The following is a 230686-nucleotide window of genomic DNA, read 5'->3' on the forward strand; positions in this document are numbered from 1 at the left end:
CGAGAGCCGTCTTGACGTCCTCGAGAGTGAACGGCTTGACGATTGCAGTGATCAACTTCATGTCTCACGCCTCCTTGCTGGGAACGCGTCCCAGTGTTGACCCACCGAGTGCCGCAAAGTCGTAGGCGGTCTCGGCATGTTCCGATTCGTCGGCTCCCATGGATTCACCATCGTCGTCGATCCGGAGGCCCACGGTGTACTTGACGATGAGCGCGACGATGGTCGTACCCACCAGAGAGTAGAGCAGCACCGCGCCGGCACCGACTGCCTGACGCCACAGCTGGTCGAATCCGCCGCCGTAGAACAGCCCCTCGACACCGGCCGGTGCCTCGGAGGTGGCGACCAGTCCGACGAGCAGCGTGCCCACCAGACCGCCGACGAGGTGGACGCCGACGACGTCGAGCGAGTCGTCGAAACCGAACTTGAACTTCAGGCCGACGGCCAGTGCGCAGAGCACACCGGCGACGACGCCGATGACGAGTGCACCGAGGATGTTGACCGAGGAGCAGGCCGGGGTGATGGCCACGAGTCCGGCGACGATGCCCGACGCACCACCGAGACTCGTCGCGTGCCCGTCACGGATGCGCTCCGTGAGGAGCCAGGCCAGCATGGCTGCGGCCGTGGCCGCGATGGTGGTGACGAAGGTGGCACCGGCGATGCCGTTGGAGCCGACGGCGGAACCGGCGTTGAAGCCGAACCAACCGAACCAGAGGAGGCCGGCACCCAGCATGACGAACGGCAGGTTGTGGGGGCGGAACGGAGTACCCGGCCATCCCTTGCGCTTGCCCAGGATGACGGCGAGCACCAGACCCGCGGCACCCGCGTTGATGTGGACGGCGGTACCGCCTGCGAAGTCGACCGCGGCGAGCTTGTTGGCGATCCAGCCACCGGTCGTGGTGGTGACCTCGTCGAAGGAGAAGACCCAGTGCGCGACCGGGAAGTAGACGAGGGTCGCCCACAGTCCGGCGAACAGCAGCCACGGTCCGAAGCGCATGCGGTCGGCGACAGCGCCGGAGATGAGCGCGACCGTCAGGATCGCGAACATGGCCTGGAAGGAGACGAACACGGTCGCGGGGATGGTGCCGACGAGCGGGATCGCGGCATCGGTGAGCACACCGGCCTCGTCCTCGGACGCGAGGTACGTTCCGCCGATCAGGCCCTTGAGCCCGAAGTACTGGAACGGGTCACCGATCAGGTTGCCCTTGTCCTCGCCGAACGTGACCGAGTAGCCGTACAGCACCCAGAGAACGCCGACGACGCCCATCGCGCTGATGCTCATCATGATCATGTTCAGCACGCTCTTCGCGCGGACCATGCCGCCGTAGAAGAACGCAAGACCCGGAACCATGAGCAACACGAATGCCGCGCTTGTCAGCATCCATGCGGTGTCACCGGTGTCGGGCGCACCGATAGTGGGAAAATCCACCTTGAGCCTCCTCCTTCTTCCTCGCCCCAGCCGATGGCGGCTGACGACCTGAGGAGAAGGGTGCTCACTCGACGTTTCGGCGACGACACTGCGGTGTTTCGTCGGTGTGAACGCACAGCCGAATCATGTTGCGACCGTGTTGCGTCTCGGTCTTTTCACCCGATTCGGCCGCCGAGGACTCGACGAGAGTCGAATTCTCGGCGGCCCGAGCGGGGCTCGCGGTCAGCCGAGAAGAGCGTCGACGAACGCGCCGGGCTCGAACGGAGCGAGGTCGTCGGCGCCCTCACCGAGGCCCACGAGCTTCACCGGGACACCGAGTTCACGCTGCACCTGGAACACGATGCCGCCCTTGGCGGTGCCGTCCAGCTTGGTAAGCACGACGCCGGTGATGTCGACGACCTGAGCGAAGACCCGGGCCTGCGCGAGACCGTTCTGACCGATGGTCGCGTCGAGCACGAGCAGGACGTCGTCGACGGGCGCCTTCTTCTCGATGACGCGCTTGACCTTGCCCAGCTCGTCCATCAGTCCGGTCTTGGTGTGCAGTCGGCCCGCCGTGTCGATGAGCACGGCGTCGACTCCGTCGGCGATGCCGCGCGTCACGGCGTCGAACGCGACGGCGGCCGGATCGGCGCCCTCCTTGCCGCGCACCACCTCGGCGCCCACGCGCTCGGCCCACGTCTGCAGCTGGTCGGCCGCCGCGGCGCGGAAGGTGTCGGCCGCGCCCAGCACGACCCGACGACCGTCCGCCACCAGGACGCGGGCGAGCTTGCCGGTCGTCGTGGTCTTGCCGGTGCCGTTGACGCCGACGACGAGCAGGACCGACGGCCGGTCACCGTGCGGCAGCGCACGGATCGAGCGGTCGAACGACGGGGTGAGCTGCTCGATCAGCACCTCGCGCAGCAGGGCGCGGGCCTCGGGCTCCGTCCGCACGTTGCGCACGGCCATCTGTTCACGCAGCGTCGCGACGATCTCGGCGGTCGCCGCACTCCCCAGGTCGGCGACGAGGAGGGTGTCCTCGACCTCCTCCCACGAGTCCTCGTCGAGGTCGCCGCCACCGAGCAGTCCGAGCAACGACCGGCCCACGGCGTTCTGCGATCGAGACAGTCGACCGCGCAGTTTGGTGAGGCGGCCCGACGTGGGCTCGATCTCGTCGAGCACCGGAGCGGAGCTCGCCGGTTCTGCGGGCGTCTCCTCCTCCACCGGAGGGACGACCACGGGCGGGGTCTCGACAGGCGGTGCCTCCGTGGCCGGAGCGGGCTCGTCGAGCACCGGGTCGGGCAGCGAGATGTCGGTGATGCCCCGCTTGGGTGCGTCGCGAGGAACCGACGCGTCGTCACCGACCCGCGGCTGATCGTCGGTGTCGGTGCGCTCGAGGGTGGGTTCGGGGATCGGTTTCCGGGGCGCCGGCGTGGGCGGAGCCGCCGTGCCCTGCGAGAAGTCGAATCCGGTCCCGGCCTTGTAGCCACCCGATCGGTCGACCTCGCGGACCTGCTCGGTGGTGTCCGGACGGGCCAGGGAGATGCGGCGACGACGCTGCAACACCAACCCGACGACGAGAACGACGACGAGCAGTGCGAGGACGGCCGCCACGACGATCCACAGTTCGGTAGTCACGTCGACCATCCTGTCAGGACGGTGGCTCGGGAGTCGCCACCTCCCCCGCGGGCTCGAGGACGGCACGCTTGGGCAACCGCTGCGAGATCACCGTCGTGATGCCGTCGCCGCGCATGCTCACGCCGTACAGCGCGTCGGCCACCTCCATGGTGGGTTTCTGGTGCGTGATGACGATGAGCTGCGACTTCTCCCGCAGCTGCTCGAACAGGCCGATGAGGCGACGGAGGTTCGTGTCGTCAAGCGCCGCCTCGACCTCGTCCATGACGTAGAACGGGGACGGCCGGGCCCGGAAGATGGCGACGAGCATCGCGACCGCGGTGAGCGACTTCTCGCCGCCGGACAGCAGCGACAACCTCTTGACCTTCTTGCCCGGCGGACGGGCCTCGACCTCGATGCCGGTGGTGAGCATGTCCGAGGGGTCGGTCAGTACCAGTCGGCCCTCACCGCCCGGGAAGAGCTTGGCGAAGACGCCGACGAACTCGCGCTCGACGTCGGCGTAGGCCTCGGTGAACACCTGCAGGATGCGGGCGTCGACGTCCGCGACCACGCCCAACAGATCCTTGCGCGCCGACCTCACGTCCTCGAGCTGGGTGGACAGGAAGTTGTAGCGCTCCTCCAGGGCGGCGAACTCCTCGAGAGCCAGCGGGTTGACCTTGCCCAGCGTCGCGAGGTCCTTCTCCGCACGCTTGACCCGGCGCTCCTGCTCCGCGCGGTCGAACGGCATCGGGGCCGGGGCCACCACCTGCTCGCCGCGTTCCTTCGCCTGCTCGTACTCCGCCATCTCGAGGTCGGTCGGCGGCAGCGTGACGTCGGGTCCGTACTCGGCGATCAGGTCGTCGGGCGCGATGGAGAACTGCTCCACCACGTTCTGTTCGAGCTGCTCGATGCGGAGCACCGCTTGCGCCTTGGCCACCTCGTCGCGGTGCACCGCGTCGGTCAACTGCGTGGCGCGCGCGGCGAGGGCGCGAACCTGTTCCCGCGTCCGGTCCAGCTCGGCCGCTCGGTCGGAACGACGGCGAGCCAGTTCGTCGCGGCGCACGGCAGCGTCCGCCACGACGCGCTCCAGCCGTCCGGCGACACGAGTCCCGGCCTCGGCGACCGCGGCGGCCACCGCAGCGGACTGCACGCGGCGTGCCCGTGCCCGCTCGGCCCGCGCACGGCCTTCTCGTTCCATCCGTGCCTGCCGACGGAGCTGGTCGGCCTTGCCGCGGACCGAGTCGGCGCGCTCCTCGGCGGTGCGTAGGGACAATCTGGCCTCGACCTCGACGGACCGCACCTCGGTGACCGCTGCGGCAGCGTCCTCGCGGGCCCGCGCCCACTCCTCCGCCTCACCGTCCCCGTCGGCGTCGCCGCCCTGGTCGTCCTCGGCCCGGCGCACGCGCTCCTCCAGTTCGGCGAGCGCGGTCACCGCCTCGTCCCGCTGATGCTCGGCCCGTTCGCGCTGGGACTGCAGCCGGGTCGACTCGGCATGCGCGACACGGGCGACCTGGCCCAGTCGGCCGAGTTGCTCGTACACCGCGGACATCGCGGCGTCGGACTCCGTGAGCGCGGCCAACGCCTGATCGGCGGCCTCCCGGCGGTCCGCCTGTTCGGCGAGCGCCCCGGACAGCGCCGCGGCGAGTTCCTCGGTCCGACGCTCCGTCGCCGCCAGTTCGGTCACCGACTCGTCGATGGCCGCCTGCACCTCGAGCGTGCTGGGTCGACGGTCCGACCCACCGGTGATCCACCCGCGCCCCACCAGGTCGCCGCCGCGTGTCACGACGCGCACGTCGGCGCTGTCCTCGACCAGGGCGGTGGCCTCCTCCAGCGTGTCGACGACGCTGGTGCCCGCCAACAACGAGGCGAGCGCGCCGCGCGCCGACTCGGACGCCTCGATCACCGACAGGATCGAGGTGCCGGAGCCGATCGTCCGCTCCTCGGACGCCGCGCCCGTGGGGTAGACGATCGCCGCGCGGCCGGCGTCCTCGCTCTTGAGCGCCGACACCGCCTCGCGGGCGTTCTCGACCGACGAGACCACCACGGCGTCGGCCGCGGCTCCCAGCGCCACGGCCACCGCCACCTCGTAGCCCGGCCGCACGGTGAGGTGATCGCCCAACCTGCCGACGACGCCGTGCTGTTGCTTCTCCCCCAGCCACGCACCGCCGTCGCCTCGTTCCAGGTTCATCGTGAGAGCGTCGATCCGGGCGCGCAGCGATGCCACTCGCTGGCTCGACTCCCGTTCTCCCGTCTGCAGTTCCGCGACGCGGGCGTCGGCGATGGCCAGTGCCTCGACAGCATTCTCGTGCTGCGAGTCCAGTCCCGCCTCACCGGCGTCGAGTTCGCCGACCTTCTCCTGGACGATGTCGAACTCGGCCTGTGCGGCGTCGCCGCGGTGCCTCGCGTCCTCGATCGCGGTCGCGAGACGGGCCACCTCCGTGTCGTACGACTCGGCCCGAGCGCGCAGCCCGTCCACCTGACCGGAGAGCCGCGCGAGGCCCTCCCTGCGGTCGGCGACGGCGCGCACGGCAGCGGCGTGGGCGCGCTCCGCGTCCGCCGCGGCCGCTTCCCGTTCCGCGAGCTGCTCCCTCGCGGCATCGAGGGTGGCGCGCGCGAACTCCACCGCCTCGGTCAGCTGCAGCTCTTCCTCGGCGACCCGGTCCGCACGCTGCTCGAGCTCGTCCGGGTCGGGACCGCGGCGGTCCTCCGGCTCGTCACCGAGGTGACGTGCCCGCTCGGTCGCGATGCGCACGGTGGCGCCGACACGCTCGGCGAGAGCGGACAGCTGGAACCACGTCTGCGCCGCCGCCTCCGCGCTCGGGGTGAGTCGCGCAAGGTCCTGCTCGCCCTCGGCCAGCACCGCCTCGCCCTCGGCCAACGCGTCCTGGACAGCGGCGTACTCCTCGCGAGCCTTCGTCTCGTCGTGCGACTGTTCCGCCAGTTCGGTCCGGCGTGTCACCAGATCGTCGGCGGCGATGCGCAGGCGCGCGTCGCGGAGGTCCGCCTGCACGGTCTGCGCGCGCCGGGCCACCTCGGCCTGTCGGCCCAGGGGCTTGAGCTGCCGACGCAGTTCGGTGGTGAGGTCCGTCAGACGCGCGAGGTTGGCCTGCATGGAGTCGAGCTTGCGGACGGCCTTCTCTTTGCGCTTGCGGTGCTTGAGGACGCCGGCGGCCTCCTCGATGAAGGCGCGCCGGTCCTCCGGCCGCGACTCGAGAATGGCGGCGAGTCGACCCTGACCGACGATGACGTGCATCTCACGGCCGATGCCCGAGTCGCTGAGCAGTTCCTGGACGTCCATCAGTCGGCACGAGCTGCCGTTGATCTCGTACTCGCCGGCACCGTCGCGAAACATGCGGCGGGTGATCGAGACCTCGGAGTAATCGATCGGCAGCGCGCCGTCGCTGTTGTCGATGGTCAGCGTCACCTCGGCCCGGCCCAGCGGGGCGCGTCCGGACGTGCCGGCGAAGATGACGTCCTCCATCTTGCCGCCGCGCAGCGCCTTCGCGCCCTGCTCCCCCATGACCCACGTCAGGGCGTCCACGACGTTCGACTTGCCGGACCCGTTGGGGCCGACGACGCAGGTGATGCCGGGCTCGAAACGCAGAGTCGTCGCCGAGGCGAAGGACTTGAAGCCCTTCAGCGTCAGACTCTTGAGGTGCATGGCGGTTCAGACTACCCAGCCCTGCTCTCTCAGCGTTCGACGAACCCGTCGAGTCCGCCGCGCGCGGATTCCCAGTTGTCCACCACGGTGGTCACCGAGCCCGGGGTGTCACCCGATCGCAGAGCGGCGAGCAGCGCCTCGAGATCAGCTCGATCTCCCTCGGCAACCACGTGCACCCGGCCGTCGGACGTGTTGGTCGCTGATCCGACGAGCCCGAGTTCCAACGCGCGCGACCGCGTCCACCAGCGGAAACCGACGCCCTGGACACTGCCGTGGACCCACGCGCTCAGCCGTTCGAGGTCGACTGCCGTCACTCCTCGACCTCGATACGGAGGTCCACCTCGGTGCCCGCCTTCAACGTGCGCCCCACCGTGCACACCTTGTCGACGGCCTTGGTGACGACGGTGAGCAACCGTTCCCTGGCCTCCGGATCGAGGGCGCTGAGGTCGACCGTCAGCACCTCCTCGAGCCGCGGGTAGCGCTCCTCGTCACGATCGGCGACGCCCGACACCCGGACGGTCGCGTCGTAGTCGTCACCGAGCCGGCGGGCGAGGGGACGGTCGGAGCTCATGCCCGTGCACGCCGCGAGAGCGATCTTGAGCAGCTCACCGGGAGTGAAGACACCCTCGATGTCCTCGGACCCGATGAGCACTTCGGCACCGCGCGAACTCTTGCCGGTGTAACGACGTGTCCCGGTGCGATCGACCCACAGTTCAGCCATGGATCGAGTCTAGTCAGCGGCGACCGAGACCGTCCGCGGCCAGGTCCTTCGCCAGTCGTTCGGCGGCCGAGACGAGCAGTGGCACATAGTCGTTCGCGGTGTCGGGGGTGACGCGGGCGGACGGGCCCGCGATCGAGATCGCGGTGAGTGTCGGGGCGCCTATCACCGGAACCGCGAAGCACCGCACCCCCACTTCCTGCTCCCCCTCGTCCACGGAGTACCCGCGCTCGCGGATCACGGCGAGATCTGCGAGGAGCGCCGCGGGTGTGGTGTGAGTGTTGACCGTCTTCGGCGCCATCCCCGTCCGGGCGAGCAGTGCGAGCACCTCCTCGTCGGGCAGCTGCGCGAGCAACGCCTTTCCCACCCCGGTGCTGTGCGGGAACACGCGCTGACCCACCTCGTTGAACATGCGCATCGCATGCTCGGACGGCACCTGCGCGACGTACACGGCCATGTCGTCCTCGAGGAACGCCATGTTGGACGTCTCGTGCGTGATCGACACGAGCTCCGCCAGATAGGGACGAGCCCACGAGCCGATGAGCTTGGCGGATCGCTCACCGAGGGCGATGAGCCGTGTCCCCAGGGCGTACCGGCGCGACGGGAGTCGGCGTGCGTATCCCAGCGCCACCAGGGTCTTGAGCAGACGGTGGATGGTCGGCATCGGCAGCTCGGCCGCCTCGGCCAGCTCGCTGACACCGACCGACCCGCCCGCACCGGCCATGATCTCGAGAAGGTCGAACGCGCGCTCGACCGACTGCACGCCGCCACTGGACTCCATGCCGCCGAGCCTATTCCACCAGGCGGAAGAAACGGCTCATTCCCTTCGCTCGACCACGATGGGTGGTGCCGCTGCGACCACCGACGGCGACGACCGTCGACCGGCAGTGATCTCGTTGAAGAAGATGTTGAGGATCACCGCGACGATGCTCGCCGCGCTGATTCCCGAGTCGAACACCACGTGCACCCACTCCGGGAACGCCGACCAGAACCCGGGCACGGCGATGGGAAGCACGCCGAATCCGATGGCCACGGCCACGATCACGAGATTCAGGTTGCCGTCGAAGTCGACCTTCGACAGGGTGCGAATGCCGCTCGCCGCCACCGAACCGAACAACACGATGCCGGCGCCGCCCAGCACGGGCAGTGGTACCGCGGCGACGAGACGTCCGAGGACGGGAAACAACCCGAGCACCAGCAGGACCGATCCACCGGCGGCCACCACGAACCTGCTCTTGATACCCGTCACCGCCACGAGGCCGACGTTCTGTGCGAAGGCACTCGCGGGGAACGTCCCGAAGATCGGGGCAACAGTGGTGGCGAGCATGTCGGCCCGGAGACCGTCCCCGACGCGGCGGGAATCGACGTCGGTGCCGACGATCTCACCCACCGCGAGGATGTCGGCCGTCGTCTCGGTCATGATCACGAGGATGACCACGACCATCGAGATGATCGCCCCGATCTGGAAGACGGGCGTCCCGAAGGCGAACGGCTCCGGGAGACTGAAGATCGCGCCCCTGCCCACGTCACCGAAGTCGGCCTCGCCGACGAGCGACGCGACGATCGTGCCGACGACGATGCCGATCAGGATGGACAGGCGCGACACTGTGCCCTGCGCGAACCGGCTGACGACGAGGACGACGAGGAGACTGACACCGGCCAACCCGATGTTCGAGGTCGACCCCCAGTCCGGCGCGGACTCCGTCCCACCCATGGCCCACCGACAGGCCACGGGCAGCAACGAGATTCCGATGACCGTGATGATGGTGCCGGTGACCACCGGTGGGAAGAAGCGGACGATCCTGCTGAAGAACGGTGTGACGAGGATGCCGATGGCACCGGCGGCGATGATGGCGCCGAACACCGCGTTCAGCCCACCGGGCCCACTCGCGACGGCCACCATCGTGGACACGGAGGCGAACGAGATGCCCTGCACCAGAGGTAGCTTGGCGCCCACGAACGGCAACCCGAGTGTCTGGAGCAGAGTCGCCGCGCCGCTGACGAACAGGGCCGCCGACACCAGGATCGCGATGTCGGTACCGGACAGACCGGCGGCGCCGCCGACGATGAGCGGAGGCGCGATGACCCCGCCGTACATCGTCAGGATGTGTTGCAGGCCGTAGACGTAGGTCTTGCCGAGACTCAGCCGCTCGTCCTCCGGGCGGGCGGGATCGTGCGCTGCGCGTGTCATCGCCGTCTCCTAGCAGAATCCGGGAACGGTGTCCCACGCCCGGCCGGCGTCGGGGGCGTCGTCACGTTCGACGGTGGCCTCGATGAGCCCGTAGGGCCGGTCCGCGGCGTAGAACACCTCGCCGGGGTTGTCGAGCCCGAACGGTTCCAGGTCGACGAGGAAGTGGTGTTTGTTGGGCATCGAGAATCTGATCTCACCGATCTCGGGATGCGCCTCCAGAACTTTCGTCCCCATCTGGAACAGGCTCTGCTGCAACCCCAGTGAATGCACCGTCGCGAAGGTCTCGAGCATGATGGAGCGGACGTCGGTGAACGTCTTGTCGAAATCGAGCTCGGTGGTGAGGTACCGCCACCGTGCACTCACCGAGGTGGCGAGGATGCGATCCGTCGTCTCCTGCAGAGTGGTGTATCTGTCGGTGGGGAAGCCCCAGAACTCCGAGCCCGTCGACTTGAGCACCACCAGATCGCTGAGGCCCGAGACGATCCAGGTGTCGTCGCCGTCCACGGTCACGATGGTGGTGCGCTTCTCGTCGCCGGCACGGACGAAGGAGTGATCGTGCCCTTCCGGTCCCGTCGGGATGCGGTCCCACGAGTACTGCTCTATCTCCCAGCGGCCGCCGGTGATCCAGTCGAAATCGGTGGTGAAGTGCCGCCCGAGACGCAGCGCGAACTCCTCGATGGCACCGATCCCGTGGCGTGCGAACGCGTACACGGTGTTCTTCTGTGTGTCGGTCGCGACGACATGACCGTTGTCGCCGTCGGTGTGCGCCGCGGACAGATCTCCTCGCAACTGCGACGTGACCGAGATGTCGGTGATGCGGTGGCGCGGGGTCTCCCTGTCGATGCGCACGAGGCGGCATTCGGCCTTGCCGTACTGGTTGGCTCCGAGAACGATCGTGCTCATGTCTAGCTCCCTCGATAGGTCGTGTACGCGAACGGGCTGAGAAGAATCGGTACGTGGTAGTGCTCGTCGGCGGAACGGATGTCGACGGCGATGTCGATCCGTGGATAGAAGGTCGGACGGCCCCCGCGCGCGAAGTAGGACGCGGTGTCGAAGGTCAGCCGGTAGACGCCCGGTTCGAGGCGGGCGGGACCGAGATCGGTGATGCGCCCCTGCGCGTCCGTCACGCGCGAGGCCAGGGTCACGCCGTCGCGTTCACGCACCAGTACGACCGACACGCCCTGTGCGGGAACCCCATCGGCTGCATCGAGTACGTGCGTCGTGACGTGAGCGGGCTCGGTCACAGGACACCCGGTCCCAGGAGCCGCACAGCGGCGATCTGACGCAGAGCGTCCTCGATTTCGCGGAGTTCGGTCGACTCGTCGTGACCCAGTCGCCGATCGAGCTCGGCGAGCACGTCGGAGGCACTCCGGCCGGCCGCTCTGACGAGGAACACCCGACCGAATCGCGATTCGTACTCCTCGTTGCCGGCGGCGAGCCGAGCGACGACCCGCGCATCGGAGCTGTCCACGCCGGACTGCTCCGAGCGTGCGAACGCGGCGCCGGCGTCGTCACCGACGGGCCGGTCCCCGATGCGCGGATGGTGCCGGAGCGCACCGTCGATCTCGGCGGGCGTGAACGGGGCGGCCACCGACATCACCGCGGTGTGCAGCGATCTCTCGTCCGCGAAGGGCGTCAGCGCGAGCAGCGCCCGGCCCCACCGGGGGATGTCGAGGCAGTGACGGAGGTGCTCTTCTCCGCCGTCATTCGCGCGGCTCTTGGATTCCGTATCGCGAAACAGCAATTCCATAGAACGAAGAGTGACAGCGGTCACACGCGCTGTCAACCTTCGATCTGCAGCGCCTCGCACGGCACGGCCGAGGGGGTTGACATCCCTACTGTGACCCGTGACACTCGACGCATCCGCGGAATACTTATTCCACATTACGGATTCTGGAGGTCCATTCGATGGCTCGACTCTTCTGCAACGGCGACGCTATGCGTGGTGGCGTTCTGCACCACAACGTCGCCGCCCACACCTTCCTCGGCACCGTGCGCACCACACCCGACTACCGCTTCTACTCGGTACGGGACGAGTTCCCGGCCCTGGTTCTCGCCCCGGACGGCGGCGCCGCCATCGAGGGTGAGCTGTACGACGTCCCGATGAATGACATCCGCGCTCGGTTCCTGCCCGACGAGCCCCCCGAGCTCGAACTGACGGTCGTGCAGCTCGAGAACGGAGATTCCGTTCTCGCCGTGGGTCTTCGGCCCGGCATACTGCTCGACGACCACACGGGCCTGACGGACATCACCGCCGCCGGCAGCTGGCGGCGGTACCGCGGGCTCACCGCCCCGTCGTCCGGCGACGTCTCGTGAGCGGCCGCGAGACGTGGACGTACGCGGTCAACTGCTCGATCCTGTTGACCGAGGTGCCCCTCCTCGAGCGCCCTCGGCTCGCTCGGGATCTCGGCTTCGACGCCGTCGAGTTCTGGTGGCCCTTCGCCTCTCCCGTGCCCGCCGACCGCGAGGTGGACGCCTTCGTCACCGCGGTCGAGGATGCCGGGGTCCGACTGACCGGGCTGAACTTCGCCGCGGGCGACATGCCGGCCGGTGATCGGGGAATCCTGTCAGACCCGGCACAGATCGCGGCGTTCCGCGACAACATCGACGTCACGGTCGGAATCGGTGAGCGACTCGGTACCCGAGCGTTCAACGCGCTCTACGGCAATCGGCTTGAGGGGGTCGATCCCGTCGAACAGGACCGCGTCGCCACCGACAACCTGGTGGCCGCCGGCACCGCCGTCGCCCGACTCGGTGGAGTCGTCCTGATCGAGCCGGTGAGCGGAGCTCCCGCCTACCCGCTGACGACGGCCGCGGACGCGGTCGCCGTGATCGATCGGGTCGCCGCCCGCGGCGTCGACTCGCTCCGACTGCTCGCCGACCTGTACCACCTCGACGTCAACGGTGACGACGTCGCCGCGGTCATCGACACCCGGGCCGCCCTGATCGGACACGTCCAAATTGCTGACGCGCCCGGTCGCGGTGCACCCGGCAGCGGCGCCCTCGATCTGGACGCGCACCTCGCGCGCCTCGCCGAGAACGGCTACCGCGGTGTCATCGGACTCGAGTACAAGGCCGCTCGGGACACCGCCTTCGACTGGCTCACCCACTCGCACTCCACGTAAGGATCCGCCATGAGCACCATCGCATTCATCGGACTCGGCATCATGGGCAGCCCCATGGCCGTCCACCTCGCACATGCCGGCCATCAGGTGGTCGGGTACAACCTCACACCCGACCGCACCGCACCACTGGTCGAGGCCGGCGGCACCGCGGCCGAGTCGATCGCCAAGGCGGTGACCGGCGCGGACGTCATCGCGGTCATGGTGCCCGACTCCCCCGACGTCCAGGACGTCCTCACCGGCGAGGGCGGGGTGTTCGACAACGCACCTGCAGACGCCCTGATCATCGACTTCTCCAGCATCCGACCGGACGTCACCAGCGCGCTGGCGCAGGAGGCCCGGTCACGAGGGTTCCGCATCATCGACGCGCCGGTGTCCGGCGGTCAGGCCGGCGCCGAGAACCGGGCCCTGTCGATCATGGTGGGCGGCAGCGCCGAGGACGTCGAGTCGGCCAGGCCCATTCTCGACGTGGTGGGCTCGACCGTCGTCCACGTCGGACCCAACGGCTCCGGGCAGACCGTCAAGGCCGCCAACCAATTGATCGTGGCCGGCAACATCCAGGTGCTCGCGGAGGCGATCGTCTTCCTCGAGGCCTACGGCGTCGACATGCGCGCCGCCGTCGAGGTTCTCGGGGGCGGCCTCGCCGGATCGGCAGTCCTGAAGCAGAAGGCACAGAAGATGCTCGACCGATCGTTCGAGCCCGGGTTCCGGATCGACCTGCACCACAAGGACCTCGGCATCGTCGGCTCCGCGGCACGCGAGGCGGGTGTCGTCACGCCGATGGGTGCCCTGCTCGCCCAGCTGATGGCGTCGGCACGCGCGAACGGTGACGGCGGACTCGACCACTCGGCCCTGTTCCGCGGCGTCGAGCAGCTGTCCGGGAAGGCGAGCCGATGACCCGCATGCGCGCGGCCGACGCCGCGGTGAAGATTCTCGAACTCGAAGGCGCCACCACCGCGTTCGGTCTGCCCGGCGCCGCGATCAACCCCTTCTACTCGGCCATGCGGGCGCACGGCGGGATCCGGCATGTCCTGGCCCGCCACGTCGAGGGCGCGTCACACATGGCGGAGGGATTCACCCGAGCGAAGGCCGGCAACATCGGCATCTGCATCGGCACCTCCGGGCCGGCCGGCACCGACATGATCACCGGTCTCTACTCCGCGATGGCGGATTCCGTTCCCGTACTGGCCATCACGGGCCAGGCACCGGTGGCCCGACTGCACAAGGAAGACTTTCAGGCCGTCGACATCGCGTCGATCGCCGCACCGGTGACGAAGATGGCCATGACGGTCCTCGAGCCCGCGCAGGTGCCCGGCGCCTTCGCGCAGGCGTTCCACCTGATGCGGTCCGGGCGCCCGGGGCCCGTCCTGATCGACCTGCCCATCGACGTGCAGATGGCCGAGATCGAGTTCGACCCCGACACGTATCAGTCACTGCCGGTGCACAAGCCGCGTGCCTCGCGGGCACAGGCCGAGAAGGCGATCGACATGCTGCTCGCCGCCGAGCGACCGTTGATCGTCGCCGGCGGCGGCATCGTCAACGCCGACGCGTCGGACCTGCTGGTCGAGTTGGCCGAGGTCCTGAACGTCCCCGTGATCCCCACGCTGATGGGCTGGGGCACCATTCCCGACGATCACCGGCTCGCCGCGGGGATGGTCGGGCTGCAGACCTCGCACCGTTACGGCAACGCGACGCTGCTCGCCTCGGACTTCGTCATCGGCATCGGGAACCGGTGGGCCAACCGACACACCGGTGGCCTGGACACCTACCGCGGGACGCGGACGTTCGTGCACGTCGACATCGAGCCGACTCAGATCGGACGGGTGTTCGCCCCCGACTACGGCATCATCTCGGACGCTGCGGCAGCACTGGAACAGTTCGTCGCCGTCGCACGGGACCGTCGCGCGGCCGGTGCGCTCCGCGACCTCACTGGCTGGGTGGAGGAGTGCGCGACGCGGAAGCGGACCATGCAGCGTCGCACGCACTTCGACGACGTCCCGATCAAGCCGCAGCGCGTGTACGAGGAGATGAACCGCGTCTTCGGCCGGGACACCCGCTACGTCACCACGATCGGGTTGTCGCAGATCGCCGGGGGGCAGTTCCTGCACGTGTACGAGCCGCGCAACTGGATCAACTGCGGCCAGGCCGGGCCGCTGGGATGGACGATCCCCGCGGCGCTCGGTGTGGTCGCGGCGGATCCGGGCGCACCCGTCGTGGGTCTCTCCGGCGACTACGACTTCCAGTTCATGATCGAGGAGTTGGCCGTCGGCGCACAGTTCAACCTCCCCTACGTGCACGTGCTGGTGAACAACTCGTACCTCGGTCTGATCCGGCAGGCCCAGCGCGCCTTCGACATGGACTTCTGTGTGCAGCTCGGGTTCGACAACATCAACCACCGCGACCCGGTCGACGGTGAACCGGGCATCCCCAAGGGCTACGGCGTCGATCACGTCGCAGTCGCGGAAGGGTTGGGATGCAAGGCGCTGCGCGTCACCGACCCGGATGCGATCGCGGAGGCACTCACCTCGGCTCGCACCCTGGCGGCCGAGCACAAGGTCCCCGTCGTCGTCGAGATCGTGCTCGAACGCGTCACCAACATCTCGATGGGCACCGAGCTCGACAACGTCGGCGAGTTCGAGGACCTCGCACAGTCGTCCGCCGACGCACCCACGGCACTGCTGATGTTGGACTGAGGATGCCGCGCGTTCTCGTCTCTCCCGACAAGTTCAAGGGATCGGCGACGGCGATCGAGGTCGCCGATGCTCTGGCCGAGGGCATCGCGACCACCGCACCGTCGTGGGACGTCGTGCGACTGCCGGTGGCGGACGGCGGCGACGGCACGGTCGACGCCGCCGTCGCCGCCGGGTGGGACCGCGTGCCCGTGTCCACGACCGGTCCGACGGGCATGCCTGTCGACTCCTCGTACGCGCGGCGGGGAGCCACCGCGGTCGTCGAACTCGCCTCCACGGTGGGATTGTCCTTACTACCGGGCGGAACCCCGAATGCTCTGGCGGCGAGCACGTTCGGACTCGGAACCATCATCTCCCACGCGCTTGCCGCCGGAGTGCGGACCGTGGTCATCGGGCTGGGCGGCAGCGCCTCCACCGACGGCGGCGCCGGCATGCTCCGCGGACTGGGTGTGCGCATCCTCGACGCCCGTGGCCGTGAGATCACCGGCGGCGGTGCGGCGTTGCGCGAGGCGGCGACGTTGGATCTCGACGCGATGACGTCCGCGGTGGCCGGCGTCTCCTTCCAGCTCGCGTGCGACGTCGACAATCCACTGCTCGGCCCGGCGGGCGCCACCGCCGTGTACGCACCACAGAAGGGCGCCGGCCCGGACGCAGTGCGTGTCCTCGAGCAGGCGATGACGCGATGGGCGGAGGTCGCGGGCGCTGCCCACGCCGATCGGCCCGGTGCGGGCGCAGCCGGCGGAACTGCCTTCGGCGCGATGGCAGTGCTGGGGGCGACGGTGCGGTCCGGGATCGATACCGTGCTCGACCTGGTCGACTTCCGTCGCCGGCTGGCGTCGGCAGACCTCGTGGTCACCGGTGAGGGATCGCTGGACGAGCAGAGCCTGCACGGCAAAGTCCCGGTCGGCGTCGCCCACGTCGCCCGCGACGAGGGCATCCCGGTGATCGCCGTCGCCGGCCGAATCACGCTCGCACCCGATCGCCTACTCGACCACGGCATCGTTCGCTCCTACTCGCTCGCCGATCTCGAACCCGATCTCGCCGCGTCGATGCGCCACGCTCCGACGCTGCTCCGGCGGATCGGCGCGACCATCGCCACCTCGTACCTCACTGAAGGAGTTTCATGACCACCGCTGCGTTCACCGCCCACGTCGACCTCGCCTCCCGAGCCTTGGGAGGAAGCGTCAGCGCGGCGAACGACGAACTGTTCGCCCAGCGGGAGAACCTGATCCGGCCGGAACCCCCATTCTTCGACCCCCACGACTTCGGGCACAAGGGCAAGGTCTACGACGGGTGGGAGACACGCCGCCGCCGCGACGACGGACACGACTGGGCGATCGTCCGACTCGGTGCCGCCGGCATCGTGCACGGCGTCATCGTCGACACGGCACACTTCCTCGGCAACTACCCGCCGTTCGTGTCCGTCGACGGGGCCTGCGTCGAGGGCCACCCGTCGAGCGAGGAGCTGGAGAAGGCCGACTGGCACACCCTCGTCGAGAGATCGCCGGCACTCGGCGGCACCGCGAACGCCTACAGCGTCGACGATCACCACCGGTGGACACATGTGCGCCTCAACATCTTTCCCGACGGGGGCGTGGCCCGACTCCGGGTGCACGGCGAGGTGGTCCCGGACCCGAGGTTCCTGACGGGGACGGTCGACCTGCTCGCCGCGGAGAACGGCGCTGTCCTGACGGAGTGCTCCGACGCGTTCTACTCCTCGCCGGCCAACATCATCATGCCGGGCCGCGCCCGCAACATGGGTGAGGGCTGGGAGAACGCGCGACGACGACACGGAGGCAACGACTTCGCGGTGTTCGCACTGGCGGCCGCGGGTGTTCCCCGCCACCTCGAAGTGGACACGAGCTACTACGTCGGCAACCCCCCCAGGTGGGTCCGTGTCACCACCGTGGATGCGCGCACCGCCGACGTCCGCGACGAGGGCGCGTGGCACGAACTGCTACCGCGAACGGCCGTCGCTCCGGACACACGGCACCGGTTCGCCCTGGATACCTCGCCTGCCGCGACGCACCTGCGTCTGGACGTCTACCCGGACGGTGGACTGTCGCGGCTGCGGCTGTTCGGTGAGCTCGACGACGCCTCGGCCACCGCGGCCCGCGAACGCTGGTCGTCCTCGCGTCCCAGCGAGTAGCGCTGGCTTGTGTGCAGTGATCCGCGGATACCGCGGATCACTGCACACGATCGACGAGCGCGCGGATCTCCGCGATCACGTCGCCGGGACGCTCGGTCAGGTCGCGCCAGGTGTAGCGCAGCACCGTCCACGACGCGCTCAGCACGTTCTGCCGGATACGGTCACGCTGGAAGGCCGCGCTGTCGGAGTGGAATGCCCACCCGTCGATCTCGATCGCCAAGCGCTGCAACGGGAACGCGATGTCGAGCACGTACCCGCCGAACGGATGGTTCACCACCCACCCGCGGAGCCCGGATACGGTGAGCAGGCGAACAACGAGTCGCTCCGCCTCCGATCGAGCGCCGGACTCGGCCGCCCGCAACAACCGCTCTGCTTCCGTGCTGCCGTGTCGTCCGCGATTGCGGTCCTGCGCCCGCCGTAGGCCCAGAAGAGTCGCGTGCCGCTGCAGCTGCCGGTCCATGACCTCCTGGCCGAGAACGACGGATGCCTCGAGCACCGTCAGCGCCAGACCGGAGACGCGGACACGGCGGACCTCGACGATGTCTGCCGCATCGAGAGTGCGGCGGCGCAACCGAACCCCCGGCGCGGGGCGTCCCGACGCGGTGAGCGGAACGGTGACCTCGACCAGCGGCGGGAGATGCGTCGTCAGGCCCAACCAGAACGCGGCGCTCGTCCCGGTGAGCACTCCGCTGGTGGTCGACCACACTGCGCACCGCACCCGCGCTGTGTCGGTGAACGGTCGGTCGAGGGCGACGTACACGCCGGGACTCACCCGTCGCCACCGTCCCGAGCGGACTCGTCGTGCGAGAGCGTCCGAGCTCAGGCCGGCAGCTCGAGCGTGTGCGGACGTGACCACGCCGTCCTGAGCCGCGAGCAGTCTGTCGATCACGAGTGGTTCGACGCGCAGGGCGGCACGGTCGTTCCCGGTCCGCCTGTGTGCAGTGATCCGCGCCCACCGCGGATCACTGCACACAACTCGGCTACGCCTGACGACGGTCGGGCACGGTCGCGTGGTGGATCGGGCCGTCCCCGAGTGTCAGGGACATGCCGCTGCCGCCGCGCCGCGCTGCCACGAACTCCGCCGCGATGGCCACCGCGGTCTCCTCGGGTGTACTCGCACCCAGGTCGAGGCCGACGGGTGACCGCAGTCGAGACAGCTCGGTCTCGGTCATCCCCACCTCGCGCAGCCGTGCCAGCCGGTCACGGTGGGTTCGTCTGGACCCCATCGCCCCGACGAACGCCACCGGCAACCTGAGCGCGACCTCGAGCAGCGGCACGTCGAACTTCGCGTCGTGGGTCAGGACGCACACCACCGTGCGCGCGTCGACCTCGGTGCGCGCGAGATAGGAGTGCGGCCATTCGGCGATCACCTCGTCGGCGTCCGGAAACCGTGCCCGTGTGGCGAACACCGGGCGCGCGTCGCACACCGTCACGCGGTAGCCGAGGAAGGTACCGAGCCGGGCCAGAGCGCCGGCATGATCGATGGCACCGAAGACGAGCAGTCGCGGCGGCTCGGCATACGACGCGACGAACATCTCCACACCGGGTCGGCAACGAACGGAACGGATTCCGGTGGTCCCGGTGTCCAGCATGGCGCGGGCCTCGTCGACCGCGATGCGCTCGATGTCGGCGAAGCCGGTCGATCCGACGTGCCGGTCCGGCCGCACGGCCAGGACCGTGCCGACGGAGTCGAGGAGCTGAACGGTGGCGACGGCGCCGTCGAACGACCGCAGGACCGCGGGGTCGGGCGCCGGCGAGACGAACACCTCGATCTCGCCCCCGCAGGTGAGCCCGACGGCGAACGCGTCGTCGTCGCTGTAGCCGAAACTCCGGCGGACCGCGACGCCGGTCTCCAGGACCTCCTCGCAGAGCGCGTAGACGGCACCTTCGACGCAGCCGCCCGACACGCTGCCCACCACCCGCCCGTCGGAGGCGACGGCCATCGCGGCACCGGGTGACCGGGGCGCGCTGCCCGAGACGGCGACGACGGTCGCGACGGCGTACGCCAGTCCCGCGTCGTGCCAGGCCATCAACCGGTCCGCGATGTCCCGCATCAGGAGATGCCCAGCGCTTCCTCGATGGGGTGCAGTGCGAAGTACACGACGAACACCGCGCTCATGACGTACAGCAGCCAGTGCGTCTGCCGCACCTTTCCCTTGGCCAGGCGGATGATCGTGTAGGACAACACCCCTGCCGCCACACCGACCGTGATCGAGTACGTGAAGGGCATGAGCACGATGGTCAGGAAGGCCGGGATCGCGATCTCGGTGTCCTCCCAGTCGATCTTGCGGACGTGGGTCATCATCAACGCGCCGACGAGGACCAGGGCAGGTGCTGCCGCGCCGACCGGGACGACGCCGGCGAGTGGTGTGAAGAAGATGAGGCTGGTGAGCAGTCCACCGGTGACCACGCTGGCCAGTCCCGTGCGAGCACCCTCCGCGACTCCGGCGGCCGATTCGACCACCGCGGTGTTGGCGGACCCGTTGATCGCGCCGCCGAGGATGGCGCCGATGCCGTCGACGGTGAGGATGCGGCTCAGTCCGGGCAGCCGCCCCTGTTTGTCGACGAGCCCGGCCTCCTCCCCCACTCCGAGGATGGTTCCCATGGCGTCGAAGAAGCCCGAGAGCACCAGCGTGAACAGCACGACCGAGGCGGTGACGACGCCGGCGCGGGCGAAGCCGCCGAACACGTCCACCTCGAACAGCAGGTCGAATCGCGGTGTGGCGACGATGGAATCGGGTACCGAGGGCACCACGGGACCCCATGCGCGTGGGTCGATGTCGACCACGGAGTTCAGCACGATGGCGAGGTTGGTGGCGACGAAGATGCCGATGAGCATCGCACCGGGGACGCGCCGGACGAACAGCACCATCATGACCACGAGGCCGACGCAGAACACGAGGACCGGCCAGCCTGCGAGCTTGCCGAAGATTCCGAGTGTGACTGCGGTGGAGGCGTTGTCGCCGTAGCCGACGAACCCGGCGTCGACGAGACCGATGAGAGCGATGAACGCTCCGATGCCCACTCCGATGGCCTGCTTCAGCACGCGCGGGATCGCGTCCATGATGAGTTGGCGGACACCGGTCAGCGCGAGGACGACGATGATGACACCTTCGAGGACGACGAGACCCATCGCCTGGGGCCAGGTCATGAACGGCGCGGCCTGGAACACCACGATCGGCGTCACTCCCAGCCCTGCCGCCATGGCGAGCGGCGCATTGCCCACCACGCCCATCAGCACGGTCGTCAGCCCCGCCGACAGCGCGACCATGGTGCTCAACTGTGCCGGGTCGAGGGTCGCACCGGTGACGTCCTGCGCGTCGCCGATGATGAGCGGGATCAGCACGATCAGGTAGGCCATCGCGACGAACGTCGTGATGCCACCGCGGATCTCACGGGTGATCGTGGAGCCGCGCATCGTGATGGAGAAGAACGTGTCGAGCCGGGAGCGGCGCCCGCCGCTGCCCACCGTCGTCGCGGGATCGAGTTTCGTCATGAGGTCAGGGCCTTCCCGGGTCCGTGATGTGTTCGGGTCGTATCGGTACTCGCGTGAGGGCGAGTCCGGTGGCGTCGCGAACGGCAGCGACGACTGCGGGGGTGGAGGACAGGGTCGGAGGCTCACCGGCGCCGCGAAGGCCGTACGGCGCCAATGGGTCCGGGTTCTCCAGGATGTCGAGTTTCATCGGCGGCATGTCGAGGATGGTGGGGATGAGGTAGTCGGTGAACGACGGGTTCTTCACGAGCCCGTCCACGACGACGATCTCCTCCATCAGCGCCAGGCCCAGTCCCTGAGCCGATCCGCCGTGGATCTGCCCCTCGAGGGAGAGCCGGTTGAGGATCTTGCCGACGTCCTGGACGGCGGCCATCTCGACGACCTTCACCAGACCGAGCTCGACGTCGACGTCGACCACCGCGCGGTGCACGCACAGCGCGAGCTGGGTGTGGCTCGCGCCCTGCCCGGTCACCGGGTCCATGCCGGTGGTGGGACGGTGGTGGAACTCGCGGGTCTGCTCGACCACTCGGTCGCCGAGAACGTCCTCGATCGTGGCCAGGACGCCGTCGGTGCGGGAGACGACCTTGCCGCCGTCGAGAGTCAGGTCCGTCGCGGCGCGACCGAGATGCAGTCCGGCGAGGACGAACACGGCCTCCCGGACCGCCTCGCACGCGGCCTTCACCGCACCGCCGGTCATGTAGGACTGGCGGGACGCGGACGACGACCCTGAGTTTCCGATGGTGGTGTCGGCAGGATGGATCGTCACGCGCGACACCCCCAGCTCGGTGCGGGCGATCTGCACCTCGAGGGTGACCAGGCCCTGTCCCACCTCGGCGGCGGCCGTGTGCACCAGAGCGGTGACCTCGCCGCCGATGACCTCGAGTCGGACCCGCGCCGTCGAGTAGTCGTCGTAGTTCTCCGAGAAGCAGATGTTCTTGAGTCCCACGCCGTAGCCGACTCCCCGCACGACGCCCTCACCGTGCGTGGTCTGCGACGCGCCGCCGGGAAGGTTGCGGATGTCGGAGGTGTCCAGTGGCGCGGGCATGGGCATCGCCTCGGCCCGGAGGAGCATCTCGGCGAGGGGCGCGGGAGCCTCGATCACCTGACCGGTGGCGAGGAGCGAACCCTGAGCGACGGCGTTGACGCGGCGGACCTCGACCGGGCTCAGACCGCACGCCTCGGCGAGCTGGTCCATCATCGACTCGTACGCGAAACATGCCTGTACGGCGCCGAATCCGCGCATCGCGCCGCACGGCGGGTTGTTCGTGTAGACGCCGTACGCGTCTATCTCGATGTTCGGGATCACGTACGGTCCCACGCCCAGCGACGCAGCGTTGCCGACGACGTTCAGCGTGGCCGACGTGTAGGCGCCGCCGTCGAGGATGATCTCGACGTCCGCGAACAACAGCCGGCCGTCGCTCGTGGCGCCGTACTCGTAGTGCATCTGCGCCGGGTGCCGGTGCACATGCCCGAAGAACGACTCGTAGCGGTTGTAGACCATCCGGACCGGCTTGCCCGTGTACATCGCGAGCATGGCCGCGTGGATCTGCATGGACAGGTCCTCGCGCCCGCCGAACGCTCCCCCGACTCCGGAGAGCGTCATCCTGATCTTCTCCTTCGGCAGTCCGAGGCACGGCCCGATCTGTTCGAGGTCGTTGTGCATCCATTGCGTCGCGACGTACAGGTCCACCCCGCCGTCGTCGCCGGGAACCGCGAGACCTGATTCGGGTCCGAGGAAGGCCTGGTCCTGGATGCCGACCGAGAAGTCGCTGCTGACGATCACATCGGCCCGCGCGCGCGCAGCGGCCACGTCGCCGACGCGCACCGGTTGGTGGCGTGCGATTCCGCCGCGCTCCTGCACCTTCGGGTAGGTCGGATCCAGTGCGGCACGGCGGGCGTCGCACAGCGGCTCGAGCACCTCGTAGACCACCTCGATCCGTTCCATCGCCCGGCGCGCGGTCTCGGGGTGATCCGCCGCGACGAGGACGATCGGCTCGCCTTCGTGACGCACCTCGCCGAAGGCGAGGACAGGCTGGTCCCAGGTGCCGTCGAGGCCGAAACACGGGCGTCCCGGCACGTCCTCGTGGGTGAGCACGGCCTCCACGCCGGGGAGGGCGAGCGCCGCCGAGATGTCCACGGACACGATGCGCGCGCGGGGATGCGGACTCCGCAGGGTGGCCCCGTGCAGCATGCCGTCGATGAACAGATCGGACGAGTACGCGAACTCTCCCTTGACCTTCAGGGTCCCGTCGGGGCGGAGCGGACTGTCTCCCACGCGTCCGAGGCCCGGTGCGTCCACGGGTGCGGGGAAGGCGCCGGGGCGCGTCCGTCCGGGGGCGCTCACAGGACGTCCTTCGCGAGAGCCATGAGACGACGGTGTGCGTTCGCTCCGGCCGCCGCCGCCTCGTCCTGCGACACGCTGATCAGCGTGTCGTCCTCCACGATCGTCCGACCGCCGACCATGAGGTGGCCCAGGGGCGGCGTCTGCCCGTACGCGAGCGCGACGACGGGATCGTCTATCGCGGCGAAGAAGCCGTCGGTACGCCAGATCGCGAGGTCGGCGAGCTTGCCCACCTCGAGTGACCCGATCTCGTCCTGCCGGCCGAGGACCGTGGCGCCACCGAGTGTCGCGGCCTCGAGAGCCTGGCGGGCACTCAACGCGGTCGGCCCGTAGCGTGCCCGCTGCATGTACACGGCCTGACGGATCTCGCCGGCGAGCGAGACCATCTCGGCGGACGCCGATCCGTCCACGCCGAGACCGACCGGCGCGCCGGCGTGCAGCAGATCGGCGACACGGGCGATTCCCGCGCCGAGTCGCGCGTTCGAACTGGGGCAGTGCGCGACGCCGGTACCCGTTGCCGCGAGCGCGGTGATGTCGGAATCGTGGAGGTGGACGGCGTGGGCGAACCACACGTCGTCGCCCAGCCACCCGACCTGTTCCATGTACTGCACGGGCGTGCAGCCCATCTGGGCGAGGCAGTGCTCCTCCTCGTCCACCGTCTCTGACAGATGTGTGTGCAGCCGAACACTTTTCGCTCGGGCGAGGCTCGCCGATTCCACGAGCAGGTCCTTGCTGATCGAGAACGGGGAGCACGGCGCCACGGCAATGCGCAGCATCGAGCCGAACGACGCGTCGTGGTACGTGTCGATCGCATCCGCGGTGGCGGTCAGAATGTCGTCGAGCTTCTCCACCACCTCGTCGGGAGGGAGCCCGCCGTCCGACACGCCCCGGTCCATCGACCCGCGGCAGGGGTGGAAACGCACTCCGATCCGCGCCGCCGCGTCGATCTCGGCGGCGAACAGATCGCCCCGTCCCCTCGGGAAGATGTAGTGGTGATCGGTGCTGGTGGTGCACCCGGACTTCGCGAGCCAGCCGAGCCCCGCCAGCGCGGCCCCGCCGACCACCTCGGCGTCCATCTTCGCCCATGGTCGGTACAGGGTCACGAGCCACTCGAAGAGGGTGCTGTCCTTCGCCAGTCCCTGCGACGCCCACTGGTACAGGTGGTGATGGGCATTGACCAGACCGGGCGTGACCAGTCCGCCACGCGCGTCGATGATCTCGGCGCCGGGAACGATCGGCGCGGGACCCGCGCCGATCGCGGTCACGAGCGGCCCGTCGACGACGATGTACCCGTGCGGGATCTCGGCACCGACCACGGGTGCGATGTAGGCGTTGGTGACGATGCGAACACTCATCGGGAATCGGCCCTTCGGGAGGCGGCGAGTCGGACGGCGTCGAGAATCTTCTCGTAACCGGTGCAGCGGCAGAGGTTTCCGGCGAGGGCCTCGCGGATCTCCGCATCGGACGGATCGGGCACCCGCTCGACGAGGTCGTGCGCCTGGACCACCAGCCCCGGTGTGCAGAAGCCGCACTGGACGGCGCCGCACTCCACGAAGGCCTTCTGGATCGGACCCAGCGCCTCCCCGTCGGAGAGTCCCTCCACGGTGCGCACGCGTCGACCTTCGACCTGGCCGGCCGCCACCAGGCACGAGCACACCGGCACGTCGTCGAGATAGACGGTGCAGGAACCGCACTCCCCCTGCTCGCACGCGTTCTTCGATCCGGGCAGGCCCATGCGCTCGCGCAACACGTAGAGAAGACTCTCGCCCTCCCACACGTCGTCCGCGCTCTGGTCGGTGCCGTTCACCGTGCAGTTCACTCTCATGCTCACGCCGCCTCTCCGTTGTTCCTGTGGTCGCGCCACGACCAGGCGAGAGTGCGTCTCGCCATGACCGCCAGCGCATGTCGCCGATAGTCGGCGGTACCGCGTACGTCGTCGATCGGGCTCGCCGCCTCACGGACCAGGTCGCCGAACCGGCGGGCGACGGCGTCGTCGAGCGTGCCGTCCCAGTCCAGTTCGGCAGCGAGAAACTCCTCGGCGGCGGTGGCCCGCCGCGGCGTCGGGGCGGCCGAACCGATACCCGTCCCGACACGTCGCTCGGCCGGGAACAGCGCGAGCGAGAACGAACACACCGCGATGACCATGGCGTTGCGCGTGCCGACCTTCGAGAAGTACTGCGGCCCGGTGGCCGGCGGCACGTGGAACGCGCGGATCAACTCGTCCGGTTCCAGGCAATGACGCTTGACACCGACGTAGAACTGATCGGCCGGAATCATGCGTGTGCCCCGAGCGGCCGACTCGGCCTCGACGATCGCGCCGCAGGCGAGCAGCGGCGCGTGCAGATCGCCGGCGGGCGATGCGCCCCCGAGATTGCCGCCGACCGTCCCCCTGTTGCGGATCTGGGGCGAACCGACCGTGCGCGCAGCTTGCGCGATTCCCGGCAGCCGATCGCCCAGTTCGGCGATGATCCGCACGTACGGCATGCCGGCACCGACGCGGAGCGACCCGTCTGGATTTTCCTCCCAGGTGGTGAGCTCCGTGATCGGGTTGAGGTCGAGCAGCGCCGTCGGTCTGTGCAGATCGAAGTTCATCTCGACCATGACGTCGGTACCCCCCTGCACGGGGACGACATCGGGTCGATCGGCTGCGGCGGCGAGTGCGTCCGCCCAGGTCTGTGGCCGAAGAAAGTCCATGGGAGAAGTACACCCGCCCACCGTCCGGCGGACGAGACGCAGGAACGACAGACTATGACCCGCATCACACGCGAATCACTGTAGGTTCCTCCGAATGAAGGTGCACGACCTACTCGACATGCCCCATCTCGGACTCGACCCCCTCGTGTCCGACGACGGACGAGACACGGTCATCCGATGGGTCGTGACGACCGACATGCTCGATCCCGGTCGCTATCTCGAGGGCGGAGAACTGGTCCTCACCGGACTGATGTGGCACACGAGACCTGAGGATTCGGACGTCTTCGTCCGTGCGATCACCGGTGCCGGCGTCGCCGCACTGGCGGCCTCGTACGACGGCGTGGTGCCCGCCGATCTCGTCGAGTCGTGCCGCCAACACGCGCTGCCCCTGTTCCGGGTGTCCGCCGCCGTGGCCTTCGCGACGATCACGGAGAGCGTGGTGCGCTCGCTCTCGCGCGAGCGCGCGACCGATCTCCGGTCGGTCCTCGACCGGCACCGCCGCCTGGTGTCGGGCGCCGGCGCCGGGGACGGCATCGGGCCGCTTCTCGATCTGGTGTCCGAGGACCTCGGACTGGAGTGCTGGGTGCTCACCCCCGGCGGGCGCGTCGTGGCCTCGTCCCATCCGCTTCCCGACGACATCCGTCCCGACGATCTGGCGCACGACTTCCTCACGGCGCGAGCACTTCCCGTGGTGTCCCACGGCCTGTCCCTCCTCGCCGTCGACGGTGACCGGACGTCGCGCGTCGCCGACGCGATGGTGGCCTTCCGCAGCGACTGGCGCAGTTGGACTCCCGAGCGGCTCGCACTCGCCGAGGACGTGGCGTCGATCGTCGCGCTCGAACGTGAGCGCACCGACGACCGCCTCGGGTCGTCCGGACGCTCGGCGCACCAGCTGATCCGCGTGATCACCGCGGGCGGATCGGTCGCGGACACCCTCGCCCAGATGACGGTGGTCGGCCTCGACACCGACGCTCGGTACGCGGTGGTCGCCGCGGCCGTCGCGAGTGGCCCCCTCCGAGCCGGCGAACTCCGGGTGGTCCTGCGCGAGTTGCTCCCGAGCGGCGGCGCGATCGGTGTGACGGACGGTGAGGTGGTCGCAATCGTTCCCACCGACGACGACCTGACGCCGCGAGTGCGGTCGGGGATGGATCGCCTCGTTCCCGGACTTGCCGGCAGCGACGTCTCGCTCGGCGTTAGCGGCGCGGTGACGGCGGGCGAACTCCGCGGCGCCGTCGACGAAGCCAGGTATGCCCGCCGGCTCGCGGCCGGCCGCAGCGACGGGGTCCGCATCGTGGGGCACGACGAACTGGCGGACCTGGTGCTGCTCCTGGCGAGCGTGCCGGACGAGATGAGACGGCTGTTCCGCTCGCGTCTGCTGGATCCGGTCGTGGAGTACGACGACCGCCATCAGAGCGATCTCGTCCCGACTCTGCGAGCCTTCCTCGACTGCAACGGATCGTGGACGGCGTGCTCGACCCGGCTGCACCTGCACGTCAACTCGGTGCGCTACCGCATCCAGCGCATCGAGGAACTCACCGGTCGGGATCTCTCCGGACTCGAGGACCGCGTGAACTTCTATCTGGCACTGCGGATGTCGTGACGGCCGGGATCAGATCATGTCCTTGCGCGCCAACCACCGCATGATCGGCCAGCCGAGGAACACCGGGATCCAGCACGTGAGCACGCGATAGAGCAGAACGGACGGCACCGCGATGGTGGCGGGCAACCCGAACGCCGCCAGACCGCCGATGAGAGCGGCTTCCACGGCGCCGATGCCACCCGGCGTCGGGGCTGCGGAGGCGAGCGTCCCGCCGATCATCGTGACGATGGTGACCGTGATGAAGGTGGTGCCCCCGCCGAACGCCTCGATGCTCACCCACAGCGCGAAGGCAGCACCGAGAGTGGTTGCAGCGCAGCCCAGCACGATGACGGTGAAGCGTGCCGGATGCCGCACGAGCTCCGAGAGGTCCGAGTAGACCTCCGCGAGCTGAGGACGCACCGCGGTGCGCAGGAAGCGCCGCAGGGTGGGCACGAACAGGAAGGCGCCGAGGGCGCCGAACGCGACACCGGCGATGAGGTACAGGATCGTGGCGCTCGGGACGAAGCGGGACAGGTCGGCGGACTGGCCCGCCGCGACGCTGAACACCACGAGCAGCGTCACGTGCGAGATCACCTGCACCAGTTGCTGCAGCGCCACCGCGGCGGTCGAGCGCGTGAGCGTCAACCCGCCCTTCTGCAGGAAGCGGACGCTCAGCGCCAGTCCGCCGACACCCGCCGGAGTCGTCGTCGCCGCGAACGTGTTGGCCACCTGCATGATCGTCGTGTTCAGGAAACCCACGGCGCCCGAGGCGCACGCCCACAGCGCCGCGGCCGCTCCGAAATAGGTCGCGGCGGAGATCGCGAGACCGAGCAGTGCCCACCACCAGTCGATCGAGGCCAGCTCGGAGGCGAAGGTGGGGACCTGACTGATGAACGGATACGCGACGTAGACCAGCACGATGAGCAGGACCAACTGCACGACCTGGTTGCGCGAGAACCGCGTCACCTGCTCGGTGGCGATCGCCGAGGTCCCGGTCCGGGCCAGCACCGTGTCGCGCGTCGCCGTGAGCACCCCCTTGGCGTCGTGCACCGCCCGTCGCACGCGGGTCGGGATGGCGGACGGCGTCAGCCGGCGTGAGGCGGTGAGAACGTCCGCCGGGCCGAGCCTGTCGATCGCGGCGTCGACGGCGACGTCGGGCCCGTACAGCGATGCGGTGGTCAGAATCAGCTGCGCGGCGTCCGAGTGCATCTGGGCCTGCGACGCGCCGAGTTCCGCGGTGTCGAAGCCACCGAGCAACGCGGTGCCGTCCTCGTCGATCCGAATGTCGTCGACCCGGAGGTCTCCGTGCGAGATCTGCCGGGAGCGCAGCACTCCCAGAGTCCGCCACAGTGCGTGCGCATCCTCCGGACGCTCGGGGTCCACGCGCCGACCGCGGGGAACGCTGTGGGCGTACAGGACCCAGCCACGCTCGAGGGCCGACACCGCCGTCGGGACACAGGCCGCCACACCCAGGTCGTTCAGCGCGATGCCCATCAACGCGCGATGCTCCACCGCGCGGCGCTGTGAGGCGTGCAGGGGCGGGCTCTCCGACGACCGCAGAGTCACCAGTCGGCGCAGCAGACGCAGGGCGCCGCGGCTGCGCTGATTGGGACCGAACAGCTCGACGACCACGTCGTGGCCCACCGGCCCGATCCGTCCCGAGAGCACCAGGGGACCCGAACCCGCCGGGCGCAGGACGACGAACCCGGCGATGTCGACTCCCCGGCGCTTCAGGGCACGGACGGCCTCGGCGAGCGGCACCTCGAGTGCCGGGGTGCCCACCACCCAGATCACAAGCGATCCGGCGAGCCACCCCACGGCGAGACCGAGCAGCGAGCGCGCGGGGACGACGGTGCTGATGAGCAGATGGATCGGCACGAAAGCCAGGAGCAGCACCCACCACGTCCGCTTCCAGCGGATCGGCAGCCCCGGGCCGGAGACGGTGAGCACGGCCGCGACGATGGCGATCCAGCGCGGATCATCGAGGATCTGCGAGAGCAGGGTGTCCAGGCGCGTCGATTCGTCGATGTGCCACTTCGGCGCGGAGATCCCGCTGCCACTGACCGACAACGCCAGTGCGGCCACCACGGCCGCGGCGACGTAACCCGCGAGCAGCCGCCAGCGGCGTGCCGCCACCAGTCCGGCGAGCACGGTGAACGGGAGAGCCAGAATGGCGACGCCGTACACGAGATAGACGGCATTGGACTGGCTCGGGGTGAGCACGCCGACGATGTCGGAGATCGAGCGCTCCAGCGCGGTCCACTCGTTGCGGGTCACCAACGAACCGACGACGATCGCCCCCAGGACGATCGCCGCGGTCACGACCCGCAGGATGTCGCTCGTTCGCCGGGTCAACGGTTGCAGGACGCTCCCGGTGACCGGGATGTCTCTTCCGTCGACCAGCACACCGGCCAACCTATCGGAGCGGTGGGCCGCCGGCGGTGAGGCGCATCACGTTCGGAAGCGATACCCCATGCCGGCCTCGGTCAGCAGGTGGCGTGGATGCGCCGGATCGGGCTCGAGTTTGCGCCGCAGCTGACCGAGATACACCCGGAGATAGTGGGTCTCGGTCTCGTACGCCGGACCCCACACCTCGCGCAGCAGTTCTCGCTGTCCGACCAGCTTGCCGCGGTGCCGCACCAACATCTCGAGCATGCCCCACTCGGTGGGGGTGAGGTGGACCGGCTGCCCGTCACGCGTCACCGATCTCGCGGCCAGATCCACGGTGAACGAGTCGGTCACGACGACCGCCTCGCCGTCGCCGTCCGCCGTGCGCGCGGCGCGCCGAACCGCGACGCGCAGCCGGGCGAGGAACTCGTCCATGCCGAACGGCTTGGTCACGTAGTCGTCCGCACCCGCGTCCAGCGCGTCGACCTTGTCGCCGGAGTCCGAACGGGCGGACAGCACGATCACAGGCACGGTGGTCCACCCGCGAAGTCCGGCGAGCACCTCCAGGCCGTCGAGATCCGGCAGACCCAGGTCGAGGACAATCACGTCCGGATGCCTCTCGGCGGCGGCGCGCAGAGCTCCCGCTCCGGTCGACGCCGTCGACACGTCGTAGCCTCGCACCCCGAGATTGATGCGCAGCGCCCGCAGCAACTGCGGCTCGTCGTCGACGACGAGGACACGGGTGGGCGGCGGTCCCGGCCGCGGCGTCTCGGTCGTTCCCCCGTCCTCGGTCACGACGCCGCCGGCAGGTCGACGGTGACGGTCAGCCCGCCGCCGACGGTGCGCTGCGTCGACACCGTGCCGTGCATGGCCTCGACGAAGCCGCGCACCACGGACAGTCCGAGGCCGACGCCGGTGGTGTTGTCGCGATCCCCGAGCCGCTGGAACGCGTCGAAGACCGTCTCCTCCGAGCCGTCCGCGATACCGGGCCCGTGGTCGGCCACGGCGAGCCGGACGCGGTCGTCGTCCACACGAGCGGACACGCGGATCTCGCCGTGGGGTGCGTACCGCACCGCGTTGTCGATCAGATTCGCCACCACCCGCTCCAGCAGACCCTCGTCCGCCAGCACCGACAGATCTCCCACCTCCACCTGCAGGCGGGACCGCGCCGGACCGACGGAGGCCGAGGCGCGGTGCACGACCTCGTCGAGGAACACACGCGCCGACACCGGCCGCACCACGCCGGCGGCCAGGCGCGAGGAGTCGAGCAGGTTCTCCACCAGCGCGGTGAGCTGATCCGCCGACTCCTCGACCGTCGCCAGCAACTCCGCGGTGTCCTCGGGCGAGAAGGTGACGTCCTCGCTGCGCAGACTCGAGGCGGCGGCCTTGACCGCGGCCAGCGGCGTCCTCAGGTCGTGTCCCACGGCGGACAGCAGTGCCCGCCGCAGTGTGTCCGACTCGACGGCGGCCGCGGCGGTGCTCGCCTCCGCGGCCAGTTCGCTCTGGCGGATCAAGCCGACCGCCTGATTGGCGACCGCCGTGAGGACACGCCGGTCGGTCGCTCGGGTGCGGTGCCCCGCGAGGACGAGGGCGTACTCCTCGTCGCCCACCTCCACCGCGGTGTCGGCGGCGTCCACGCTCGTGGGCGGGTTCTCCCCCACTGCACTGACGACGCCGTGCCCCGAGCGCAGCACCGCCACGGCGCGCTGCCCGTACGTCTCGCGCACCCGCTCGAGCAGAGCGGGCAGGTCGGCTCCCCGCAGCACCGATCCGGCGAACAGCGCCAGCAGTTCCGCCTGTTGCGACGCGCTGCGGGCGTCCCGTGCCCGCCGGGCGGCCGCGTCGACGAGCACGGCCACCGCCACGGCGACGACGAGCAGCACCACCGTCGTCACGAAGTTGTCCGGCTCGGCGATGGTGAAGCTGTAGCGCGGTTCGGTGAAGAGGAAGTTCAGCAGCAGGGCGGAGAACAGCGCCGACAGGATCGCGGGGGCCACACCGCCGAGCAGGGACACCGCCAGCACGACGATGAAGAACAGCGCGCTCTCGCCGCCGAGATCGAGAAGGTCGTCCACGAGCGAGATCAATCCCGCCGCCACCGCCGGTACGGCGAGCGCGGCGATCCAGGCGACCGGGCGCCGGACGGTCGGCGACGACAGTCGCCGGACTCCGGTGGAGGCGTGGTCGTGCGTGACCATGTGGACGTCGATCGCGCCGGAGTTCTGCACCACGGTCGATCCGATGCCCTCGTCGACGGCCCGTGCCCACCGTGACCGGCGCGACGTTCCGAGCACGAGTTGCGTCGCGTTCACCCCGCGGGCGAACTCGAGCAACGTCACGGGCACGTCGTCGCCGACGACACTGTGCATCGAGGCGCCCAGACCGCCGGCCAGGGTCCGCACCGCACCCATGTGCGCGGCGGACACCCCCGCCAACCCGTCACCTCGCACCACGTGCAGCACCATGAGTTCGGCGCTGGACTTCGCGGCGATCCGGCTGGCGCGGCGTACGAGAGTGTCGGACTCGGGTCCGCCTGTCACCGCGACGACGACACGCTCTCGCGCTTCCCAGGTGTCCCTGATGGCGTTGTCGGCGCGGTAGCGGGCCAGCGCCGCATCGACCTGGTCCGCCAACCACAGCAGCGCCAACTCCCGCAGAGCGGTGAGGTTTCCACGCCGGAAGAAGTTGCTCAGTGCCGCGTCGATCTTCTCGGGTGCGTAGACGTTCCCGTGTGACAGTCTGCGTCGCAACGCTTCCGGTGTGATGTCGACCAGCTCTACCTGGGCCGCGGCTCGCACGACAGCGTCCGGAACCGTCTCCCGCTGCACCACACCGGTGATGCGCTGGACCACGTCGTTGAGACTCTCGAGGTGCTGCACGTTCAGAGTCGACACCACGTCGATCCCGGCGGCCAGAAACTCCTCGACGTCCTGCCAGCGCTTGGCGTTGCGACTGCCCGGAGTGTTCGAGTGGGCCAGTTCGTCGACGAGGACCACTTCCGGCATTCTGGCCACGACGCCGTCGACGTCGAGTTCGGGGACCGAGGCTCCGCGATACTCGACCATGGTCGGTGCCAGTACCGCGATGCCTTCCAGCATCTCTGCCGTTCGAGTGCGTCCGTGAGTCTCGACGACGCCGGCGACGACGTCACACCCACGGGACTGGCGACGGTGCGCCTCGCCGAGCATCGCGAACGTCTTTCCCACGCCCGGCGCCGCGCCGAGATAGATGCGCAGTTCTCCCCTGCCCCCCGGTGTCGTGCGTTCGTCCGCGGCGTCGGCGTGCATGCTCACGTGCTCATCATCCACCCGTGGTCGAGCAGTCGGGTGCAGTCAGTCCCAGGTCGACGTTCAGCGTGGCGACGTTCACCGTCGCCTGTCCCAGGAATCCGAACTGACGACCGTCGGTGTTCGCGGCCACCAGCGCGCGGACCTCGTCCCGGGAGTTGCCGGTTGCTGCGGCCACACGGGGCACCTGAAGCTCCGCGTACGCCGGGCTGATGTCCGGGTCGACACCCGAACCGGAACCGGTGACCGCGTCGACGGGCACCGCCACCGGATCGACGTTCTCACGCTCGGCGATCGCAGCACGACGTTGCTCGATGAACGACGCGAGAATGTCACTGCTCGGACCCTGGTTCAGAGGGAGAGCGGCGGAGGGGTCGCCCGCGGCGAAGGCGTCGTCGTCGGCGACCGACCCTGTGACGCGCGTGTGGAAATACGGATCGGGTCGTCCGTCTGCGACCACGGTGTCGACGCCGATGAGCGAGCTGCCGACAACACATCCCGAGGCATCGCGGATGGGTGAGCCTTCCGCCGAGTCGGACCCGATGCGACTGATGGCCCACACCGCGGCTGGGTACCCGATTCCGAGGAGAACCGTCAACACCAGCAGAACTGTGAATCCGGCGACGATCTGTTTGAAGAACACCGAAAATGTACGCATTGCTAGCCCATTCCAGGAACGAGTCGGACCACGAGGTCGATCAGCCAGATACCGATGAAGGGCGAGATCACACCGCCGACGCCGTAGACGGCGAGGTTGCGGCCGAGCAGTGTCGACGCGGTGGACGGCGTGTACCGAACACCCTTCAGCGCAAGAGGAATCAGCGCCACGATGACCAAGGCGTTGAACACCACGGCCGAGACGATCGCTGATTGCGGCGTTGCCAGCCGCATGATGTTCAGCGTGTCGAGCTGCGGATACACCGTGGAGAACAGTGCCGGCAGGATCGCGAAGTACTTGGCGAGGTCGTTCGCCAACGAGAACGTGGTGAGCGCTCCGCGGGTGATGAGGAGTTGCTTTCCGACCTCCACCACTTCTATCAACTTCGTGGGATCGGAATCGAGATCCACCATGTTGCCCGCCTCTTTCGCTGCGGACGTGCCGGTGTTCATCGCCACGCCGACGTCGGCCTGAGCCAGCGCGGGAGCGTCGTTGGTGCCGTCCCCGGTCATCGCGACCAGCCGACCACCGTTCTGTTCACGGCGGATCAAGGCCAGTTTGTCTTCCGGTGTCGCTTCGGCGAGGAAGTCGTCCACCCCGGCTTCCGCAGCGATGGCCCGAGCGGTGAGGGGGTTGTCGCCGGTCACCATCACGGTCCGAATGCCCATGGCGCGCAACCGTTCGAATCGCTCGGCGATGTGAGGCTTGACCACATCCGACAACTCGACGACTCCGAGAACTCGGGCACTCGACCCGGATTCGGCGACCGCGACGACGAGCGGTGTACCGCCCGCTTCGGACACCGATTCGACCGAATCACGTACCGCAGTGTCGGCGGCGTGGCCACTCTGCTCGCGAACCCAGGCGAACACGCTGTCGGAGGCGCCCTTTCGGATCTGCCGACCGTCGACGTCCAGCCCACTCATGCGGGTCTGAGCGGTGAACGGAACGAACTCACCCCCAGCTGTGGGAGCTACATCCCCGCCGAAGTCGCGTGCGACGAGTTCGACGATGCTGCGTCCTTCGGGTGTTCCGTCAGCGAGCGACGACAGGCGGGCCGCGTCGGCAAGTTCCCGAACATCGACCCCGGGTGCCGGATGCAGTGCCGTGGCTCTGCGATTTCCGAAGGTGATCGTGCCGGTCTTGTCCATGAGCAGGGTGTCGATGTCGCCGGCGGCCTCGACCGCGCGGCCCGACATGGCCAGAACGTTGCGCTGCACCAGTCGGTCCATACCGGCGATGCCGATGGCGGACAGGAGTGCGCCGATGGTCGTCGGAATCAGGCAGACGAGAAGTGCGATGAGCTTGACCGGATCCTGCGCCGACCCCGCGTAGATGCTCATGGGACCGATGGCCACGACGGCAAGCAGGAACACGATGGTCAGGGACGCGAGCAGGATGTTGAGAGCGATCTCGTTCGGAGTCTTCTGTCGCGACGCACCCTCGACGAGCGCGATCATCCGGTCGACGAACGTCTCACCCTGTGAGGCGGTGATCTTCACGACGATCCGGTCCGACAGCACGGTCGTGCCGCCGGTGACGGCGCTTCGGTCACCGCCCGATTCACGCACCACCGGTGCGGATTCACCCGTGATGGCGGATTCGTCCACCGATGCGATGCCGTCGACCACATCACCGTCACCGGGAATGACCTCCCCTGCGGTGACGACCACCTCGTCACCGACCTTCAGTTCGGTGCCGGGCACGCTCTCGACGGACCCGTCGGGCAGCCGACGATTCGCGAGCGTGTCCCGTTTGACGTTGCGCAGACTGGCCGCCTGGGCCTTGCCGCGACCCTCGGCAACGGACTCGGCGAGGTTCGCGAACACCACGGTGAACCAGAGCCACCCGGTGACGAGCCAGGAGAACACCGACGGGTCGGCGATCGCCATGACAGTGGTGATGACCGAACCGACCAGAACGACGAACATGACCGGGTTGCGGGCCTGGTGACGCGGATCGAGCTTGCGGAATGCGGTGGGCAACGAGGTCCACAGCTGTGTGGGGCTGAAGTAGCCGGATGTGACGGGAGCAGGCGCGCCGGCGTCGGGTGTCGCCTCCGACTGAGTGGGATGGTCGTTGACGAGGGTCATTGCAAAGCCTCCGCGAAGGGGCCCAGCGCGAGCGCCGGGAAGAATGTGAGCGCAGCGACGAGGACGATCGTGCCGGTGAGAAGACCGGCGAACAGCAGTCCCGTGGTGGGGAGTGTGCCGGGTCCGGCCGGACTTCGACGCTTGGTCACGAGTGAGCCGGCGAGAGCCAGAACGAACACGATCGGAAGGAATCGGCCGAGCAACATCGCGATGCCGAGGGAGGTCTGGAACCAGTCGTTTGTCACGGTCAGTCCGCCGAACGCACTTCCGTTGTTGTTCGACGCGGAGGCGTAGGCATAGAGCACCTCGCTGAACCCGTGGATCGAACCCGGAGTTCCAGGGTCGCCGCTGTTGCCGAGCGCTCCGCTGGTGGAACCGAGGATCACCGTGACACCGGTCCCGATCAGAACGAGCGCCGGCATGACCAGTACCGACAGCGCTGCCATCGTGATCTCGCGTTTGCCGAGCTTCTTCCCGAGGTATTCGGGCGTGCGTCCGACCAGAAGCCCACCCACGAACACGGCGATGACGGCCAGCACCAGCATTCCGTAGAGGCCGGTCCCGACTCCGCCGGGTGCGACCTCGCCGAAGAGCATGTTCAGGATGACGACTCCACCGCCGAGCGGGGACATGGCGTCGTGCGCGGAGTTGACTGCACCGGTCGATGTTCCGGTGGTGCTGACTGCGAACAGGGCCGAGCCGGGAATGCCGAATCGTTGTTCCTTGCCCTCCATCATGGCGCCGGCGGCCTGCGCAGCGACGCCACGAGTACCGGATTCCGCAGCGAGCGTCACGGCGAGAATGCCGGCCCACAGCAACGCCATGACGGCGAGGATCGACAGACCCTGCTTGCGTTCTTCAACGAGGGTTCCGAAGGTGCGCGTCAATGCGACCGGGATCAACAGCAGGGCGATGATCTCGACGATGTTGGACAGCGGCGTCGGATTCTCGAACGGGTGCGCCGAGTTGGCCGTCAGGATTCCGCCACCGTTGGTACCGAGCTCTTTGATCGCTTCCTGAGAGGCGACAGGAGCGAGTGCGTTCGTGATCGAGCTGCCGTCCAGACCCGTCGAGGCGAAACCGCTGTGGAACGACATGACGACGCCCTGCGTCAGCAGGATCAGCGCCACGACGAACGACAACGGCAGCAGGATCCGCAGTACGCCGCGCGTGAGATCGACCCAGAAGTTTCCGAGTTCACCTCCGCTGCGCACGCGGACGAACCCGCGGATCACCGCGACGGCCACAGCCAGTCCGACTGCGGCAGAGACGAAGTTCTGTACTGCGAGGCCGAGAGGTTGAGTCAGATTGCTCATCGTCGTCTCGGGTGAGTACGACTGCCAGTTGGTGTTCGTGACGAAGGAGATCGCCGTGTTGAACGCGACCGACGGGCTGACGCCCGGCAGCGAGTTGTTCAGTGGCAGAACACCTTGAACACGTTGGAGCGCGTAGAGGAAGAAGACGCCGGCAGCAGAGAAGCCCAGCAGCGACAAGGCGTAGCCGACCCACGTCTGTTCCGCGCGGGGGTCGATCCGGCACACGCGATACAGCAGAGATTCCACCCGCCAGTCCGCCGTTGCCGATACCGACCTGCTCGTCGGCTTCGGGGGGTCGAGCGTGGTGGTCGTGGTGATCGTCGATCCCGCAGCCTGTCGTGCGGCAGAGCTGACCACTTCGTCACGAGCACGTTCATCTCGCGGAGTGGTGAAGACGCGCGCCATGTGGTCGCCGAGGGGAACGTAGGCGGCAGCGAGCACGATCACGACGGCCGCGATCTGAAGCCCGGCCGCAAGTGCGGGAGTCACGGCTCAGAACCTCTCGGGGTCGAGCAACGCGATCAGCAGGTACACCGCAAGTGCCGCGGAGACCACGATCAACATCACGCTCTCGATTCCGGCGGCGGTCATGCGGATCGACCGAGTCGAAGAACGGTGAACACCAGCGCAGCGAAACCTGCTGCCGCGGTGAGTAGGTAGGCCAGGTCAGCCATGGATGCAATCCTCGTGAAACGGCGACGACCTGCCGGCGGATGCTCGGCAGCTACGCCAGCGTCCACCCCCTACGCGCCCATCTCGGCCTTACTGACGCTCTGTTGACGCTGCGAGCAGGCGCTTTGATGCGATCTTTACGCCACGCACCGGAATCATCCCCGCCGAACCCTCGGCGCCGGCTGACACTTCGGACAGCTGAAGGACGACCGATTCATGAACTTCTCGCGGCGGATGGGAGCGCCGCAGCGAGGGCACGGGAGTCCCTCCTGGCCGTATGCGGCCAGTGACCGGTCGAAGTACCCCGACTGACCGTTCACGTTGACGTACAGCGCGTCGAACGAGGTGCCGCCCTGCGCCAGTGCCTCCCCCATGACAGCGTGCGCGTTGTTCAGCAACCTGCGCAGCGCCGGGCGAGTCAGTGAATCGGTGAGTCGATTGCCGTGGATCTTGCTGCGCCACAACGACTCGTCGGCGTAGATGTTGCCCACGCCCGACACGACGGTCTGATCGAGGAGCGCGCGCTTGATCTCGGTGTGCTTTCCCCGCATCGCCGTCACCACGGACTCCGCGTCGAACTGGGGGTCGAGTGGGTCGCGGGCGATGTGCGCCACGGGAACCGGGACCCGGGAGCCGTCGAGCTCCACGAGGTCGGCGACGGCCCACCCGCCGAACGTCCGCTGATCGACGAATCGCAGATCCGTGCCGCTGCCCAGTCGGGCGCGGATGCGGAGATGCTTCTCGTCGGGTGCGTCCGCGGGCTGGACGAGCATCTGCCCGCTCATGCCCAGGTGCACCACGATCGACTCGAGCGAGCCGGTCGCGTCGTCGTTCGCGGCGACCACGAGCCAGAGGTACTTGCCACGGCGCTCGGCGGACACGACGGTGGTGCCGGCCAGTCGCGACTGGAGATCGAGACTTCCCTCGAGATGCCGTCGAGCGGCACGCGGATGCAGGACCTCGATGTCGACGAGGGTCTCCCCCACGACGTGCGACGCGAGTCCGCGTCGCACCACCTCGACCTCGGGAAGTTCAGGCATTCCGGTCGGACGACATCTCCGGGGTCGGGCCGGCGATCAGCGCTGCGGAGGCCGATTCACTGAGAGCGTTCCAGGCCGCGCTGGCGGCGCGCTGCTCGGCTTCCTTCTTCGAGCGCCCCACGCCCTGCCCGTGCGGCGATCCGCCGACGAGCACGGTGGCCGTGAACTCCTTGTCGTGGTCCGGTCCCGTCGCGGTGATCTCGTACGCGGGAACACCGAGACCCTTCTCGGCCGTGAGCTCCTGCAGGCTGGTCTTCCAGTCGAGGCCGGCACCGAGACGCGGTCCACGCTCGAGCAACGCGTCGAACAGACGCAGCACCACCTCGCGTGCGACGTCGATGCCGTGCTCGACGTGGATGGCGCCGAGAAGCGATTCCATGCCGTCCGCGAGGATCGACGGCTTGTCGCGCCCACCGGTCATCTCCTCGCCCTTGCCCAGAAGCAGGTGCGCACCGAGTCCGCCGTCACCCAGTTGGCGAGCCACCTCGGCGAGCGCGTGCATGTTGACCACGCTCGCGCGGATCTTGGCCAGCTCGCCCTCCGACTTGTCGGGGTGGGCGCTGTACAGCTGCTCGGTGATGCTCAGACCCAGAACGGAATCTCCGAGGAACTCGAGGCGTTCGTTCGTGGGCAGCCCACCGTTCTCGTACGCGTACGAGCGGTGGGTGAGAGCGTGGACGAGCAGGTCGTGGTCCAGAGACACGCCAAGAGCGGCGAGAAGCGATGCATGATCGTCCTCGCCGCTCCGGTCTGTCGCTGGCGACTGTGAGGTCACCGTCAGACTGCCGCGGTGACCTGGCGACCCTTGTAGGTGCCGCAGTTCGGGCACACCGTGTGGGGCAGGGTCTTCTCGCCGCACCCGCGGTTGGGGCAGGTGATGAGGGTGGGTGCAGTGGTCTTCCACTGGCTGCGTCGCGATCGGGTGTTGGACCGCGACATCTTGCGCTTCGGAACAGCCACTTCTACTTCTCCTCGTACTCGTTCGGTGCAATGTCGTGCTGGTGAAGCACGGGTCGTGCAGGCGCAGGGTGCGCCGGCCGACTAGGTCTGGTCGGTGTCGGTCTGCAGCTTCGCCGCGAGACCGGCCCAGCGAGGATCAATTGTCTCATGCGCATGACCCGGTTCCGCAATCGACAGGCGGATGCCGCACTCCGGGCACAGTCCCTGGCAGTCCTCGGTGCACAGGGGTCGCAGCGGCAGGGTGAGCCCCGCCACGTCCACGATCAGTGGTTCGAGATCGATCGCGTCGTCCTCGACCCGGTAGAGATCGTCCTCGTCCGTGGTGGCCTCGGTGACGCTGTTCGGGTACGCGTACAGCTCCGTGAGGTGGAGCTGCACGTGTGACGTGAACGGCTCGAGGCACCGCGAGCACTCACCGACGGTGTCGGCGTCGACCGTGCCGCTGACGAGCACACCCTCGGACACGGACTCGAACCGGAGATCGAGATCGATGTCGGCCCCCTCCTGGATCGCGATCAGGTCCAGACCGATGCGCGACGGGGAGGGAACGGTGCGAGCGACCGGCATCATCGACCCTGCGCGGCGACCCAGACGACGGGTGTCCACCACCAGCCCCGAGACGGGTTCGGCGGAGTGGCGACGAGCAGCGGGAGACAACGAACGATCCTTTCACGGGCGGTGCGGGCAACCACTCCACGATACGGGAGCGTCAGGTCAGCGCCAAATCACACCAGCCCTCCCTGCGAGGAGGGATCTGCATGGAGGTCAGTAGCGCGAGCGGCCCTCACCACGCGAGTCGGCGAAATCGGTGTCGTAACTCGGAACGCCACTGCCGGTGCGGAGCTGCTGCCGTCCCCGACCGACGGACCGCAACGTGCCGGAGAGGATCTCCTCGAACTCCGCGAACTTCGTGTCGACGTAGAGGTCGCATTCGGTACGCAGACGATCCGACTCGGCGTGCGCCGCGTCGATGACCCGAGCGGACTCCGCGTGCGCGGACTGCACCACCTCGGTCTGCGAGACCAGGCGCTCCTGCTCGGCGAGACCGTCGGCGACGGAACGCTCGTAGGCCGCCTTGCCGGCGTCGATCGAGCGAGCGGACTCGACGCGGCCGCGCTCGGTCAGCGTCTCGTACTCGTGCTCCGCGTCCGCGATGGTGGCGTCGGCGCGCGCGGTGGCGTCGGCGACGAGGCTCTCGGCGTGCGCGGTGGCCTCGGCGACCATCCGGTCGGCGTGGGCCTTCGCGTCGGCCAGGAGTCGATCGGCCTCGTCCCGCGCGTTCTCCACCGTGCTGGTGGCTTCCGCGTCGGCCGACGAGATCGTCTTCTCGGCACCGGTCCGTGCGTCGGACACCAGCTTGTCGCGGTGGTCCAGCACGTCCTGCGCGTCGTCGAGCTCACCCGGAATGGCGTCTCGGACGTCGTCCAGCAGCTCCAGCACATCACCACGCGGGACGACGCATCCCGCGGTCATCGGGACGCCGCGCGCCTCCTCGACGATCGCGACGAGCTCGTCGAGCGCCTCGAATACCCGGTACACCGTGCTCGGCCCTCACTTCGATCGACAGTCTCTGACTTCGGCGACCGCACCCGTCGGGCGCGATCTCCGGTGTCAGTGTGCCCGGTGCGCGCACCGGTCCGCACGATTGTCCCTCGGTGTGTCGCCGTCCGGCCCGGTCAGGAGCGCTCGGCGAGCCGGGCCAGCAGACGGTCGTGCACGGCGGCCGGAACCATCGTCGTGACGTCTCCGCCCAGTCGCGCGATCTCCTTGATGAGCGAGCTCGACAGGCTGCTGTGCACCGGGTCGGTTCCGAGGAACACCGTGTCCACGCCGGTGAGGCGCCGGTTCATCTGCGCCATCTGCACCTCGTAGTCGAAATCGGCGGCGTTGCGCAGACCCTTGACGATGGCGGTGGCCCCGGACTCCGACGCGAAGTCGACGAGCAACCCCTGCCACGTCGCGACGCGCACACCCTGCAGATGAGTGGTGGCCTGCGCCAGCATCTCGACCCGTTCGTCGACGGTGAAGAGTCCACTCTTGTTGGGGTTCACCACCACCGTGACGATGACCTCGTCGAATTGCGTTGCGACGCGCGAGATCACGTCGAGATGACCGTTGTGGATCGGATCGAAGGATCCCGGGACCAGGGCGCGGCTCATGGTGGGTGAACGTATCAGCTTCCCTGTGCGGGGTGCTCGATCTGCGCAACCTCGAACCGGGCCATGTCGATGCGAGCCTCGCCGTAGCGCTTGGCCTTCAATTCGACGAGCCCAGCGGGCCACAGCGTCGCGGGCGAGCGCGAGGACCGCTCGACGACCACGAGGGCGTCCTCGGCGAGCCATTCGCCCTCGACGAGTCGGTCCAACACCGAGGACACGGCGCCGTCCGACACGGAGTACGGAGGATCGGCGAGCACGAGGTCGTAGCGGCGCTCCGGTGTCCCGCCGACGACGGCCGCGACGGGCGCGGTACGCACCTGCGCTCCCGGCAGTCCCACGGACTCGATGTTCCGGGCGACCACGGCCGCCGCGCGCGCGTCGTTCTCGACGAGGAGGACGTGCTCGGCTCCGCGCGAGAGCGCTTCGAGGCCGAGAGCGCCCGATCCCGCGTACAGGTCCAGCACCGACGCACCGTCGAGGTACATCCGGCTCTCGAGCGCACTGAAGAGCGCCTCTCGGACCCGGTCCGCGGTGGGTCTGGTGCCGCGGGACGGCACGACGAGCGAACGCCCGCCGGCCGTCCCGGCCACGATCCTGGTCACTGCGAGAACCCTGTCAGGAGCGGTCGGTGGTGTCGCCGACGGCGATGACGCAGATCAGGTCCCCGCCCTCGACCTGCGCGACACCGGACAGAGCCAGACGGGTGACGGTGCCCGCCCGCGGCGCGGTGACGGCTGCTTCCATCTTCATCGCCTCGATCGTCGCGACGGTCTCCCCCGCCGACACCGACTGCCCCACCTCCGCGGTCAACGTCACCACACCCGCGAACGGCGCCGCCAGATGTGACGGATCGTCCCGGTCCGCCTTCTCCGTCGTCGGCGCATCCGCCGAGATCGACCTGTCCCGCACCGACACCGGCCGCAACTGTCCGTTGAGGATGCACATCACCGTCCGCATCCCCGCCTCGTCCGGCTCCGAGATCGCCTCCAACCCGATCAGCAGATCCACACCCTTCTCCAGGCGCACCCGATGCTCGTCGCCCTGACGCAACCCGTAGAAGAACTGATTCGCCGACAACCCCGAGGTGTCCCCGTACTTCTCCCGGTGCTCCGCCAACTCCTTCGCCGGCCCCGGGAACAACAGATGATTGAGACGATCACGCCGCTCCGCCGACGTGCCGGAGAGCAGCACCTCGTCCTGCGTCGTCAACGTCGCCTCCCCACGCCCGGCGCCGCGCCCCGCCAACGCGGTGGTGCGGAACGGCTCCGGCCACCCACCGGCCGGGGTGCCCAGATCGCCACGCAGGAACCCGATCACCGAATCGGGAATATCGAACTTCCCCGGATCCGCCGCGAAGTCCTCCATCGACACCCCCGCACCGACCAGGTGCAACGCCAGATCGCCCACCACCTTCGACGACGGCGTCACCTTGATCAGCCGGCCCAACAACCGGTCCGCGTCCGCGTACGCCTTCTCCACGTCCTCGAACCGGTCCCCCAGACCCAACGCGATGGCCTGCTGACGCAGATTGGACAGCTGCCCACCCGGAATCTCGTGCGTGTAGACCCGCCCGGTCGGAGCGGGGAGCCCGGACTCGAACGGGGCGTACACCTTTCGGATCGCCTCCCAGTACGGCTCCAGATCGCACACCGCCGCCAGATCCAACCCGGTGTCCCGCTCGGTGTGCGCCGCCGCCGCCACGATCGCCGACAACGCCGGCTGACTGGTCGTGCCCGCCATCGACGCCGACGCCCCGTCCACAGCATCCGCGCCGGCCTGCCACGCCGCCAGGTACGTCGCCAACTGACCACCCGGGGTGTCGTGGGTGTGCACGTGCACCGGCAGGTCGAAATTCTTGCGCAGCGCCGTCACCAACGTCGTCGCCGCCGGCGCACGCAGAAGCCCCGCCATGTCCTTGATCGCCAACACGTGCGCGCCGGCGTCGACGATCTGCTCCGCCAACCGCAGGTAGTAGTCCAGGGTGTAGAGCTTCTCGTCCGGATTCGACAGGTCACCGGTGTACGACATCGCCACCTCGGCGATCGTCGTGCCGGTCTCGCGGACGGCGTCGATCGCCGGGCGCATCTGATCGACGTTGTTCAGCGCGTCGAAGATGCGGAAGATGTCCACACCCGTCGCCGCCGCTTCCTCGACGAACGCTGTCGTCACCCGCTCCGGGTAGGGGGTGTAGCCGACGGTGTTACGCCCGCGCAGCAACATCTGCAGGGCGATGTTCGGCACCGCCTCCCGCAGCGCCGCCAAACGCTCCCACGGATCCTCGTGCAGGAACCGCAGCGCCACGTCGTACGTCGCACCGCCCCAACACTCGATCGACAACAGTTCGGGTGTGGTCCGCGCGACGTAGGGGGCGACCATCAGCAGTCCCGAGGTCCGCACGCGCGTGGCCAACAACGACTGGTGGGCGTCGCGGAACGTGGTGTCGGTGACGCCCAACGCCTTTCGCTGACGCAGGTCGCGGGCGAAGCCTTCGGGACCGAGCTCGAGCAGCCGCTGCCGAGACCCGTCGCGCGGCGCGACGGACAGATCGATGTCCGGCAGCTTGTCCTGTGGGTAGACCGTGCTCGGACGCTCGCCGTGCGGCTTGTTCACCGTCACGTCCGCGAGGTAGGTCAGGATCTTGGTACCGCGATCGCCGGACGACCGCGCCGTCAACAGCTCGGGTCGCTCCTCGATGAACGACGTCGTGACGTTGCCCGCACGGAAGTCCTCGTCCTGCAGAAGTCCCTGCAGGAAGCCGATGTTCGTCGAGACACCGCGGATACGGAACTCCGCCAACGCCCGCCGCGACCGCGCCACCGCGTCCTCGAACGTGCGACCACGGCAGGTGAGCTTCACCAGCATCGAGTCGAAGTACGCCGACACCTCCGCACCCAACGTCGTCCCGCCGTCGAGACGGATGCCCGCACCGCCCGGGGTCCGATACGCGGTGATACGGCCGGTGTCCGGGCGGAACCCGTTCGCCGGGTCCTCCGTCGTGATGCGGCACTGCATCGCCGCACCCCGGATCCGGATGTCCTCCTGCCGCAACCCCAGATCCTCGAGTGACTCCCCCGAGGCGATCCGCAACTGCGACTGCACCAGGTCGACATCGGTGATCTCCTCGGTCACCGTGTGCTCGACCTGGATCCGCGGATTCATCTCGATGAACACATGGTTACCGTCCCGGTCCACCAGGAACTCCACCGTGCCCGCACACGAGTACCCGATCTTCCGCGCGAACGCCACAGCGTCACTGCACAACCGGGCACGAAGCTCGTCCGAGATGTTCGGCGCCGGCGCCAGCTCCACCACCTTCTGGTGACGGCGCTGCACCGAGCAGTCACGCTCGAAGAGATGGATCACATCGCCGTGGGTGTCCGCGAGAATCTGCACCTCGATGTGGCGCGGCTCGACCACCGCCTGCTCCAGGAACACCGTCGCATCACCGAACGCCGACTCCGCCTCCCGCGCCGCCGCCTCGATCGCCGCACGCAACCCCGACGGCTCCGCAACCCGCCGCATCCCGCGGCCACCACCGCCCGCGACCGCTTTGACGAACACCGGGAACGTCATCGACTCCGACGCCGCCACCAACGCATCGACGTCCGTCGACGGCTCCGACGACGCCAACACCGGCAACCCGGCATCCTTCGCCGCCGCGATCGCCCGCGCCTTGTTCCCCGTCAGCTCCAACACCTCCGCCGACGGACCCACGAACGTGATCCCCGCCGCCGCACACGCCGCCGCCAACTCCGGATTCTCCGACAAGAACCCGTACCCCGGATAGATCGCGTCCGCACCCGCACGCACCGCCGCGTCGACGATCAGATCCACCGACAGGTAGTTGCGCACCGGATGCCCCGGCTCACCGATCTCGTACGCCTCGTCGGCCTTCGTCCGATGCACCGAATTGCGGTCCTCGAACGGGAACACCGCCACCGTCTGCGCCTCGAGTTCGTACGCCGCACGGAACGCACGGATCGCGATCTCGCCGCGATTTGCCACCAGCACCTTGGAGAACATTCCGGTCAACCTACCTTCAGTACGGGCGAGACGGAGCTATGACTTGTCCAGATATGAGACATGTGCGGAACGCAGCGAGCAGCCGTCGTGGTGCCGGGACAGTAGCGCCGATCACGTCCACGCCGCTCGCATCTCCTATGCAGAAATGTCGGCGGAGAGATTCGCGGCGGCCCACGTCATGTGTTCCGCCACCGAGGCGCTGGCAGCCGCGCCGTCGCCCGATCCGATCGCCTCGACGATGCGGCGGTGTCGGTCGGTGTCCATGTTCCCGACCGCGCGAGACTTGCCGGCCCACATGATGGACATGCGGATCGAACCCTCGAGGGACGTCCACGAGTGCACCAGGGTCTCGTTGCCGGTGAGCCGGCAGAGCAGTCGGTGGAAACTGAGATCGGACTCGATCCGGGCTTCGAGATCACCGTCACCGGCGGCGTCCATCAGGTCGAGCGCGCTCGACAGGCCGGCGACCGACTCCTGCCGGTCGTCTCGCTCCGCGAGCAGTGCGGCAGCGGTGGACTCGAGCGCGGCGCGCACGACGAAGATGTCCCTGATCTCCTTGTCGTCCAGATGCCGCACGTACAGCCGACCCCGAGCGCCGATGACGGCGAGCCCCTCCTGCTGAAGCTGCCGCAGGGCCTCGCGCAACGTGCCTCGGCTGATCTGCAGGCGCTCCGACAACTCCGTCTCCACCAGCGCGGAACTCGGACGCAGCTCGCCACTGGTGATGGCCCGACGCAGCGCGTCGAGAGCCTGATCGCGCAGATTCGTCTTCTGCAACCCCAGGAGCGTGGCGGGCTGTGCGGCCATGGAGACCTCCTCGAAACGGTGATGTCGACAGCTGCCGGTCGACAGTGATCTCAGGGTAACGGCCGCCCGTGTCGATCCGGCACTGCTCACCGCAACGCCGCGAGAACACGCTCCTCGATGCGGTCGGTGGACAACCCGTAACGATCGTGGAGCGTGGGGAGTGCGCCGGCGGCCAGGAACTCGTCGGGCAGCGCGATGGGAGTCACCTGACGCACCGTGCCGGACTCGACGCACGCCGAGGCGACCGTCTCGAAGAGCCCACCGATGCGGGTGTGGTTCTCGAGGGTGAATGCGGCCCGGTCGGTCGAGAGTTCGCGCAGGACGGTCTCCGCGTCGAACGGTTTGATCGTCGCCACGTGCACGACCGACACGTCCACCCTGTGCTTCGCGAGTCGCTCGGCGGCCTGGAGCGCACGCATGGTCATCAGACCGGACGACACCAGCACGACGTCGTTGCCCGGTCGAATGACCTTGGCCTTGCCCAGTTCGAAGGTGTAGTCGTACTCGTCGAGTACCGACGCGACCTTCCCGCGGAGCAACCGGAGGTAGGTCGGGCCCGGAGTCGCGGCGAGCTGGGGAACGGCCTGCTCGATGTCCACGGCATCGCACGGGTCGACGATGGTGAGGTTCGGCATTCCGCGGAAGATCGCCATGTCCTCGGTCGCCTGGTGACTCGGCCCGTAGCCGGTGGTGAGGCCCGGGAGTCCCCCGACGATGTTGACGTTCAGATTCGGCTCGGCCGCGTCGAGGCACAGGAAGTCGTACGCGCGGCGCGCCGCGAAGACCGAGTAGGTGGACGCGAAAGGAACCAGGCCGGTCTCCGCCATGCCCGCCGCGGCGCCGAACAGCAATTGCTCCGCCATCCCCATCTGGAAGAAACGGTCGGGGAAGGCCTGCGCGAAGATGTGCATGTCGGTGTACTTCGCCAGGTCGGCACTGAGGCCGACGATGCGCGAATCCTGTTCCGCTGCACGGACGAGCGCGTGTCCGAACGGGGCCGCCGTGGTGCGCTGACCCTCGTCGACGAACGAGGCGATCATCGCCGACGTCTTGAGCTTGGGGGCGGATGCGGTGGTCATGAGTGGTCTCCCTCGTGAAATTCTGCGTCGTGGAAGCGAGCGGTGAGCTGATCCCGGCACACGCTCCACTCGTCCTCGTCGATACGCAAGAAGTGCGCCTTCTCGCGGGTCTCGAGCATGGGTACGCCGAACCCGATCCGCGTGTCGCACACGACGACCGACGGGGTGCCGGTCGGCGACGTCCGCGTCGCGATGTCGTCCAGGGCGTCCAGCAACGCGCCCGCATCGTTGCCGTCGACACGGTGGACGGACCATCCCGCGGCCGCCCACTTGTCCTGCACCGGTTCGATGCCCAGGACTCCCGCGGTGGGCCCGTCGGCCTGCAGTGCGTTCATGTCGACGAGTGCGACGAGGTTGCCCAGTCGGTGATGAGCGGCTCCCATCGCGGCCTCCCACGTGGAGCCCTCGTCCAGTTCCCCGTCCGACAGGAAGTTGAACACGAGTGACGGCGACCCCTGGTGACGCAGTCCCAGAGCCATTCCCACCGCCACCGGCAGTCCGTGTCCCAGCGAGCCCCCGCTGATCTCCATCCCGGGCGTGTAGGACGCCATTCCGGACATGGGGAGCCGCGAATCGTCGGAGCCGTAAGTCTCGAGTTCGGAGACGCTCACCGTGCCCGCTTCCGCGAGCGCCGCGTAGAGCCCGATGGCGTAGTGACCGGTCGAGAGCAGGAAGCGGTCCCGCTCCGCCCAGTGCGGATCCGCCGGGCGGTAGCGCAGCCGTCCGCTGTAGACGGCGGCGAACATGTCCGCCGCTCCCAGTGCCTGACCCACGTATCCCTGACCCTGCGCTTCGCCCATGTCGAGGACGTGATGGCGCATGGCGTAGGCGAATCGCTCCGCGGCGCGGATCCGTGTCGTGCGGTCGGTGGTGATGCTGTCGGTGACGGTCACAGCGATTCCTTTCGAGAGGTGGCGGTCGCGACGAGGTTCTCGTCGAGCTCGGCCTGGAGTGCGAGTCGTCGTTCGGTGGGGCCCCACGTCTCACGGGTGGACAGGGCGGCGAGGAGACCGATCAGCGCGTAGACGCTGAAGAGGACTGCCGGCCCCATCCAGCCGTAGGAGACGAAGAGCAGCGTGGTGATGAACGGTGTGAAGCCGGAGACCATGGCCGAGATCTGGTAGGCCAGTGAGGCTCCGGACGCTCGGCGACTCGCCGTGAAGAGTTCGGGGAACCACGCGCCCTGCGCACCGGCGAGCGCGTTCTGGCACACGGTGTAGGCCAGGACGAAGGTGACGGCGACGAGGATGAAGGTGCCCGTGTTGACGAGGAGGAACATCGGGATTCCGAACAACACCCCGAAGGCACACACTCCGATGTAGACGGGTCGGCGGCCCATCCTGTCCGTCAGAGTCGCCCAACCGACGGTCGCGACGATGCCCAGCGCCGACGCGATGCAGAGAGCGGTCAGGGTCTCGGACTTCGTCGCCAGTTCCTCGTTGTGCAGGTACGAGATCATGTAGGTGATGGACACGGCGTAGCCGGCGGTCTCGGCGATGCGCAGTCCGATACCCCGCAGGATGTTGCGCCAGTCCTGCTTCACGGACTCGACGATCGGCGCACGCTGGACCTGGCCGGACTCCTTGACCTCGTCGAACACCGGGGACTCCGGGACCTTGGATCGAATGATCAGCCCGACGACGACGAGGACGATGCTGGCGAGGAACGGAACGCGCCAGGCCCAGTCGCCGCCGAGGTGCACGCTGAACAGGAACACCAGGTTCGCGAGCAGGAGACCCACCGGGAATCCCGCCTGCACGATGCCGGTGAACGCGCCCTTGCGCCGCCACGGGGCGTGTTCGTAGCTCATCAGAATCGCTCCGCCCCACTCGGCACCGAACGCCAGTCCCTGGACGATGCGGACGATGACCAGCAGCACGGGCGCGACGACGCCGACCTGGGCGTAGGTGGGCAACAGACCGATGACGAACGTCGCGAGTCCCATCACGATGAGCGACGCCACCAGAACGGGCTTGCGCCCGACACGATCACCGAGGTGGCCGCCGATGATGCCTCCGATCGGGCGTGCCGCGAAGCCGACGCCGAGCGTGGCGAAGGCGGCCAGGGTGCCGGCCACCGAACTCTGGCCCGGGAAGAACGCCGTTCCGAAGTAGAGCGCCGCGGCGGTGCCGAAACCGATGAAGTCGTACGTCTCGATCACCGCGCCGACGGACGACCCCACGGCGACACGCTTGGCGTCGGGTGTGCCGTGGACCTGCCCGCGCATGGCCAGAGTCTCGCTGCTCATGACTACCCCTTTTCGAGGTGTTGGAGGTGTGAGGAAAGGGTGACGGATGCCGTCATCGATTACGAGTGTGACCCACCGCACGTTCACTGTCAACAGTCAACTGTTGGTGTTCAACAGTTGACTGAACCGCAGTTCGGGTCTTACTGTGTGCTGCATCACGACGAGCCTTCGCAGGCGGCCGACACCGGCCGTCGCCCCTCTCGAACCGTGACACCAGCCTCGACAGCCGTTCCCCCACACCCGTATCGGAGATCACCATGTTCGACACTCTGGCCCGACCGGCCACCGTCAGCCGTACCGCCGTCGTCACGGGAGCTGCCTCGGAACGGGGCCTCGGCCGCGCGACCGCGGCGTTGTACGCCGAGCAGGGCTGGGCAGTCGTCGTCCTCGATATCGACGGGGAGGCCTCGGCCAAGGTCGCCGCGGACATCGCGAATGCGTACGGCGTCCGGGCCTTCGGTCACGAGGTCGACGTGGCGGACGAGTCGTCGGTGGAGCGAGCTCGTGCGGCCGTGGCCGCCGAGGTCGAGTCGGGATCGCTCCCCACCGTGGGCGCCCTGGCGAACATCGCCGGCATCACGTCACCGGTGCCGTTTCTCGAGACCACGCTGGACCTGTGGAACAAGGTGATGGCGGTCAACGCGACCGGCACCTACCTCGTCACGAAGGCCTTCCTCCCCGCGATGATCGATGCCGGGTGGGGACGCGTGGTCAACATGTCGTCGGTGTCGGCTCAACGCGGCGGCGGCGTGTTCGGCAAGGTGCCCTACTCCTCGGCGAAAGCGGCGGTTCTCGGTTTCACCAAGGCGCTGGCCCGCGAGATCGGACACACCGGGGTCACGGTGAATGCTGTCACTCCGGGCGCCGCGGACACCGCCATCCGGGTGGGGAGCACGCCCGAGCAGGAGCAGGCGATCGCCGACGGCATCCCGGTGGGACGCGTCGCCACTGCTCGTGAGGTCGCCGCGATCATCACGTTCCTGTCGTCGGAGGACGCGTCCTACCTGACGGGCACCACATTGGACATCAACGGGGGAAGCCACATGCACTGACCGGGTCGGGCGTTCACGCCTTGTCGAGGAAGTCCACCCTGGTCGCGTCCACGGCGGATCGCATCATCGCCGCGAGACCGGGGTGCTCCACGAGCCCCGGGTCCCGATCGACGACGTCGCGGGCGAAGGTCTGGGCCGCGGTGATGATGTCGAGGTGATCGAGGAGTGACAACAGTCGCAGGGTCGTCGTGGTGCCCGACTGCGCTGCGCCCAGCACGTCACCCTCCCGGCGTTGCCGTAGATCGAGAACGGCGAGCTCGAACCCGTCGGTCGTCGCCGCGACGGCGTCGAGCCTCGCGTAGGTGGGGGTGCCCGGTGCGAGCTCGGTGAGCAGGATGCACAGACCCTGGTGGCCGCCACGACCGATGCGGCCACGAAGCTGATGCAGCTGACTCACGCCGAACCGGTCGGCGTCCACGATGACCATGACCGTGGCGTTGGGGACGTCGACACCGACCTCCACCACGGTGGTGCAGACGAGGACGTCGATGTCGCCGTCGTTGAACGCGGACATCACCTCGTCCTTCTCCTCCGTGGGCAGCCGCCCGTGCAGCAACCCGACGCGCAGGTTCGCCAGAGCGCCGGCGCGGAGCGACTCGTACACATCGACCGCCGACGCGGTGTCCGGAGTGTCCTTGCCGAGATCCTCGGGCTTCTCGTCGCCGATCCGCGAACACACCACGTAGGCCTGGCGGCCGGCGGCCACCTCCTCGGAGATCCGGCTCCACGCTCGCTCGACCCAGGCAGGTCTGTGCTGGGCGGGAACGACCGAGGTGCGGATGGGCGCGCGTCCGCGGGGAAGCTCACGCAGGGTGGACGTCTCGAGATCGCCCAGCGTGGTCATGGCGATCGTCCGCGGAATGGGCGTGGCCGTCATGACCAGCAGGTGCGGGCTGACGCCCTCTCTCGCCTTCGCGCGCAACGCGTCCCGCTGCTCGACTCCGAAGCGGTGCTGCTCGTCGACCACCACCATCCCGAGGTCGAAGAACGACACCGTGCTCTGGATGAGTGCGTGAGTGCCGATGACGATGCCTGCGTCTCCGGTCACGATCGACAACAGCGCGGCACGTTTCGCGGCCGTCGACATCGATCCGGTCAGCAGCACCACTCGGGTGGCGCGGTCGGGCGCACCCAGTTCCCCGGCCGTCGCGAGCGCCCCGAGTTGCCGCGTGATCGACCGGTGGTGCTGTGTGGCGAGCACCTCGGTGGGTGCCAGCAACGCGCACTGCAGTCCCGCGTCCACCACCTGCAGCATGGCGCGCAGAGCGACGATCGTCTTGCCCGATCCCACCTCACCCTGCAGGAGCCGGCTCATCGGCCGAGTGCGGGACAGGTCGCTCTCGATCTCCTCGGCGACCTCCTTCTGCCCGTCGGTCAGCTCGAACGGCAGCACCTCGTCGAAAGCGGCGGCGACACCGTCGGCCACGCGCGCGCAGGCCGGCGCCGTGCGCACCGCCACCGAGTGGCGCCGTTCGGCGAGCACCAACTGCAACGCCGTCGCCTCGTCGAAGCGCAGACGGTAGCGCGCGTTCTCGATGTCGTCCTCGGACTCCGGAAAGTGCACGACCCGCAGTGCGTCGTCGAGGCTCATCAGCGCGTGCTCGGCGCGCACCGTCTCGGGCAGCGGATCCTCGACGCGATCGAGCTGGTCCAGGACCTGACGCACGCAGCGCAGGAAGGTCCAGCTCTCGACCTCCCGCGTCGCCGCGTACATGGGAAGGAACGGAAGCGACAGCATGGACATGTTCACCGCACCGGAACTGTCCGTGGCGCCGCGAGCCATGCCGGCGAGCTCGCCACCGCCGTGCGGGCGCCCCACCAGGTCGTCCTCGTCGCCCTCGAGCATCAGGTAACCGGGGTGGTTCAGCGACCAGGACGTCCGGAACCACTTGACCGTGCCCGAGAACATCGCGCGCGACCCCACCGTGATGTTGTGACGCACCTTGTGACCGTTGAAGAAGGTGGCGGAGACGTTCTGACCGTCGCACGTGAGCACGACCTTGAGCATGTGGCCCTTGCGCGCCTTCATGGGCACGAGGTCCGCCTTGGACACCGTCCCCACGACGGTGATGCGTTCACCGTCGTCCGGGTCCTTGCGGGCCAGCTCCTGACCCTGTGTCACGTAGCGGAAGGGGTAGTGACGCAGCAGGTCCTCGACCGTGACGAGACCGAACGCCGTCTCGAGCGGATCGGCGGCCCTGCGACCCAGTACGTGGTCGAGCCGGTCACCGAGCTGAACCACCGCGCTGCTCCCGTCCTGATGCTGCCGCCATCTGTGCGACCATTCCACCAGGCACCTGCGGCATCGGCGCGTGCGGGCCGGTTTGGACTCGGGGCACCCGAGCGGCTAGTCTTGCACGGTTGCGTCTGACGCGTCCGGCATGCCCGGAGGTATCGGGCGCAGTTGTACGAAGATCTTGCCCCACACCGGCCACGGTTCGAATCGTGTCCCGGTCTCACCTCGAATACCAAGGAGTTCGCGACTATGGCTGCCGTCTGCGACGTATGCGCCAAGGGACCCGGCTTCGGTAAGTCGGTTTCGCACTCGCACCGCCGTACCAACCGTCGCTGGAACCCCAACATCCAGACCGTCCGCGCGCAGGTCGCGCCGGGTAACTCTCGTCGGCTCAATGTGTGCACCTCGTGCCTCAAGGCCGGCAAGGTGGTCCGGGGCTGACGTTCCCGCACGACATTTTCACGGCAAGGCCCCGATACCTCGGTATCGGGGCCTCCGTCGTCTCCGGCGACTCTGTCGTTTCCGGAGCCGAGCGGTCCTGGTCTAAGTTCGAACGATGACCGAATCAGTCGACCCCCCGGCCACGTCCCCCGTCACCGTCGAGGACGGTGTCCTGTACGTACGGGTGGCGACGCCACGCGGCGGCAACGTGCTGAACGGCGAGGCGATGGCCGCAGGCGCTGCGTCGCTGTCCGATCTCGACGAGTCCGTGGGCGCCGTGCTGCTCGTCGGCGCCGAATCCAACTTCTGCGCCGGTGGCGACGTGCGCGCCTTCCACGGGGCGCCCGACAGAAGCGCGTTCGTCCGGCAGCTCGCCGACACGTTCCACGATTTCGTCCGCGCGCTCACCTCGGTGTCGGTCCCCGTCGTGGCGGGAGTGCCGGGCTGGGCAGCGGGCGCGGGCATGTCGCTCGTGTGTCACGCCGACATCGCGATCGGCGGTCGATCCACCCGGCTCCGTCCCGCGTATCCGGCGCTCGGCTTCACTCCGGACGGCGGTCTGACGTGGGCGCTCCCCCGCATCATCGGCACCCGCCGCGCGCGCGACATCCTGCTCACCGACGGCGTTCTCGGCTCGGACGAGGCCTACCGCCTGGGTCTGCTGACACGGTTGGTCGGTGACGACGTCATCGCATCGGAGGCCGAGCGGGTGGCGCGCTCTCTCGCGGCCGGGCCCACCGAGGTGTCCCGTGCGACCAAGCGGTTACTGCTCGCCTCGGACTCCGCGACGCTGTCCGATCAGCTCGACGCCGAGACCGACTCGATCTCCCACCAGGCGTCCACCGCGGACGGCATCGAGGGTGTCGACGCCTTCGTGGAGAAGCGCCGGCCGTCCTTCGGCCACTGACGGCAGCCTCAGTCCAGACGCCAGTCGACGGGTTCCTCGCCCAGCGTCGCGAGATGGTCGTTCACGGTGCTGAACGGCCGTGACCCGAAGAACCCTCGCGACGCGGACAGCGGTGAGGGATGGACGGACTCGACCGTGGGCGTGGACCCGAGCAGCGGCTTGGCCGTCGCGGCGTCGCGTCCCCAGAGGACCGCGACCAGGGGGCGGCCGGGTCGGTTCACCAGAGCGGTGATCGCCTGCGCCGTCACCGCTTCCCAGCCCTTGCGCCGGTGCGACGCCGCCTTGCCCGGTTCCACGGTCAGAACACGGTTCAGCAGGAGCACACCACGATCGGCCCACGGAGACAGATCACCGGTAGTGGGTGTCGGCAGGCCGAGATCGGCGCTGTACTCGGTGAAGATGTTCGCGAGGCTGCGCGGGACCGGCCGCACGTCGGGCGCGACCGAGAAGCTCAGTCCCACAGCATGTCCCGGCGTCGGATAGGGATCCTGTCCCAGCACCAGCACACGCACCTCCTCGAACGGGCGGCTGAAGGCGCGCAGCACGTCCTCCCCGGCGGGCAGGTAGCCTCGCCCGGCGGCGTTCTCGGCGCGCAGGAAGTCGCCCATCCGGGCGATGTCGTCGGCCACCGGACCGAGCGCGGACGCCCACCCCGGATCCGCGACGGGCGCCGTCACGACAGCACGCGCAGCGCGCCCCGGTAGTACTCCGCATTGGCCTTGTACATCGCGACGTTGACGTCCACGTGCCCCTCCGCCACCTCGTGGCTCTCGCGAACCTTGGCCGGAACCCCCAGTGCCATCCGGCGTTCGGGCACGACGGCGTCGAAGGGGACCACGGCGCCGGCGCCGACGATCGCGCCGGATCCGATGGACGCGCCGTTGAGGACGACACTGCCGGACGCGATGAGGCACGCGTCTCCGATGGTCGCCCCCTCGACGTGCGCGTTGTGCCCGACGACGCACCCGGCGCCGATCACGGTCGGGTGGATCGGCGTGCAGTGCACGACGGTGCCGTCCTGAATGTTCGTGTCCTGCCCCACGGTGATGGTCCCGTAGTCGCCGCGCAGCACCGCCCCGGGCCACACCGACACTCCCGCAGCGAGTGTCACCGCACCGATGACGACGGCATCGGGATGCACGTAGGCGGTGGGGTGGATGTCGGGTTCACGGTCACCGAGTGCGTAGACGGTCATGGCTCCAGCATGTCATCCGGTCAGATCCTTCACCATGCACACCGACTGCTCCTCGTGCCGGTAGAGGCCGAACTTCGGTACGAGCGGTCGATACCCACTCGAGGTGTAGAGGCCGATGGCCTCGGGTTGACGCAATCCGGTCTCGAGGACCAGTCGTAGCCGGCCAGCGTCGCGGGCGGTGTCCTCGATCGTCCGCAGCAGGGCACGCGCGACGCCCGCGCCTCGCGCCTCGGTGCGGACGTACATGCGCTTGATCTCCGCGTCGCCGGTGCGCAGGCCCTCCGCCTCGGGTCCTCCGTGCTCGTGGGTCCGCCAGCCGCCCATACCGACGACGGCGCCGTCCAGGTCGGCCCGCAGCATCACGCCGTGCGGCGGCAGGAACTCTCGGACGTCGAGCGGCGTCTCGTCGGGGCCGCCGTAGCGGCGCACGTACTCCTGCTGGACCTCGTCGATCATCGCGACCACGTCCGGGTCGTCGAGCCGAGTGGTCGTGACCGTCAGAAGCTCGTCCATGCCGCAGGTCCTTCCCATCGCACACCGTCCACCGTGACTCCTGTTCCCGCACTCACGGATCCGATCCGGCGCCAGCCGGTCGGCACGTCGTCGGAGGCGAAGGTCGCGAGCAGCACGTGGTCCTCCCCGCCGCCGAGAGCCCAGTGCAGCGGGTCGACGCCGAGTTCGGTGCCGGCGTGCACCACGTCCTCGGGGATCTCCATGTCGGCCGACGAGATGTCGAGCCGCACAGCGGACATCGCCGCCAGATGTCCCGCGTCGCCGATCACGCCGTCGGACACGTCGCACATCGACGACGCTCCCGCGCGCGCCGCGGCCGGACCGTCGGCGGGATCGGGCGTCGGGACGCGATGTGCTGCCAGCAGATCCGGGTGGGTGGTCGAGCCCGCCTCGTACAGTGCCCACCCGGCAGCGGACCGGCCGGTGGGTCCGGACAGTGCGAGCACATCCCCCGGCCGGGCACCGGACCGCAGCACCGGGGGTCGACCCTCGAGGTCACCCAGCGCGGTGATCGACAACACCAGCCGGTCCCCTCCCGTGACGTCCCCGCCGACGATCGACGCGCCGACTCGCGTCGCCTCCGCCCACAGACCCGCGGTGAGCGCGTCCACGTCCGACACCGCGGTGGTCGACGGGCACGACATCGAGACGAGGAATCCCGTGCACCGCGCCCCCATCGCGGCGATGTCCGCGGCGTTCTGCGCGATGGCCTTTCGGCCGACGTCGTGATGACTCGACCAGTCGAGGCGGAAGTGTCGACCCTCCACCAGCATGTCGGTCGTGACGACGACGCGGGAATCGGGGGCGGCGATCACCGCCGCGTCGTCCCCCGGCCCGATCGCGACCGATGGGGGGTGGACACGGCCGGTCGTCGCGCGGCCGATGAGTGCGAACTCACCGAGGTCCCCCACCGTCCCGGTCGCGGGATCGTCCGCCTGTGACACAGAACTCCTCCATCACCGTCGTGGATCACCGTCGTGCAGCATCCCACGGGGCCTCGTCGTCGTCACGCATCCGGGCCTCCGTCAGGGCGCGGGTAACGTTTCCGCCGAGACCGTTCGACACGAGGGAGCACGATGACGCAGGACGAACCGACCGCGACGGACGAATCGGCCACGGGTCTGCACCCCGCTCTGATCGCCACCGCGATCGCCCTGCCCGTCGCGCTCGTCGTCGGCATCATCGTCGCGGCGGTCATGGCGAACAGAACTCCCGTCCGCGAGCCCGTCGCTCTCGGCGCGGTCCCCTCGCCGCTCGCCGAGAGCACCGAGTGCGCGACGTTGCTCGGCGCACTGCCCGAGACGTTCGACTCGTTCACCCGCGCCGAGCTGGCCGACCCTGCGCCCGTGGGTGCGGCCGCCTGGCAGTCCAAGGACGTCACCGACCCCATCGTGCTGCGGTGCGGGCTCGAGCGTCCGGCGGAATTCGATCAGGCCGCCGCTCTCGACGTCGTCGACGGCGTGCAGTGGTTCCGGGTGTCGGGCGCGGATCAGGGCCTCGCCGCGAGCACCTGGTTCGTCGTCGACCGGGGCGTGTACGCCGCGGCCACCATCCCCGACGGCACGGGCCCCACACCGATCCAGGCCCTGTCTGCCGCGGTGTCGGGAGCCCTCCCGCAGACGCCGCTGGACCCCGCTCCGATCAACTGATCCGGCAGGGCCGACCTCTCACCGCAGTCCGGTCCCCCGTGCGAGCGCGGTGTCGACGAGAGTGCCGACGAGCTCCGAGTAGCCGACGCCCGTCGCCTCCCACATCCGCGGGTACATCGAGATGGCCGTGAAGCCGGGCATCGTGTTGATCTCGTTGATCACCGGACCGTCGTCGGTCACGAAGAAGTCGACGCGCGCGAGACCTTGCAGATCCAGCGCAGCGAAGGCACGGACCGCGATCTCCCGCAGCACCGTCGAGACGTCGTCGTCCAGCAGGGCCGGGATGTCGAACTCGACCACGTCGTCGAGGTACTTGCTGTCGAAGTCGTAGAACGTCGCACCACCGGCCGACGCCGAGGCCTCGTCCATGCGGATCTCGGCGACGACGCTGGCGCGGACGGAGCCGTCCGGCATCTCCAGGACACCGCACTCCACCTCGCGGCCGACGATGGCGGCCTCGATCACGACCTTCGGATCATGTTCTCGCGCAACCGCCACCGCGTCGTCCAACTCGTCCCAGTCGACGATGCGCGTGATCCCGATCGACGATCCGCCGCGGGCCGGCTTCACGAACGCGGGAAGACCGATGACGTCGCGCTCGTCGGAGGTCAGGGTCTCGCGATCGCGGCGCAGGACGACCTGGCGGCCGACGGGAAGGCCCTCGGCCGCGAGCAGCTTCTTGGTGAACTCCTTGTCCATCGCCGCGGCGCTCGCGAGGACTCCCGGTCCCACGTAGGGGACGCCGGCGACCTCGAACAGCCCCTGGACCGTGCCGTCCTCGCCGTAGGCACCGTGCAGCACCGGGAAGACGACGTCGACCGCACCGATGTCCTCCGCCGTCCCGTCGACGGAGCGCGTGATGCGACCGGGGTTCTCGGGATCGACTCCGAGAGCGAGCGGGGCGCCCGCACCGGCGACCGACGGGAGAACGCGATTCCGGATCTGCAACTCCGTCGGGTCGGCGGTGCCCTCGACCCACGTTCCGGCGCGCGTGATCCCGATGGGGATCACGTCGAAGCGGTCGGAGTCGAGGTGACGCATGACGCTTCCTGCCGAGACGCAGGAGACGGAGTGTTCGTTGCTTCGACCGCCGTAGATCACGGCGACCTTGATGGGATCGGTCACGTGAGCACCGTACCGGCGAACCCCGGACGAGGCGTGACGCGCACCGCCGCGGTTCACTCCGGCTTGTGACGACGCCCCAGGAGGCTGTGGACGGCGTCCGGAACGGAGAGGCCCTCGTGGCAGACCCGGTGGACCGCGTCGGTGAGCGGCATCTCCACGTCGTAGGCCTCCGCGAGAGCTCGGATGGATGTGCACGACTTCACACCCTCGGCCACCTGACCGTGCGCCGCTTCCTGCGCACTCTCCAGCGAGCCACCCGACCCCAGCCGCTCGCCGAACGTGCGATTACGCGAGAGCGGGGACGAGCACGTGGCGACGAGGTCACCCACCCCGGCGAGACCCGCGAGCGTCGACGGGTTGGCGCCGAGCGCGACACCGAGACGGGTCACTTCGGCGAGACCGCGGGTGATGATGCTGGCGACCGAGTTCTCCCCGAAACCGATACCCGCCGCCATGCCGCACGCGAGGGCGATGACGTTCTTGCACGCACCGCCGATCTCGCACCCGATGACGTCGGAGTTCGTGTACGGGCGGAAGTAGCTGGTGGCACACGCCGACTGGAGCGCGATCGCGCGATTGGAGTCCGGGCACGCGATGACCGTCGCGGTGGGTTGCTCGGCGGCGATCTCCTTGGCGAGGTTCGGTCCCGACAACGTGCCGACGCGACTCGGGTCCGCACCGGTGACCTGACAGATCACCTGCGACATGCGCATGAGGGTCCCCGTCTCGATGCCCTTGGCGAGCGAGAGCAGGGTGACGTCCGACCCCATCAGCGGTGCCCATTCCGCCAGGTTGGCGCGCAAGGCCTGCGAGGGCACCGCGAGGACGACCGTGCAGGCCCCGTCCAACGCCTCCGCGGCGTCGTGAGTCGCTCGAATGGCCGACGGCAGTGCGACTCCCGGAAGGTAGTCGTCGTTCCGGTGGTTCTCCTGGATGGACGTCGCGAGTTCCTCTCGACGCGCCCACATGGTCACGTCGGTGCCCGCGTCGGCGAGCACCTTCGCGAACGCGGTTCCCCACGAACCGGAACCGAGCACCGCTGCCTTGACCATGACCCAGCCTTTCCTCGATCGACACGAGGCCGTCGCCCGCTCGGCAGCCCTGGCGGCTCACAGTAGCGATGTCGGAGGCCTGCCGAACGAAGTCGGCGGTAATGACTGCTGGCAGGATCGACGGTCATGAGCACGCCCAGTCGACCTCCGACCGACACCGCCCCACGGCGCGGTGTCCATCTCGTGCTCGCGGTGAAGAACCTCGTCGACGCGAAGAGCCGACTGTCCACGACCTTCCCCGGCGACGAACGCGCCGAACTCGTGCTGGCGATGTTGCGCGACACCGCGTCGGCCGCCGCAGCGGCGGACGTCGTCACCGGATGGTCGGTCGTCACGCCGGACTCTCGCGTCGCGAGCGTCGCCGTCGCCCTCGGCGGACACACGGTGTCCGAACCCGAGTCGGGTGCCGCCACCACCGTGGAGCGACTCAATCGCGCCCTGTCCGCAGCGGACGACGCGATCAGTGACGCCCACGGCGGCGACGTGATCGCCCTGCAGGCCGACCTCCCCGCCCTGCGCACCGCGGAACTGGTCGCGGCCTACGCCGCCGCTCCCCCGGACACCCGCTCGGTGGTGATCGATCACACCGGAACCGGAACGTCGGCCCTGATCGTGCGGGGTCGCCCCCGGCGCCTCGAACCACGGTTCGGTCCGGACTCGGCCTCGCGCCACGTCGATTCCGGGGCGTTCCCTCTCCGCGGCACCTGGCCGGGTCTGCGTCTGGACGTGGACACGGCGGACGACGTCCGCGCCGCCCTCGACCTGGGGGTGGGGCCCCACACCGCCGCGCTGCTCGCCGAGCTGGGCTGGACCGCCGCGCGCTGACACGGCCGGGCGAGGCCCGTCGCGAATTCGCACGCGGTCGACTACTCGCGCTCGGCCCGCGTGAGGGATGATCGACGCGTGACCAACGAGGCGACCGAGAACACGACCGACGCCCCTTCCCGTTCCGGGGCCCCCACGAGTTCCGCAGCACCCGGTGACGCCGTCGACGGTGAGTGGAGCGCGCCGTTGGCCAGCCGCGCACCCTCCGCACCCACGGCACCGCCGGCCGCGACATCGGACACCGCGGTGCCGGTGGACCTGCTCCCGGAGGACCGCTATCTCAATCGCGAGTTGAGCTGGCTCGACTTCAACTCACGGGTGCTGGCGCTCGCAGAGGACTCGTCGCTGCCGCTGCTCGAGCGGGCGAAGTTCCTCGCCATCTTCGCCAGCAACCTCGACGAGTTCTACATGGTGCGGGTGGCCGGCCTCAAGCGCCGCGACGAGACCGGCCTGTCCGTCCGCTCCGCCGACGGACTCTCCCCCCGCGAGCAGCTGGCGTTGATCGCCCAGCGCACCCAGGAGATCGCCGACCGTCACGCCCGCACCTTCATCGACCGCATCCTGCCGGAGCTGGCGAACGAGGGGATCTCGGTCATCCGGTGGTCGGAGGTCACCTCCGACGAGCGGACCCGTCTGACACGGTATTTCACCGAGCAGGTGTTCCCCGTCCTCACCCCGCTGGCCGTGGATCCCGCCCACCCGTTCCCGTACATCTCCGGACTGAGCCTCAATCTCGCTGTGACGGTGAAGGACTCGACCACGGGCGGCGAGCACTTCGCCAGGGTGAAGGTCCCGGACAACGTCGATCGGTTCGTGCAGTTGCACCGAGGCGACGTCGGCGCCGTGCCCGCGTTCCTTCCCATGGAGGAGCTCATCGCGGCGCATCTCGACGTTCTGTTCCCGGGACTCCAGATCGTCGAGCACCACGCCTTCCGCATCACGCGCAACGCCGATTTCGAGGTGGAGGAGGATCGGGACGAGGACCTCCTGCAGGCCCTCGAGCGCGAACTCGCGCGCCGCCGTTTCGGATCGCCCGTGCGCCTCGAGGTCGCGGACGACATGACCGACCACATGCTCAGCCTGTTGCTGCGCGAGTTGGACGTCGATCCCGGCGACGTCATCCAGGTGCCGGGACTGCTCGATCTGTCGTGCCTCATGCAGCTCTACGGCGTCGACAAGCCCGTCCTGAAGGACGCACCGTTCGTGCCGGCGACGCACCCCGCCTTCGGAGAGCGTGAGACGCCCAAGTCGATCTTCTCCACGCTGCGCGACGGGGACGTGCTGCTGCATCACCCGTACGACTCGTTCTCCACCAGCGTGCAGCGCTTCATCGAGCAGGCGGCAGCCGATCCGCACGTGCTCGCCATCAAGCAGACCCTCTATCGGACGTCGGGCGACTCCCCCATCGTCAACGCACTGATCGCCGCGGCGGAGGCCGGCAAGCAGGTCGTGACTCTCGTGGAGATCAAGGCGCGCTTCGACGAACAGGCCAACATCGCCTGGGCACGCAAACTGGAGCAGGCCGGCGTGCACGTGGTCTACGGGTTGGTCGGCCTGAAGACCCACTGCAAGACGTGCCTCGTCGTCCGCCGCGAAGGCGACACCATTCGCCGGTACTGCCACATCGGCACCGGCAACTACAACCCCAAGACCGCCCGACTCTACGAGGACGTGGGTCTCATCACGGCCGCCGAGGAGATCGGCGCCGACCTCACCGACCTGTTCAACTCGCTCACCGGTTACTCGCGCAAGGAGCAGTACCGGAACCTCCTCGTCGCGCCGTTCGGTGTGCGGGCGGGAATCGTCGAGCGCATCGAGGCCGAGGTGCGGGCGCACAAGGACGGCGCGAAAGCCCGAATCCGCCTGAAGGCCAACGCACTCGTCGACGAGCAGGTGATCGACGCGCTGTACTGGGCGTCCACCGAGGGCGTCCAGGTCGAGGTGGTCGTGCGCGGTATCTGCGCTCTCAAACCGGGCGTACCCGGTCTCAGCGAGAACATTCAGGTGCGGTCGATTCTCGGACGGTTCCTCGAACACTCGCGTGTGTTGCACTTCGAGGCGATCGACGAGTTCTGGATCGGCAGCGCGGACATGATGCACCGCAACCTCGATCGACGCGTGGAGGTCATGGCTCAGGTGAAGGACCCGAAGCTGTCCGGTCAGCTGAACTCGATGCTCGACTCGGCCATGGACGTCACGACCCGCTGCTGGGTACTGCAGTCCGACGGCGCCTGGACGGCGTCCCCCGCGAGCGGCGAGACGGTGCGGGATCACCAGGTCTCCCTCATGCGCCAGCGTCGCTACACCGGATCGTGAGGTGGGTCGATGAGCAGCTCACGCGCATCGAAGACGCCTGATCCGGTCCTGGCCGCGGGTGCGGTGCTGTGGCGTCCGGGCCCCGAGGGCGACGAGCCGATGGTGGCGCTGGTGCATCGACCGCGCTACGACGACTGGTCCCTTCCGAAGGGCAAGGTCGAGGCCGACGAGGTATCCGCTGTCGCCGCCGTCCGAGAAGTGTGGGAGGAGACCGGTTTCCGGTGCGTTCTCGGACACGGTCTCGGAACCACCACCTACCCGCTCCCGCGCTCGAAGAAGATCAAGCAGGTGGACTACTGGGCCGCTCGAGTCGTGGACGGCGAGTTCGCCGTCAACGACGAGGTCGACGAACTGCGGTGGCTCACACCCGCCGAGGCTCGTGATCTCGCGACCTACGAGGCGGACCGGGACGTCGTCGGCCGTTTCGCGCAGCACCCTGTCCCGACGAGTACGGCTGTGCTGGTGCGCCATGCGCGGGCGGGGAGCAAGGCTCGCTACAAGGGGGACGACGCCGAACGGCCTCTCGACAGCGTCGGGGTCCGCCAGGCGGCCGCACTGGTTCCTCTGATCCAGGCCTACGGCGGCACCGACGGATTCACCGCCGAGCGTGCTCGGTGCGTCCAGACCATCGCGCCGTGGGCCGAGTCCGTCGGAGTCGATCTGGCCCTGGAGCCCACGCTGACCGAGGAGGGGTACGCGCAGGATCCCGACAAGGGACGTCAGCGCGCACGCGAGATCATCGCCTCGACGTCCGGCGTTCCGGTGATCTGCAGTCAGGGCAAGGTGATTCCGAACCTGATGGAGTGGTGGGCCGAGAGCGACGGCGTCGAACTCTCCCGCACCCGATCACGCAAGGCCAGCGTCTGGGTGCTCAGCTTCGTCGGTGGTGTGCTGGTGGCAGCGGACTACACCGATTCGCCACTCCCGCGTAGCCGGCACGACTGAACTGCCGGTACGGCCGACACGAACACGAAGGAGCCCCGGACCGATGGTCCGGGGCTCCTTCGTGCCGAACGGGAACGTTACTTGCGTGCAGTACGTTTCGCCGGCGCCTTCTTGGCGGGCGCCTTCTTCGCGGGCGCGGCCTTCTTGGCCGGGGTGGTCTTCTTGGCTGCAGTCTTGGCCGGTGCCTTCGTCGCTGTGGTCTTCTTCGCGGCGGCCGTGGTGGTCTTCTTGGCTGCCGTCTTGGCGGGTGCCTTGGTGGCGGTGGTCTTCTTGGCCGCCGTCTTGGCCGGTGCCTTGGTGGCGGTGGTCTTCTTCGCCGCTGCCTTGGCCGGCGCCTTGGTGGCCGTGGTCTTCTTGGCCGCCGTCTTGGCGGGAGCCTTGGTCGCCGCCTTCGCGGGAGCCTTGGCCGCGGTCTTCTTCGCCGCTGCCGTCTTCTTCGCTGCCGCAGTCTTCTTCGCGGGGGCTGCGGAGGCGCCACGCTTCACGGCGGGGCCCGTGGCGGACAGCTTCTGGCCACCGGCGATGACGGCCTTGAACTGAGCACCGGGACGGAACGCGGGAACGGACGTCGGCTTGACCTTGACGGTCTCGCCGGTGCGCGGGTTACGAGCGACGCGGGCCGCACGGCGACGCTGCTCGAAGACACCGAAGCCGGTGATGGTGACCGACTCGCCGCGGTGCACGGCGCGCACGATGATGTCGACGATGTTCTCGACAGCGTCCGTGGCGCTCCGGCGATCCGCGCCTGTCTTCTCGGTCAGGGCGTCGATCAGTTCTGCCTTGTTCATCGGTGATTCCTCCGCATACTGATTGGCCCGTCGTCGGACCGACTGAGTACCACGGTAAACCGGAAATGCGCACGAGTCCACGAGCCACGCCAAAACAGTCTGTTCGGCTGTAATCGTCGCAGCCACAATGAGTGTCGCGGGAAGGACCTTTTCGGCCCGGAATCAGCGAGCCTGATCGGGCGCCGGAAGTGTCTTCGGCTTCCATTCCGGACGCGACTTCTCGAACTCGGAAATGGCCTCTACCTGGCGTAACGTCAGCGCGACGTCGTCCAGCCCCTCCAGCAGACGCCACCTCGTGTAGTCGTCAATATCGAAGCGCACCACCAGTGTTCCGGCGCTGATCGTCTTCGTCTCGAGGTCGACGGTGAGTTCCGTCCCGGGGCGCTCGTCGAGCAATTTCCACAGCAGTTCCACATCCGATTGCTCGACAACGGCGGCCAGCAGACCCGCCTTTCCGGCGTTTCCGCGGAAGATGTCGGCGAATCTGGACGCGATCACGGCCCGGAATCCGTAGTCCGAGAGTGCCCACACGGCGTGCTCCCGAGAGGACCCGGTGCCGAAGTCGGGTCCGGCGACGAGAACCGAACCCTTGTCGAACGGCGGGGTGTTGAGGACGAAACCGGGATCGGTGCGCCACCCCGCGAAGAGCCCGTCCTCGAAACCCGTTCGGGTCACGCGCTTGAGGTACACGGCGGGGATGATCTGGTCGGTGTCGACGTTGCTGCGGCGCAGCGGGACACCGATTCCGGTGTGCGTGGTGAACGATTCCATGACGAGCTCCTGACGGGGCGTACGAGGGACGGGGCGGACGGATTCTCGGTCGACTCAGCCGAGATCGGCGGGAGCCGACAACCGTCCACGCACCGCGGTGGCGGCGGCGACGGCCGGTGAGACGAGGTGCGTACGGCCGCCCTTGCCCTGGCGCCCTTCGAAATTGCGGTTCGACGTCGAGGCCGATCGCTCACCCGGAGCGAGCTGATCGGGATTCATGCCGAGACACATCGAGCACCCCGCCTGGCGCCATTCCGCCCCTGCGGCAGTGAAGATCGCGCCCAGTCCCTCGTCCTCGGCCTGTGCGCGCACGCGCATCGAGCCGGGAACGACGAGCATCCGCACACCGTCGGCAACGGTACGGCCGTCCAAGATCTTCGCTGCCACACGGAGATCCTCGATCCGACCGTTGGTGCAGGACCCCAGGAAGACGGTGTCGACCGCGATGTCGCGCAACGGCGTGCCCGGCTCGAGACCCATGTAGGTGAGCGCCTTCTCGGCGGACTGACTCTCGCCCTCGTCGAGGATCTCGGCCGGATCGGGTACCGACGCACTGAGGGGGGCGCCCTGACCGGGGTTGGTGCCCCAGGTGACGAACGGAGTCAGCGCCGACCCGTCGATCCGCACTTCCTTGTCGAAGACGGCACCGTCGTCGGTGACGAGCGTGGACCAGTCGGCGACGGCCTGCTCCCACAGCTCACCGGAGGGAGCGTGCGGCCGACCCTTGATGTACTCGAACGTGATCTCGTCGGGGGCGATCATGCCCGCGCGCGCGCCCGCCTCGATGGACATGTTGCAGATGGTCATCCGCGCTTCCATCGACATCTTCCGGATGGCCTCGCCGCGGTACTCGATGACGTAGCCCTGCCCACCGCCCGTACCGATCTGTGCGATGACCGCCAGGATCAGGTCCTTGCTGCCGACGTCGTCACCGAGCTCGCCGTCCACCGTGACCGACATGGTCTTGAAGGGGCGCAACGACAGTGTCTGGGTCGCCAGCACGTGCTCGACCTCACTGGTGCCGATGCCCATCGCGAGGGCGCCGAACGCGCCGTGCGTCGAGGTGTGGCTGTCCCCGCACACGACAGTGGTTCCCGGCTGCGTCAGACCGAGCTGGGGCCCGATGATGTGCACGATGCCCTGCTCGATGTCGCCCATCGAATGCAGGCGGATGCCGAACTCCTCGCAGTTGCGCCGCAGGGTGTCCACCTGCGTCCGGGAGACGAGATCCGCGATCGGCTGGTCGATGTCGACCGTCGGGACGTTGTGGTCCTCCGTCGCGATCGTCAGATCGGGCCGGCGCACGGGCCGACCGGCCAGACGCAGTCCGTCGAACGCCTGCGGGCTGGTGACCTCGTGCACGAGGTGGAGATCGATGTAGACGAGATCCGGCTTGGTCGCGTCACCCTCACCACCGCCGCGAACGACGACGTGCTGATCCCAGACCTTCTCCGCCAGGGTCTTCGCTGCCATGACTCCACCTTTCGACCGACGACGATCACCATCTCACCTTGTGAGACGCTAGTATCGCTACATGGGACAGCATAGCGGCATCGGCGTTCTGGACAAAGCAATGAGCGTTCTGCAGGCTGCGTCACTCGATCCGTGCAGCCTCGCCGACCTGTGTTCCGCCACCGGACTCCCCCGCGCCACCGCGCATCGGCTCGCCATCGGACTCGAGACGCACCGCATGCTGAGCCGTGACGCCGACGGACTGTGGCGACCGGGGCCGGCGCTCGCCGAACTCGCGCACACCGCCGAGGACCCTCTTCTCGACGCCGCGGCCACGGTGCTGCCACGGCTGCGCGAGATCACCGGGGAGAGCGTGCAGGTCTACCGCATCGACGGCACGGTGCGCGTGTGCGTGGCCTCCATGGAACCTCCCACCGGGCTGCGCGACACCGTGCTCGTCGGCGCCCGCCTCCCCCTCACCGCCGGCTCCGGCGCCAAGGTGCTGTTGGCGTGGGCCGACCCCGCACTACAGCGCAGCGTCCTCCCCGACGCCGCCTTCGGTGAGCGAGTGCTAGCCGAGGTACGCAAGCGCGGCTGGGCGCAGAGCGCCGCCGAGCGCGAGCCCGGCGTCGCCAGCGTCGCCGCACCGATCCGCGGACGCGACGACCGCGTGGTCGCCGCGATCTCCGTGTCCGGCCCGATCGACCGCATGGGGCGCCGCCCCGGAGCGCGCTGGGCCGCCGACCTTCTCGCGGCCGCGGACGCCGTGCAGAAACGCCTCTGAGGCGGAGCGTCTCTGCCGGGCTACCGGAACTCGTGCACCGTCGGCTGCGGCGTGGACAGCCAGTTCCTCACGTTGCCCCGGTGCAGGCGCAGCACACCGCCCACCATGCCCACCGCGGACTTGGCGAGGTACTTGCGGTTGCCCATCATCGCGATGGCCGTTGCTCGGCCGAAGTGGTTGATGAACGCGCGCTCGGTGACATAACTGCCGAATCCCTCTGCTGCAGCACGGATGCAGAAGTCGACGTCCGCACCCCACCCCGTGGACCCGAAATTGCGTTCGTCGTATCCGCCGAGCGCCAGCCAGGTGTCCTTGGTGATGGTCATGGCGGTTCCGTCCACGGCGTAGCACTTGCGGTACCGGTCGACCGGAACGTAGTCCTCGGCCGGCCCGGAGTACGTCGTCTTCATGTCTCGGTGGCCGTACGCGTCGTCGTAGACGGGCACGACGATGCCTGCATCGGTCGGCAGTTGCGGGTCGGTCGCCGCGTCGAGGAACCCGCGGGACAATCGCGTGTCGTTGTTCAGCGTCATCGCATGGGTGTGGCCGTCGCTGAAGGCGATGCGGAAGCCGAGGTTCGATCCGCCGGCCCAGCCGAGATTGCGGCCGGGCGTGACGACGCGCTCGTCGGCGAGCGGGATGTAGTCACCGCGGTTGTCGATGATCACGAAGGTGGCGTTCTCGCGTCGCAGATCCTGGACCACAGCGTGGGTGTAGTCGATCTGGCCGTAGACGGGAACAGCGATGAGTAGTGAGGACACCCAGTGAACCTACGACACACCGACACGGCCTCACCACCGGAGCGTGAGGGCACAGCTTCCCCGGAAGCGACTCGAGGACCACCGCATCGCGGTGGTCCTCGAGTGTTGTAGCCCCGACGGGATTCGAACCCGCGCTACCGCCTTGAGAGGGCGGCGTCCTAGGCCGCTAGACGACGGGGCCAGGATCTTCATCTGTGAATCAGGTGGAGCAACCGGAAGAGCATAACCGGCCGAGAGCATCCGACGAAATCGGGTGTTTCTCCGCTGGGGTACCAGGACTCGAACCTAGAATGGCGGTACCAGAAACCGCTGTGTTGCCAATTACACCATACCCCAATGGCCTGGTCCGGCCGCGTTCTCCGGGCCGTTTCGAGCCGTGGAGAACACTACCAAACACCATCCCGCATTCACCAAATCGGCTGGTCAGCGGGCTGAGTCGGTCGACTGCGACCCGTCGGGCTCGCCGAAGGTGACCTCGATCTCCTCGAAACCCTTGCTTCGCTGCGCCTCCGCCTGCGCCGTGTACGCGTCTCGATCACCGTCGGTCAGTTCGACGTTGTCCGTGAACGGGGTGAGCAGAGCGCGCGGGTGCAACCTGTCGGTCCGCACGACGTTCACCTCGATGCACAGCACCAACACCAGCGAGGAGATGTAGAGGAACGCGAGCAGCCCGAGGACGATCGCGAACACACCGTTGGTGGTGTCCGCACCGCCGACGACGCGTTGGACGTACAGCCCACCGAAGGACTGCAGGGCCTGCCACAGCAGCGCGCCGATGACGGCTCCGGGAAGCACGTCGCGCACGCTCACCGCACGCGTGGTCCCGAGCCGGAACGCCACGACGAACGTGGCGGTGTTGAGCACGATCGCCGCGATCGTGACGAGCACCTGTGCGACCGTGCCGAAGAAGCCCGCCGCGTTGAAACCGTTCAGGACCGTGACGCCGATGACGGCCGTCCCGACGGTCAGCAGCAGGCCGAAGCCGCGCACCCGCGCCCGGACGGGATCGGGGCGATCGTTCTTCGGGACGGACCAGGCGACGTTCATCGCGTTCTGTGCGGCCACCGCCACACCCAGGCCGCCGTAGAGCGATCCCAGGACACCGATGACGATAGCCCCGGTCCCCCCGCTCAGCCCTTCCGGTTGGCCGAGTTGTTCACCGATCAAGGGGATCTGGCTCATGGCCGAATCGATGATCCGTTGCTGCAGTTCGGGATCACCGGCCAGGACGATGCCCAGGACGGTGGAGAACAGCAACAGCAACGGGAACAGCGAGATGAAACCGAAATAGGCGATGAGCGCTGCCAGGTAGCCGCCCTGGTCGTCGAAGAATTTGTAGAACACGGCCAACGGGAATCCCATGGCGGGATGCCGCTGCTGAAATCTGTCGATCCGATCGGTGAAGCTCATCACCGCACCCTTTCGCCCGAACTGCCCCGAGTCACCTCAGACGATCGACGCACGAGCCGACCGCAATCGGGCCAGCGTCAGCTCCCGGCCCAGCAGCACCATCGACTCGTACAGCGGTGGGCTGATGTGGGAACCGGTCACCGCCACGCGCACCGGCGCGAACGCCTTACGCGGCTTCAGCTCCATCTCGTCGATCAGCGCGACCTTGAGAGCCGACTCCAAGGCCTCCGCAGTCCACTCCGGTGCGCCCTCGACGGCGCTCACCGTCGCGTCCAGAACGGGTGCCGCGTCGGCGCCCAGATGCTTGGCTGCCGAAGCCGGATCGACCGTGAACTCGTCGGCGGGGGCAAGCAGGAACTTCAGCAGTCCCCAGGCGTCGGACAGCACGACGATGCGCGTCTGCACCAGTTCCGCGGCCTCGGCGAACGCTGCGTCCGACACCCCGATCGGATGGCCGTGCGTCTCGAGATACGCCCGCAGGCGCGCGGCGAAGTCGGCCGGCTCGAGCAACCGGATGTGTTCGGCGTTGATGGCGTCGGCCTTCTTCTGGTCGAAGCGGGCCGGGTTCGAGTTGACCGTCGAGATGTCGAAGGCACCCACCATCTCGTCGAGCGAGAACACGTCCCGGTCCTCGGAGAATCCCCACCCGAGGAGAGCCAGGTAGTTCAGCAGACCTTCGGGGACGAACCCGCGCTCCCGGTGCAGGAAGAGATCGGCCTCGGGGTCGCGCTTCGACAACTTCTTGTTGCCCTGCCCCATCACGAACGGGAGGTGCCCGAACTGCGGAATGCGTTCTGCCACACCGATGCGCACGAGGGCTTCGTACAGCGCGATCTGACGCGGGGTCGAGGACAGCAGATCCTCACCGCGCAGGACGTGCGTGATCTTCATCAGCGCGTCGTCCACGGGGTTCACCAACGTGTACAGCGGGACACCGTTGCCGCGGGTGAGCGCGAAGTCGGGGACCGTGCCGGCGCGGAACGTCGTCTCGCCGCGCACGAGGTCGTTCCACGACAGATCGTGATCGGGCATACGCAACCGGACGACGGGCTTGCGTCCCTCGGCGCGGAAGGCCTCCCGCTGCTCGTCGGTCAGCGTGCGGTCGTGATTGTCGAAGCCCAACTTCGGATCCCGGCCGGCCGCGAGATGCCGCGCCTCCACCTCCTCCGGTGTGGAGAAGCTCTCGTACGCCTCCCCCGCGTCGACGAGCTGCTGCACCACGGCGAGGTGCTGATCGCGGCGCAACGACTGCCGGTACGGCTCGTACGGCCCACCGACCTCGGGACCCTCGTCCCAGTCGAGTCCGAGCCACCGCAGTGCGTCGAGCAGCGCCTGGTACGACTCCTGGGAATCACGTGCGGCGTCGGTGTCCTCGATGCGGAACACGAATGCGCCGCCGTGATGGCGGGCGAACGCCCAGTTGAACAGCGCCGTGCGCACCAGCCCGACGTGCGGGGTTCCGGTGGGCGACGGGCAGAACCGGACGCGGACGTCGGATGCGGGAATGCTCGCGGCGGTCACTTGTCCACCACCGGATTGGTCAGCGTGCCGATGCCCTCGATCTCGACGGACACGCTCTCGCCCGCCACGATCGGCCCCACGCCTTCCGGGGTGCCGGTCAGGATGACGTCACCGGGAAGCAGCGTCATCACCGACGAGATCCACTCGATGATCTTCGGCACGTCGTGCAGCAGGAGCGACGTACGGCTGTTCTGCTTCACCGCGCCGTCCACCGTGGTGGTCACAGCGAGATCCGAGGCGTCGAGCGAGGTCTCGATCCACGGGCCGAGTGGGCAGAAGGTGTCGTAACCCTTGGCGCGGGTCCACTGACCGTCGTGGCGCTGGTTGTCGCGGGCCGTAACGTCGTTCGCAACGGTGTAGCCGAGCACCACGTCGAGAGCGCGTGCTGCCGGAACGTCCTTGCACGGACGGCCGATGACCACCGCGAGCTCACCTTCGAAGTGGACCTCGGACGACGTCGGCGGACGCACGATGTTCGCACCGGGTCCGACGATGGACGTGTTGGGCTTGATGAAGATGACCGGGTCCTCGGGTGCGTCCGAGCCCATCTCCGCGGCGTGCGCCGCGTAGTTCTTGCCGATGCAGATCACCTTGCTGGCCAGAATGGGCGCCAGCAGGCGGACATCGGCCAGGGACCAGCTCCGGCCGGTGAAGGTGGGTGTGCCGAAGGGATGTTCCGCGATCTCTCGCGCCGTCCTCTCGTCTCCGTCGCCTTCGATGGCGACGAATGCAACACCGTCGGGACTCGCTACTCGACCAAGACGCATGGCGGAAGTCTATCGAGCGGCGTCGAGCGGACACCGGCGGGCGACGAACGACGATCACCTACGGGGTAGCATCGGCGACCGGGAGTTCAACAGGCGAGAATGTTGTCCCACATAGTGAGAACGGAGCCGGTATGAGTCGCGTCCAGCGCTACACCACGTCCACGGCGGGTCGGTGGGCGATGCTCGTGATCGGCATGCTCGCGACGGCCTCCACGGCACTGCTTCTGAACGGCGCCGCCTTCCTCATCCCCGCACTTCGGGATCAGCGCGGACTCTCGCTCGCGTCGGCGGGTCTGGTCGTGGCGATGCCGACGGCCGGCATCGTCCTGACGCTGTTCGCGTGGGGCGCCGTCGTCGACCGCGTGGGCGAACGGCGATCCCTGATCGCTGGTTCCGTGCTGACGTCGATGGCCGCCTTCTGCGCCGCCGCGACGGAATCCACGGTGGCGCTGGCCGTCTTCCTGCTGCTCGGCGGCATGGCCGCCGCCAGCGTGAACTCCGCCACCGGACGCGTGGTGGTGGGGTGGTTCCCTCCCCACCGCCGCGGCCTGTCGATGGGCATCCGGCAGATGTCACTCCCTCTCGGAGTCGCACTGTCCGCGTTGCTGATTCCCGGTATCGCCAGCGATCACGGAGTGGGAACCGCGATGCTCCTTCCCGCGGTCGCGTCCGCCCTCTCCGCTCTCGCCTGCCTCGTCGGTGTGTTCGATCCGCCGCGGCCCTCCCGATCGGCCGCCTCGAGTGCCGATCTCCTCGCGAACCCCTACCGCGGGCGTCGCGATCTCTGGCGCATACACGGTGCGTCGGTCGCGCTGGTGGTGCCGCAGTACGTGGTGTGGACGTTCGCCCTCGTCTGGCTCGTGGACCAACGGGCCTGGTCCCCGGAGGCCGCCGGTGTCCTGATCACCGTCTCGCAAATTCTCGGAGCGGGAGGACGCATCGCCGCCGGCGCAGTGTCGGACCGGGTGGGCAGCAGACTCGGACCGATGCGGTGGGTCTCCGTCGGCGTCGTGGCCGTGATGGCCGCGCTGGCGATCGCGGACGCCGCGGGCCTCGCGGTATCGGTGGTGATACTCGTGGTCGCGTCGGTGGCGACGGTGTCACCCAACGGGCTCGCATTCACCGCCGTGGCCGAGCGGGCGGGTCCGTTCTGGAGCGGGCGAGCACTCGGCGCGCAGAACACCAGTCAGTTCATCGCCGCGTCGGCGGTTCCCCCGGTGTTCGGCGCACTGATCACGCACACGTCGTACGCGGTGGCGTTCGGGGTGTCCGCGGCGATCGCGCTTCTCGCGGTACCGACCATTCCGCGAGAAGCGCGAGACCGACTACACCAGTGAGGCGATCCGATCGCCGATCGTCGCGGTCGTGCCCGGATCCCCGGCGGTGCGCGTCGCCAGGTCCTGCGCGACGGCGGACTCGACGCGCGCCGCCGCCTCGGTCTCGCCGAGATGTGCGAGGAGGAGCGACACCGACAGGATGGCGGCCGTCGGATCGGCGATTCCCTTGCCGGCGATGTCCGGCGCACTGCCGTGCACGGGCTCGAACATGCTCGGATTCGTCCGCGTCGCATCGATGTTCGCGCTCGCGGCCAGACCGATACCACCGGCGACCGCGGCCGCGAGATCGGTGATGATGTCGCCGAAGAGATTGTCGGTGACGATCACGTCGAAGCGGCCCGGGTCGGTCACCAGGTGGATCGTCGCCGCGTCGATGTGCTGGTACGCCACCTCGACGTCGGGGAACTCGGCGGCGACCTCGTCGACCGTCCGCTTCCACAGCGATCCCGCGAACCCCAGCACGTTCGTCTTGTGCAGCAGGGTCACGTGCTTGCGACGACCCATCGCTCGCGCGAAGCCGTCACGGACCACGCGCTCCACACCGAACCGCGTGTTGAGGCTGACCTCGGTGGCGACCTCGTGCGGAGTGCCGACGCGGATGGCGCCGCCGTTGCCCGTGTACGGGCCCTCGGTGCCCTCCCGCACGACGACGATGTCGACCGGCTTGTTGCCCGCCAACGGACCGACGACACCCGGGTACAGCTTGGACGGGCGCAGGTTGATGTGGTGATCCAGCGCGAATCGCGCGGTCAGCAACAATCCGCGCTCGAGCACACCGCTGGGCACCGACGGATCACCGATGGCGCCGAGCAGGATGGCGTCGTGGCCGCGGAGCTCCTCGAGAACCGACGGCGGCAGGATCTCTCCCGTCGCGTGATAGCGCCGTGCTCCCAGGTCGTACTCCGTGGTCTCCGCACCGGGCGCGACCACCTCGAGCACCTTGAGTGCCTCGGCCACCACCTCCGGTCCGATGCCGTCTCCGGCCACGACACCCAGCTTCATCGAAGTCCCCTCGTTCGGCGTCGACATCAGGACAGGTCGACCAGCTCGATGGTCGTCGCGCCCACGGAGGCGGCGATGGCGTCCCGAATGTCCTGCGCCACATCACGATCGACGCGCAGCAGGATGGTGGCGCCACCGCCCTCCGCGTCCTGGCTGAGTGCCGCGGCGGCGATGTCGACACCGGCGTCGCCCAGGGCGGTGCCGATGCGTCCGAGCGAGCCGGGACGGTCGTCGTACGTCACGATGAGGTTTTTGCCCTCGGCGCGCAGATCGAAGTTGCGGCCGTTGATGTTGACGATCTTCTCCACGTGCTGGGGACCGGTGAGGGTGCCCGCGACGTTGACGACGGTCCCGTCGCCGTAGACCGCACGGACGTCGACGACGCTCCGGTGGTTGGGGCTCTCGCTGGCCTTGGTCACGTCGGCCGTGACACCACGCTCCTCGGCGAGCGACGGTGCGTTGACGAAGGTGACCGCGTCCTCGATGACGGCGGAGAACAGTCCCCGCAGCGCCGACAGCTTGAGGATGTCGACGTCCTCGGACGCCAGCTCACCGCGCACGTCGACGGACAGCGACGTCGGGAGCTCGTCCGACAGGGCACCCAGCAGGACGCCCTGCTTGCGCACGATGTCGAGCCACGGCGCGACCTCCTCGCCGACGGCACCGCCGGAGACGTTCACCGCGTCGGGCACGAACTCGCCGGCGAGGGCGAGCAGGACGGACTTGGCGACGTCGGTGCCGGCGCGGTCCTGGGCCTCGGTGGTCGAGGCACCGAGGTGCGGGGTGACGACGACCTGCGGGAGCTCGAACAGCGGGCTGTCGGTGCAGGGCTCGCTCGCGTAGACGTCGATACCCGCGGCGAAGACGTGGCCGCTGGTGATCGCGTCGGCGAGAGCCTGCTCGTCGACCAGTCCACCGCGGGCAGCGTTGACGACGATGACGCCCTTCTTGGTCCGAGCGAGCGCCTCCTTGCCGATCAGACCCTTCGTCTCGGGGGTCTTCGGCAGGTGCACGGAGAACATGTCGGCGCGCTCGAGAAGCTCGTCGAGGCTGACCAGCTCGATACCGAGCTGCGCGGCACGAGCCGGCGAGACGTAGGGGTCGTACGCGATGATGTGCGTCTCGAACGCGGCGAGACGCTGCGCGAAGAGCTGACCGATACGGCCGAGCCCGACCACGCCGACGGTCTTGCCGAAGATCTCGACGCCGTTGAACTTGCTGCGCTTCCACTCGTGCTGACGCAGTGTGGCGTCGGCGGCGGGGATCTGGCGAGCAGCCGAGAGCAGGAGCGTCACCGCGTGTTCGGCAGCGGTGTGGATGTTGGACGTGGGGGCGTTGACGACGAGCACGCCGCGCTCGGTGGCTGCGGGGACGTCGACGTTGTCCAGGCCGACGCCGGCGCGGGCGACGATCTTGAGCTTGGTACCGGCAGCGAGCACCTCGGCATCGACCGTGGTCGCGGAGCGGACCAGGATGGCGTCGGCATCGGGGACCGCGGCGAGGAGGGCCGGACGATCCGGACCGTCCACCCACCGGACCTCGACTCCGTCGCCGAGAGCCTCGACGGTGGACTGCGCAAGTTTGTCGGCGATGAGGACGACGGGGCGGCCTGGCTGGCTCACGTGGAGAACTCCCTGATCAGGTGACGGAGAAGAGGTGTGGTTCCGGATTCGTGCGGGCGTCAGCCTAGTGGCCGAGCCGCGACCCGACGCAGGGCACCCGAGGTCGAGGAACTCGACCGCGGGTGCCCCGTGTCAGGAATGCGAGAGTCAGGCCGTCTCGGTGATGGGACGGTCGACCCAGCTCATGAGGTCGCGCAGCTTCTTGCCCGTGACCTCGATGGGGTGCTCGGCGTTCTGCTTGCGCAGGCCCTCGAGCTCGGTGTTGCCGTTCTCGACGTTGGCCACGAGGCGCTTGGTGAACTCGCCCGACTGGATGTCGGCCAGGATCGCCTTCATGCGCTCCTTGGTGCCGGCATCGATGACGCGCGGCCCGGAGAGGTAGCCGCCGAACTCCGCGGTGTCGGACACCGAGTAGTTCATGCGCGCGATGCCGCCCTCGTACATGAGGTCGACGATGAGCTTGAGCTCGTGCAGCACCTCGAAGTACGCCATCTCGGGCGCGTAGCCGGCCTCGACCATGACCTCGAAGCCGGTCTTCACCAGCTCCTCGGTACCGCCGCACAGCACGGCCTGCTCACCGAAGAGGTCGGTCTCGGTCTCTTCCTTGAACGTGGTCTTGATGACGCCGGCACGCGTGCCGCCGATGCCGCGGGCGTAGGACAGCGCGAGAGCCTGGCCCTCACCCTTCGGATCCTGGTCGACGGCGATCAGGGCGGGAACACCCTTGCCGTCGACGAACTGACGGCGCACGAGGTGGCCGGGTCCCTTGGGGGCGACCATGCCGACGGTGATGTTGGCCGGGGCCTCGATGAGCTTGAAGTGGATGTTCAGGCCGTGGCCGAAGAACAGCGCGTCGCCGTCCTTGAGGTTGGGCTCGATGTCGTCCTTGAAGATCTGCGCCTGGGCGGTGTCCGGAGCGAGCAGCATGATGACGTCGGCCCACTCGGAGACCTCCGCCGGCGTACCCACGCCGAGGCCCTGCTCGGCAGCCTTGTCACGCGACTTGGAGCCTTCCTTCAGACCGATACGGACGTCGACGCCCGAGTCGCGCAAGCTGAGCGAGTGCGCATGGCCCTGGCTTCCGTATCCGATCACAGCGACCTTGCGGCCCTGGATGATCGAGAGATCGGCATCGTCGTCGTAGAACATCTCGACTGCCACTGTGGTTTCCTCCTACATCTGTCCCGGTCGCATGTGACCGGGTAATCGAAACTACTGGGTTGGGTGACTAGCGGGACGCGGTGATGGACTTTGGTCCACGACCCACCGCGACGACGCCGGACTGGACGATCTCGCGAACACCGTACGGGTCGAGCATCCGGAGCAACGCCTCGAGCTTCGAGCGGGTACCGGTCGCCTCGACGGTGACTGCCTCCGGCGAGACGTCGATCACCTTGGCGCGGAACAGGTTCACCGTCTCGATGACCTCGCTCCGCACGCTCGCGTCGGCGCGGACCTTGATGAGCACGAGCTCACGGGCGACCGACGAATCGGCTTCCTGCTCGACGATCTTGATGACGTTGACGAGCTTGTTCAGCTGCTTCGTCACCTGCTCGAGCGGGAACTCGTCGACCGTGACGACGATGGTCATGCGCGAGATCTCGGGAACCTCGGTGCCGCCCACCGCGAGGGAGGCGATGTTGAATCCGCGGCGCGAGAACAGCGACGCCACGCGTGCGAGCACGCCCGGCTTGTCCTCGACGAGCACGCTCAGGGTGTGACTGGTGCTCACAGGTCGATGCCTTTCGAATTCGCGCCCTGGGCCGCCTCGGTGACGTCGCCGACCGAGCCGGGCTCCTGCGCCGCTTCCTCGTCGTTGTCGAACAGAGGACGGATGCCGCGGGCGGCCATGATCTCGGAGTTGCCGGTGCCCGCAGCGACCATCGGCCACACCTGGGCGTCCTTGCCGACGATGAAGTCGATGACGACCGGGCGATCGTTGATCGCACGCGCCTGCGCGATCACCGCGTCGACGTCCTCCTCACGCTCGCACCGCAGTCCGACGCATCCCAGCGCCTCGGCGAGCTTGAGGAAGTCGGGGATGCGGACGGCGCCGTGCGTGCCGAGCTCGGTGTTGGAGTAGCGCTCCTCGTAGAAGAGCGTCTGCCACTGCCGCACCATGCCGAGGTTGCCGTTGTTGATGACGGCGACCTTGATCGGGATGCCCTCGACCGCACAGGTCGCGAGCTCCTGGTTGGTCATCTGGAAGCAGCCGTCACCGTCGATGGCCCAGACCTCGGTGTCGGGCAGACCCATCTTGGCGCCCATCGCGGCCGGGACCGCGTAGCCCATCGTGCCGAGTCCACCCGAGTTGAGCCACGTCCGCGGCTTCTCGTAACTGATGAACTGAGCGGCCCACATCTGGTGCTGTCCGACCCCGGCGCAGTAGATCGCGTCGGGTCCGGCGAACTTGCCGATCGACTGGATCACGAACTCAGGCGACATCGCACCGTCCGACGGACGGTCGTAGCTCAGCGGGTAGGTGCGCCGCACGTTGTCGAGGTAGGTCCACCAGTCGGCGAGATCCAGCGCGGTGCCGGTGGCCTGGTCCGCGCGGATCGCCTCGATCAGCTCGACGATGACCTCGCGGCAGTCACCCACGATCGGCACGTCGGCGAACCGGTTCTTGCCGATCTCGGCGGGATCGATGTCGGCGTGGACCACCTTCGCCTCGGGGGCGAACGAGTCGAGCTGCCCGGTCACGCGGTCGTCGAAACGAGCGCCGAGCGTGATGAGCAGATCGCTCTTCTGCAGTGCGGCGACCGCGGCGACCGTTCCGTGCATGCCGGGCATGCCGAGGTTCAGGTCGTGGCTGTCCGGGAAGACGCCCCGCGCCATCAGTGTCGTCACGACGGGGATGCCGGTGAGCTCCGCCAGCTCGAGGAGCTCGGGCGACGAGTTCGACTTGATGATGCCGCCGCCGCAGTACAGCACCGGCTTCTTCGCTGCCGCGATGAGCCGCGCGGCCTCACGCACCTGCTTGCCGTGCGGCTTCGTCACCGGGCGGTAGCCCGGCAGCTTCATCTCCGGCGGCCACGAGAAGGTGGTCTGCGCCTGCAGGACGTCCTTCGGGATGTCGACGAGCACCGCGCCCGGTCGTCCGGAGGACGCCAGGTAGAAGGCCTCGGCGATCATGCGCGGGATGTCGAGCGGGTCGGTGATGAGGAAGTTGTGCTTGGTGACGGGCATCGTGATGCCCGAGATGTCGGCTTCCTGGAAGGCGTCGGTACCGATCAGCGCGCGGCCGACCTGTCCGGTGATGGCGACGACCGGGACGGAGTCCATCTGCGCATCGGCCAGCGGCGTCACCAGGTTGGTGGCGCCGGGACCGGACGTCGCGATGCACACGCCGACGCGGCCGGTGGCCTGCGCGTAGCCGGTGGCGGCGTGGCCGGCACCCTGCTCGTGTCGCACCAGCACGTGCCGGACCTTCGCCGAGTCGAGCAGCGGATCGTAGACGGGAAGTACGGCACCACCGGGAATGCCGAAGACGACGTCGACCTCGAGCTCCTCGAGTGCGCGGACGACGGACTTCGCTCCGGTCACGCGCTCGGGCGCGAGGGGACGACGCTGCGGCGTCGCGGACGGAGTGGGACGATCGGCGGCGGGCGGAGCCTTGCGTGGTGCCGGGCCGGGCCGGGCGGTGGGTGCGCTCACTGGTGCTTCCTTAGAACTTCATCCGGGCAAGAAAAAACCCTCGCCAGCAGATGCTGTACGAGGGTGGCGCGTCGTGGCTGAGCGTGAAGACGTTTCGGCTCAGGCGACGACGCGCCTGCCGATTACGAGGAACTCTTCACGCTTCACGCGTGTGACGTTAGGCGCGTGATGCGGTGCCAGTCAAACTTACCGAACTCGTTGTCCCATTATGTGGGATGGCGTTATGCAGTGCGAAGATGGAGGGGTGTCGTCTTCGCAGCAGTCCGAACCACCGGTGACAGTCTCCCATACCGAGAGCCCCACTTCCGACGCCTCCCCCGCGGCCCCCACGGTGTTCCGCATCCCGGCCCTGGCGCTGTCCGGCGTGGCGCTGTTCCTGTTCGGGGTCACGTTCCCCGTGGTCGGGGCGCCGGAGCTCTTCGGGTGGATGCTCGCGCTCCCGGTCCTGCTGGGGTACTGGATCATCCGCGTCCGGACCACCGTCACTCCGGAGCGGTTCGTCTCGCGCAGGGCGTTCCGTTCCACCACGGTGCCGTGGTCGTCCGTGACGGGACTGCTGTTCCCGAAGCTCGGGTGGGGCAAGGCGACCCTTGAGGACGGCTCGACCGTCCGGATGCCGGGCGTGACCGTCGACAAGCTCCCGCTTCTGTCCGCGGCGAGCGGCGGCGCGGTGCCGGATCCGTCGCCGGTCGAGGAGCCCGCTCAGGACGAGCCGGTCGAGGCCGAGTCCGCCGTCGAGCAGGACGAGGCCGAACCGCGGGCCTGAACGACCACAACTCGGCCGGATCGACGGAATCCCGTCGATCCGGCCGAGTTGTGGACGGTGACGCACGGATCAGGCGAAGGGGTCGGCGCCGTTCAGGAAGATCCACAGCGCTGCAGCACCGCCGATGCCGATGGCCAACGCGAGGAACGACCCGATGAAGGGGCGGCGCGCCCATCCACGTCCGCCGTCCACGGCGATCCGTCCGGGGCCCGTGAGGATGATGGACGCCGACGCCAGCACCAGCAGCGTCTCGTACTCGACACCTGCAGGGGCGAAGAACTGCAACCCCGGCTCGCCGACCTGACGCACGAGCCAGGCGTTGATCATGACGGCGAGGACTGCGGCACCCGCGAGAGGCGTGGCCAGGCCGAGGATCAGCAGCGCACCGCCGGCGACCTCGCCGACCGCACCGAGAATGGACAGCAGACGTGCCTGGTCGTAGCCGGACCCGGCGACGATCTCCTGGAAGCCCGAGAGCCCGGGACCGTCGAACCATCCCGTGAGCTTCTGCAGACCGTGCACCAGCACGATCGCGCCGACGCTCACGCGCAGGATCAGCAGTCCGAGATCGAGCGTGCCGCGACGCTCCGGGACCACCTCGGGCCGCACCTCGGCCGGGGTCGCCGTGCGATCGGTTCCTGCCACCGGGATCGCGCGCGTCGCGCTGTCGTCGTAGGCCGGTTCGGTGCGACCCGCCGTCGTCGTGTCACCGGGGTAACCGGTGAGCTTCTCGGTGGGATGCGCGGTACGCGACCGGTCGGCGTCGAGTTCGTCGTCGGTGCGCGGGAGCTGTGCTCCGCTGCCCCCGCCTATCCGCTCGGTCGGCTGGTCGTAGGGACTCGCCGCCGGCTCGTAACCGGACGGGGAACGGCCTGTGTCATCGGACTTCTCACTCACGTGCATCAGCGTAGATGCGGCGGGCCCGTTCCCGGCGCAGGCGCGACCCGTACCGTGGGATCTCATGACAGTGGGTGGGACTCGGCGCGCGGCCCGGCGATCGTTCGTGCTCGGCGCGGCGGTGATGGCGATCGTCACGGCCTCCGCGGGATGCGCACGCTTCGACGACTCCGCCTCGACGGAGTTCTCCCCCGAACCCACGTTCGGCGCTGCCGACATCGAACCGGTGGAGCCGGGAGCGCCGGGTTCCAGCACGCCGCCCGCGCCGTCACCGGCCACCGGGCCCTGCGTGGATCCGGATCCCAACGTGGTCGCGACCTGTCTCGACACCCTGTCCGGCCTCGTCGTCCTCCCCGGCGGGGCATCGGCCCTGGTCGGCGAGCGTCGCACCGGCACCATCTTCCAGGTGGCTCCGGGCCAGGCACCCCGACCCGTCGTGACCGTCCCGGTCGACGGCGACGGCGACGGCGGACTGCTCGACATCACGCTGTCCCCCACCTACGACGAGGACCGCCTCCTCTACGCGTACATCACGACGGCGACCGACAACCGCGTGGTGCGCATCGCGGCGGGAGACGTCCCGAAGACCGTGCTCGCCGGCATCCCCCGCGGGACCACCAGCTCGGGTGCCCTCGATTTCTCGTCACCCGACGAACTCCGGGTGATCACCGGCGACGGGGGCGATCCCGCCGCTGCGGCGAACCCGGCGTCGCTCGCAGGCAAGGTTCTGGCCGTCACCGACCCGCGTGTCGACTCCACCTCGGCTCCCCGCGTCGTCATGAGCGGCATCGGCCGCGCCGGCGACGTCTGCATCGACGCCACGGGCAGCACCTGGGTGACCGATGCGACGGCCACCGAGGACCGGCTGTCCCGCATCACGCCCGAGGGTGCCGTCGTCAGTCCCGTGTGGACGTGGCCGGACAAGCCGGGCGTCGGCGGATGCGCGGCCGCACCCGGCTCGGTGGCCGTGTCGATGTCCGGTGCCCGTGCGCTGGCACTGGTTCCCGTGGACCCGGACACCAACGCGGTGACGACGCCGCCGACCCTCACCGCACAGGACCGGTACGGCCGCCTGCGTGGTGCGTCGCTCGGCGTCCAGGGCCAGGTGTGGGTGACCACCGTGAACAAGGACGGCGGCCAGCCGGTGCCGACGGACGACCGAGTGGTCATCGTGCCGGTGCCGGCCGGCGGCGGCGGGAGCGACTAGCGGGAAGGCCGGAGGCCGGTCGGTCGGTCGGCGGGGAGGCCGGTCGGTCGGTCGGACTCTCTAGCTGCAGGCGGCGATGACGAGTTCCTTGACTCGCGCGGGGTCGGCCTGGCCCTTGGTCGCCTTCATGACGGCACCGACGATGGCCCCGGCGGCCTGCACCTTGCCGCCGCGGATCTTCTCCGCGACGGAGGGGTTGGCCGCGAGCGCCTCGGACACTGCCGTCTCGAGCGCCGAATCGTCCTGCACGACAGCGAGTCCGCGTGCCTCGACGACGGCGTCGGGATCACCTTCACCGGCGAGTACACCGTCGACGACCTTGCGCGCGTTGGCGTTGGTCAGCGTGCGATCGGCGACGAGCGCCGCCACACGCGCGACCTGGACCGGGGTGATGGGCAGGTCCGCGAGGGTGACCTCGCGTGTGTTGGCCTGCTGGGAGAGGTAGGCGACCCACCAGCTGCGGGCGGCGTCCGGGGTCGCGCCGGCGTCGACGGTAGCCATGATGAGAGCGAGCGCATCCGCGTTGACGACGTCGCGCATGACCAGATCGGACCAGCCCCACTCCTTCTGGATGCGCGCGCGGGTGATCCACGGCGCCTCGGGAATGGTGGCGCGCAGTTCCTCGACCCAGGCGGCGTCCGGGGCGACCGGCTCGAGATCGGGCTCCGGGAAGTAGCGGTAGTCCTCCGCGGTCTCCTTCTTGCGACCGGGCGCCGTGCTGCCGTCGGCCTCCTGGAAGTGCCGCGTCTCCTGCACGATCTCGCCGCCGTCCGCGAGAACTGCTGCCTGACGGCGCATCTCGTAGCGGACGGCGACCTCGACGCTCTTGAGGGAGTTGACGTTCTTGGTCTCGGTCCGGGTGCCGAACTCGGTGGCGCCCTTCTCCATCAGCGAGACGTTGGCATCGCACCGGAGCGAGCCCTGGTCCATCCGCACGTCGGACACGCCGAGCTCGCGGATCAGTTCCCGCAGCGCGGTGACGTAGGCGCGGGCCACCTCGGGCGCGCGGTCGCCGGCGCCCTCGATGGTCTTGGTGACGATCTCGACGAGAGGCACACCGGCCCGGTTGTAGTCCAGCAGTGAGTGACTCGCTCCGTCGATACGACCGGTGGCGCCGCCGACGTGCAACGACTTGCCGGTGTCCTCCTCCATGTGGGCGCGCTCGATGTCGACCCGCCACGTGGACCCGTCGTCGAGCACCACGTCGAGATAGCCCTCGGTGGCGATCGGCTCGTCGTACTGCGAGATCTGGTAGTTCTTCGGCTGGTCCGGGTAGAAGTAGTTCTTCCGCGCGAACCGACCCCACGGCGTGATGGAGCAGTTCAGCGCGAGGCCGATCCGGATGGCGGACTCGACGGCAGCCGCGTTGACCACCGGCAGCGCACCCGGCAGGCCGAGGCACACCGGGCACACCTGGGTGTTGGGCTCGGCACCGAACTCGGTGGGGCACCCACAGAACATCTTGGTGGCGGTACCGAGCTCGACGTGCACCTCCATGCCCAGCACGGGGTCGTACCGGGAGATCACCTCGTCGTAGTCCATCAGGCTCGTCGAGTGCGATGAGGTGGCAGCAGTCATGGTGCCGAGTTTACTGCGGACCGGTGGGCCGAACCCCCTCGGTGTCAGCCGAAGAAGGCGGCCGCGTCCAGGTAGCGACTCTCGGGAACCCGCTTGAGCTGGCGGACGGCCTCCTCGAGGTCCACCAGGCCGATCTCGGCGCCCTGGAGGGAGACCATCTTGCCCTTCTCCCCTGCGTGCACGGCGTCGACGGCATTGACGCCGAAACGGGTGGCGAGGACGCGGTCGTACGGAGTGGGCTTGCCGCCGCGCTGCACGTGGCCCAGCACCGTGGTGCGGACCTCCTTGTTGATACGGCGTTCGATCTCGACGCCCAATTGCTGTGCGACACCGGTGAACCGGACGTGGCCGAACTCGTCGATTCCTCCGTCGCGGATCTCCATCGACCCCTCCTTGGGCGTCGCTCCCTCGGCGACGACGCAGATGAAGTGGGAGTCCCCGCGCTGGAACCGCTTCTTCACCAGATCGCACACCTCCTGGACGTCGAAGGGCTGCTCGGGGATCAGTGTCATGTGCGCGCCGGACGCGAGGCCGGAGTGCAGCGCAATCCAGCCGGCGTGCCGCCCCATCACCTCGACGAGCATGACGCGCTGGTGGGACTCGGCGGTGCTGTGCAGCCGATCGATCGCGTCGGTGGCGATGGTGAGTGCCGTGTCGAAACCGAACGTGACGTCGGTGCAGTCGATGTCGTTGTCGATTGTCTTGGGAACCCCGATGACGGGCACGCCCTCCTGCGACAGCCAGTGTCCGGCGGTCAACGTGCCCTCGCCGCCGATGGGGATGAGCACGTCGATGCCGTTGTCGTCCATCGTCTGCTTGATCTGGTCGAGCCCCGCCCGCAGCTTCTCGGGATTGACGCGTGCGGTCCCCAGGATGGTGCCGCCCTTGGTGAGCAGTCGATCGTTGCGATCGTCGTTGCGCAGTTGGATACGACGGTCCTCGAGCAGGCCGCGCCAGCCGTCGAGGAATCCGACCACCGACGACCCGTAGCGGGCGTCCGCCGTGCGTACGACGGCCCTGATGACCGCGTTGAGTCCCGGGCAGTCGCCGCCGCCGGTCAGTACTCCGATACGCATGGGTCGGTGCCTCTCGTTCGCGGGTGTCGACGCGGGGTCGCCGCGCACGATGCTCGTCACCATCTTGCTACCTCCGGCGCGCGGAGGCACGGTCGGATCAGATCGCGGACGGCTGGGGAAACTCTCCCCGTGCGGCTTCGTACGCCGCACCGACCCGGTAGAGGCGATCGTCCGCCATCGCCGGAGCCATGATCTGCAGCCCGACCGGGAGACCGTCCGCGAGACCGGACGGCACCGACATGGCCGGGTGACCGGCCAGGTTGGTCGGCAGGGTGCAGAGGTCGTACAGGTACATGGCGATGGGGTCGTCGACCTTCTCGCCCAGCGCGAACGCCGTCGACGGGGTGGTGGGCGACACCAGGACGTCCACCTTCTCGTAGGCACGATCGAAGTCCCGGGCGATGAGCGTCCGGATCTTCAGAGCCTGGCCGTAGTACGCGTCGTAGTAGCCTGCGGACAGCGCATACGTCCCGATCATGATGCGGCGCTTGACCTCCGGGCCGAACCCGGCGGCACGCGACATCGCCATGACCTGATCGGCACTGTGCGTTCCGTCGTCACCGACCCGCAGTCCGTAGCGCATCGCGTCGAAGCGGGCGAGGTTGGACGACACCTCCGACGGGAGGATGAGGTAGTACGCGGCGAGGGCGTGATCGAAGTTGGGGCACGACACCTCCACCACCTCGGCGCCCAGCGAGGTGAGCACCTCGACGGCGGCGTCGAAGGAGGAGATGACCCCCGGCTGATAGGCGTCCGAGTGCAGTTCCTTGACGACGCCGACGCGCACGCCCGTCAGATCTCCACCCGCGCCGCGGCGCGCCGCCGCGACGACGTCCGGCACCGCCGCGTCGACCGACGTCGAGTCGCGGGGGTCGTGTCCGGCGATGACCTGGTGCAGCAACGCGGTGTCGAGCACCGTCCGCCCGCAGGGACCGCCCTGATCCAGGGAAGAGGCGCAGGCGATGAGCCCGTACCGGGAGACGCCGCCGTACGTCGGCTTGCACCCGACGGTTCCGGTGACGGCGGCCGGTTGCCGGATCGAGCCACCGGTGTCGGTACCGATGGCCAACGGTGCCTGGAACGAGGCGAGCGCCGCGGCCGAACCGCCGCCCGATCCACCCGGCACCCGAGTGGTGTCCCACGGGTTCAGGGTGGGTCCGTACGCGCTGTTCTCGGTGGACGACCCCATCGCGAACTCGTCCATGTTGGTCTTGCCCAGCAACGGGATTCCCGCGGCACGCAGCCTCGCGGTGACCGTGGCGTCGTACGGCGAGACCCATCCCTCGAGGATCTTCGAGCCGGCGGTGGTGGGCATGTCCGTGGTGGTGAACACGTCCTTCAGCGCCAACGGGACGCCGGCCAACTCCGACGCGGGCGTCTCACCCGCGTCCAACGCGTCGTCGACGCGCTGGGCGGCGGCGATCGCCTCGTCCCCCGCGACGTGCAGGAAGGCGTGCAGCGTTCCGTCGACCTCGGCGATGCGATCGAGGTGGGCGCGAGTGACCTCCACGGCGGAGACCTCGCGGGTACGGATCTTGGCGGCCAGGTCGGACGCGGTGGACCGGATCAGATGGGTCTGCTCGGCGGCGGTCATCACTCTTCTCCCAGGATGCGCGGCACCGCGAAGCGGCTCTGTTCGGACGCGGGCGCCTCGACGAGGGCACTGTCCGGGCCGAGACCCGGGACGATGACGTCTGGCCGGGTGACGTTGGTCACAGCGAGCGGGCTCGCGGTGGCGTCGACGTCCGAGACGTCGACCTCCGACACCGCCTTCACGTGGCCAAGAATGGCGTCGAGCTGACCGGCGAACGCATCGAGTTCGTGCTCCTCGAGCGCGAGCCGGGACAGTCGTGCGAGGTGGGCGACCTCGTCGCGGGATATGGCAGACACGTCCGTCAGGCCCCCTTCGATTCGTAACGCATGCCGAGCAGCCTAGTTCGTGGCGACCACCCCACCGTCACGGCCTCGCGTCGTGGCGAGGGACGGCGAGCCCGGCCGTCCTCCACCTTCCCGTGAGCCGCGTGCGACTCGATGGAGACGGCGTCGAGTGCGAGGATGTCGGCGTGTCGTATCTCCTGCGGGTCCAGTTGCCCGACCGTCCGGGCAGTCTCGGGTCGCTCGCCGTCGCCCTGGGTTCGGTGGGGGCCGACATCCTGTCGCTCGACGTCATCGAACGCGGAGCCGGATTCGCGGTGGACGATCTGGTGGTGGACGTCGCGCCGGGCGCCCTCCCCGACACACTCATCACCGCGGCCGAGAAGCTCACCGACGTCCGCGTGGACTCCATCCGTCCCTACGCCGGCATCCTGGACACACACCGCGAGCTCGAACTCATCGATCAGGTGGCCACGGCGCACGACGACCGTCTGCAGGTGCTCGTGGACGGTGCGCCGCGGGTGCTGCGCGTCGGATGGAGCACCGTGGTGGGCATGTCGGATCACGGTCCGGCCGTCATCGTCGGCAGCTCCGGGGCGCCCGAGTCGCGGGCCGACGACATGCCGTGGATGCCCCTCGAGAAGCCGGCAGTCCTCGACCCGACCGGAGCATGGGTTCCGCAGTCGTGGAAGGACATGGACACCACACTGGCCGCGGCGCCACTCGGATCGTCGGGCACCGTGCTGGTGCTCGGACGACCCGGCGGACCGGACTTCCGACCGTCAGAGATCGCCCGGCTCGGCTACCTGGCCGGCATCGTCGCCACCGTCCTCGGCTGAGTCCGCCCCGGCGACCAGCGCGCGGGCCGCGTCGGGCCCCTCGCCGAGCAGCGTGCGGAACCCGTCCTCGTCGAGCACCGGAACACCGAGTTCGAGCGCCTTGTCGTGCTTGGATCCGGGCGCGTCGCCGACGACCACGAACGCCGTCTTCTTCGACACCGACGAGGCCGCCTTGCCGCCGCGGGCCAGGATCGCCTCCTTCGCGTCGTCACGCGTGAACGTGGCGAGCGATCCGGTGACGACGATCGACAGACCGTCGAGCGTGCGCTCGATACTCTCGTCGCGTTCGTCCTCCATGCGCACGCCCGCCGCCGACCACTTCTCCACGATGGCGCGGTGCCAGTCGACGTCGAACCACTCGACGACTGCGCGGGCGATGGTGGGGCCCACCCCGTCGGCGGCGGCCAGTTCCTCCTCCGTCGCCGCCCGGATGGCCTCGAGCGACCCGAAGCGGGCGGCGAGGGCGCGGGCGGCGGTCGGCCCGACATGGCGGATCGACAATCCGACGAGCACCCGCCATAGCGGCTGATCCTTGGCTCGCCCCAGGTTGTCCAGCAATCGCCGACCGTTCGCGGACAGCGCTCCCGCCTTGGTTCGGAAGAGATCCGTCCGGGTGAGCTGGTCCTCGGTGAGATCGAACAGATCGCCCTCGTCCTCGATCACCTGTGCGGACAGCAGCGCCGTCGCGGCCTCGTACCCCAACACCTCGATGTCGAATGCACCACGGCCCGCGACGTGAAAGACCCGCTCCCGCAACTGTGCCGGGCACGAGCGCGAGTTGGGGCAGCGGATGTCGGCGTCGCCCTCCTTGGCCGGTGCGAGCTCGGTTCCGCACTCGGGGCAGTGCGTCGGCATGACGAACTCCCGCTCGTCCCCGGTGCGCGCGTCGACCACCGGACCGAGCACCTCCGGGATCACCTCGCCCGCCTTGCGGATGACCACGGTGTCACCGATCAGCACGCCCTTGCGCACGACCTCGGACGCGTTGTGCAACGTCGCCAGGGACACCGTCGACCCCGCCACGAGCACCGGCTCCATGAACGCGAACGGCGTCACTCGCCCGGTGCGACCGACATTGACCCGGATGTCGAGCAACGTCGTGGTCGCCTCCTCCGGCGGATACTTGAAGGCGATGGCCCAGCGGGGTGCGCGGGACGTGGATCCGAGTCGGCGGTGCAACGCCATCTCGTCGACCTTCACCACGAGGCCGTCGATCTCGTGCTCGACCGAGTGCCGGTTCTCTCCCCAGTACTCCATGCGTTCGACCACCGCGTCCACGCCCTGCACCAGTGCGGTGTGAGTCGAGACCGGCAGACCCCAGGCGGCGAGCGCGTCGTACGCGACGGACTGGGCGGCGGGGGCGAAGCCCTCCATCCGGCCGAACCCGTGACAGATCATGCCGAGCCGCCGCCGCGAGGTGACCGCGGGGTTCTTCTGCCGCAGCGACCCCGCGGCGGAGTTGCGCGGGTTGGCGAACGGCGGCTTGCCCTGCTCGACGAGAGAGGCGTTGAGCGCCTGGAAGTCCTCGAGTCGGAAGAACACCTCGCCCCGCACCTCGAGCAGCGTCGGGACCGGGAACTCGTCCGACGGGGTGAGCACCTCGGGGATGTCGTCGATGGTGCGCGCGTTGAGCGTCACGTCCTCCCCGGTGCGTCCGTCACCGCGGGTGGCGGCGCGCACCAGTCGGCCGTTCTCGTACACCAGATTGAGCGCGACACCGTCGATCTTGACCTCGCAGAGGTAATGCAGGTTCTCCCCCGCCTCCACCTCGACCCTGCGCGCCCAGGCACGCAGCTCGTCCGCGTCGAACACGTTGTCCAGGGACAACATTCGCTCGAGGTGGTCGACAGCCGTGAAATCCGTCTCGAAGCCGCCACCGACGAGCTGCGTCGGCGAGTCGGGCGTCCGGAGATCCGGATGCTCCTCCTCCATCGCCTGCAGGCGCTTCAGCAACTCGTCGAACTGCCCGTCCGAGATGATCGGCGCGTCCCGCACGTAGTACCGGAACTGGTGACCGCGGACCTCCTCGGCCAGCGCGTCCCACTCCTGCTTCTGCTCGGGTGAGGCCGGGACCAGGTCCGGCGGTGTCTCGATCTCGTCCACGATCGCAGACTATCGGAGCGCTCCGACACCGTTCCCGGTGACGAAGGCCGGTGTCACAGCGCGTCGGGATCCTCGGTGAAAGCAGCGCGGACGTCGCGCAGCACCGTCAGAGCGTGCCGGGCCCACGGCAGGCTCGCGCCGGACAACCCACACGTGGGTGAGACGGCGACGCGCTCGGCGAGGTACCGCCTCGGGAAGCCCAACCGATCCATCAGTTCCACTGCGGGCGCCGCACTCTCGCGCCACGCCGGGTACTTATCCGGGTCGGTTCCCGGCACCACCCCCAGGACGGCGACACCGCCGCTCTCCAGGTACTCGCCGACCGCGTCGTACCGCGACGTGGGCAGCAGGGACAGATCGAACGAGACGCCGTGCACCCCGCTGCGTTCGAAGACCTCGAACGGGACGTCGGCGGAGCACGTGTGCACGATCACGGGTCGGTTCACCCGCTGCACCACCGAGCCCAGCAGGTCGGCCACCTCTGGCGCCGGCACCGCGGCGATCTGCTCGAGGCTCGTCACGCCCTGCAGGCGACCGGCCAGCACGGCCGCGATGCGAGGTTCGTCGAACTGGACGACCACCTCGGCGCCGAGCCGCCTCGCGACCTCGTCGGCGTGCGCGGCCACTCCCTCGGCCAACGACCCGGCTATGTCGCGCACCGCACCGCGGTCGGTCAAGGCGCGGTGACCGAACGCCAGCTCGATGTCCGCGGCCATCGTCAGCGGGCCCGCGGCCTGCACCTTGACGGCGCGGCCGGATCCGCGCAGCCCGGCCAGTTCCCACTGCTCCTCGAGAACGTCGAGGTCCTCCGTCAGGAAGTCGCGGGCCCGGCGGCTCGTCGTACTCGGCCGTCGGCTCACGCGGTATCCGCTGGTGGCCGCATCGATCTCGATGTCGACCAGCAGCACGCCGGTGCGCCCGATCATGTCGGCGCCGAGACCTCGCGCCGGGAGTTCCACGACGTGCGGCAGGTCGGGGAGCTCGCCGATCACCGTCGTGACGGCGTTCGCGATGTCCGTTCCCGGCCACGAGCCGACGCCCGTCGCCACGCCTGCCAGAGCGGCAGCAGGATCCGTCACGGGCGAGCGGACGCGGTGAGTGGCGACTCGGCGGAGGTTCCCGCGATGGTGCCGCTGCCGACCACGATGTCGCCTGCCGGGTCGGGGCGGTACAGCACGGCTGCCTGACCACGTGCGACTCCGGTGAGCGGGGACCGCAGACCGATGCGCAGAGTGTCGCCGTCGACACGAGCGACGGCGTCCGCGAGTCCGCCGTGTGCCCGGACCTGGACGACGCAGTCCACGTCGCCCTCGGGCGCCGTGCCGGACGTCCAGACGGGTGTGCTCGCATCGATGCCGTACACGTCGAGGCGGCTCGCCGAGCCGACCCGGACGGTCCCGGTCTCGGGCTCGATGGAGGTGACGTACCGCGGCTTGCCGTCGGCGGCCGGTCCCTCGACGCCCAGGCCCTTGCGCTGGCCGACGGTGAACCCGTGCACACCGTCGTGCTCGGCGAGCACCGCGCCGGAGTCCGCGTCGACCACCGATCCGGGGCGCACGCCGATACGGGCGCCGAGGAACGCCCGGGTGTCGCCGGAGGGGATGAAGCAGATGTCGTGACTGTCGGGCTTGTCCGCGACGGCGAGACCGCGGCGGGCGGCCTCGTCACGCACCTCCGCCTTCGGGGTGTCCCCGATCGGGAACAGGGCACGGGACAGCTGGCGCGCGGTGAGGACGCCCAGCACGTACGACTGGTCCTTGTCGGCATCGACCGCACGACGCAGCACGCCGTCCTCGAGCCGGGCGTAGTGGCCGGTGGCGACCGCGTCGAAACCGAGCGCCTCGGCCCGATCGGCGAGCGCCGCGAACTTGATCTTCTCGTTGCAGCGCAGGCACGGGTTCGGGGTCTCGCCTGCGGCGTAGGACGCGACGAAGTCGTCGATCACGTCCTCCTTGAAACGATCCGCGAAATCCCAGACGTAGAACGGGATCCCGAGCACGTCCGCGGCGCGGCGCGCGTCCCCGGCGTCCTCCTTGGAGCAGCACCCGCGCGACCCGGTGCGCAGAGCGCCGGGAGCGGTGGACAGCGCCAGGTGCACCCCGACCACCTCGTGGCCGGCATCGACGGCACGCGCCGCCGCCACGGCGGAATCGACGCCGCCGCTCATCGCTGCCAGAACTCTCATGTCACCACTCTTCTCGTCTCGACGTTCTCGTCATCTCGAACTGGACGCCATGCCGGCGGCCCGCGCACGTTCGACGACGCGCGGCAGGACCTCGAGCAGTGCGTCGACATCGGCGTCGGTGCTGGTGTGGCCCAAGGAGAACCGCAGTGATCCGCGGGCATCGGCCGCATCGACGCCCATCGCCAGCAGCACATGGCTCGCCCGCGCGACACCCGCCGTGCACGCGGATCCCGTCGAGCACTCGACACCGGAGGCGTCGAGCAACATCAACAGTGAATCGCCCTCGCATCCGGGGAACGTGACGTGCACGTTGCCGGGAAGTCTGTCCGCGCCGCGGGCACCGTTGACCGACGCGCCGGGCACCGCGTCGAGGACACCCTCGATGACACGCTCGCGCAACGCCACGAGCCGCGCCTCGGTGTCGGCTCGTCCGGCGACGGCGACGTCGAGGGCGGCCGCCATGCCCACGGCACCTGCCGTGTCGGGCGTCCCGGACCGGACGTCGCGTTCCTGACCGCCTCCGTGCAGCAGTGATTCGCAGGGCACCGAGCGTCCGAGCAGCAGCGCGCCGACGCCCTGGGGTCCGCCGAACTTGTGTGCCGCGATGGACAGCGCGGAGAGACCACTGGACGCGAAGTCGAGCTCACGGACACCGGCCACCTGGACCGCGTCGCTGTGCATGGGCACGTCGAACTCGGCCGCGATGGCAGCGAGTTCGCGGATCGCCATGATCGTGCCCACCTCGTTGTTCGCCCACATGATCGACACGACGGCGACCTCGTCGGCGTGCAGCTCGAGTTCTCGGCGCAGCGTCGACGGGAGGACGCGGCCGTCGGCCTCGACCGGCAACCAGGACACCGCGGCGCCCTCGTGACGTTCGAGCCACTCCACGGCATCGAGCACGGCGTGATGCTCGACCGAGCTGGTGATCACGCGGACGCGACGAGGATCACGCGCTCGGCGTGCCCAGAAGATGCCCTTGACCGCCAGATTGTCGCTCTCGGTGCCGCCGGAGGTGAAGATGACCTCGGACGGACGAGCGCCCAGCGCCGCGGCGATGGACTCCCGCGACTCCTCGATGCGGCGGCGGGCCGTGCGCCCCGATCCGTGCAGGGACGACGCGTTTCCCACGGTCCGATGGATCTCCGTCATCGCCTCGATCGCCGCGGGGACCATCGGAGTGGTCGCGGCATGATCGAGGTACACCGGCGTTCCGGGCACACGTGGGGGCTGTGGCATGACGTGGTCCAGGATAACCGGTCGCGGACCTCGCCTCTCCCCCGCGCGAGCACGCCCGAACTGCCGTGCGTCAGCTCGCCCGCACGACGGTTCCGGCATACTCACCGGGGCGGACCGGCTGGGCGACCCGATCCCGGCGCGGCAGTCGCGTGCGGGTGACGCGCAGGGGCGGAACTGCCGTCTCGTCCTGGTGTCGGCGCACGGCCAACTCCGCGCTGCGCGCCAGCAGTCGACGATCGTCGATGGGCGCGATGTCCTCGCACACCCGCACGGCGGCACGGACGCCCTTGAGCCGCAGGATCCTCGACATCGACTCGCCGATGGTCTCGTCGCCCACGAAGGCGGTGGCCGTCGTCGGACGGTGGTCGACGTCGCGGTAGGTGACCGCGATCGGCCGCACCACCGCACCGGCGTCGATGGCCGCCTGGAACAGGGCGGGACGGAACGATCCGTAGGCGGTTCCGCACCAGGTGGTGCCCTCGGGGAAGACGACCACCGTGGCTCCCGATCGCAAGGCCTCGGTCACCTCGTCGACGGTGCCGGGCAGGGAGCGGAGTCGCTCACGGGCGATGGGGACGACCCGCACGATGCGTGCGAGCAGACCCAGGACGGGCCAGTCCACGAGGTCCGCGCGGGCGACGAAGCGGCACGGGAAACAGGCTGCCAGCACCAGGACGTCCGTCCAGGACACGTGATTGGCGACGACGAGCGTTCCGACGCCGGTGGGCTCGGCCGTGCGGTCGCCGTCCAGAGTCACCCGGACACCGAGCGCGCCGAGGAGTCCCCTGGCTCCGGCACGTGCGGCGGCGCGTCGACCGCCCGCCGGCAACACCCGGCCCGCCAGCAGGAGCGGGACCACGGCGAGCAGCACCGCCACCAGGACGCAGCGCACCACCACGCGTGCGGTGCCCACGGTCGCCGAGACCGCCGGATGGCACCCCGTCCCGCACGGGCTGGCGGGCATCCAGGCGTGTGTCGTCACGCGTGCGACTCCGCGGTCGCCGCGGCCGAGCGGAGCCGGTCGAGATAGCGGACGTTGGCGTCCTTCATGTGCAGGAGGGTGACGAAGTCCGCGACGCCGAAATCGGGATCGTGGGCCGGCTCCCCGCAGATCGAGGCGCCCATGCGCAGGTAGCCGCGCATCAGGGCCGGCACCGAGGTGCGGGAGGGTGCCGTCATGTCGGCGAGGGCGACACCGTCGACCCGCACGGGGGTCCGGGGATACGCCCGGACCTCGGAGCGGTGCCGCTTCTCGACGAGGTCGTACACGCCCTTGACGTGCGCGCCGTCCGGCTCCCCGTCGCCGAGTGCCATGGGGACCGACACACAGCCCATCACCCGGTCGTAGCCACCGACGTCGATGTACCGGAGGATCCCGGACCACATCAGCGCCAGCACCGAGCCGGATCGATGGCCCTCCAGGACGCACGCACGACCCATCTCGACCGTCCGCAACTCGTGTGCACGCAGTTCGCTGATGTCGAACTCCGTCGCCGTGTAGTACCCGCCGGCGCGCTCCGCACCGTCCGGGGTGAGCATGCGGTAGCAGCCGACACGATCGCCGGTGCGGTTGTCGACGACGAGCAGGTGATCGCAGTGGTCGTCGAAGCGGTCGGCGTCGAGGCCGCCGTCGAAGGCGGTCGACTCGTACCCCGCTTCCGAGCCGAACACGGTGGCGCGCAACCGCTGCGCCGCGAGCACGTGCTCCGGGGTGGATCCGAGAACGAGTGAGTGGTGCTTGTCGGAGACGAGCACGTGCTCGTCGGCCGAGGACGGGGTGATGACGGTCGGTGCCGAGTCGCACACATCTGATGTCATGGCACATAGATCTATCGAGCCCACTCGACGGCACTCACAACACGACGTGACCGGAAGGTGCACGAACGACGAAAGCCCCGCTACCGACGAACGGTAGCGGGACTCTCGGGTACTGCTGAGGGGATCAGCCCTTGCGCTTCTTCACTGCCTCGGCGAGCTGAGGAGTGACGTCGAAGAGGTCGCCCACGACGCCGAAGTCCGCGATCTCGAAGATCGGTGCTTCCTCGTCCTTGTTGACGGCGACGATCGTCTTGGACGTCTGCATGCCGGCGCGGTGCTGGATCGCACCGGAGATGCCGAGCGCGACGTACAACTGGGGCGAGACGGTCTTGCCCGTCTGACCCACCTGGAACTGGCCCGGGTAGTAGCCCGAGTCGACGGCGGCACGCGACGCGCCGACGGCCGCACCGAGCGAGTCGGCCAGGTCCTCGACGACGGAGAACTTGTCCGCGCTGCCGACGCCGCGACCACCGGAGACGACGACCGATGCCTCGGTGAGCTCGGGGCGGTCGCCGCCGGCGACGGGCTCACGCGAGGTGACCTTGACGACGGCCTCCTCCTGCGCGGGAACCTCGACGTCGACACGCTCACCGGCACCGGCCTGCGGCTCGGCGTCGATGGCACCCGGGCGGAGCGAGATGACCGGGACGTCGCCGTTGGTCTTCGCCTCGACGGTGAACGCGCCACCGAAGATGGAGTACGTGGCGGACTTGTCGGCGTTGATCGCCACGACGTCCTGGTGCAGTCCGGCACCGAGGCGAGCGGCGAGACGACCCGCCACCTCCTTGCCCTCGATGCCACCGGACGTGAGGATCGCGGCGGGCGAGACCGACTCGGCCAGGGACGACAGCACGTCGACCTTGGGCGTGACGAGGAAGCCGTCGACGTCGGCGGACTCCGCGACATAGATCTTCGCGGCGCCGGCATCGGTGAGTGCGGCGGCGATCGCGTCGGTGGTGCCCGGCGCTCCCGTGACCACCGCGGACGGCTCACCCAGAACGCGGGCGGCCGTGATGAGCTCGCTGGTGACCTTCTTCAGTGCCCCGTCTGCGTGCTCGACGAGTACGAGTACCTCTGCCATGGTGTTTCTCCTGTACTGCAGTGAGACGAATGTGTGCTGGTGACGGGGATCTAGATGATCTTCTGCGCGACGAGGTACTCGGCGACCTTGGTTCCGCCGTCGCCCTCGTCGTTCACGCGCTCACCAGCGGTCTTCGGCGGCTTCGGGGTCACCGTGGTGACGGTGGTGCCGGCGTTCGCGACGCCCACGGTCTCCGGATCGACGCCGATGTCGGCGAGGGTGAGGACCTGCACCGTCTTCTTCTTGGCGGCCATGATGCCCTTGAAGGACGGGAAGCGCGGCTCGTTGATCTTCTCGGTGACGCTGACGATCGCGGGGAGATCCGCCTCGAGGCCGAAGATGCCCTCGTCGGTCTCGCGCTCGCCGCTGACCTTGCCGTCGGCGACGACCAGCTTGCGCATCTGGGTCAGCTGCGGGATGCCGAGGTACTCGGCGATGATGGCGGGGACCGCGCCGATGCGGCCGTCGGTCGCCTCGTTGCCGGCGATGACCAGATCTGCGGCCTCACCGTTCTCGAACTCCACCTGGCCGAGTGCGGCAGCGAGAGCCCACGCGGTCTGGATGGCGTCGGAACCGTGCATGGCCGGATCGTTGACGTGCACGGCACTGTCCGCGCCCATGGAGAGGGCCTTGCGGATGGCCTCGGTCGCGCGGTCGGGTCCTGCCGAGAGGACCTTGACCTCGCCGCCGTCGCGCTCCTTGATCAGGAGTGCCTCCTCCACGGCGCGCTCGTTGATCTCGTCGAGCACGGCATCCGCCGCGTCGCGGTCGAGCGTGTAGTCGCCGTCCGAGAGCTTGCGCTCGGACCACGTGTCGGGAACCTGCTTGATCAGTACGACGATGTTCGTCATGGGTCTTCGTCGACCTCCTGTGTCCTGTCTCGGTGAATCAGGTCTTGATCTCGTAGCGCGGGGCCCGAAACGTATTCGGAGTTCACGCTGCGCGCGGTGGGCCGAAGCCCCGGAACCGACGTGTCACGGACGTTACCCCATTCGTGGTTACTGATGGGTAACTTACTCCTGTCGGGCCGAGAAATCACCCCCCGGGGCCCCTCGGACCGCCGACCGGCGTCGCTCGACCGGGCAGGTGGGAACTACTGTCGCCCGGATGAACGACGCCGCGACCGACACGACCGTGTCGACCGAGACACCCCTCCCGCTCACCGGCGAGCGCACCGTGCCCGGCATCGCCGAGGAGAACTACTGGTTCCGTCGGCACGAGGTCGTGTACCGCCGTCTCGCACCGGCCTGCGCCGACCGAGTGGTGCTCGAGGCGGGCTCCGGCGAGGGCTACGGCGCCGACATGATCGCGCGGACGGCGACACGGGTGATCGGTCTCGACTACGACCGCAGCGCCGCCGAACACGTCGCTCGCCGGTACCCGTCGGTCGCCATGACCCGAGGCAACCTCGCGATGCTGCCGCTGCGCGGCGAGAGCGTCGACGTCGTCGTCAACTTCCAGGTGATCGAACATCTGTGGGACCAGGCCGAGTTCCTGCGGGAGTGCCTCCGGGTTCTGGTTCCCGGCGGCGTCCTCCTCGTCAGCACTCCCAACCGCATCACGTTCTCCCCCGGCCGGGACACCCCGCTGAACCCCTTCCACACCCGCGAGCTCGCACCTGCGGAACTACGGGAACTACTGTCCGACACGGGATTCGAGATCGACTCGATGACCGGAGTGCATCACGGCGAGCGACTGCGCGAACTCGACGCGACCCACGGCGGATCGTTCATCGACGCGCAGATCGACCGCGCGCTCGCCGGTGAGCCGTGGCCCGCGACCCTGGTCGCCGACGTCGCCGGCATCACCGTCGACGACTTCGACCTTCACGCCGAGGCGATCGACGAGAGCCTGGATCTCGTCGCGGTGGCCCGGAAACCGTCCAGCACGTGACGAGCGCCACCTCGGCCGACGAACCGGGCATGTTCGCGCTCGTCCTGCACTCCCATCTCCCGTGGCTCGCCCACCAGGGGCGGTGGCCCGTCGGGGAAGAGTGGCTCTACCAGTCGTGGGCAGATTCGTACCTGCCCGTGGTCCGCGAACTGCCGTGGCATCTTCTCGCCGCCATCGGGCGCATCGAGTCCGGCCACGCGGGCGGCGGCCGCACCGATGCCGCCGGCACCACGATCACGTCCGTGCTGGGCCCGGTGCTCGACGGACGATCGGCCGCGGACGCGGTCATCACCGACACCGACGGCGGCGCGCTCGACGGGGACGCGGGGCACGACCGTGCGGTCGGGCCGATGCAGTTCATCCCCGCTACCTGGGCCGGATACGCCTCGGACGGCAACGGCGACGGTCGGAGCGATCCGAACAACGTCTTCGACGCGGCTCTCGCCGCGGGCAGGTACCTGTGCTCGGGCGGCCTGGACATGACGAATCCGGCGCAGGCGACCACCGCCGTCATGCGCTACAACAACTCCGCCGCGTACACCGCCAACGTGCTGGCCTGGTCCGCCGCGTACTCCGGCGGCGGCACCCCTGTCGTCGGACGGATCGGCGAGGCGGCGCCCTCCCCCGCGGACGCGCTGGCCGTCGCCGCGGCGGCCGCCGCCGGTGGCGAGGTCACGGATCCCACGACCGCGGCCCCGACGACCACCGCCACGACCACCGCGATGCCGGACACCTCGCTCACTCCGGTGACACCACCGCCGGCGTTCGGCATCCCCGGACTGCCGCCGCTCCCGGTCATCGAGCTCCCCACGATCCCGTGTCTCCTGTGCCCTCCTGCACCAGTGGCACCACCCGCCCCACCTGAGCAGGACACGTCCGTCACGACACCGTGACTGGTCGTGGCTCACATCACGGGCCGGTAACGGATCGGCAACGGATCAGGTAGCCTCGCTCCGACAGCAAAGGTCGGAAGCGCCCCGGAACGGGGCGGGAACAGTCGTCGCGGATCACGAGTCTCGCGGGGGCGAGGAGGTTGTGTATCCGTGGGTCGGCACCGCAAACGATCGTCTTCCACTCTGCGACGGAACACGGTCATCGCGCTGACCGGTCTGATCCCCGCGGGAGCGATCACCGTGGCCAGTGGCTACGGCGCCAGCGCCGACATCCCGTTCCTCCGCACGCACACCACGGCCAGCGAGTCCGCCCTCGAGCCCACCGACGTGGCCCCGGCAGTGGACGTCGCGCCCGCACCCACCACGCAGTCCGCGCCCGAGCCCGTGGCACCGCCCGCGCCGGAGCCCGCTCCCGCCCCCGCGCTGCCCGAGTCCCTCGCGGCCGGCCCGCTCGGCGTCCCGGGCATCAACGTCGCCGCCTACAGGAGCGCCGAGACCCTCCTGGCGCAGACCACCCCCGGCTGCTCGATGAACTGGGCCCTCCTCGCCGGTATCGGCCGGGTCGAGTCCACCCACGCGAACGACGGCAAGGCGGGTGCCGACGGAACGCTGTTCGAGCCGATCTTCGGACCGGTCCTGGACGGCAGCCTCGCCGGCAACAACGTGATCATGGACACCGACGGCGGCGAGCTCGACGGCAACGCCACGTACGACCGCGCCGTGGGGCCGATGCAGTTCCTGCCGGCGACGTGGAAGCACTACGCCACGGACGGGAACGGGGACGGCAGGGCCGACCCGCAGAACCTGTTCGACAGCGCCGCCACCACCGGGAAGTACCTGTGCGACGGCGGCCTGAACATGGCGGATCCGATCCAGGCCACACAGGCGATCCTGCGCTACAACAACTCGATGGCCTACGTGGCCAACGTGGTCGCGTGGTCGGTCGCCTACTCCACCGGCATCGCCCCCTCCGAAGCGGACCTGCCCCGAATTCACTGACGCGGTACCGCATACCATGGAGAGATGCCCGTAGCCACCGAATCGGACGTTCGCAGCGCCCTCGCGCGCGTGAACGATCCCGAGATTCGCAAGCCCATCACCGAACTCGGCATGGTCAAGAGTGTCGCGCTCGGTAACGACGGATCCGTGGACGTCGGCATCTATCTGACCACCGCCGGGTGCCCGATGAAGACGGAGATCTCCGACCGGGTACGCAAGGCCGTGGCCGACGTCGCCGGTGTCGGTGAGATCCGCGTGGAGCTCGACGTCATGAACGACGAGCAGCGCACCGAACTGCGCAAGTCGTTGCGGGGAGATTCCGCCGAGCCGGTCATCCCGTTCGCTCAGCCCGGCTCCCTCACCCGCGTGTACGCGGTGGCGTCGGGGAAGGGCGGTGTCGGCAAGTCGTCCGTCACCGTCAACCTGGCCGCCGCGATGGCCGCCAAGGGACTGTCGGTGGGCGTCCTCGACGCCGACATCTACGGCCACTCGGTGCCCCGCATGCTCGGTACCGACGCTCGCCCCACACAGGTCGAGCGCATGATCATGCCGCCCGTGGCGCACGACGTGAAGATGATCTCGATCGCGCAGTTCACGCAGGGCAACACGCCCGTCGTCTGGCGCGGTCCCATGCTGCACCGCGCCCTGCAGCAGTTCCTCGCCGACGTGTTCTGGGGCGACCTGGACATTCTTCTGCTGGACCTGCCGCCGGGCACCGGCGACGTCGCCATCTCGGTGGCCCAGCTGATCCCCGGCGCCGAGATCCTCGTCGTGACCACCCCGCAGCAGGCCGCGGCCGAGGTAGCGGAACGTGCCGGCGCCATCGCCCTGCAGACGCGTCAGCGAGTCGTCGGGGTGGTGGAGAACATGTCGTGGCTCGAGCTGCCCGACGGATCGCGGATGGACATCTTCGGTTCCGGCGGCGGCCAGGCCGTGTCGGAGCGACTCACCACCGCGGTCGGCGCGAAGGTCCCGCTGCTGGGCCAGATCCCGCTCGACACCGCGGTGCGCGAGGGCGGCGACTCGGGCGTTCCGATCGTGCTCAGCGATCCGGAGTCGCCCGCGGCCAAGGCCATGATCGAGGTGGCCGAGAAGCTGTCGGTCCGTAGTCGAGGCCTGGCGGGCATGAGCCTGGGTATCGACACCACCCGGCACCTCTGACGGCCGGAAGGACCTAGGTCGCGTCGGGGTCGATCGGGGGACGGTCCCCGGTCGGCAACGGCGACGACCCGCTGGACTTCGTCATGTTCGGCGTCCCGGACTGCGGGGTCGACGACTGTGTCCCGGACTGCGGCTTCTCGTCGAACTTCCCGGTGAAGATCGAGTCGTCGCCGTCGAGCAGGTGCTTGGTGATGACCGCGCGCGGGGTCATGCCGCGGAGTTGGTTCAGGTCGGCCAGGGGCTTGCGAAGATCGTCGAAGTCCGTCCCCAGCTCGTCCTTGAGTTGTTGGCTGGCCCCACTGGCGTAGTCACGGACCTGCCGGAGCGACCGGGTGGTCCACGTGATGGCCCCGGGCAGACGCTCGGGACCCAGGATGACGAGTGCGGCGACGAGAAGCACCATCATCTCGCCCCAGCCGATGTTCGAGAACACGTCTACACCTTACGCATCCGACACCGGAGTGACCGTCACGTCGACGGTCCGCCCCGAGCGGACGAGTTGCACCTGCACCGGCGTACCGATCTCCTGCTCCTGGACGGCGACCGTCAGCTCGTCGGCACCGGAGACGGTGCGGTCGCCGACGCGGACGATCACGTCGCCCTCCGCGATACCCGCCTGCTGAGCGGGGCCACCGGCGGTGACGTTGGCGATCTGCGCACCGCTGAGCGCGTCGTTGACGACGGACCGCGCGTTGACGCCGATGTCGGGATGATTCATCGCGCCGGTCCGGATGAGGGACTGCGCGACCTCGGTGACGTCGTCGATGGGGATGGCGAAGCCCAGTCCCACCGATCCCCCGCTCTCACTGCGGATCGCGGAGTTGATGCCGATGACGCGACCCTCGGCGTCGATCAGGGGACCGCCGGAGTTACCGGGGTTGATCGCCGCGTCGGTCTGGACCGCGTCGATGACGGCGTCGGTGTCCGTGCCCTCCCCGGACAGTCGCACGGGACGATCGAGCGCACTGACGATGCCGCGGGTGACCGTCTTGCTCAGTCCCAGTGGAGATCCGACGGCGACGACGTCGTCGCCGACCGCCACGTCCGACGAGCGGCCCAGTCGGGCGACGCTGAGGTCCGCGACGTCCGTCTTCAGAACGGCCAGATCGGTCTTGGTGTCACGGCCGACGATCTGCGCGGGCACCTTGGTGCCGTCGGAGAACGTCACGTTGAGCGTCGCGCCCGGGTTGGTCGCGGCCATCGAGATGACGTGGTTGTTGGTGACGATGTAGCCGGCTCCGTCGATGACGACTCCCGAGCCGGTGCCGGCGTTGCCGCCGAACGTCTCCTGGACCGACACCACGGACGGCAGGACGGCCTCGGCGACCCTGGCCACCTGGCCCTGCGGGAGTTCGCTGCCGCCTTGTTCCAGGGTCACTCGCGAGCTGGTCAGCGAGCCGCCCAGATCGGCCGCGACACTGCCGACGACGCCGCCGAGCAGGCCGATGACCAGTGCGACACCCGCGAGCGAGGCGAGAGCGCCGGCGGAGACGCGGCGGCCGAACAGTACGTCCCGCGCACCCAGTCTCGTGCCGGGCGTCAGCGGCGCGGGTTCCGGTTCGTCGAGCGCGGGCGAGACCGTCGTGACAGCCGACGAGGGCACGCGCCACGGGTTCTGAGGTTCGGGTTCCTGCTCGACCTCGGGCGCCTCGGGCTCGCGCACCAGGGATTCGGCGACACCGGGCGGCCGACCGAAGGCCTCGGTGAGGACGGGATCGGGCGCCGCGACGCGGATCGACGAACTGTCCCGTCGCCGGGTCTGCGCGTCACCGAAGGAATCGCGGATGCCGTGGGGGCGACCGAACGCCCGCACCACGTGCGCGTCGATGGTGGGCCGGTAGAGCGGACGCGGAGGAAGCCGCGGCGCATCGTCGTCGGGTGCTCCCCCGTCCGCCGAAGAAGCCGTGGGGTCCGGTCGGTACTCGTCGGCTGGAGTCACCTCTGCACGCTACCGGCGCCGGAAACGTGACCCGACGACCGACCCCAGGCCATGACGCAGGCCGGAGCCGATGCCGGGTTCGGATCGGCCGGGCTCGGGAGACGTGCAGTGCGGGATCTGGTGCAGGAGACCCAGGAGTGAGGACGGCATGGACATCTCCGGCGAGCCCTGGAGGGCGACACGGGCCTGCTGCTGCGCCTGGACCTCGTCGGCACAGGAAGCGCATTCCGACACGTGCCGCGCGGCGCGCAGGTAGGCGTTCATGCGCAGTTCGCCGTCGACGTAGGCGGCCACCGCCTCACTGGCGAGGTGGTCGGTGGGGCTGAACTGCCGAGGATCACGAAACCGAGTCATGCTGCCTCCACTTCATGCCGTGCCGATGTGCGGATCGTCCCGGGGTGAAACGCACGGCACCGGCCGGAAGTTCCCGGCCCGCATCCGTTCCCCACAGAACGGTACTCGCGTCGGCGGCTACTCGGCCGAGGTCAGCGACTCGCGGGTACGCCGACTGGCGGCGAGGTGGTCGCGCAGCGCCTGGCGGCCACGGTGGATACGGCTACGGACGGTGCCGAGCTTGACCCCCAGGGTCGCGCCGATCTCCTCGTAGGACAGACCCTCGATGTCGCACAGCACGATGGCTGCACGGAACTCGGGAGCGAGCGAGTCGAGCGCCGCCTGCAGATCCGGGTCGAGCCGGGCGTCGTGGTAGATCTGCTCGGGATCGGGGGTGTCGGACGGCACCCGGTCGTAATCCTCCGGCAGCGCCTCCATCCGGATGCGGTTGCGGCGACGCACCATGTCCAGGAACAGGTTCGTCGTGATGCGGTGCAACCAGCCCTCGAAGGTGCCGGGCTGGTAGTTCTGCAGCGAGCGGAACACGCGGATGAAGGTGTCCTGCGTGAGGTCCTCGGCATCCTGCGCGTTGCCGGACAGCCGGTAGGCGAGGCGGTAGACGCGGTCACCGTGCTCGCGGACGAGTTCGTCCCAGGACGGCATCGACGTCGCGTCTCCGGTCGCGTCGAACACCGCGGTGCCGGACAGCTCGTCGGGACCGTCGACGGTCTGTTCGGACTCGGCGGCGGGGCGGGAGGTCGGGGACGTGAGGGCAGCGTGTTCGCGCGGGCTGGTGATCATGTGGATCGTTCAATCCTCCTACTCGGGCGATCATCGCGGCGTGGTGTCGACGTGCGATGTGGTGTTACCCGTGTTCGGCGCGACCGAAGCGTGAGGACGATCCGACGAACCCGCGTAGGGAAACTATGTCGCGGGCAGGTGTGCGACCCGTGTGAGAAGGCTGAGTGTGGGCTGAGAGTCTGGACGCGAGGAGTTCGTGGGCGGGTTAGGGTCCCTTCGTGACTGCCGACGCCGCCAAGATGCTGCACTACGCCGAAGCCTCCGTCGTGGAGGACGAGATCCTGCAGGCCGCGCGCGAGCGCGCCGTGGATCTGGGCGCCGCGCCGATACCGGCGTCCGTCGGTGCCGTGCTCAGCATGGTCGCGCAGTTGTCCGGAGCGCGCACGGTGGTGGAGGTCGGAACCGGCGCCGGTGTCAGCGGGCTGTGGCTGCTGGACGGGATGCGGCCCGACGGGGTCCTCACCACCATCGACACCGAACCGGAGCATCAGCGCGCCGCCAAGGAGGCGTTCCGTTCCGGCGGCATCGGGGCATCGCGGACCCGGTTGATCAACGGCCGCGCCCTCGACGTGCTCCCCCGCCTTGCCGACGCGTCCTACGACCTGGTGTTCGTCGACGCGACGCCGCGGGACCACGTCGGATTCGTGACGGAGGGCGTGCGGATGCTCCGCCCCGGTGGCGCCCTGATCCTGCACAACGCGTTGCTGGGTGGACGCGTCGCGGACGCCTCGTCACGCGACGAGGCCACCGTCGCCGTCCGCGCGGCCGCCCGCGCCATCGCGGAGAACGACAGCCTGACAGCGGTCGTCCTTCCCCTCGGCGACGGCCTGCTGTGCGCCTCGCGCGTGCCGGAGTGACCTAGATCCAGACACCCTTGCCGACGGCGACCACGCCGTTGGCGCTCACGTTGAACCGCTCGCTGTCCCGCTCGCGGTCCACGCCGATGATCTCGCCGTCGTTCACCACCACGTTCTTGTCCAGGATGGCGTTGCGGACGACCGCATTACGACCGATGCGCACTCCGGGCATGATGACGCTGCCCTCCACGGTGGCGCCCGCGTCGATGATCACCGACGAGCTCAGCACCGAGTTGCGCACCGTCGCGCCGGACAGGATCGATCCCGCTCCGACGATCGACTCCTGAGCCAGACCGCCCTGCACGAACTTGGCGGGCGGCAGGTTGTCCGCGGCGCCGCGGATCGGCCACCGCTTGTTGTAGAGGTTGAAGATCGGGTGGACCGACACCAGGTCCATGTGTGCGTCGTAGAACGCGTCCAGGGTGCCGACGTCGCGCCAGTAGCCCTTGTCCCGCTCGGTCGCACCCGGGACGACGTTGTCCTTGAAGTCGTAGACCGATGCCTTCCCGGCCGCGACGAGCGCGGGAATGATGTTGCCGCCCATGTCGTGATCGGAATCCGAGTCCTCGGCGTCGGCACGGATGGCATCGACGAGCACCTTGGTGGTGAAGACGTAGTTGCCCATCGACGCGAACGTCATGGTGGGGTCGTCCGGCGTTCCGGGCGGGTCCGACGGCTTCTCGAGGAACTCGGTGATGTTGCCCGAGGCGTCGCTGTCGATGCAGCCGAATGCCGTTGCCTCGGCGCGCGGTACGCGGATGCCGGCCACCGTGACACCGGCACCGGAATCGATGTGCTGCTGCACCATCTGCTCGGGGTCCATGCGGTACACGTGGTCCGCACCGAACACGACGATGTACTCGGGATCCTCGTCGTACACGAGGTTCATGGACTGGAAGATGGCGTCGGCACTGCCGGTGTACCAGCGGGGCCCGAGCCGCTGCTGCGCGGGCACGGGGGTGATGTACTCACCCGCGAAACCCGACAGCCGCCAGGTCTGGGAGATGTGCCGGTCGAGCGAGTGCGACTTGTACTGGGTCAGAACGCACAACCGCAGATAGCCGGCGTTGACGAGATTGCTCAGCACGAAGTCGATCAGGCGGTACGCACCACCGAACGGGACCGCGGGCTTCGCGCGATCGGCTGTCATCGGATACAGGCGTTTGCCCTCACCTCCGGCGAGCACGATTCCGAGTACATGCGGCTGGGTCCTCACAACAGCCAACCTATCCGGTTGTGACGAGCAATCGCTACGTATAGGCCGAATGCACACCGACGCGTTACGTTCCTCTCATGCGAGTGGCGATGATGACCAAGGAATATCCCCCCGAGATCTACGGCGGCGCGGGCGTTCACGTGACGCAGCTGGTCGACCGTCTCCGCGCACTGTGCGAGGTCGACGTGCACTGCATCGGCGCGCCGCGCGAGACCGCCGTCGTGCACTCGCCGGACCCGGCCCTGGTCGACGCGAACCCGGCCTTGACCACGCTCTCCACGGGACTGCGGATGGCGAACGCCGCCGGCGGCGCCGACGTGGTGCACTCGCACACCTGGTACACCGGCCTCGCCGGCCACCTCGCGGCCGAGCTGTACGGGATCCCGCACGTGCTCACCGCGCACTCGCTGGAACCGCGCCGCCCCTGGAAGGCCGAGCAGCTGGGCGGCGGCTACCGCATCTCGTCGTGGTCCGAGCGCAACGCCATGGAGTACGCCGACGCCGTCGTCGCGGTCAGCGACGGCATGAAGGCCGACGTGCTGGACTGCTACCCACGCATCGATCCGGACCGAGTTCATGTGGTGCGCAACGGCATCGACACCGAGGTGTGGCACGCCGGCGGCCCCGCGGACGGCGCGCCGTCCGCGCTCGAGGCGATCGGCGTGCGCACCGACGCCCCCATCGTCGCGTTCGTCGGCCGCATCACCCGGCAGAAGGGCGTGGGGCACCTCATCGCCGCGGCCCACTCGTTCGATCCGTCCATTCAGCTGGTGCTGTGCGCGGGTGCGCCCGACACCCCGGAGATCGCGGTCGAGACCGAGCGCGCCGTCACCGCCCTGTCCGAGAGCCGCGGCAACGTGTTCTGGGTCCGCGAGATGCTGCCGACCGAGCAGATCCGCCAGATCCTCTCGGCGGCCGCCGTGTTCGTGTGCCCGTCGGTGTACGAGCCCCTCGGCATCGTCAACCTGGAGGCGATGGCCTGCGAGACGGCCGTCGTCGCGTCCGACGTGGGCGGCATCCCCGAGGTCGTGGCCGACGGCCGTACCGGGGCTCTCGTGCACTACGACGCCGCGGACACCGCCACGTTCGAGGCGGACCTGGCCGCCGCGGTCAACGACCTCGTCGCCGACGAGAGTCGAGCAGCGCGGCAGGGTGTCGCCGGTCGCGAGCGCGCCGTCGCCGAGTTCTCCTGGGAGTCGATCGCGCAGCAGACGATGGAGGTCTACGCCGCGGCCCGCGCGTAGACACCGAGGGTCACCGACACGGTGACCTCGCGCGCGGGCGGCATCTCGTCGACCCGCGCGCGCAGATCCGCCGCCGGGATGTGGCGCGCCGACGGCCCCATGCTCACGACGTCGACGATCTCGTCCCGCGTGAGCGTGGTCGAGTAGGTGATCGGGACCCGGCGCACCCGCTCGAACCGGCCGCCGAGCGTGTCGCCCAACCTCTGCGTCTTGTTCTCGTCCACCCGGACGAGACCCAGATCGTCGACCAACTCGACGAGATGGCGCTCGGTGGGGGTGAGCACCACCAGCACCCCGGCGGGTGCGAGCACGCGCGCGAGTTCCTCTGCGTTGCGCGGCGAGAACACCGACAGGGCCGCGTCGATCACGCCGGAGCGGACCGGGATGCTCTGCCAGACGTCCGCGACCACCGCGGACGCCCGCGGGTGCGATCGTGCGGCGCGGCGCGCAGCCGCCTTGGACACGTCGAGACCGACGCCGACGGCATCGGGGACGCCCGCGTCCAGCACGCGGGCGAGGTAGTGCCCGGTGCCCACTCCGACGTCGAGCACGCGGCGCCGGTCCCCCACGGCGTCGGCCACGGCGTCCATCAGCGGGTCGTAGTGCCCGCGGTCGAGGAACTCGGCGCGCGCAGCGACCATCTCGGTGGAGTCGCCGACGATCTTGCCGCCGGACCCGGAGAGCAGGCTGACGTATCCCTGGCGCGCGACGTCGAACGTGTGCCCGCGGTCGCACAGCAGCGCGGCAGATCCCGAGTCCGGATCGTCGGCCTCGAGGTCCGACCCGCAGTGTGGGCACGCGAGCAGGGCCACCGCATCGTCGTTCACGGTTCCTCCGCTCGTCGTGGTGGGTCGCTCGTTCGGTCGGGACGAGAACAGCCCCACCGGTCAGGGTCGGCCGGTGGGGCTGTTCTCACGGTGATGACAGGTGTGGTGTCAGCTGGTGACGCCCTTGAGCTCGTCGCCCAGAGCGGCTGCCTCGTCGGGAGTCAGTTCGACGACCAAGCGTCCTCCGCCTTCGAGTGGAACCCTCATGACGATTCCTCGTCCCTCTTTGGTCGCCTCGAGCGGACCGTCCCCGGTCCGGGGCTTCATGGCCGCCATTCTCTGCTCCCTCCAGATCTGCGCTGCCCTGCATCGCGCGCTGCATCAATTCGGTCGCGCCTCGCCGGGGTCCGACGAGGCTCGTGCACTTATTGTTCCCTATCCTCCGGATCCGTGGGCAACGGACACCCTCGAACGAGCGGGACACGGGTGTGTACTAGCGCGCGGGAACCCAGCATCCGGCGAGGTGATCGTCGACCATTCCGGTCGCCTGCATCAGCGCGTACGCCGTGGTGGGGCCGACGAACGCGAAGCCGGACTTCTTGAGAGTGCGCGCGAGAGCGGTGGACTCGGGTGTCACCGCGGGAACGTCCTGCAGGCTCGTGGGGCGACCGCGGCGCGGCGGTGCGAACGACCACAGGAGCGCGTCGAGATCGAGGTCCTGATCGACGATGGCCCGCGCATTACGCACCGCCGCAACGATTTTCGCGCGGTTGCGGACGATTCCCGCGTCACCCATGAGGCGTTCGACGTCGTCGTCTCCCCACCGCGCGACGACGGTCGGATCGAAGTGCGCGAACGCCGCTCGAAAGGCGTCCCGCTTGCGCAGAATGGTGATCCACGAGAGTCCCGACTGGAACGCCTCGAGGGTGATCCGCTCGTAGAGCGCGTCGCGACCGTGGACGATGACGCCCCATTCCTCGTCGTGGTACCGGGCGTACAGCGGATCGGTCGTCGGGTCACCGGCCCAGAGGCAGCGGGCCCGTCCGTCCGAACCGATCCGGAGACCGGACTCAGACGTCGTCACCGGGCGCGTCCTCCACGACGGCTTCCGACGGCTCGGCCTCGCGCAGGCGTAGCCGCAAGCTGTCGATCTCGACCGCGAGTCGATCGAGGGCCCAGTCGACCTCGCGGGCGTCGTACCCGCGCAGCGTGAGGGAGAATCGCAGCGCTCGCACGTCGCGCCCGGAGATGCCACGAGCGGGCAGCGCGGTGGCCGTGGTCCCCTCCGGCAACGGTTCCATCTCCTCCCCACGGCCGAAGACGACGGACGCGAGGAGGAACAGGGCCGCGGCCACGACCGCGATCACGACGACGTACAGCAGGATCGTCACCATGACACGGATCCTGTCACGACGAGGCGACAGGATCCGCGGCGGTGGTGCGCCTCCGCCGGCCTGGACTTCTCAGCCCCCCGACTTCTCGACTCCCGACTTGCCCGCCCACGGCCGCACCGTGCGCATGGGCGGCCGGTCGGCCAGCGAGACGTCGGTGATCGAGGGCACGAAGGTCTCCCCGTCGAGGACGAACTGCGTGAGACCGGCTCCCGAGTCGGCGATGCCGGCGCGCGCCAGCATGGTTCCGACGATCTGACGGCTCATGGCCCCCAGCTCCACGAGCGGCCGGTTGCGGTGACGCCGGACTCCGAGGTTCACCTGCCCGATCGCGTCCATGCCCAACCGGTCGTACGTGTCCATCAGCAGACCGATCTCCACGCCGTACCCGGGCGCGAAGGGCACCGAGGACAGCAGTTCGCGGGTGCCCGCGTACTCCCCGCCCAGCGGCTGGATGACCCTTCCGAGCTCGGGACGCAGCGCGGCCAACAGCGGTCTGGCCACCAGTTCGGTCACGCGCCCACCACCGTGTGCTTCGGTCGACCCGCTCAGCGGCCGGCGGTAGTAGCCCTTGACCAGATGGATGCCGTCCCCCATGAGCAACGGCCCGAGGAGCTTGGGCACGAACTGCGGGTCGGGATCGATCAGGTCGGAGTCCACGAACGCGATGACGTCGCCCGTCGTGGCCGCAATCGCGCGCCACAACACCTCCCCCTTGCCGGGAGCGGGGGCGAGTTCGGGAACCGCCTCCTCCCGGGAGACGACGGTGGCACCGGCGGCCGTCGCACGCACGGCGGTCCGGTCGGTCGACCCGGAGTCGAGCACCACCAACTCGTCGACCAGTCGCCCGAGGAGCGGCGAGATGGTGTCGAGGACACCGGCGACGGTCTCCTCCTCGTTCAGTGCGGGAAGCACGACCGAGACGGTCCGGTCACCCTTCGCCGCCTCGAGCTCCTCGAGGGTCCAGGAGGGTGATTCCCAGCTGTTCTCGCGATCCCAGTCGGTCGCGGTGGTGAGCATGCCTGCGAGTGTCATGCCAGACCCCGTACCGTCCGGGCGGGAGCCCTGGTGCCTGCTATCGCTGCCACCATGTCGACCACCCGTCTCGTCGCTGCCACCTCGTGCACCCGGAACATCCGAGCACCCTGTGATGCCGTCAAAGCTGTCGCGGCCAATGTTCCCTCCAACCGTTCGGCAAGTCCTACACCCAGAGTCTCCCCGATGAAATCCTTGTTGCTCAGTGCCATCAGGACAGGCCATCCGGTGTTTACAAGACTGTCGATCCGACGCAACAGTTCGAGCCCGTGATAGGTGTTCTTGCCGAAATCGTGGGTCGGATCGATGATGATCCCGTCCGCTCGCACGCCCGCGGCCAGAGCGTTCTCGGCCGATCGAGTCACCTCGGAGAGCACGTCGGCGACCACGTCGGGGTAGCGAACGCGGTGCGGCCGGGTCCGGGGAACGGCTCCGCCGGTGTGCGAACAGACGATGCCGGCACCGACCTCGGCGGCGACGTGCACGAGCTCGGGGTCCGCGCCGGCCCACGTGTCGTTGATCAGATCGGCGCCCTCGGCGCACGCGAGCCGAGCGACCTCGGCCCGCCAGGTGTCCACGCTGATCACCAGATCCGGGTATGCGGCGCGGATGGCGGCGACGAACGGCACGACCCGTCGGGTCTCCTCGGCGGCGTCGACGGTGGCGCCGGGTCCGGCCTTCACACCGCCGATGTCGACGAGGTCGGCACCCTCGTCCACCGCACGGCGGACCGCGTCCATCGCGGCGTCGTCCTCGAACGTCGCGCCGCGGTCGTAGAAGCTGTCGGGGGTGCGGTTGACGATGGCCATGACCAGCGCACGGTCGGTCGCGACCGGTCTACCGCACAGGGTGTCGGCGGGGACGGACGTCTCGGGTGCGCTCACACCACCATGATGCCCGTCCCCGGGGGCCACCTCAGCCCTTGGGCAGCTTGCCGGCACCGACCTCGTCGACGTACTCGTCGTAGCTCTCGACGTAACCGCCGGACTTGCCCTTCAGGACGAACAGGTCGCCGTCCCCGTCGCCGTAGCCCACCTTGCGGAGCTCGACCTTCTTGCTCTTGAACGTGGACGTGGCCTCGAGCGAGTCCACGACGCGGATGAACAGCGGCACGGCGTAGCCGGGCAGGTTCTTGTAGGCGTGCTCGGCGAAGCTCGCGCCGTCGAAGCTCTTGTCGTGGCGCAGGGTCACCGCCGCCATGCCCGCCTTGCCGTCGGTACCGGGAACGTCGACACCGAAGACCACGGCCTGATCGACGTCGGGGTGCGAGTTGAGCGCGCCCTCCACCTGGGTCGTGGCGACGTTCTCGCCCTTCCACCGGAAGGTGTCGCCGAGACGGTCGACGAACGCCACGTGCCGGAAGCCCTGCTGACGCACCAGGTCTCCGGTGTCGAACCAGCAGTCGCCGTCCTTGAACCCGTCCTTGAGGAGCTTCTTGTTCGTGGCCTCCTCGTCGGAGTACCCGTCGAACGGCGCGCGGTCGGTGATCTTCGACAGCAGCAGGCCCACGCCGCCGGACCCCACCTTGCGCAGCCGACCGTTGTCGTCCCGCTTGGCCTTGCCCGTCTCGTCGTCGTACTCGACGACGGCGTACGGCAACGGGCAGAAGCCTGCGGTGCGGTCGATGTTGAAGGCGTTGATGAACGCGATGTTGCACTCGCTGGCGCCGTAGAACTCCGCCACGCGCTCGATGCCGAAGCGGGTGGTGAACTCCTCCCAGATCTCCGGGCGCAGCCCGTTGCCCACGATCAGCTTGATCGTGTTGTCGGAGTCCTGCGGGGTCTCGTCCTGCGTCAGCAGGTAGCGGCACAGCTCACCGATGTAGGTGAACGCGGTGGCCTCGTTCTCGCGGACGTCCTTCCAGAAGTTGGACACCGAGAACTGCTTGCCGATGGCGATGGTGGCGCCGGACGCCAGCACGGACGACAGGGACACCGTCAGCGCGTTGTTGTGATAAAGCGGGAGGCAGCAGTAGAGGACGTCGTTCTTGTCCAGACGCACGCCCATGCTGCCGAGACCGGACATGGACTTCATCCAGCGGAAGTGGCTCATCAGGCTGGCCTTGGGCATGCCCGTGGTGCCGGAGGTGAAGATGTAGAACGCCTTCTCCTTGGCCTGGACCTCGGCCGTGGTGGCCGGGTTCTCCGCGCTCGCCGACGCCGCCTTCTCGTCCAGCTCGTCCGCGTGCAGGATGACCTTCTCCGGGAGCGCCTCGTCGAGGGACTCGAGGGCCTCGACGCAGTCGCCGTCCACGACGAGGACGCGCGCGTCGAGGATGCCGAGACTGTGCTCGAGCACGTCGCCGCGCTGATTGAAGTTCAGCATTCCGGCCGTGGCGCCGAGCTTGACGGTGGCCAGGGCCACCAGCAGCGTGCGCATCGAGTTCTTGGCCAGCACACCGACGACGTCACCGCGCCGGACGCCGCGGTCGGTGAGCACGCTCGCGTACCGGTTCACCAGATCGTTGGCCTGGCCGTACGTGAGGGTGTCGCCCTCGAAACGTACGAACGGGTGGTCCGGCGTCTTCGCCGCGACGCGCTGGAAGATGTGGCCGATCGACTCCTTGTCGTCGGGCTTGCGCAGGAACCCGGGCACACCCCGGAGGACACTGGGCAGCGCCGCCGTCATCTTCGGAAGTGTGGCGGCGATGTCGAGCAATCCGACCTTGTGACGAGCCTCGGCACCCATGCTGTGGTTCCCTCCCCTGGCGAGCCGGCTGCGTCTCCGGCTGTGACGACGCTTACCTTACTGATTGGTAATGTTCACGGTGCGCGTGCCCTGCACGAGCCCACACGCCGTCAGAGCCGTGTCCACGTCCGCCGTGACGACCAGGCGATCGAGCGAGCGCTCGGAGACGAATCCCGTCCGGACGAGCGAGCGCATCCAGTCGAACAGCGGTGTGAAGTGGTTCACGGGATCCAAGACTACGACCGGTTTGTCGTGCATTCCCAGATATCCGGCGGTCCAGGTCTCGAACAGTTCCTCGAGCGTGCCGATCCCGCCCGGGAGCGTGATGAACGCGTCCGCCCGGTCGTCCATGATGCGTTTGCGCTCGCGCATCGTCTCGGTGACCACCAGCTCGTCGGCATCGATGTCCGCCACCTCGCGGTGCACCAGGGCCTGCGGGATGACTCCCACCGTGAATGCCCCCGCGGCGCGTGCGGCCGCCGCGACGGCGCCCATCATGGAGACGTTGCCGCCCCCGGACACCAACGTGCCGCCGCGACGTCCGATCTCGGTGCCCACGGCGGCGGCCAGATCGAGGTGATGCTGCTCCACCGGGCCGGACGCGCAGTAGACGCACACCGCGATCGACCCGGTCACTGCTCGGTCTCGCTCGCCCGCGACTCGGTCGCCGCGATCTCGGCCGCCCGGCTCTCGTCGACCCAGCGGACCACCTCCGCGACACTGTCCGTGCAGCGGATCAGCTCGAGATCCGCCTCGGACACCGTGCCGGCGGCCACCAGCGTGGTGCGGATCCAGTCGAGCAGCCCGCCCCAGAACTGCGTGCCGAACAGGATGATGGGGAACCGGGTGACCTTGCGGGTCTGCACCAGCGTGAGTGCCTCGAACAACTCGTCGAGCGTGCCGAATCCGCCCGGCATGCAGACGAAGGCCTGCGAGTACTTGACGAACATCGTCTTGCGGACGAAGAAGTAGCGGAAGTTGACGCCGAGGTCCACCCACTCGTTGAGCGACTGCTCGAAGGGCAGCTCGATACCGAGGCCGACCGAGAACCCGCCCGATTCGCAGGCCCCCTTGTTGGCGGCCTCCATCGCGCCCGGTCCCCCGCCCGTCACCACGGCGTAGCCGGCGCCGGCCAACGCGGTGCCCAGTTCGACGCCGAGCGCGTACTCCGCGGACTCGCGCGACGTCCGTGCCGACCCGAACACCGTGACGGCCCGAGGCAGTTCCGCGAGTGCGCCGAAGCCCTCGACGAACTCGCTCTGGATCCGCAGCACACGCCACGGATCGGTGTGCAGCCAGTCGGCGGAGCCCCGCGAGTCGAGGAGCCGCTGATCGGTGGTGGACCCACCGAACTCCCGTCGGTCCATGACGGGCCCGCGGTAGTTCGTGGACCTCTCGCCGGCGTTCTCCCGGCTCTCGTGCGCTCCCATGACGGAGAGGCTAGTGGGCGCCGGTGGCGGTCAGATACCGGCGCAGGACGTCGGCGACATCGGTGATCTGCTGCACCGGTACACGCTCGTCGCGCTTGTGCGCGAGGTTGGGATCGCCGGGACCGTAGTTCACCGCCGGGATGCCCAGCGCGGAGAACCGGGAGACGTCGGTCCAGCCGTACTTGGCGCGGAACTCTCCCCCCGCCGCCGTGACCAGCGCCGCTGCCGCGGGTGCGGCCAGACCCGGCAGCGCGCCCGGCGACCTGTCGGTCACCTCGACGGTGAGATCGAGATGCTCCGCGTCGGTCGCCTCGCGCACGTGCTCGATCGCCTGCTCCACACTGCGGTCGGGGGCGAAGCGGAAGTTGACGTCGACGAATGCCTCGTCGGGGACCACGTTCCCGGCGACGCCGCCGCTGACACGGACCGCCTGCAGTCCCTCCCGGTACACGCAGCCGTCGATGTCCACGCTGCGCGGCGTGTACGCGGCGAGCCGGTCGAACAGCGGGCCCAGCTTGTGGATCGCGTTGTCTCCCAGCCACGATCGGGCCGAGTGGGCGCGCGTCCCCGTCGCGGTGAACCGCATGCGGAGCGTCCCCTGGCACCCCGCCTCGATGAAGCCACCCGACGGCTCGCCGAGAATCGCGACGTCTCCGCGCAGCCACTCGGGCATCTCCCGCTCGATGCGACCCAGACCGTTGGCCGACGCCTCGATCTCCTCGCAGTCGTAGAAGATCAGCGTCAGGTCCGCGGTGGGCTCAGCGACTGTCGCCGCCAGGTGCAGGAACACCGCGTCCCCCGACTTCATGTCGACGGTTCCGCATCCGTGGAGGACGTCGCCCTCGGCGTGCCCGCGCTCGCGACGACTCGGCACGTTGTCGGCGATGGGGACCGTGTCCAGGTGACCCGCGAGGATCACCCGCGTCGGGAGCCCCCGGTTCGTCCTGGCCAGCACGGCGTCGCCCGAGCGCACGATCTCGAATCCCGTGGTCTGCTCGCGCAGCGCCCGCTCCACCGCGTCGGCCAGCGTGGCCTCGTCTCGCGAGACGCTGGGAACGTCCACCAGCGCCGCCGTGAGGTCGACGGGATCGGCGTGCAGGTCCAGGGAGATCGGTGCGCTCACGCAGCCGACCTTACGTTCGCCCGGCCGTCCGGTCGTCCTCTAGGCTCGGTCCCCGTGACCACAGGAGCATCGGCAGTCGGCATCGCACACATCACCTCGTCGGGAACGGTGCTGGACACCTGGTTCCCCGCTCCCGAGCTCGCCGAGGTGGCCGAGACCGGCACCGCACGGCTCGACGCGGCGGACGTTCCCCCGGAACTGGCCGCGCTGGTCGGACACGACGACGCCCGCTACCTCGACATCGTCGCGGTGCGGACCACCATCTCCTCCCTCGACGACGCCCCGGTCGACGCGCACGACGTCTACCTGCGCCTGCACCTGCTCTCGCATCGCCTCGTCCGGCCGCACGGCCTCAACCTGGACGGCCAGTTCGGCCTGCTGTCCAACGTGGTGTGGACCAACCACGGCCCGGCGGCCGTCGACGGCTTCGAGGCGACGCGCGCCCGTCTCCGTGCACGGGGCGCCGTCACCGTCTTCAGCGTCGACAAGTTCCCGCGACTCGTCGACTACGTGCTCCCCACCGGTGTCCGCATCGGCGACGCCGGTCGCGTGCGCCTCGGCGCCCACCTCGCATCCGGCACGACGGTCATGCACGAGGGTTTCGTGAACTTCAATGCCGGCACGCTCGGCTCGTCCATGGTCGAGGGCCGCATCTCCGCCGGCGTCGTCGTCGACGACGGCTCCGACGTGGGCGGCGGCGCCTCGATCATGGGCACTCTGTCCGGCGGCGGCAAGGCCGTCATCTCGGTGGGACAGCGTTGCCTGCTCGGCGCCAACGCGGGGCTCGGCATCTCCCTCGGCGACGACTGCGTCGTCGAGGCGGGCCTCTACATCACCGCGGGCACCAAGGTCACCGGCCCGGACGGCACCGTCGTCAAGGCGGCCGATCTCAGTGGGCAGTCGAACATGCTCTTCCGTCGTAACTCCGTTTCCGGTGCCGTCGAGGTCGTGCCGTGGAAGGGTACGGGCGTCGAGCTCAACTCGATCCTGCACGCCAACGACTGAGCGATTCGGCGGCAGGCTGCGTCCGGGGGGACCGTGAGCCAGGAAGCGATACAGCAGGAACCGCGACTCGAGTCGGTGATCACCGACGATCTGGGTGACGCGGACGCCCACACGTGCGAGGGGCTGGTGCGCGGCGCCTTCGGCGAGCGTTTCACCCCGCACGACTGGCAGCACGCCCTGGGCGGTACCCACGTGATCCTCCGCGACGGCGACCGCATCATCGGTCATGCCGCCGTGGTGCCGCGCCTTCTCCACCACGGCGGCGACGAGTTCGACGGCGGCTTCGTCGAGGCCGTCGCCCTGGACCCGGAGTTCCGGGGCACCGGGCTGGGTGCGCGGCTCATGGCCGCGATCGAGGAGCAGATCGAGTCGGACGACGTGGTCGGCGTGCTCAATTCCCTTCCCGACGCCGTCGGGTTCTACGAGCGGCGCGGTTGGGTGCTGTGGCGCGGACTGCTCGGCGGCATCGGCAACACGGAGGAGCCGACACCGCCCGACGAGGACGACGCCGTCATGGTGTTCCGTCCCGAGTCCCGTCTCGATCCGGACGGCACGCTGCTGGTCAACAATCGCGTCGGGTCGCGCTGGTAGTCCTGCCCTCCCGAACATGTGAATCACCGTTCCGTCCTTGACACCAGTGCGGAACGGGCGTTCACTTCTTGCCATGGTGTACCGACGGACCGCTGCGGTCCAGGAGCGGCTCGATGCCGCCCGATCTCGAATCGTCACCGCTGCACTGTCTCTCGTGGCCGAGCGGGGGTACGCCGCATGTTCGATGGCCGACGTGGCCGCCCGCGCCGGCATCGGTGTGGGCACCGTCTACCGCTACTTCCCCGGCAAGGGCGAACTGTTCGCCGAGGTCTTCCGCGACGCCTGCAGCCGCGAGGTGGCCGCCGCGACAGCGGCGGGTGTGCGCGCCGCCGCGACCGGCACCCACACCGACAGCCTGCTCGCCTCGGTCCGCACCTTCTGCGATCGCGCCTGTCGCGCACCGACTCTCGCGTACGCGCTGCTGGCCGAGCCCATCGACGCCCTCGTCGACACCGAGCGTCTCGCCTTCCGGCAGTCGTTCGCGGACGCGTTCGCCGCCGCCATCCGTGCCGCCGTCGAGGCCGGTGAACTCCCGGACCAGGACGCGCCCCTGACGGCGGCGTGCATCGTCGGCGCCATCGGCGAGGCACTGGTCGTCCCACTCGCCCGCGGCGAGGCCGACGCTCGCGTTCTCGCCGCACTCGAGACCTTCACACTCCGCGCCCTCGGCGCCCCGACCGACAGGAGAGCGTCATGACCCCCACGCACACCGTCACCAATCAGGTTCCGCCGCTCATCGGCCACGACGTCGCCGACCACCCGGTCGTCCTGGAGGCCCTGCACCGCGAGGGCGCCGACGACGCGCTCGACGAGCTGCACCGGCTCGGTCGGCTGGCCGGGAGCGAGCAGGCGCAGCGCTGGGGCGATCTCGCCGAGGAGCATCCGCCCGTCCTGCACACGCACGACCGCTACGGGAACCGCATCGACGAGGTGGTCTACGACCCGGCGTACCACGAATTGATGCGCACGGCAGTCGAATTCGGCATGCACGGGGCGCCGTGGCGCGACCCGTCACCGCACGCACATCTGATCCGTGCCGCGAAGTTCAGCGTCTGGGGCGCGGTGGACGCGGGGCACGGGTGCCCGATCTCCATGACGTACGCCGTCGTTCCCGCACTCCGAGCGAACGCGGAACTGTCCGCGCTGTACGAACCGCTGCTCACCTCGTCGACGTACGACCCCTCGTACCGTCCTCCCGCGACCAAGACGGGTCTGATCGCGGGCATGTCCATGACCGAGAAGCAGGGCGGTTCCGACGTCCGGGCGAACCGCACGACGGCCGTGCCGCAGCCGGACGGCTCGTACCGGATCACCGGCCACAAGTGGTTCACGTCGGCGCCGATGTCGGACGTCCTGCTGGTCCTCGCGCAGGCGCCCGGCGGCCTGTCGTGCTTCTTCCTGCCCCGCGTCCTCCCGGACGGCACTCGCAACGCCATGGCGATCCAGCGCCTGAAGGACAAGCTGGGCAACCATTCCAACGCCTCGAGCGAGGTGGAGTACGACGACGCGACCGCCTGGCTCGTCGGCGACGAGGGTCGCGGCGTGCGGACCATCATCGAGATGGTCAACATGACGAGGCTCGACTGCACCCTGGGGTCGGCCACGGGAATGCGGGCGGGCACCGCTCAGGCCGTGCATCATGCGGTGCACCGGCAGGCGTTCGGGAAGAACCTCGTCGACCAGCCACTCATGCGAAATGTCCTGGCCGATCTCGCGATCGAGTCCGAGGCGTCGACGACCGTCGCCCTGTGGCTCGCCGCGCTCACCGATCAGGCAGCTGCGGGCGACGAGCGTGCCGCCGCACTGCGGCGCATCAGCCTCTCCGTCAGCAAGTACCTGGTGTGCAAGCGCGGCCCGGCGCATGCGGCGGAGGCCCTGGAATGCCTGGGCGGCAACGGGTATGCGGAGGAGTCGAGGATGCCGCGGCTCTACCGGGAGGCTCCACTGCTGTCGGTGTGGGAGGGTTCGGGCAACGTCGCGGCGCTCGACACCCTGCGCGCCGTGGCACGACAGCCGGAGACGCTCGCCGTGTTCTTCGACGAGCTCGACGGCTGCCGCGGAGCCGATGCGGCGCTCGACGCCGCGGTGCGGTCGCTGAAGGACTCCTTCACCGACATCGCCACCCTCGAACAGCGGGCACGCCGCGTCGTCGGCGAGATGGCACTGGCACTGCAGGGCTCGCTGCTCGTGCGGCACGGCCACCCCGCGGTCGCCGACGCGTTCACGACGAGCCGACTCGGCGGCGACTGGGGCAGCGTGTACGGCACCCTGCCGACCGGGGTGGACACGGCCGCCATCATCGAGCGATCGACGCCGAAGGTTCCGGCGTGACCGACGCACCCGCCCCGTGGCGGGAGGGGTGGGACGAGGGAGCCGACTCCCCCTTCACCGGCCGCACTCCACAGCAGGACTCTCCGACGTTCCGGACGCTCACCTACGAGGTCGACGGGCGGATCGCCCGGATCACCTTCGACCGACCGGAGCACGGCAACGCCATCACCGCGGACACCCCCGTCGAACTGGCGGCGGCCGTCGAGCGGGCAGATCTCGATCCGCGAGTACACGTCATGCTGCTGTCCGGTCGCGGCAAGGGGTTCTGCGGCGGCTACGACCTGTCGATCTACGCCGAGAATCTCGATCGGGGCGACAGCGGGGCCGTGGACACGACGGGGACGGTTCTCGATCCCGTCGTCCAGGCCCGCAACCACGATCCGTCGGGCCAGTGGGACCCGATGATCGACTACGCGATGATGAGCCGATTCAACCGCGGATTCGCCAGCCTGCTGCACGCGAACAAGCCGGTGGTGGCCAAGCTGCACGGTTTCGCCGTGGCCGGCGGTACCGACATCGCGCTGTACGCCGACCAGATCATCTGTGCGGACGACACGCGGATCGGCTACCCGCCGACCCGCGTCTGGGGCGTTCCCGCCGCCGGGATGTGGGCACACCGCCTCGGCGACCAGCGCGCCAAACGACTGCTCCTGACCGGTGACTGTCTCACCGGGACGCAGGCGGCGGAGTGGGGTCTCGCCGTCGAATCGGTGCCTGCGGATCAGCTCGACGCCCGCACCGAAGAACTTGTCGCACGGATCGCGCGCATGCCGATCAACCAGCTGATGATGGTCAAGCTGGCGCTCAACAGCGCGTTGATCAGCTCCGGCGTGCACACCTCCACGATGATCAGCACGGTCTTCGACGGCGTCGCCCGGCACACCCGGGAGGGCTTCGCGTTCCAGACCCGCGCTGCCACCGTCGGATTCCGGCAGGCCGTCCAGGAACGCGACGAACCGTTCGGTGACGCGAAGCGGAGGTGACGTGAGAACGGGGGAACAGGCCCCGCGACAAATCGGTTGGCTCCGAGTACGGCTCGATGAGACAGTCGAGCGGTACGTGAGGAGTCGTGTGTGTCCACCGGAGTGCTCGATCGCGGAACGAGACGTGCGGTCGAGGCGTCCTCCGCGACGGTGACCTCGTCGCTCCGCCGCTTCGCCCCGTTCCTGGCGCCGTATCGCTGGTACTTCGTCGGGTCCATCGTGGTCTCGCTGATCGCCACGCTCACCGGCCTGGTGATCCCGCTCGTCATCCAGAGCATCATCGACGGCCCGATCACCCGCGGCGACGTCGCCGGCGTGTGGTGGCCTGCGGCGCTGGTGCTGCTGCTGGGAACGATCGATGCCGCCGGCATCTGGATCCGTCGCTACCTGGTGTCGGGGCCGTCGAGTCAGTTCGAGATCACGGCCCGCGCGCACGTGTTCGCGAAACTGCAGCACGTGTCGGTGGCCGCGCACGACAGCTGGGAATCGGGCCAACTGCTCTCCCGCGCCATCTCCGACCTCTCCGCGCTGCGCCGCTTCGTCGCCTTCATCGGACCGTTCATCATCATCAACGCGGTGACCCTCGTCGTGGGTCTCGGTGTCCTGCTCTCCCGCGCATGGCAGTTCGGCGTCATCATGCTCGTCGTGGCGATTCCGCTGGTGTGGGCGTGCGTCCGGTTCGAGGAGCTCTATCGCGTCGTCGCACGCGACGCCCAGGACCAGGCCGGCGACGTCACCACCACCGTCGAGGAGTCCATCCACGGCATCCGGGTGCTCAAGGCGTTCGGCCGCAGCGCCCACCTGGGACGCCGCTTCCTCGCGCAGGCCGCGACGCTCCGCACGACCGAGCTCACCAAGGTCCGGTACCTGGCGATCCTGTGGACCGTCATCGTCGGACTGCCACCGGTGGCCGTCGGCGGCATGCTCGCCTACGGGACGTACGCCATCGTGACGGGGACCCTGACGGCCGGAACTCTGGTGGCGACCATGGCCATCGTCGCCTTCCTGCTGTGGCCGATCGAGTCCTTCGGTTTCCTGCTCGCCGAGCTGAACAACGCGCGGACGGCGGCGGATCGGTACTGGGAGATCATGGACACCCCGGACACCATCGTGGATCCGGTCTCCCCCGTTCCCCTGCCCGACCCGGTGCGGGGGCACATCCGCGTCGACCACGTCTCCTTCGCATTCCCGGACGCATCCGACCACCTCCTGCACGACGTCACGTTCGAGGTGCGTCCGGGCGAGACGGTGGCTCTCGCCGGCAACACCGGAACGGGGAAGTCCGTCCTGACGACGCTGATACCTCGGCTCTTCGACGTCGACGGTGGCGCGATCACTCTCGACGGTGTCGACGTCCGGTCGATGCGGCTGGCGGATCTGCGCTCGGTGGTCTCGGTCGCCTTCGAGGAGCCGGTGCTGTTCTCGGCCAGTGTGCGCGAGAACGTCGCGCTGGGCCGCCCCGACGCCACGGACGAGGACGTCGCGGAGGCACTCGAAATCGCGCACGCGACGGATTTCGTCGAGAAGCTGCCGTGGGGCCTCGACACCCGGATCGGCGAGCAGGGACTGAGCCTGTCCGGCGGTCAACGCCAGCGACTGGCGCTGGCGCGGGCGGTGCTCGGCCGGCCCCGCGTGCTCGTGCTGGACGATCCGCTCTCCGCACTCGACGTGGACACCGAGGCGACGGTTCAGCGCAGGCTGCGCACCGTGCTCGCGCACTCCACGACCGTGCTGGTGGCACACCGCCCCTCGACCGCCGCGCTCGCGGATCGCGTCGTGCACCTCGGCCACGGCACGGTGATGGAGACCGGGACGCACGAGCACCTGCTCGCCACCTCGGCGGCGTACCGCGACGTGATGGGCTCGATGTCGGGAGCGGAGCGAGATCATGGCTGACACCGACTGGCGCGGCGTCGGCGGTGAGGACACCGACGTGGACCGGGCAGGCAACCTCGTCCTGGCCGGCCGCTCACGTCGACTGCTCTTCTCGCTGCTCCGTCCGCACCGCCGCCGCACGGTCCTCGCGATGGCGATCATCTTCCTGGACAACCTGGCGTTCGTCGCGGGACCGCTGTTCATCGCCCACGCTCTCGACACGGGCGTCGCCGCTGCCGTCGACGGACGATGGGCGCCGCTGGTGTGGACCGTGGCGGGATACGTCGTGGTCGGGTTCCTCGGCGCCGCCACCACGTACGCGTTCCTCATGGTCTCGGGCCGCCTGAGCCAGGACATCCTGTTCGATCTGCGCGAGCGGGTGTTCCGCCACGCGCAGGCACTGTCGCTGTCCTTCCACGAGAAGTACACGTCCGGCAAGGTGATCTCGCGACTGACCAGCGACGTCGAATCACTGCAGACGCTTCTCGAGAGCGCGCTCAACGATGCGTTGACCGCGATCCTGTCGATGGTCTCGATCGCGATCATCCTGTTCTGGCTCGACGTTCCGCTGGCCCTCGTCGTGCTCGCGGGATTCGTTCCGCTGCTACTGATCACACGCTGGTCGCAGCGCCGCCAACGCCGCGCCTACCGACGCACCCGGGTGTCCATCGCGCGCGTCGTGGTGCACTTCGTCGAGTCGATGGTCGGCATCCGCGCCGTCCAGGTGTTCCGCCGCGAGCGCCGCAACGACGCGATCCTGCTCGCGGAGGACACCGAGTACCGGGACGCCACCACCACTGCGCTGCGCGGAATGGCGAGCTACACCGGCATCGTGCGCTGGATCGGCAACGCCACCCTCGCCGTCATCGTGGTCGTGGGCAGCATGCGGGTCATCGGCGGTGCCCTCGACATCGGCGTGCTCGCCGCCTACGTGCTGTACCTCCGCCGCTTCTACGGGCCGCTCGACGAACTCGCGCAGGTGTTCAACGCGTACCAGTCGGCCGCGGCGGCGCTCGAGAAGATCTCGGGCGTGCTCGAGGAGGAACCGACCGTGGCGCCTCCCACCACCCCGGTGCCGATCGGAATCGCGGCCGGCTATGTGGAGTTCGACCAGGTCTCGTTCGGCTACGCCGCGGACGCGCTGGTGCTGCAGCCCTTCTCGCTGCACGTGCCGGCCGGACAGGTGGTCGCCATGGTCGGCGCCACCGGTGCCGGCAAGTCGACGGTGGCCAAGCTCCTCGCGCGGTTCTACGACCCCACGGACGGCCGGATCCGTCTCGACGGCATCGATCTCCGCGACCTGGCCGACGACGACCTGCGTCGCAACGTCGTCATGGTGACGCAGGAATCGTTCCTGTTCTCCGGATCGATCGCGGACAACATCCGACTCGGCCGACCGTCCGCGACCGACGACGAGGTGCGGGCGGCCGCCGACGCCGTGGGCCTCACCCCGTTCCTGGCCGCACTGCCGCGGGGCATCGACACCGACGTGCGCAAGCGCGGTGGACGTCTGTCCTCCGGACAGCGACAGCTGGTGGCCTTCGCGCGGGTGTTCCTCGCCGCACCGTCGGTGATCGTGCTCGACGAGGCCACGTCCAGCCTCGACATCCCCGGCGAGCGCCTGGTCCAGCGCGCCCTCGAGACGATCCTGCACGGCCGGACCGCACTGATCATCGCGCACCGCCTGTCGACGGTCGCGATCGCGGACCGCGTTCTCGTCATGGCCGACGGACGGATCGTCGAGGACGGCACCCCGGAGGCCCTCGTCGCCGGCGACGGCAGGTTCGCGCACCTGAACACGGCGTGGCAGGAGAGCCTGGTCTGACGCGGGACGGTGGTCTCAGGCCACCGTCTCGTCCGGCTCGGTGACGTCGTCGATCTCGGCCGGTGTCGCGTCCGCCATGAGTTCGGTGAGGACGTCGAGCACCCGCGGATCCGACAGCAGCGCGAGGTGCCCGGTGCCGACGAGCGTGTGCAACTCCGTCATCGGCCCCCGTGCGCTGCGCAGCGTCACCAGTCCGTCTCCCACGGCGTCGGCCCACCAGGCCGTGTCGTCGGCGGCCAGGGTGGCGGCGACCGCGACGTGCCGGATCCCGGGGGCGAGCGCCACGTCCGTGGCCAGTCTGAGGTCGTCCACGCCGCGGCTGCGGACGTCGAGCAGGTCCGCCCACACCGCCGTCTGCCGCACCTTCCGCAGGGCACGGGAGAGGTGGTACACGCCCGTCGCGAGCGGTGCGCCCTCGTGCGGGGTGCCCAGGTAGCAGGCCGTGCGCACCAGCGGCAGCCAGGTCGCCCTGCTCGCCTCGACCGCACAGGCACGCCGCACCACGAGCCCGCCCATCGAGTGCCCGACGAGGTCGATCCGCTGGACAGGGACGGGCCAGACCGCGATCAGCTCGTCGAGGAGGCCGGCCAGTGCCGCCCCGTTGTCCTCGATCCCGGCGCCGGTGTTGTACCGCAGACAGACCGCGCTGATGCCGTGCGCGGCCAGCGCCTCGCCGTAACTGCCCCGCCCGTCGTGGCGGTAGTACCAGGCCTGCTCGGTCTCCCCCAGCCCGTGTACGAGCACGGCGACGTGACCCGTGGCCTTCGGATACGCGGTGGTCAGCATCGCGGTGTCGTTCCCGACGATGCGGCGCTCGTGATGCGGCCCGAGTTCCACCGTCAGGTCGTTGCCCTCGGCGGCGAGCCGGTCGCCCAGCAGCCCGTTGACGGCGCCGACCACGACCGATCCGGCCGCGGTGGACGTGACCGCGTGGGACACGCGGTCCTCGGGCAACAGCCGGGACACCGCGGTGACAGCCTCGGCGGCCGCCACACCGCCCCCGCGCACAGCCTCGTAGACCAGGTCGGCGATGCCCTCGTTCAGGATGCGCACGGGTGCCGCGGAACGGCCCAGTACCCCGAACACCACATCGTTGATCGCGCGGTGGGTCCCCTGGACAGGGCGGCTGAGGATGTCGATGGCCGTGGCCACGACGTCGGCAGCGCCCGCTACTTCGTTCCGATCGCGATTCGAGTGCACACGTGTACTCTAACCGTCACGCCACCTTGACGACGAGCTTGCCGAAGTTCTTGCCCTCGAGCAGCCCGAAGAACGCGTCGGGAGCGTTCTCGAGACCCTCGACCACGTCTTCCCGGTAGCGGAACGACCCGTTGTCGATCCACTCGGCGACCTCGCGCAGGAAGTCCTTGTAGAGCTCCGGGACGAATTCGCTCTGGATGAAGCCGCGGATTGTCAGGCTCTTCGTCAGCACGCGCGTGAAGAAGCCGGGCAGCCGATCCGGACCCTCCGGTGCCTGCGTGTCGTTGTACTGCGCGATGAGACCGCACACCGGCACGCGTGCGTAGAGGTTGAGCCGCGGGAGCACCGCCTTCGCGACGGCGCCGCCCACGTTCTCGAAGTAGACGTCGATGCCGTCCGGAGTCGCGGCCTTCAACTGATCCTCGAAGTCCGGGGCGCGGTGATCGACGGCGGCATCGAAGCCGAGCTCGTCGATCAGGTACGCACACTTCTCGGGACCGCCGGCGATGCCGACGGCGCGCGCACCCTTGATCTTCGCGAACTGGCCGACGGCCGAGCCGACGGGCCCACTGGCCGCTGCGACCACGACGGTCTCCCCCGGCTTCGGCTGCCCGATCTTCGTCATGCCGGAGTACGCGGTGAAGCCCGGCATCCCCAGCACGCCCAGCGCGGTGGACACGGGCGCCTTCTCCGGATCCAGCACTCGCACGGACGACGCGTCGACCACCGCGTGCGACTGCCACCCCGTGTAGCCGAGCACCACGGCGCCGACCGACACGGCGTCGCTTCGAGACTCGATCACCTCGGAGACCGTGGCGCCCACCATCGTGTCGCCCACCTCGACGGGCTCCGCGTACGACTCGGCGTCGCTCATCCGGCCGCGCATGTACGGGTCCAGCGACAGGTACAGGGTCTTCAGCGAGACCTGACCGTCACCGACCTCGGGGAGATCGACCGTCTCGGTCCGGAAGTTCTCGGCAGTGGGTGCGCCGGTGGGACGAGAGGCCAGGACGATGCGAGTGGAGGAGGTCATGTCTCCCGACGCTACTCCAACAGGTTCTTGCGGACCTTGCCCATCCCGTTCCGCGGCAACGAGTCCACCACGCGTACCTCACGCGGCCGCTTGTGCACCGAGAGCTGTTGTGCCACAGAGTCGACGACTGCTCGCGGCTCCACCTCGTCACCCACGACGAACGCCACGATGCGCTGGCCGAGATCGTCGTCGGGCAGTCCCACGACCGCCACCTCACGCACTCCGGGAACACCGAGGATCGCCGTCTCCACCTCGCCCGCGCCGACGCGGTACCCACCGGTCTTGATCAGGTCCGTCGACTCCCGGCCGACGATCCGATGGAAGCCCGCCGGGTCGATCGCCGCGACGTCTCCCGTCCGGAACCACCCGTCGTCCGTCCAGCAGGCCGCGGTGGCCTCCGGCTTGTTCAGGTAACCGTCGAAGAACCGGCCGCGCACCTCCAACGAACCGATGGACTCCCCGTCGCGTGGGACCTCCGACCCGTCCTCACCGCGCAGCCGAGTCTCGATGCCGCGCACCGGAACTCCGACCCAACCGGGTCGTCGCTCACCGTCGGCGCGCGTACTCAGCGTGATGAGGGTCTCGCTCATGCCGTAGCGCTCGATCGGCTCGAGACCCGTGAGAGCGGCGATCTTCTCGAACACCGGCACCGGCAGCGGGGCACTGCCCGAGATCAACAACCGAGCGTGCGACAGCGCCGCGGCGGACTCCGGGTCGGCCGCCACTCGCGACCACACGGTGGGAACCCCGAAGTACATCGTTCCCCGCGCCGCGGCGTACCGCTCCGCGGAGGGCTTGACGGTGTGGATCACTCGACTGCCGAGTCGCAGCGGACCCAGGACTCCCAGCACGAGCCCATGCACGTGATAGAGCGGGAGTCCGTGCACCAGAGTGTCGTTCGCCGTCCACCCCCACGCCTCGGCGAGCGCGTCGATGCCGGCGGCGAGCGCACCGCGGCTGAGGATCACGCCCTTCGGAGGGCCCGTGGTTCCCGAGGTGTAGAGCACGAGACCGGTCGCGTCGTCCGACGGCTCCGCGTAGCTGTGCCAGGACCGTGCGTGCATGCGGACCGGGACGACGGGCAGACCGCCGTCGTGCTCGGGCGCGACACCCAGCCACCCACGGGCACCGGAGTCCGCGAGGATGTGGTCGAATTCGGTCGGCCCCGAGTCCGGGGGCACGGGCACCACGGCCACTCCGGCGATGAGCGCACCGACCACGGCGACGACGGTGCGGGCGGTCGGTTCGGCGAGGACGGCCACCCGGTCGACGCCCATGATGCGCTCGGCCACCGACGTGGCGGCTCCGAGCAGATCGCTTCGAGAGAGGACGACGTCACCGACGGTGACCGCGTCGTCGACGTCGCCGCCGTGGGTGATCGCGTACGAGTTCAGAGACCGGAGCAGCACACCGAGCAGTCTCTCACGACGCCCGCAGCTGCTCCGTGACCTCGATGCACGTGCAGCCCCCGGCGACCGCGGAACAGTCGACGGCGAGGGTGTGCCGGACGGCGTGCAGCAGAACACAGGCATCGTCGGTGCACTCGACCGCACCGTGCAGGTGGACGACGAGCGTGCCGTGACAGTGGTCGAGAGCGCCGAGACACTCGACGCATCCGGTCAGCGAATCCTTCATGACTCCATCTGTACCACCGGCCCCCGACACGTCCTCGGCCTCGCGGCGGCGCGTCGTCAGAAGAAGACGGTGAGAACGGTCGCGATGGACGCGGTGCCGATCATGGCGACCACGAGGACGGCGGCGACCATCTTCACACCGGACCGGGACGCGGCGGGAGCGTCCGACCACTCGTCGAACGCCTCGACGTCGACGCCCTCCTGCGCGAAGTAGTGCACCTCGCCGGGCGGCTCCCACTCCTCGCCGCTGGCACGCACCCGCGACTCGAGCACGGCCAGCCGCTCGCGCACGCGGGGCGGATAGGCCCGCGACGGCGCGTTGATGGGCAGCCGGCGCGCGAGCACCAGCGGCGTCGGGCACGCGGCGACGAACGAGTCGAGCGCGTGCCGCACCAGCGGGTCGGCGTCGTCTCGATCGGTGAGGAACCAGGCCGCACCGGCACCGGCCGGGTCGTCCATCGCCAGGCACGCGTAGCCGAGGAGGTCGAGCGCGGGTTGCGAGGCGGCGTCCTGATCCAGCAGCGCTGTCAGGCGCTTGCGCGCACTCCATGGTTCCCCGCGGGCCAGATCCTCCTGCGCACGGTCGAGCGCTCCCACGGCCGGGCTCAGACCGTGAGACGGGCGACGGCAGCGGCGATGCGCTCGTCGGTCGCCGTCAGCGCGATGCGGACGTGGGTGCCGCCGTCGGGACCGTAGAACTCCCCCGGAGCGACGAGGATGCCGCGTTCGGCGAACCAGCGCACGGTGTCCCGGCACGGTTCACCGCGCGTGGCCCACAGGTACAGGCCGGCCTCGGAGTGATCGATGGTGAATCCGGCCGCCACCACGGCGGCGGCGAGCGCGGTCCGACGATCGCGGTAACGCTCGCGTTGCACGTTCTCGTGCTCGTCGTCGCTCAGCGCCGCGGTCATGGCCGCCTGCACCGGAAGGGGAACCATCATGCCCGCGTGCTTGCGGACCGCGAGCAGTTCCGCGACCAGGGCGGGATCGCCGGCCACGAAGCCGGCGCGGTAGCTCGCGAGGTTCGACGTCTTGGACAGCGAGTGCACGGCCAGCAGGCCGGTGGTGTCCCCGCCGCACACCTCGTCGTCGAGGATCGAGACGGCGCGTCCCTCCCAGGTGAGTCCGAGGTAGCACTCGTCCGACACGACGATCGTGCCGCGTTCGCGGGCCCACTCGACCACCTTGCGCAGGTGAGCGACACCGAGCACCCGGCCACTGGGATTGGACGGCGAGTTGACGAACATCAGCGACGCGCGTTCGGGACCGAGACGCGACACCCCGTCCGCGCGCAGTGTGCGGCATCCCGCGAGCAGCGCCCCGACCTCGTAGGTGGGGTACGCCAGTTCCGGGATGACGACGAGATCGTCCGGGCCGAGCGCGAGCAGGGTCGGCAACCAGGCGATGACTTCCTTGGTTCCGATCACCGGCAGGATCGAGCGTTCGTCCAACCCACCGATGCCGTAGCGGCGTGCGAGCGCACTGACGGCGGCCGCCCGCAGCTCGGGTGTGCCCACTGTCGTGGGGTACCCCGGCTGCGCGGAGGCCGCCGCGAGAGCGTCACGGACGACGTCGGCGACCGGGTCCACCGGCGTACCGACGGACAGGTTCACGATGCCGTGCGGATGCGACCGCGCCAGCGCGGTGACGTCGGCCAGCGTGTCCCACGGGAACTCGGGCAACAGGCTCGCCACGGATCGACGAACAGCGGGCGACCGACGCGAGACGACGGGTGCGTCCGTCACGCTCAGTTCTCACCCATGGGGGGCAGAGCCTTGATGAACGGCGGGTCGTAGTCGGTCTTGCCGACCTTGGCCGCGCCACCGGGTGAGCCCAGTTCGTCGAAGAAGTCGACGTTGGCGCTGACGTAGGCGGACCACTGCTCGGGGACGTCGTCCTCGTAGAAGATCGCCTCGACGGGGCACACCGGCTCGCAGGCACCGCAGTCCACGCACTCGTCGGGCTGGATGTAGAGCATGCGTCCACCCTCGTAGATGCAGTCGACAGGGCATTCCTCGATGCATGCCTTGTCGAGGACATCGACGCACGGTTCAGCAATCGTGTACGGCACTGAGGTTCTCCTTAGCCTTTCCGAACTCTGAGCGTGTCGCGGCCCCGCGGGGACGCGTTCGACGCGGACGTGCTGTTCTGCTCGACCCACCGGCGCCCCAGCTTCGCAGCTCGGGACAGTGCGCCGCGCTCGCCGAAGTACCCGGCGACCGCACCGACCACGGGCAGGTTACCGAGCCATCTGTAAACGGTACGGCTGCGGGGCCGCTTGTCCAATTCGTCGGTGACGGCCTTGAGGATCTTGGTGACCGACCACAAGGTCGACAGCAACGCGAACGGGGACCGGGACAAGCGACCGGACGGCTCGGTGACACGGCTGTCGTCCGTGACGCCGTCGACGTCGGGTTCGGGCGCGTGGATGCTGGCACCCTTCGGCAGCTCGCGGTTGCACAGCACCGATGCCAGCAGGCGGACCTGCTCGTCCTGCTCGGTGATGCCGTACTCGCGGGCGACGGCCACCAGGACGATGGCCTGGTTCGCGAACCCGAGGACGTCGCCGAGCGGGAGTCGGCGAGCGAGTACACCGAAGATGCCGGGGAACGCCACCGCCACGGTGCCGATCCCGCCGACGCGGCCGACCCACCACGAGACGCGCTGGTCGACGGTCATCGACTCCCACGCCTTGGTTCCCGGTGTGTCGGCGGCGTCGAACACCGACGCGACGGCGTTCAGCGCCGCGTCGACCTTCGTGCCGCTCGCGTCCGCCTGCTCGCGGAACGTGCGCTTCTTGAGGCCGAGCGGGTCACGGTCCGCGAGCAGTTCGAGGACCGGCACGATCACGCGCACCGCGGCCTTGAGAACTCCGGCGACGCGCTCGTCGCCCAATCGATCAGCGCTCATGCTGCTTCCGTCCGGTCTGCGTAGGCGGTGGTGCGCTCGACTGCGCGTCGTCCGATTCCCTCGGCGATCGCGTGTAGTTCCTCGACGGTCTTCTCCGATCCGTGCTGCGATCCCGCCATCCGCGAGATCGTCTCCTCCATCAGCGTGCCACCCAGGTCGTTGGCGCCGCCGTTCAGCATCACCCGAGTTCCCGTCACGCCGAGTTTCACCCAGCTCGTCTGGATGTTGTAGATGCGGCCGTGCAGCATGATCCGCGCCAGTGCGTGGACGGCCCGGTTGTCGCGCTGCGTCGGTCCGGGTCGTGACGCCCCCGCCAGGTACAGCGGCGAACTCTGGTGCACGAACGGCAGCGGCACGAACTCGGTGAAACCCCCGGTGCGGTCCTGGATCCGCTTGAGCACGTTCAGGTGTCCCACCCAGTGCGAGGGGTTGTCGACGTGGCCGTACATCATCGTCGAGCTCGACCGCAGTCCCACCTCGTGCGCCGTGGTGACGACGTCGATCCACGTCTGGGCGGGCAGCTTGCCCTTGGTGAGCACCCAGCGGACCTCGTCGTCGAGGATCTCCGCCGCCGTCCCGGGGATGGTGTCCAGCCCGGCCGCCCGCAGTTCGGTCAGCCAGTCGCGCACCGACTGGCCACCGCGCGAGGCCCCGTTGACGATCTCCATGGGCGAGAAGGCGTGCACGTGCATCGACGGCACCCGCGCCTTCACCGCGCGCACCAGGTCGGCGTATCCGGTCACGGGCAGCTCCGGATCGATGCCGCCCTGCATGCAGACCTCGGTGGCGCCGAGGACGTGCGCCTCCCAGGCCCGGTCGGCGACCTCGCTGGTCGACAGCGAGAACGCGTCGGCGTCGCCCTTGCGTTGGGCGAAGGCGCAGAAGCGGCACCCGGTGTAGCAGATGTTGGTGAAGTTGATGTTCCGGTTCACGACGTACGTGACGTCGTCGCCGACGACGTCGCGGCGCAGCTGATCGGCGAAGGCGGTCACCGCGTCGAGCGCCGCACCCTCGGCGGTGGCCAGCGCCAGGTACTCCTCGTCGGTGCAGTTGCCGGGATCCTTCTCCGCGGCGCGGAGGGCGGCGACCACGTCGCGGTCGACGCTGTCCAGGGTCGCGAGGTGCGCCACCTGCTCGCGGATGGACTCCCAGTCGCCGAACGCGCTGCCCATGTCGCTGCGCGTCTCGGTGTTGCGACCCTCGGTGTCGATGCCGGTGTTGAGGTCGACGCGGCCGGTGGACTCCCACACCTCGTCGGGTTCCTGCCACGGCAGACCGGACGGGATCGTCTCGGGCACCGCCAGCCCGGTCGCGTCGTCGGCGAGCGCACGCACGTGCGCCGAGATCCGCGGATCGATCCACGGTGAGCCCGCCAGGACGTACCGCGGCTGCACCGCCGTGCGTTCGGTCAGCGTGAAGCCGGCGTCCGCGGACAGCTGCGCGAGAGTGTCGAGGTTCGGCCACGGCCGCTCGGGATTGACGTGATCGGGGGTGAGCGGCGAGACACCGCCCCAGTCGTCGACGCCCGCGGCGAGCAACGCCGCGCACTCCTGCGCGGACACCAGATTCGGCGGCGCCTGGATGCGCATGGCCGGGCCGAGAAGGATGCGGGACACGGCGATGGTGGCGAGGAACTCCTCCAGGCCGGCATCGGGTGCGGACCGCATCGCGGTGTCGTCCTTGGCCAGGAAGTTCTGCACGATCACTTCCTGCACGTGACCGAATGCCTTGTGCGACTTCCGGATCGCCATGATCGACTCGGCGCGGTCACGGATCGTCTCGCCGATGCCCACGAGGATGCCGGTGGTGAACGGAACGGTGAGACGACCGGCGTCGGTGAGCACGCGCAGACGCACCTCGGGGTCCTTGTCGGGGCTGCCGTAGTGGGCCTGCCCCTTCTCCTCGAACAGTCGACGCGAGGTGGTCTCGAGCATCATGCCCATCGACGGCGCGACCGGCTTGAGGCGCGACATCTCCTCCCAGCTCATCACTCCGGGATTGAGGTGCGGGAGCAGACCCGTCTCCTCGAGCACGCGGATCGACATCGCCCGCAGGTAGTCCAGCGTCGAGTCGTAGCCGCGCGCGTCCAACCACTCCTGCGCCTCGGGCCAGCGAGCCTCGGGGCGGTCGCCGAGCGTGAACAACGCTTCCTTGCATCCCAGTTCGGCACCGCGCCGCGCGATGTCGAGCACCTCGTCGGCCTCGAGGAACATCCCGTGCCCCTCGGCGCGCAGCTTGCCGGGGACCGTCACGAACGTGCAGTAGTGGCACGTGTCCCGGCACAGCCGGGTGAGGGGAATGAACACCTTGCGCGAGTAGGTCACCGTGCCGGGGCGGTTCTCGGCGAGCAGTCCCGCGTCCCGCACCCGCGCCGCGGACGCGCACAGATCGGTCAGGTCGTCGCCGCGGGCGTGCAGCAGCGTGGTCGCCTCGTCGACACTGATCACCACACCGTCGCGGGCACGGCGCAGCGCACGCCGCACCGCCGATGCGGTCGGTGCCGGGCTGTCGGGAGGCGTCACTCGGGTGTCGGCGCGCGCGGGAGTACTCGGATCGGGCAACATCGTCACCGTTCGATCATGCGCCCTCCGGCCGGAGGCGTGCCACAGCAGGGGTGATGCGACGTGTCCGACAACAGTCCCGGTGTGGTCCTCACCGATCCCGCGCATCGCCCCGATCCGCGGGCGAAGATTCTGTGGGCCGTGGCAGCCGCCCTGCTGTGGCTCCCGGTGGTCGTCGCCGTGATCGTGTGGGCCGTGGTGCTCGCGGTGAACGTCGAGCGCCCGTCCTGGACGCCCGTGGTGGCCGCTGCCGTCGCCGTGGTGGTCCTCGCGGGAGCGCACGTGACCATCGCGCCGCAGTGGCGCTATCGGGTGCACCGCTGGGAACTGAGCGACACCGCCGTCCACACGCGCACCGGCTGGGTGACTCAGGAACGGCGCATCGCTCCCCTGTCCCGAGTGCAGACCGTCGACACCGAGCGCGGGCCGCTCGACCGGGCACTCGGACTGGCCACCGTGACGGTGACGACCGCGTCCTCCGCGGGAGCTCTGGAGATCGCGGGGCTCGACCTCGCGACCGCCGATCGCACCGTCGCCGCCATCACCGCGGCGGCCGCACGCTCACGAGGCGACGCCACGTGACGCAGGACGCCGGCCTGCGCGTCGACGAGTTGCCGTGGCTGCGACTCGACAAGCGCATGCTCCTGATCCACCCGGTCACCGAGCTGGTCCGCCTGCTGCCGGTGCTCCTGGTGTCCCTCGTCCTTGGATCGCAGAGCGGCACGCACGTCTGGGGCCTGATCGTCGTGGTCCTCCTCGTGGGCGCGGCGATCCTGCGCTGGTTCACCACCGGGTACCGCATCGGCTCGGACGACGTCCAGCTGCGCCGCGGGCTCTTCCAGAAGAAGGTGCTCTCCATTCCGCGTGGTCGAATCCGCAGTGTGGACGTGCGAGCCGGGCCGCTGCACCGACTGCTGGGACTGTCGATCCTCACCGTGGGCACCGGTCAGCAGAAGTCGGACAAGGCCGACTCGTTCGAGCTGAACGCCCTCGCCTCGAACCTGGTCCCCGCCCTGCGTGAGGAGTTGCTGGCGGGCACCGGCCGGACGGTGGGAGTGGATCCGGTCGCAGTGACCGAACCCGCCGTGACGCCCGAACGTGAGATCGCCCACTTTCGCACCGGCTGGGTTCGATTCGCCCCCTTCACGGCCACGGGCATCGTCGTCGTCGGTGCCGGATTCGGGCTCGTGTTCCAGTCCGGGTTCGCCGGTGACATCGCCTCTTCGCCGGCCCTCGACGACACCTATCAGGCCGTTCTGCGCCTCGGCATCGTGGTCGCGGTGGTCGTCGCCGCGGCCCTGCTGCTCGTCGTGTCGAGCATCGTCTCCGTGGTGCGCTACCTGGTCGTCTACGGCAACCTCTCCGTGACCGACGACGGCACCAGGCTCCGCGTCGGCCACGGACTGCTGTCGACGCGGCACACGACGCTGGACCGCGACCGCCTCCGCGGCGCGACACTGCGTCGACCGCTGGTCCTGCGGTGGGCGCGCGGAGCACGCCTGGATGCCGTCATGACCGGGGTGTCCGCTTCGGAGAAGGAGTCGTCGCTGCTCCTGCCGCCCGCTCCCCTGCCGGCCGCCCGCCACACGATGGACGACGTGCTGGCGGGTCTGCCGGAGAGCGCGCCGGCCACGGTGACACTGCAGAAGCACGGACCGGCGGCTTTGCGGCGCAGGCTCACCCGCGCCGTCGGGCCGGTCCTGCTGATCGCTGTCGCACTCCTCGTGGTCCGGTCGACCGGCCGGGACGTCCCGATCGCCGCGTGGATCGGCGTCGCGCTCCTCGTGGTGGCCGCCGCCGCTCTGGCGTTCGACCGGTACGCAGCCCTCGGCCACCGTGCCCACCCGGGAGTTCTGATCACCGAGCACGGCAGCCTCGACCGGCGACGCGTCGTCCTCGACACCGACGGCGTGGTCGCCTGGGGTGCCCGGCAGACCTTCTTCCAGCGACGGGCCGGTGTCGCGACCATCGTCGCCGCCACCGCGGCCGGCACGGGCCGCTACACGGTGCTCGACGTACCCGCCGACCACGCGTGGTCGATCGTCGAGAGCGCTCAGCCCGGTGCCGGCGACGTGTGGGTCGAGCGCCCGTGACACCCGACTCCGGTACACCCCGGAGCATCCCCGAACTCGATGTGGCGGTGTCGGAGTGCCGCGCGTGTCCGCGCCTCGTGGAGTGGCGTGAGCTGGTGGCGCGCGAGAAGCGGGCCGCGTTCCGTGACGAGACCTACTGGGGCCGACCGGTTCCGGGTTTCGGCCCCGTGGACGCTCGGCTGCTGATCGTCGGCCTGGCGCCGGCGGCTCACGGCGCGAATCGCACCGGGCGGATGTTCACGGGCGACCGCAGCGGCGACGTTCTCTACGCGGCCATGCACGCCGTCGGCCTCGCCACGCAGCCCACGGCGACCCACATCGCCGACGGCCTCGAGTTGATCGGCACGCGCATCACGTCGCCGGTGCACTGCGCTCCCCCGGCCAACAAGCCGACACCGGAGGAGCGCGACCGGTGCCGTCACTGGTTGGAGACGGAACTGCACATCCTGGCGCCGACCGTTCGGGCAGTGATGGTCCTGGGCGGATTCGGCTGGCAGGCACTGCTTCCGGTCCTCGACGGCGCGGGGTGGACGATCCCCCGACCGCGCCCGAAGTTCGGCCACGGTGCGCACGTCGTGCTGACGTCACCCGAGAAGGAGTTGCCGGACCTGCATCTGTTCGGGTGCTTCCACGTCAGCCAGCAGAACACCTTCACCGGACGGCTCACGCCGGCCATGGTGGAGCAGGTGCTCGCCGCGGCGGCCGACGCCGCCGGAATCGACAGGAGTCAGCCGCGTCCGAGTTCGGCGAACTGACCCATGCGCAACGCGAACAGTTGCACCACAGCGGGAAGCAACCCGCCTGCCACGAGGACCAGGGTGCGCCAGTCGGCCACGACGAGCACGTCTCCACCCGGTCCCCCCAGCATGGCCAGCACGAGACCCACGAAGAATCCCGCGACCGGGAGAGCGGCGCGGGAGACGTTGTGCGTCACCGAGAACGCGACCCGCACGAGGATCACGTTGACGATGCCGGCGAGGACACCACTGACGGGGAACGGAGTGCTTCCGAGATACAGCGGGAGGAACAGCACTGCGGTCACGGCGCACAGGAACCCGTCGAGCACCAATGCGCCGACGATCGACGCCTTGATGCCGGACACCACGCCCTCCCCGGCGTGGCCCGTCATCGCGCCGATCCTGTCGGCGCCGTGAACGTCAGCGAGGAGGGAACCCGATCGACGTGAGGTAGTTGCTCACGAACGTCGCGAAGCCGCCCACGGAGTTCAGGTAGATCTCGCGCTGCAGATCGGCTGTGGGTCGCAGGGAATCCACGAACGCCACGATGGCGTACTGAAGATCGAAATTCATGGGAAGAGCTCCTTCGAGTCGAACTCACCGGGTACGTCCGACCCCGTCCGGTGATGCCGCTCACAGCATAACCCGGCACCGAGCCCGGTTCGGACCCGCACACCGTCCCCGGGCAGACACTGGGGGCCGTCACACGATCCCCGCGAACAGGTCGGTCTCGCGCCCCGACGAGTCGACCGGTCCGAGATCGCCGCGGACGAGGATGTACTGCTCGTCCTCGAGGACTGGCTGCGCGATGTCGTTCGACAGGGCGTAGACCCGACCGGACTCCGCGACGGTGACCTGAGTTCGGTGCGCGCGCAACGCGAGTCGTTTGAGATCGAGCACCGGGCGGACGTCGACGGACGTGGTGATCGTGTCGTCGGGCACGCTCGGCAGCTCGCCCTCGACAGGCATGCGCCACTGCTGGGGGACGTCGCCGAGGTCGCTCAGGCCTGCGGTCAACTGATGCAGACCGGTGACCGTCCAGTACATCTTGTCCACCGACCAGGCCGGCCCCGTCTCGGCGAACCGGGCAGGGTCCTCCGCCGCCTCGACGGCCAGTCCAGCCAGCCGGTGCACCTGCATGTGGTCCGGGTGGCCGTAGCCGCCCTCGGGGTCGTAGGCCACGAGGACCTGCGGGCGAACGTCACGGATGACCTCGACCATCGCGCCGACGGCCTCGTCCGGGTCGGCGTTGACGAAGGCACGCGGGTGGCGTGCCGCGGGGGTTCCGGCCATGCCCGAGTCGCGCCAGTGCCCGGCACCGCCGAGAAACCGCGGCGGCCGGCATCCGAGCGCCTCGAGCGCCACGGTCAGCTCGTGGATGCGGTACCCGCCCAACTGATCCGCGCGATCCGCGACCAGTCCGGCCCACGTCTCCCCGATCACCTCACCCTCCTCGCCGAGCGAGCAGGTCAGGACCGTCACGTCCACGCCCGCCCGCACGGCGCGGGCGATGGTGCCGCCGGTGGTGATGGTCTCGTCGTCGGGGTGCGCATGGACGACCAGCATCCGGGGCCGCTCCGTCACGGCGTCACCCGCATCCAGTCGTCCGCGTCCCCGAAGACACCGAGTTCGACGGGCCCCGCGAGCGTCGCGCCGCTCACGCCGGGACCGACGGCGACGACGGAACTGTCCTGCGCGATGGGGAGCACGGTGTGCAGGTTCCACAGCTGCGGCTGCGCCGCGATGACGGCCTCGGTCGGGTTCACGTCGCCTCTCAGGCTCTGGTCCATCACCGGCTCGAGCGACGGATCGCAGACTCCGGACAGGTTGCTCGCCGCCACCGGGTCGGCGTCGGAATCGGGTGCCGTCGTCGTCGACGTCGCGAGATCGGTTGCTGCACATCCGTAGCGCGACGACCAGGCGGTGGCCACATCGGTACCCACGTGGCTCCACCCGACGACGGCGTCGACCGTGCCCTCGAGCAGCGCGGTGCCGTACAACTCCTCCGGATCGGTGGGAGCGACGCTGGCGTCGACGCCCGCGTCGCGGAGTTGATCGGCGGCCGTGTTGGCCACCGCGACCGCGACCGCGTCGTTCTCGGGAGCGCCGATCACGACGGTCAGCGCGCGCGTGGTACCCGGCACCGGCGTCGTCGTCGCGGTGGGTTGGCCCGAGGTGGGAGCCAGGGCCGGCGGCAGCGGCACCGGAACGAATCCCGCGTCGGCGAGCAGCTGCAGTGCCTCGTCCCGCGGGAGAGTCTGCGGAGCCGTGGGGACGTAGCCGGGCTGGGACGGCGAGAGAACCTGCGCGCGAACGGTGTTCGCGGCCGTGCCGGTACCCGACGCGACGGTGGACAGCAGGTCCACGTCCAGCAGACCCATGACGCCGCGGCGCACGTCGGCGTCCGCGAGTTCCGGCACCCGGCCGTTCAACGTCAGTTCGAGGGTCCGCGAACGGAACCGGGTGTCCGTGCGGACGTTGGGGATGGCGCCCAGTTGCGCCAGTGTCGCCGAACCGCCACGCACCTCGGCGATCTGGGCGTCACCGGAGCGCATCGAGTCGGCGAGCTGGGCGTCGCTGCCCCCGCGTCGGAGGAGGATCTGATCGGGCGTGGAGGGTGACCCCCAGTAGCGGTCGTTGCGCTCGAGCAGGATCTCGTCGCGGCCACGATCGATCGACTCGATGCGGAAGTGTCCGCCGGAGACGGACACGTTGTCGCGCAGTCCGCGCTCGAAGCCGCCCAACGAGTCCTTGAGCAGATGGGAGGGCAACAGATTCTCGAAGAGCTCGCGCCACGCAGGGTACGGCGTCGCCATCGTGACGGTGACGGTCTTGCCGCCGTCCGAGGACGCGATGTCGTCGATCGCCTCGTAGCCTGCGGGATCCACCACGCCGGGCGCGTCGATCATCTGTTGCCACAGGTAGCGGAAGTCCTCGGCCGCGATGGGCGCACCGTCCGACCACTGCGACTCGTTGCGCAGCCGGTAGGTGATGGTGAACGGGGCCTGCGACGTCACCTCGGCCGACAGCACCAGCGACGCGTCGGGCAGCCACTCGACTCCTGTCCCCACCGACGCGGGGCGGAAGGGGCTGGGGAACACCAGCGTGGACACCGCGGTGTTCGCGGGCGACTGGTCGGCCAGCAGGTGCGGGTTGAATCCCGTACCGACGTCGTCGATGGCCACCACGACCGGATTACCCGTGGCCGCCGGCGCTGCGGGAGGCGTCGTCGTGGCCGTCTCGGTGCTCTGGATCGGCGGCGGCGGATCGGCCGTGCACGCGGACAGCGCGAGCAGGGCAGCGGCCAGCGCCGCACCCACCCGAGCCACCGACATGATTACAGAGCAGCCTTGTCACGCGACTTGCTGCGCGAACGCTCACGCGCACGCTCGTTCGAGTCGAGGTGCACCTTGCGCACGCGGACGACCTCCGGCGTGACCTCGACGCACTCGTCGCCGGCACAGAACTCCATCGCCATCTCGAGGTCGAGCTTCTTCGGCTTGGCGAGGGTCTCCATCACGTCGGCGGAGGACTGACGCATGTTGGTCAACTTCTTCTCGCGGGTGACGTTGATGTCGAGGTCCTCCTGGCGGGGGTTGATGCCCACGACCATGCCCTCGTAGGTGTCCGCACCGGGCTCGACGAAGAAGGTGCCGCGGTCGGCCAGCTGGATCATGGCGAACGGGGTGACGCTGCCCTGACGGTCCGAGACGAGCGAGCCGGTGTGGCGCGCGCGGATCTCGCCGGCCCACGGTGCGTAACCGTGGAAGACGGCGTTGGCGATGCCGGTGCCGCGCGTGTCGGTGAGGAAGTCCGTACGGAAGCCGATGAGACCGCGCGAGGGGACGATGAACTCCATACGAACCCAGCCTGCGCCGTGGTTCGTCATCTGGACCATCTTGCCCTTACGGGCGGCGAGCAGCTGCGTGACGCCGCCGAGGTACTCCTCGGGAGTGTCGATGGTGAGCTCCTCGAAGGGCTCGTGCAGCTTGCCGTCGACCTGGCGGGTGACCACCTGCGGCTTGCCGACGGTGAGCTCGAAGCCTTCGCGGCGCATCTGCTCGACCAGAATGGCGAGCGCGAGCTCGCCACGACCCTGGACCTCCCACGCATCGGGGCGACCGATGTCGAGGACCTTGAGCGAGACGTTGCCGATGAGCTCCTGGTCCAGACGCGACTTGACCATGCGGGCGGTCAGCTTGTGGCCGCTCACGCGTCCCACCAGGGGGCTCGTGTTGGTACCGATGGTCACCGAGATGGCCGGCTGATCGACGGTGATGCGCGGCAGGGCGACCGGGTTCTCGAGGTCGGCCAGCGTGTCACCGATCATGATGTCCGGGAAGCCGGCGACGGCGACGATGTCACCGGCGACGCCCTTCTGACCGGGAACGCGCTCGACACCGATGGTGGTGAGCAACTCGGTGATCTTGGCCTTCTGGACGACGGGCTCGCCGTCGACCTCGCGCATCCAGCTCACGGTCTGACCCTTGTTGAGCTCACCGTTGTGGATGCGGACCAGGGCGAGACGGCCCAGGAAAGCGGAGGCGTCGAGGTTGGTGACGTGAGCCTGCAGCGGCGCCTCGACGTTGCCCTTCGGTGCCGGGATGTAGCTGAGCAGGATCTCGAACAGCTCGTCGAGGTTCTCCGCGTCGGGAGCGTGTCCGTTCTCCGGCTGCTTCGTCGACGCCTTGCCCTCACGGCCGGAGGCGTACAGGACGGGGAGGTCGAGGGCCAGCTCGGCAGCCTCGGAAGCTTCGTCGTCGAGGTCCGACGCCAGGTCGAGGAGCAGGTCGTGGCTCTCGGAGACGACCTCCTCGATCCGCGCGTCGGGACGGTCGGTCTTGTTGACCACGAGAATGACGGGCAGCGACGCGGCGAGCGCCTTGCGGAGCACGAAGCGCGTCTGCGGCAGCGGGCCCTCGGAGGCGTCGACGAGCAGCACGACACCGTCGACCATGGACAGGCCGCGCTCGACCTCGCCACCGAAGTCGGCGTGGCCGGGGGTGTCGATCACGTTGATGACGGTGGTGCTGCCGTCGGCGTTGCGCTTGTGCACGGCCGTGTTCTTGGCCAGGATCGTGATGCCCTTCTCCTTCTCCAGGTCACCCGAGTCCATCACGCGGTCGATGGCCTCGGCGCGTTCCTCGAAGGCACCGGACTGGCGCAGCATCGCGTCGACGAGCGTGGTCTTGCCGTGGTCGACGTGCGCGACGATGGCGACGTTGCGGAAGGTGGTGGGTACGGTCTGACTGGCGGTGGGGCTGGTCACGCGTGAAATCTCCTGGGTCGAATGCGGGGTGAAGAGCGAGCGGCTTCCTCTCCCAGAGAGCGCGCTGCGTCGCCGACGAGAAGCGCGACCGGATCAGTTTACTCGGTCGGCTCGGGTGACGGCGGTCACGCAGGCCGGGACGGTCGGCACGGGCTCCACCTCAGGGTACCCTCACCCGATGTCCTCGGCATCGAAGGTCGCTCGCGGCAAGGCCAAGAAGAAGTGCTGCCGCAGCAAGACTCGTTGTCTGACGTGTCCGGTGGTGATCATGCGGATGAAGAAACTGGAACAAGCAGGTGTCACGGGCAAGGACCTGAAGAAGGGTCTGAAGAAAGCCCGCGCGGCCTGACTACAGCAGCGCCGCGAGATCCGGCAGCCACGCGGCGTCCGCCGGCACCAGATCGACTCCGTGCAGATCCGCCGCGTCGACCCAGCGGAGGGCTTCGTGCTCGAGCGCCGTCGCCGTCCCGGAGAACCGTGTGACCGCGTAGGCGCGCAGTGTCAGCGACGCCGAGAGTGCGACGTCGACACCGACGGGCTCGCCGACGGTCACCTCGATACCCAGTTCCTCGCGCAGTTCCCGGACCAGTGCGTCCTCGGGGGTCTCGCCGGGGTCGACCTTGCCGCCGGGCAGTTCCCACAGTCCCGCCAGTTCCGGCGGGGAGGCGCGACGCGCGAGCAGCAGGCGCCCGTTCTCCACGAGGGCGCCCGCGACCACCAGCGCGGGCTCGGGAACTGGCACCATCGCAGTATGGCCGACTTGCTGAACGACACGGAGATCGACGACGCACTCACCCGCCTGAGCGACTGGCAGCGAGACGGGGACACCCTGGTCCGCACCGTCGAGTCGGCGAGCTTCCTCGAGGCGATCGACCTCGTCCGGCGCGTCGCGGAGGAGGCAGAATCGGCGGACCATCATCCGGACATCGACGTCCGATGGCGGTCGGTGACCTACCGGCTGTCGACGCACTCCGCGGGTGGACTCACCGGGAAGGACGTCCTGCTCGCGGCCGCGATCGACCGCCTGGCGAGGTGACGCGGCGGCCCACCACCGCGATCCAGACGAACAGTGCCAGGGTGCCGACGGCGTAGACCGATCCCGCCAGAGCGAGTGGCCACGGGCGCGAGATGTCCCAGATGGACGGTTGTTCGAAGCTGAGGATCCACGGCACGCCGATCAGGGTGACCACGAGCCAGTACCCCGCGAGCACGCGCGCTCCCGGCGCGCCCGACAACGGACCGTGCATCAGCCAGATCGACATGGGCACCACCCAGACCCAGTGGTGGGACCAGGAGATCGGCGAGATCATCAGGCCCACGAACGAGACGACGACGAGCGTCCCCAGGCGATCGTCGCGTGCCAGCGTCCGCCAGGCCAGGAATGCCGCGGCCAGCACCACGGCCGCCGCGACCAGCCACACCGGCCCCTGACCGACGTCCTGCCCGGCCACGCGTGACAGCGCTCCGCGCAGGGACTGGTTCCACACCGAGCCGACGGGACCGATCCGGTCCGCGTCGCCCAGCAGGGTGGTGAAGTACGTCGTCGCGGCGGACCCCACGAGCAGGAAGCTGATCGCGACCGTCGCCGCGAACGCGACGGCGGAGAACGCGGCGGCCGCCCACCGACGCTGCGCCAGGAAGTAGAGGCCGGTGATGGCGGGGGTGAGCTTGACGCCTGCCGCGACGCCGACCAGGGCACCCGACAGCCACCAGCGGGCGCTGCGGGCCGCGAGCATCGCCAGCAGAACCAGGAACACGTTGACCTGGCCGTAGTCCAGGGTGGTGCGCATCGACTCGGTCCACAGGCCCACCGTCGTCCAGAGCAACGCCGCCCGGTGTCCGGACCAGAGGCCCGACCCGACCATGCCCTGTGCGAGCCGGACCACCGCGTACAGCGCGGCGATCGTGGCGATCATCCAGGCAGCGCCCACCACCGGGAACGGCAGGAAATGCAGCGGATAGAACACGAGCGCGGCGAACGGTGGGTACGTGAAGGGCAGGGGGAAGTCGGGAGTCTCCTCCGAGTAGGTGAAGTCGTAGAGGTCGCCGCTGAACAGGCGGGCCGAACCGTCGACGTACACGTGGAGATCGACCCAGTTGCTGCCGTTGGGGGTGGCGACGGTCCACACCACACGCAGGATCAGCGAGATCACGAACAGGGCCGGTGCTGCTGCCAGCAACGTGCGCCCGGCCGATCGCCGTACTTCACTCACGAGTGTTCTTCCGATCGACGGGGGTCGAAGCCAGAGCGCAGCCTATCCGCACCGTGCGACGTGACTCTTCTGCACCACGGGGCCGCCGCGTTGTCACGCGACACGGCTCACAGCAGTAACGATCGCATCACTGTTCACTCTGACAACACCAGACGCTCTATTAACAGACTACCGTTCGAATCGGAGCGAGCGACACGGGTCGATCGACCGGTGAGCTGCTGTACAACCGTCACTCCGTGTACATAGAGTGACCCCGCGCCCGACTGCCTCGCACGGCGGTGACGGGCAGATAGTGCATCGTGGGTCGCCTCGGAACGGTTCGAGGCGGCCGGAGAAGAAACGGGGACATCATGCGGGACATCGGGACAACGGGAACGCGCGCCGCAGCGCGACGTGTTCTGAGCGGAGTGGCCGTCGCCGCCGCCTGCGCCTTCGTCGCACCCGCTGCGGCAGGCGCAGCACCCGCCCCCGTCCTGCCGCTGCCCGCCGAGGTTCCGGTGGTGCCGGGCTACGAGGCACTGGCCGCCCTGGCCCCCACCCTGCTCGACGCCGCGGAGCGCGACGCAGCGTCGCCGCAGAGCGATCTGCTGGTGCGCGCGAAGGCGCTGCTGGCCACGGCCCCGCTGTCGGACCAGGCGAAGCGCATCCTCACCAGCATCATCACGTTCCTCGACGGCAGCGGTGGTGGCGGCCCCGAGATCCCCCAGAACGGCCCGGTCATCTCGCAGTTCTTCTACCCCACCGTCGGCAAGGGCTGCATCTCGGCCACGGCCGACTCCGTCGCGAGCGCGCTCGCGGTACCCGGCCCGGCACAGTTGCCGCCTCCCGGACCCGCAGCCGGTCAGGCCGGCTTCGTCTTCACGGCACTCGGCACCGCACCGCTCGCCGACGTGCAGGCAGCGCCGCTGACGGCGAACTGGGTCAACGTCGACACGGGTCGCACCGGAGCGACCGTGCTCACGGGTGCCGCGGGGATCAACCCCGACGGCCCGGCCACGCTCTCGGCACTCGCGGACACCGGGACCGGTCGCGTCCTGGCCGCCGTCTCCGGGTCGATCAGCACCGAGGCCGGCATCACGTGCAGCTTCCTGCCGACCATCGGTGCCTTCGTCGTCTGACGATCGGGACGAGAACGGTGTTCAGGAACCGAACGCGGTCGAGATCTGGGTGTAGATCGCTCCGGCGATCGCGTACAGGTAGTCGATGAACTCCATGATGGTGCCTCTCCGTAGGTGTGACTGCTGTGACAGGTGTGTCGTGCGAGGTCGCCGCCGCGTTACGCGGACAGGCTCCACTGCCCGTAGTCCTCGCGCAGCACGGTGTTGACGTCCACACCCACTCCGTCGATCGCTCGCTTGTCGATCTCGATCTGATGCAGGTGGGCAGCCGGGTTCACGTAGCCCTTCGGCGTCCCCCAGTTGTGCTGCCAGTACCAGGCACCGAGTCCCGCTGCCGCCGCGAGGTCGATGGTCGGCGAGTTGGCGTACACGCCCGTGTTCTCGGCCCCGACCACCGACTGCCAGCCGAGCAGGTACGGCGCGATCATCGCGGCGAACTCGACCGCGGTCGGGTTGTCGTCGATCGACGCGTAGATGGGTCGGTCCGCCGGTCCGCCTGCCTCCGTGTGCAATTCGAGGCCGCGCGTCGCGTGCTTCACGCCGGCGGCGAATCCGCCACGCCAGTCGGCCGTCGCCCCCTTGCCGAACTGGTAGCACGACACCACCTGGAGACCGGCCGCGGTGAGCTCGTCCGCCTCGGCGGCGGTCATCGGCTTGCCCGTCATCCAGGCGGCACCGGGTCGACGGTCCGAGACGTAGCGGATGGCGCCCAGATGGCCGGCGGCGGCGATGGCAGAGGCAGACGGCACTCCCCCGGCGTAGTCGATGATCGTGCCCAACGCTGCGGGTGCTGCGGGCGCGGCAGAGGCGACGCCGCGAGCGGCGACACCGGTGACCCCGACCGCGACGGAACCGGCGGCGGCATAGCGGAACAATTGACGACGCGACACGTGCACTGGGGTCTACCTCTCGATTCGCCCGGCGCGCCTTCCTCGACATGACGGCCCGGGCTGGTAACTTCTCACGATTTCCGGCGCTATTGCACCACAGACCTCAGGGACCCCGCTAGTCCCGTGAGTCCCCTCGTCCCCAGCGATCAGTACCACTGCGTCCAGAACCGCGTGAGCACGCCGCCGCTCTGGGCCCACCCCGCGGGGACGCCGGACAGCTCGTACAGGGAGTACACCGCGTCGAAGAAGACGCGGTTGACCTGCGGCACGAACAGCAGGGCCACCACGATGAGAACCCCGTAGGGCCCGATCTGCGCGAACGACCGCCGCGCCCCGGGCGACAGATACGGCTCGATCGCGCCGAACCCGTCCAGGCCGGGCATCGGGATCAGGTTGAGGACCACCGCGACCACCTGAAGGAACGCCAGGAAACTCGTGCCGAACCAGAATGCCGCGTGCTCGCTGCCCGGTGCCCACACCGCGACGACCGTCAGAAGGATCACCGCGAGAACAAGATTGGCGAACGGGCCGGCCAGGGACACCGTCGTCCGCTGCCGCCTGGTCATACCGCTGGTGTTCAGCCACACGGCGCCGCCCGGCAGACCGATCCCGCCCAGCGCGACGAAGATCAGCGGCAGCACGATCGACAGTCCGGGCACCGTGTACTTCAGGGGGTTCAGCGTGAGATAGCCGCGCGCGGCGGTGTCGTGATCACCGAAGCGCCAGGCCGTCACCGCGTGGGCGAACTCGTGGAGACACAGGGACACCACCCATCCACCGATGACGAGGACGAAGACACCGGCGTACGACAGGACGTCGCCCGGCCTGGTCGAGTTCCAGGCCAGAACACCGCCGATCACGGCGACGGCGACGACCGCGAGGAAGACGGGGCTGGGTCGTACCGACGTGGACAGTGCCATGTCAGCAGCGTAGGCGGGTCACCTGAGCGCTTCCCGCACTCGATCGACGGCCTCCCGCAGGCAGTCGGTGTACGCGTCGGCGTCCATGACGTCGTCGCTCGTCACGATCGAGAGCGTCACCACGTCGCCGATGCCGTGCACTCCGTGCGTGACGCCGACCGTCGGCGAGAGGGCCGGGAACCCGGCGCTCAGCACGACGGGCCGACCGCTCAGCGTGAGGTCGGCGACGCCTCGATTCACACTGGAGACCACCGTGTGACCCGCCACCGTCGTCGGCGCCACCGACAGGTGGGCGCGGTCGACGTCGCGCCGGACGATCACCGCGGGAACGGTCTCCGTCGCACGATCGCCGACCCCGAACGCGGGGTGTTCCAGCCGTCTTCGCCGATCTCGCAGGGAGTCGTCGATCGCCCGCGCCCGCGCGCGGAGATCCTGCACGGACGGGTGCAGATCCACCCCCGCGTTGTGAAAAGCATTGGCAGCAGCGGTGGTTCGACTCTCCCCCGGTATGGCGATCATGACCTCGGCCCCGAGGTCGTCCGGAACCGGCTCGCCCAGGGACGCGAGATGCCGACTCATCGCGTCCGACACCACGACGAGCGCGGCCACGGTGACACTGACGGTGTCGGTGCGGAGGTCCGACGCCGGGCACACCACGCACCGGATGCGGGTGGTTCCGCCTGCCGGGCGGGACAGCAGCGTCGGCGCTCGGGGAAGCGGCGGGCCGGGGATGACGCCGGCCGCCGTGTCGGCCGTTCGCCGACGATCGGCCACCACCGCCTCACGTGCCCGACGCACCATGCCGATCACCCGCGCGGGAAGCTCGACGGCACCACGCGCGACCGCGAGGGGCGCCGGCACCACCACCGTGCGCACCGCCGCTGACGGCTCGTCCGACAGCAACGCGCGAGCCAGCGCCGACACCCGCCCGCCGTCCCCGAGAGCGTGCGCGATCTGCAGGACGAGCACCGTCGCCGACCCCGTCGTGCCGGGCACCCCGTCGACGCACGGGTACAGATGCACGCGCCACGGCTCGCGGCGCGGCTCGACCTGATCCCCGAAGGTCTCCGCCACCCGGTCGAGGCAGTCCTGCCACGTCCCGCCGGCGTGGACGCGGACCCGGTCGCGGGTCACCCCCGTGGGCACCCAGTAGGGGTAGTCGGCCGTCCACCGCGTCTCGCGAAGACGTACCGACAGCCCGTCCACCACACGCGCCCGACGCACGAGTGCCGTGGCGACGGCGTCCGGGTCGTCGAGCACACCGTCGAACGCGTAGACCAGGAACTGGTCGCTCGGCAGGCGCCGCGACAGCCAGTACATGCGGGCGTCGGTGGCCGTGAGTCGACCGGTCACGTCAACGGTCCTGCTGCTCCGCCTGCAACTTCAGCGCGGCGAGTCCCTTCTCGAAGTCCCTGCCGATGAACCTGTCCATCGGCACGATCCTGCCGACGAGACGCGCGACGAGGTTCTGCTGTCCCGTCATTCGCCACGTCACCTCGGTGCCGCTTCCTGCCGGCGACAGCAGGAAGACAGTCACGTTCGTGGCCTCGAACGGTTTCGTGAACAGCAGATCGAGCACGACACGATCGTCCGTCGAATCCACGATGGTCATCGACCCGGCACCGGCCTTGCGATTACCCGACCAGGCGTAGGACGCCCCGACCCCGGACTCCGAGCCGCTGTAGGTGCGGGACAGATCGGGGTCGCTGCCCTCCCACGGCGACCAGGACGTCCACCGGTGCAGATCGTCGAGGAAACCGTGCACGGTCGACGCCGGAGCGTCGACGAGGACGGAACGTTCGATCACGAACTCGTGGACCCTGTCGGTGGTCATGGGGTGATGGTAGGGCGCAGCAGTCAGTCGCGCCTGCACAGGCAGAAGAGGTGACCGACGGGATCCTGCAACACGCGGAAACCCGGGTGTTCGCCGTCGTCGTCCAGCACGCGGGCACCCTGCTCCACAGCGAAGGCCTGCGCCGCCTCCATGTCGTCGACCACGAGATCGAGGTGGATGCGGATGCCCTCCCGAGGCCAGTACAGCGGGACGAAGTCGGGCGCCTTCTGGAAGGCCAGACGCGAGCCGCCGGTGCCCTCGATCACGGTCCAGTCGGGATCGTCCTGCACCACCTTCCACCCCAGCAGAGCGGTGTAGAAACGCCCGAGCGCCACCGGATCGGGACAGTCGAGAACCGTGTAGTCCATGTCGATCGTGGGTCGTGTCATGTCCGAATTCTAGCCAGGCGTGCCGATGCCCGAGAGACTTCCCGCTTGTCGGTACCCGGTCAGGACAACCCATTCCGCACCCTCGCGCCACGGTGCCACCGACCAGGTGGAGAAGCGCTGCACGGCCGTGAAGCCGGCGTCCCGGACGTCTCGTTCGGCCCGGTCGGCGGTGTACTCGCGGTCCGTCGCGAACCCCAGGATCACCACCCCGCCCGGGACCACCGCGTCGTACCAGCGCCGGAGCACCGTCGACTCGGTGCCCGGGGCGAGGAAGACCATGACGTTGCCGGCGGCCACGATCGCGTCGAACGACTGCGGCTCCAGATCCATGGTCGCCAGGTCGCCCTCCACCACCGTGATGCCGTGCTGTCGACGCGCCTCCTCGACCAGGACCGAGTCGAGATCCACGGCGGTCACCGTGTGTCCGCGCCGCGCGAGTTCCGCGCCCAGTCGTCCGGTTCCGCATCCTGCGTCGAGGACACGCGCGGCTCGGGGCAGCACGGCGTCGACGAAGCGGGCCTCCCCGTGCATGTCCGCGCCCGACGCCTCCAGTTCCCGGAAGCGGGCGACGTAGGCGTGCGAGTCCTCGGCGCTGCGCTCGGCCGACCACCGGGTAGCGGTCACCGGTCGAGGTAGAAGCGCGCGGTCTCGGTCGCCACGTCGGACACCGCGGACGCCAGCCCGGGCTCGAGATCCAGGGCATCGGCGAGTTCGCTGCCGCGCAGCCCCTGCGAGCGCAGCAGGTCCCAGGCCTTCTCCACCAGCCGTACCGACGTCGCGTGATCGAGTTCCGGCCGGTTCGATCGCAGGGCCGTCGCCGCCCAGTCCGCGTCGAACGTGCCGTTGGGCGGACCGAACACCCGCTCCCCCGTGGAGTAGGGCTTCGGGTCGGTGCCACCGGCGTGTGTCATGCCCGTGACGCTATCCCCTGCCCGTAGCGGGCGCCGCGATGCTCGTCTTGTTCCCCGCCGACCACGCGTAGGGCAGGTCATCGCCGTTGAGCACGTGAGCACCCACCGAGCGCAATTTGTAGAGCACCGGGTTGTGCACGGAGATGGTGCGCGCGTTGCGCCAGTGCCGATCGAGGGCGAGGGTCTCCGACACGATCGATGCTCCGCCGACCTCGAACAACTGCGTCGTCGCGTCCAGCACGAGGTCGACGACCACGGCCTGGGCGTGCGACGTGCTCAGCTCGGCCCGGTCGAGCGATGCGTCGTCGCCCACCTCGACGGCGCTCTCGACGTCCGCGGCCGCCGACAGGACCAGGGCGCGGGAGGACCAGGCGGCAGCTTCGAGCCGCCCGATGAGCTGCTGCACCACCGGATCGTGTCGCGGCAGGTCGGCGGCGGCGTGGGTGTAGCTGCGGGTGCGGGCGCGGACCCACGCGGTGACGTCGTCGGCGGCGCGGCGCGCGATGCCGGCCAGGACCGCGAGCTGGACCAGCTGCAGGTACGACGTCGCGTACGTGCGTCCGGGTGCGCCGTACCCCGGTCCGAGCAGGCGCGACTCGTCGACGGCGACGTCGGTGAACGTGGTGGTGCCGCTGACGGTGAGCCGCTGCCCGAAGCCGTCCCAGTCGTCACGCTGCACGACGCCGGGAGCGTCCGAGTCGACGAGCACGGACACCCGCTCGCCGTCGAGGTCGGCAGCGACCAGGATGTGGTCGGAGTAGAGACTGCCCGTGCTGTAGAACTTCTCGCCGTTCAGACGCAGACCGTCCGGGCCGCGCGTGACCGTCGTGCGGTAGTGGTCCACCGCCCCGACACCCGGCTCGGTGATCGCGTTACCGACGAGTGTGCCGTCGGCGATCGCCCGCAGCCACGCGTCGCGATCGCATCCCGGTTCTGCCGCCACCTGGTCCTCGACGAAGCTCCAGTGCACGCGCAGCGCCTGCGGCAGATTCGACTCGGCGGCCGCGAGATCGACCAGCAGCGAGAACAACTGCGTCACCGAGGCGCCGGAGCCACCGTGCTCGACCGGCACGCGCAGTGCGCCGAAGCCGGCCTCGCGCAGCAGCGCGATCTCGTCGTGGGCGAGCCGTCTGTCCTTCTCGCGGGCCACCGCGCCCTCGGCGATGCGGTCGAAGACGGGCTGGAAGCGGGCGCGGAGGGCCTCGTCGGTCGCCGGGCCGTCGGTCACTCGGTCGTGTGTCGTCGTCACGGGAGACGAGACTGCTCGTCGGCGCCGTCGGCCGACACCGTTGGACTCGAGGAGATTCTTGCCACGCCCGCTGCCCGAGGCAGTACGGTGACCCGAACGGGGGGAACCATGGCGCTGTCGCGCAGCATGAATCGACTGATCGCGGGGCGGATCACACCAGAGATGGCGGCGGATCCGCACGCCGCCATCCTGCCGACCCCCATCGCCGACGACTCCTTCTTCGACACGCCTGATCACGACCTGTCACCGGGTGTCCTCGTGCGCCACCGCGATGCGACGGGATGGTTCCCGCGACCACGAACCCGCCTGCGCCAGTTCATGGTCGGCTCCACCGACGCTCTCGGTCGTTCGGTGCCCGTCACCGCCACGCTGATGGAACCGAGGAGGCCGTGGCGCGGGTCGGGTACCCGGCCCGTGGTCGTGCACAACGTCGCGATCGACTCGCTCGGCACCCGGTCGACACCGTCGTATCGCATCGTCCACGGCGTCGGCCAGGACTTCCCCACGGTGGTTCCGCTCTGGCTTCAGCGCGGGTACGCGGTGCTGATCCCGGACCATCAGGGACCGCGTATGGCCTACGCCGAGGGGACCATGGCAGGGCACGCCGTGCTCGACAGCATCCGCGGACTCGTCGCGCTCGACCCGTCCTACGCGACGAGCCCGACCGCCCTCTACGGCTACAGCGGCGGTGCCATCGCGACGGCCTGGGCCGCGCAACTGCACCCCTCCTACGCGCCCGAGCTCGTCCTGCGCGGCGCCGTGGCCGGAGGATCACCGGTCGACGTCGGCTTGCTGCGCGGGACCATGAACGGCACTCTCGGAGCCGGCCTCTTCGGGGCGGCGATCATCGGCATGGCTCGCGAACACCCAGCCCTGGTCGAGCAGTTCAGCCCCACCGGCATCGTTCTCGCGTCGATGATCAAGGACCTGTCCGTCGTCCCGCTGGCCTTGTCCGGGCTGGCGCGGTTGCGACTGGAACGGCTGTCCGTGGACCCGGGCGTGTTCGAGTCCGCCACCGCGCGCGCCGTCATCGAGGCGAACACTCCGGGGGCGGACGCGCCCGTCGTACCCGTGGCGTTCTATCACGGTGCTGCGGTGCCCCGGTTCGCCGATCGGTGGATCCCCGAGCAGGGCGTCCTGAACCTGGTCGACGCGTGGCGCGGACGCGGCGCGGACGTGGAGTACCGGCCCGTGTTCGGCGACCACTTCGTGGGCGCGCTGTCCGGTCTGCCGTTCGCGATGCGGTGGATCGACGCGAGGTTCCGGGACGGCTAGCCGTCCACCACCCACCAGGCGGCGTACGGCGGGAGCCAGACGGTGTCGTCGTCGACCGACCCGACGCCCGTCAGCACCTCCCGAGGAGCGACGATTCCCGAGCGGCCGAGGACGGACACCGCCACCGGGCGGTGTGTGTCGCTCACGTTGAACAGGGCGACGAGTGTGCCGCTCGGGTGCCGACGGCGGACACCCAGCACTCCGTCGTCCAGATCGCCCAGAACGTCGACCGGCGCCTCGGCATGCAGCATGGGCAGATCCGACCGCACGCGGGCGATGTGCGCGATGCCGTCGAACACCCGCTGCGCGTCGGAGCCCTGCTCGTGGCGTCGCGCCCTGTCGGCGTCGGTCACGCGCGGTCGGTGCACCCACCGGTTGTCGTCCTCGTGGCCGGGTTCCGCCGCCCAGTCGGGATCACCCGGCGAGCCGATCTCGTCCCCACTCCACACCACGGGGATCCCGCCCCAGACCGCGACGAGGGCGTGGGCGAGGAACAGCCGGGCGAACGCGCCGTCCGGATCCCGTCGCTCCGCACCGAGGCCCGAGAGCGCCGCCGCCGTCCCGCTGATCCGACGGTCGCCGGTGTCCGGATTGTGTTGGAACACCAGACCTTCCGCCCACGACTGCGGGAACTCTCCGGAATACCAATCGGCGAGGAAGTGTCGGTGGCCGGCGCCGGACAGACCCATCGCGGCCGCGTCGCCGTCGTCGATCGCCCATCCGATGTCGTCGTGGCACCGCACGTACGTCACCCACGTCCCGCCGGGCGGAGTCGGTGGCAGTGTCGACAGGGCGTGGCGCGCCAGCTCGGTGCTGCCCGAGGCCAGCATCGACCACACCTGGACCATGAGGCTGTTGTGGTAAGCGATGTCGGACACCCGACCGGTGTGCGATCCGGTTCCCAAGTAGGGCAACAGATCTCGTGGTCCGACGATCGCCTCGGCCTTGAACAACAGCGCAGGCGAGGCCATGCGCGCCGTCGCCCGCAGGATCTGCGTGATCGCGTGCACCTCGGGCTGATTCTGACAGTTGGTTCCCAGCCGCTTCCACAGGAAGGCGATGGCGTCGAGACGGACCACCTCGATGCCCAGGTTCGCGAGAGCGGCGACGATGTCGACGAACTCGACCAGCACCGCGGGATTGGCCCAGTTCAGATCCCACTGCCACTCGTTGAAGGTCGTCCAGACCCAGCCGTCGACGCCGTCGTCCCACGTGAAGTTCCCCGGTGCGAAGTCGGGGAACACCTCGGGCAGCGTGCGCTCGTAGGCGTCGGGCGTCGACCTGTCGGGATGGATGTGGAAGTAGTCGCGGTGGACTACTTCGCCCTGACGCGCCAGTTCCGCCCACTCGTGTTCGCGGGCAACGTGATTGAGGACCAGGTCGATCACGGGACTGATCCCGCGCTCGCGCAGGGTGGTGGCGAGCGCCCGCAGATCGTCGACCGTCCCGAGGTCCTCCCGCACCGTGCGGTAATCCATGACCGCGTACCCGCCGTCGTTGTCGCCCGGACGCGGCGTGAGCAGCGGCATCAGGTGCAGGTAGGTGACACCGAGATCCGTCAGGTGGTCCAGCCGATCCGCCAGACCGGACAGAGTGTCACCGAATCGATCGACGTAACAGGCATACCCGAACATGGTGGGCTGCTGGAACCAGTCGGGCTCCAGCAGACGCCGCTCGTCGAGCCGGTGCAGCTCGTCGGGCCGGTCCGCGAACGCGTGCGCCGCGCGCTCGACGAGGGTGCGCGCCACCGCATCGGGCTCCGCGTACAGGGCGGTGACGGCCTCGTGGAGATCGGGCCACCAGCGCTCGACACGGAGAGTGAAGGTGTCCCGCCGGTGCGGCGGGAGCGGGGCGAGTGCCGCACCGATGATGTCGTGGATCGCGTCGGGTACGGCGGTGCGCGGCATGGTCGGGATTCTTCCACGCCCGGCAGTGGGTAGCCTCGAACTGCAGCTCACACGATCAACGAGAGGACGACCGATGGTGAACTTCGGCGAGATCAAGCGCAAGCTCGACCAGAACGAGGAGAAGGTCGAACAGGCACTGGACAAAGCGGGCGACGCGGCCAAGAAGAAGTTCGCCGGGCACGACTCCCAGATCGACGGCGCGCTGGACAAGGCCAAGGACGCCATCGGCGAGAAGAACAGCGACCGCACCGACGGTCCTCCCGCCTAGTGGTCGCGGTGGGGAACTTTCTGACAGGAGTGCTGGACGAGGCGCTCGACCGGACGGTCGTGCCCGGCTACTCCCGTATCGGGTCGGCCGTCCGTCGTCGATTCTGGGCGGCCGATCCGGCCCCGTTCCCCGCCCCCATCGACGTGATCGTCACCGGCGGCAGCTCGGGTCTCGGCGCAGCTGCCGCCCGACAACTGGCCGTCCTCGGTGCGCGGGTGCATCTGGTCGGGCGTTCGGCGCGGCGGCTCGACGCCTCCGCGACCGAGATCCGCCACACCGTGCCCGGCGCCGAGCTCGTCGCGCACGAGTGCGACATGAGCGACCTCGATGCCGTGGCTGCGCTGGTCACCACACTGACCGCTCAGCTGACGTCGATCCACGCGGTGGTGCACTGCGCCGGCGTCATGCCGCCCGAGCGCACCGAGACGGCACAGAAGCACGAGATGGCCTTCGCGACCCACGTGCTCGGGCCCGTCGCGCTCACGGTCGGGCTACGCGAGCTGTTCGACGCGGGGTCCCGCGTGGTGTTCGTCTCCAGCGGCGGCATGTATCCGGTGCCGCTGCAGACCACCGACGTCGAGTTCGCTCACGGCGACTACTCGGGCCTCACCGCGTACGCCCGCACCAAGCGCATGCAGGTGGTGATCACCGAGCAACTGGCGGAGCGCCTCACCGGGCCCGACGATCCCGTCGTGCACAGCATGCACCCGGGGTGGGCGGCCACACCCGGTGTCACGGACTCCATTCCGATGTTCGGGTCGGTGATGAAACCGATCCTGCGCACCGCCGACGACGGAGCCGACACCATCGTGTGGCTCGCGGCCGCCGATCAGCCACTCGCGTCCACGGGGATGTTCTGGCACGACAGACGACCGCGCCCCACGCACTACCCGTCCTGGCGGCGGGACTCGCCGGAGGCACGGGACGCACTGTGGGGCGCGGTCGTGGAGGCCACGGGTATCGACCTCGGCTGACGTCTCCGTCAGAGGAGATCGGTCAGGTTCGACACGATCGAGGACCAGACCCACGGTTGATTCCAGATCCAGAGCGAAAGCATGGCGGTAGTCCTCACTGCAGGGAACATCTGTCCTCGACAGTCAAGACGCGTCGTTGCAGGCGTGCACCTCGGACGGCGGATGTCGGTGACGAGTCACTGTCACGCTCGGTGCATCACGACATTCACGACGTTTCCGTCAGGAGCGCGCACGAGGAATCGTCGGACTCCCCACTCCTCCGTGGTGAGCGGATGCACGATCTCGTGACCGCGACGGACGGCCTCCTCGTACGCCGCATCGACGTCGTCGACGTGAACCGACATCGCCGACTCCACCGGACTCGTCGCATCTCGCGTCACCAGTTGTACGTGCGCACCGGTCTCCGGTGACGTGAAGCGGGCGACCCAACCGAGATCGAACTCCTCGACCGCGAGTCCCAGGAAATCGGTGTAGAACGACTTCGCCTCGGCGATGTCCTCGACCGGCAGGTTGGTGGTGATGCGCTCGACTCGCATGGTGCGCATTCTGCCCCTCTCGGCCTGTTCGTGTCGGTGCCCGCTGCTACCTTCGCACACATGTTCGAACAGGGGTGGGCGACGCGCGATCCGGAGGCCATGGGCCTACCCGGACACCTCGCCGATGTCACGGTCGACGGCGTCCTCGGCGCACTCACCCACGCCACCGCCGGCGCCGCGTACCTCGAATGGACCCGCTACCGGGCCGCGGCGGAACTGCACACCCGACTGGTCGCACCACTGGACACCGCCGACCGCCGCCGCTTCGACGCGACCACCCACTGCGCCGCTCGCATCGCCGCAGTCCTGTCGATCACCCAGGGCGCAGGCGAGGGCATACTCACCCGTGCCGTGGCCCTGCGAGATCGTCTGCCCGACGTTGCCGCCTGCCTCCGCGACGGCCTCGTGACCCCGAAGTACATCCACACCATCATCGCCCGCACCGACCTCGTCGACGGCACCGACCATGCCCACCTGGTCGATGCCGAGATCGCGGCGGCACTACGGCGACGCGGCTCCTGGTCAGTGGCCCGGATGCGCGACATGGTCGACCGCATCGTCTACCGCCACGACCCCGACGCCGTCCGCGAGCGTCGCACTCGCGCGAAGGACGACCGCGGCTTCTGGATCGACCCCGCACCCGACGGCATGGCTTATCAGTGCGCCACCATGCCCGCCGAGAACGCCGTCCTCGTCGCCGCTGCTGTCGACGACCTCGCCGGACGCGTCTGCCCGAAAGACCCGCGCAGCGCCGGCGCCCGACGCAGCGACGCCCTCTTCGCCCTCGCCACGCGCACCCCCTTCGAATGCCAGTGTGACCGTGACGACTGCGACGCTCCCGGCTGGACCGGCGAGGACGGTCTCCTGACCACCGTCATCGTGCACGTCGTCGCCGACGCCGCCACCGTGAACGGGGACACCGCCTCCGCGCAGCAGGGCAACCCGGGTTTCCTCGCGGGCCACGGCGTCATCTCCGCCGACCACGTCGCCGACCTCGCTGCGCGCCCCGACGCGGTTCTGAGGCCTGTCGCCGCCACCAACCCCGCCTCGCAACCCGCGGATCCCTACCGCCCGTCCAGTGCCCTCGACACGTTCGTGCGCATCCGCGATCAGTACTGCACCTGGCCCGGCTGCAGCAACGCCGTCTGGACCGGCGACCTCGACCACATCACCGAGTACGACCACGACAGCCCCGCGGCCGGCGGTCAGACGACCGACGTCAACCTCGGCGCCAAGTGCCGCTTCCACCACAATCTGAAGACGTTCGGCGACTTCGTCGACGACCAGTACCTCGACGAGGACACCGGACGAGTCGTCTCCACCATCGCCACACCCGAGGGATGCGTGATACCGGGACCGGCGCACAACGGGTACGACCTGCACCCCGGACTCGCCGACATCACCTTCGAACAGCCGGCGCAGGACCCACCGGATCCCCCGCGCACATCACCGACCAGGCGAAGAACCCGCCTGGCAGACAAGCATGCCCGGCGGCGGTCCGAACGCTCCCGAAACCGACGCAGACGAGAGTTCGCCGACAACGACGACCCACCACCGTTCTGACAGGACGTCAGTCCAGGCAGAACTCGTTGCCCTCGACGTCCTGCATCACCATGCAGGACTCTTCTCCGTCGCCCGCGGGCAGGAGCCGCACTCGCGTGGCTCCGAGGTCGACGAGGCGTGCGCATTCCGCTTCCAGAGCCCCGAGGCGCTCGTCACCAACCATGCCGACGCCCACACGGACGTCGAGGTGGACGCGGTTCTTGACGGTCTTCGCCTCGGGTACGCGTTGGAAGTACAGGCGTGGACCCACCCCGTTCGGGTCCACGCAGGCGAAGGCCGACCCCTGTCTCTCGGCAGGGAGCGAACGGTCGAACTCCGCCCAGTCGGCGAAGCCCGCGGGCGCCGGCGGCACCACGTATCCGAGAACCTCGCACCAGAATCCGGCGACTCGCTCGGGGTCCGCGCAATCGAAGGTGACCTGCACCTGTCTCACCTGAGCCATGGATCCACGCTAGGCGACAGTGGCGGCCGTCGGAAGGGAAATATTCGGGCGCCGTCAGCGTTCTCCGGTGCATGAAGAACATCGGGTTCCTGTCGTTCGGGCACTGGTCACCGTCGCCGCACTCGCAGACGCGCTCCGCATCGGACGTGTTGCTGCAGTCGATCGACCTCGCGGTCGCCGCAGAGGAACTCGGTGCAGACGGCGCGTACTTCCGCGTCCACCACTTCGCGAACCAGCTCGCGTCGCCGTTCCCTCTGCTCGCGGCCGTCGGTGCCAAGACCAATCGCATCGAGATCGGCACCGGCGTCATCGACATGCGCTACGAGAACCCGTTCTACATGGCCGAGGACGCCGGGTCCGCCGACCTGATCTCCGGCGGGCGGCTGCAGCTCGGTGTGAGCCGGGGATCGCCCGAGCAGGTCATCGACGGCTTCCGCTACTTCGGCTACGCCCCGGCCGAGGGCACCGACAGCGGAGACATGGCCCGTGAGCACACGCGCATCTTCCTGGACCTGTTGGAGGGCAAGGGCTTCGCGGAGCCGAACCCCTCCCCCATGTTCCCCAACCCGCCCGGCCTGTTGCGCCTCGAACCCCATTCCGACGGGTTGCGTGAGCGCATCTGGTGGGGTGCAGGTACTCGTGCGACCGCCGAGTGGACGGCGCAGCAGGGCATGAACCTCATGAGCTCGACTCTGCTCAGCGAGGACACCGGCGTGCCGTTCCACGAACTGCAGGCCGAACAGATCGAGCGCTTCCGCAAGACGTGGTCCGACGTCGGCCACTCGTTCGAACCGCGAGTGTCCGTGAGCCGCAGCATCTTCCCGATCGTCGACGACGTGGATCGTGCGTACTTCGGCCGCGAGGGCGGCAGCGGCGATCAGGTCGGCTACATCGACGGCGGCATCGCTCGTTTCGGCAAGACCTACGCCGGCTCACCAGACAAGCTCATCGCGGAGCTGGCGAAGGACGAAGCCGTCGCCGCGGCCGACACACTGCTCCTGACCGTGCCCAACCAGCTCGGCGTCGAGTACTGCGCACACCTCATCGAGTCGGTGCTGACGCACGTGGCGCCGGAGTTGGGCTGGCGGTAGCAGTCCCGCTCAGACGTTGAAGCGGAACTCCACCACATCCCCGTCGGCCATGACGTATTCCTTGCCCTCGATGCGGACCTTGCCGGCCGACTTGGCGGCGGCCATGGATCCGGCGGCGACGAGGTCGTCGTAGGACACGACCTCGGCCTTGATGAAGCCCTTCTCGAAGTCGGTGTGGATGACGCCCGCTGCCTGCGGTGCGGTGTCGCCCTGGTGAATGGTCCACGCGCGGGACTCTTTCGGGCCTGCGGTGAGGTACGTCTGCAGCCCGAGGGTGTGGAAGCCGGCGCGCGCCAGAGCGTGCAGGCCGGGCTCCGACTGGCCGATGCTCTCGAGCAGTTCCATCGCCGACTCGTCGTCGAGTTCGACGAGCTCCGACTCGATCTTGGCGTCGAGGAAGACGGCGTCGGCGGGAGCGACAGCGGCCTTCAACTCGGCAACCTTCGCGTCGTCGGTGAGCACCGACTCGTCTGCGTTGAAGACGTAGAGGAACGGCTTGGTGGTGAGCAGATTGAGCTCACGCAGTGACGACGCGTCGAACGTGTCCTTCACCGAGTACAGCGTCTTGCCGCTGTCGAGAATCGTCTGCGCTTCCTTGGCCGCGGCGACCATCGGCGCGCGATCCTTCTGCGTGCGAACTTCCTTCTCGAGACGCGGGATCGCCTTCTCGAGGGTCTGCATGTCCGCGATGATCAGCTCGGTCTCGATGACCTCGATGTCGGCGGCCGGATCGACCTTGCCGTCGACGTGCACCACGTCGTCGTCGGCGAACACGCGCACGACCTGGCAGATGGCGTCGGCCTCACGAATGTTCGCGAGGAACTTGTTGCCCAGGCCGGCGCCCTCGGACGCGCCCTTCACGATGCCGGCGATGTCGACGAACGTGACGGGCGCCGGAAGGATCTTCTCGGAACCGAAGATCTTGGCCAGCTCGTTCAGCCGCGGATCCGGCAACGGTACGACGCCCTCGTTCGGCTCGATGGTGGCGAACGGATAGTTCGCCGCCAGCACGTCGTTGTTGGTCAGTGCGTTGAAGAGGGTGGACTTGCCGACGTTGGGCAGTCCGACGATTCCGAGGGTGAGGCTCACAGGGAGGAGAGTCTACGTGCCGCCCCCGACCGCCCTGTCAGTACGTGTAGTCGGTGCCCGATCCCGCCGAGATCGCGAAGGCGATTAGCAGCACGTAGAAGAGGATGAACAGCGCGAAGAGCCCCACGAAGATGTAGAGCGAGTACTTGCCCAGCTGCTTCGTGCGTTCCGACGCGTAGTGCGCACCCTGATAGTCGCCCAGCGACCACCGCGGGAACACCGAGCTCGAGTGGTTGAACGCCGAGAACGCCAGCGGCCAGAAGAAGATCAGCGCGGCGGCGGCCCAGCCGGCGTTGGTCGGCGGCAGCGGCGGCGGGCCGTACTGCTGCTGGGGATAACTCGGCTGCTGCTGCTGCGGGAAGGCTCCACTGGTCGGGAACGCTCCGGTGTCCGTCGGCCCCTTCGTCAGGTCGGGCTCGTACGACGAACCGGTGTACGGCTGCTGCGGGTACTCGGGGTGGTCTGACACACGAGCATCGTAGGCAGTCAGGGCGCGCGAGTGGGGTCTCGTTGTCATGTCGTGACGTTCGGCGACGGTCCCGGACCGCTCGGCGCAACGATCCGCACACGCCAGGCTCACAACCGCACGAAATGTCGGTCGGTCTGCTTACAGTGACTGCGATCACACGATGATCGCCGCCCCTCCACCGCATGCCAGGAGCCCGCAGATGACTGCCGTGTCCGACAGGGGGAACTCGCACGTCGAGTTCCTCAAGACCGACGACGACCTTCCCCCCGTGGGCGTCGTCGACCGCTCACCGATGACGGTGCCCAAACGCATCGTCTTCGTCATCATCGGTCTGCTGGGCGCCGTCGCCTGGACCGTCATCGCCGTGATCCGCGGCGAGCAGGTCAACGCGGTGTGGTTCGTCGTCGCGGCGGTCTGCACCTACATCTTCGCGTTCCGGTTCTACGCACGCCTCATCGAGAACCGCATCGTCCATCCGCGGGACGATCGGGCCACACCCGCCGAGATCCTGGAGAACGGCAAGGACTACATGCCGACGGATCGTCGGGTGCTGTTCGGCCACCACTTCGCCGCGATCGCGGGCGCCGGTCCCCTCGTCGGTCCCGTCCTCGCCGCGCAGATGGGATATCTGCCCGGCACCATGTGGATCATCATCGGCGTCGTCTTCGCCGGCGCGGTGCAGGACTTCCTGGTGCTCTGGATCTCGACCCGCCGACGCGGCCGCAGCCTCGGTCAGATGGCCCGCGAGGAGCTCGGCGTGGTCGGCGGTATCGCCGCCCTCATCGGCGTGTTCGTCATCATGATCATCATCATCGCGGTGCTCGCACTCGTCGTCGTGAACGCACTCGCCGAGAGCCCGTGGGGCGTCTTCTCCATCGCACTGACCATTCCCATCGCCCTCTTCATGGGCGTCTACCTGCGGTACCTGCGCCCGGGCAAGGTCTCCGAGGTCTCCCTCATCGGCGTCGTCCTGCTGCTGCTCGCCATCATCTCGGGCGGCTGGGTCGCCGAGACCGAATGGGGCGCCGACTGGTTCACGCTGTCCAAGGTCACCGTCGCGTGGTTGCTCATCGCCTACGGTCTCGCCGCGTCGATCCTCCCCGTGTGGCTGCTGCTCGCACCGCGTGACTACCTGTCGACGTTCATGAAGATCGGCACCATCGTGCTGCTCGCCGTCGGCATCCTCATCGCTCGACCCGTCCTGCAGATGCCGGACATGACGTCGTTCGCCAGCGAGGGCAACGGCCCCGCGTTCTCCGGATCGCTCTTCCCGTTCCTCTTCATCACCATCGCCTGCGGCGCGCTCTCCGGTTTCCACGCGCTGATCTCCTCGGGCACCACGCCGAAGCTTCTCGAGAAGGAGAAGCAGATGCGGATGATCGGCTACGGCGGCATGCTCACCGAGTCCTTCGTCGCCATCATGGCTCTGGTCACCGCCTGCATTCTCGATCAGCACATCTACTTCGCGCTCAACGCACCGACCGCACTCACCGGCGGAACACCCGAGACCGCCGCGGCGTACGTCAACGGGCTCGGACTGTCAGGCGGGGACGTCAGCGCGGCCGAGCTGTCGCAGGCCGCGACGGACGTCGGTGAGGAGTCGATCATCTCGCGCACCGGCGGCGCCCCCACACTCGCGTTCGGCATGTCCGAGGTGCTGCACCAGGTCTTCGGCGGCGAGAGCCTGAAGTCGTTCTGGTACCACTTCGCGATCATGTTCGAGGCGCTGTTCATCCTCACCACCGTCGACGCAGGCACGCGTGTCGCTCGCTTCATGCTGTCGGACTCGCTCGGCAACCTCGGCGGCGGCGCGAAGAAGTTCCGCGATCCGTCGTGGCGCGTCGGTGCCTGGATCTGCTCGGTCATCGTCGTCGCCGCCTGGGGCGCCATCCTGCTCATGGGCGTCACCGATCCGCTGGGCGGCATCAACACGCTCTTCCCGCTGTTCGGCATCGCGAACCAGTTGCTGGCCGCCATCGCGCTCACGGTCGTCCTGACCGTCGTGGTGAAGAAGGGTCTGCTGAAGTGGGCCTGGATCCCCGCGCTGCCGCTGGCCTTCGACCTCGTGGTCACCATGACGGCGTCGTACCAGAAGATCTTCTCCGACGTTCCGGCCATCGGCTACTGGGCGCAGCACAGCGACTTCAAGGAAGCGAAGTCGCAGGGCCTCACCGAGTTCCGGTCTGCCGCCACACCGGAGGCCATCGACGCCGTCATCCGCAACACCTTCATCCAGGGCACGCTGTCCATCGTCTTCGCGGTGCTCGTCCTCATCGTCGCGCTCGCCGGATTCGCCGTCTGCTTCAAGGCGATCCGCGCCGGTGGACTGCCCAGCAGCGAGGAGGAGGACGTACCGTCGAAGCTGTTCGCGCCCAGCGGTTTCCTCCCCACCGAGGCGGAGAAGTCGGTGCAGGCGGAGTGGGACGTCCTCATCGCCGACGGCACGGTCCGTCGGCCGGGAACGGGCCACTGACATGAACGCCGTCCTGAAGTCCGTTCGCGCCGCGACGTGGTGGATCACCTCCGTCATGGGTGATCACGACTACGAGCGTTTCGTCGAGCACCGGAACCGGGTCCATCCCGGGCATCCGGTGCCGTCCGAGCGCGAGTACTGGAAGGCACGTCATGCGGAGGCGGACGCGAATCCGGGCGCACGCTGCTGCTGAGATCATGACGGGGTGACGTCGCCGCGCTGGACCCTCGACACCTCCGAGCTGCCGTACTCCGCTCCGTACGACACGGGGTGGATGCGGTGGTTCCTGGCGGGTCACGCGGTTCCGGGCATGGAGACCTTCACGGACGGCGTCTACCGCCGGGCTCTGCGCCTCGATCACGGCCCCGCCGTAGTCACCTGCCGGTTCGTCCCGAGTGACGGCGGCGCGGGAGTCGTCCGGGTGGAGACGCGAGCCCGGGACGCGTCGGACGTCCCCACCGCGCTGTCCCGAGTGCGGCAGGTACTGGCCCTGGACGTCGACGCGGCTCCCGTCGACGCTGCGCTCGCGGCAGATCCTGCGCTCGCCGCGTCGGTGGCCGCGGCCCCGGGGATCCGCGTTCCCGGGGCGTTCGATGCCGCGGAGGTGCTCCTTCGCACGATGATCGGTCAGCAGATCTCGCTCGGTGCCGCGGCCACGCACACCGCCCGGCTCGTCGCGGCCCTCGGGGATCCGGTGGGCGACGACGAGGGCGAAGCCGACCACGGCATCACTCGCCTGTTCCCCACTCCCGAGGCCGTGGCCACACGCGGCACCGAGATCCTCACCGGTCCGGCGCGGCGGGTCGCCGCGATCGCGTCGACGGCCGACGCTCTGGCATCGGGCGCCGTGGACGTGCGCCACGACGGCGACGCGGCCACCCAGGAGCGTGCACTGCTGGCGCTGCGCGGTGTCGGCCCGTGGACCGCCCGCTACGTGTCGATGCGGTTGCTGGGCGACCCCGACGTGCTGCTCGACACCGACCTGGTGGTCCGGCAGGGCGCGGCCCTCCTCGACATCGATCTGTCGGACACCGCCCACTGGTCACCGTGGCGGTCCTACGCCTCCATGCACCTGTGGCGTACTGCCCTTCTCGCCCGCGGGCTCACCATCGGGTAGTCCCTCCGTCGCCATGCGTGCGGAATCGGCTTCCCGGGTACAGTCACAGCGCGTTCGACTCTGCGTTCGCCGCATCATCGTCAGACGAGAGGACACACGTGAGCGAGAACGCGCCCACCACTTCCGCAGGCTCCGCGTCGGGCCGTGATCGCAGCGACCTGTTCGGCGCCGGCGGACTCTGGCTGGCCAAGTGGTCGGCCGTGCTCCTCGTCGTCTCGGCAGCGCTGTGGATCGCCGGCTGGCTGGTCGGCCAGCTGTGGGTGATCATGCTCCCGGTTCTGCTGGCACTGGTGGTCGCGACGGTGCTCTGGCCGCCCACCAGGCTGCTGCGCCGCATCGGCTTTCCGCCCGCGCTCGCCGCGTTGACCACACTCCTCGGCTTCCTCGCGGTACTCGCCGGTGTGGTCGCGTTCATCGTCCCCTCCGTCATCAGCCAGGCTCCCGATCTCGCAGACAGCGCCACCCTCGGCGTCTCGCAGGTCCAGGAGTGGCTCGAGGGCCCGCCCATCAATCTGGACGACGAGCAGATCGACAGCGCCGTCGAAGCCATCGTCACGCAGCTGCAGGACAGCGGCACGGCGATCGCCTCGGGCGTCTTCGCCGGCGTCGCCACCGCCGGGTCGATCCTGGTCACGCTCGGTCTGGTGCTCGTCCTGAGCTTCTTCTTCATCAAAGACGGCCCGCGCTTCCTCCCCTGGCTGCACGGACTGGCCGGACGCAAGGCCGGTGGTCATCTCGCCGAGGTACTCCGACGAGTGTGGGACACCCTGGGTGGCTTCATCCGTACCCAGGCCATCGTCAGCGCGATCGACGCGATCTTCATCGGCATCGGCCTGGTGATCCTCGGCGTGCCGCTGACCCCGGTGCTGATGACGCTCACCTTCCTCGGTGGCTTCATCCCCATCGTGGGTGCCTTCGTCGCCGGTGCCCTCGCCGTCCTGGTCGCGCTGGTGGCCAACGGGTTCACCACCGCGGTCATCGTCCTGGCGATCATCCTGGCCGTGCAGCAGATCGAAGGCAATGTCCTGCAGCCGATCCTGCAAAGCAAGTCGATGAACCTGCATGCCGCGATCGTGCTGCTGGCCGTCACCGCCGGCGGTTCCATCTTCGGCATCATCGGGGCGTTCCTCGCGGTCCCGGTCGCTGCGGCCACCGCGGTGCTGCTGCGCTACATCAACGAGCAGATCGAACTTCGGTCCGACGAGGATCCCGGCGCGAACGACATCGCCGAACGCATCCACGACGATCTCGGCACACCCGGTGACGACGCGCCCGTCGTCGTCCACGACGAGAAGACCCGATACGCGCCGGCGCCCTCGGACCAGTCCGACGTCGTGGCACCGACTCCGATCGACGTCGACACGCACGACGACGACGAGCAGAAGGACGACTGAGCGGTCACACTCCCGCGTGCACTCGTACCGTGGATCCGTGACGTTCGCGGATCACCTCGAGGCGTGAGGGGACCCGGTCACGGATCTCGTCGACGTGACTGACGATGCCCACCGTGCGCCCACCGGACCGGAGTTCGTCGAGGACTCCCATGACGGCGTCCAGTGATCCCGAGTCGAGGCTTCCGAACCCCTCGTCGATGAACATCGTGTCCAGGGTGATGCCGCCCGCCTCGGCCGCGACGACGTCGGCGAGACCCAACGCGAGCGCGAGCGACGCGCAGAATGCCTCGCCGCCTGACAGGGTGCCCGCCGACCGGACCACTCCGGTGTAGTCGTCGCGTACGTCGAGACCCAGCCCGCCGCGGGTGCCTCGGGGGCCAACGTCGTCGGAGTGCACGAACTCGAACCGGCCCTGCGACATCAACCGGAAGCGCACGGATGCCGCAGTGGCGACGTCCTCGAGCCTCGCGGCCAGCACGTAGGACCGCAGCGACATCCGACGCGCGTTGGCGCCCTTGCCGGCCACCACCTCCGCCAGCTGCTCGAGTTCCGCGTGCTCGAGGTGGGCAGGTCCCAGACGGTCCGCAGCGGCCCACAGTTGGGCGACGAGGTCCTCGAGCATGCGTAGCCGACTGTCGGCGTCTCCGGCCGAGGCGATGGCCTCGTCCAGCAACCCCCGCAGTCGGATCTCCTCCGCATCGACGGCAGCGGTGTCGACCGTCTCCCCCACCATCGCCTCCGCCACGTCCGGCTCCGCGAGCACGGCCGCAGCCGCGGAGCGCTGCTTCTCGGCGTCGAGAACGGCGTTCTCCAGCACCGTGCACCGGGCCCTGTCACGGACCGCCGCCAGGGCTTCCGTGACCTCGGTGAATCCGTGCTCGCGCGCGCACTCCACCAGGTCGGTCTCGAGCCGCATCACCGCCTGATCGGCCGAGTCGGCGTCGCGGCGAGCGTCGCGCCACGCCACCGCGGCTGCGATGGCCGCGTCGAGTGCGGCACGCCGTTCCGCAACGGTGGACGTCGTCCCCACGGCGGCCGTGATGCGCGCGGTGGCCTCCGCGATCCGAGTCTCCAGCGCCTCCGTCCGCCCGCGAGTGACGCCCAGTTCGGCCGTGATCGCGTCGGTCCGCACCCGCAGACCGGCGGTCTCCTCGTCCAGCGCCGCCAACGCGGAGTCGATCGCCGCGAGACGATCCGCGGCACGCCGCGCCTCTGCCAGTGCCGTCGTGGCCGCGTCCAGTTCGGCCGCGAGTTCCGCTGCGGTGCGATCCGCGCACCGGGTCGCGAGCTCGTCCACACGCTGTCGGCAGCGCTGCACCGCGGCGTCCGCCGTGGTGCGTTCCGCCTCGGCTGCACCGACCCGCTGTCCCGCGCGGTTCTCGTCGTCCCGGGACACCCGCCCCGCGGTCGGAGATGCGGGCGCCGGATGTTCCGTCGCGCCGCAGACTCCGCAGGGGGCGCCGTCCTCGAGTCCCGCCGCGAGCTCCGCGGACATCCCCTCGAGACGGCGTTCCCGCAGGTCCAACCATTCGGTGCGCCGATCGTCGTAGCGGGTCCGGGCACGCTCGGCCGTCGTGACGGCCGCAGCAAGGCGCTCGGACTCGCGGGCCCACTCGACGTGTGCGCGTGCCGCGTCCTCGGCGCCGTGATGCCGCGCCTCCAGGCCGGCGAGACCCGCACGAGCCGCGACGGCTACTCGATGCTCGGCGTCCAGCGCCGCGCGCTCCTCGGGCACCGCGTCGAGACGTACCCGTACCGCCCGCAGGTCCGTCTCCAGACCGCGCACCCGGCCGACGGCGCGTTCCCGATCGGCCACCGCCGTCCTTCGATCGGACTCGTCGCCGGCGACACTGTCCAGCACCGCGCACTCGCCGCTCCACCGGTGCACCGCGGCATCGAGCACCTCCGCATCGGCAGGACGGGGCGGCCACGACAACGTCCCGACGAGCACGGCGGCCTCGGTCTCGGCAGCTGCCCGCTCCCGGCGCCGCATCGTCGCGGCGGCCGCGGCCGCGCGCTGACGGTGCTGGTCGAGGGTGACGGCGCGATCGCGCACCGGCAGCGCCCGACGCGCACGGTCCAGCTCAGCGATCTGCTGCGCGCGCTCGGCGTCGCCGTCCGCCAGCACCGTGAGTCGCGCTGCTGCCGCGGCCCCCCGCTCGCGTGCCTCCCGGCGGCGGTGCGCGATCCGAGCGGTCTCACGGGACGCGGCGTGTTCGGCGCGCGCTGTCCGCAGATGCTCTGTGCGCCCACGGGCCAGCTCTCGGGCACCGCCCAGAAGATCGGTCCCCCACTCCACCACGTCGGTGCCCGTGAAGAGGTCCACGCCGGCGGCGGTGGCCACCTGGGCAGCCAGTCTGTCGACGGACTCCGATCGCCCGGCGAGACGCTCCGCGCTGGCGCGACGCTGATCCTGGAACCACGTCTCGATGTCGCGGAACCGATCGGTGTCGAACAACTGCTCCAGCAGCGCACCCCGTTCCTCGTTGCGCGCCCGCAGGAACCGCGCGAAGTCCCCCTGCGGCAACAGGACGACCTGGAAGAACTGGTCCACCCGCATGCCGAGCAGGCGCTCGACCTCGAGCGCGATCTCGTCGATGCGCGTCAGGTTCTCGCCCCGGCCGTCGTGCCACGTCAGCGTCGCCTTGGCGTTCTGTTTCGTGGTTCCCACCCCGCGCCGCTTGGGGCGCAAAAACTCCGGCTGCCGGACGATGGTGAGGCGGCGGCCACCCAACGTCGCGTCGAGTTCGACGCGCGGAACCACACCCGGTGCAGCGTGATCCGACAACAGGCGTCGACTCTCTCGGCGCGAGCCGGGGAGAACGCCGTAGAGAGCGAAGGCGATGGCGTCGAGAACGGACGTCTTTCCCGCTCCGGTGGGGCCGTGCAGGAGGAAGAGGCCGTCGGCCCCGAGATCGTCGAAGTCGACGTCGACCGTGCCGCCGAACGGCCCGAACGCGGTGACCGACAACGCATGCAGTCTCACGCCGAGCGCACCCACTCGTGCTCGACCGGCGATGCGGACGTCGAATCCCGCTGACCCGTGACGTTCTCGACCGCACGATCGAGCAGCTCGACCTCGGACGACGAGGGCGCGCTCCGCACGTCCGCGAGAAAGCTGGTGAGCACCTCACGGTCCGACCTACCCTGCACCTTTTCGCGATAGCTCCCGGAATCGACACCGGCCGGGCGCTTCCACTCGAGGTGCACCGCGTGGGGAAAACGCTCCTGCAGACGGCGCATCGCGTCGACGGGCCGCACCGCATCGGTGAGCACAGCGGAGACGTAATGCTCTGTCGCGGAGTCGAACCGGTTCTCCGTGCAGAGCTCCTCGAGCGTTCCCTCCAGGACGGACAGGCCCCGCACCACCGGCAGATCGACGCGCGTGACGACGCGGCCACCCGAGCCGTCGATGTCGACGAGCCACGCAGCCTTGCGATGCGAACGCTCGCCGAACGAGTACGGCAGCGGCGATCCCGAGTACCGGATGTGGTCGTCGATGGTCTGCGGGGAGTGCAGGTGGCCCAGCGCGACGTAGTCGATGCCGCCGAAGATCGAGGCCGGCACGGTCTCGACGCCACCGACGGAGATCGAACGCTCGGAACCCGTACCCTCGCCGCCGATCACGAAGGCGTGGGCCAGCACCACCGAGCGGACCGACGAGTGCCGCGTCGCCAGATCGGCCGCGATGCGGCCCATCGCCGCCTGCAGCACCGCGGCGTGCGAACGAGCGCCGGGTACCCCGAGCTCGGCGCGGGTGGCGTCCGGCTCGAGGTACGGAATGCCGTAGAAGGCCACGTCACCGTGCTCGTCCGCCAGCACGACCGGTCGGTCGACGGCATCGACGGTGGTGAACAGATGCAGACCGCCGGCAGCGGAGAACGCCGACCCGGCACCGAGCCGAGCGGGCGAGTCGTGATTGCCCGACGTGGCGACGATGACGGCCCCCGCGTCGCGGATGGCCTCGAATGCCTTGTTGCACAGCCGGACCGCGTCCGCATTGGGCACCGCACGGTCGTAGATGTCCCCGGGGACCACGACGACGTCCACACTCTGTTCTCGGACGACGGTGGCAAGAGCCTCCAGAGCACGACGCTGATCGGCCAGCAGGTCGACACCGTGGAAGGTGCGCCCGATGTGCCAGTCCGAGGTGTGCAGGATTCTCATGTCGCCGACGCTAACGGAGACCTACGACAAAGACGCTCGGGCCGAAGGTGTGTCGGTACCCCGGTTCATAGTGAGCCTCATGACCGCCCTCACTGCCGTGACCACTCTCGTCACCCTTCTCGTCGGCCTGGGGTTGGGCTGGTGGTTGCGGGCCGCACGCGGCGACGTCGAACTCGCCCGTGCGGGTGAGCGGCTCGCGGTCTCCGCGGACAACGAGGAGACGCTGCGGCGGTCGTTGTCGCTGCTCAACGAGGACTCCGCGCGGCGCCACTCCGGCGCCATCGGTCAACAGGTCTCCCACCTGGTCGACCCGCTGCGGGAGGCGGTCGACGCACTCGAGGAACACGTACGGCTCGTCGAGCGCGACCGTGTTCACGCATACGCGGGACTGACCGAGCAGGTCGCCGGGATGCACCGCGCCTCGCGGCAGTTGGCGTCGCAGACGGACCAGCTCGTCACCGCGCTGCGGGCGCCACAGATTCGTGGCCGGTGGGGCGAGATCCAGCTCGAGCGGGTCGTGGAGCTGGCCGGCATGACGCGCCACTGCGACTTCGACACCCAGGTCGCCGCACCCGGCGTGCGCCCCGATCTGGTGGTCAAGCTCGCCGGTGGCAAGCGCATCGTCGTCGACGCCAAGGTTCCGCTGGTCGCCTTCCTCGACGCGAGCGCCGAGCAGGATCCCGAGACCATCGATCGGCATCTCGAACGCCACGCCAAGCACCTGCGCACACACGTCGACCAGCTCGCCGACAAGAAGTACTGGCACGCGTTCGACCCGTCGCCGGAATTCGTCGTCCTCTTCGTTCCGGGCGATCCGTTCCTCGACGCCGCGCTGACGCGCGACCGCGGCCTGCTCGAACACGCCTTCTCCCGCAACGTGGTGCTCGCCACCCCGACCACTCTCATCGCCCTGCTGCGGACCGTCGCCTACACGTGGAAACAGGACGCACTGGCCGAGGACGCCGCTCGCGTGCGTGTGCTGGGCCGTGAGCTGTACGAGCGCCTCGGCACGGTCGGAGCCCACGTGGATCGCTTGGGATCACAGCTGGGAAAGGCCGTGGACTCGTTCAACGCAGCGGCGGGATCGTTGGACGCACGGGTCTTCGTCACAGCACGCAAGCTCCACGAGATGTCCCTCTTCGACGGCGAACCGCCGCAGGTCACGAGTGTGGACCAGCGGCCACGAACCATGACCGCGACTGCGATGGAGGGCACCTCGTCGACGTGTCGCGGGCATGCCGACGACGCAAGTCGTTGAATCAACGCTAACCTCGCTGTGTGTCTTCCCCCCAACGCGCACGCTCGGGAGTGCCTCTCGACCAGCGCTCCGCTGTGCCGTCGGTACCCGGAATCCCCGCATGGGGCGCCGTCGCGGTGGCAGTGGGCGCAGCCGTCCTGGGCTTTCTCGTCGATGCCATGCGTGGCGACGAGCTGGGATCGACGTTCGCCGTCCTGTACGTGCTCGGTGCACTCATCGCCGTCGTCGCGGTCCGCCATCGTGGACTCTTCACCGCCATGGTGCAGCCGCCGCTCATCATGTTCCTCGGCGTCCCCATCGCGTACCAGATCCTCACCGACGGAGCGGGCACCTCGATCAAGGACATCGTCCTGACCGTCGCCGTGCCGCTCGTCGATCGCTTCCCGCTCATGGCGCTGACCACGCTGTTGGTCCTCGGCGTCGGTGGCGCCCGGCTCGCGCTCGATCGTCGCCCCACTCCGGTCCGGAAGCCGGCGCGCGCAGCGCGACCGGCCGCGGCAGCGCGTGACGCCGCACCCCGACGGTCGCGCTCCGAACGTCCCGCCACTCGCGAGACGGCGGGACGGGCGGAGGAACGCCGCAGGACCCGCCAGGAACCGCGGACGGACGCACCCGACGCTCGACACGACCGCACCCGGCGTGCACGGCCCGCCGCACCGCAACCGCGCGAGGAGTCACGCGCTGCTCGGCCCGCCCCGCGCGCCTACGAGGGCCAGGTCACGGCTTCCGACAACGGTCGCCCACGGGAAGCTCGCCCCCGGTACGAACCCACGCCGTACGAACCCCGGCGAACCGGTGCGGAGAATCTGTCGCCGTACCCCGCACCACGGGTGCGCTACCGCGACCGGGACTGATCTCCCGGCCGCGGTCGGCTCAGACCCGGCTGGTGGTCCGCAGCTCGCGAGGAAGCGCGAAGACCAGCGTCTCGTTGGCCGTCGTCACCGACTTCACGTCGCCGAAGCCATGTGTCTCGAGCAGGTCCAGCACTCCACGCACCAGCACCTCCGGCACGGATGCGCCGGACGTGATGCCCACCGTGCGGACGCCCTCGAGCCAGGCGAGATCGATGTCCTTGGCGTAGTCGACCAGGTAGCTCGCGCGCGCGCCCGCGGCGAGCGCGACCTCGACCAGACGGACGGAGTTCGACGAGTTCGTCGACCCGACCACGATCACGAGATCGCATTCGGGCGCCATCGCCTTGACGGCGACCTGACGGTTCTGGGTGGCGTAGCAGATGTCGTCGCTGGGCGGATCCTGCAGGTTGGGGAACTTCTCCCGCAGTCGCGCGACAGTCGTCATGGTCTCGTCGACACTCAACGTGGTCTGCGACAACCAGATGACGCGGTTCTCGTCCCGGACGGTGACGGCGTCGACGGAATCCGGCCCGTCCACGACCTGCACGTGGTCCGGGGCCTCGCCCGCGGTGCCCTCGACCTCCTCGTGACCCTCGTGGCCGATGAGCAGGATGTCGAAGTCGTCGCGAGCGAACCGCTTGGCCTCCTGGTGCACCTTCGTCACCAGTGGGCACGTCGCGTCGATGGTGCGCAGGTTCTTGGCGGCCGCGGACTCGTGGACCGCCGGTGAAACACCGTGCGCGGAGAACACGAGCAGTGCCCCGTCCGGCACCTCGTCGGTCTCGTCCACGAAGATGACGCCCTGATCGGACAGCGTCTCCACCACGTGGCGGTTGTGCACGATCTCCTTGCGCACGTAGATCGGGGCGCCGTGCTTCTCGAGCGCCTTCTCGACCGTCTCCACCGCTCGGTCCACACCGGCGCAGTACCCGCGCGGCTCGGCGAGCAGAACACGCAGCGGGCCGTCGTAGACCTCACCGGTGACCGCCGGCCGGGCGATACCCAGCTCGAGCGGGATGGCGGAGGAGGTGGTGGAAGACGAGGACACCGGAAGAGCCGAAGACATACCACGAGGATACGGGTAGTCGGGTGGGCGTCGCTTCCCGCGCACGTCGACTGGGAAAAATGCGCGACGTGGGGCACTCTGTGAGACATGATCCGTCCACCCTTCGCCGCCCGCGTCGCGCTCGGAATCGCCGTGACCGTCGTCGAGGAGGCTCGGCGTCTCCCCACCACCGCCATCTCCCTGCCGATGACCGCCGTGAGCGAGGTCCTCCAGACCGCGATGCGTCTGCAACAGACCGTCACCGAGCTGGCCATCAAGGGCGACCAGGTGTTCTCCCTGATCGGCTCCCGCCCGGTCGAGACCGCAGAGTGGGCGACCTTCGACGACGACGCGGACGTCGCACCCGCGCGGTACACGCAGGTGCCGCTGTCCACCGAGCCCGAGCCGGTCGGTGACCCGGCCGGAGAGATCGACGTGCCGGAGCCCGGTGCGCCCGCAGGGCGGTTCGCCCTGTACTCGACCCCGCCGTCGGAGATCGAGACGACCGAACCCGTTCCGGCCCCGGCTCTCGCGACCGCGCCGACCGCGACTCCCGAGATCGTGGAGTACCTCGACTACGACGCCCTGACGCTGGCTCAGTTGCGTGCCCGTCTGCGGTCGCTGTCGGTCGAGGACCTCACGTCACTTCTCGAGTACGAGACGTCGGCCGCGGATCGCGCGCCGTACCGGACCATGCTCGAGAACCGCATCACCACCGCCCGAGCGAAGTGATTCTCGGACCACGATGACCACGGCCGCCACCAGCACCGCCGAGAACCCGCTCCCCGTCCGCACGGTCGCGACGAAGGTCGCCGGGTGGATCGATCGCCTCGGCAGCGTGTGGGTCGAGGGCCAGATCACGCAGATCTCGGTGCGTGCGGGAACGCGCACGGCGTTCCTGACGCTCCGCGACCCGTCCGCCGACATGTCGCTGTCGGTGACGTGCTCACCGATGCTCATCCAGAACTCTCCCGTGCCGTTGACCGAGGGCGCTCGCGTCATCCTCTACGGCAAGCTCAGTTTCTTCACCGGTCGCGGCACACTGTCGTTGCGCGCCACGGAGATTCGAGCGGTGGGAGTCGGCGAGCTGCTCGCCCGCATCGAGCGCCTGCGCGGTCTTCTCGCGGCCGAGGGACTCTTCGATCCGCGACTCAAGCGGCCGCTCCCCTTCCTGCCCCGCGTCGTCGGGCTCGTCACCGCACGCGCCAGTGCTGCCGAACGCGACGTGCTCAGCGTCGCGGAACGGCGGTGGCCGGCGGTGCGCTTCGAGGTACGCAACACTCCCGTGCAGGGCCCGTCGGCGGTGCCCGGCATCCTGCGGGCGCTGGCCGAGCTGGACGAGGACCCCACGGTCGACGTGGTGATACTCGCCCGCGGCGGCGGCAGTGTCGAGGATCTGCTGCCGTTCTCCGACGAGGCGCTCTGCCGCGCGATCTCCCGTGCGACGACGCCCATAGTGAGCGCCATCGGACACGAACCGGACAGTCCACTCAGCGATCACGTGGCGGATCTTCGTGCGGCCACCCCCACCGATGCCGCCAAGCTCGTCGTGCCCGACGCCGTGGCCGAACGGGAACTGGTCGCCGAGCTGCGGAGCCGCAGCGCCGCAGCGCTCCGCAGTTGGGTGCAGCGCGAGGCGCGCGCACTCGACGCCCTGCGGCACCGGCCCGTGCTGGCCGATCCCCTCTCCGCGGTCGCCCGCCGCGAGGAGGAGATCGCCGAGATGCGCCGCGTCGTCCGCCGTGACGTGGAGCGCGCGGTGTCGCGAGAGGCGACGACGGTGGAGCACATGCGCGCGCGTCTGACCACGCTAGGACCGGCGGCGACTCTGGCGAGGGGCTACTCGGTGGTGCAGCGCATGGTCCCCGGATCCGACCCCGAGGTGCTCCGGTCGGTCGACGACGCCGCGCCGGGTACGCAGCTCCGGGTCCGCGTCGCGGACGGCGTGGTCACGGCCGTCACGATGGGTCGCAGTTCCGCCACCTGACTCGTCCGCTGTCGGACTCTCGAGGCAGCATGGGGACTCATGAACGAGACACCGATCGCCGAGCTGGGCTACGAGGACGCGCGCGACGAGTTGGTCGACGTGGTCAAGCTGCTCGAGCAGGGCGGCCTGGATCTCGATGCCTCACTGGCGCTGTGGGAGCGCGGCGAAGCACTGGCGACGCACTGCGAGCAGCACCTGGCCGGCGCGCGCACGCGCATCGAGAAGGCGCTGGCCCGCGACGAGGAGTGAGCGAGCGCGTCAGCGCTTGTCGAGTACCGGAGCCGTCGCCGTGGCGGATGCCAGCGCGACGAACTCCTCCTGCGACCCGGAACCGGTGAGCATCGCGCGGGTGTCGCCAAGATCGGCCACCCAGTACGGTTCCGTGTCGTCGTTGCCGTAGACCACCCAGTTCAGCCCGGCGATGGCCTCCGCGCCGCCGGCGGACACCCGTGATCCCTCGGTCCTCGAGCGGACCAGCTCGTCCTCGGAGGCGTCGCTCTGGGTGAGCGAGAGGAAATTGCCGTTCTCGGTGACGAAGCCGACGGTGCTGGACTGGAACTCCGAGCCCGAGACAGGGCCACGGTTCGCCGAGTTCGGGATCCACTGATCGGGCACGTCGGGACTGCGCACCGGGAAGGTCAGCGCATTCGCGTCCGCCTGCAGGGACGCCCCCAGATCGATGCGAGGAACCTCACCCGCCTCGGGGCCGCCCACACGCAACGAACACTGACCGGCGATGGCCGCGATCACCAGGCATGCGAGAAGAAGCGGGATCAGGGACCAGGCCATGTCCTTGTTGTTCTGCAGGTACCTGGGTTTCTTGTCGGCCACCTCTCCAGTATCGCACCGAGCGCGCGGGGGCTCGCCATCCGCGCAGCTCCGCGCTTCCCCCGGCAGGCCGGGGCCGTGCGACTAGTGCGACAATCACGCCGAGTCTTTTTCGCCCGAGTCGATGTTCATTCCGTGCGGACGACGCCCGTCAGTCGGGCTGCGAACCGCGCCATGTGCAAGGAGGCACAGCCCCATGACGGCCAACACCGACGTTCCCACGCAGATGGCGCCGGATCGAAACCTCGCGCTCGAACTCGTCCGCGTCACCGAGGCCGGGGCGCTCGCGTCCGGACGTTGGGTCGGCCGCGGCGACAAGGAGGGTGGCGACGGCGCTGCCGTGGACGCCATGCGCCAGCTGGTGAGCTCGGTGTCGATGCGCGGCGTCGTGGTCATCGGAGAGGGCGAGAAGGACGAGGCGCCCATGCTCTACAACGGCGAGCAGGTGGGCAACGGCAACGGTCCCGAGGTCGACTTCGCCGTCGATCCCGTCGACGGCACGACGCTGATGGCCAAGGGCATGCCCAACGCGATCTCCGTGCTCGCGGTGGCCGAGCGCGGTGCGATGTTCGATCCGTCGGCCGTGTTCTACATGGAGAAGATCGCCGTCGGCCCCGACTACGCCGATGCCATCGACATCACCGCTCCGGTCGCCGAGAACATCGCCCGGATCGCGAAGATCAAGAAGGGGTCGTCCTCGGACGTCACCGTGTGTGTGCTCGACCGTCCCCGCCACACCGAGCTGATGCAGCAGATCCGCGACACCGGTGCCCGCATCCGGTTGATCTCGGACGGTGACGTCGCCGGCGCCATCGCGGCCGCCCGCCCCGATTCGGGCACCGACATCCTGATCGGCACCGGCGGCACGCCCGAGGGCATCATCGCCGCGGCGGCCATGCGCTGCATGGGGGGAGCACTGCAGGGCCGGCTCGCCCCGACGGACGACGACGAGCGCCAGAAGGCCGTCGACGCAGGCCACGATCTCGATCGCATCCTGAACACCAATGATCTGGTCGCCGGGGAGAACGTCTTCTTCACCGCGACCGGCGTCACCGACGGCGATCTGCTGCGCGGAGTGCGCTACTCCGGCGGCGGTGCCCACACGCAGTCCATCGTCATGCGCTCCAAGTCGGGCACCGTGCGGATGATCGACGCGTACCACCAGCTGAACAAACTGCGGGAGTATTCGTCCGTGGACTTCGACGGGGACACCTCCGGCGCCGTCCCGTCCTTCTGACGCGCACTCCGACTTCCCGACCCATCTACCGAGGCACGAGGTACATGACAGACAACGATCAGCAGTTCCGCATCGAGCACGACACGATGGGAGAGGTTCGCGTACCCGTCGACGCGCTGTGGCGTGCGCAGACACAGCGCGCCGTCGAGAACTTCCCCATCTCGGGCCGCCCCCTCGAGCGCACCCAGATCCGCGCGATGGGGCTGCTCAAGGCCGCATGTGCACAGGTCAACAAGGACCTGGGTCTGCTCGATGCGGACAAGGCCGACGCCATCATCGCGGCGGCCGGCGAGATCGCGGACGGCAAGCACGACGATCAGTTCCCCATCGACGTGTTCCAGACCGGCTCGGGCACCAGCTCCAACATGAACGCGAACGAGGTCATCGCGAGCATCGCGAAGAACGCGGGCGTCGAGGTGCACCCCAACGACCACGTCAACATGTCGCAGTCGTCCAACGACACGTTCCCCACCGCGACGCACGTCGCCGCGACCGAGGCCGCGGTCACCAGCCTGATCCCGGCCCTCGAGTACCTGCACACCGCTCTGGCGGCCAAGGCGACCGAGTGGAAGACCGTCGTGAAGTCGGGCCGCACCCACCTCATGGACGCGGTGCCCGTCACGCTAGGCCAGGAGTTCGGCGGCTACGCACGTCAGATCGAAGCCGGCATCGAGCGCGTGCAGTCCACGCTCCCCCGCCTCGGCGAACTCCCCATCGGCGGCACCGCCGTCGGCACGGGTCTCAACGCCCCCGACGGCTTCGGCCCGAAGGTCGTGACCGAGCTGGTGAAGTCGACCGGTGTCGACGCCCTCACCGCGGCGAAGAACTCGTTCGAGGCCCAGGCGGCTCGTGACGGTCTGGTCGAGGCGTCGGGCGCGCTGCGCACCATCGCCGTCTCGTTGACCAAGATCGCCAACGACATCCGCTGGATGGGGTCGGGCCCGCTCACCGGTCTCGGCGAGATCCGGCTCCCCGACCTGCAGCCCGGCAGCTCGATCATGCCCGGCAAGGTCAACCCGGTTCTCCCCGAGGCGGCCACCCAGGTGGCGGCGCAGATCGTCGGCAACGACGCGGCGATCGCATGGGGCGGCGCAGCCGGAGCCTTCGAACTCAACGTCTACATCCCCATGATGGCGCGCAACCTGCTCGAGTCGTTCACGTTGCTCGCCAACGTCTCCCGCCTGTTCGCCGACAAGTGTGTCGACGGCCTCGTCGCCAACGAGGAGCACCTCAAGCAGCTCGCCGAGTCGTCGCCGTCCATCGTGACACCTCTCAACAGTGCGATCGGCTACGAGGAAGCTGCGGCCGTCGCCAAGCAGGCCTTGAAGGACAAGAAGACCATTCGCGAGGTCGTCCTCGAGCGTGGACTCGTCCCCGAGAAGTTGTCGGAAGAAGAACTCGACAAGCGCCTCGACGTCCTGGCGATGGCCAAGGTCCAGGACTGACCCAGCACTCCCCGCCCCGCATCACGGCGAAACGCTGTGGTGCGGGGCGATCAGGAGAAGTGTGACGTGTCATGACACGAACTGCAGTGGCACTCCTCGGCGGCGCCGCCGCGATCGGCGCGGCGCTGGCCGCCCCCACGCTGGCGTCCGCCGGACCCGTTCCGGACGGCGTCTACGTCGGCACCACGCCCGAGGGCGCTCCCGTCCCGCTGTGGGACGGCAAGACCATCACCGGCGACACGACGGTCAACCGACTTCTCGGCGTGAACGCGATCCCGGGCGACGTCTACCGCGCCCCGAGCATCGCGACCGGGGCCGACGTGGTCCACGTCGACTACTCGCGCCTGTCCCCCGCCTTCGGAGCCGTCTTCCACGACGAGATGACGCGCGACGCCGTGAACCCGAACCGTTGGAACGGCACCGTGTACTTCGTCGGTGCCGGTCAGCCGGTGGTGGTGGGCGGGTTCGCGATCACGCGCTGATCAGGACGCGGCAGTGGCGAGTGCGCTCTCGAGCTCCGCGCGGGCCGCGAGGCCGTCCTCGCCGAGGCCGTCGAGGGTGAACACGTTCCACGCCTCGAGCAGGGGCTTGATCACCTCTTCGGTCTCGATGGTGCGGTCGTAGAGCCCGATGCCGGCGAGCAGTTCGGCGCTGCCACCGCGGCCGGGGAGATCGACGGTGGGGACCGAGAAGGACGCGACGGTGTCGGCGATGGCGCGGACGGCGCCGTCGGCATCGACGCGGATCGCGGCGGAGACCAGGTCGGTGAAGAGCGTGGTCTGCAGCTCGTCGTCCTCGGCGATGCGGTCGAGGATGCTCGACAGGAGAGCGTCCTGCGACGACGCGGAGGCGCGACGGTGGCGCACGGCCGCTGCGCGCTCGTCGAGGGCGAACTTGGCGAGGATGTGCAGCACGTGCAGAGACGGTGCGGAGTAGCCGGTGGTCATGTGCTCGATGCGCACACGCTCGAGATCCACCGGGTCGACCGCGCGAGTCGTCATGAGGTAGTTGCGCAGCACGATGGCGTGCCGGTTCTCCTCCGCGGTCCACCGGCCGATCAGCTTCCACCAGACGTCGCTGCTCCGGAGAGCGAACGCCAGGTCGCGGTGGTACTCGGGCAGGTTGTCGGCGACCAGCACGCTGACGGTGGCACCGACGACCTCGGCGTCACCGAGCGTCACCTGCTCCGGAGACCAGTCCTCGCCGCCGAGGAACGCGAAGTTGCGACCCGAGTCCCACGGGACGTAGTCGTGGGGCTGCCAGTCCCGAGCAGCGTCGATGTGCTTCTGCAGCAGGTGCGCGGCATCGGCTTCGAGCTCGCTCAACAGATCCTGGTCACTCTTCGGCATCACAGCAGCATAACGGCCGTAGGTGTCCACTCCGAACCTTCGGACCGCGCGACGCGGATTCCGGTGATCTCCCTGACAAAGAGGTCGGTGATAGTTCGGCGTCACACCGCGCCGGGCGGTCCGTGCCGCCCGGCGCGAACGGTGACTCAGGCCGGCCCGAACTCCTCGAGCATCTCGGTGACCAGTGCGGCGATGGGCGAGCGCTCCGAACGGGTCAGCGTGATGTGGGCGAAGAGAGGGTGCCCCTTCAACTTCTCGATCACGGCGGCGACACCGTCGTGGCGTCCGACCCGCAGGTTGTCGCGCTGTGCCACGTCGTGCGTGAGCACCACGCGTGATCCCGTGCCGAGCCGCGAGAGCACCGTCAGCAGGACGTTGCGTTCCAGCGACTGCGCCTCGTCGACGATGACGAACGAGTCGTGCAGCGACCGTCCGCGGATGTGCGTGAGCGGCAGCACCTCGAGCATGCCGCGTGCGGTGACCTCCTCGATGACCTCCGGACTCGCGAGACCGTCGAGCGTGTCGAACACCGCTTGCGCCCACGGGCCCATCTTGTCGCTCTCGCTGCCGGGGAGGTAGCCGAGCTCCTGGCCGCCGACCGCGTACAGCGGCCGGAACACGACGACCTTGCGATGGGTCCGTCGTTCGAGCACCGCGTCGAGGCCCGCGGTGAGCGCGAGCGCGGACTTACCGGTGCCGGCCTTCCCGCCGAGCGAGACGATGCCGATGCTCTCGTCGAGCAGCAGATCCAGGGCGACGCGCTGCTCGGCGGACCGGCCGTGCAGGCCGAACGCCTCACGCTCGCCGCGCACCAGCTGCACCTGCTTGTTCGCCGTCACCCGACCCAACGCGCTGGACGTGCCGCCGAGCAGTCGAACACCGGTGTGGCACGGCAACTCTCGCGCTTCGTCGATATCGGCGAATCCCTCGGCGAACAGGCCGTCGATGGTCGCGCGCGACGCCTCGATCTCGGCCATGCCCGTCCATCCCGACGGGACGACGTCGTGAGCGTGGTACTCGTCGGCCGGCAGACCCACCGCACCGGCCTTGACGCGCAGCGGGATGTCCTTGCTGACCAGCACCACGTCCTTGCCCTCGGCGGCGAGGTTCAGTGCGCACGCGAGGATCCGCGAGTCGTTGGAGTCGGTCCGGAAGCCGACGGGAAGAACAGCGGGGTCGGTGTGATTGAGCTCGACCTGCAGGGTGCCGTTCTCGGTGCCGATGGGCACGGGCTGATCGAGGCGCCCGTGGCGGATCCGCAGGTCGTCGAGCATCCGCAACGACTCGCGCGCGAACCACCCCAGTTCGTGATGATGCCGCTTGCCCTCGAGCTCGCTGATGACGACGAGTGGAAGGACGATCGCGTGCTCGGCGAACCGAGTCACGGCCCAGGGGTCCGAGAGCAGAACCGAGGTGTCCAGCACGTAGGTGCGGACGGAAGAACCGGAGCGAGCTGCAGTCACGTGGGGCTCCTAAGGACGCGCGGTCACCGCGCATCCGTCGATCGCTGGACCGGTCGATCCCGACACCGCAGGGACCGGGGCCGGCCCCTCCCGACCGAATGACTCAGTCATGTGTGAGGACCTCCCGTACGGACGGCTTCCCCGCCACCCGCACTGCTGACGCTAGACCGGATCGGGGGCGCAGGCTCGGCGACACGTGGGGACGTGTGGGTGAACTCTGCGTTACACGCCCGTGCGCCTTTCGCGCATCCAGGAGTACGCAAAAGGCGCACGGGGCCGAAGGCCACGGTGTTAACTTCGGCCGATGCAGAACGCGCAGGAAATGCAGCAGCTCAGGGGAACCCACGGCACCGTCGCCTACCGTTCCTGGCCGTCCACCACGCCGGGATTCGTCGCGCTGCTCGCGCACGGGTACGGCGAACACTCGGGTCGCTACGGCCACCTGGCGTCGACCCTGACGTCGGCCGGAGCGGCGGTGTACGCCCCCGACCATCACGGGCACGGGCAGTCGGACGGGACGCCCGCCGAGATCACGGACGTGGACGGCATCGTCGCCGATCTGCACTCGATCGCGGACATCGCCCGCGGCGAGCACCCCGATCTACCGGTGATGCTGCTGGGCCACTCGATGGGCGGTCTCATCGCCACGCGCTACGCGCAGACCCACCCCGGCGAGCTGGCGGCACTCGTGTTGTCCGGTCCGCTGGTCGGGCAGAACCCGGCCTTCTCGATGCTGCTGTCGATGGACGAGATCCCCGAGATCCCGATCGACCCGTCCGTGCTGTCCCGCGACCCCGAGGTCGGCGCCGCCTACCAGGCGGACCCGCTGGTCTTCCACGGCCCCTTCGCACGCGTCACCCTCGAGACCTTCACGGCCGCGGTGGAGACGGTGGCGTCCTCCGGCACTCTCGGCGACCAGCCGACGTTGTGGCTGCACGGCGGCGACGATCAGCTGGTGCCGCTGGAGCCGACGACCGAGGCGATGCGCTCACTGCGCGGCCCGTCGTTCGAGGAGAAGGTCTACCCCGGTGCGCGGCACGAGATCCTGAACGAGACCAACCGCAGCGAGGTCGAGTCGGACATCCTCGACTTCCTGGGCCGCGCCGGCCTGCCGCTCACTCGCGACTGAGGTCGCGGACGATCGACGAGTAGAGGCCGGGCCGGCGGTCCACCAGGTAGGGGTTGTCTCGATGGGCCGCCGCCACGACCTCGGTGTCCACCGTGCCGAGAATCAGGCCGGTCTCGTCGTCGAGTCGGTCGATCACCTCGGCGTCGGGGCCGACGATGCTGCTACGGCCGACGTAGGTGGTGGCGCGCTCGGTTCCGACGTGGTTGACGTACGCGACGTAGAGCTGGTTCTCCCATGCGCGCGTGCGGATGACGACGTCGGCCACGAATGTGAACGGCACCATCTGCGCGGTGGGAACGAGCAGGGCGTGCGCGCCCGCGAGGGCCGCGGCTCGGACGTTCTCGGGGAACTCGACGTCGTAACAGATCATCAGACCGAGCCGCACCCCGCGGAAGTCGACGACCGTCACCGAGTCGAGCCCGGGCGAGTACCACTCCCGGTCGAGCTCACCGTAGAGGTGCGACTTGCGGTGCTGCGCGATCACACTGCCGTCCGCATCGACGAGTGCGACCGTGTTGTACACCGCTCCCGCCTCGCTCTCCGGCAGACCCACGAGCAGCGCGATGCCGCGGCGGCGCGCCAGTGCGCACACCTCGGAGAGAAGCTCCCGTGACGTCAGCTCACCGAGGCGATCGCCGATGTCGTACCCGGTCACGAACATCTCCGGCGTGACCAGGAGGTCGGCTCCGCGCGCCAGAGCCGCCCCCGCGGCTCCGTCGAGTTCCGCGAGGTTGGCGTCGACGTCACCCGGTGACCCCGCCGTCTGCAGACCCGCCACGGTGAGCCGCATGTCGGATCAGCCCAGCAGTCCCCAGCCCTCGAGTCCCTCGTACAGCGGGAAGTCGTGGGCGAGCGTGCTGACGCGACCACGCAGGTCGTCGGTGGCCTCGCCGGTGGCGAGCGCCGTCGCGATGATGTCGGCGACCTCGGTGAACTCGGCCTCGCCGAACCCGCGGGTCGCGAGCGCCGCGGTACCGATACGCAGACCGGAGGTGACCATCGGCGGGCGCGGATCGAACGGCACCGCGTTGCGGTTCACGGTGATGCCGACCTCGTGCAGCAGATCCTCGGCCTGCTGGCCGTCGAGCTGCGAGTTGCGCAGGTCCACCAGCGCGAGGTGGACGTCGGTTCCGCCCGTCAGCACCGAGACACCCTTGTCGGAGACGTCGGCGCCGGTCAGCCGCTCCGCGAGCAGCGACGCACCGAGCAGGGTGCGTTCCTGACGCTCCCGGAACTCGGGAGTGCCGGCGATCTTGAAGGCGACGGCCTTGGCCGCGATCGCGTGCATGAGCGGACCGCCCTGCTGGCCGGGGAACACCGCGGAGTTGAGCTTCTTCGCCCACTCCTTCTTGGCGAGGATGATGCCCGAGCGGGGCCCACCGAGGGTCTTGTGGACGGTGGAGGACACGACGTCCGCGTAGGGCACCGGCGACGGGTGCACACCGGCGGCGACGAGCCCGGCGAAGTGCGCCATGTCGACCCACAGAAGCGCACCGACCTCGTCGGCGATGGAGCGGAACGCGGCGAAGTCCTGGTGCCGCGGGTAGGCCGACCATCCGGCGATGAGCACCTGTGGGCGTGCGTGCAGCGCCTGCTTGCGCACCTCGTCCATGTCGATGCGGTGGTCTTCCTTGCTCACACCGTAGGACTCGACCTCGTAGAGCTTGCCCGAGAAGTTCAGCTTCATGCCGTGCGTCAGGTGGCCGCCGTGCGCCAGGTCCAGACCCATGATCTTGTCGCCCGGGTTGATCAGAGCCATGAGAACGGCGGCGTTGGCCTGGGCGCCCGCGTGCGGCTGCACGTTGGCGAACTCGGCACCGAACAGCTCCTTCGCCCTGGTCCGAGCCAGATCTTCGACGATGTCGACGTGCTCACACCCGCCGTAGTACCGACGACCGGGGTAACCCTCGGCGTACTTGTTGGTGAGGACGCTGCCCTGCGCCTGGAGCACCGCGCGGGGAACGAAGTTCTCCGACGCGATCATCTCCAGGGTGTCGCGCTGGCGTCCCAGCTCGCCGGCCATCGCCGCGGCGACCTCGGGATCCACCTCGGCGAGGGAGGCGGTGTCGATGTTGGTGGCAGAGACGGGCGCAGCAGTCATGCCGCCGAGTCTAATGCCCGTGATCAGCGCAGTTGAGACGGGATGAGGGGTTCGTCGAGCAGCCGCTCGAAGCGGTCGGCTCGGCCGTCCGCCGAGTCGGCCCGGTGCAGCCACGAGTGCAGCAGGCGATACCCCTCGACATAGGTGCTGGTGTAGGCACGCCAGAGCGGTGAGGACAGGAATCGCAACATCTGACGGGCGCGTTCCGGTGTCGCGAGCGACCACTGCCCCAGGAACGCGGCCACGTCGTCCTGGCTGCGGTGCTCGTCGTGCAGCAGCAGCGCGGCGTCCTGACGCACCCCCAGCAGCTTCGCCGACGCGGTCTGCAGCGCCTCGGCGCGTTCCCCGTCGAATCGCAGGCCGAGGTCGGCGTAGATCTCCTGCGCCCACACTCCCCAGCCCGGCCCGACGATCGACTCGAGCGCCAGGTCCGCGAGGCCCTCGGCCATCAGGCACTGCGGAGTGTTGACGACGAAGAGCGTCTGCTCCGCCTGCCCGGCACCGCGCACGAGCCCGGCCTCCTTGCGGCAGTGCTCGGTGTGGTGGCCCGGGTACGACTCGTGTGCGATGAGATGGGGCAGATGCGCCATGTGCTGCTTGAGGTCCGAGTTGATCGCGACGGTGGACCGGTAGTCGCCCAGGTAGTAGTTGAACCCGGACCACGGCTTGTCGCCCACCACCTCGTAGGTGACCTTCTCGGTGTCGGGCAGCGGATACCGGCCGCGCACCTTGTCGCGCAACGCACTGGAGAACGCCTCGACGCACTCGGCGAGCCGCTCGGGCGGGATCTCGTCGGCCACGCGGTGAGCGCGCACCCGCTCCCCCAGTGGCCCCGCCCCGGCCAGCACCTCGTCCATCAGGCGATGTGCCTCGCGGTAGTCGTCGGTGTCGCCCGGTGCGATCGCGACGTCGAAGTAGTCGTGCACCTCGTCGACGAATCCGATCTCGTCACCGGCCAATTTCCGTGCCGACGTCTCGAGCGCGCGCAGGTGGACGTCGAGGAACGCGGCGCGGTCCTCGGAGAGCCCCGACGAGGGCAGTTCGGTCCGCAGTTCCGCCGCCCGCCGCGCCAGCGCGCGGGGTTCGGGCGGGGGCGCGTTCTCGACCTGGCGTCGCAGAGCGGGGTCGCCGGTGTAGGCGTCGACGAACCCCTCCTCGAGGCGATCGAAGGACAACCCCAGCACGAGGTAGTCGTGGACGAGAGTGTCGGCGTGCATGACGCTCGACTCTAGTCACGCACCACCCGGCTGTCGGTTCGCCGGAGCCACCCAGCACAATTCAGTCATGGAGGCAGCGTGTCCCGAGTGAGCGAGTCGAGTCCGTACGTCGAATTCGACCGTCGACAGTGGCGCACACTCCGGAACGCGACACCCCTGGTCCTGACCGAGGACGAGCTCACCGGCCTGCGCGGCCTGGGCGAACAGATCGACCTCGACGAGGTCGCGGAGGTCTACCTCCCCCTCGCTCGACTCATCCATCTCCAGGTGGCCGCCCGCCAACGCCTGTTCGCGGCGACGGCCACGTTCCTCGGGGAGAAGACGCCGGACCGCCAGGTCCCGTTCGTCATCGGCATCGCCGGCAGCGTCGCCGTCGGCAAGTCCACGACCGCGCGCGTGCTGCAGGCACTGCTGGCGCGATGGGAGCACCACCCGCGCGTGGACCTGGTGACGACGGACGGGTTCCTCTACTCGTCGGCCGAGCTGGTGCGTCGAGGAATCATGCACCGCAAGGGTTTTCCCGAGAGCTACGACCGGCGCAAGCTTCTGCGCTTCGTCACCGAGGTGAAATCCGGCGCCGAATCCGCACGCGCACCCGTGTACTCGCACGTCTCGTACGACATCGTGCCGGGCAAGTACACCGAGGTGCGACAGCCGGACATCCTCGTCATCGAGGGACTCAACGTCCTGCAGACCGGTCCGCGCCTCATGGTCTCGGACCTCTTCGACTTCTCCATCTACGTCGACGCCCGCATCGAGGACATCGAGAAGTGGTACGTCGACCGCTTTCTCGCCCTGCGCTCCACGTCGTTCGCCGACCCGGCCTCGCACTTCCACCACTACTCGGGACTGTCCGACGAGCACGCCAGGATCGCGGCCGCGGACATCTGGCAGTCGATCAACCGGCCCAACCTGGTGGAGAACATCCTGCCGACGCGCCCCCGCGCCACCCTGGTGCTGCGCAAGGACGCCGACCACACCATCAACCGGCTGCGCCTGCGCAAATTGTGACGACCGGCCTCCGGCCTGCCCGGCTCCGGCTCAGGTGCCGAATCTCCGGTGCCGCGCGGCGAAGTCGCGCAGCGCGCGCAGGAAGTCGACGCGGCGGAACTCGGGCCAGTAGGCCTCGGTGAACCAGATCTCCGAGTACGCGCTCTGCCACAGCAGGAACCCGGACAACCGCTGCTCCCCCGACGTGCGGATCACCAGATCCGGATCCGGCTGGCCCGACGTGTAGAGGTGCGAGTCGATGCCCTCGACGGTGACCGAGCGGAGCAACTCCTCCCCGTCGGCACCGTCGGACAGCCGTTCCGCGATGAGCGACTGCACGGCGTCGGCGATCTCCTGACGGCCGCCGTACCCGACCGCGACGTTGACGTGCGTTCCCGAACGGCCGGCCGTACCGGCGGCGGCCTCCTTGAGGCGGCGGGCGGATTCGGCGGGAAGCAGATCCATCGTGCCGACGATCTTCACGGACCAGTTCTTTCCCGGTCCGCTGATCTCCTCGACGACGTCGGTGATGATCTCGAGCAGCGAGTCGAGCTCGTCCGGTGACCGGCGCAGGTTCTCGGTGGACAACAGGTAGATGGTGGCCATCTCGACGCCGGCCATGTCACACCACGTGAGCAGCTCCGCGATCTTGAGCGCGCCCATCCGGTGCCCGTGGCTGACGTCGGTGAAGCCGTTCTCCCGAGCCCAGCGACGGTTGCCGTCGCACATCACGGCGACGTGCCGAGGGTGCTGAGCGCCCTCGAGCTGACGCAGCAGGCGCCTCTCGTAGAGCGTGTACAGCAGACCGCGAGCCTTCACCCAGCTCCCCACTTCGACAGAATTGTTCAGCAGGTGATCACCCTACGCCCGCAGTACGACGCGATCGGCGTGACCGACTCGTCACCGCGCCGCATGATGGTTCCGTGGCGTACGGGGTACCCGGCTCCGACCGCACACGAGAGAACAGGAGCAGTCATGACTGTTGTCCGGGACACCACGGCGAGCGTCGAAGCCGTGTGGAACGTGCTCTCCGACGGGTGGAGCTACGCGACGTGGGTGGTGGGTGCCTCGCGCATCCGCGCCGTCGACCCCGAGTTCCCCGCGCCCGGCTCGCGGATCCACCATTCGGTCGGGCTGTGGCCCGCCGTGCTGAACGACGAGACGCGGGTACTGAGCATGACGGAGGGACGTGAGGTGACACTCGAAGCGCGCGGGATGCCGGCAGGCAAGGCGACGATCGTCCTGCGCCTGACGCCGCGAGGCTCGGGGTGCCGGATCGAGATGATCGAACACGCTCGGACCCTCCCGTTCTCGCTCGTTCCCGAGTCGGTCCAGCACGCACTCGTGTATCCCCGCAACACCGAGGCGACACGGCGACTCGCGCTGCTGGCCGAGCGTTCCGCGGTTCCCCGATGACCACCACGACGGTGGACGCCGTCGTGATCGGAGCGGGCCACAACGGACTCGTCGCGGCGTCCGTGCTCGCCGACGCAGGATGGGACGTCGTCGTCCTGGAGTCCGCCCCGGTGCCCGGCGGCGCGGTCCGCAGCGCCGAGCTCACCCCGGGATACGTGAGCGACCTGTTCAGTGCCTTCTATCCCCTCGGTGCGTCGTCCCCGGCGTTCACGGCGCTCGAGCTCGACCGCCACGGACTCCGCTGGACCCACTCACCCGTCGTATTCGGTCACCCGCGCTCGCCCGACGACGAGGACGCCCCGGTGGTCCACCACGATCCCGAGGACACCGCCGCCATGCTGGCGGAGCACGATCCGCGCGACGGCGAGGCGTGGATGTACGTGGTGGATCAGTGGAACCGGATCCGCGATCCTCTGCTGCATTCGCTGTTCGGCAGCTCCTTCCCGCCTGTCAAGGGTGCCGCGACGCTCTTCCGGCGCCTCGGGACCGCGGAGACACTGCGGTTCCTGCGCTTCGCAGTACTCCCGGCCCGGGCGATGGCGCACGAGTTGTTCCACAGCGAGGCGGCGCGATGCCTGCTGCTCGGCAACGCCATGCATGCCGACGTCCCCACCGACGCACCCGCGAGCGGCATCATGGGCTACCTGCTGACGATGCTCGCGCAGGATGTCGGCTACCCCGTCCCGGTCGGCGGTGCGCAGGAGCTGACCAGCGCGCTCGTGCGCCGTGCCGAGAGCGCCGGGGCGCGGGTCGTCTGCGGAACCGAGGTGACCTCGATCGACGTCTCCGGCGGTGTCGCCCGCGGCGTGCGGACGGCAGGCGGCGACACGTACGTCGCACGGCGAGCCGTCGTCGCAGACGTGTCCGCTCCCGCGCTGTACGGCTCGCTGTTGCCGCGGGACGCGGTTCCCGCCCGGGTGCACAGCGATCTCGAGAAGTTCGAGTGGGACACCCCGGTGGTGAAGATCAACTACGCGCTCGACTCCCCGATCCCGTGGCGCTCGAAGAGTCTGAACGAGGCGGGCACGGTGCACGTCGGCGCAGACGACGACGGTCTGGTGCGATGGAACGCCGACCTGGTGACAGGCCGCATCCCGGAGCGGCCGTTCATGCTGTTCGGTCAGATGACGACCGCGGACGCCACCCGCTCCCCGGCCGGGACGGAGAGCGCATGGGCGTACACACACCTCCCCCGCGGTGTGACGGACGACGCCTCGGGCGACCTGCTCGCCGAGCGGGTCGACACCGTCCTCGAGGAGTACGCGCCCGGGTTCGCGGCGTCGATCGTCGGCAAGCACGTCCAGCGGCCGGGCGACCTGACAGCGGACGACGCCAACCTGTTCGGTGGCGCGGTGAACGGCGGAACGTCGCAACTGCAGCAGCAGTTGGTGTTCCGGCCCGTTCCCGGACTCGGACGTACGGAGACTCCCGTCGGTCGGTTGTTCCTCGGGAGCGCGTCCGCCCATCCGGGCGGCGGCGTGCACGGGGCACCGGGACTGGCTGCGGCGAGGGCCGCGTTGGCGAGCGACGGTGTGCGCGGATGGGTTCACCGCAAGACGATCAGTGCCCTGATGGATCTGACACTCGGTGACCGCTAGTTCGGCCACGGTCGGAGCGCGAACCTACGGTACCGTAGGTTCGTGACTGTCTTCGGGCTCGACGAACTGCCGGTGAAGCCGCGCATGCGCGGATGGATCCACCTGTACGCCTTCGGGGTGTCGGTGGTCTGCGGGATCGTGCTCGTGGTGCTCGCCTACTCGGCGGTGTCCGTCCGGGCCGGTCTCGCGATCACTGTCTACGCCGTCGCGACGTGCGGTCTCTTCGGAGTGAGCGCGACATACCACCGCGTCCACTGGCAGACCGTGCGCAGCCGGACGTGGATGAAGCGCGCCGATCACTCGATGATCTTCCTGTTCATCGCCGGCAGTTACACGCCGTTCGCAGTGCTCGGGCTGCCGAGCCGCACCGGCACCATCGTGCTGATCGTGGTGTGGGCCGGTGCGCTGGCCGGAGTGACGCTGAAGATGCTGTGGCCCACGGCCCCTCGCTGGCTGGGCGTGCCCCTGTATCTCGTGCTGGGCTGGGCCATCGTGCCGGTCGCGGGCGAACTCACCCATCGTGTGGGCGTCGGACCGATGGCACTGCTGGTGGCGGGCGGCGTGTTCTACAGCATCGGCGCGATTCTCTACGCAACGAAGTGGCCCAACCCGTGGCCCACCACGTTCGGCCATCACGAGTTCTTCCACGCCGCGACGGTCGTCGCCGCGGTGTGCCACTACGTCGCTGTGTGGCTGGTGCTCTTCACCTGATCCGGCGTCACCGGACCAGGAGTGCGGTCAGGTCCTCGGGGTCGGTGACCGGTCGGTCGCACACGAAGCCGTGACACACGTACGCGGCCGACTCGCCGCTCACCAGCGGGCGATCCGCGAGCAGCGGGACCGAGTCGGGCGGACCCGCGACCACCACCGTGCCGCCGGCGGCGACGCGGCGGGCGGTGCGCACGAGGTCGTCGTCGACCGACTCCGTGGCGATCGCCACCTGCACCGGTCCCGCCACCGCGGCTTCCGCGACGGTCAGCCAGTGGCCGGCCGACCGGGGTGCCCGCTCGAGCAGGATCGACGCTCGCGCCAGCGACCTGTCCGCCGCCGCACCGAAGCGCGAGGAGTTCTCGCTGGACGCGGCCACCGTCAGCAGAGCCTCGGTGATCAGTGCCGCTCCGGACGGGGTCGCGTTGTCGAGTGGATCGCGAGGCCGGGTCACGAGCGTCTCCGCGTCGTCGGCGGTGTCGAACCAGCTGCCCGGCTGCTCAGGATCGGCGAAGTGGTCGAGCGCGACGTCGAGTACCTCCTCCGCCGCCGTCAGCCAGCGTGCCTCCCCGGTCGCCTGGTGCAGCGCGGCGAGAGCGACGGCGAGTGCGCCGTGATCCTCCGCGATGGCCGCCGCATCGCCCACGACGCCGCCCAGGGACGCACGCCGTAGTCGGCCGTCGACGCGGTGCAGGTCCAGGATGCGGTCCGCGCAGCGTGCTGCCGCATCGACCCAGTTCCGGTACCCCAGCGCGGCGCCGCCCTCGGCCAGCGCCGTGATCGCGAAGCCGTTCCAGGCGGTCACCACCTTGTCGTCGCGCCCCGGCTGAGGACGCGTGGCACGCGACGCGGCCAGTGCTGCGCGCATGCGTGCGAAACGCTCGGGGTCCGTCGGTTCGGCCCGCAGCTGCAACACGGACGCCCCCTCCTCGAACGTGCCCGTGTCGGTCACCCCGAACACCTGTGCGGCCCGAGCCCCGTCCTCGTCGCCCAGCACCTCGACCAGCTGCGCGGGTGTCCACGCGTAGGTCAGCCCCTCCACCCCGTCGGTGTCGGCGTCCAGGGCGGAGGCGAAGCACCCGTCGTCCGTGCCGAGATCGCGCAGGAGGAAGTCGGCGGTGTCGACGGCCACACGATGAGCGAACGCATCGCCGCGGCGCGCCAGGTGAGCGTAGAAGCGCAGCAGCAACGCGTTGTCGTAGAGCATCTTCTCGAAGTGCGGCACCACCCAGTCCGCATCGACGGAGTACCGGGCGAAACCGCCCCCGAGCTGGTCGTACATCCCGCCGCGGGCCATGGCGTCGGCGGTACGGCCCACCGCAGCGCGGGCAGGCTCCGACCCGGTGCGCTCGACGTGGCGGAGCAGCCCCTCCACGAGAGACGACGGTGGGAACTTCGGTGCTCCGCCGAAGCCGCCGCGCGGCACGTCCTCGTCCGCCAGAACGCGCGCCACCGCCTCGTCGAGCAGGGCGGCGTCGACGACGCGGTCGCCCTCCGGGATGCCCGCGGCGGTCCTGCGCAGTTCCGCGACCACCGAGGCCGACGCCTGCTGCACCTCGTCACGACGGGTGCGCCACGTCTCGGAGATGGCCTCGAGCAGCTGCGAGAACGACGGCATCCCCTGCCGAGGTGTGGGCGGGAAGTAGGTGCCGCAGTAGAACGGTTCCGCGTCGGGGGTGAGGAACGCCGTCATCGGCCAACCGCCCTGACCCGTCATCGCGACCGTCGCGTTCATGTAGACGGCGTCGATGTCGGGGCGTTCCTCGCGGTCGACCTTGATGCACACGAAGTTCGCGTTCATGATCTCCGCGATGGCGTCGTTCTCGAACGACTCGTGTGCCATCACGTGACACCAGTGACACGCCGAGTAGCCCACCGACAGCAGGACCGGGACGTCTCGTTCGCGAGCCCACGCCAGGGCGTCGTCACCCCACTGCTGCCAGTGCACGGGATTGTCGGCGTGCTGACGCAGGTAGGGGCTCGTCGAGTCGGACAGGGTGTTGCGCTCACGGGTGGCCACCCCTGCAGTGTCCCCCGTGACACCCGGCGCAATCACCGCTCGGGTCGCAAACCCCTCACCGCTCGGGTCGGAAGCCTCCGCGGTCCGTGCCCTCGTCCGCCGCCTGGTCCGGCGTCGGATCCTCCGGCTCGAAGGACGCCGGGAGCTTCTTGAAGTGCGCGTTCATCGACCGCACCAACAGGGCGGTACCGATGAGCAACAGCACGATGATGACGAGACCGACGGGTGACGCCTTACCGAACTCGGGCCCGGTGTTGTTCTGCGCCAGCATGATCGACGCGCTGAGCACGGTCATCTAGGACTCTATCCCGGCGAACAGGTCGGTCTCGGGCAGCGACGTGCGCACGCGGGTCCGCGCGAGCTCGTACTCCTCGGTCGGCCACAGCTTCTTCTGCACGTCGACCGGGACCGCGAAGAAGCGGCCGTTCGGATCGATCTGGGTGCGGTGCGCACGCAGTGCGTCGTCGCGCTGCTGGAAGTAGTCCGCGCACTCCACCTGGGTGGTGACGCGCTCCATGATCTCGCCGCGATCCTTCGGCCACTGCGCGAGCCATTCCGTGAACGGCCCCTCCTGACCGGAGGCGATCATCTCGTCGTCGAACAACTGCATGCGCTGGCGGATGAAGCCGTGGGAGTAGTAGAGCTTCGAGACCTCCCACGCCTCGCCCGTTCCGGGGAACTGCTCGGGATCGGCGGCCGCCTCGTACGCGGCGACCGACACCTCGTGGCAGCGGATGTGGTCGGGGTGGGGGTAGCCACCCTTCTCGTCGTAGGTCGTCATGACGTGCGGCTTGAAGTCGCGCACCACGCGCACCAGAGCCTCGGTCGACTCCTCGAGCGGCACCAGCGCGAAGCATCCCTCGGGAAGCGGCGGCAGCGGATTTCCCTCCGGCAGACCGGAGTCCACGAACCCCAGCCACGTCTGCTGCACCCCGAGAATGGCTGCGGCAGCGGCCATCTCCTCCTTGCGCACCTCGGACATGCGCTCGCGCACACCGGGGATGTCCATGGCCGGGTTGAGGATGTCGCCGCGCTCACCGCCGGTGAGCGTGACCACCAGCACCTCATTGCCCTCGGCCGCGTAACGCGCCATGGTGGCAGCGCCCTTGGAGGACTCGTCGTCGGGATGGGCGTGCACTGCCATCAGTCGCAGTCCGCTCACGTGTGCCTCACTTCAACTATCGGTGGTGCTCCGGTTCCGGTCCGGGCACCTCCAATAGTTCCACTTCGTCCGGTACCCCGCCGAGGCGGTACCGGGTCCGCGGGTAAGTTCGACGGCGATGTCCACCACGCCGCAGAGTCTCCCCGAGGGTCGCTACCCCACCAGTCGGGGAATCGCCCCGTCCCGTGTCCTCGCCGTGGCTCTGACGCTGCTGGTCATCGCGCTGGGCGTGGCCGTCGCCTACCTCGGATACACCAAGTTCACCACCCCCGACGTCGACGGGACGATGGTGTCGTTCGACATCGTCGGCGAGGACCGCGTCGACGTGCGCCTGAACGTGACCAGGGACGACCCGTCCCAGCCCGCGGTCTGCATCATCCGATCGCGATCGCGCGACGGAACCGAGACCGGGCGACGCGAAGTACTGATCCCGGCGTCCGAGAACGGCACCGAGGACGTCCGCAGCTTCGTGATCACCTCGGCCGCGCCGGGCCTCGCCGACCTCTACGGATGCAGCCTCGACGTGCCGGAACATCTCACACCTCGGTGACGGTCGGGTGCCGACCAAGAAACCACGAAGTTCTTTCGTGGTAAAATCGCTTCGTACACGGCTCACCCAGTGGGGCCGTGTATTGCTGCATTGACGGGCGTAACGCGAGCACTCGAGCCAAGGGCCGTTCGCATCGACCGCGTTCCGCCCCGGCGGAACGCCCTGCTCGTGACGGAGCTCGCGCACCAGCGCGGGCTCTCTTTCACGTGTGGGCTCGGTGACACCACCGCACGCCGCCTACGAATACCGGAGCCGAACGGCTCTGAAGAACACAAGGGAGTGATCGAGATGAGCGAGACCCAGGTGACCTGGCTGACCCAGGAGTCGCACGACAGGCTCAAGGGCGAACTCGACCAGCTCATCGCCAACCGACCCGTCATCGCCGCGGAGATCAACGAGCGACGGGAAGAGGGCGACCTCAAGGAGAACGGTGGATACCACGCCGCCCGCGAGGAGCAGGGCCAGCAGGAGGCGCGTATCCGCCAGCTGCAGGAGCTGCTGAACAACGCCAAGGTCGGCGAGGCTCCCACCCAGTCGGGCGTCGCGCTCCCCGGGTCGGTCGTCAAGGTCTACTACGACGGTGACGAGTCCGATTCCGAGACGTTCCTCATCGCCACGCGTGAGGAGGGCGCACGGGACGGCAAGCTCGAGGTCTACTCCCCCAACTCGCCCCTCGGCGGCGCATTGATCGACGCCAAGGTCGGCGACACGCGCGAGTACTCGCTGCCCAACGGCAAGACCATGAAGGTCACGCTCGCGAGCGCGGAGCCTTACCACAACTGATCTCGCACGACGCATGTCGTTCGGCCCCGCACGTTCGCGTACGGGGCCGAACTGCGTTTCCCATCCGTGTGGCCGCCGGGCTCGAAGCCCTGGTGTAACAGGCACGCGCTCGCCGAGCGATGAACGCCATGGAGGTGCCACCAGATGAGTCTCGCCACGAAGGCATTCGCAGGGTTCGACATCGACGACCGCCACGTGCGGGTGGTCGTCACCGACGCGGCCGTGATCACCGATGCGGCAGCCGCGGCGCGCACCGCCCTGGACACGTGGCTCGACATCGTCTCGCTCACCCGTGCGGACTCCGAACTGCAGCGACTGAACCGCTCCTTCGGCCGGACCGTGCGCGTCTCCCCTGCTCTGGCGGACCAGGTGCGACACGCCCTCGCCGCCGCGGACCTGACGGCCGGCGCCGTCGATCCGCTCCGCAGCTTGGGCACGGACACTCACGAGGCCATCGAGATCGACGGACTCGGCATGCGCCTTCCCGGCTGGGCCACAGTCGATCTGGACGCGACAGCGCTCGCCGTGGTCGTGGAGCGCATCGCCGCGACGATTGCACGCCGCTTCGGCTGCGGGGCACTGGTGTCGGTGTCGGGTGCGAACTCGACCGACACCGACAGTGCCGTCGCCGGGCCGGAACCCGTTCGCGGATGGCAGATCTCGGTGATCGACGGCTCGGCGGAACGCCTCGTTCCGATCGCCTCGGGAACCACGATGGTGACCACCACGGGCACCACCACGGCCACGGTGGCCGCGTCCTCCCCCGTGGTGGCAGCCGCGCTGTCGCGCGCCGCGGCAGCGGGCGACGACGCGCTGGTCGATCGCGCCGCCGACCACGCCTCCGCCGCGGTCTTCATCGCCGCCTGATCACTCCTGAACTGTCTGATCACTCCTGGACTTCGGCCTCGTATCCGGCGGCCGCGAGACCCGACAGCACGGCGGCGCGGTGATCCGGGCCCCGGGTCTCCAGGGTCATCATGATCTCGACCTCGTCCATCGCCAGCCGCCCTGCAGTGCGCGCGTGCACCACGTCGACCACACTCGCGGCCGTGTCGCGTGCCACGCCGAGCACCCCCACCAGGCCACCCGGGCGGTCGGGGATGACGATGCGCACCGTCAGATAGCGACCCGCCGCTCGCAACCCGTGCGCGACGACGTGTGTCAGCAGGAGCGGATCGATGTTGCCGCCGGACAGGACAGCGACGATCGGGCCGTCACCGTGGAACTGTTCGGGATGGTCCATGAGCGCAGCGACGGCTGCCGCTCCGGCGGCTTCGACGATGAGTTTGGCGCGCTCCATACACAGCAGCAGTGCCCGCGACAGCGCATCTTCGCTGACGGTGATCACGCGGTCCACCATCTCGGTGACGTGCGCGAAGGGGACCGCCCCGGGACGCCCCACGGCGATACCGTCGGCCATCGTCGACATCCGTTCGGCAGAGATCGGCATACCGGCCTCGAGCGATCCGGGCCACGCGGCTGCCTGTTCCGCCTGCACCCCGACGATGCGAATGTCCTTGCCGCTCAACGCGACGGCAGCGGCGATGCCGGCGACGAGACCGCCGCCGCCGGTCGGCACCACGATGGTGCCCACATCGGGCATCTGATCCAGGATCTCGACACCGACGGTGGCCTGGCCAGCGACCACGTCGATGTGATCGAACGGGTGGATCAGCACGGCGCCGGTCTCGTCGGCGAAGGCCATGGCCGCCAGGAGAGCCTCGTCGATGGTGGTGCCCACCTGGTGAATGGTGGCCCCGTACGCCTTGGTGGCCACCAACTTCGGCAGCGGCGCACCGTTCGGCATGAACACCGTCGACGCGGCCCCGAGTTCCGACGCCGCCCACGCGACGCCCTGCGCGTGATTGCCGGCACTGGCCGCGACCACCCCACGAGCGCGCTCCTCGTCGGTCAGACCCGCGATCCGGTTGTACGCACCCCGCGGCTTGAACGATCCGGTGCGCTGCAGGTTCTCGCACTTGAGCCACACCTGGCGGTCGGTGCGATCGGACAGGACACGGGACGCCACGAGGGGTGTGCGGCGCATGACCGGGGCGAGCAGCGCGGTGGCGCGGTCCAGCCGGTCGGCGGTGAGGAGATCCATGGCTGGAACCCTAAACCCGAATGCCCCTAGGCGAGCGCCTGTTCGCCGTCGAGCGTCAGGCGAGCGCCTGTTCTATGTCGCCCACCAGGTCGGCGGCGTCCTCGATGCCGACGGACAGGCGCACCAGGTCGTCCGGCACCTCGAGCAGCGAGCCGGCGGTGGAGGCGTGGGTCATGGCGCCGGGATGCTCGATCAACGACTCGACGCCGCCCAACGACTCGGCGAGAGTGAAGATCTCGGTGCGCGCGCAGAGGTCCAGCGCCGCCTGGCGGCCACCCTTCAGACGGACCGACACCATGCCGCCGAACCGACGCATCTGCTTGGCGGCGACGTCGTGGGACGGGTGGCTCTCGGATCCCGGGTAGATGACCGAGGAGACGGCGGGGTGACCCGTCAGCAGCTCGACGATCTTCTCGGCGTTGTCGCTGTGCCGCTCCATGCGCAGGGCGAGCGTCTTGATGCCGCGCAGTGTCAGAAACGCGTCGAACGGTCCGGGAACACCGCCGGCGCCGTTCTGCAGGAAGGCGAACGACGCGTCCAGTTCCTCGTCGTTGCACACGAGGGCGCCGCCGACGACGTCGGAGTGTCCACCGATGTACTTGGTCGTCGAGTGCAGCACCACGTCGGCGCCGAGTGTGAGGGGCTGCTGCAGGTACGGCGACGCGAACGTGTTGTCGACGACGATCTTCGCGCCCGCCTCGTGTGCGACGCCCGACAGAGCCTCGATGTCGCCGACGTTGAGCAGCGGATTGGTGGGCGTCTCGACCCAGACCAGCTTCGTGTTGGGGCGAATGGCCTCGCGCACGGCGTCGACGTCCGACACCGCGGCCACCGAGTACTCGATGCCCCACTGGGTGAACACCTTGTCGATGAGCCGGAAGGTGCCGCCGTACGCGTCGTTCGGGATCACGAGGTGGTCGCCCGGGCGCAGCGACGCCCGCAGGAGGGCGTCCGTCGCGGCCATGCCCGAGGAGAACGCGCGACCGTAGTGGCCGTTCTCGAGGGCTGCCAGGTTGGCCTCGAGCGGACGCCGGGTCGGGTTGCCGGTGCGGGCGTACTCGAACCCGCTGCGCATACCACCCACGCCGTCCTGGGCGAAGGTGGAGCTCGCGTAGATCGGGACGTTGACCGCACCGGTCAGCGGGTCGGGCTCGTACCCGGCGTGCACCGCGCGAGTGGAGAACCCCTGCCAGGACGTCGTGTCGGACTTGCTGCGCTGCTCACTCATGCGCACCAGCCTAACGAGCGGGCAGGCCGGAGGCCGGTCGGGATGGGTCAGTGGTTCCGTGTGTCAGGACGCGGTGGTGACGAATCCGAGGAGATCGTGGCGGGTGATGACGCCGACCGGCTTGCCGTCGTCGACGACCATGACGGCGTCGGTGTCGCCGAGCGTCTTCGTCGCGGCCGAGACCGGCTCACCGGCGCCGATGAGCGGGAACGGCGCACTCATGTGCGTCTTCACGGCGTCGGACAGGTTCGCCCGGCCCTCGAACACGGCACTGAGCAGATCGCGCTCGCTGACACTGCCCGCGACCTCGCCCGCCATGACCGGCGGCTCGGCGCCGACGACCGGCATCTGGGAGACGCCGTACTCGCGCAGGATCTCGATGGCGTCGCGCAGCGTCTCGGACGGGTGCGTGTGCACGAGGTCGGGCAGTGCGCCGGACTTGCCGCGCAGCACGTCACCGACGGTGGGCTCGGCGGTGCCGCCGTCGAGCCGGGTGCGCAGGAAGCCGTAGGAGCTCATCCACTTGTCGTTGAAGATCTTGCCGAGGTACCCGCGACCACCGTCGGGCAGCAGGACGACGACGAGGGCGTCCGGGCCCTCGCGCTCGGCCACCTGCAGCGCGGCGACCATGGCCATACCGCAGGATCCGCCGACCAGCAGGCCCTCCTCGCGGGCCAGGCGACGCGTCATCTCGAACGAGTCGGCGTCGGACACGGCGATGATCTCGTCCGGGATCGACGGGTCGTACGCGCTGGGCCAGAAGTCCTCGCCCACGCCCTCGACGAGGTACGGCCGGCCGGTCCCGCCCGAGTAGACGGAACCCTCGGGATCGGCACCGATGATCTTCACCGCACCGCCCGACATCTCCTTGAGGTAGCGACCGGTTCCGGTGATGGTGCCGCCGGTACCGACGCCGGCGACGAAGTGCGTGATCTTGCCGTCCGTGTCGTTCCAGATCTCGGGTCCGGTGGTCTCGTAGTGGCTCTGCGGACCACCCGGATTGGCGTACTGGTTGGGCTTCCAGGCACCGTCGATCTCGCGCACGAGGCGGTCCGAGACGCTGTAGTAGCTGTCCGGATCCTCGGGGGCGACCGCGGTGGGGCACACGACGACCTGCGCGCCGTAGGCACGTAGGACGTTGCGCTTGTCCTCGCCGACCTTGTCGGGGCACACGAAGACGCACTTGTAGCCGCGCTGCTGTGCGACGAGGGCCAGGCCGACTCCGGTGTTGCCGGAGGTGGGCTCGACGATGGTGCCGCCGGGCTTCAGTTCACCGGACGCCTCGGCCGCCTCGATCATCTTGACGGCGATGCGGTCCTTCGAACTGCCACCGGGATTGAGGTACTCCACCTTGGCGGCGAGGAGTGCGGACCCGGGGGCGACGACGGTGTTCAGCTTCACCAGCGGGGTGTTGCCGATGAGGTCGACGACGCTGTTTGCAATGCGCATGCGTCCATCCTCCCAGATGTCCGGCCGGACACCCACCGAGCCTGGTCGCGCTGCGGCGATCGCACTGCACGGCACCACCGTCGGCGCACCTAGAATCGGACAGGTGAACGGAGGTGCGATGCAGCAGGGCGGCTCGGGTCGCGGTGGGTGGCGACAGGCAGCGGTGGCGGGAGCCGCCACCGTCGTCGCGGGATCCGGCGCGGGAACGCTGTCCTGGGCCGCGTACCGGCACCTGCTGGCGCAGGCGGCCGCTGCCCGGACCGTGATCGGCCGCAGCACGGACCGGCCGCCCGAGGCCGACGGTGTGTACGCCCCGGGTGCGCGCGTCCCGCAGCGGTGGCGCCCCGGCGTGCAGTCCGACCTGCACCTGATGATCTTCGGCGACTCGACGGCGGCCGGCATGGGCTGCGTCGTCGCGGACGAGGTGCCGGGCGTGCTGATCGCGCGGGGTCTCGCCGACGAGAGCGGGAAGCGGATCCGGTTGAGCACCAAGGCCATTCCCGGCGCGACATCCAAGGGACTCGAGGGTCAGGTCGATGCGATGCTGGTCGCCCACCACGACCGGCCCGACGCTGCCGTCGTCTTCATCGGCGCCAACGACGTCACCAAGAAGCATGCGGTGGCGGCCTCGGCCGAGCGTCTGCGTACCGCGGTGCGTCGCCTGCGGGCGGAGGGCACCGTCGTGGTCGTCGGAACGTGCCCGGATCTCGGTGTCGTCACCGCCATCCCGCAGCCGCTCCGCGCTGTCGTGCGGACGTGGGGCCACCGACTCGCGCGGGCTCAGACGTCGGCGACGCTCGCCGCCGGCGGCCACCCCGTCGCGCTGGCGGATCTGCTCGCCCCGGAGTTCCTCGCGGCACCGGAGCGGATGTTCTCGGCCGACCGTTTCCATCCGTCCGCGGCCGGATACGAACTCGCTGCCCAGCAGATCCTGCCCGTGCTGGCGGCCGCGCTGGGCGAATGGGCGGGCGGCCCCCTGCCGACGCTGCCCACGGTGTCGGACGTCGCCGAGCAGCGTCGCCTCGTCTCCCGCCTCACCGCCTCGGCCAACCGCCACGTGTCGCGGCTACGGCCGCGAGACGCCCTGCAGTGACCGGGGGCAGACCGGACGAGAGTTACCCTCCAGTCATATCGTCGCCAACCCCAGGAGTCCTCCCATGCCAGAAGCAGTGATCGTGTCCGTGGCCCGTTCGCCCATCGGGCGCGCGATGAAGGGGTCGCTCGTCAGCATGCGTCCCGACGACCTCGCAGCGCAGATGGTCAAGGCAGCCCTCGACAAGGTGCCCGCCCTCGACCCCACCATGATCGACGACCTCCTCATGGGCTGCGGCCTCCCCGGCGGCGAGCAGGGCTTCAACATCGGCCGCAACGTCGCCATCCAGCTCGGCTACGACTTCCTCCCCGGCACCACCATCACCCGCTACTGCTCCTCCTCGCTGCAGACCACCCGCATGGCCCTGCACGCCATCAAGGCCGGCGAGGGCGACGTGTTCATCTCCGCCGGCGTCGAGACCGTCTCCCGCTTCGTCAAGGGCAACTCCGACTCGTACCCGGACACCCAGAACCCCATCTACGCCGACGCGCAGGCCCGCACCGAGAAGATCGCCGAGGGTGGCCAGACCTGGTCCGACCCCCGCGAGAACGGCAACCTCCCCGACGCGTACATCGCGATGGGCCAGACCGCAGAGAACGTCGCCCAGCTCACCGGCATCAGCCGTGAGGAGCAGGACCACTGGGGCGTCCGCAGCCAGAACCGCGCCGAGGAAGCCATCGCAAAGGGACACTTCGAGAACGAGATCACCCCGGTCACGCTGCCCGACGGCACCGTCGTCAGCACCGACGACGGCCCCCGCGCCGGCACCACCTACGAGAAGATCTCGCAGCTCAAGCCGGTCTTCCGCCCGGACGGCACCATCACCGCCGGCAACGCCTGCCCGCTGAACGACGGCGCCGCGGCCCTGGTGATCATGTCCGACACCAAGGCCAAGGAACTCGGGCTGACCCCGCTCGCCCGCGTCGTGTCCACCGGCGTCTCGGGCCTCTCGCCCGAGATCATGGGCCTCGGCCCCATCGAGGCCTCGAAGAAGGCGCTCGCGCTCGCCGGCAAGACCATCGACGACATCGACCTGGTCGAGATCAACGAAGCCTTCGCCGTCCAGGTGATCGGCTCCGCACGGGAACTGAAGATCGACGAGGACAAGCTGAACGTCTCCGGCGGCGCCATCGCCCTCGGCCACCCCTTCGGCATGACCGGTGCCCGCATCACCGCGACCCTGCTCAACAACCTGCGCGCCCACGACAAGCAGTTCGGTCTCGAGACCATGTGCGTCGGCGGCGGACAGGGCATGGCCATGGTGCTCGAGCGCCTCAGCTGAGTCGTCCCGTACACAGCGAACAGCCCCCGCCCTCCGAGAGGAGGACGGGGGCTGTCGGCTGTGACGACTACTGCTGGAACTAGTCGTTGTTGAAGTAGCTCAGCAGTCGCAGGATCTCGACGTACAGCCAGACCAGGGTGATGGTCAGACCGAGCGCGACGCCCCAGGCAGCCTTCTCCGGTGCCTGGGCACGGATCAGCTGGTCGGCGGAGTCGAAGTCGAGCAGGAAGCTGAACGCGGCGATGCCGATGCAGACGAGGCTGAAGATGATGGCGACGGTGCCGCCGTCACGCAGTCCGAGCCCGCCGGGGGTGAAGAAGCTGGCGACCAGGTTGCCGAGCATGAGCACGACGACACCGATGAGGGCGCCGACGACCATGCGGGTGAGGCGCGGCGTGACACGGATGGCGCCGGTCTTGTAGACGACGAGCATGCCGAAGAAGACGCCGAAGGTGCCGAGCACGGCCTGGGCGATGAGCGCACTGCCGCCGACGCCGCCGAAGCTGATGTCGGTGAACATGAGCGACAGGGCACCGAGGAACACGCCCTCGAAGGCCGCGTACGCGAGCACCAGGGGCGCGCTGTCCATCTTGCGGCCGAACGTCGCCACGAGGACGAGGACGAAGCCGATGAGTCCGCCGCCGATGACGAACATCGGGGCCAGGCCGGGGTTGTTGCTCGCGAGCACGTAGGACGCGATGGCGAACACCGTCAGGACACCGAGGGTGGTGGCCGTCTTGGTGACGACGTCGTCGATCGTCATCGCACGCTGCTGCGGACCGGTCTGGTACGGCTGCGGCTGTCCCTGCGGGGAGCCGTACTGCTGGGTGACCGCACCGGCACCGGCGGCGGCCGAACCGAAGGAGGCATATCCGCCTCCCGCCTGCTTGGGCAGATTGCGGAACACCGGGTTGCTGGAAGTGCGCACCGTGTCTCATCCCTTTCGTGTGGTGGAGCCTGTGTATCTCTCAACGTTCGGATGCGACGGAAAAGTTCCCATCGGACAAAACGGACTGTACCGGGCGGACGTCGCCGTTCCCCCAGCGCAGTACCGCATCAGTACACACGGTCGGCGCACGTTTGTCCGCTCACGTTTGTCGCTCGGGCGATCCGGGCACCTTCTTCCTCATGAGCATCGAAGACGGACCCGGAGACACGCTGGACCAGAGTGAGAGTCTCGACTCGGACGAGATCCGAGGCACGGACGACGTCGACGACGTGGTCACCCCGCCGGACTCGTGGACCGAGGCCGACAAGTTCGGAACCACCGAACGCGAGGCGCGTGAGGGTGAGAGCCTCGACCAGAAGCTGGCCGAGGAAGTGCCGGACGTCCCGCTGGAGGAGGAACTCGACGTCCCCGTGGCGGCGACACCAGACGACGATCTGACCGAGGAACTGGTGGACCGAGTCGTCGACAGCGACGACGAGAACGACTACATCGCGGACGCCACGGAGGACGACGGCACCGACGGCGCCGCCGTGAAGGACGCGGACGTGGTGGACGGAGTCGTGGTGGAGAACTCCGCGACGCACCGCGGCCAGATCGACGGTACCCCCGAGGACGCGGGCTCCTACTTCGACTGAGTCACGTCCGCCTGACTTGTGCGGCCGACACATTCACCGTCACCTGATCGACCGGGTGACGGTGAATTTGTCGTTGCGGCCCATCACCTCCGTCGGCCCGACCATGCGCGCGAGCATGGAGCGGAACCGCAGGTGTGAGTTGTGCACCGCCCACAGTTCGCCGCCGGGGCGCAGGACGGTCCGCGCGGCCGCGAACAGTTTCTCCGCTCCCCCGGTGTGCACGGCCGCGTTCTCGTGGAACGGTGGATTGCACAGGATCACGTCGGCGCTCGCGGGCGCCTCCGACGCCATGGCGTCGTCCCGACGCGCCGTGACCCGCACGCCGGACGCCTCCGCCGTGGCCGCCGCCGAGGCCACCGCCGCGGCCGAGCGGTCTGTGGCGACCACCTCCGCGTCCGGCCGCAGGCGCGCGGCAAGGGCTGCAAGAATGCCGGTCCCGCACCCCAGATCGACGATGCGGCGCGCGTCGGGCGACATCCGGTCGAGGAACGTGCACAGGTACCGGGTGCCAATGTCCAGCCGGTCCCCGGAGAAGACGGCACCGTGGGCGACCACGGTGAGGTCCAGATCGGCGAGGACGGTCGACACGGGGTACGTCGCGCTCTCCCTAGGCAGCGGCCCGGTCGCCACCAACCCGCGGGACTTCTGCGCCGCGCGGGTGGCCGCCACGTCGGTGAAGTTCGCGGCGAGCACGTCGTTCATCGACCGACTCATGTGTTTGAGTCGACCCGCCGAGATGACGCGGACCGACGGATCCGCCCAGCGGGCAACGGCTTCGGCGATCTCGGTGAGCTCGGCGAGGGCGCGGGGAAGCTGCAGCAGCACCACGGTCGCACCGTCGAGCAACTCTCGGTCCAACGCGTGGCCCTTGTAGACGTCGCCGAGGCCGAGCGCGCCGGCGTTGCGAGCCAGCGCGAGCTCGGAGGTGAGGGGATCCTGGTGCACGCGAATGCCGGTGAGGCCGTGCGCGGCGGCGGTCCCGAGGGTCAGCGCGCCGTACCGGTCGCCGATCACCGCGACCGACCCGGGCTGGGCGGTGGAGGTCGACTCCGCGGCCTCGGCCAGGATCAGCCGGTCGGAGGCGTCGACGGCGTGGAGATTGGGCGCCTCGACATCGGGTGAGCGACGGAGCGCGCCGAGAACATGGTCCGGATCCTGCATCGTCGCAGTCTCTCACTCCCACCGAATCTTGCTTGAATCCCGACGTCAGCGGGCATCATCGACCCATGGGACTCACAGTGGCAGTGACCGGTCCGACCGGCGAGATCGGCATGTCGGCGGTGGACGCGCTCGAGCGCGATCCGGCCGTGGACCGCATCCTCGGCATGGCGCGACGACCGTTCGACGTGGACGAGCACGGCTGGACCAAGACGGAGTACCGGCAGGGCGACATACTCGATCGTGAGGCGGTGGACGCCTTCGTCGCCGAGGCGGATGTCGTGGTGCACCTCGCCTTCCTCATCATGGGATCGCGTGCCGAGAGTTCACGGATCAACCTGGCCGGGACTCGCACCGTCTTCGAGGCGACGGTGGCCGCCGCGCGGCCGACACGGCTCGTCTACACCTCGTCCGTCGCCGCGTACGGCTATCACTCGGACAACCGGGTGCCGCTGACCGAGGACACGCCGACGCGCGGATCGAAGGAGCACTACTACTCCGAGCAGAAGGCCGAACTCGAGGAGGTCCTCGACGAGGTCACCGCGGGATCGGACCTCGAGGTGTACGTCCTGCGGCCGTGCATCGTCGCCGGCCCGAAAGCGCCCGCCCTGGCCGACTCCATGCCGTGGCGCTCGATCGCGGCCCAACTCCCCGCACCACTGGGGGCCGTGGTCGGCGCGGTGCGTCCGGTGTTCCCCGACCCGGGACACCCGCTGCAACTGGTGCACCACGACGACGTGGCGACGGCCATCGCGCTCGCCGCGACCACGGACGCACCTCCCGGCCCGTACAACATCGCGGGCGACGGGGTGGTGTCCCTGTCGCAGGTGGCGGCCGCGCTGGGCGCCTTCCCGGTGCGGGTGCCGTCCCTCCTCGGGTCTGCGGCGTCGGCGGTGATCCGCACCCTCCCGTTCGTCCCGTCGATGGTGGAGTGGGTGCACGTGGGACGGACGTCCGTCGTCATGGACACCTCGAAGGCCAAGCGCGACCTCGGGTGGCACCCCGCGCACAGTAGCTCCGCCACCCTGAACGCCCTCGTCGCGTCGCTGTGACACGACGGGGAGTTGCACCGGGTACGAGCACCCCACTAGCGTGACTCCGCGCACTTGAACACCGTTCAAGTGGTTCTCGCTCACGCCACGCACAGGAGTCCCGACCGTGTCCCCTCGTTTCTCGGCTCGTGACCTCGCTCAGGTCGCCGTCTTCGCGGCACTGATCGCGGCACTCGGCCTTCCCGGCTCCATCACGGTCGGCATCAGCGGTGTGCCCATCACCCTGCAGACCCTCGGCGTCATCGCCGCGGGCGCGGTTCTCGGCGCCCGCAAGGGTGCGGCCGCGGTACTGGTCCTGCTCGCACTCGTCGCGATCGGCCTGCCGTTGCTCGCCGGCGGACGCGGCGGTCTCGGCGTCTTCGCGGCCCCCAGCGTCGGGTACCTCGTCGGATGGGTCGTGGGCGCCTTCGTCATCGGCGCGCTCACGCGGCTGATCGTCCCGTCCTACCCGCTGTGGGCCGGTCTGCTCGTCAACGCCGTGGGCGGCATCGCCGTCATCTACGTCTTCGGCGTCCTCGGCCTCCTGCTGCGCACCGACCTCGGCCTCGGGGCGGCCATCGCGTCCACGGGCGCCTACGTTCCCGGCGACGCGGTCAAGGTCGTCGTCGCGACCGTCGTCGCGAAGGGCGTGCACCGCGCCTACCCCGGTCTCGTCGCGCCGCGGCGTCGCGCGACCGTCGGGTCCGCCGCCTGACATGGTGCGCTCGTCCCCGCGCGATCCGATCCTGCTGGCGGGACGGCGGACGGCGATCGGCACGGCGGGGCATGCGTTCGCCGACCTGACGGCCGCCGACCTCGCGGCACCCGTCCTCGCCGACGTCGCTCGCCGGGTGCACCATCTCGGCCGCATCGACGACGTCGTCCTGGGCAACTGCCTCGGTCCCGGCGGCGACCTCGCTCGGGTCGCCGCGCTGCAGGCCGGTCTCGGTCACCACGTTCCCGGCGTGACGGTCGACCGCCAGTGCGGCTCGGGTCTCGACGCCGTGGCCCTGGCCTCGTCCCGTGTCCGCGCGGGTGACGACGCCCTGATTCTCGCGGGGGGAGTCGAATCGGCGAGCACGGCGCCGTGGCGTTTCCACGCCCCGGTCGGCGACGGGGGTCCGCAGCGGTACACGCGCGCACCGTTCACCCCGCGCGGTCACCCCGACCCCGACATGGGCACGGCCGCGGACGATCTCGCCCGCACGCTCGGCATCGACCGGGAGCAACAGGACGCGTACGCCGAACGCTCGCACCGGCTCGCCTCGCAGACGGACTTCTCGGCGGAGATCGTCACCGTCGCCGGGATCGATCGGGACGAGCGGGTGCGCGGCGGACTCACCACGGCGCGTCTGAGCAGGCTGCGTCCGGCGTTCTCCCCCGACGGCACCGCCACCGCGGGCAACTCGTGCGGCATCTCCGACGGCGCGGCCGTGCTCGCCGTGACGACCGCGGACCGGGCCGACGGCCCTGCCCTGCGGGTACTCGGCTGGGCCGTCGCCGGGACGGATCCCGCGCTCCCCGGACTGTCCCCCGTGCCCGCGGTCCGCGCCGTCCTCGACCGCTGCGGAGTCGACCTGTCCGACGTCGGGATCGTCGAGATCACCGAGGCCTTCGCCTCGGTGGCTCTGGCGGCCGTCGACCGGCTGGGCATCGATCCGGACATCGTGTGCCCGCACGGAGGGGCCATCGCGCTCGGACACCCGTGGGGCGCCTCCGGAGCGATTCTCCTCGTCCGGTTGGCTGAGCAGATGGCCACGACCGACTCCCCCGCTCTCGGTCTTGCGGTGTGCGCCATCGGCGGTGGTCAGGGCATCGCCATGCTCGTGGAACGAGTCGGAGCATGAGCGTGATCCGGTTCGATCACGTCTCGCACGGATACGGCGATCGGCCCGTGCTGCGCGACATCGATCTCGAGATCACCGAACACCGCGTCGGCATCGTCGGATCCAACGGCTCCGGGAAGTCGACCCTGGCCCGCATGATCAACGGTCTGGTGTCGCCGAGTTCCGGCACCGTCACCGTCGACGGTCTGAACGTCGCGCGCAAGGGTGGCCAGGTGCGACGGAAGGTCGGGTTCGTGTTCACGGACCCGGACAACCAGATCGTGATGCCGACCGTCGCCGAGGATCTGGCGTTCTCGCTGCGCCGCACCGGAGCGTCGAAGGACGAGGTGGCGGACCGCGTCGCCGACATGCTCGACCGTTTCGGGCTGGCCGGTCACGCCGATCATCCCGCGCACCTGTTGTCCGGCGGACAGAAACAGATGCTGGCGATCGGCGCGGTGCTGATCCGCCGACCCGAGGTCCTGGTGGCCGACGAACCCACCACGCTTCTCGATCTCCGCAACTCCCGCAAGGTCGGCGCGGTGTTCGACACTCTCGAGCAGCAGGTCGTCGTGGTGACACATCACCTCGATCTCCTGACGAACTTCGATCGCGTCATCGTGATCCACGACGCTCGGGTCGCCCACGACGGACGGCCCGCCGACGCCCTGCCCGCGTACGAGGCGCTGCTCGAATGATCGGCCTCTACCGACCCGGTCACTCGCTCCTGCACCGACTTCCGGCCGGGTGGAAGCTTCTGCTGCTCATGGTCGGCGTCATCGCGGTCATCGCCCTCGTTCGCCGACCGGTCGACGTCGCGGTCGCTGCCGGCGTGGTCGCCGTTCTCTTCGGGATCGGGGGCATCGGCCCGCGGACCGCACTCGCGCAGATCCGGCCGCTCTTCTGGATGATCGCGATCATCGCGGTGTTCCAGGTGATCATCACGACCCCGGCCCGCGCCGTGGTCGTGTGCGGGATTCTCGTCGTCACGGTGGCCGCGGCGAGTCTGGTCACCCTCACCACCCGGGTGACCGCGATGCTCGACGTGTGCGGCAGGGTCCTGGAACCGTTGCGGCGCTTCGGCGTCGACCCCGACCGCATCGGACTGCTGCTGGCACTGACGATCCGGCTCGTCCCCGTCCTCACCGGCATCGTGCACGAGGTCTCCGACGCACGGAAGGCCCGCGGACTGCAGTGGTCGATGACCGCGCTGGCGACACCCGTGGTGGTCCGCGCGCTGCGGACCGCGGATGCGCTGGGAGACAGTCTCGTCGCCCGCGGCGTGGACGACGACCGGGACGATGACGCGTGATCGCGGACTCGATCGACGAGCGCATCGGTCGTCGCGCCCGGGACCGTCCGGACTCGCTCGCGGTCGTCGCCGCGGACGGCAGTCTCACCTATCGTGAGATGTGGGATCGGTCGGGACGCGTCGCCGCACGCCTGCTCGGTGCGAAGCGAGTGGCCGTCCTCCCGGCGTCCGATCTCGGTTCCGTCGTCACGGTTCTCGGCGCGATCCGTGCAGGTTGCTCGCTCGTGCTCCTGCACCGCCACCTGCTTCCCGACCACCTCGCATCGGTTCTCGAGATCGGTCGCCCCGCTGCGGTGATCGCCACGGAGCGCGGGCGGACCCGGTTGCGTCGACTCGGCGTCACCGGCACGCTCACCTCGCCCGACGACCTCGCCGCCGCACCCGCGGTCCCCCTCCCGGCACCGGACGAGGCCGGAGAACTGTTGGCGGGGTTGACCTCCGGCACGTCGGGCACTCCCAAGCTCTTCGTCCGCTCGCGGCGATCGTGGTCGCGCACGCTCGATCGGTCCGACGAGGAGTTCACCGTGGACCGGCACTCCCGGGTGGCCGCACCGGGCGTCCTGGACCACACCCACTTCCTCTACGGACTGGTGCACGCGCTCACGCGAGGTGCTGCCGTGGACCTACGGCCCCTCGAGTCGTGGTCCTCCGCGGGAGACGTCGACCCGACGCACGTCTACACCGTGCCCACCCTCGCACACGACATCGCCGTGTCCACCCGACCCCGGCTGGCGCAGGTCCGAGAAGTGTTGTCCTCGGGTGCTTTCTGGCCGCGCTCCGGTCGCGACGCCCTGTCCGCTCGCGTTCCCGGCGCTCGGCTCGTGCACTTCTACGGCGCCTCGGAACTGTCGTTGGTGGCCGTGGACTCCTCCACCGAACCGGTTCCCGACGGCTCCGCCGGGCGGCTCGTCTCGGGAGTCCGCACGAGAACCGTGGACGGCGTCGTCAGCGTGCACAGCGACATGCTGTTCGGCGGATACCTGACCCACCCCGATCACGCGGAACCGTCCGACGGGCCCGTGAACGGGTGGACGAGCGTGGGCGATCGAGGCGAGATCCGCGGCGGGTGGCTGTTTCTCGCGGGCCGCAGTTCCGACACCATCGTGCGCGGCGGCCTCAAGGTGGAGCCACTCGATGTGGAGACCGCCCTGCGGGGGTTTCCCGGCGTGCTCGACGCGGCGTGTGTGGGCGAGCCGGATCCGAGGATGGGGCACGTCCCGGTCGCGGCGATCACGGTCTCGGAGCCGGTCGACCGCACCGCTCTGCGGCGTCATCTGCGGGCGCACCTCGAGGCACCGGCGATGCCCACTCGCGTGGTCACGGTGCCCGCGCTCCCCCGCACGGCCCGCGGCAAGCTCGACCGCCCTGCCGTCCTGGCAATGATCGCGACCGGGCCTGGAGCCTGACGGCTCGCTGTGCTGCGGACGTATTGTCCGAACAAACTATTGACTTCCCTTGTGATGTGGATTACACATATGTCGGGCCGCGACCGAACAGGTCACCGGCTCGATCCATTCCAGTCGTACCCAGTATGTCGCCGCGTTGTTCTCTCGTCGGCGTTCGAGAAAGAGACCGAATGACACGTCATTTCACCCGTCGGGGCACTGCTGTCGCTCTCGGCGTGGCACTGAGCGTCAGCCTGGCAGCGGGCTGCTCCAGTTCGGGCGGCGCACCGGAGTCCTCCGGTGACGGCGGCGGCAACGCCGGCACGGCCGACACCCCGCGCGCCACGATCGCGATGATCACGCACGAGGTTCCCGGTGACACGTTCTGGGACCTCATCCGCAAGGGCGCCGAGGCGGCTGCGGCCAAGGACAACATCGAGCTGCGCTACTCGGCCGATCCCGAGGCACCGAACCAGGCCAACCTGGTGCAGAGCGCCATCGACTCCGACGTCGACGGCATCGCGGTCACACTGGCCAAGCCCGACGCCATGGCACCCGCCGTCGAGGCCGCCACGGCCGCCGGCATCCCGGTCGTCGCCTTCAACTCCGGCTACGACGCGTGGAAGGACCAGGGCGTCCAGCAGTACTTCGGCCAGGACGAGACCATCGCCGGCCAGGCCGTCGGTGCGCGTCTGACCACCGAGGGTGCGAAGAAGACCCTCTGCATCATCCAGGAGCAGGGCCAGGTCGCCCTCGAATCCCGTTGCGCGGGTGTGACGCAGGGCTTCACCGGCGGTTCCACCGAGATCCTGAACGTCAACAGCAAGGACATGCCGTCCGTCGAGGCCACCATCACGGCCAAGCTGCAGCAGGATCCGACCATCGACCACATCGTCGCCTTGGGCGCTCCCATCGCGCTGACCGCGGTGCAGTCCAAGGCGAACGCCAACTCCGAGGCCACGGTGGTCACCTTCGACACCAACGCCGCACTCGTCGAGGCCATCCAGAGCGGCGACGTCGCGTGGGCCGTCGATCAGCAGCCGTACCTCCAGGGCTACCTGGCCGTCGACTCGCTGTGGCTGTACCTGAACAACGGCAACACCATCGGTGGCGGCACGCCCGTTCTGACCGGCCCGGCCTTCATCGACTCGACGAACATCGACGCGATCGCCGAGTACGCCAAGGGCGGCACTCGCTAGCTCCACGCACACGAGATCCGGTGCAGAGATCCGCGTTCACCGCGGATCTCTGCACCGGATTCGTCGTCGTGGGGTCAGGTCAGGTCGTTGTTCTTCGTCTCCACCAGTGCTCGCGTGCAGATCAGACTGAGCACCGACAGGAGCGCCAGCATGACGCCCACGGCGATGCTGCCGAACTGCGCCGTCAACGGAGCCGCCAGCAGCGGCGGGATCGCACCGCCGAGCACGCCCGCCAGGTTGTAGCCGAGACCGGCACCGGTGTAGCGGAACCGGGTCCGGAACAGCTCCGGGAGCAGCGCACCGGTGGGGCCGTAGGCGATACCGAAGATGGACAGGGTCACGCACATCGCGATCACGTACGCCGTACTCGATCCCGTGTCGAGGATCGGGAACAGGGCGAGCGACCAGGGAACGGCCGCCGCGCAGGACACCATGATGACGCGGCGCCGACCCACCCGATCCGAGAACGTCGCCGACAGCGCGATGGTGATGCCGAAGATCACCGCACCGACGATGCCGGTCCACAGCACGAACGGCCGGTCGAAGCCGAGGGTCTTCGTGCCGTAGCTCGTGAGATACGCGGTGCCCATGTAGAACAGCGAGAACAGCGACGCCAGCGCACCGGCCGCGAGCAGCACCTCGCGCTTCTGCACGTGCCACGCCTCGAGCACCGGGAGCCGGGTGGGAGCGGACGGCGTGGTCGCGGCGGCGGCCTGATCGGCCTTGAACACCGGCGTCTCCTCGATCGCGAGGCGCATGTAGAGACCGATCAGCACCAGCACGGCGCTGAAGAGGAACGGGATCCGCCACCCGTAGTTCAGGAACGTGTCGTTGGTGTCGCCGAACACGGCGCCGGTCACCAGGAACGTCGCGCTGGAGAGGATGAAGGCGGCGGCCGGACCGAGCTGCGGGAACATGCCGTAGAAGCCGCGCCGCTTCGCCGGTGCGTACTCGGCGGTCAGCAGCGTCGCTCCCGCCCATTCACCGCCGACGGCGAACCCCTGCCCGAACCGCAGCACCACCAGGATGATCGGTGCGGCGACGCCGATGGTCGCGGCACCGGGGAGCAGCCCGATGACGAAGGTGGAGACACCCATCAACAGCAGCGTCGAGATCAGCGTCTTCTTGCGGCCGATGCGGTCGCCGAAGTGACCGAACAACACAGCTCCCGCGGGACGCGCGACGAAGGCGACAGCGAAGGTGGCGAACGAGGCGACGGTGCCGGCCGTCGATCCCAGTGCCGGGAAGAACACCGTCGGGAAGACCAGCGCGGCCGCGGTGCCGTAGATGAAGAAGTCGTAGAACTCGATGGTCGTTCCGATGCCGCTGGCGACGGCCACCTTGCGGACGCTCGTGGCGGGCGGTGCCGCGACGGGTGGTGCCGAGGTGGCGCGCGCCGTCGCGTCGTCCGGCGAAACTGTGGTCATGGTTCTCCATCCGAGGTGAGGATCGTCCGAATCGTCGGACTCGGGAGGAACGTATGTGACCTGAACCACTCCCACCACCCTCCGAAGAGGGGGGCGGGATCCGGCGGGCGGGCGGTCGCCCGGCGCTACGCTCGACCGATGATCGTCGATGCCCTGCTCGCCGTACTCCCCGCCGATCGGGTGGTGGTCGATCCCGACGTCATGGCGTCCTACCAGCACGACGAGGCCGAGTGGGCGCCGTCCGCGACCCCTCTCGCGGTGGTGCGTCCGGCCACGGCCGACGAGGTCCAGGCGACGGTACGGGCGTGCCTCGACCACGGCACCGCCGTGGTGACGCGCGGCGCCGGGACAGGGCTCTCCGGCGGCGCGAACGCCACCGCGGGGTGCATCGTCCTCGCGCTCGACCGCATGACCGCGATCACCGAGATCGATCACCTCGAGCGGTACGCCGTCGTGCAACCGGGCGTGATCAACGACGATCTGCGCGCTGCCGTCGCGGAGGTCGGCCTCTGGTACCCACCGGATCCGGCGAGTTCGCCGTGGTCGACCATCGGCGGCAACGTCGCCACCAACGCCGGCGGCCTGTGCTGCGTGAAGTACGGCGTGACCCGCGACTACGTCATGGGCATGGAGGTGGTCACGGGCACCGGTGAGAAGGTCCGACTCGGCCGACGCACCGCGAAGGGCGTCGCGGGGTACGACCTCGCCGGACTGATGGTCGGCTCGGAAGGAACACTCGGCGTCATCACCGAGATCACCGTCAAACTGCGCCCCCTCCAGGACCCGCAACGGACCGTCGCCGGCTACTTCGACTCGATCGTCGACGCGGGCCGAGCGGTCGCCGCCGTCGCCGCCGCCGGGCTCACCCCCTGCGCTCTGGAACTGGTGGACAAGCAGTGCCTCCTCGCGGTGGACGCGTGGAAGAACATGGGACTGTCCGTCGACGCCGAAGTGGTGCTGCTCGGCCGCGTGGACACCCCCGGGCAGATCGGTGACCAGGAGGCGGAGAAAATGCTCGCCTGCTTCGACGAGGGCGGCGCCACCTGGTCGGCGGTGTCCACCGATCAGGAGGAGGCGGACGCGCTCTTCGCGGCGCGGCGCCTGGCCTACCCGGCCATGGAACGACTGGGCCCGGTGCTCACCGAGGACGTGTGCGTCCCCAAACGCCATGTGCCGGAGATGCTGTCGCGGATCGAGAAGATCGGCATCGCCCACGACGTCGTCATCGCCAACATCGCCCACGCCGGCGACGGCAACCTGCACCCACTGCTCATCACTCCCCCGGGCGACGACGCCGCCCGAGCACGCTCGCAGGCGGCGTTCGCCGAGATCATCGACGCCGCACTCGCCCTCGGCGGCACGGTCACCGGCGAGCACGGCGTCGGCCTGCTCAAGATGCACGGACTCGTCCAGGAACTCGATCCGGTGGTCCTCGCGATGCACCGCGCGGTCAAGGACGCACTCGATCCGCAGGGCATCCTCAACCCGGGCAAGGTGTTCGACCAGCTAGGCTCGCCCGTGTGACCGACACCCCCGCACGTCCCGTCATGCCCGACGACCTGCGCGAGTTCGCCGAGGCGGCAACAGGATTCATGCCCGCCGACGAGGGACTCGCGCTCTTCGATGCCACCGCCGAGTTCCTGGGCGACGGCGTGGTGGTGGAGATCGGCACCTACTGCGGCAAGTCGACCGTGTACCTCTGCGCCGCGGCGCGCGCCACGGGCGGCCGTGTGGTCACCGTCGACCACCACCACGGATCCGAGGAGCACCAGGTCGGCTGGGAGTACCACGACACCACGCTCGTCGACCCGGCCACCGGTGCGCTGGACACTCTCGGACGATTCCGCCGCACCCTGGCGGGGGCGGGCCTCGAGGACGTCGTCGTCGCCGTCGTCGGCCGTTCCGGCGACGTCGCCGCGCTGTGGAAGCATCCCGTCGACGTGCTGTTCATCGACGGCGGCCACACCGACGAGGCGGCCACGGTCGATTTCCAGGGGTGGGCGCCGTGGGTCGCGGTCGGAGGCGCCCTGCTCATCCACGACGTGTTCCCGGATCCGGCGGACGGCGGGCAGGCCCCGTACCGCATCTACCGGCGCGCCCTCGACAGCGGCATGTTCACCGAGAACCGCGTGGTCGGCTCACTGCGAGTGCTGGTGCGGACCTCGGGTCAGCCGGGCACGCTCGCCGGGTAGAACTCCCCCGCGCAGCCGCAGCTGCGATGCGCACCGGAGAGCCCGACGGGCAGATCGTCCCCCCGGAAGATGCCGGATCCGGCACTGGACCGGGACAGGGCGTCGGCCGCCAGAATCATGGCTCCGGTGGTCCACGTCGTCCTCTCGACGGGCCACCGCTTGCCGTCCGCGTAGACCAGCCCGGTCCAGTACGACCCGTCGTCCTCCCGCAGGTGCTGCATGCTTCCGAGCAGGTCCGTCGCCACGTCGACCCGGTCCATCGCGTCGAGAGTCAGAACCAGCTCACACGTTTCGGCACCGGTGACCCACGGTCGGTCGTCGACACAGCGGATTCCGAGCCCCTCCACGACGAAGTCCGACCACCGGTCGTCGATGCGCCGCCCGGCCGCCGGTCCGCGCACGGCGCCGCCCAGGATCGGGTAGTACCAGTCCATGGAGTACGACGGCTTCGGCGTGAAAGCCGAGAGGTGATGCCGTAGAACGTGACCCAGCCGGCCGACGGCGACCTCCCAGTCCGGCTGCGGGTCGCCGATGTACGCCGCGAGGGCCAGCGCGCACCGCAGACTGTGGTGGATGCTGGCGTTCCCGGTGAGCAGGGCCTCGGCACGCGATCCGTTCGGCCCTGCGGCCCAGGCGATCTCGCCGCGGTCGGTCTGCAGACCGAGGACGAAGTCGACGGCGCGGCGCACGGTGGGCCACAGGGCCAGGGCGAAGTTGTCGTCGCCGGTGACGAGGAAGTGGTGCCACACTCCCACCGCGATGTACGCGCAGAAGTTGGTGTCGGCGCCGGCGTCCTCCACGACGTCGCCGCGCAGCCGGATCGGCCAGGTGCCGTCGCTGCGCTGCGTGCGCCGCGACCACTCGTACGCGGCGTCGGCCTCCTCGACGAGGCCCGCGGCGCTGAGCGCCATGGCCGATTCGACGTGGTCCCACGGGTCGAGGTGCCCGCCCTCGGACCACGGAATCGCCCCGGACCGGACCTGGACGGCGGCGATGCTGCGCGCACTGGCGAGACACTGCTCGGCGGACAGGATTCCGGGAACCGACGGCGTCACGTGATCAGTGAGCGCCACGTCCGGCCCCCGGTCCGCCGATCCCGGTCTCCGGCTTGCGCAGGTAGATCACCACGGACTTGCCGATGACGGGATTCAGGACCTGCTCGAGCACTCGGGTGGTGCGCGGGGCCTTCATCATGTCCCACACCAGCATCGAGTGATAGCCGCGCACCAGCGGGTGATCGTCGTTCCGCACCCCGACCGCGCACTTGAGCCACCAGTACGGAGCGTGCAGTGCGTGCGCGTGGTGGGTGTGCGTGACCTCGAGGCCCGCCGCGGTGAGCGACGCCGCCAACTCACTCCCACGGTAGATCCGAACGTGGCCACCCTCGTTCGCGTGGTACTCGTCGGAGAGGGACCAGCAGACCCGCTCGGGCAACCAGCGCGGGACACTCACCGCCACCGTGCCGCCGGGGCGCACCACGCGCGCGATCTCGGCGATGGCCGACGCGTCGTCCGGCACGTGCTCGAGCATCTCGGACACGATCACCCCGTCGAACCACTCGTCCGGGAACGGCAGGGACAACGCGTCGCCGACGACCGTCTCCGCCGTGGCGGACTCCGGTACCTGCTTCTCCTCGGCCATCGCGCCGAACATGACCTTGACCTCGTCGAGTTCGTCCGCGTTCTGGTCGAAGGCGGTGACATGGGCCCCGCGGCGGTACAACTCGTAGGAGTGGCGCCCCTGGCCGCACCCGATGTCGATGACGCGATCGCCCGCACCGAAGCCGAGCCGGTCGAAGTCCATCGTCAGCATGTCGTCTCTCGATTCCCTCGTCCACGGCGATCGGCGATCGCCTTCTCGTACTCCGCGACGGTCGCGGCGGCCACCGCCGGCCAGCCGTAGGTCTGCGTGGCCCGTTCCCGCCCGCGCTCGCCCATGGCGCGTCGGCGGGGCTCGTCGTCCAGCGCGCGCATCAGGGCCCGCGCCAGGGCGTCGCTGTCACCGGGAGGCACCAGATCGGCGCAGAGCCCGTCGGGCCCCACGACCTCGGGGATCGCCCCGGTGCGGCTCACCACGAGGGGGGTCGCGCAGGCCATGGCCTCGATGGTCGGGAGCGAGAAGCCCTCGTACAGCGACGGCACGCAGGCCACGTCGGCCGACGCCAGCACGCGCGCCAGTTCGGCGTCGTCGAGACCGCTTCGCGTCCGCACGATGTCGTCGATACCGAGATCATCGATCAACGTCCGGGTCGGCCCTGCGGGGTCCACCTTCGACACCAGTTCGAGTTCGACATCCCGCTCGGTGCGCATCTTCGCGACCGCCTCGAGAAGGTGCCGCACACCCTTGAGGGCGACGTCGGCACTCGCGACGGCGACGATGCGGCCGGGAACTCGCGGCGCCGCGCCGGGGGTGAACACGGTGGTGTCGACCCCGAGCGGGACCACCGTCACCGCACCCGGAGCGACCCCGAACGCGTCCACGATGTCCACCGCGGACGAGCGGGACACGGTCAGCAACCGCGGGATCCGGCGCGCCACCCGCCGCTGCATGGTGAGGAAGCCGTACCAGCGCCGCACGGTGATCCGTCGTCGCCACGGCGCCGCCGCGAGGTCGAGGGCACGGTCGCGGGTGATGGGGTGATGAATGGTGGCCACGAGCGGCAACGGGATGCGCAGCAATCCGTAGCTCAGCGACTGGTTGTCGTGCACCACGTCGAACTCGTCGGCTCGCGCGCGCAGCAGACGAGCGGCGCGCGCCCCGAACGTGCGGGGCTCCGGGAACCCGGCCGTCCACATGGTCAGCACCTCGGACACGTCGACCAGGTCTCGGATCTCGGAGGGCCGCGGGGTGCGGAACGGATCGTCGTCTCGATAGAGGTCGAGGCTCGGTACTCGCGTGAGCCGCACCCGCGGGTCGAGATCGGGATAGGGCTGACCCGAGAACACCTCGACCTCGTGCCCCTCGTCCACCAGCGCTCGACTCAGACGCGCGACGTAGACACCCTGACCGCCGACGTGGGGCTTGCTCCGGTAGGACAGCAGAGCGATACGCACGTGGGTCCCCCGAGCTGTCGCGGCAGTGTGATGGCAGACACCCTCGCCGCGGTGGAACCGGCGATCATGTCCCGATGTGTCTACCACCTTCCGTTCTTCTCGAATCCACACGACCGACGACCAGCACTGATTCACACTGGACCTCCCCGCCACCCGAGATCGAGGAGACGACGATGACCGGAACCGGCGACAGGGCGCTGCACATCCACTCACCGGCGGGTCTGCCGTTCATCGATGTCCGGCGCGAGTTCGACGCACCCGTGTCCGCGGTCTTCCGGGCGCACGCGGAGCCCGAACTGGTGTCCCGCTGGCTCGGTCCCGCCGGCTACGAGATGTCGGTCGAGGAGTACGACTTCCGCGGCGGTGGCCGGTACCGCTACGTCCACCGTGATCCCGGCGGTGCGGAGTACGCGTTCCACGGCATGTTCCACACGGTGCGGACGAACGAGTTCGCCGTGCAGACCTTCGAGTACGAGGGCTTCCCCGACGTGGTGAGCATCGAGTTCCTCACGTTCGTCGACCTGGGTGACCGCTGCCGGCTGGAGGGCCACTCGGTGTACCCGACACTGGAGGCGCGGGACTCGATGGCAGCGAGCGGCATGGAGAAGGGCATGCGGGAGGGCTACGAGCGCCTGGACGATCTGCTGGGCTGACCGGGTGGTCACAGGCGCAGCGCGGGGTCCATCCGCTCGATCAGGGTGTCGAGAGTGATGGGCAGGTCTCGCACCCGGACACCGCACGCGTGGAACACCGCGTTGGCGATGGCAGCAGGCGACCCCACGATGCCGATCTCGCCGATCCCCTTGCTGCCCATCGGGTTCAGATCGTCGTCGTGCTCCTCGACCCAGATCGCCTCGATGTCGGCGACGTCGGCGTCCACCGGGACGTGGTACTCCGCGAGGTCGGCGTTGAGGAAGCCGCCGTGTGGTCGATCCACGATGCCCTCCTCCATGAGTGCCATGCCGATACCGAACACCATGCCGCCCAGGAGCTGTGACCGAGCCAACCGAGGGTTCAGCACACGGCCCACGGAGAAGACGCCCAGCATCCGCGTCACGCGGACCTCCCCCGTGTCGACGTCGACGTGCACCTCGGCGAAATGGGCGCCGAACGCCTGCCGCGCCAGCGCCGCACGCTCCTCGAGGTCGTCGGTGGTGTCCGCGGTGGCCGTCGCACCCGGTGCGAGGTCTCCGTCCGCGCGCAGCGCACGACAGGCCTTGGTCACCGCCCAGCCCCACGACGAGGTACCCGAGGACCCGCCTGCGCCGGGCGCCGTGGGCAGCGCACTGTCCCCGACGTGGATGTGGACCCGGTCCAGCGCGACCTCGAGCGCGTCGGCGGCGATCTGGGCGAGCACCGTTCGTGCGCCGGTACCGATGTCCGACGCGGCGACGGACACGTCGACCGTCCCGTCGTCACGGACGGTCGCCCGCGCCGTGCTCGGCGACGTCATCGCGGGGTAGGTCGCCATCGCGACACCGGTCCCGACGAGGGTGCGTCCTTCTCGGCGTATCGCGGGCCGCGGGTCACGACCGGCCCAACCGAAGCGCCGCGCGCCCTCCTCGAAGACGGCGCGGACGGTACGTGAGCTGTAGGTCTGCCCGTCCGCGGGATCGACCGACGGCTCGTTCCGCAGCCGCAACTCGACGGGGTCCGTTCCGAGCGCGTGGGCCAGTTCGTCCACCGCGCACTCCAGAGCGAACATGCCGGGCGCCTCACCGGGAGCGCGCATCCAGCGCGGTGTCCCGACGTCCAGCGCGACCGCGCGATGCGTGGTCGAGACGTCGTCGATGTCGTACACGTGGCGACTGCCCTCGGACGTCTGCTCCACGAACTCCATCACGGTGGAGGTCTGCTGGAGCGAATCGTGCAGCAACGCCGTCATCGAGCCGTCCGCGTCCGCCGACAGTCGGACCCGCTGGATCGTCGGCGTCCGGTAGCCGACGAAGTCGAAGGTCGACCGGCGTGGAACCGGAAACGAGACCGGTCGACCCACGACGGACGACGCCATGGCCGCGACGACCGCGTTCGGTCGCGTGCTCCCTTTCGATCCGAAGCCGCCGCCCACGTGCCGGGCGATGACGCGCACGGCGTCCGAGTCGACGCCGAAGAGCTCGGCGAGATCTCCGGCCACGCCGGACGGCGCCTGCGTAGAGTCCCAGACCGTGAGGGTCGACCGGTCCTCGCTCCACGCGGCGATCGACGCGTGCGGCTCCATGGGCGCATTGTGTTCGGGCGGCGTCGTGTAGCGGACGTCGACGCGCACCGCGGACTCCTCGAAGCGCCGCTCCGGTTCCCCGGTGACGACATCGGTGTCGAAGCCCGCGTTCACCTGCTCGGGTGCGTAGATGCCCGGGTGATGCTCCCGTAATTCGTTGTCGCACTGGCGACTCTCGTACGTGACGTCCAGAACGGAGGCCGCACACGTCGCCTGCTCCGACGTCTCCGCCACGACCACGGCGACGATCTGCCCGCGGTAGGCGACGACATCGGACTGGAGCACCTGCAACTCGCCGTCCCCGGCGGACCCGAGCGTCGGAGCGTTACCGTGCCACAGCACGGCGAGGACACCCGGAAGCGTCAGCGCCGAGGCACGATCCACGTCCAGCACACGCCCCGCCGGAACAGCGGCGCCGACGATCGCCGCGTGCGCTGGTTCTCCACCGACGTCCCGGTACTCCGCCGCGTACCGGGCGGCTCCGGTGACCTTGTCGCGGCCCTCGAGCCGCTCGACCGGTGTTCCCGTGACGGTCATCGGGTGGCCGCCTCGTCCGCGGCCGCGTCGGCGAGGGACATCACGGTGGAGGCCACCGTCGACGCGAGAAGTGACAACTTGTAGTCGTTGTCGGGGAACGTGTGTGCCGCGGCGAGCTCGCGCTCCATCGCAGCGATCACGCCGCTCCGGGACGGGATCGCCCCGAGCAGCTCGGACTCGGCGACCGTGGCCCGCCACGGCTTGTGAGCGGCTCCGCCCAGCGCGATGCGCGCCGTGGTGAACACCCCGTTCTCCACGACCACGACGGCGGCGACGGACACCCTCGCGAAGGCGTAGGACGCACGGTCCCGCACCTTCCGATAGGTCGAGCGCGCACCGGGTGGAAGCGGCGGTATGTCGAGGTGCGTCACCCACTCGTCCTGCCGCAGAGTCGAATCGCGTTCGGGTGCGGACTCGGGAAGCCGATGCAGATCGGCGAACCGGATCTCGCGTACTCCGTCGGTGCCGACGACGGTGACAGTGGGATCGAGCACCGCGAGGCCCACGGCCATGTCCGAGGGATGGGTGGCGATGCAGTGCTGCGATGCGCCCAGCACCGCGGCGTTGCGCCGATCGCCGTCCAGGGCCGAACAGCCCGAGCCCGGTTCACGCTTGTTGCACGCTGTGTCGACGTTCATGAAGTACGGACAGCGGGTGCGCTGGAACAGGTTCCCGCCCGTGGTCGCCATGTTCCGCAGTTGACCGGACGCACCCGAGAGCACGGCGCGCGACAGGACGGGAAACCGCGAACGCACGACGGGGTCGGCGGCCAGATCGCTGTTGCGGACCAGGGCCCCGACACGAAGACCCGGCACCCCGCCGCCACTGCCGTCGTTCCACTCGATGTCCGCCAGGGCCAGACCCGTGATGTCGACGAGCCGGTCCGGGGTCTCGATTCCCAGCTTCATCAGATCCACGAGGTTGGTTCCGCCGGCCAGCACGCGGGTGGACCCCTCGGCGAGTGCGGACGCTATGGTCGACGCGTCGGCGGCACGGTCGTACGCGAATGTTCTCACCGGTCCGCGCCCGTCTCCGTCGTCGTTGCAGATATGCCGTCGATGTTCTCTCGCACGGCATCGACGATGTTGGGGTAGGCGCCGCACCGACAGATGTTGCCGCTCATCCGTTCTCGGATGTCCGCGTCCGAGGCCGTCGGCACGCCGTCGAGGTCCTCGGTGACGGCGCTGGGCCATCCGTTCTTCACCTCGTCGAGCACGGCGACGGCAGAGCAGATCTGACCGGGGGTGCAGTAGCCGCACTGGAATGCGTCGTGCGCGAGGAACGACGCCTGCACGGGATGCAGGTCCTCGCCGTCGGCGAGCCCCTCGACGGTGGTGATGTCGTCGTCCTGTGCCGCGACGGCCAGCGTCAGGCAGCTGACCACGCGCCGACCACCGGACAGCACCGTGCACGATCCGCACTGACCGCGGTCGCACCCCTTCTTGGACCCGGTCAACCCGAGCCGCTCACGCAGCGCGTCGAGGAGGGTCGTCCGGACGTCGCACTCGATCCGGTGCTCCTCGCCGTTGACCGTGAGGCGTACTCCGACATCTCCTGTGACGAGGCTCATGCTCCGGGCTACCCTGCGCTCCCGCCACCAAACCGCCCCCGGTGCCGGACTTACAGAGGCAGTGCGGTCTCGCGCACGGCGCCGGACGCGTCGACCGGGGGCACGATGCGTCGGAACCACTCGGTGCCGAACGCGGACGCGAGATCCTCGTCCGACATGGGGATGAACGGGCCGAAGTCACCGATCTGCGACTCGTGCACCACCATCGCCGCACGCTTGGCGGCCAGGACACCGGACACGTCCACCGCGGTGGTGAGTTCCGACTCGGGCAGGCCGAACGCCTCGATGTCGAGCTGCGAGGCGTCCTCGTTCTCGCCCGGATCCCAGTTGGGGTTCGCCGTCATCATCTCGCGCATGCGGTCACGGTTCATCGTCGCCTCGTAGACGAACGGCACCTCGGCGATGGCCGCGGCGCGCACCCCCACGTGGTGCACCTGCACGTGGTCGGGATGGCCGTAACCACCGTGCGAGTCGTAGACCGTCAGGACACGGGCCTGCTCCTCGACGAGAACGTCCGCGAGCCGCCGAGCGGCCTCTTCGACATCCACGTTGGCGAAGGCGTGCGGGTTCGTGTTGCCCTCGGTCCCGGCCATCCCCGAGTCCGCGTATCCCAGCACGACCACGCGCTGTGCCCCCAGCACCTCGGCCGAGCGCTCCAGTTCACGCTGCCGCCGATCGTGCAGCGACTCGCCCTCGGTCAACAGGCCGTCGGGCACCTCACCGAGCGCACCGTCGGTCGCCGTCACCAGCACCACTCGGTGGCCGGCGTCGGCCGCCGACCGCATGATCCCGCCGGTGCCGAACACCTCGTCGTCGGGATGGGCATGGAAGCACACCAACACACTCATCGGCAGATGGTCGCACGGGCGCGGTGCGCGGGCTCGATCACGTCGGGTGTCGACCCCTCACGTCGCGTACCTGCGCAGCGCGGCGATGCCGTCGCGGGGATCGATCCGCTCGTCGACGCGCAGCACCTCGGCGTCGAGGTGGAGCGCACCGAACGGGACGGCCTCGTCGGCCCGCAGCGTGCGGGCGGGAGAGACACCGAACACCGAGAGCGCGTCGGGGTCCGGTGCGATCATGGTGGGCGACGAGTCCGCGACCACGGTGACCTCCGGGAGATCCCCGACGAGCAGCGTCTCCAGGCTGCCGTCGCGCACCGCTGCGCAGACGTCGTCGAGACCGTCGATCGCGAGCCCGGACCCCCTGCCCGTCTCGGCCGACCACCTCCGGGCGGCGTCGTCCATCGCGGCGAGTCGTCGACGCTCGACCTCCTCCTCGATCGCGTGCGCCAGTTCCTCGTCGTGGTCCCCACTTCCGCGTGCCCCGATGTCGAGCTCGACCACGACGTCCGCCGTGCGTTCCGGGAGCGCGCCGCGCAGATCGGTTGCGCGAGCGCACCTCCCCGGCGACGAACGCGACGTCGAGCCGTCGCTCGTCGATCAGGTGCGTCACCCGGTCGGCCACGGCGCTCACGTTGCGGCGCGCGGCGTCGTCCGTACGGCGCTGCGGGGTGCCGTAGCCGGCGGACTCCGCCCCGGCTGCCTGGTGAACGGGTCCGGACACGGCGTCGACGGTCTCCTCGTGCACTCCGCCGGGTCCGTGCACGGTGATGTCGGCTCCCGCGTGATCGACCCACGCCACCAGGTAGGTCAGGTCCACGGGGCCGTGGTCGACGAGGGGAACGAGGTAGGGCAACTCCGACACCCGCACCTCCGTCCGGACGGGCGGGCCGAGGAGGCGCTCGTCGACGAGCACCGTCGCCCCGGCAGCGATGAGAGCGCGCCCACTGCGACCGACGGCGGGCGGTGCGTCCAGCACCGCGGACCGGAGGGCCTCCACGGCCTCGTCCGGTGCGGACCGCTCCCGCAACTCCTCCTCGATCCCGCGCCAGCTGAGCTCGAGGCGCGTTCGCGCGTCCTCGGTGTCGTGCGAATCCTCGAAGTACACGGACACGAAAGGTCCGGTGGACTCGGTCAACGCACGGAGTGAGTTCGGATGCATCGGTTCCTCCCACGGTGTGTCCGACGGGTGTTCGGTCGTCTCGTCCGGAGGTCTGCCCGTCAGGACGGACGTCAAACGACCGGGATTGCCGCCCTCGCTTCCGGGGAACGCGATGCGTCATGACGGAGAAGAACGAGACGGTGGACGACGTGTGGGACGACTGGAAGGACGCGGTCAACATGACCAGGAAGGAGCTCGAGGACTGGCTGACGACCGACGAGTCCCGCTCCGTCGGTGACTCGAAGGACGGTGAGTCGACGGGGCACGAGATGGGGCGGCGCATCACCTCGATCCTGGACACGAAGAAATCCGATCTCACGGACGACGACGTCGCCGCGATGCGCAAGGTCGTCGGATACGTGCACCGACATCGCGCCCAGGGCCCCTCGAAGGACGTGGAGCACTCGCGGTGGCGCTACTCGCTGATGAACTGGGGAAACGATCCGATGAAGTGACCTCGGCGTGAGATGTGGGATAAGCGTTCGGAGCTGAACGCCGTCCGGATGTTTTTTTCCTTCGATCCGGGTTATCCGAGCGGTATGTCCCAGTCCTGTTCGGTGTTGCTGTGGCACGTGCACGGATCGTGGACGTCCGCCTTCGTCGCGGGTCGACACCGGTACCTGCTCCCGGTGAACGACACCGGTGACGAGTGGGGGCGCGGACGGTGTGGGCGACCCTGGTCGGATTCCGTGTTCGACGTACCGGTCGATCGTGCGCCCGCGCAGGATGTCGACGTCGTCGTGCTGCAACGCCCGCAGGAGCTCGAGCTGGCGGAAGCGATTCTGGGTCGACGACTCGGCCGCGACGTCCCGGCGATCTACGTCGAGCACAACGCGCCACGACCGAGTCCCGTGCACTCCGTCCACCCGCTGGCGGATCGGAGCGACATCCCTGTCGTGCACGTGACCGAGTTCAATCGCCTCATGTGGGACACCGGCGTCGCGCCGACGACGGTGATCCCGCACGGCATCGCCGACCCCGGTCCGCTCTACACGGGCTCGCTGCCCCGAGCCGTCACCATGATCAACGACCCGGTCCGACGCGGACGCGTGGTGGGAACCGACCTCCTCGGCCCGCTGGCCGGCGCCGCACCGCTCGACGTGTTCGGGATGAGAACCCGCGAACTGGACGAGCCGACCGCGAACGTCCGCGGCCTCGGCGACGTGCAGGGCCACGAGCTGCACCGCGAGATCGCTCGACGCCGCGTCTATGTGCACACCGCACGATGGACGTCGCTGGGACTGTCACTGCTCGAGGCGATGTACCTGGGCATGCCCGTCGTGGCGGTGGCGACGACCGAGGTCGCGGCCACCGTGCCGCCCGAGGTCGGCGTCCTCTCCAACGACGTCGACGTCCTCCGCGCCGGAATCAGCGAACTCGTCCACGAGCCGATCGCAGCCGAGCTCGCCGGCAAGGCGGCACGCAGCTTCGTCTCCGCACGACACGACCTCCCGACCTTCCTCGACCGATGGGACAGCGCACTCGCCGCCGTCCTCCCCTGAAGCCGCTCACCCGACCAGACCATCTCCACCCGCTCCACCGACCGAGAGGGACGTCGTTCAGTCACCAGCGACGTCTCGGAACGCACGATCCGAGGGACGGATTCCTCATGCGCATCGCCATGGTGTCAGAACACGCAAGCCCGCTCGCCGCGCTCGGCGGAATCGACGCGGGGGGCCAGAACGTCCACGTCGCGGCGCTGGCCGCGGCCCTGGTCGACCGCGGCCACGAGGTGTCGGTCTTCACCCGGCGCGACTCCCGCGACCTCCCCGACGAGGTCACCGTCGATCACGGCTACCGCGTCGTGCACGTTCCCGCAGGTCCGCCGGAGCCGGTACCGAAGGACGAACTACTGCCCCACATGGGCGACTTCGCCTCGCACCTGGCCGAGCACTGGACGCGAGACCGACCCGACGTGGTCCACGCCCACTTCTGGATGTCGGGGCTCGCGACCCAGCTCGCGGCGCGTCCGCTCGCGATTCCCACGGTCGTGACCTTCCACGCACTCGGTGTGGTCAAGCGTCGGCACCAGGGCACCCGCGACACGTCGCCGCCGAGCCGACCGAAGATCGAGCGGCTCATCGCACGCGGAGCCGATCACGTCGTCGCGACGTGCTCGGACGAGGTCACCGAACTGGTCCGGATGGGCATACTGCGCCGGCGGGTGTCGGTGGTGCCGTGCGGCGTGGACCTCGAGAAGTTCCAGCCGGCGCCGGTCAGCTCTCCCGACCCCGCGCGTCGGCGGCGGCTGGTCGCCGTCGGCCGACTGGTGCCTCGCAAAGGTTTCGACCTGGCGATCGCGGCCCTCGCGTCGATCCCGGACACCGACCTCATCATCGCCGGCGGCGAACGCAGCGACGTCTCGGACGACGACGAGGCTCGACGCCTGAAGCAGATCGCCGTCGCCCACGGTGTGGCCGACCGCGTCCGCCTGGTCGGACAGGTCTCCCACGAGACGATGCCCGACCTTCTCCGCTCCGCCGACATCGTGGTCTGCACTCCCACGTACGAGCCGTTCGGGATCGTGCCGCTCGAAGCGATGGCGTGCGGGATCCCGGTGGTGGCCACCGCGGTCGGTGGCTTCCTCGACACCGTGATCGACGGTGTCACCGGAGTTCTCGTCCACCGACGCACGCCTGCCGCCGTCGCCGACGCCGTCCGTCGCCTGCTGAACGACGAGGGTCGGCGGACCGGCTACGGCATGTCGGCCGCCGATCGCGCTCGTGCGCGGTACTCGTGGGAGCAGATCGCCGTCGACACCGATCGGGTCTACCGGTCACTGCTTCCGGAGCCGGCCGCCGCCAACACCGCGGACGGATCGGGGGACGACCAGCTGGACCGGGTGTGAAGCCCGGTCGAACCCGATCTCGTCACCCCCCGACCTTGTCACCCCACGAATTTGTCACCCCACGAATTTGTCACCCCACGAATTTGTCACCCCACGTAGCGCCGCGCCACCGACCGCGACTGCGGCTCCTCGAGGAGTACGAGCCCCCGTTCGACGGACGGCGGCACCACTGTCCGCTCGCGTGCCACCCATCCGGCGGACCGCATCGCCTCCCACACCGCCGACGCCGTCGCGCGGTCCCGTGGGGCGGACCGCACCACCGCGACGGTACGGCGGAGTGCGCTGCGCACCGGCCGGCGTAACCACAGCGTCCACAGAGTGTTCCGGATCCCGAGCTGACGACGGCGGGTGGAGTCGCGGCTCACCGACGGTTCGTGCTCGATGACCATGCCCTCCTCCCAGACCATCCACCAGCCGGCCGCGGCGAGGTCGAGGGCCAACAGTTCCTCCTCGCCGCCGAGCCACATCTTCTCGCAGAATCCGCCCACTCTCCGGAACGCCGACACGCGAATCATCGTCAGCCCCGCCATGATCCCGAGGAGAGCAGGACCGGGAAGCCAGGCGGGACCCACGATCGGGCTCTCCCGGAACTCGGGAGTGATCGGATCCTCGACCAGCGACGGCGCGACCAGACAGCGGCCCGTGACCGTCGCCAGGGCCGGGTAGGCGTCGAGTCGCACCGCCCCCAGTGTCAGTGCGCCCTCCTGCCAGCGCGTGTCGTCGTCGCAGAAAGCGACGTACGGCGTCGTCACGAGATCCACCGCACGGTTACGGGCCACCCCGCCCAGGTTCTCCGACAGGGCGAGAAGCCGTACCTCGGGGAACAGTTCCCGCACCATGTCCGCCGTACCGTCCGTGGAGGCGTTGTCCACCAGGATGATCGGGGCCGCGTCCGAGATCGACGTCATGTGTTTCAGCGTGCGGTGAAGCTCGTCCCGTCGGTCGTGAGTGATCATCACGACGGTGACACGATCGGCTGTCTCGGTCATGCTCGAACCTCCTCGTCGGGGTGCCCGGACGCCGCCGGTGTGGTCTCGAGAGCGCGAGCGGCCCGCTCGACGTCCGGGGGCAGGGTCTGTCGGTGCCACAGTGCGGTCGGGGCACGGAGCGCCGCGCCCACGAGAGCCGGCGTCACGCGAGGATCGACGAGTGCGCGCGCCACCAGCGTCGTCACCGACCGGACGCACTCCCCCACCGGTCGGCGCATCAGTGCCGTGAGAACTGCATTGCGCGACTCCAGGTTCCGTCGGGCGATCGTCGCCATGCGTCGGGTCGACGGGTGGTGGTGTGCGATCACGTCGCACACGTGCACCACCCGATGACCCGCCGCCACCAGATCGAAGGCGAGCAGGGTCTCCTCACCGCCGAACTGCAGGACCGGAGAGAAGCCGCCGACGGCCAGGAAGGCTCTGCGCCGCACGATCGCAGCGCACGCGAGAAATCCCAGCACCGGCGGACCGGGGTCGTCGACGTCGGCACTGCCGGACGCCAGAGGGCTGACGTGCAGGGCCGCGTTGACGGGGTCGTCCCGACACTCGGGGCCGACCACCGTCCGCGCTGCGACGAGGGCGATGTCCGGATGGACGTCGAAAATTCGTTCCGCGGTCGTCAGCGCCGCACGCTCCCACCACGAGTCGTCGTCCGCGAAGGCGACGAACTCGGTCTCGGCGGCCCAGACGCCCCGATTGCGTGCCGCGGCACCCTCGTTGCGCGACAGTGGAATCGAGCGCACGTCCGCACCCTCTTCGGCTGCCCGCCGTACCA

General features: G+C 69.3%; 220 protein-coding genes, 2 tRNA genes and 1 pseudogene (2 of these 223 only partly in view). 79 read left to right on the forward strand and 144 right to left on the reverse strand.

Features of this window, described 5'->3' with window-relative positions:
- From OG947_RS02665 to uraD, 11 genes are all read right to left on the reverse strand, one after another.
- Positions 1–61 carry the 5' end (the start) of a P-II family nitrogen regulator gene (locus OG947_RS02665; RefSeq protein WP_027505009.1) on the reverse strand. Its footprint begins 278 nt before the window's first position, so only the first 61 of its 339 coding nucleotides appear in the window; the start codon lies at positions 59–61; its stop codon lies beyond the left edge, outside the window.
- A 3-nt stretch (positions 62–64) separates the two neighbouring features.
- A complete protein-coding gene (locus OG947_RS02670) occupies positions 65–1426 on the reverse strand; it encodes an ammonium transporter (RefSeq protein WP_027505008.1) in 1362 nt (453 codons plus the stop codon).
- Between the two features lie 222 nt (positions 1427–1648).
- Complete coding sequence (gene ftsY, locus OG947_RS02675) at positions 1649–3049, reverse strand: signal recognition particle-docking protein FtsY (protein ID WP_027505007.1); 1401 nt, start codon at positions 3047–3049, stop codon at positions 1649–1651.
- A gap of 4 nt (positions 3050–3053) precedes the next feature.
- Positions 3054–6677 carry a chromosome segregation protein SMC gene (smc, locus tag OG947_RS02680; RefSeq protein WP_328813048.1) on the reverse strand — a complete coding sequence of 1208 codons (3624 nt, stop codon included), beginning with the start codon at positions 6675–6677 and terminating at the stop codon, positions 3054–3056.
- Positions 6678–6706: 29 nt separating this feature from the next.
- Entirely contained in the window at positions 6707–6991 is a 285-nt protein-coding gene (locus tag OG947_RS02685) for an acylphosphatase (RefSeq protein ID WP_027505005.1), read from the reverse strand.
- Positions 6988–7398 carry an OsmC family protein gene (locus tag OG947_RS02690; protein ID WP_328813049.1) on the reverse strand — a complete coding sequence of 137 codons (411 nt, stop codon included), beginning with the start codon at positions 7396–7398 and terminating at the stop codon, positions 6988–6990. Before OG947_RS02690 ends, OG947_RS02685 begins: the two co-directional genes overlap by 4 nt.
- Positions 7399–7411: 13 nt before the next feature.
- Positions 7412–8176 carry an IclR family transcriptional regulator gene (locus OG947_RS02695; protein WP_027505003.1) on the reverse strand — a complete coding sequence of 255 codons (765 nt, stop codon included), beginning with the start codon at positions 8174–8176 and terminating at the stop codon, positions 7412–7414.
- 36 nt (positions 8177–8212) lie between these two features.
- Positions 8213–9586, reverse strand: coding sequence for a nucleobase:cation symporter-2 family protein (locus OG947_RS02700; RefSeq protein ID WP_328813050.1), 1374 nt, complete (start codon positions 9584–9586; stop codon positions 8213–8215).
- A gap of 9 nt (positions 9587–9595) precedes the next feature.
- On the reverse strand, positions 9596–10489 hold the full coding sequence (gene pucL, locus OG947_RS02705) for a factor-independent urate hydroxylase (protein ID WP_204867885.1): 894 nt from the start codon (positions 10487–10489) through the stop codon (positions 9596–9598).
- Between the two features lie 2 nt (positions 10490–10491).
- Complete coding sequence (gene uraH / locus OG947_RS02710; RefSeq protein WP_307092609.1) at positions 10492–10830, reverse strand: hydroxyisourate hydrolase; 339 nt, start codon at positions 10828–10830, stop codon at positions 10492–10494.
- Complete coding sequence (gene uraD, locus OG947_RS02715) at positions 10827–11336, reverse strand: 2-oxo-4-hydroxy-4-carboxy-5-ureidoimidazoline decarboxylase (RefSeq protein ID WP_328813051.1); 510 nt, start codon at positions 11334–11336, stop codon at positions 10827–10829. Before uraD ends, uraH begins: the two co-directional genes overlap by 4 nt.
- Positions 11337–11494: 158 nt before the next feature.
- Between uraD and OG947_RS02720 the strand changes: the two genes are divergently transcribed.
- From OG947_RS02720 to alc, 6 genes are read left to right on the forward strand one after another with little or no spacing between them, the layout of a single operon-like run.
- Positions 11495–11902, forward strand: a complete 408-nt coding sequence (locus OG947_RS02720) for an allophanate hydrolase-related protein (protein WP_222637729.1) — start codon at positions 11495–11497, stop codon at positions 11900–11902.
- A complete protein-coding gene (locus OG947_RS02725) occupies positions 11899–12711 on the forward strand; it encodes a hydroxypyruvate isomerase family protein (RefSeq protein ID WP_328813053.1) in 813 nt (270 codons plus the stop codon). The genes OG947_RS02720 and OG947_RS02725 overlap by 4 nt, the downstream gene beginning before the upstream one ends.
- Before the next feature lie 9 nt (positions 12712–12720).
- Positions 12721–13605: a 2-hydroxy-3-oxopropionate reductase gene (locus OG947_RS02730; protein WP_204867894.1), complete on the forward strand. Its 885-nt coding sequence runs from the start codon at positions 12721–12723 to the stop codon at positions 13603–13605.
- Positions 13602–15401 carry a glyoxylate carboligase gene (gene gcl / locus OG947_RS02735; protein ID WP_328813055.1) on the forward strand — a complete coding sequence of 600 codons (1800 nt, stop codon included), beginning with the start codon at positions 13602–13604 and terminating at the stop codon, positions 15399–15401. The genes OG947_RS02730 and gcl overlap by 4 nt, the downstream gene beginning before the upstream one ends.
- A gap of 2 nt (positions 15402–15403) precedes the next feature.
- Positions 15404–16525, forward strand: a complete 1122-nt coding sequence (locus OG947_RS02740) for a glycerate kinase (RefSeq protein ID WP_328813056.1) — start codon at positions 15404–15406, stop codon at positions 16523–16525.
- On the forward strand, positions 16522–17547 hold the full coding sequence (gene alc, locus OG947_RS02745) for an allantoicase (RefSeq protein WP_328813057.1): 1026 nt from the start codon (positions 16522–16524) through the stop codon (positions 17545–17547). Before OG947_RS02740 ends, alc begins: the two co-directional genes overlap by 4 nt.
- A gap of 37 nt (positions 17548–17584) precedes the next feature.
- Here alc and OG947_RS02750 read toward each other — a convergent pair whose 3' ends face one another.
- The 7 genes from OG947_RS02750 to OG947_RS02780 form a co-directional block, all read right to left on the reverse strand.
- Positions 17585–18436 carry a type IV toxin-antitoxin system AbiEi family antitoxin domain-containing protein gene (locus tag OG947_RS02750; RefSeq protein ID WP_328813059.1) on the reverse strand — a complete coding sequence of 284 codons (852 nt, stop codon included), beginning with the start codon at positions 18434–18436 and terminating at the stop codon, positions 17585–17587.
- A gap of 91 nt (positions 18437–18527) precedes the next feature.
- Positions 18528–19601: an XdhC family protein gene (locus OG947_RS02755; RefSeq protein WP_328813060.1), complete on the reverse strand. Its 1074-nt coding sequence runs from the start codon at positions 19599–19601 to the stop codon at positions 18528–18530.
- Positions 19601–21043 carry an NCS2 family permease gene (locus OG947_RS02760; protein WP_027504991.1) on the reverse strand — a complete coding sequence of 481 codons (1443 nt, stop codon included), beginning with the start codon at positions 21041–21043 and terminating at the stop codon, positions 19601–19603. Before OG947_RS02760 ends, OG947_RS02755 begins: the two co-directional genes overlap by 1 nt.
- A 4-nt stretch (positions 21044–21047) precedes the next feature.
- The gene (locus OG947_RS02765; RefSeq protein WP_328813062.1) at positions 21048–23384 is read right to left on the reverse strand and encodes a molybdopterin cofactor-binding domain-containing protein; all 2337 of its coding nucleotides are present in this window, start codon (positions 23382–23384) and stop codon (positions 21048–21050) included.
- Positions 23381–24736 (reverse strand): 8-oxoguanine deaminase, encoded by a 1356-nt coding sequence (locus tag OG947_RS02770; protein WP_328813063.1) that lies wholly within the window; start codon positions 24734–24736, stop codon positions 23381–23383. The genes OG947_RS02765 and OG947_RS02770 overlap by 4 nt, the downstream gene beginning before the upstream one ends.
- Positions 24733–25206, reverse strand: coding sequence for a (2Fe-2S)-binding protein (locus OG947_RS02775; protein WP_027504988.1), 474 nt, complete (start codon positions 25204–25206; stop codon positions 24733–24735). The genes OG947_RS02770 and OG947_RS02775 overlap by 4 nt, the downstream gene beginning before the upstream one ends.
- Before the next feature lie 2 nt (positions 25207–25208).
- Positions 25209–26075: an FAD binding domain-containing protein gene (locus tag OG947_RS02780; protein WP_328813064.1), complete on the reverse strand. Its 867-nt coding sequence runs from the start codon at positions 26073–26075 to the stop codon at positions 25209–25211.
- Positions 26076–26169: 94 nt separating this feature from the next.
- On the opposite strand from OG947_RS02780, the gene OG947_RS02785 reads away from it, so the two are divergent.
- Positions 26170–27675 carry a PucR family transcriptional regulator gene (locus OG947_RS02785; RefSeq protein ID WP_328813065.1) on the forward strand — a complete coding sequence of 502 codons (1506 nt, stop codon included), beginning with the start codon at positions 26170–26172 and terminating at the stop codon, positions 27673–27675.
- Positions 27676–27684: 9 nt separating this feature from the next.
- Here OG947_RS02785 and OG947_RS02790 read toward each other — a convergent pair whose 3' ends face one another.
- The 19 genes from OG947_RS02790 to OG947_RS02880 form a co-directional block, all read right to left on the reverse strand.
- Positions 27685–30060, reverse strand: a complete 2376-nt coding sequence (locus OG947_RS02790) for a lysylphosphatidylglycerol synthase transmembrane domain-containing protein (protein ID WP_328813066.1) — start codon at positions 30058–30060, stop codon at positions 27685–27687.
- Between the two features lie 45 nt (positions 30061–30105).
- Positions 30106–30837, reverse strand: coding sequence for a response regulator (locus OG947_RS02795; protein ID WP_027504984.1), 732 nt, complete (start codon positions 30835–30837; stop codon positions 30106–30108).
- A complete protein-coding gene (locus tag OG947_RS02800; protein ID WP_222645451.1) occupies positions 30834–33329 on the reverse strand; it encodes a sensor histidine kinase in 2496 nt (831 codons plus the stop codon). The genes OG947_RS02795 and OG947_RS02800 overlap by 4 nt, the downstream gene beginning before the upstream one ends.
- 13 nt (positions 33330–33342) lie before the next feature.
- Positions 33343–33987 (reverse strand): potassium-transporting ATPase subunit C, encoded by a 645-nt coding sequence (locus OG947_RS02805; RefSeq protein WP_328813067.1) that lies wholly within the window; start codon positions 33985–33987, stop codon positions 33343–33345.
- A 2-nt stretch (positions 33988–33989) separates the two neighbouring features.
- Positions 33990–36080, reverse strand: a complete 2091-nt coding sequence (gene kdpB / locus OG947_RS02810; protein ID WP_328813068.1) for a potassium-transporting ATPase subunit KdpB — start codon at positions 36078–36080, stop codon at positions 33990–33992.
- Positions 36077–37885, reverse strand: coding sequence for a potassium-transporting ATPase subunit KdpA (gene kdpA / locus OG947_RS02815; protein WP_328813069.1), 1809 nt, complete (start codon positions 37883–37885; stop codon positions 36077–36079). Before kdpA ends, kdpB begins: the two co-directional genes overlap by 4 nt.
- Positions 37886–37888: 3 nt before the next feature.
- Entirely contained in the window at positions 37889–37987 is a 99-nt protein-coding gene (kdpF, locus tag OG947_RS02820) for a K(+)-transporting ATPase subunit F (protein ID WP_222630725.1), read from the reverse strand.
- Between the two features lie 236 nt (positions 37988–38223).
- Complete coding sequence (mutM, locus tag OG947_RS02825) at positions 38224–39108, reverse strand: bifunctional DNA-formamidopyrimidine glycosylase/DNA-(apurinic or apyrimidinic site) lyase (RefSeq protein ID WP_328813070.1); 885 nt, start codon at positions 39106–39108, stop codon at positions 38224–38226.
- Positions 39101–39883, reverse strand: a complete 783-nt coding sequence (gene rnc, locus OG947_RS02830; protein WP_027504977.1) for a ribonuclease III — start codon at positions 39881–39883, stop codon at positions 39101–39103. Before rnc ends, mutM begins: the two co-directional genes overlap by 8 nt.
- 2 nt (positions 39884–39885) lie before the next feature.
- Complete coding sequence (gene rpmF / locus OG947_RS02835) at positions 39886–40068, reverse strand: 50S ribosomal protein L32 (protein WP_027504976.1); 183 nt, start codon at positions 40066–40068, stop codon at positions 39886–39888.
- A gap of 81 nt (positions 40069–40149) precedes the next feature.
- Positions 40150–40638, reverse strand: coding sequence for a YceD family protein (locus OG947_RS02840; protein WP_081821208.1), 489 nt, complete (start codon positions 40636–40638; stop codon positions 40150–40152).
- A 195-nt stretch (positions 40639–40833) separates the two neighbouring features.
- Complete coding sequence (locus OG947_RS02845) at positions 40834–41607, reverse strand: DivIVA domain-containing protein (RefSeq protein ID WP_285185224.1); 774 nt, start codon at positions 41605–41607, stop codon at positions 40834–40836.
- Between the two features lie 137 nt (positions 41608–41744).
- Positions 41745–42227: a pantetheine-phosphate adenylyltransferase gene (gene coaD / locus OG947_RS02850; RefSeq protein ID WP_027504973.1), complete on the reverse strand. Its 483-nt coding sequence runs from the start codon at positions 42225–42227 to the stop codon at positions 41745–41747.
- A 14-nt stretch (positions 42228–42241) separates the two neighbouring features.
- Positions 42242–42829, reverse strand: coding sequence for a 16S rRNA (guanine(966)-N(2))-methyltransferase RsmD (gene rsmD, locus OG947_RS02855; RefSeq protein WP_056445096.1), 588 nt, complete (start codon positions 42827–42829; stop codon positions 42242–42244).
- A gap of 13 nt (positions 42830–42842) precedes the next feature.
- Entirely contained in the window at positions 42843–46250 is a 3408-nt protein-coding gene (locus OG947_RS02860; protein ID WP_222637742.1) for a pyruvate carboxylase, read from the reverse strand.
- Between the two features lie 135 nt (positions 46251–46385).
- Positions 46386–47057, reverse strand: a complete 672-nt coding sequence (locus OG947_RS02865; RefSeq protein WP_027506987.1) for a GntR family transcriptional regulator — start codon at positions 47055–47057, stop codon at positions 46386–46388.
- 86 nt (positions 47058–47143) lie between these two features.
- On the reverse strand, positions 47144–48136 hold the full coding sequence (locus OG947_RS02870) for a transketolase family protein (protein WP_027506988.1): 993 nt from the start codon (positions 48134–48136) through the stop codon (positions 47144–47146).
- Complete coding sequence (locus OG947_RS02875; protein ID WP_442973115.1) at positions 48133–49035, reverse strand: transketolase; 903 nt, start codon at positions 49033–49035, stop codon at positions 48133–48135. The genes OG947_RS02870 and OG947_RS02875 overlap by 4 nt, the downstream gene beginning before the upstream one ends.
- A complete protein-coding gene (locus OG947_RS02880) occupies positions 49026–50384 on the reverse strand; it encodes an MFS transporter (RefSeq protein WP_056445436.1) in 1359 nt (452 codons plus the stop codon). The genes OG947_RS02875 and OG947_RS02880 overlap by 10 nt, the downstream gene beginning before the upstream one ends.
- A gap of 257 nt (positions 50385–50641) precedes the next feature.
- Between OG947_RS02880 and OG947_RS02885 the strand changes: the two genes are divergently transcribed.
- On the forward strand, positions 50642–51436 hold the full coding sequence (locus OG947_RS02885) for an SDR family NAD(P)-dependent oxidoreductase (protein ID WP_328813072.1): 795 nt from the start codon (positions 50642–50644) through the stop codon (positions 51434–51436).
- A 13-nt stretch (positions 51437–51449) separates the two neighbouring features.
- Here OG947_RS02885 and recG read toward each other — a convergent pair whose 3' ends face one another.
- Positions 51450–53678 carry an ATP-dependent DNA helicase RecG gene (gene recG / locus OG947_RS02890; protein WP_222637746.1) on the reverse strand — a complete coding sequence of 743 codons (2229 nt, stop codon included), beginning with the start codon at positions 53676–53678 and terminating at the stop codon, positions 51450–51452.
- A 243-nt stretch (positions 53679–53921) separates the two neighbouring features.
- Here recG and rpmB point away from each other — a divergent pair, with 243 nt between their 5' ends.
- Positions 53922–54113, forward strand: coding sequence for a 50S ribosomal protein L28 (rpmB, locus tag OG947_RS02895; RefSeq protein ID WP_042576517.1), 192 nt, complete (start codon positions 53922–53924; stop codon positions 54111–54113).
- Between the two features lie 115 nt (positions 54114–54228).
- Positions 54229–55020: an enoyl-CoA hydratase/isomerase family protein gene (locus tag OG947_RS02900; protein WP_222630710.1), complete on the forward strand. Its 792-nt coding sequence runs from the start codon at positions 54229–54231 to the stop codon at positions 55018–55020.
- A gap of 8 nt (positions 55021–55028) precedes the next feature.
- Here the strand turns inward: OG947_RS02900 and OG947_RS02905 are convergent, their stop codons facing one another.
- From OG947_RS02905 to OG947_RS02920, 4 genes are read right to left on the reverse strand one after another with little or no spacing between them, the layout of a single operon-like run.
- Positions 55029–55697: a uracil-DNA glycosylase gene (locus OG947_RS02905; protein ID WP_027506993.1), complete on the reverse strand. Its 669-nt coding sequence runs from the start codon at positions 55695–55697 to the stop codon at positions 55029–55031.
- Positions 55694–56215, reverse strand: a complete 522-nt coding sequence (locus OG947_RS02910) for a gamma carbonic anhydrase family protein (RefSeq protein ID WP_222637748.1) — start codon at positions 56213–56215, stop codon at positions 55694–55696. Before OG947_RS02910 ends, OG947_RS02905 begins: the two co-directional genes overlap by 4 nt.
- A 12-nt stretch (positions 56216–56227) precedes the next feature.
- Positions 56228–56728 (reverse strand): GNAT family N-acetyltransferase, encoded by a 501-nt coding sequence (locus OG947_RS02915; protein ID WP_037187035.1) that lies wholly within the window; start codon positions 56726–56728, stop codon positions 56228–56230.
- Positions 56713–57672 (reverse strand): thiamine-phosphate kinase, encoded by a 960-nt coding sequence (locus OG947_RS02920; protein ID WP_328813073.1) that lies wholly within the window; start codon positions 57670–57672, stop codon positions 56713–56715. The genes OG947_RS02915 and OG947_RS02920 overlap by 16 nt, the downstream gene beginning before the upstream one ends.
- Before the next feature lie 132 nt (positions 57673–57804).
- Here OG947_RS02920 and OG947_RS02925 point away from each other — a divergent pair, with 132 nt between their 5' ends.
- A complete protein-coding gene (locus tag OG947_RS02925) occupies positions 57805–58377 on the forward strand; it encodes a DUF3515 domain-containing protein (RefSeq protein ID WP_328813074.1) in 573 nt (190 codons plus the stop codon).
- Between the two features lie 18 nt (positions 58378–58395).
- Here OG947_RS02925 and OG947_RS02930 read toward each other — a convergent pair whose 3' ends face one another.
- Both OG947_RS02930 and OG947_RS02935 read right to left on the reverse strand, forming a co-directional pair.
- Positions 58396–59502, reverse strand: a complete 1107-nt coding sequence (locus OG947_RS02930; protein WP_328813075.1) for a D-alanine--D-alanine ligase family protein — start codon at positions 59500–59502, stop codon at positions 58396–58398.
- Between the two features lie 53 nt (positions 59503–59555).
- Positions 59556–60554: an NAD(P)H-dependent glycerol-3-phosphate dehydrogenase gene (locus tag OG947_RS02935; protein WP_027506999.1), complete on the reverse strand. Its 999-nt coding sequence runs from the start codon at positions 60552–60554 to the stop codon at positions 59556–59558.
- Between the two features lie 126 nt (positions 60555–60680).
- On the opposite strand from OG947_RS02935, the gene cofC reads away from it, so the two are divergent.
- The 3 genes from cofC (at position 60681) to OG947_RS02950 (ending at position 64640) form a co-directional block, all read left to right on the forward strand.
- Positions 60681–61379, forward strand: coding sequence for a 2-phospho-L-lactate guanylyltransferase (cofC, locus tag OG947_RS02940; RefSeq protein WP_027507000.1), 699 nt, complete (start codon positions 60681–60683; stop codon positions 61377–61379).
- A gap of 186 nt (positions 61380–61565) precedes the next feature.
- A complete protein-coding gene (locus OG947_RS02945; RefSeq protein WP_328813957.1) occupies positions 61566–63695 on the forward strand; it encodes an RNA degradosome polyphosphate kinase in 2130 nt (709 codons plus the stop codon).
- A gap of 9 nt (positions 63696–63704) precedes the next feature.
- The gene (locus OG947_RS02950) at positions 63705–64640 is read left to right on the forward strand and encodes an NUDIX hydrolase (protein WP_328813076.1); all 936 of its coding nucleotides are present in this window, start codon (positions 63705–63707) and stop codon (positions 64638–64640) included.
- A gap of 77 nt (positions 64641–64717) precedes the next feature.
- Here the strand turns inward: OG947_RS02950 and OG947_RS02955 are convergent, their stop codons facing one another.
- From OG947_RS02955 to leuC, 3 genes are all read right to left on the reverse strand, one after another.
- Positions 64718–65428 carry an HU family DNA-binding protein gene (locus OG947_RS02955; RefSeq protein ID WP_328813077.1) on the reverse strand — a complete coding sequence of 237 codons (711 nt, stop codon included), beginning with the start codon at positions 65426–65428 and terminating at the stop codon, positions 64718–64720.
- Positions 65429–65590: 162 nt separating this feature from the next.
- Entirely contained in the window at positions 65591–66199 is a 609-nt protein-coding gene (gene leuD, locus OG947_RS02960) for a 3-isopropylmalate dehydratase small subunit (protein ID WP_027507004.1), read from the reverse strand.
- 54 nt (positions 66200–66253) lie between these two features.
- The gene (leuC, locus tag OG947_RS02965) at positions 66254–67672 is read right to left on the reverse strand and encodes a 3-isopropylmalate dehydratase large subunit (protein ID WP_204867952.1); all 1419 of its coding nucleotides are present in this window, start codon (positions 67670–67672) and stop codon (positions 66254–66256) included.
- Positions 67673–67733: 61 nt separating this feature from the next.
- Between leuC and OG947_RS02970 the strand changes: the two genes are divergently transcribed.
- Positions 67734–68435 carry an IclR family transcriptional regulator gene (locus OG947_RS02970; RefSeq protein ID WP_328813078.1) on the forward strand — a complete coding sequence of 234 codons (702 nt, stop codon included), beginning with the start codon at positions 67734–67736 and terminating at the stop codon, positions 68433–68435.
- Positions 68436–68455: 20 nt separating this feature from the next.
- Here the strand turns inward: OG947_RS02970 and OG947_RS02975 are convergent, their stop codons facing one another.
- The 6 genes from OG947_RS02975 to OG947_RS03000 all read right to left on the reverse strand — a co-directional run bounded on the left by OG947_RS02975 (position 68456) and on the right by OG947_RS03000 (position 72894).
- Complete coding sequence (locus OG947_RS02975) at positions 68456–69196, reverse strand: glycosyltransferase family 2 protein (RefSeq protein WP_328813079.1); 741 nt, start codon at positions 69194–69196, stop codon at positions 68456–68458.
- 108 nt (positions 69197–69304) lie between these two features.
- Positions 69305–69377, reverse strand: a tRNA-Glu gene (locus OG947_RS02980).
- 83 nt (positions 69378–69460) lie between these two features.
- Positions 69461–69532: transfer RNA gene (locus OG947_RS02985), tRNA-Gln, on the reverse strand.
- Between the two features lie 87 nt (positions 69533–69619).
- Positions 69620–70606, reverse strand: coding sequence for a YihY/virulence factor BrkB family protein (locus OG947_RS02990; RefSeq protein WP_037187043.1), 987 nt, complete (start codon positions 70604–70606; stop codon positions 69620–69622).
- A 36-nt stretch (positions 70607–70642) separates the two neighbouring features.
- The gene (gltX, locus tag OG947_RS02995) at positions 70643–72112 is read right to left on the reverse strand and encodes a glutamate--tRNA ligase (protein ID WP_328813959.1); all 1470 of its coding nucleotides are present in this window, start codon (positions 72110–72112) and stop codon (positions 70643–70645) included.
- 11 nt (positions 72113–72123) lie between these two features.
- The gene (locus OG947_RS03000) at positions 72124–72894 is read right to left on the reverse strand and encodes a fumarylacetoacetate hydrolase family protein (protein WP_328813080.1); all 771 of its coding nucleotides are present in this window, start codon (positions 72892–72894) and stop codon (positions 72124–72126) included.
- 131 nt (positions 72895–73025) lie between these two features.
- Between OG947_RS03000 and OG947_RS03005 the strand changes: the two genes are divergently transcribed.
- Entirely contained in the window at positions 73026–74231 is a 1206-nt protein-coding gene (locus OG947_RS03005; RefSeq protein ID WP_328813081.1) for an MFS transporter, read from the forward strand.
- Here the strand turns inward: OG947_RS03005 and OG947_RS03010 are convergent.
- The 5 genes from OG947_RS03010 to OG947_RS03030 form a co-directional block, all read right to left on the reverse strand.
- Positions 74220–75233 (reverse strand): 3-isopropylmalate dehydrogenase, encoded by a 1014-nt coding sequence (locus OG947_RS03010; RefSeq protein WP_056446202.1) that lies wholly within the window; start codon positions 75231–75233, stop codon positions 74220–74222. The two genes, OG947_RS03005 and OG947_RS03010, sit on opposite strands and share 12 nt — an antisense overlap.
- Positions 75234–75259: 26 nt before the next feature.
- On the reverse strand, positions 75260–76855 hold the full coding sequence (serA, locus tag OG947_RS03015; protein ID WP_328813082.1) for a phosphoglycerate dehydrogenase: 1596 nt from the start codon (positions 76853–76855) through the stop codon (positions 75260–75262).
- A gap of 147 nt (positions 76856–77002) precedes the next feature.
- Positions 77003–78004 carry a ketol-acid reductoisomerase gene (gene ilvC, locus OG947_RS03020; protein ID WP_027507014.1) on the reverse strand — a complete coding sequence of 334 codons (1002 nt, stop codon included), beginning with the start codon at positions 78002–78004 and terminating at the stop codon, positions 77003–77005.
- A gap of 79 nt (positions 78005–78083) precedes the next feature.
- The gene (gene ilvN / locus OG947_RS03025; RefSeq protein ID WP_027507015.1) at positions 78084–78587 is read right to left on the reverse strand and encodes an acetolactate synthase small subunit; all 504 of its coding nucleotides are present in this window, start codon (positions 78585–78587) and stop codon (positions 78084–78086) included.
- Complete coding sequence (locus tag OG947_RS03030) at positions 78584–80512, reverse strand: acetolactate synthase large subunit (RefSeq protein ID WP_051613648.1); 1929 nt, start codon at positions 80510–80512, stop codon at positions 78584–78586. Before OG947_RS03030 ends, ilvN begins: the two co-directional genes overlap by 4 nt.
- 274 nt (positions 80513–80786) lie before the next feature.
- Here OG947_RS03030 and OG947_RS03035 point away from each other — a divergent pair, with 274 nt between their 5' ends.
- Complete coding sequence (locus OG947_RS03035; RefSeq protein WP_162246770.1) at positions 80787–81278, forward strand: PH domain-containing protein; 492 nt, start codon at positions 80787–80789, stop codon at positions 81276–81278.
- Positions 81279–81347: 69 nt separating this feature from the next.
- Here the strand turns inward: OG947_RS03035 and OG947_RS03040 are convergent, their stop codons facing one another.
- The gene (locus tag OG947_RS03040; protein ID WP_328813083.1) at positions 81348–82181 is read right to left on the reverse strand and encodes a DoxX family protein; all 834 of its coding nucleotides are present in this window, start codon (positions 82179–82181) and stop codon (positions 81348–81350) included.
- 58 nt (positions 82182–82239) lie between these two features.
- Here OG947_RS03040 and OG947_RS03045 point away from each other — a divergent pair, with 58 nt between their 5' ends.
- Entirely contained in the window at positions 82240–83382 is a 1143-nt protein-coding gene (locus tag OG947_RS03045) for a PQQ-dependent sugar dehydrogenase (RefSeq protein ID WP_328813084.1), read from the forward strand.
- 60 nt (positions 83383–83442) lie between these two features.
- Here OG947_RS03045 and gatB read toward each other — a convergent pair whose 3' ends face one another.
- From gatB to gatC, 4 genes are all read right to left on the reverse strand, one after another.
- Positions 83443–84960, reverse strand: a complete 1518-nt coding sequence (gene gatB, locus OG947_RS03050; protein ID WP_328813085.1) for an Asp-tRNA(Asn)/Glu-tRNA(Gln) amidotransferase subunit GatB — start codon at positions 84958–84960, stop codon at positions 83443–83445.
- A 44-nt stretch (positions 84961–85004) separates the two neighbouring features.
- Positions 85005–86036, reverse strand: coding sequence for an ATP-dependent 6-phosphofructokinase (locus tag OG947_RS03055; RefSeq protein WP_027507019.1), 1032 nt, complete (start codon positions 86034–86036; stop codon positions 85005–85007).
- A gap of 97 nt (positions 86037–86133) precedes the next feature.
- Positions 86134–87630 (reverse strand): Asp-tRNA(Asn)/Glu-tRNA(Gln) amidotransferase subunit GatA, encoded by a 1497-nt coding sequence (gene gatA / locus OG947_RS03060; protein ID WP_328813086.1) that lies wholly within the window; start codon positions 87628–87630, stop codon positions 86134–86136.
- Entirely contained in the window at positions 87630–87926 is a 297-nt protein-coding gene (gene gatC / locus OG947_RS03065; protein ID WP_328813087.1) for an Asp-tRNA(Asn)/Glu-tRNA(Gln) amidotransferase subunit GatC, read from the reverse strand. Before gatC ends, gatA begins: the two co-directional genes overlap by 1 nt.
- Positions 87927–88099: 173 nt before the next feature.
- On the opposite strand from gatC, the gene OG947_RS03070 reads away from it, so the two are divergent.
- A complete protein-coding gene (locus OG947_RS03070) occupies positions 88100–88750 on the forward strand; it encodes an amino acid-binding protein (protein WP_027507022.1) in 651 nt (216 codons plus the stop codon).
- Here the strand turns inward: OG947_RS03070 and ligA are convergent.
- From ligA to OG947_RS03110, 8 genes are all read right to left on the reverse strand, one after another.
- Positions 88694–90844 (reverse strand): NAD-dependent DNA ligase LigA, encoded by a 2151-nt coding sequence (ligA, locus tag OG947_RS03075; protein ID WP_307109699.1) that lies wholly within the window; start codon positions 90842–90844, stop codon positions 88694–88696. The genes OG947_RS03070 and ligA overlap by 57 nt on opposite strands.
- A gap of 62 nt (positions 90845–90906) precedes the next feature.
- Complete coding sequence (locus OG947_RS03080) at positions 90907–91932, reverse strand: methionine synthase (RefSeq protein ID WP_222630677.1); 1026 nt, start codon at positions 91930–91932, stop codon at positions 90907–90909.
- Positions 91929–93038: a tRNA 2-thiouridine(34) synthase MnmA gene (mnmA, locus tag OG947_RS03085; protein ID WP_222631828.1), complete on the reverse strand. Its 1110-nt coding sequence runs from the start codon at positions 93036–93038 to the stop codon at positions 91929–91931. Before mnmA ends, OG947_RS03080 begins: the two co-directional genes overlap by 4 nt.
- A 30-nt stretch (positions 93039–93068) precedes the next feature.
- Positions 93069–94277 carry a cysteine desulfurase family protein gene (locus OG947_RS03090; protein WP_056445477.1) on the reverse strand — a complete coding sequence of 403 codons (1209 nt, stop codon included), beginning with the start codon at positions 94275–94277 and terminating at the stop codon, positions 93069–93071.
- 70 nt (positions 94278–94347) lie between these two features.
- Positions 94348–95259 (reverse strand): lysophospholipid acyltransferase family protein, encoded by a 912-nt coding sequence (locus tag OG947_RS03095; protein WP_328813088.1) that lies wholly within the window; start codon positions 95257–95259, stop codon positions 94348–94350.
- The gene (locus tag OG947_RS03100; RefSeq protein ID WP_328813089.1) at positions 95256–96095 is read right to left on the reverse strand and encodes a GNAT family N-acetyltransferase; all 840 of its coding nucleotides are present in this window, start codon (positions 96093–96095) and stop codon (positions 95256–95258) included. Before OG947_RS03100 ends, OG947_RS03095 begins: the two co-directional genes overlap by 4 nt.
- Positions 96096–96219: 124 nt before the next feature.
- Positions 96220–97176: an electron transfer flavoprotein subunit alpha/FixB family protein gene (locus OG947_RS03105; RefSeq protein WP_328813090.1), complete on the reverse strand. Its 957-nt coding sequence runs from the start codon at positions 97174–97176 to the stop codon at positions 96220–96222.
- 50 nt (positions 97177–97226) lie between these two features.
- Positions 97227–98027, reverse strand: coding sequence for an electron transfer flavoprotein subunit beta/FixA family protein (locus OG947_RS03110; protein ID WP_027507029.1), 801 nt, complete (start codon positions 98025–98027; stop codon positions 97227–97229).
- A 256-nt stretch (positions 98028–98283) separates the two neighbouring features.
- Here OG947_RS03110 and OG947_RS03115 point away from each other — a divergent pair, with 256 nt between their 5' ends.
- From OG947_RS03115 to OG947_RS03130, 4 genes are all read left to right on the forward strand, one after another.
- Positions 98284–99069, forward strand: coding sequence for a class I SAM-dependent methyltransferase (locus tag OG947_RS03115; RefSeq protein WP_328813091.1), 786 nt, complete (start codon positions 98284–98286; stop codon positions 99067–99069).
- Positions 99066–99962 carry a lytic transglycosylase domain-containing protein gene (locus OG947_RS03120; RefSeq protein WP_328813092.1) on the forward strand — a complete coding sequence of 299 codons (897 nt, stop codon included), beginning with the start codon at positions 99066–99068 and terminating at the stop codon, positions 99960–99962. Before OG947_RS03115 ends, OG947_RS03120 begins: the two co-directional genes overlap by 4 nt.
- 150 nt (positions 99963–100112) lie before the next feature.
- Positions 100113–100961 (forward strand): lytic transglycosylase domain-containing protein, encoded by an 849-nt coding sequence (locus OG947_RS03125; protein ID WP_328813093.1) that lies wholly within the window; start codon positions 100113–100115, stop codon positions 100959–100961.
- A gap of 24 nt (positions 100962–100985) precedes the next feature.
- Positions 100986–102122: an Mrp/NBP35 family ATP-binding protein gene (locus tag OG947_RS03130; protein ID WP_027503855.1), complete on the forward strand. Its 1137-nt coding sequence runs from the start codon at positions 100986–100988 to the stop codon at positions 102120–102122.
- A gap of 13 nt (positions 102123–102135) precedes the next feature.
- On the opposite strand, the gene tatB is transcribed toward OG947_RS03130, so the two are convergent.
- From tatB to sigE, 4 genes are all read right to left on the reverse strand, one after another.
- Positions 102136–102555, reverse strand: a complete 420-nt coding sequence (tatB, locus tag OG947_RS03135) for a Sec-independent protein translocase protein TatB (RefSeq protein ID WP_328813094.1) — start codon at positions 102553–102555, stop codon at positions 102136–102138.
- A 9-nt stretch (positions 102556–102564) separates the two neighbouring features.
- A complete protein-coding gene (locus OG947_RS03140; protein ID WP_222627385.1) occupies positions 102565–104061 on the reverse strand; it encodes a S1C family serine protease in 1497 nt (498 codons plus the stop codon).
- Positions 104062–104070: 9 nt separating this feature from the next.
- Positions 104071–104415: a hypothetical protein gene (locus OG947_RS03145; RefSeq protein ID WP_056442598.1), complete on the reverse strand. Its 345-nt coding sequence runs from the start codon at positions 104413–104415 to the stop codon at positions 104071–104073.
- Between the two features lie 117 nt (positions 104416–104532).
- Positions 104533–105195, reverse strand: coding sequence for an RNA polymerase sigma factor SigE (sigE, locus tag OG947_RS03150; protein WP_328813095.1), 663 nt, complete (start codon positions 105193–105195; stop codon positions 104533–104535).
- A gap of 239 nt (positions 105196–105434) precedes the next feature.
- Between sigE and OG947_RS03155 the strand changes: the two genes are divergently transcribed.
- On the forward strand, positions 105435–106052 hold the full coding sequence (locus OG947_RS03155; RefSeq protein WP_027503859.1) for an O-methyltransferase: 618 nt from the start codon (positions 105435–105437) through the stop codon (positions 106050–106052).
- Position 106053: 1 nt separating this feature from the next.
- Here the strand turns inward: OG947_RS03155 and glgC are convergent, their stop codons facing one another.
- Positions 106054–107268, reverse strand: a complete 1215-nt coding sequence (gene glgC / locus OG947_RS03160; protein ID WP_027503860.1) for a glucose-1-phosphate adenylyltransferase — start codon at positions 107266–107268, stop codon at positions 106054–106056.
- A 77-nt stretch (positions 107269–107345) separates the two neighbouring features.
- Here glgC and glgA point away from each other — a divergent pair, with 77 nt between their 5' ends.
- The gene (gene glgA, locus OG947_RS03165) at positions 107346–108512 is read left to right on the forward strand and encodes a glycogen synthase (RefSeq protein ID WP_056442603.1); all 1167 of its coding nucleotides are present in this window, start codon (positions 107346–107348) and stop codon (positions 108510–108512) included.
- Here glgA and OG947_RS03170 read toward each other — a convergent pair.
- The 10 genes from OG947_RS03170 to dapE all read right to left on the reverse strand — a co-directional run bounded on the left by OG947_RS03170 (position 108491) and on the right by dapE (position 116946).
- A complete protein-coding gene (locus tag OG947_RS03170) occupies positions 108491–109339 on the reverse strand; it encodes a methyltransferase domain-containing protein (protein ID WP_328813096.1) in 849 nt (282 codons plus the stop codon). The two genes, glgA and OG947_RS03170, sit on opposite strands and share 22 nt — an antisense overlap.
- A 108-nt stretch (positions 109340–109447) precedes the next feature.
- Positions 109448–109615 (reverse strand): DUF3117 domain-containing protein, encoded by a 168-nt coding sequence (locus tag OG947_RS03175; protein ID WP_003406247.1) that lies wholly within the window; start codon positions 109613–109615, stop codon positions 109448–109450.
- A gap of 157 nt (positions 109616–109772) precedes the next feature.
- Positions 109773–110336 (reverse strand): DNA-3-methyladenine glycosylase I, encoded by a 564-nt coding sequence (locus OG947_RS03180; protein WP_027503863.1) that lies wholly within the window; start codon positions 110334–110336, stop codon positions 109773–109775.
- A 13-nt stretch (positions 110337–110349) separates the two neighbouring features.
- Positions 110350–110673: a DivIVA domain-containing protein gene (locus tag OG947_RS03185; protein WP_222638160.1), complete on the reverse strand. Its 324-nt coding sequence runs from the start codon at positions 110671–110673 to the stop codon at positions 110350–110352.
- Positions 110674–110742: 69 nt separating this feature from the next.
- Positions 110743–111705 (reverse strand): glucosyl-3-phosphoglycerate synthase, encoded by a 963-nt coding sequence (locus OG947_RS03190; RefSeq protein ID WP_285188446.1) that lies wholly within the window; start codon positions 111703–111705, stop codon positions 110743–110745.
- Positions 111702–112514 carry a dihydropteroate synthase gene (folP, locus tag OG947_RS03195; RefSeq protein WP_081821090.1) on the reverse strand — a complete coding sequence of 271 codons (813 nt, stop codon included), beginning with the start codon at positions 112512–112514 and terminating at the stop codon, positions 111702–111704. The genes OG947_RS03190 and folP overlap by 4 nt, the downstream gene beginning before the upstream one ends.
- Before the next feature lie 106 nt (positions 112515–112620).
- Complete coding sequence (locus OG947_RS03200; RefSeq protein WP_027503865.1) at positions 112621–114393, reverse strand: long-chain-acyl-CoA synthetase; 1773 nt, start codon at positions 114391–114393, stop codon at positions 112621–112623.
- Between the two features lie 57 nt (positions 114394–114450).
- Positions 114451–115029 carry a TIGR00730 family Rossman fold protein gene (locus OG947_RS03205; RefSeq protein ID WP_328813097.1) on the reverse strand — a complete coding sequence of 193 codons (579 nt, stop codon included), beginning with the start codon at positions 115027–115029 and terminating at the stop codon, positions 114451–114453.
- Positions 115026–115823: a TIGR00730 family Rossman fold protein gene (locus OG947_RS03210; protein WP_027503866.1), complete on the reverse strand. Its 798-nt coding sequence runs from the start codon at positions 115821–115823 to the stop codon at positions 115026–115028. The genes OG947_RS03205 and OG947_RS03210 overlap by 4 nt, the downstream gene beginning before the upstream one ends.
- A gap of 10 nt (positions 115824–115833) precedes the next feature.
- Positions 115834–116946 carry a succinyl-diaminopimelate desuccinylase gene (gene dapE, locus OG947_RS03215; RefSeq protein WP_328813098.1) on the reverse strand — a complete coding sequence of 371 codons (1113 nt, stop codon included), beginning with the start codon at positions 116944–116946 and terminating at the stop codon, positions 115834–115836.
- Positions 116947–117000: 54 nt separating this feature from the next.
- On the opposite strand from dapE, the gene dapD reads away from it, so the two are divergent.
- The 7 genes from dapD to OG947_RS03250 all read left to right on the forward strand — a co-directional run bounded on the left by dapD (position 117001) and on the right by OG947_RS03250 (position 125556).
- Positions 117001–117951: a 2,3,4,5-tetrahydropyridine-2,6-dicarboxylate N-succinyltransferase gene (gene dapD, locus OG947_RS03220; protein WP_328813099.1), complete on the forward strand. Its 951-nt coding sequence runs from the start codon at positions 117001–117003 to the stop codon at positions 117949–117951.
- Positions 117952–117984: 33 nt separating this feature from the next.
- The gene (locus tag OG947_RS03225; RefSeq protein ID WP_051612925.1) at positions 117985–118542 is read left to right on the forward strand and encodes a GNAT family N-acetyltransferase; all 558 of its coding nucleotides are present in this window, start codon (positions 117985–117987) and stop codon (positions 118540–118542) included.
- A gap of 73 nt (positions 118543–118615) precedes the next feature.
- A complete protein-coding gene (locus OG947_RS03230; protein WP_222646052.1) occupies positions 118616–119239 on the forward strand; it encodes a TetR/AcrR family transcriptional regulator in 624 nt (207 codons plus the stop codon).
- Positions 119236–120873 (forward strand): acyl-CoA dehydrogenase family protein, encoded by a 1638-nt coding sequence (locus tag OG947_RS03235; protein ID WP_222650273.1) that lies wholly within the window; start codon positions 119236–119238, stop codon positions 120871–120873. Before OG947_RS03230 ends, OG947_RS03235 begins: the two co-directional genes overlap by 4 nt.
- Positions 120870–121856 carry a crotonase/enoyl-CoA hydratase family protein gene (locus tag OG947_RS03240; protein WP_328813100.1) on the forward strand — a complete coding sequence of 329 codons (987 nt, stop codon included), beginning with the start codon at positions 120870–120872 and terminating at the stop codon, positions 121854–121856. Before OG947_RS03235 ends, OG947_RS03240 begins: the two co-directional genes overlap by 4 nt.
- Before the next feature lie 90 nt (positions 121857–121946).
- Entirely contained in the window at positions 121947–123752 is a 1806-nt protein-coding gene (locus tag OG947_RS03245) for an ABC transporter ATP-binding protein (RefSeq protein ID WP_328813101.1), read from the forward strand.
- Positions 123745–125556: an ABC transporter ATP-binding protein gene (locus OG947_RS03250; protein WP_328813102.1), complete on the forward strand. Its 1812-nt coding sequence runs from the start codon at positions 123745–123747 to the stop codon at positions 125554–125556. The genes OG947_RS03245 and OG947_RS03250 overlap by 8 nt, the downstream gene beginning before the upstream one ends.
- A gap of 15 nt (positions 125557–125571) precedes the next feature.
- On the opposite strand, the gene OG947_RS03255 is transcribed toward OG947_RS03250, so the two are convergent.
- The 9 genes from OG947_RS03255 to OG947_RS03295 are packed head-to-tail and all read right to left on the reverse strand — an operon-like array spanning position 125572 to position 134897.
- Positions 125572–126756, reverse strand: coding sequence for a lipase family alpha/beta hydrolase (locus OG947_RS03255; protein ID WP_328813103.1), 1185 nt, complete (start codon positions 126754–126756; stop codon positions 125572–125574).
- Positions 126757–126772: 16 nt separating this feature from the next.
- A complete protein-coding gene (locus OG947_RS03260) occupies positions 126773–127789 on the reverse strand; it encodes an NADP-dependent oxidoreductase (protein WP_222638168.1) in 1017 nt (338 codons plus the stop codon).
- A gap of 11 nt (positions 127790–127800) precedes the next feature.
- Positions 127801–129198: an acyl-CoA synthetase gene (locus OG947_RS03265; protein ID WP_328813104.1), complete on the reverse strand. Its 1398-nt coding sequence runs from the start codon at positions 129196–129198 to the stop codon at positions 127801–127803.
- A gap of 13 nt (positions 129199–129211) precedes the next feature.
- Positions 129212–129424 carry a hypothetical protein gene (locus OG947_RS03270; RefSeq protein ID WP_328813105.1) on the reverse strand — a complete coding sequence of 71 codons (213 nt, stop codon included), beginning with the start codon at positions 129422–129424 and terminating at the stop codon, positions 129212–129214.
- 56 nt (positions 129425–129480) lie between these two features.
- The gene (locus tag OG947_RS03275; RefSeq protein WP_056447428.1) at positions 129481–130020 is read right to left on the reverse strand and encodes a DUF6584 family protein; all 540 of its coding nucleotides are present in this window, start codon (positions 130018–130020) and stop codon (positions 129481–129483) included.
- Between the two features lie 8 nt (positions 130021–130028).
- Complete coding sequence (gene dapC, locus OG947_RS03280; RefSeq protein ID WP_222650504.1) at positions 130029–131117, reverse strand: succinyldiaminopimelate transaminase; 1089 nt, start codon at positions 131115–131117, stop codon at positions 130029–130031.
- 53 nt (positions 131118–131170) lie between these two features.
- Positions 131171–131494: a ferredoxin gene (gene fdxA, locus OG947_RS03285; protein ID WP_027503879.1), complete on the reverse strand. Its 324-nt coding sequence runs from the start codon at positions 131492–131494 to the stop codon at positions 131171–131173.
- Positions 131495–131505: 11 nt separating this feature from the next.
- Positions 131506–132333 (reverse strand): hypothetical protein, encoded by an 828-nt coding sequence (locus OG947_RS03290; protein WP_155956891.1) that lies wholly within the window; start codon positions 132331–132333, stop codon positions 131506–131508.
- Positions 132330–134897 (reverse strand): bifunctional FO biosynthesis protein CofGH, encoded by a 2568-nt coding sequence (locus OG947_RS03295; RefSeq protein ID WP_328813960.1) that lies wholly within the window; start codon positions 134895–134897, stop codon positions 132330–132332. Before OG947_RS03295 ends, OG947_RS03290 begins: the two co-directional genes overlap by 4 nt.
- Before the next feature lie 60 nt (positions 134898–134957).
- On the opposite strand from OG947_RS03295, the gene OG947_RS03300 reads away from it, so the two are divergent.
- Genes OG947_RS03300 through OG947_RS03310 form a run of 3 tightly spaced genes read left to right on the forward strand, consistent with a single transcriptional unit; the run spans position 134958 to position 137742 of the window.
- The gene (locus OG947_RS03300) at positions 134958–135476 is read left to right on the forward strand and encodes a PH domain-containing protein (RefSeq protein WP_027503881.1); all 519 of its coding nucleotides are present in this window, start codon (positions 134958–134960) and stop codon (positions 135474–135476) included.
- 56 nt (positions 135477–135532) lie between these two features.
- Positions 135533–136987 (forward strand): PH domain-containing protein, encoded by a 1455-nt coding sequence (locus OG947_RS03305; RefSeq protein ID WP_442973116.1) that lies wholly within the window; start codon positions 135533–135535, stop codon positions 136985–136987.
- A complete protein-coding gene (locus tag OG947_RS03310) occupies positions 136984–137742 on the forward strand; it encodes a uracil-DNA glycosylase (protein ID WP_307109059.1) in 759 nt (252 codons plus the stop codon). The genes OG947_RS03305 and OG947_RS03310 overlap by 4 nt, the downstream gene beginning before the upstream one ends.
- On the opposite strand, the gene OG947_RS03315 is transcribed toward OG947_RS03310, so the two are convergent.
- From OG947_RS03315 to typA, 5 genes are all read right to left on the reverse strand, one after another.
- Positions 137715–138116: a hypothetical protein gene (locus tag OG947_RS03315; protein WP_027503883.1), complete on the reverse strand. Its 402-nt coding sequence runs from the start codon at positions 138114–138116 to the stop codon at positions 137715–137717. The two genes, OG947_RS03310 and OG947_RS03315, sit on opposite strands and share 28 nt — an antisense overlap.
- Before the next feature lie 28 nt (positions 138117–138144).
- Positions 138145–138297 (reverse strand): glycoside hydrolase family 6 protein, encoded by a 153-nt coding sequence (locus OG947_RS03320; protein WP_162246780.1) that lies wholly within the window; start codon positions 138295–138297, stop codon positions 138145–138147.
- A 129-nt stretch (positions 138298–138426) separates the two neighbouring features.
- Complete coding sequence (gene mshB / locus OG947_RS03325; RefSeq protein ID WP_285188415.1) at positions 138427–139308, reverse strand: N-acetyl-1-D-myo-inositol-2-amino-2-deoxy-alpha-D-glucopyranoside deacetylase; 882 nt, start codon at positions 139306–139308, stop codon at positions 138427–138429.
- The gene (locus tag OG947_RS03330) at positions 139305–141059 is read right to left on the reverse strand and encodes an ABC transporter family substrate-binding protein (protein ID WP_285188413.1); all 1755 of its coding nucleotides are present in this window, start codon (positions 141057–141059) and stop codon (positions 139305–139307) included. The genes mshB and OG947_RS03330 overlap by 4 nt, the downstream gene beginning before the upstream one ends.
- 2 nt (positions 141060–141061) lie before the next feature.
- On the reverse strand, positions 141062–142993 hold the full coding sequence (typA, locus tag OG947_RS03335; RefSeq protein ID WP_037183854.1) for a translational GTPase TypA: 1932 nt from the start codon (positions 142991–142993) through the stop codon (positions 141062–141064).
- A gap of 178 nt (positions 142994–143171) precedes the next feature.
- Between typA and OG947_RS03340 the strand changes: the two genes are divergently transcribed.
- Positions 143172–143342 carry a hypothetical protein gene (locus OG947_RS03340; RefSeq protein WP_204866762.1) on the forward strand — a complete coding sequence of 57 codons (171 nt, stop codon included), beginning with the start codon at positions 143172–143174 and terminating at the stop codon, positions 143340–143342.
- Here OG947_RS03340 and OG947_RS03345 read toward each other — a convergent pair whose 3' ends face one another.
- On the reverse strand, positions 143343–143738 hold the full coding sequence (locus OG947_RS03345) for a (deoxy)nucleoside triphosphate pyrophosphohydrolase (protein WP_328813107.1): 396 nt from the start codon (positions 143736–143738) through the stop codon (positions 143343–143345).
- A gap of 6 nt (positions 143739–143744) precedes the next feature.
- Here OG947_RS03345 and OG947_RS03350 point away from each other — a divergent pair, with 6 nt between their 5' ends.
- Positions 143745–144029, forward strand: a complete 285-nt coding sequence (locus OG947_RS03350; RefSeq protein WP_328813108.1) for a 4a-hydroxytetrahydrobiopterin dehydratase — start codon at positions 143745–143747, stop codon at positions 144027–144029.
- Here OG947_RS03350 and OG947_RS03355 read toward each other — a convergent pair.
- A complete protein-coding gene (locus OG947_RS03355; RefSeq protein ID WP_051612927.1) occupies positions 143977–145206 on the reverse strand; it encodes a mannosyltransferase in 1230 nt (409 codons plus the stop codon). The two genes, OG947_RS03350 and OG947_RS03355, sit on opposite strands and share 53 nt — an antisense overlap.
- A gap of 350 nt (positions 145207–145556) precedes the next feature.
- Here OG947_RS03355 and OG947_RS03360 point away from each other — a divergent pair, with 350 nt between their 5' ends.
- Positions 145557–146324 (forward strand): Rv1157c family protein, encoded by a 768-nt coding sequence (locus OG947_RS03360; RefSeq protein ID WP_155956892.1) that lies wholly within the window; start codon positions 145557–145559, stop codon positions 146322–146324.
- Positions 146325–146482: 158 nt separating this feature from the next.
- On the opposite strand, the gene OG947_RS03365 is transcribed toward OG947_RS03360, so the two are convergent.
- From OG947_RS03365 to OG947_RS03400, 8 genes are all read right to left on the reverse strand, one after another.
- On the reverse strand, positions 146483–147220 hold the full coding sequence (locus tag OG947_RS03365; protein ID WP_056447405.1) for a DUF1906 domain-containing protein: 738 nt from the start codon (positions 147218–147220) through the stop codon (positions 146483–146485).
- A 140-nt stretch (positions 147221–147360) separates the two neighbouring features.
- Complete coding sequence (locus OG947_RS03370) at positions 147361–148134, reverse strand: site-2 protease family protein (protein ID WP_222627423.1); 774 nt, start codon at positions 148132–148134, stop codon at positions 147361–147363.
- 18 nt (positions 148135–148152) lie between these two features.
- On the reverse strand, positions 148153–149487 hold the full coding sequence (locus tag OG947_RS03375; protein WP_328813109.1) for a wax ester/triacylglycerol synthase domain-containing protein: 1335 nt from the start codon (positions 149485–149487) through the stop codon (positions 148153–148155).
- A gap of 1 nt (position 149488) precedes the next feature.
- Positions 149489–149968, reverse strand: a complete 480-nt coding sequence (locus tag OG947_RS03380; RefSeq protein ID WP_328813110.1) for an SRPBCC family protein — start codon at positions 149966–149968, stop codon at positions 149489–149491.
- A 23-nt stretch (positions 149969–149991) separates the two neighbouring features.
- Positions 149992–150357, reverse strand: coding sequence for a VOC family protein (locus OG947_RS03385; RefSeq protein WP_027503894.1), 366 nt, complete (start codon positions 150355–150357; stop codon positions 149992–149994).
- Between the two features lie 9 nt (positions 150358–150366).
- On the reverse strand, positions 150367–150981 hold the full coding sequence (locus tag OG947_RS03390) for a class I SAM-dependent methyltransferase (RefSeq protein ID WP_328813111.1): 615 nt from the start codon (positions 150979–150981) through the stop codon (positions 150367–150369).
- On the reverse strand, positions 150978–151268 hold the full coding sequence (locus OG947_RS03395) for a hypothetical protein (protein WP_027503896.1): 291 nt from the start codon (positions 151266–151268) through the stop codon (positions 150978–150980). The genes OG947_RS03390 and OG947_RS03395 overlap by 4 nt, the downstream gene beginning before the upstream one ends.
- 10 nt (positions 151269–151278) lie before the next feature.
- Entirely contained in the window at positions 151279–152517 is a 1239-nt protein-coding gene (locus tag OG947_RS03400; RefSeq protein ID WP_328813112.1) for an acyl-CoA dehydrogenase family protein, read from the reverse strand.
- A gap of 108 nt (positions 152518–152625) precedes the next feature.
- Here OG947_RS03400 and OG947_RS03405 point away from each other — a divergent pair, with 108 nt between their 5' ends.
- Positions 152626–153792, forward strand: coding sequence for a lipase family protein (locus OG947_RS03405; protein ID WP_082544616.1), 1167 nt, complete (start codon positions 152626–152628; stop codon positions 153790–153792).
- On the opposite strand, the gene OG947_RS03410 is transcribed toward OG947_RS03405, so the two are convergent.
- The gene (locus OG947_RS03410) at positions 153789–155699 is read right to left on the reverse strand and encodes an alpha-amylase family protein (protein ID WP_328813113.1); all 1911 of its coding nucleotides are present in this window, start codon (positions 155697–155699) and stop codon (positions 153789–153791) included. The genes OG947_RS03405 and OG947_RS03410 overlap by 4 nt on opposite strands.
- 73 nt (positions 155700–155772) lie before the next feature.
- Between OG947_RS03410 and OG947_RS03415 the strand changes: the two genes are divergently transcribed.
- Together OG947_RS03415 and OG947_RS03420 are read left to right on the forward strand one after the other, a co-directional pair.
- Complete coding sequence (locus OG947_RS03415; RefSeq protein WP_037183861.1) at positions 155773–155967, forward strand: antitoxin; 195 nt, start codon at positions 155773–155775, stop codon at positions 155965–155967.
- 8 nt (positions 155968–155975) lie between these two features.
- Positions 155976–156941, forward strand: a complete 966-nt coding sequence (locus tag OG947_RS03420) for an SDR family NAD(P)-dependent oxidoreductase (RefSeq protein ID WP_285188402.1) — start codon at positions 155976–155978, stop codon at positions 156939–156941.
- A 182-nt stretch (positions 156942–157123) separates the two neighbouring features.
- Here OG947_RS03420 and OG947_RS03425 read toward each other — a convergent pair whose 3' ends face one another.
- The gene (locus OG947_RS03425) at positions 157124–157477 is read right to left on the reverse strand and encodes a VOC family protein (protein WP_222638182.1); all 354 of its coding nucleotides are present in this window, start codon (positions 157475–157477) and stop codon (positions 157124–157126) included.
- Between the two features lie 60 nt (positions 157478–157537).
- On the opposite strand from OG947_RS03425, the gene OG947_RS03430 reads away from it, so the two are divergent.
- Positions 157538–159040, forward strand: coding sequence for a DUF222 domain-containing protein (locus OG947_RS03430; RefSeq protein ID WP_328813114.1), 1503 nt, complete (start codon positions 157538–157540; stop codon positions 159038–159040).
- Between the two features lie 7 nt (positions 159041–159047).
- Here OG947_RS03430 and OG947_RS03435 read toward each other — a convergent pair whose 3' ends face one another.
- A complete protein-coding gene (locus tag OG947_RS03435) occupies positions 159048–159482 on the reverse strand; it encodes a VOC family protein (protein WP_328813115.1) in 435 nt (144 codons plus the stop codon).
- A 71-nt stretch (positions 159483–159553) separates the two neighbouring features.
- Here OG947_RS03435 and OG947_RS03440 point away from each other — a divergent pair, with 71 nt between their 5' ends.
- Entirely contained in the window at positions 159554–160573 is a 1020-nt protein-coding gene (locus tag OG947_RS03440) for an LLM class flavin-dependent oxidoreductase (RefSeq protein WP_222638185.1), read from the forward strand.
- Between the two features lie 9 nt (positions 160574–160582).
- Here the strand turns inward: OG947_RS03440 and ychF are convergent, their stop codons facing one another.
- Positions 160583–161662 carry a redox-regulated ATPase YchF gene (gene ychF / locus OG947_RS03445; protein WP_328813116.1) on the reverse strand — a complete coding sequence of 360 codons (1080 nt, stop codon included), beginning with the start codon at positions 161660–161662 and terminating at the stop codon, positions 160583–160585.
- Positions 161663–161699: 37 nt separating this feature from the next.
- Complete coding sequence (locus tag OG947_RS03450; protein ID WP_308115714.1) at positions 161700–162131, reverse strand: CD225/dispanin family protein; 432 nt, start codon at positions 162129–162131, stop codon at positions 161700–161702.
- A 199-nt stretch (positions 162132–162330) separates the two neighbouring features.
- On the opposite strand from OG947_RS03450, the gene OG947_RS03455 reads away from it, so the two are divergent.
- From OG947_RS03455 to OG947_RS03470, 4 genes are all read left to right on the forward strand, one after another.
- Entirely contained in the window at positions 162331–164604 is a 2274-nt protein-coding gene (locus tag OG947_RS03455; protein WP_222638186.1) for a carbon starvation CstA family protein, read from the forward strand.
- Between the two features lies 1 nt (position 164605).
- Positions 164606–164797 (forward strand): YbdD/YjiX family protein, encoded by a 192-nt coding sequence (locus OG947_RS03460; RefSeq protein ID WP_051612930.1) that lies wholly within the window; start codon positions 164606–164608, stop codon positions 164795–164797.
- A gap of 12 nt (positions 164798–164809) precedes the next feature.
- A complete protein-coding gene (locus tag OG947_RS03465) occupies positions 164810–165721 on the forward strand; it encodes a DNA-3-methyladenine glycosylase family protein (protein ID WP_328813117.1) in 912 nt (303 codons plus the stop codon).
- A gap of 98 nt (positions 165722–165819) precedes the next feature.
- Positions 165820–167115 carry an AI-2E family transporter gene (locus tag OG947_RS03470; RefSeq protein ID WP_328813118.1) on the forward strand — a complete coding sequence of 432 codons (1296 nt, stop codon included), beginning with the start codon at positions 165820–165822 and terminating at the stop codon, positions 167113–167115.
- 4 nt (positions 167116–167119) lie between these two features.
- Here the strand turns inward: OG947_RS03470 and OG947_RS03475 are convergent, their stop codons facing one another.
- Together OG947_RS03475 and OG947_RS03480 are read right to left on the reverse strand one after the other, a co-directional pair.
- On the reverse strand, positions 167120–170101 hold the full coding sequence (locus OG947_RS03475) for an AAA family ATPase (protein ID WP_328813119.1): 2982 nt from the start codon (positions 170099–170101) through the stop codon (positions 167120–167122).
- Positions 170098–171282: an exonuclease SbcCD subunit D gene (locus tag OG947_RS03480; RefSeq protein ID WP_328813120.1), complete on the reverse strand. Its 1185-nt coding sequence runs from the start codon at positions 171280–171282 to the stop codon at positions 170098–170100. Before OG947_RS03480 ends, OG947_RS03475 begins: the two co-directional genes overlap by 4 nt.
- A gap of 79 nt (positions 171283–171361) precedes the next feature.
- On the opposite strand from OG947_RS03480, the gene OG947_RS03485 reads away from it, so the two are divergent.
- The gene (locus OG947_RS03485; protein WP_027503918.1) at positions 171362–172540 is read left to right on the forward strand and encodes a DNA recombination protein RmuC; all 1179 of its coding nucleotides are present in this window, start codon (positions 171362–171364) and stop codon (positions 172538–172540) included.
- A 20-nt stretch (positions 172541–172560) separates the two neighbouring features.
- Positions 172561–173394 (forward strand): DUF6542 domain-containing protein, encoded by an 834-nt coding sequence (locus OG947_RS03490; protein ID WP_328813121.1) that lies wholly within the window; start codon positions 172561–172563, stop codon positions 173392–173394.
- Positions 173395–173413: 19 nt separating this feature from the next.
- On the opposite strand, the gene OG947_RS03495 is transcribed toward OG947_RS03490, so the two are convergent.
- Positions 173414–174460: a 4-hydroxy-3-methylbut-2-enyl diphosphate reductase gene (locus OG947_RS03495; protein WP_051612934.1), complete on the reverse strand. Its 1047-nt coding sequence runs from the start codon at positions 174458–174460 to the stop codon at positions 173414–173416.
- 87 nt (positions 174461–174547) lie between these two features.
- Here OG947_RS03495 and OG947_RS03500 point away from each other — a divergent pair, with 87 nt between their 5' ends.
- From OG947_RS03500 to OG947_RS03510, 3 genes are read left to right on the forward strand one after another with little or no spacing between them, the layout of a single operon-like run.
- Entirely contained in the window at positions 174548–175171 is a 624-nt protein-coding gene (locus OG947_RS03500; RefSeq protein ID WP_222638191.1) for a lipid droplet-associated protein, read from the forward strand.
- Positions 175172–175184: 13 nt separating this feature from the next.
- Entirely contained in the window at positions 175185–176426 is a 1242-nt protein-coding gene (gene xseA, locus OG947_RS03505) for an exodeoxyribonuclease VII large subunit (RefSeq protein ID WP_056447374.1), read from the forward strand.
- Positions 176427–176465: 39 nt separating this feature from the next.
- Positions 176466–176675: an exodeoxyribonuclease VII small subunit gene (locus OG947_RS03510; protein WP_027503922.1), complete on the forward strand. Its 210-nt coding sequence runs from the start codon at positions 176466–176468 to the stop codon at positions 176673–176675.
- Between the two features lie 9 nt (positions 176676–176684).
- Here OG947_RS03510 and OG947_RS03515 read toward each other — a convergent pair whose 3' ends face one another.
- The gene (locus OG947_RS03515) at positions 176685–177257 is read right to left on the reverse strand and encodes a DUF4245 domain-containing protein (RefSeq protein WP_222650248.1); all 573 of its coding nucleotides are present in this window, start codon (positions 177255–177257) and stop codon (positions 176685–176687) included.
- Positions 177258–177450: 193 nt separating this feature from the next.
- Here OG947_RS03515 and glpX point away from each other — a divergent pair, with 193 nt between their 5' ends.
- From glpX to OG947_RS03530, 3 genes are all read left to right on the forward strand, one after another.
- Positions 177451–178491, forward strand: coding sequence for a class II fructose-bisphosphatase (gene glpX, locus OG947_RS03520; protein ID WP_027503924.1), 1041 nt, complete (start codon positions 177451–177453; stop codon positions 178489–178491).
- Between the two features lie 44 nt (positions 178492–178535).
- On the forward strand, positions 178536–179936 hold the full coding sequence (locus OG947_RS03525; RefSeq protein WP_027503925.1) for a class II fumarate hydratase: 1401 nt from the start codon (positions 178536–178538) through the stop codon (positions 179934–179936).
- A 71-nt stretch (positions 179937–180007) separates the two neighbouring features.
- Positions 180008–180418, forward strand: coding sequence for a hypothetical protein (locus tag OG947_RS03530; RefSeq protein WP_222638193.1), 411 nt, complete (start codon positions 180008–180010; stop codon positions 180416–180418).
- On the opposite strand, the gene OG947_RS03535 is transcribed toward OG947_RS03530, so the two are convergent.
- Both OG947_RS03535 and OG947_RS03540 read right to left on the reverse strand, forming a co-directional pair.
- Positions 180419–181285 carry an acyl-ACP desaturase gene (locus OG947_RS03535; protein WP_027503927.1) on the reverse strand — a complete coding sequence of 289 codons (867 nt, stop codon included), beginning with the start codon at positions 181283–181285 and terminating at the stop codon, positions 180419–180421. It lies immediately after the preceding gene.
- 146 nt (positions 181286–181431) lie between these two features.
- Positions 181432–182748 carry a PhoH family protein gene (locus OG947_RS03540; protein ID WP_027503928.1) on the reverse strand — a complete coding sequence of 439 codons (1317 nt, stop codon included), beginning with the start codon at positions 182746–182748 and terminating at the stop codon, positions 181432–181434.
- Positions 182749–183052: 304 nt separating this feature from the next.
- Between OG947_RS03540 and OG947_RS03545 the strand changes: the two genes are divergently transcribed.
- Entirely contained in the window at positions 183053–183877 is an 825-nt protein-coding gene (locus OG947_RS03545) for an alpha/beta hydrolase (RefSeq protein WP_328813122.1), read from the forward strand.
- On the opposite strand, the gene OG947_RS03550 is transcribed toward OG947_RS03545, so the two are convergent.
- The 3 genes from OG947_RS03550 to OG947_RS03560 are packed head-to-tail and all read right to left on the reverse strand — an operon-like array spanning position 183864 to position 187195.
- Positions 183864–184667 (reverse strand): carbon-nitrogen hydrolase family protein, encoded by an 804-nt coding sequence (locus OG947_RS03550; protein ID WP_328813123.1) that lies wholly within the window; start codon positions 184665–184667, stop codon positions 183864–183866. The genes OG947_RS03545 and OG947_RS03550 overlap by 14 nt on opposite strands.
- A 6-nt stretch (positions 184668–184673) precedes the next feature.
- A complete protein-coding gene (glyA, locus tag OG947_RS03555) occupies positions 184674–185978 on the reverse strand; it encodes a serine hydroxymethyltransferase (protein WP_027503931.1) in 1305 nt (434 codons plus the stop codon).
- A 23-nt stretch (positions 185979–186001) separates the two neighbouring features.
- A complete protein-coding gene (locus OG947_RS03560; protein ID WP_222650244.1) occupies positions 186002–187195 on the reverse strand; it encodes a DUF885 domain-containing protein in 1194 nt (397 codons plus the stop codon).
- A gap of 78 nt (positions 187196–187273) precedes the next feature.
- Here OG947_RS03560 and coaA point away from each other — a divergent pair, with 78 nt between their 5' ends.
- Complete coding sequence (coaA, locus tag OG947_RS03565) at positions 187274–188206, forward strand: type I pantothenate kinase (protein ID WP_027503933.1); 933 nt, start codon at positions 187274–187276, stop codon at positions 188204–188206.
- Between the two features lie 30 nt (positions 188207–188236).
- Here coaA and OG947_RS03570 read toward each other — a convergent pair whose 3' ends face one another.
- Positions 188237–189004: an isoprenyl transferase gene (locus OG947_RS03570; RefSeq protein WP_204866693.1), complete on the reverse strand. Its 768-nt coding sequence runs from the start codon at positions 189002–189004 to the stop codon at positions 188237–188239.
- 156 nt (positions 189005–189160) lie between these two features.
- On the opposite strand from OG947_RS03570, the gene OG947_RS03575 reads away from it, so the two are divergent.
- The 3 genes from OG947_RS03575 to trhA are packed head-to-tail and all read left to right on the forward strand — an operon-like array spanning position 189161 to position 191910.
- On the forward strand, positions 189161–189601 hold the full coding sequence (locus OG947_RS03575; RefSeq protein WP_027503935.1) for an SRPBCC family protein: 441 nt from the start codon (positions 189161–189163) through the stop codon (positions 189599–189601).
- Positions 189598–191199: a phytoene desaturase family protein gene (locus OG947_RS03580; protein ID WP_222650242.1), complete on the forward strand. Its 1602-nt coding sequence runs from the start codon at positions 189598–189600 to the stop codon at positions 191197–191199. The genes OG947_RS03575 and OG947_RS03580 overlap by 4 nt, the downstream gene beginning before the upstream one ends.
- 42 nt (positions 191200–191241) lie before the next feature.
- Positions 191242–191910 carry a PAQR family membrane homeostasis protein TrhA gene (gene trhA, locus OG947_RS03585; protein WP_222627455.1) on the forward strand — a complete coding sequence of 223 codons (669 nt, stop codon included), beginning with the start codon at positions 191242–191244 and terminating at the stop codon, positions 191908–191910.
- Positions 191911–191917: 7 nt separating this feature from the next.
- Here the strand turns inward: trhA and OG947_RS03590 are convergent, their stop codons facing one another.
- From OG947_RS03590 to mca, 3 genes are read right to left on the reverse strand one after another with little or no spacing between them, the layout of a single operon-like run.
- On the reverse strand, positions 191918–193927 hold the full coding sequence (locus tag OG947_RS03590; RefSeq protein ID WP_328813124.1) for a thioredoxin domain-containing protein: 2010 nt from the start codon (positions 193925–193927) through the stop codon (positions 191918–191920).
- 55 nt (positions 193928–193982) lie between these two features.
- Positions 193983–194222, reverse strand: a complete 240-nt coding sequence (locus tag OG947_RS03595; protein ID WP_204866685.1) for a hypothetical protein — start codon at positions 194220–194222, stop codon at positions 193983–193985.
- Positions 194223–195071, reverse strand: coding sequence for a mycothiol conjugate amidase Mca (gene mca, locus OG947_RS03600; RefSeq protein WP_328813961.1), 849 nt, complete (start codon positions 195069–195071; stop codon positions 194223–194225).
- A gap of 136 nt (positions 195072–195207) precedes the next feature.
- Between mca and OG947_RS03605 the strand changes: the two genes are divergently transcribed.
- The 3 genes from OG947_RS03605 to OG947_RS03615 all read left to right on the forward strand — a co-directional run bounded on the left by OG947_RS03605 (position 195208) and on the right by OG947_RS03615 (position 197289).
- On the forward strand, positions 195208–195639 hold the full coding sequence (locus OG947_RS03605; protein ID WP_027503941.1) for a DUF4307 domain-containing protein: 432 nt from the start codon (positions 195208–195210) through the stop codon (positions 195637–195639).
- Positions 195640–195927: 288 nt separating this feature from the next.
- Positions 195928–196422, forward strand: a complete 495-nt coding sequence (gene greA / locus OG947_RS03610; RefSeq protein ID WP_027503942.1) for a transcription elongation factor GreA — start codon at positions 195928–195930, stop codon at positions 196420–196422.
- A gap of 144 nt (positions 196423–196566) precedes the next feature.
- The gene (locus OG947_RS03615) at positions 196567–197289 is read left to right on the forward strand and encodes an FAD:protein FMN transferase (RefSeq protein ID WP_328813125.1); all 723 of its coding nucleotides are present in this window, start codon (positions 196567–196569) and stop codon (positions 197287–197289) included.
- A 19-nt stretch (positions 197290–197308) separates the two neighbouring features.
- Here the strand turns inward: OG947_RS03615 and ilvA are convergent, their stop codons facing one another.
- From ilvA to OG947_RS03630, 3 genes are all read right to left on the reverse strand, one after another.
- Positions 197309–198526, reverse strand: a complete 1218-nt coding sequence (ilvA, locus tag OG947_RS03620; protein WP_027503943.1) for a threonine ammonia-lyase — start codon at positions 198524–198526, stop codon at positions 197309–197311.
- A 55-nt stretch (positions 198527–198581) separates the two neighbouring features.
- Positions 198582–199754 carry a cystathionine gamma-synthase gene (locus OG947_RS03625; protein WP_328813126.1) on the reverse strand — a complete coding sequence of 391 codons (1173 nt, stop codon included), beginning with the start codon at positions 199752–199754 and terminating at the stop codon, positions 198582–198584.
- A 63-nt stretch (positions 199755–199817) separates the two neighbouring features.
- Positions 199818–201203: a cystathionine beta-synthase gene (locus tag OG947_RS03630; protein ID WP_027503945.1), complete on the reverse strand. Its 1386-nt coding sequence runs from the start codon at positions 201201–201203 to the stop codon at positions 199818–199820.
- A gap of 118 nt (positions 201204–201321) precedes the next feature.
- Between OG947_RS03630 and OG947_RS03635 the strand changes: the two genes are divergently transcribed.
- Both OG947_RS03635 and OG947_RS03640 read left to right on the forward strand, forming a co-directional pair.
- Positions 201322–202296: an SGNH/GDSL hydrolase family protein gene (locus OG947_RS03635; protein ID WP_051613045.1), complete on the forward strand. Its 975-nt coding sequence runs from the start codon at positions 201322–201324 to the stop codon at positions 202294–202296.
- Between the two features lie 64 nt (positions 202297–202360).
- Positions 202361–203578, forward strand: coding sequence for an acetyl-CoA C-acetyltransferase (locus tag OG947_RS03640; RefSeq protein WP_222638200.1), 1218 nt, complete (start codon positions 202361–202363; stop codon positions 203576–203578).
- 79 nt (positions 203579–203657) lie between these two features.
- Here the strand turns inward: OG947_RS03640 and OG947_RS03645 are convergent, their stop codons facing one another.
- Positions 203658–204506, reverse strand: a complete 849-nt coding sequence (locus OG947_RS03645) for a Bax inhibitor-1/YccA family protein (protein ID WP_222627467.1) — start codon at positions 204504–204506, stop codon at positions 203658–203660.
- A 200-nt stretch (positions 204507–204706) separates the two neighbouring features.
- Here OG947_RS03645 and OG947_RS03650 point away from each other — a divergent pair, with 200 nt between their 5' ends.
- Positions 204707–205162 (forward strand): hypothetical protein, encoded by a 456-nt coding sequence (locus OG947_RS03650; protein WP_056447352.1) that lies wholly within the window; start codon positions 204707–204709, stop codon positions 205160–205162.
- Between the two features lie 39 nt (positions 205163–205201).
- Here OG947_RS03650 and OG947_RS03655 read toward each other — a convergent pair whose 3' ends face one another.
- On the reverse strand, positions 205202–206323 hold the full coding sequence (locus tag OG947_RS03655; protein WP_328813127.1) for a class I SAM-dependent methyltransferase: 1122 nt from the start codon (positions 206321–206323) through the stop codon (positions 205202–205204).
- 65 nt (positions 206324–206388) lie between these two features.
- Between OG947_RS03655 and OG947_RS03660 the strand changes: the two genes are divergently transcribed.
- The 7 genes from OG947_RS03660 to OG947_RS03690 all read left to right on the forward strand — a co-directional run bounded on the left by OG947_RS03660 (position 206389) and on the right by OG947_RS03690 (position 213073).
- Positions 206389–207372 carry an NAD-dependent epimerase/dehydratase family protein gene (locus OG947_RS03660; protein WP_222627471.1) on the forward strand — a complete coding sequence of 328 codons (984 nt, stop codon included), beginning with the start codon at positions 206389–206391 and terminating at the stop codon, positions 207370–207372.
- A gap of 106 nt (positions 207373–207478) precedes the next feature.
- Positions 207479–208066 (forward strand): biotin transporter BioY, encoded by a 588-nt coding sequence (locus tag OG947_RS03665; protein WP_328813128.1) that lies wholly within the window; start codon positions 207479–207481, stop codon positions 208064–208066.
- 1 nt (position 208067) lies between these two features.
- Positions 208068–209198 carry a thiolase family protein gene (locus OG947_RS03670; RefSeq protein WP_328813129.1) on the forward strand — a complete coding sequence of 377 codons (1131 nt, stop codon included), beginning with the start codon at positions 208068–208070 and terminating at the stop codon, positions 209196–209198.
- The gene (locus OG947_RS03675) at positions 209195–209875 is read left to right on the forward strand and encodes an energy-coupling factor ABC transporter ATP-binding protein (protein WP_027503952.1); all 681 of its coding nucleotides are present in this window, start codon (positions 209195–209197) and stop codon (positions 209873–209875) included. The genes OG947_RS03670 and OG947_RS03675 overlap by 4 nt, the downstream gene beginning before the upstream one ends.
- Positions 209872–210489 carry an energy-coupling factor transporter transmembrane component T family protein gene (locus OG947_RS03680; protein ID WP_222627477.1) on the forward strand — a complete coding sequence of 206 codons (618 nt, stop codon included), beginning with the start codon at positions 209872–209874 and terminating at the stop codon, positions 210487–210489. Before OG947_RS03675 ends, OG947_RS03680 begins: the two co-directional genes overlap by 4 nt.
- On the forward strand, positions 210486–211895 hold the full coding sequence (locus OG947_RS03685; RefSeq protein WP_328813130.1) for a class I adenylate-forming enzyme family protein: 1410 nt from the start codon (positions 210486–210488) through the stop codon (positions 211893–211895). The genes OG947_RS03680 and OG947_RS03685 overlap by 4 nt, the downstream gene beginning before the upstream one ends.
- A 170-nt stretch (positions 211896–212065) precedes the next feature.
- Complete coding sequence (locus tag OG947_RS03690) at positions 212066–213073, forward strand: substrate-binding domain-containing protein (RefSeq protein ID WP_027503955.1); 1008 nt, start codon at positions 212066–212068, stop codon at positions 213071–213073.
- A 74-nt stretch (positions 213074–213147) separates the two neighbouring features.
- On the opposite strand, the gene OG947_RS03695 is transcribed toward OG947_RS03690, so the two are convergent.
- Positions 213148–214500: an MFS transporter gene (locus tag OG947_RS03695; protein ID WP_222627478.1), complete on the reverse strand. Its 1353-nt coding sequence runs from the start codon at positions 214498–214500 to the stop codon at positions 213148–213150.
- Between the two features lie 138 nt (positions 214501–214638).
- On the opposite strand from OG947_RS03695, the gene OG947_RS03700 reads away from it, so the two are divergent.
- Positions 214639–216024, forward strand: coding sequence for an FAD-binding oxidoreductase (locus OG947_RS03700; protein ID WP_222646087.1), 1386 nt, complete (start codon positions 214639–214641; stop codon positions 216022–216024).
- Positions 216025–216047: 23 nt separating this feature from the next.
- Complete coding sequence (locus OG947_RS03705; RefSeq protein WP_328813962.1) at positions 216048–216692, forward strand: class I SAM-dependent methyltransferase; 645 nt, start codon at positions 216048–216050, stop codon at positions 216690–216692.
- Here OG947_RS03705 and OG947_RS03710 read toward each other — a convergent pair.
- From OG947_RS03710 to OG947_RS03720, 3 genes are read right to left on the reverse strand one after another with little or no spacing between them, the layout of a single operon-like run.
- Positions 216668–217765 carry a prenyltransferase gene (locus OG947_RS03710; RefSeq protein ID WP_307095117.1) on the reverse strand — a complete coding sequence of 366 codons (1098 nt, stop codon included), beginning with the start codon at positions 217763–217765 and terminating at the stop codon, positions 216668–216670. The genes OG947_RS03705 and OG947_RS03710 overlap by 25 nt on opposite strands.
- The gene (locus tag OG947_RS03715) at positions 217752–218504 is read right to left on the reverse strand and encodes a class I SAM-dependent methyltransferase (protein ID WP_285188372.1); all 753 of its coding nucleotides are present in this window, start codon (positions 218502–218504) and stop codon (positions 217752–217754) included. Before OG947_RS03715 ends, OG947_RS03710 begins: the two co-directional genes overlap by 14 nt.
- Entirely contained in the window at positions 218498–219745 is a 1248-nt protein-coding gene (locus OG947_RS03720; protein WP_056447340.1) for a glycosyltransferase family 4 protein, read from the reverse strand. Before OG947_RS03720 ends, OG947_RS03715 begins: the two co-directional genes overlap by 7 nt.
- A gap of 173 nt (positions 219746–219918) precedes the next feature.
- On the opposite strand from OG947_RS03720, the gene OG947_RS03725 reads away from it, so the two are divergent.
- Positions 219919–220398 carry an SRPBCC family protein gene (locus OG947_RS03725; RefSeq protein WP_285188370.1) on the forward strand — a complete coding sequence of 160 codons (480 nt, stop codon included), beginning with the start codon at positions 219919–219921 and terminating at the stop codon, positions 220396–220398.
- An 8-nt stretch (positions 220399–220406) separates the two neighbouring features.
- Here OG947_RS03725 and OG947_RS03730 read toward each other — a convergent pair whose 3' ends face one another.
- The 5 genes and pseudogenes from OG947_RS03730 to OG947_RS03750 form a co-directional block, all read right to left on the reverse strand.
- Positions 220407–222500: a xanthine dehydrogenase family protein molybdopterin-binding subunit gene (locus OG947_RS03730; RefSeq protein ID WP_328813131.1), complete on the reverse strand. Its 2094-nt coding sequence runs from the start codon at positions 222498–222500 to the stop codon at positions 220407–220409.
- The gene (locus tag OG947_RS03735; protein WP_222638210.1) at positions 222497–223516 is read right to left on the reverse strand and encodes an FAD binding domain-containing protein; all 1020 of its coding nucleotides are present in this window, start codon (positions 223514–223516) and stop codon (positions 222497–222499) included. The genes OG947_RS03730 and OG947_RS03735 overlap by 4 nt, the downstream gene beginning before the upstream one ends.
- Positions 223513–224070 (reverse strand): 2Fe-2S iron-sulfur cluster-binding protein, encoded by a 558-nt coding sequence (locus OG947_RS03740; RefSeq protein WP_328810094.1) that lies wholly within the window; start codon positions 224068–224070, stop codon positions 223513–223515. The genes OG947_RS03735 and OG947_RS03740 overlap by 4 nt, the downstream gene beginning before the upstream one ends.
- Positions 224071–224120: 50 nt before the next feature.
- Positions 224121–224918 (reverse strand): PIG-L family deacetylase, encoded by a 798-nt coding sequence (locus OG947_RS03745; RefSeq protein ID WP_328813132.1) that lies wholly within the window; start codon positions 224916–224918, stop codon positions 224121–224123.
- A 57-nt stretch (positions 224919–224975) separates the two neighbouring features.
- Positions 224976–226074: pseudogene (locus OG947_RS03750) on the reverse strand (Rv2629 family ribosome hibernation factor).
- A 119-nt stretch (positions 226075–226193) separates the two neighbouring features.
- Here OG947_RS03750 and OG947_RS03755 point away from each other — a divergent pair.
- The 3 genes from OG947_RS03755 (at position 226194) to OG947_RS03765 (ending at position 228922) form a co-directional block, all read left to right on the forward strand.
- On the forward strand, positions 226194–226529 hold the full coding sequence (locus OG947_RS03755) for a DUF3140 domain-containing protein (RefSeq protein WP_222627801.1): 336 nt from the start codon (positions 226194–226196) through the stop codon (positions 226527–226529).
- A gap of 84 nt (positions 226530–226613) precedes the next feature.
- Positions 226614–227576 (forward strand): glycosyltransferase, encoded by a 963-nt coding sequence (locus tag OG947_RS03760; protein ID WP_328813133.1) that lies wholly within the window; start codon positions 226614–226616, stop codon positions 227574–227576.
- 107 nt (positions 227577–227683) lie between these two features.
- Entirely contained in the window at positions 227684–228922 is a 1239-nt protein-coding gene (locus tag OG947_RS03765; protein WP_328813134.1) for a glycosyltransferase, read from the forward strand.
- An 86-nt stretch (positions 228923–229008) separates the two neighbouring features.
- On the opposite strand, the gene OG947_RS03770 is transcribed toward OG947_RS03765, so the two are convergent.
- Complete coding sequence (locus tag OG947_RS03770; RefSeq protein WP_328813135.1) at positions 229009–229911, reverse strand: glycosyltransferase family 2 protein; 903 nt, start codon at positions 229909–229911, stop codon at positions 229009–229011.
- Positions 229908–230686, reverse strand: the 3' portion of a protein-coding gene (locus OG947_RS03775) for a glycosyltransferase family 2 protein (RefSeq protein WP_222638217.1). Its footprint extends 172 nt past the window's final position; the window shows 779 of its 951 coding nt (coding positions 173–951); its start codon lies beyond the right edge, outside the window — the gene reads right to left on this strand; it ends in the stop codon at positions 229908–229910. Before OG947_RS03775 ends, OG947_RS03770 begins: the two co-directional genes overlap by 4 nt.

Source organism: Rhodococcus sp. NBC_00297, from assembly GCF_036173065.1.
In the GTDB taxonomy this organism is placed as follows: domain Bacteria; phylum Actinomycetota; class Actinomycetes; order Mycobacteriales; family Mycobacteriaceae; genus Rhodococcoides.

Bases quoted from the DNA above. Each gene is read 5' to 3' on its own strand.
- ftsY (WP_027505007.1), bottom strand. From the start codon at position 3,049: ATGGTCGACGTGACTACCGAACTGTGGATCGTCGTGGCGGCCGTCCTC.
- smc (WP_328813048.1), bottom strand. From the start codon at position 6,677: ATGCACCTCAAGAGTCTGACGCTGAAGGGCTTCAAGTCCTTCGCCTCG.
- OG947_RS02690 (WP_328813049.1), bottom strand. From the start codon at position 7,398: ATGGCTGAACTGTGGGTCGATCGCACCGGGACACGTCGTTACACCGGC.
- OG947_RS02695 (WP_027505003.1), bottom strand. From the start codon at position 8,176: ATGGAGTCCAGTGGCGGCGTGCAGTCGGTCGAGCGCGCGTTCGACCTT.
- OG947_RS02700 (WP_328813050.1), bottom strand. From the start codon at position 9,586: ATGACACGCGCAGCGCACGATCCCGCCCGCCCGGAGGACGAGCGGCTG.
- pucL (WP_204867885.1), bottom strand. From the start codon at position 10,489: ATGAGCACGATCGTTCTCGGAGCCAACCAGTACGGCAAGGCCGAATGC.
- uraD (WP_328813051.1), bottom strand. From the start codon at position 11,336: ATGGAATTGCTGTTTCGCGATACGGAATCCAAGAGCCGCGCGAATGAC.
- OG947_RS02720 (WP_222637729.1), top strand. From the start codon at position 11,495: ATGGCTCGACTCTTCTGCAACGGCGACGCTATGCGTGGTGGCGTTCTG.
- OG947_RS02730 (WP_204867894.1), top strand. From the start codon at position 12,721: ATGAGCACCATCGCATTCATCGGACTCGGCATCATGGGCAGCCCCATG.
- gcl (WP_328813055.1), top strand. From the start codon at position 13,602: ATGACCCGCATGCGCGCGGCCGACGCCGCGGTGAAGATTCTCGAACTC.
- OG947_RS02740 (WP_328813056.1), top strand. From the start codon at position 15,404: ATGCCGCGCGTTCTCGTCTCTCCCGACAAGTTCAAGGGATCGGCGACG.
- alc (WP_328813057.1), top strand. From the start codon at position 16,522: ATGACCACCGCTGCGTTCACCGCCCACGTCGACCTCGCCTCCCGAGCC.
- OG947_RS02755 (WP_328813060.1), bottom strand. From the start codon at position 19,601: ATGCGGGACATCGCGGACCGGTTGATGGCCTGGCACGACGCGGGACTG.
- OG947_RS02760 (WP_027504991.1), bottom strand. From the start codon at position 21,043: ATGACGAAACTCGATCCCGCGACGACGGTGGGCAGCGGCGGGCGCCGC.
- OG947_RS02770 (WP_328813063.1), bottom strand. From the start codon at position 24,736: ATGAGTGTTCGCATCGTCACCAACGCCTACATCGCACCCGTGGTCGGT.
- OG947_RS02775 (WP_027504988.1), bottom strand. From the start codon at position 25,206: ATGAGAGTGAACTGCACGGTGAACGGCACCGACCAGAGCGCGGACGAC.
- OG947_RS02780 (WP_328813064.1), bottom strand. From the start codon at position 26,075: ATGGACTTTCTTCGGCCACAGACCTGGGCGGACGCACTCGCCGCCGCA.
- OG947_RS02785 (WP_328813065.1), top strand. From the start codon at position 26,170: ATGAAGGTGCACGACCTACTCGACATGCCCCATCTCGGACTCGACCCC.
- OG947_RS02800 (WP_222645451.1), bottom strand. From the start codon at position 33,329: ATGCACGCCGACGCCGCGGACGAACGCACGACACCGGGGGGCAGGGGA.
- OG947_RS02805 (WP_328813067.1), bottom strand. From the start codon at position 33,987: ATGCGTACATTTTCGGTGTTCTTCAAACAGATCGTCGCCGGATTCACA.
- kdpB (WP_328813068.1), bottom strand. From the start codon at position 36,080: ATGACCCTCGTCAACGACCATCCCACTCAGTCGGAGGCGACACCCGAC.
- kdpF (WP_222630725.1), bottom strand. From the start codon at position 37,987: ATGACCGCCGCCGGAATCGAGAGCGTGATGTTGATCGTGGTCTCCGCG.
- mutM (WP_328813070.1), bottom strand. From the start codon at position 39,108: ATGCCTGAACTTCCCGAGGTCGAGGTGGTGCGACGCGGACTCGCGTCG.
- OG947_RS02840 (WP_081821208.1), bottom strand. From the start codon at position 40,638: ATGATGCCGGTCGCTCGCACCGTTCCCTCCCCGTCGCGCATCGGTCTG.
- coaD (WP_027504973.1), bottom strand. From the start codon at position 42,227: ATGAGCCGCGCCCTGGTCCCGGGATCCTTCGATCCGATCCACAACGGT.
- OG947_RS02860 (WP_222637742.1), bottom strand. From the start codon at position 46,250: ATGTTCTCCAAGGTGCTGGTGGCAAATCGCGGCGAGATCGCGATCCGT.
- OG947_RS02865 (WP_027506987.1), bottom strand. From the start codon at position 47,057: ATGGCCGCACAGCCCGCCACGCTCCTGGGGTTGCAGAAGACGAATCTG.
- OG947_RS02870 (WP_027506988.1), bottom strand. From the start codon at position 48,136: ATGACCACCGCATCCGCCCCCAAGCTCAAGACGTCGGCGATGATCGCC.
- OG947_RS02880 (WP_056445436.1), bottom strand. From the start codon at position 50,384: ATGAGCAGCGAGACTCTGGCCATGCGCGGGCAGGTCCACGGCACACCC.
- OG947_RS02885 (WP_328813072.1), top strand. From the start codon at position 50,642: ATGTTCGACACTCTGGCCCGACCGGCCACCGTCAGCCGTACCGCCGTC.
- rpmB (WP_042576517.1), top strand. From the start codon at position 53,922: ATGGCTGCCGTCTGCGACGTATGCGCCAAGGGACCCGGCTTCGGTAAG.
- OG947_RS02900 (WP_222630710.1), top strand. From the start codon at position 54,229: ATGACCGAATCAGTCGACCCCCCGGCCACGTCCCCCGTCACCGTCGAG.
- OG947_RS02910 (WP_222637748.1), bottom strand. From the start codon at position 56,215: ATGACCGTCTACGCACTCGGTGACCGTGAACCCGACATCCACCCCACC.
- OG947_RS02915 (WP_037187035.1), bottom strand. From the start codon at position 56,728: ATGGACGAGCTTCTGACGGTCACGACCACTCGGCTCGACGACCCGGAC.
- OG947_RS02925 (WP_328813074.1), top strand. From the start codon at position 57,805: ATGACGCAGGACGAACCGACCGCGACGGACGAATCGGCCACGGGTCTG.
- OG947_RS02935 (WP_027506999.1), bottom strand. From the start codon at position 60,554: ATGGTCAAGGCAGCGGTGCTCGGTTCCGGTTCGTGGGGAACCGCGTTC.
- cofC (WP_027507000.1), top strand. From the start codon at position 60,681: ATGAGCACGCCCAGTCGACCTCCGACCGACACCGCCCCACGGCGCGGT.
- OG947_RS02950 (WP_328813076.1), top strand. From the start codon at position 63,705: ATGAGCAGCTCACGCGCATCGAAGACGCCTGATCCGGTCCTGGCCGCG.
- OG947_RS02955 (WP_328813077.1), bottom strand. From the start codon at position 65,428: ATGAACAAGGCAGAACTGATCGACGCCCTGACCGAGAAGACAGGCGCG.
- leuD (WP_027507004.1), bottom strand. From the start codon at position 66,199: ATGGAATCGTTCACCACGCACACCGGAATCGGTGTCCCGCTGCGCCGC.
- leuC (WP_204867952.1), bottom strand. From the start codon at position 67,672: ATGGCAGCGAAGACCCTGGCGGAGAAGGTCTGGGATCAGCACGTCGTC.
- OG947_RS02970 (WP_328813078.1), top strand. From the start codon at position 67,734: ATGGGACAGCATAGCGGCATCGGCGTTCTGGACAAAGCAATGAGCGTT.
- OG947_RS02990 (WP_037187043.1), bottom strand. From the start codon at position 70,606: ATGAGCTTCACCGATCGGATCGACAGATTTCAGCAGCGGCATCCCGCC.
- OG947_RS03000 (WP_328813080.1), bottom strand. From the start codon at position 72,894: ATGCGTCTTGGTCGAGTAGCGAGTCCCGACGGTGTTGCATTCGTCGCC.
- OG947_RS03005 (WP_328813081.1), top strand. From the start codon at position 73,026: ATGAGTCGCGTCCAGCGCTACACCACGTCCACGGCGGGTCGGTGGGCG.
- OG947_RS03010 (WP_056446202.1), bottom strand. From the start codon at position 75,233: ATGAAGCTGGGTGTCGTGGCCGGAGACGGCATCGGACCGGAGGTGGTG.
- ilvC (WP_027507014.1), bottom strand. From the start codon at position 78,004: ATGTTCTACGACGACGATGCCGATCTCTCGATCATCCAGGGCCGCAAG.
- OG947_RS03040 (WP_328813083.1), bottom strand. From the start codon at position 82,181: ATGCACGTGAGTGAGAAGTCCGATGACACAGGCCGTTCCCCGTCCGGT.
- OG947_RS03045 (WP_328813084.1), top strand. From the start codon at position 82,240: ATGACAGTGGGTGGGACTCGGCGCGCGGCCCGGCGATCGTTCGTGCTC.
- gatB (WP_328813085.1), bottom strand. From the start codon at position 84,960: ATGACTGCTGCCACCTCATCGCACTCGACGAGCCTGATGGACTACGAC.
- OG947_RS03055 (WP_027507019.1), bottom strand. From the start codon at position 86,036: ATGCGTATCGGAGTACTGACCGGCGGCGGCGACTGCCCGGGACTCAAC.
- gatA (WP_328813086.1), bottom strand. From the start codon at position 87,630: ATGACCGCCGCCGAGCAGACCCATCTGATCCGGTCCACCGCGTCCGAC.
- mnmA (WP_222631828.1), bottom strand. From the start codon at position 93,038: ATGAGAGTTCTGGCAGCGATGAGCGGCGGCGTCGATTCCGCCGTGGCG.
- OG947_RS03090 (WP_056445477.1), bottom strand. From the start codon at position 94,277: ATGCCACAGCCCCCACGTGTGCCCGGAACGCCGGTGTACCTCGATCAT.
- OG947_RS03100 (WP_328813089.1), bottom strand. From the start codon at position 96,095: ATGACATCAGATGTGTGCGACTCGGCACCGACCGTCATCACCCCGTCC.
- OG947_RS03105 (WP_328813090.1), bottom strand. From the start codon at position 97,176: ATGGCAGAGGTACTCGTACTCGTCGAGCACGCAGACGGGGCACTGAAG.
- OG947_RS03110 (WP_027507029.1), bottom strand. From the start codon at position 98,027: ATGACGAACATCGTCGTACTGATCAAGCAGGTTCCCGACACGTGGTCC.
- OG947_RS03115 (WP_328813091.1), top strand. From the start codon at position 98,284: ATGAACGACGCCGCGACCGACACGACCGTGTCGACCGAGACACCCCTC.
- OG947_RS03130 (WP_027503855.1), top strand. From the start codon at position 100,986: ATGCCCGTAGCCACCGAATCGGACGTTCGCAGCGCCCTCGCGCGCGTG.
- OG947_RS03145 (WP_056442598.1), bottom strand. From the start codon at position 104,415: ATGACTCGGTTTCGTGATCCTCGGCAGTTCAGCCCCACCGACCACCTC.
- sigE (WP_328813095.1), bottom strand. From the start codon at position 105,195: ATGATCACCAGCCCGCGCGAACACGCTGCCCTCACGTCCCCGACCTCC.
- OG947_RS03155 (WP_027503859.1), top strand. From the start codon at position 105,435: ATGCTGCACTACGCCGAAGCCTCCGTCGTGGAGGACGAGATCCTGCAG.
- glgA (WP_056442603.1), top strand. From the start codon at position 107,346: ATGCGAGTGGCGATGATGACCAAGGAATATCCCCCCGAGATCTACGGC.
- OG947_RS03175 (WP_003406247.1), bottom strand. From the start codon at position 109,615: ATGGCGGCCATGAAGCCCCGGACCGGGGACGGTCCGCTCGAGGCGACC.
- OG947_RS03185 (WP_222638160.1), bottom strand. From the start codon at position 110,673: ATGGTGACGATCCTGCTGTACGTCGTCGTGATCGCGGTCGTGGCCGCG.
- OG947_RS03190 (WP_285188446.1), bottom strand. From the start codon at position 111,705: ATGACACTCGCAGGCATGCTCACCACCGCGACCGACTGGGATCGCGAG.
- folP (WP_081821090.1), bottom strand. From the start codon at position 112,514: ATGGCCATCGTCAACCGCACCCCCGACAGCTTCTACGACCGCGGCGCG.
- OG947_RS03200 (WP_027503865.1), bottom strand. From the start codon at position 114,393: ATGGGTGCCGAGGCTCGTCACAAGGTCGGATTGCTCGACATCGCCGCC.
- OG947_RS03210 (WP_027503866.1), bottom strand. From the start codon at position 115,823: ATGGGAGCGCACGAGAGCCGGGAGAACGCCGGCGAGAGGTCCACGAAC.
- OG947_RS03230 (WP_222646052.1), top strand. From the start codon at position 118,616: ATGGTGTACCGACGGACCGCTGCGGTCCAGGAGCGGCTCGATGCCGCC.
- OG947_RS03235 (WP_222650273.1), top strand. From the start codon at position 119,236: ATGACCCCCACGCACACCGTCACCAATCAGGTTCCGCCGCTCATCGGC.
- OG947_RS03250 (WP_328813102.1), top strand. From the start codon at position 123,745: ATGGCTGACACCGACTGGCGCGGCGTCGGCGGTGAGGACACCGACGTG.
- OG947_RS03260 (WP_222638168.1), bottom strand. From the start codon at position 127,789: ATGACCTCCTCCACTCGCATCGTCCTGGCCTCTCGTCCCACCGGCGCA.
- OG947_RS03270 (WP_328813105.1), bottom strand. From the start codon at position 129,424: ATGAAGGATTCGCTGACCGGATGCGTCGAGTGTCTCGGCGCTCTCGAC.
- OG947_RS03290 (WP_155956891.1), bottom strand. From the start codon at position 132,333: ATGAGCGCTGATCGATTGGGCGACGAGCGCGTCGCCGGAGTTCTCAAG.
- OG947_RS03295 (WP_328813960.1), bottom strand. From the start codon at position 134,897: ATGTTGCCCGATCCGAGTACTCCCGCGCGCGCCGACACCCGAGTGACG.
- OG947_RS03305 (WP_442973116.1), top strand. From the start codon at position 135,533: ATGCTCCTGATCCACCCGGTCACCGAGCTGGTCCGCCTGCTGCCGGTG.
- OG947_RS03315 (WP_027503883.1), bottom strand. From the start codon at position 138,116: ATGACGGGCCACGCCGGGGAGGGCGTGGTGTCCGGCATCAAGGCGTCG.
- OG947_RS03320 (WP_162246780.1), bottom strand. From the start codon at position 138,297: ATGAATTTCGATCTTCAGTACGCCATCGTGGCGTTCGTGGATTCCCTG.
- OG947_RS03330 (WP_285188413.1), bottom strand. From the start codon at position 141,059: ATGTCGGTGGCTCGGGTGGGTGCGGCGCTGGCCGCTGCCCTGCTCGCG.
- OG947_RS03340 (WP_204866762.1), top strand. From the start codon at position 143,172: ATGTCCTCGGCATCGAAGGTCGCTCGCGGCAAGGCCAAGAAGAAGTGC.
- OG947_RS03345 (WP_328813107.1), bottom strand. From the start codon at position 143,738: ATGGTGCCAGTTCCCGAGCCCGCGCTGGTGGTCGCGGGCGCCCTCGTG.
- OG947_RS03350 (WP_328813108.1), top strand. From the start codon at position 143,745: ATGGCCGACTTGCTGAACGACACGGAGATCGACGACGCACTCACCCGC.
- OG947_RS03360 (WP_155956892.1), top strand. From the start codon at position 145,557: ATGCGGGACATCGGGACAACGGGAACGCGCGCCGCAGCGCGACGTGTT.
- OG947_RS03370 (WP_222627423.1), bottom strand. From the start codon at position 148,134: ATGGCACTGTCCACGTCGGTACGACCCAGCCCCGTCTTCCTCGCGGTC.
- OG947_RS03380 (WP_328813110.1), bottom strand. From the start codon at position 149,968: ATGACCACCGACAGGGTCCACGAGTTCGTGATCGAACGTTCCGTCCTC.
- OG947_RS03385 (WP_027503894.1), bottom strand. From the start codon at position 150,357: ATGACACGACCCACGATCGACATGGACTACACGGTTCTCGACTGTCCC.
- OG947_RS03395 (WP_027503896.1), bottom strand. From the start codon at position 151,268: ATGACACACGCCGGTGGCACCGACCCGAAGCCCTACTCCACGGGGGAG.
- OG947_RS03405 (WP_082544616.1), top strand. From the start codon at position 152,626: ATGGCGCTGTCGCGCAGCATGAATCGACTGATCGCGGGGCGGATCACA.
- OG947_RS03410 (WP_328813113.1), bottom strand. From the start codon at position 155,699: ATGCCGCGCACCGCCGTACCCGACGCGATCCACGACATCATCGGTGCG.
- OG947_RS03415 (WP_037183861.1), top strand. From the start codon at position 155,773: ATGGTGAACTTCGGCGAGATCAAGCGCAAGCTCGACCAGAACGAGGAG.
- OG947_RS03425 (WP_222638182.1), bottom strand. From the start codon at position 157,477: ATGCGAGTCGAGCGCATCACCACCAACCTGCCGGTCGAGGACATCGCC.
- OG947_RS03430 (WP_328813114.1), top strand. From the start codon at position 157,538: ATGTTCGAACAGGGGTGGGCGACGCGCGATCCGGAGGCCATGGGCCTA.
- OG947_RS03435 (WP_328813115.1), bottom strand. From the start codon at position 159,482: ATGGCTCAGGTGAGACAGGTGCAGGTCACCTTCGATTGCGCGGACCCC.
- OG947_RS03440 (WP_222638185.1), top strand. From the start codon at position 159,554: ATGAAGAACATCGGGTTCCTGTCGTTCGGGCACTGGTCACCGTCGCCG.
- OG947_RS03455 (WP_222638186.1), top strand. From the start codon at position 162,331: ATGACTGCCGTGTCCGACAGGGGGAACTCGCACGTCGAGTTCCTCAAG.
- OG947_RS03460 (WP_051612930.1), top strand. From the start codon at position 164,606: ATGAACGCCGTCCTGAAGTCCGTTCGCGCCGCGACGTGGTGGATCACC.
- OG947_RS03480 (WP_328813120.1), bottom strand. From the start codon at position 171,282: ATGAGAATCCTGCACACCTCGGACTGGCACATCGGGCGCACCTTCCAC.
- OG947_RS03485 (WP_027503918.1), top strand. From the start codon at position 171,362: ATGACCGCCCTCACTGCCGTGACCACTCTCGTCACCCTTCTCGTCGGC.
- OG947_RS03495 (WP_051612934.1), bottom strand. From the start codon at position 174,460: ATGTCTTCGGCTCTTCCGGTGTCCTCGTCTTCCACCACCTCCTCCGCC.
- OG947_RS03500 (WP_222638191.1), top strand. From the start codon at position 174,548: ATGATCCGTCCACCCTTCGCCGCCCGCGTCGCGCTCGGAATCGCCGTG.
- xseA (WP_056447374.1), top strand. From the start codon at position 175,185: ATGACCACGGCCGCCACCAGCACCGCCGAGAACCCGCTCCCCGTCCGC.
- OG947_RS03510 (WP_027503922.1), top strand. From the start codon at position 176,466: ATGAACGAGACACCGATCGCCGAGCTGGGCTACGAGGACGCGCGCGAC.
- glpX (WP_027503924.1), top strand. From the start codon at position 177,451: ATGACGGCCAACACCGACGTTCCCACGCAGATGGCGCCGGATCGAAAC.
- OG947_RS03525 (WP_027503925.1), top strand. From the start codon at position 178,536: ATGACAGACAACGATCAGCAGTTCCGCATCGAGCACGACACGATGGGA.
- OG947_RS03530 (WP_222638193.1), top strand. From the start codon at position 180,008: ATGACACGAACTGCAGTGGCACTCCTCGGCGGCGCCGCCGCGATCGGC.
- OG947_RS03535 (WP_027503927.1), bottom strand. From the start codon at position 181,285: ATGCCGAAGAGTGACCAGGATCTGTTGAGCGAGCTCGAAGCCGATGCC.
- OG947_RS03545 (WP_328813122.1), top strand. From the start codon at position 183,053: ATGCAGAACGCGCAGGAAATGCAGCAGCTCAGGGGAACCCACGGCACC.
- OG947_RS03550 (WP_328813123.1), bottom strand. From the start codon at position 184,667: ATGCGGCTCACCGTGGCGGGTCTGCAGACGGCGGGGTCACCGGGTGAC.
- glyA (WP_027503931.1), bottom strand. From the start codon at position 185,978: ATGACTGCTGCGCCCGTCTCTGCCACCAACATCGACACCGCCTCCCTC.
- OG947_RS03560 (WP_222650244.1), bottom strand. From the start codon at position 187,195: ATGCACGCCGACACTCTCGTCCACGACTACCTCGTGCTGGGGTTGTCC.
- OG947_RS03575 (WP_027503935.1), top strand. From the start codon at position 189,161: ATGACTGTTGTCCGGGACACCACGGCGAGCGTCGAAGCCGTGTGGAAC.
- OG947_RS03580 (WP_222650242.1), top strand. From the start codon at position 189,598: ATGACCACCACGACGGTGGACGCCGTCGTGATCGGAGCGGGCCACAAC.
- OG947_RS03595 (WP_204866685.1), bottom strand. From the start codon at position 194,222: ATGACCGTGCTCAGCGCGTCGATCATGCTGGCGCAGAACAACACCGGG.
- mca (WP_328813961.1), bottom strand. From the start codon at position 195,071: ATGGCAGTGCACGCCCATCCCGACGACGAGTCCTCCAAGGGCGCTGCC.
- OG947_RS03605 (WP_027503941.1), top strand. From the start codon at position 195,208: ATGTCCACCACGCCGCAGAGTCTCCCCGAGGGTCGCTACCCCACCAGT.
- greA (WP_027503942.1), top strand. From the start codon at position 195,928: ATGAGCGAGACCCAGGTGACCTGGCTGACCCAGGAGTCGCACGACAGG.
- OG947_RS03615 (WP_328813125.1), top strand. From the start codon at position 196,567: ATGAGTCTCGCCACGAAGGCATTCGCAGGGTTCGACATCGACGACCGC.
- ilvA (WP_027503943.1), bottom strand. From the start codon at position 198,526: ATGGATCTCCTCACCGCCGACCGGCTGGACCGCGCCACCGCGCTGCTC.
- OG947_RS03625 (WP_328813126.1), bottom strand. From the start codon at position 199,754: ATGAGTGAGCAGCGCAGCAAGTCCGACACGACGTCCTGGCAGGGGTTC.
- OG947_RS03630 (WP_027503945.1), bottom strand. From the start codon at position 201,203: ATGCGCATTGCAAACAGCGTCGTCGACCTCATCGGCAACACCCCGCTG.
- OG947_RS03635 (WP_051613045.1), top strand. From the start codon at position 201,322: ATGCAGCAGGGCGGCTCGGGTCGCGGTGGGTGGCGACAGGCAGCGGTG.
- OG947_RS03640 (WP_222638200.1), top strand. From the start codon at position 202,361: ATGCCAGAAGCAGTGATCGTGTCCGTGGCCCGTTCGCCCATCGGGCGC.
- OG947_RS03650 (WP_056447352.1), top strand. From the start codon at position 204,707: ATGAGCATCGAAGACGGACCCGGAGACACGCTGGACCAGAGTGAGAGT.
- OG947_RS03655 (WP_328813127.1), bottom strand. From the start codon at position 206,323: ATGCAGGATCCGGACCATGTTCTCGGCGCGCTCCGTCGCTCACCCGAT.
- OG947_RS03660 (WP_222627471.1), top strand. From the start codon at position 206,389: ATGGGACTCACAGTGGCAGTGACCGGTCCGACCGGCGAGATCGGCATG.
- OG947_RS03670 (WP_328813129.1), top strand. From the start codon at position 208,068: ATGGTGCGCTCGTCCCCGCGCGATCCGATCCTGCTGGCGGGACGGCGG.
- OG947_RS03675 (WP_027503952.1), top strand. From the start codon at position 209,195: ATGAGCGTGATCCGGTTCGATCACGTCTCGCACGGATACGGCGATCGG.
- OG947_RS03680 (WP_222627477.1), top strand. From the start codon at position 209,872: ATGATCGGCCTCTACCGACCCGGTCACTCGCTCCTGCACCGACTTCCG.
- OG947_RS03690 (WP_027503955.1), top strand. From the start codon at position 212,066: ATGACACGTCATTTCACCCGTCGGGGCACTGCTGTCGCTCTCGGCGTG.
- OG947_RS03695 (WP_222627478.1), bottom strand. From the start codon at position 214,500: ATGACCACAGTTTCGCCGGACGACGCGACGGCGCGCGCCACCTCGGCA.
- OG947_RS03700 (WP_222646087.1), top strand. From the start codon at position 214,639: ATGATCGTCGATGCCCTGCTCGCCGTACTCCCCGCCGATCGGGTGGTG.
- OG947_RS03705 (WP_328813962.1), top strand. From the start codon at position 216,048: ATGCCCGACGACCTGCGCGAGTTCGCCGAGGCGGCAACAGGATTCATG.
- OG947_RS03715 (WP_285188372.1), bottom strand. From the start codon at position 218,504: ATGCTGACGATGGACTTCGACCGGCTCGGCTTCGGTGCGGGCGATCGC.
- OG947_RS03725 (WP_285188370.1), top strand. From the start codon at position 219,919: ATGACCGGAACCGGCGACAGGGCGCTGCACATCCACTCACCGGCGGGT.
- OG947_RS03730 (WP_328813131.1), bottom strand. From the start codon at position 222,500: ATGACCGTCACGGGAACACCGGTCGAGCGGCTCGAGGGCCGCGACAAG.
- OG947_RS03740 (WP_328810094.1), bottom strand. From the start codon at position 224,070: ATGAGCCTCGTCACAGGAGATGTCGGAGTACGCCTCACGGTCAACGGC.
- OG947_RS03745 (WP_328813132.1), bottom strand. From the start codon at position 224,918: ATGAGTGTGTTGGTGTGCTTCCATGCCCATCCCGACGACGAGGTGTTC.
- OG947_RS03755 (WP_222627801.1), top strand. From the start codon at position 226,194: ATGACGGAGAAGAACGAGACGGTGGACGACGTGTGGGACGACTGGAAG.
- OG947_RS03760 (WP_328813133.1), top strand. From the start codon at position 226,614: ATGTCCCAGTCCTGTTCGGTGTTGCTGTGGCACGTGCACGGATCGTGG.
- OG947_RS03765 (WP_328813134.1), top strand. From the start codon at position 227,684: ATGCGCATCGCCATGGTGTCAGAACACGCAAGCCCGCTCGCCGCGCTC.
- OG947_RS03770 (WP_328813135.1), bottom strand. From the start codon at position 229,911: ATGACCGAGACAGCCGATCGTGTCACCGTCGTGATGATCACTCACGAC.